Genomic DNA, 224,549 nt, shown 5'->3' with positions numbered 1-224,549 from the left:
CGCGGTGCCGGCCTCGGACTCCAACGTCGCCCGCGAGTATCCCCCTGAGTTGCTCGCCGCCCTCCGCCGGGCGGTGGACCGGGGCGCCAGGGTGCTCAGCGTCTGCTCGGGTGTCTTCGTGCTCGGCGCGGCCGGGCTGCTGGACGGGCGCCGGTGCGCCGTGCACTGGCGGCACGCGGACCTGCTGGCCCGCCGCTTCCCCCGCACCCGGGTCGAGCCGGACGTGCTGTACGTCGACGAGGACCCGGTGTTCACCTCGGCGGGCACCTCGGCCGGTATCGACGCCTGTCTGCACATCGTCCGCAAGGAGCAGGGCCCGGAGGTCGCCACGAAGATCGCCCGGCGGATGGTGGTGCCCCCGCACCGGGACGGCGGCCAGGCCCAGTACATCGAGCGCCCGCTGCCGGAGGGCCCCTGCGACACGGTCGGCGGGGTGCTGGCCTGGATGACGGAGCACCTCGACGAGGAGGTCACCGTCGAGCAGCTGGCCGCCCGCGCCCTGATGGCTCCGCGCACCTTCGCCCGCCGCTTCCAGCAGGAGACCGGCACCACGCCCTACCGCTGGATCCTGCGGCAACGGGTACTGCTGGCACAGGAGTTGCTGGAGGGGACGGACGAGACGATGGACGCCATCGCGGGCCGGACCGGTTTCGGGACGGCCGCCGCGCTGCGGCACCAGTTCGTGAAGTCGCTGGGCACCACGCCGAACGCCTACCGGCGCGCGTTCCGGGGCCCTGAGGCCGCCTGAGCGCGCGCCGGTATCAGGCGTGATCCACCGGTCGCCGGGTCACCAGGGCACGGGTGCGAGCAGCAGCCGGTGCGGGCGCAGGGTGATGCCCACCCGGGTGGTGTCGTTCGACCCGGCGACCTGTTCGAAGCGGTACTTGGCGCACAGCGCCGCCGTGATCAGGCTGAGCTGGGTCATGGAGAAGTGGTCGCTGGGGCACTTGCGGTTGCCGACGCTGAAGGGGCTCATGGCGTACTTGGGTACGTCCCCCGCCCGCTCCGGCAGCCAGCGGTCCGGGTCGAAGTCGAGGTGCCCGGGGTAGGAGTGCGGGTCGCGCTGGACGGCGTAGGGGCTGTAGACGATGTCGGCCCCGGCCGGAATGCGATAGCCACCCAGCTCGGTGTCGGCCTTGGCCCGCCGGGTCAATATCCATACGGCCGGCCGCAAACGCATCGCCTCGACGACGACATTGTTGGTGTGCGTGAGCCGGCGAACGTGCTCAAAACCAACCGGCTGACCGCCCGTCACGGATTCGACCTCGGTCCGAACCTTCGCGGCTTGTTCGGGGTGTTCGGCGAGGACCTGGAGCAGCCACATGATCGTGGAGGCGACTGTTTCGCTGCCGGGGGTGAGTATCGCGACCACCTGGTCGTGGATCTCCTGTTCCCCGATGGGGTCGCCATTCTCGTCCTTCGCCGCGAGCAATGCCGTCAGCAAATCGTCCGGCTTTTGACCAGATGCCCGGCGCTCGGCGACGATCTCGTCGACGAGGAGATGCAAATCGGCCAGCGCGCGGTTGAATTCACGGTTGGCCGGCAACGGCAGCTTGTACAGCGGGCCGAGTGGTACGACCATCCGCCGGTACATACCGCGGAAGACGCTCGCGAGGTCGACGCTGAGCCGCTCGGCGCGCTCGTCCATGTACTCGCCGCGCAGCAGGCAGCGGGCGGCGATGCGGACGGCGACCCGGAAGGACTCCGAGGTGCAGTCGACGGTGGCGCCGGGCTGCCAGCGTTCGGTCAGCGCGTGCGCCTCCTCCTCCATGACCGGCCCGTACGCGGGGATCGCGGAGAGGTTGAACGCGGGCTGGATGGTGCGGCGCTGGCGCCGGTGCCGGGGGCCGTTGGCGGTGGCGACGCCCTCCTTGCCGAGCAGTCCCTCCAGGGACTCCCACAGCGGGCCCGCGATGATGAAGTCGGGGTTCAGGGCGAGGGCGCCGGTGAGTTCCGGGGTGGTGACGGCGTAGACCTCCTTGGGGCCGAGCCTGAGGCGCACCATGTCGCCGTGGGCGCGCAGCCGGGTCATGAAGGCCAGCGGGTCGCGGGCCAGCCGCCAGCCGTGCCCGAGGACCGGCACACCGCCGCCGGCCAGGGGCGGTTCGCGCAGTTCACCGTGTGCGGAAGCCTCCGCGGTCGCGGGCTTCACGGACTCGACGGTCATTTCTCACCTGCCGCTTCGTTGTTGACGTACGGGGGCGTGGACCGGTCGTCCCAGCTGTCGACCATGTAACGGCCGGATTCGTGGTGGAACCAGTAGACGGAACTGAACCAGTTCCGCATGTTGCCGACGCAGGCCGTGACGGCGGCGCCGATTTCCTTTCCCTGCACGGTGCCGTCGTCGAGTTCCTCGGCGAACCGCAGTGCGGCCCGCTCGGCGACCAGGAATTCGCTTATGCATTCCTCGACGCGTCGCCTGACTTCCTCGACCGCCTGTTCCAGGCTCATTCCCTCATGGGTGACGAGACTGATTCCGAGGTTGTGCACCTCGTCGCCCGCTATTTCCTTGGGCAGCGAGCAGAGGTCGTTGTACCAGGCGGCGAATTCCTGGCTCAGCAGCGCCGGCCGACGGTACGCGGGGTTTTTCCGTACGGCGTCCGGGAGTTCGGTCCCGGCGCTCGGCTCCAGCAGGTCCGTCCATATCCAGTGGGCGAAGGTGAGGCGCCGCAGGGCCAGGTATTCCTCGACCTCGGGAACGTATCCCGAGGTGCGGTTGCGGTACTCGCGGTCGTAGGCCTCGATCACCTCGTGGAAGTGCCGGGCGAACCGCCGGTTCCAGGTCCCGGGCAGGAACGTGTACAACCGCGCGATGCTGTCGGCGAAACCGGCGACCAGGGTGTCCGGGTGGTGCAGATGGTGCAGGGGCGCGTCGAGGGCCGTGTGCAGCCGGAACCGCAACCGCCGCCAGTCGGCCGACCTGCCGTGCACGACGTCCCGGTCGTGCCGGTCGTCCCAGACGAAGAACCAGGCGCTGTAGTCGCATATCGCCTGGATGACCTCGTCGGACGCGCCCAGGTAGTACCCCGCCATGAGGTCGGTGTAGCAAAGACCATCGGCATATTCCCGCACCTTGTCCGCCGGCATCAGCCGCTTTTCCAGCAGCCAGAGGCGGGTCTTCTCCTGTAGCCGTGGCCAAAACGGATGCAGTTGCCGGGGAAACTCGGCCTCGATCACCGGGAGGGCGAGTTGTGGTGGAACCGCGACCGCCGTCGGCGTCGATGTGGTGCTGTGTGAGAAAGCATGCACGAACAAACCCCTCTCAGCCGAGCCAGGTGCGCACGCCCCTCCCGCTGTGCCGGGCGTGCGCCGTTGCGTATCCCCGCAGTTACTATTCAGCACCACAACTGACCGGTCTGGGAACGGATTTGCTTCACTCACTACCCCACAGTGCCGAGAATCTCCCCTTGTGTGACTGATTAAGGTTCGCTAGGGGTGCACAAAGGATCGAATGTACGACGCACGGACGAGCGAGCCTGACCGAACATGACGAACGCCTGGTCGGAGCAGGCCGACCAGGCGTCACAACTGTCCTTCCGCGTTCCCTGGGTCTCAGTCGTTGGCGACCACGGGGTAGCGGGGCTCGTTCTCGGCCATCTGCCGCAGCGCGTCCTTGCGCTCGCGCTTGGAGAGCCGGTCGATGTACAGGTAGCCGTACAGGTGGTCGGTCTCGTGCTGCAAACACCGAGCGAAGTAGCCGGTGCCGCGCACCTTGATCGGGTTGCCCTTCTCGTCCTGCCCGGTGACCTCGGCATAGTCGGGCCGGGCGAGCGGGGCGTAGGCGGTGGGCACCGACAGGCACCCCTCGTTGCTGTCATCCAGCCGCCGCTTGTCGGCGGGCAGGTCGACCAGCTTCGGGTTGCACACCACGCCGACGTGCCGGGCGCCCTCGTCGTCCTGGCAGTCGTAGACGAAGACCTTCAGGTCGACGCCGATCTGGTTGGCGGCGAGGCCGACGCCCTCGGCGGTCCGCTGGCTGGCGAACATGTCGGCGACGAGCTGGTCCAGCTCCGCCCCGAACTCGGTGACGTCCTTGCACTCCTTGTGCAGCACCGGGTTCCCGACCACGGTGATGGGCCGCGACGTCCCTCGCTCACGCCAGGCGTTCTCGCGCTCCTCGGTCCCCTCGGTGTCGACGACGAACCCCTCGTCATCCACGGGGAGCACGCCCGCGTGCTGCTGATCGGTGTCCTGCTGCGCCATGACCGACGTAAGCCTTCCTAGGTAAAACAGGGGTGATGTTGCTGATACAGGGTACGGGGAGCGCCCCGTCAGGGGCGCGGGGAACTGCGCGACCAGCCATCACCGGCCCGCAGCCGACGAGCGACGCTCAGCAGACCTCTTCCAGATCCCGCCAGTCCCGGGAATCAGGGCTGTCCGCAACCCACCCGTCCAGCAACCCCCGCACCAGCGAGGCCGGCGCAGCGATCCCGCACTCCCGCTCCGGCACCCACAGCTGGCCGTCGGTCCGGTGCCCCAGCGGCCCCGGATGCCCCGGCTCACTGTGGTCGTGGGGATCGAGATGCACCCCGTCACCCTCGTCCGACGGCATCCGTGACTCCGAGCACATCCGGCACAGCAGCCGCACCGAGGACGACCAGTCCTCCGCCGCGAACCCCGCGTCCCCCGCCAGCTGCTCCAGCGCGTCCCGGTCCGCCTCCGTCGCCGCCTCCAGCAGTACCACCCACGTCGGCACCGGTGACGGCGCCCACAGCTCGATCTCGTCGAAGACCGGGTACGCGTGCCCGGTCGCCGTGGTCCGCTCGCCGTGCGGCACCCCGTCGTGCAGGACGACCTCGCCCCAGCGCCGCCCGGACGAGGGAAGCGGGATGGACTGCACCTCGATACGGGCGGGGTCGAGGCGCCGCCCCCACACCACCTCGGCCTCCCCCTCCGGGGACAGCCGTACGGCGGCACTCCCCAGGTCCATGCCGTCCGGCTCGCCGGACGCGGTGGCGCCTCCCGGCACCCGCAGCCCGTACGCCTGCCAGGCTCGCCGCGCCAGCGGCCAGTCCTGCAGCGCGGTCGCCGCGATGCCCACGTTCCACCAGTCGGGCGCCCCGTTCTCCCGGTCGAGGAGGGCCACCGCACGCAGCCCGGCGGCCCGTGCCTGCTCCCAGTCGTGCCGGAACTTGTGCAGCAGGGCGAGGTTGAACCAGGACTCCGACAGCCAGGGCTCCAGGTCGGCGGCGCGCGTCAGCAGCTCGCCCGCGTCCTCGTACCGGCCGTCGCCGATCAGCGTGAACGCGCGGTCGGTGGCCTGCCGCCAGGAGGCGGAGGGCCGGTGCCGTCCCTTGCCGAAGATCCTCACGATTCCCGCCTGCCAGTTCCAGTTCCGCACAGTGGGCTGGCTTGTGCCCCCGGACATCACCCTCTCCTCGCATCCAACCACGTACGACGGGAGGGCCGCTCATTACCCATGGGTTACCCAGCCGCGCGCAAGGTCAGACAGTCTCTGGAGAGCACGCGGGCCAGGGACTCCACAACCTCCGGAGCGTAGTCCCCGGCGGTCGCCAGCCGTAACTCCTCCAGTGCCGTCAGCGGACCGCCGGGCCCGGAATCCCGGGCCTTCTCCTCGTACGCGTTGACGGCCCGCACGATCCGCGCGGCGACCGGCTGCTCCCGGTAGGGGTCGGCCTGCCGCTCCACGACCACCGCGACCGCCGCGGCCACCCCGGTCTGCCGTACGACGGCGCCGCCGAGCAGGGCTATCCGCCGCTGCTCCGCCGCCGGCAGCCCCGCGGTGGCCCCGGCGGGCACCGGGTCGACGAGGCTGAGCTGGCCGATGTCGTGCATGAGCGCCGCGTACTCCAGCACGGTGAGCTCCGCTGCGGACAGCCCCAGGTCCCGCCCGACGGCCTGGCTCAGCGTGGCGACCCGGCGGGCGTGCCCGGCCGGGGTGTACCCGGCTATCTCGGTGGCGCGGGCGAGGGAGGCGATGGTCTGCCGGTAGGTGACCCGGACGGCCGCGTACCGGCGCAGGGAGAGCTGGGTGAGGAGAAGGGGCAGGCAGAACACGGGCAGCGCCCACAGCCCGACGACGGCGACGGCCAGTGCCATCACGGCCCCGGTGGCGCAGACCGCGGACCCGATGCCGAGCAGCCCGCGCAGTTCGTCCCGCAGCAGCGGCCCGAACGGCCATCCCGTCCGCGCGTGGGCCTGCGCGGCGGCGAGCACCGCGTCGCACAGCGCGGTGAGCACCAGGAGCGCGACGAGCAGCAGGGCGTACGCCGGTCCGCCCGTGTGCTCCAACGCGCCCCTGCTGTAGAGGGGTTGGCAGCAGACGGCGGCGAAGCCGACGGTGAGGACGCGGCGGGTGAGGTGGTCGAGGGTGGGGCGCCGCCCGTCGGCTATGTGCGGGACGTTGCCGAGCAGCGAGGCCGCGCAGACGACGGTGACGACCTGGAAGGCCCCGTCGTGAGTGGCGGCCCCGGCGTCGGCGCCGAGCAGGGCGTAGGCGAGCCCGCCGGCGGCGCCGAGCGGGGCGGCCTCCCGTACCTCGGCGCCGGTCCAGCGGGCCCACTCCCCGATGCCGACGAGCACACCGAAGGCGAGGGCGATGCCGCGGTCGTCGAGGCCTTCCCAGAGGGTGCCGGTGAGACAGCCGAGGGCGAGGAGCAGGGCGGCGAGCCGGATGGACCCGAGCGCGGCGGGACGGCCGGAGCGAAGGGCCTCGGCCGGACCGGCGAGAGCGCCGCCACGGCCACTGGCGCCGCCCGCCGGTCCCGGGGCGAACGCCGGGGCGCCGGACGTCACGGGGCACCTCTCCCGGCGCCCGCACGGTCACCGTTCGGCGGACCGGAGAGGGCCGGGCCGGGCGGGTCCGCCGGGTCCGGTGCCTGTACGTCGGCGGTGACCGCCGGGTGCCAGCCGTGTCTGGCCAGCGCTCGCGCCAGGGCGTCGACGATCCCCGCGTCGAAGTGCCGTCCCGCGCACCGCCGTAGCTCCGCCACGGCGGCCGCCACCGGCCGGGCCCTGCTGTAGGAGCGCGTCGACGTCATCGCGTCGAAGGCGTCGGCGACGGCCACCACGCGCGCGGACTCCGGGATCTGGCCGCCCGCGAGTCCGTAGGGGTAGCCGCTGCCGTCGATGCGCTCGTGGTGGTGGAGGATCGCCGCGCGGGCCTCGCCGAGGAAGGAGATCCCGCGCACCATCTCGTGGCCGTACTCGGGGTGCAGTTCGATGATCCGCCGCTCCTCCGGGGTGAGCGGCCCGTTCTTGCGGAGCAGCCGGGTGGGGACGCCCAGCTTCCCGACGTCGTGGAGGATGCCGGCGAAGCGGAGCACCTCCACCCGGTCGTCGGCCATGCCCAGTTCGCGCGCGATCATCACGGAGGCCTGTCCGACCCGCTCGCTGTGCCCGCGGGTGTACCCGTCCTTGATGTCGACGGCCTGGACGAGCGCGCGGATGGTGGCCTGGTGGGCGGCGCGCTCCCGGTGGTACTGGGCGAACACCCACCAGGAGACGCACATCGGCAGCAGGACGAGCAGGGCCGCGACGGGGCCGTAGGGGCTGCGCCAGAGCACGGCCATCATCAGCCCGGCCAGCCCGTGCACCCCGACCGGGGCGAGGGAGCGGGAGAGCAGACCGCGCCAGGCCCGGCGGACCGGGACTCTCTCGGCGACCGCGAGGATCCCGCCGTCCAGCAGTGCGAGCACGGCGCAGAAGGCCAGTACGGCCGCGGCGCAGGGCAGCAGCGCGTACGGGAAGTCGCAGCCCACCACCGAGTCCCGGCCGCCCAGCGCCCAGTGCACGCGCCCCGCGCCCCACACGGCGAGCGCGAGCTCGGCGGCCCGCCAGGTCCGGCGCAGTGCCTGCGGCCGTTGCTCGGCACGGGAGAGCAGCGCACCGGGCAGTGGGACGAGCGCGGCGGCCGGCGGTGACAGGAGGAAGGCACCGGCGAGCAGGACCGGGTAGAAGGTGCCGCCGAGACGGCGCCGTACGACGTGCTCGCAGGCCGCATAGAGCGCGGCGAGGAGGGCGACCGCCCACCAGGGCGTACGCAGACCGGGCAGCGGCAGCAGACAGAGCAGGGCGGCGAGGGCGACGCAGGTCACGTACGCGCGCACCCGTACCGGGACCGCCTCCATCTCGCCCCTCCCCCGACCATGCCTGTCCAGGCTCCGGAGCCTAGGGCGGGAGCCGGCGGGTCCGGGGGCTTATGACCGGAGGATTAGCACGTTCGGGTGATGGGACACCGGGGCGGGAACCGCTCGGCGGTGCCGACCGGGCACCGCTGCCGCGGCCGGCGGCCGGTCAGCTCTCCGGCGTGGCCGGTGCGGGCTCGGCGGTCCGGGCGGCCGTCACGTCGTGTTCCGGGACGGCCTGACCCGAGCGGATCAGGTCCAGCCGCCCCAGCACCTTGGCCCGCAGGTCGATGGGCACGTCGTCATGCCCGCAGCACCGCTTGACCAGCTTCTTCACGGCCTCCTCCAGCCCGTACTTCTCCAGGCAGGGGGAGCACTCGTCGAAGTGCTGCTTGAACTTGACGCGATCGACGTCCGGCATCTCACTGTCGAGGAACTCGTAGAGATGGTCGAGTACCTCACTGCAGTCCGTCTCGTGCGGCTCTCCGCAGCTCATGAGCCCGAGCCTTTCGCTTCGTCCGACTCTCCGGCACCGGCCGGGACGAGCCCGCGCTCACGCGCGTAGTCCTCCAGCATGCCGCGCAGTTGGCGGCGGCCCCGGTGCAGCCGGGACATCACCGTACCGATGGGTGTCCCCATGATGTCCGCGATCTCCTTGTAGGCAAAGCCCTCTACGTCGGCGAGGTAGACGGCGATGCGGAATTCCTCGGGGATCGCCTGCAGCGCTTCCTTCACGTCCGAGTCCGGCAGGTGGTCGAGCGCCTGCGACTCGGCGGAGCGCAGACCCGTCGACATGTGCGACTCGGCACGGGCGAGCTGCCAGTCCTCGATCTCCTCGGCCGCGGAGCGCTGGGGCTCGCGCTGCTTCTTGCGGTACGAGTTGATGAAGGTGTTGGTGAGAATGCGGTACAGCCAGGCCTTGAGGTTGGTGCCCTCACGGAACTGGTGGAAGGACGCGTACGCCTTGGCGTAGGTCTCCTGCACCAGGTCCTCGGCGTCGGCCGGGTTGCGCGTCATGCGCAGCGCCGCCGAGTACATCTGGTCGAGGAATTCGAGCGCGTCCCGCTCGAAGCGCGCGGTGCGCTCCGACGTCGACTCCGCGCTGACGCCCTGGCCCTCGGGCAGCTCCGCCTGGCCGTTGTCGGTCCCTGCGTCGGTACCGGTGACCGGACCCACCTCCTCAAGATCCCGGGCAGGACCGAAGCCGATCCCACTCGTCTCGGAGGATAGAACACGACCCGTGCCTGCCGCCGCTCGAATAGGAGCGGTCTTGGCCGCGTGCAGCACCGTCCAGTCCAGGTCAGCGCTGCTGCTACGGCTCGGGCAGATGGTCGAACCCATGCGGCGGACTTCCTCTCGTTCGGCGTCGGCACTGGTGTCCCAGCACTTCTGCCCGCCTCAACAGTGGTCCGCCGCGCAACATTCCCGGGTGTCACCCGAGGGACGCGGTCCATGCGACGACCGCGTCCGTGATGATGGTCACTGCCTGTTCCGGCCTCATCTCCGCCTTTTTGGGCACCGCGAAACCGTGATCCCCGTACGGCACCTCGACGAGTTCGTACGCCCCCGCCGGGAACTCGGCCGGCTTCCCGAACGGATCGTTCCCGCCCTGCACGACGAGCGTCGGCACCCCGGCCCCGAGCAGCTCCCCGGCCCGCGACTTCTCCGGCCTGCCCGGCGGGTGCAGCGGAAAGCTCAGGGCGAGGACGCCGACCGCCCCCAGCTCGGTCGCCGTGCGGCAGGCGACCCGGGCCCCGGCGCTGCGGCCGCCGGACACCACCGGCAGCCCCGGCGCGGCGAGCGCGGGCCACACCCCGCACCAGCCGACGTCGAGCGTCTTCGGCGCGGGCGCGAGCTTCCTCCCGGCGACCCGCCAGGGCTGCTCGACGAGCGCGACGGTCACGCCGTGCTCCGGCAGGACCGCTGCGATCCCCTGGAGATCCCGCGCCTCGATGCCGCCGCCCGCCCCGTGGCTGACGGCGAGCACCAGCCACGCCTTCTCCGCCTCGTGCCAGGTGATGCGGGCGTCCCCCGCCTCCGTACCGACGATCTTCGCTGTGGTCACGTGAGAAGGCTAGAAGAGCGTGCCCTCCTCGGGCCCCTCCAGCTCCTTCAGCAGCTCCGGGCTGTTGTTGCGGACGTTGCTGACCGCCGTGGAGACCGGGTAGGCCCGCATCAGGCCCTCCGGCGGCGGGGCGAGCAGCGACCGCAGGTCCTCGACGTCCGTGCGGGCCGGGTCGAGCCAGGCGTCCCAGCGGTCCGGAGTCAGCATCAGCGGCATCCGGGGGTGGATGTCGTGCAGCGACCGCGGCCCCTCGGCGGGCGCCACGGCCAGCGGCGAGGTCTCCGCCTCCGTGGTGATCACCGAGCACGTCACCCACCAGGCCAGCGGGTGCTCGTCGGGCAGCGTCCGGTCCCGCCAGAACTCGTACAGCCCGGCCATCGCGAACACCGAGCCGTCGGCGGGGAGCACGAAGTACGGCTGCTTGCGCGGCCGCTTCTTCTTCCCCTCGACCTCCAGGTCCCGCTCCTGTGGGGCGGTGACCCACTCGTAGTAGCCGTCGGCGGGCAGGATGCAGCGGCGGGTGGCGAAGGCGCGGCGGTACGACGGCTTCTCGTGCACGGTCTCCGCGCGCGCGTTGATCATCCGGGCACCGCCCTCGGGCGTCTTGGCCCAGGACGGCACGAGCCCCCACTTCAGCTTGCGCAGCTGGCGAACCGGACGGGAGTCGTCGGCGTCTTTCACCGGACGGTCGAGGACGGCGTAGACCTCCTTGGTCGGAGCCACGTTGTAGTCGGGCTCCAGGGTCTCCTCGGGCTCCCACTTCTCCACTTCAAAGATTCCTGCGAGATCCTCGGGCCCACGACTGGATGCATACCGTCCGCACATACGTGCAACACTGCCAGGCCCGCCCGTCGCCCGACCACCACCCCCCAAAGACGGCGCTACGCGCCGACACCTTTCGGACTGACCAGAGGGAGTAATCACCGCACCATGGAGAGCACCGCCGCCCTCGCGCTGCCCGACCTCTGGGACCGGCTGACGGGTACCCAGTCCGATCCCGACCTGTGGGTGGTGCTCGCGACCCTGGCCGCCGCGGTCGCGGTGGTCGTCCCGCACAACCTGTGGCGAATATCCCGCAACGCCATCACGATCGCCCACGAGGGCGGCCACGGCCTGACCGCCCTGCTCACGGGCCGCCAGCTCACCGGCATCCGGCTGCACTCCGACACCAGCGGCCTCACGCTCAGCCGGGGCAAGCCGCACGGCATCGGCATGATCCTCACGGCCGCGGCCGGCTACACCGCTCCCCCGCTGCTCGGCCTCGGCGGCGCGGCCCTGCTCGGCGCCGGCCGCATCACCCTGCTGCTCTGGCTCGCCACGGCCCTGCTGATCGTGATGCTGGTGATGATCCGCAACGCGTACGGCGTCCTGACGGTCTTCCTCACGGGCGGCACCTTCCTGCTGGTGTCCTGGCTGGCCGGACCGCAGGTGCAGGCGGCGTTCGCGTACGCCGTGGTGTGGTTCCTGCTGCTGGGCGGAGTCCGCCCGGCCTTCGAACTCCAGGCGAAGCGCTCCCGCGGCGGCGCGGGCGACTCGGACGCGGACCAGCTGTCGAGACTGACCCATCTCCCGGCGGGCGTATGGCTGTTCCTCTTCCACACGGTGTCCCTGTGCTCGCTGATCGGCGGGGGGCGCTGGCTGCTCGGCATGTGATGCCCGCCCCGAAGGGGCAGCATCACAGGGGCGCGGGGAACTGCGCGACCAGCCCCCACGGCGCCCCGCCCCGACCACCGGCCCTCCCGAAGCGGCGCCGCACCCGACCACCGGCCTCCCCGCGGAGCGGCGCCGCACCCGACCACCGGCCTCCCCGCGGAGCGGCGCCGCACCCGACCACCGGCCTCCCCGCGGAGCGGCGCCGGCCGCCCACCAGCTCACACCGCCCCCTGCCACTAAAGTGACCCCATGGCCGCAAACCCCACCGCACCAACCGCCCTCTGGCCCGCCCCCACCGCGCGCGGAGCCGTCGACGCCACGGTTCACGTGCCGGGGTCCAAGTCGGTCACCAACCGCGCCCTCGTCCTCGCCGCCCTCGCCTCCGAACCCGGCTGGCTGCGCCGCCCCCTCCGCTCCCGCGACACCCTGCTGATGGCCGGCGCCCTGCGCGCGATGGGCGTCGGCATCGACGAGGGCGTCGGCCCCGACGGCTCCGGCGAGGCCTGGCGGGTGCTCCCCGCGGGCCTGCGCGGCCCCGCCACCGTCGACGTCGGCAACGCCGGCACGGTGATGCGCTTCCTACCCCCCGTCGCCACCCTCGCCGCAGGCGGCATCCGTTTCGACGGCGACCCCCGTTCGTACGAGCGCCCGCTGCACGGCGTGATCGACGCCCTGCGCGTCCTCGGCGCCCGGATCGACGACGACGGCCGCGGCGCGCTCCCCCTCACCGTCCACGGCAGCGGCGCCCTGGACGGCGGCACGGTCTCCATCGACGCCTCGTCCTCCTCCCAGTTCGTGTCGGCCCTCCTGCTCTCCGGCCCGCGCTTCAACCAGGGCGTGGAGGTCCGCCACACCGGCCGGAGCCTCCCCTCCCTCCCGCACATCCGGATGACCGTCGACATGCTGCGCGCGGTCGGCGCCCAGGTGGACACCCCCGAGTCGGGCGGCGAGCCGAACGTCTGGCGGGTCACGCCCGGCGCCCTGCTGGGCCGTGACCTGACCGTCGAGCCGGACCTGTCGAACGCCCAGCCCTTCCTCGCCGCGGCCCTGGTGACGGGCGGCCGGGTCGTGATCCCGGACTGGCCGTCCCGGACCACCCAGCCGGGCGACCGGCTGCGCGAGATCTTCACCGAGATGGGCGGTTCCTGCGAACTGACCGAGTACGGCCTGGAGTTCACCGGCTCGGGCCGGATCCACGGCATCGACGTCGACCTGGGCGACGTCGGCGAGCTGACCCCCGGCATCGCGGCGGTCGCCGCCCTCGCGGACACCCCCTCCACCCTGCGCGGCGTCGCCCATCTGCGGCTGCACGAGACGGACCGGCTGGCCGCGCTGACCAAGGAGATCAACGAGCTCGGCGGCGACGTCACCGAGACCGCCGACGGCCTGCGCATCCGCCCGCGCCCGCTGCACGGCGGCGTCTTCCACACGTACGACGACCACCGCATGGCGACGGCCGGTGCGATCATCGGCCTGACTGTGGCCGACGTACAGATCGAGAACGTGGCGACGACGGCGAAGACCCTGCCGGACTTCCCCGACCTGTGGACCGGGATGCTCGGGAGCGACGGGGCGTAGGGGCGTACGACATGCGCCGCTACGGCAAGCACACCGACGAGGACGACATCCGCGCCCGCCCCAACCGCAAGGGCAACCGGCCGCGGACCAACATCCGCCCCAAGCACGAGGACGCGGCCGAGGGGATGGTCCTCACCGTCGACCGGGGGCGGCTGACCTGCCTGGTCGGGGACCGGACGATCCTCGCGATGAAGGCCCGTGAGCTGGGCCGCAAGGCCGCGGTGGTCGGCGACCGGGTGGCCCTGGTCGGCGACCTGTCCGGCAAGAAGGACACCCTCGCCCGGATCGTGCGCATCGAGGAACGCTCGTCCGTGCTGCGCCGCACCGCCGACGACGACGACCCGTTCGAGCGCGTGGTCGTCGCCAACGCCGACCAGCTGGCGATCGTCACCGCCCTGGCCGACCCCGAGCCCCGCCCGCGCCTGATCGACCGCTGCCTGGTGGCGGCCTACGACGGCGGTCTCACCCCCCTGCTGGTCATGACCAAGTCGGACCTGGCCCCGCCGGACAAGCTCCTGGAGCTGTACGGCGACCTGGAGATCCCCTACGTGGTCACGAGCCGCGAGGAGCTGGCGGAGGGGGAGGCCGCCCGCCGGGTCCGGGACCATCTCGACGGCAAGATCACGGCGTTCGTCGGCCACTCGGGCGTCGGCAAGACCACGCTGGTGAACGCGCTGGTCCCGGAGGACCGCCGCCGTACGACCGGTCACGTCAACGCGGTGACCGGCCGCGGCCGCCACACCACCACGTCGGCCCTGGCCCTCCCGCTCTCCGACGACGGGGGCTGGGTCGTCGACACCCCGGGCGTCCGCTCCTTCGGCCTGGCCCACATCGACCCGTCCCGCGTGATCCACGCCTTCCCGGACCTGGAGCCCGGGACCGTGAACTGCCCGCGCGCGTGCAGCCACGACGAGCCGGACTGCGCGCTGGACGAGTGGGTCGCGGAAGGCCACGCGGACCCGGCCCGCCTGTACTCGCTGCGGCGGCTGCTGGCGACCCGGGACCGCAAGGAAGGCGACTGACCACCGGGGTGTTTGTCATGACCGGAGTTCGGTAAGTGCATAATCGCACCGAGCTGGACATACGGGAGGACAGCACATGGCGTGGCTGCTGGTGATCGTGGCCGGGATCCTGGAGACCGGCTTCGCCGTGTGCCTCAAGCTCTCCCACGGCTTCACCCGACTATGGCCGACGATAGCCTTCGCCTCCTTCGCCCTGGGCAGCTTCGGCCTGCTGACCCTGTCCCTGAAGAAGCTGGACGTCGGCCCGGCCTACGCGGTCTGGACCGGCATCGGCGCGGCGGGCACCGCCATCTACGGCATGGTCTTCCTCGGCGACCTCGTCTCCACCCTGAAGATCATCTCCATCAGCCTGGTGATCGCGGGAGTAATCGGCCTCCAGCTCTCCGGCTCCGCCCACTGAAGCGCCCCGTCAGGGGCGCGGGACCGCATCCGACAAGCGACTTCACAGCCCACAGCACGACAGCCCACCCAAGGGGCGCCGGGAACTGCGCGACCAGCCCCACCCAGCCGCGGATCCCGACGACCCGCACTTCACAGCCCACAGCACAACAGCCCGCCCAAGGGGCGCGGGGAACTGCGCGACCAGCCCCCTCCCATCCGCGGATCCCGACGACCCGCACCACCCCTTGTCTCTTTCACACCGGCTGTCGGTGCAGCGCCCCGCGCACCAGCTCCGCCACCCCGCCCTCCCCTGGTGGCGCCGCGACACACGACAACGCCAGCCGCACCACCAGCTCGCACGACCGGGCCAGCTCGCCGTTCCCCTGCCCGGCCCCCGCCCCCGCCAGCACCGTCACCGCCCGGTCCCGCACGATCTGCACGAAGTCCCCGGGAGAGGGCAACGGCCCGTCCGCCCGCCGCTGCGCCGGCACCGCCGACGACGACGGCACCGCGGTCAGCGTCGGCGACGGCAACCGCTCGCTCCAGCACCCCGTGAGCATCGCCCGTACCAGCACGTTCTCCCGAGCCGCCACCGCCATCCACTCGGCCGTCGCCGTCAGGCGTTCCCGCGCCTCGGCGTGGCTCCCCAACGCCCGTTCCACACCGGCGAGATACCCGTCGGCCTCCCTGCGCACCAGCGCCCGCGCCAGGCCTTCCTTGCTGCCGAACTCGTTGTACAGCGTCTGCCGGGACACCCCGGCCGCCGCCGCCACGTCGACCATCCGCACGGCAGCCCACGGCCGGCGCGCGAGCGCGGCGTACGCGGCGTCCAGAAGGGATTCCCGGGCTGCAGGCATCATCGCCTCCCTGGGGCGAGCGACTCTGCGCCCAGATTTGACGCGCACGAATCGACTGTCAAGGGTTCGCGACGGCACCGGGGGGCGCCCTTCGGCCAACACGCGCGGGCGCGCCGCAGGCGTGCCGGAGGCCAACGCAGGTCACCACCCGATCACTTGCCCGCATCACCGGACCTCCCCTGGTAGCCCCGCGCCCATCCCGGCAGATACCGTTCGTCACATGCCGGACTACCTCGATGACCTGCGCCTCGCCCACGTGCTCGCGGACGCGGCCGACGCCGTGACCATGGACCGCTTCAAGGCGCTCGACCTCAAGGTCGAGACCAAGCCGGACATGACCCCGGTGAGCGAGGCGGACAAGGCCGCCGAGGAACTGATCCGCGGCCAGTTGCAGCGCGCCCGGCCGCGGGACGCGATCCTCGGCGAGGAGTACGGCATCGAGGGCACCGGCCCGCGCCGCTGGGTGGTCGACCCGATCGACGGCACGAAGAACTACGTTCGCGGCGTCCCGGTCTGGGCGACCCTGATCTCCCTGACGGAGGCGGGCGAGGGCGGCTACCAGCCGGTCGTCGGCCTGGTCTCCGCCCCCGCGCTCGGCCGCCGCTGGTGGGCCGCGAAGGGCCACGGCGCCTTCACCGGCCGCAGCCTGTCCTCGGCGACCCGCCTGCGCGTCTCCCGAGTCTCCAAGCTGACCGACGCCTCCTTCGCGTACTCCTCGCTCGGCGGCTGGGAGGAGCGCGGGCAGCTGAACGGCTTCCTGGACCTCACCCGCGAGGTGTGGCGCACGCGCGCGTACGGCGACTTCTGGCCGTACATGATGGTGGCCGAGGGGTCCGTGGACATCTGCGCCGAGCCGGAGCTGTCCCTGTGGGACATGGCCGCCAACGCGATCGTCGTGACGGAGGCCGGGGGCACCTTCACCGGCCTCGACGGCCGGCCGGGCCCGCACAGCGGCAACGCGGCCGCGTCCAACGGCCTGCTCCACGACGAGCTGCTGTCGTACCTCACCCAGCGTTACTGAAACGGTCTTGTGAGGCACAACGGGCCCAATCCGGCTCACTGCCACCATCACATATGAGCGCGTGCGCCCTCAATTGGCTGCACGCACCCCCTTGTTGACCCGTGCTTTACCTGCCACCCTGAGAGAACCCTCACTTGTGCATTTGTGAATCGCTGAACTATCCCGGCGATTTCCCTAGGAGGTGGCACCTTTCATGCTCGTCCGTGACGCCATGAGCACCGTGGTTCTCACCGTCGGCCCCGCCCACACCCTCCGCCAGGCAGCCGCCCTGATGTCCGCGCGCCGCGTGGGCGCGGCGATCGTCCACGACCCGGACGCAGGCGGTATCGGGATCATCACCGAACGCGACGTCCTCAACTCCGTGGGCCTCGGCCAGAACCCCGACACCGAGCCCATCCACGCCCACACCACCAACGACGTCGTGTTCGCCACCCCGACCTGGACGCTGGAGGAGGCGGCCCGGGCGATGGCCCACGGCGGCTTCCGCCATCTGATCGTCCTGGACGGCGGCGAACCGGCCGGCATCGTCTCGGTCCGCGACATCATCCGCTGCTGGGCTCCGGCCCGGGAGCCCGTCTCCGCATGATCGAGGCGGCGCCTCACGGGCACCGCCCGCACAGGTGCCGCCCCGAACCGCAACCATCCGTTCAGGCGCGAAGGGGGCGCAGGGCCTGCACCGCGGCTTCCAGTCGCTTGCCGAAGTCCTCGTCGGCCCGGCGGAAGTTGCCGATGGCGCGCTCGGCGATGTCGTCGCGCGACACCTTGGCGATGAAGCCGGCCAGGTTCTCGACCAGCCGCTCCTGCTCGTCCGCGGACATCAGGCGGTAGAGGTTGCCGGACTGCACGAAGTCGTCGTCCTCGGCGTGCACGGGGGCGGGGTGGTTGCCGGTGCCGCCCGCGAAGCCGTCGTACGCCTGCCACAGCGGGCGGTCCGTCTGCGCCGGTCCGCCGAAGCTGTTCGGCTCGTAGTTCCTGGCGCCGCCGTGCCGGCCGTCGTACAGGGAGCCGTCGCGGGAGTAGGTGCGCGCCTCGGCGGCGTGCGGGCGGTTGACCGGCAGGTGGTCGGCGTTGGTGCCGACGCGGTAGCGGTGCGCGTCGCCGTAGGCGAAGAGGCGGCCCTGGAGCATCTTGTCGGGGGACGGGCCGATGCCGGGCACGAAGTGCGCCGGGGAGAAGATCGACTGCTCGACCTCGGCGAAGACGTTCTGCGGGTTGCGGTTCAGCTCCAGCCGGCCGATCTCGATCGGCGGGTAGTCCGCGTGCGGCCACACCTTGGTGAGGTCGAACGGGTTGAACCGGTAGGTCGCCGCGTCCGCCGCCGGCATGATCTGCACCTGCACGGTCCAGGTCGGGAACTCCCCGCGCTCGATCGCCTCACGCAGGTCGCGCTGGTGCGAGTCCGGGTCCGCGCCGGCGAGCAGGTTCGCCTCCGCCTGCGTGAGGTTCCTGATCCCCTGGTCGGTCTTGAAGTGGTACTTGACCCAGAAGACCTCGCCGGCCGCGTTGTTCCACTGGTAGGTGTGCGAGCCGTAGCCGTTCATGTGGCGGTACGACGCCGGGATGCCGCGGTCGCCGAAGAGCCAGGTCACCTGGTGCGTGGACTCGGGGCTGAGCCCCCAGAAGTCCCAGACGTTGTCCGCCTCCTGGCTGCCCGTGTAGGGGTCGCGCTTCTGGGTGTGGATGAAGTCGGGGAACTTGATGGCGTCCTTGATGAAGAACACCGGGGTGTTGTTGCCGACGAGGTCGTAGTTGCCCTCCTCGGTGTAGAACTTCAGCGCCCAGCCGCGCGGGTCGCGCACCGCGTCGGCGGACCCGAGATTGCCGGCCACGGTCGAGAAGCGCAGGAAGGTCTCGGTCTCCTTGCCGACCTCGGAGAGGAAGGCGGCGCGCGTGTACGGCGTGACGTCCGCGGTCACCGTGAAGGTGCCGTAGGCGCCGGCACCGCGCGCGTGCACCACCCGCTCCGGGATGCGCTCGCGGTTGAAGTGGGCGAGCTTCTCCAGCAGGAGCTGGTCCTGGACCAGGACCGGGCCACCGACGCCCGCGGTCTCGCTGTTCTGGTTGTCCGCCACCGGCGCCCCGGCCTCCGTGGTCAGCTGCCCCTGCGGCACACCCGCGTCCCGTCCTGCGCCCTGCGTCTCCTGTGCCATTTCGCACCATTCCTGTCACTTTGGCGATCCCGAACTCGATCCTACATTGGACTTAGTCCAAGTCAAGCAAGGTTCCAAAGTCACACCTGTTCGGAAAAAGGAGGCCCTGCTGTTAGGCTGAATGCCATGAGTGACCTTCTGGAACGGCTGCGTGGACGCGGATGGCGGATGACCGCGCAGCGACGCGTCGTGGCCGAGGTACTCGACGGCGAGCACGTCCATCTGACGGCCGACGAGGTCCACGCCAGGGCCGTGGTCAAGCTCCCCGAGATCTCCCGGGCGACCGTCTACAACACGCTGGGTGAGCTGGTCTCGCTCGGCGAGGTCGTCGAGGTGTCGACGGACAAGCGCGCCAAGCGGTACGACCCGAACGCGCACCGGCCGCACCACCACCTGGTCTGCGCCCGCTGCGGTTCGATCCGTGACGTCCACCCGACCGGCAACCCGATGGCCGACCTCCCCGCCTCGGAGCGGTTCGGCTTCACGGTCTCCGACGTCGAGGTGACGTACCGCGGCCTGTGCCCGGACTGCGCGGCGGCCGTCTGACGAACGAGCGTTCCCGAAGGCCCCGGCGCTCATGACGAGCGCCGGGGCCTTCGTCATGCTCGGACGCACTCGGGCTCGGGCTCACCCGGGCGGAAACACCGAGGGCCGGAATCCGTTTCCGGATTCCGGCCCTCGGCCTTCAGTAGCGGGGACAGGATTTGAACCTGCGACCTCTGGGTTATGAGCCCAGCGAGCTACCGAGCTGCTCCACCCCGCGTCGATGAACTGAACACTACGTGAGGGGAGCGGACAGAAGCAAATCAATACCGGTGACCCCACCTGACCTGCGGGAACACCGGCCTACGCCGACAGCTCCTCCCGCAGGGCGTCCCGGAGCCGCCCCGCCCGCTCGGTCACCTCGGCCGGCCCCAGCGCCACCGCCCGGTCGGCCCACTGCTGCCCGACCGCGAGCTCGCCACGACGCGCGTAGACCAGGGCGAGCCGCAACGCCGCCCGCCCGTGCCCCGCGTCGGCGGCCCGCTCCCACCACACGGCCGCCTCCGGCTCGCTGCCCTCCCTGGCCAGCAGCAGCCCGAGGTTGAACGCGCCGTTGCGCGACCCGGCCTCGGCCGCCGTCCGGTACCAGCGCGCCGCCTCCACCACGTCACCGCGCGCGGCGGCCAGCATCCCGACCCGCACCTGGGCCCGCCGGTGCCCCTGCGTGGCGGCCCGCTCGTACCACTCCTCGCACTCGGTCTTCACGTTCAGGGACGACTCGCCGAGCTCGTGCTCGGACACCGGCGGCCGGCGTGCGTCGAGGACGGCGGCGAGCCGGTAGGCGGCCTCGGCGCTGCCGCCGCCCGCCGCGCACCGCAGATGGCGCTCGGCGGCCGCCTCGTCGCCCTCACGGAGCCGGGCGATGCCGACCTGGAGGGCGGCCTCCGTGTGGCCGGCGGCTGCCGCCCGCTCGTAGCAGTGCAGCGCGACCCGGTCCTCGCCGCGCCCGGCGTAGAGGATCCCGAGGTTGAACGCGGCGTCCACGCTCCCCGCCTCCGCGGCCTTGGAGAACCACGGCTCGGCGCCGCTCGTGTCGCCGACCTGGAGCAGCAGGACGGCGAGCGCGTTCGCGGCCTCGCGGTGCCCGGCGTACGCGGCCCGCCGGTACCACTGCTCGGCCTGCGCGGTCCGCCCCTGCTCGGCGCAGAGCAGCGCGAGGTTGTACGCCCCGTTGTCGTCGCCGGCGTCCATCGCCGCCCGGTACCAGCGCTCGGCGGTCTGCGTCTCGCCGCGCTCGGCGTGCAGCGCACCGAGCGCGTTCGCCGCGTTGCCGTCGCCGTCCTGGGCGGCCCGCAGCCACCACACGGCGGCGCTCTCGACGTCCCCGGCGTCGCGCAGCAGGAAGCCGAGCGCGCAGGCGGCCCGGGCCTCGCCGTCCTTGGCGGAGGTCAGGTACCAGCGCCCGGCCTCCTTGAGCTCGCCGCGCTTCTCCAGGATCGCGCCGAGGTGCAGCGCGGCCCGCCGGTGGCCGCGGGCGGCGGCCTGCCGGTACCACTGCTCGGCCTCGGCGGCCTCCGTGTCCGCCGCAGCGGCCTCGGCGCCGGCACCGTCGTCCGTCCCGGTTCCGTCCTCGCGTGCGGCCGCCCTGCGGTCGAGCGCGCGCGCCAGCCGGTAGGCCGCCTCCCGGTGCCCCCGCTCGGCGGCGGCCCGCATCCACTGTCCGGCGTCCGCGTCCCCCCGGTGCTCCAGCAGGTCGGCCAGCGCGTAGGCGCCGAGCGCGTGGCCCTGTTCGGCGGACTGGCGCAGCCAGTACTCGGCAGCGGGTTCGTCGCCGCGTTCGCGGTGGTGGCGGCCCAGCGCGTGGGCGGCGGCCGCGGATCCGGCGACGGCGGCGATCCGCCACCAGCCGGCCGCCTCCTCGGGGTAGCCGCGCTGGTGCAGCAGGACTCCGAGGTTGTTGGCGGCGGCCCGGTCGCCGGCGGCGGTGGCCGCGCGCAGCTGCGGCTCGGCTCCGTCGAGGTCGCCGCGGCGCAGCAGCATGGCGCCGAGCACACTCATCGACTCGACGTCACCGGCCTCGGCCTGGATCCGGTGACGTGCCTCCTCAGCGGCCTCGGCGGCCTCGTCGCGGGTCGGCTCCTCGCCCGAAGGCTGCACAAATCGCCCTGTCTCGAACAGAGTTGCCTTGTCCCCCATAACGTCCATCGTCGCACCACCTGCAACCTGGGTACACCACGTATACCGCAGACCGTGAGGTCACTTCAGCGTTTTGTCGACATGCCCACAGAACGACAAGTCAAACACATCTCCCTCAACTCCCCCCAGCGGCGCGGCGACCCGGTCCACCGGTACATGCGTTCGCCGCCCGTCCGGACACCGGGTGCCGCCCGGCCGGACACCGCGGGCGGTTCGGCGGCCCGCCCACGCGCACGCGCGAAGGCCCGGATCCCAAGAGGATCCGGGCCTTCGACTTCAGTAGCGGGGACAGGATTTGAACCTGCGACCTCTGGGTTATGAGCCCAGCGAGCTACCGAGCTGCTCCACCCCGCGCCGTTGTGTAGAAACCGTATCACGGCGCGGGCCGGGCTTGATCACCAGCTCTCGACCACCGGCTCTTGGTCAGAGCTCCTGGTCATCCGCGGGGGATCATCCGCTCGGGCTGGAACTCCCGCTGGGACTCGGACTGCTGCCGGCGCTCGGACTCGCCGTCGCGCCCGGACTCGTCGCGCCCGGACTCGGGCTGCTGCTCGCCGTCGTGCCACCGCCACTGGTCTTGTCGGCCTTGGACTGCGCCTCCTCGGCCCGCGCGAGCGCGTCCCGCAGTTCGTCCTGCGCCTTGCCGTACGCCGTCCAGTCGCCCTTCTTCAGGGCTTCCTGTCCGGCCGCGAAGGCCTTCTGGGCGTCGTCCAGCGCCGCTTGGACGGTGGGGTTGCCGGACGACGTCGGCGGCGAGGTCGTCCCGGTGTCCGAGGAGCCCGTATCGGAACCGTTGGTGCCGAAGACCTTGTCGAGCGCCTCGCCGAGGGTGTTCTCGAAGACGGTCTTGCCCTCGTAGGTGACCAACACCTTGCGCAGCAGTGGGTACTTGACCCCCGCACCGCGGACGTAGACCGGCTCCGCGTACAGCAGGCCCCCGTCCAGTGGCACGGTCAGCAGATTGCCGTACTCGACCTCCGAGTCGCCGCCCTTGAGGAGTTTGATGGCGGCCGCGATCTCCTGTTCGGAGTTGAACTTGCTCTGGACCTGTTTGGGCCCGTCGACGGTCGTACTGGTCGGCAGTTTCAGGATTCTGATCTTGCCGTAGTCCTTCGAACCGGCCTCGGAGTCGACCGACATGAACGCGCTGAGGTTGTCCCGCCCGTTGGGCGTGAACGTCGTCGACAGCGAGAACGTCTGCGCACTCTGGTCCGGCATCTTCATGCTCAGGTAGTACGGCGGCACCGCGTCGCCTGACTTGTTGGTCGGGTCGTCGGGCACCTGCCACACCTCGCTGCCGGTCAGGAACGTCTGGGCGTCCGTCACGTGGTAGCGGGTGAGCAGTTCGCGCTGCACCTTGAACAGGTCCTGCGGGTACCGGAGATGGTCCATCAGGTCCTGCGAGATGGCGCTCTTGGGCTGCACCGTGCCCGGGAAGGCCTTCATCCAGGTCTTCAGCACCGGGTCCTCGGTGTCCCACTGGTAGAGCTTGACCTCGCCGGTGTACGCGTCGACGGTCGCCTTCACCGAGTTGCGGATGTAGTTGACCTGGTTCTGCTGCGCCACCACCGCGCGCGAGTTGTTCGTCGCGGTCAGCGAGTCGGCGGTGGTGTCGCCGAGGGTCGTACGGGAGGCGTATGGATAGCCGTTCGACGTGGTGTAGGCGTCGACGATCCACTGGATACGGCCGTCCACGACCGCCGGGTACGCGTCGCCGTCGATGGTCAGCCAGGGGGCGACCGCCTCGACGCGCTCCTTGGGCGTGCGGTTGTAGAGGATCCGCGAGCCCTTGCCGATCGCGCCCGAGTAAAGGATCTGCGGCTCGTTGAACGCCACCGCGTACGCGGCGCGGTTGATCGGGCTGGAGAGGCTGACCCCGCTCTTGCCCGCGTAGCTGGTGAGCTTCTCACCGTTGTCGTCGGAGTAGTCGATCTCCTTCTGGGGACCGCCGACGATCGAGTACGTGTTGGTCTTCTCGCCGTAGTAGACGCGCTGCTGGTACGTGCCCAGGTCGCCCGTGGACGGCAGGTCGGACTCGGTGAAGACGGGCTGGCCCTGGTCGTCGGCCTCGGTGCCCTTGGCGGCGACCACGCCGTAGCCGTGGGTGTAGCGGAAGTGGTCGTTGATCCAGTTGTTCTTCGGGATGCCGGCGAGGTTCAGCTCGCGCAGGCCGATGACGGTGTCCTGGACCTTGCCGTCCTTGGTGTAGCGATCCACGTCCAGATTGGTCGGGAACGCGTAGTAGTTCCGCATCTGCTGCAACTGCTGGAACGTGGGCGACACGATGTTCGGGTCCATGATCCGGATGCTCGCCGTGGCGTCGACGTCGCCCCGGAGCTTGGTCTTGTCCGTGGTCGTGCTCGTGCCCTTGTACTCGGTGACCTGGGTGTCGTCGATGCCGTAGGCCTCGCGGGTCGCCTTGAGGTTCTTCTGGACGTACGGGGCTTCCTTGGCCTGCTCGTTGGGCTGGACCTGGAACTTCTGGACGATCGCCGGGTAGAGGCCGCCGATGAGGATCGCCGAGAGAACCATCAGGCCGAAGCCGATGACGGGCAGCTGCCAGGTGCGCCGCCACAGGGTGGCGAAGAACAGCAGCGCGCAGATGACGGCGATGCAGAACAGGATCGTCTTGGCCGGCAGATAGGCGTTCGCGTCGACGTACCTCAGGCCCGTCCAGTTGCCGGTGGCCTTGAAGTCGCTGGACTTCACCGCCAGTCCGTAGCGGTCGAGCCAGTAGGCGACCGCCTTCAGGGCGACGAAGAAGCCGAGCAGCACGGAGAGGTGGCCGGTCGCGGCACCCGTGGCGCGCGCGCCGGGGCTGGTGACGCGCAGCCCGCCGTACAGGTAGTGGGTGAGCGCGGCGGCGATCAGGGAGAGGATCGCGGTGGCGAAGCCGAATCCCAGCAGGAAGCGGTACCAGGGCAGCTCGAAGGCGTAGAAGGAGACGTCGAGGTGGAACTGCGGGTCCTTCTGGTGGAAGGGCACGCCGTTGACCCACATCAGCCAGGTACGCCACTGGCCGGCCGCGGAAGCACCGGCGATCAGCCCGACGAGCGCGGTGACCGCGAGCAGCAGCCACTTCTTGTACGGCGCGATGCCCATCCGGTAGCGGTCGAGGCTCTGCTGCTCCATGGACATGGCGCTCAGCGGGGGCCGCAGCCGGTGCGCCAGCCAGACGTTGAAGCCCACCGCGGCCGCCATCAGCAGACCGAAGACGGCGAACAGCCCGATCTTGGTCCACAGGGTGGTGGTGAACACCGAGGAGTAGTGCACCGACCGGTACCAGAGCCAGTCCGTCCAGAAGCCCGCGAACATGGTGAACGCCATGCCGAGCGCGGCAAGGACGCCCAGTGTCAGGAGCAGGGTCCGCACCCGCCGGGACGGACGTCCGGTCGCTCTGATCCGTGGCCCCGTCGGGCCTCCGCCGCGGTCCGGCATCTGGAAAGCCAAGGTGCGCACCTCGAAGTTCGCTGTTTGATCCGCTGTTGATCCGCTGTTGTTGCGTCAGGCCCGCTTGTTCGCGGGCCGGACGTGTCCCCCCGTGATCGCGGGGCCACACCTATGCAACTTACTCACCGCTTACTCGGTTCCCGATTCCGGCCATGAACGAGGCAGGATTGTGACCATGTCCAACACTCCCATGGCAGCGAACCCGCTCACCCGGGCCGTTCTAGAGATCGACGAGTACGCCTCCGGCCTCGGCTGGGACCAGCCCGCTCGTCTCTTCGCCCTCGTCGACACCGCGCGGCTGCGCACCCAGGAACCGGCCCTCGCCGCCCAGCTCGGTCTGGAGGACGAGTCCGCGACCACCGGTCTCACCCCGATCGAGCAGGAGGAAGTGCCGACGGACAAGGCGCTGGACGAGTTCCTCGGCACCATCGCCTGGCCGGACGCGGTGGTCGGGTGCGCGCTCACGGTGGAGCGGCTGATGCTGCCGCCGTCCGCCGAGTCCCAGGTCCCCGAGGGGCTGAGCGAGGCGAAGCTGGCCAAGTGGGTGGCGGGACACCCCGAGCGCCAGGAGGTCCGGATGACGGTCGCGGTGCTGCGCGACGGCGGCCGCGACTCTGCGGTACGGCTGCGCGAGAAGGACTCGCCGACGGAGGTGCTCACCGGTCCCGACCTGGTGCCGGGTCTGGCGGACGCGCTGAAGGCGACCTTCGAGGACTGAGCCCGCCACCGGACGGCAGCCGGGGGCGCCCCTCGTCAGGAAGGGCGCCCCCGGCTGCGTGTACGCGGCTGCCCGTACGGCTGTGGTACGCCTGCTCAGCCCTTGGCGGTGCACTTCGGCAGGGCGCCGGTGTCCCCGCTGCGGATGTCCTTGAGGGCGCCGAGGGCGTCGCCGATGGTCTTCACCTTGACGAGGGTGAGCCCGCTCGGGGTGCCCTTGGCGGCCTCGGCGCAGTTGTCGGCCGGGGTCAGGAAGTACTGGGCGCCCTTGCTGCGCGCGCCGATGGTCTTCATCGAGATGCCGCCGATCGGGCCGACCGTGCCGTCGTCGTCGATCGTGCCGGTGCCGGCGACGAACTTCCCGCCGGTGAGGCTGCCCGGGGTGAGCTTGTCGTAGATCCCGAGCGAGAACATCAGCCCCGCGCTCGGTCCGCCGACATCGGCGAGCTTGATGTCGATGGAGAACGGGAACGTGTGATCGGTCCCGGCGGAGATCCCCACGATGGCGCGCTTCGCCCCGCTGTCGTCGGAGGTGGTCGTGGTGACCGTGACATTCTCGGTCTTCGTGGCCGTCTTGTTCGCCTTCTCGGCGGCGGCCTGCTCCTTGGCAGGCACGACGGTGAAGACCACGTCCTGGCCGGGCTTGTGCTTGGTCACCAGCGTGGCGACGTCGGTCGGCTGCTTGACCACCGTGCCGTCGACGGCCTTGATCACGTCGCCGGCGTGCAGCCTGCCCTCGGCGGGCGAGTCCTTGAGGACCGTGGAGACGATCACCCAGGACCTCACCGGGACGCCCAGCTCCTTCAGCGCGGCGACCTTGGCGCTCTCCTGGGACTGGCTGAACTCCTCGGCGTTCTCCTGCGTGGACTGCTGCTCCGTCTTGCCGTCCGGGTAGAGCGTGTCGTGCGGCACGACCTTGTTGTCGTGCGAGAGCCACCCGTAGACGGCCTCGACGAGGTTCATCTTGTAGTCGGCGCTGGTGACCCGCACCGTGGTCATGTTCAGGTGCCCGGAGGTCGCGTAGGTCTTGTGGCCGGAGATCTGCAGCACCGGCTCGCCGTCGTGGTCCCCGAGCGTGTTCACGGTCGGGCCGGGAGACATCTCCGAGTACGGCACGTTGATGAGCACTCCGGCGCACAGGAGCGCGATCAGCATCAGGGTGGAGGCGAGCATCGTCGCGGTGCGGCGTGGCATGCCAAGACAGTACGGGACGGGTCTGTCAGCGCACCGTCAGGGCCACCCGTCGCATGCGCCCCGGCCGCCCTCAGCTGCCGGAGCGGGACTTCTCCATGGCCTCCCGGAAGCGTGCGTACCCGTCGAGTTCCGGCCCGTCGCTGCGCACCCTCCTGGTCCGGTTGGCCCAGCTGCCCCACACACCGGCACCAACCGCCGCCACCAGCGGAATCAGCAACCAGACGAGCGCCGCCATGCCGACCTCCCAACCCCATGAGCGTCTGCGACTGACTGATCAGCAGATTAGTCACCAGCACTGACAACGCTCACGCGAGGGGTACGGTTACGCAAGCGGAGGCCCGGCCGAGGCCCTTCAGCAGGCCCCCACCCACTCCTCCGTCCCATCCGAGAACTTCTGGTGCTTCCAGATGGGCACCTCGTGCTTGAGGTCGTCGATCAGCTTTCGACAAGCTTCGAAGGCGTCCCCCCGATGCGGGCACGACACACCGACGACCACGGCGAGATCACCCACCCGCAGGTCCCCCACCCGATGCACGGCGGCCAGCGCCCGCACCGGGTACTCGGCGACGACCTTCTCGGCGATCCGCCGCATCTCGTCCTCGGCACTGGGGTGACACGAATACCCGAGCGCGTCCACGTCGGCGCCCCCGTCATGGTTCCGCACCGTCCCCACGAACAGCGCGATCCCACCGGCCGCGTCGTCCCCCACGGCCGCGAAGACCTCGTCCACGGAGAGCGCACTCTCCCGGATCCCGATCAGCTTCACGGGATCCGCAGCGCCCCGCTCCCCAGGATGATCACTCACAGCAGCCATACCCCCATCGTGCCGCACTCCCCCGACCACGCGGAATACGACCAACACCAGTCACACGCGCGCACGGGTTCGGAGACTCCTACAGCGACGGTTCCCACTCTCCAGCCCACCCGCCGTCCGAGGACGACGACCGACCCGCGCCCCCCAGCCCGTCGGGCGTCTGCGGACGACGACCGACCCGCGCCCCCACCCCCCAGCCCGTCGGGCGTCTGCGGACGACGGCCGGCCGGCACCACGTCACAGCCCGTCCGGCGTTTGAGGACGAGGCCGCAGGCCGATGCGGGGGTCCGGGGGCGGCAGCCCCCGAAACGGGCGGTCGCAGGGGGCCCACCCCCTGGAAGGACGGGACGGGTAGGGGCGGCGGGGGCGAGAAAACCACGCCCCCGTCAGATCCGCCGCCGAGCCTTCCGCGCCCGCCGCACCACAGCCGCCGCCCCCAGCAACGCCACCGTCGCTCCCGCCGCCCCCGCCGCCGTCGCGTCCTTGCGCCCCAGCCGCCGCCCCACCACCGTGTGCCGCCCGGCCACCTCCTCGAGCAACTCGGCCAGCACCTCCTCGTTCGTCCACCCCGGCCGCCACCCGGCGTCGTGCAGCCGGCTCCCGCTCACCACCCACGGATACATCGTGTACGCGAGGTCCCCGGCCGGCGACGGCGTCAGACCGATCCGGTGCAGCCGGGCCGCCGCCCCCAGCGCCACCGCCGACGGCAGTTCCATCCGCCGGGTCCCGCTGAGCTCCTCGACCTCCTCCTGCTCCAGCCACCCGTCGCACCCCACCGCGAGCTCCCCGTCGACCTTCTCCAGGACCGCGTACTCCAGCGCGCTGCACAGGTCCTCGACATGGCAGAACTGCCAGGCGGGCCGCGACCCGGCGACGACGAGCAGCCGGGGCGACTCGAAATACCGGGTCAGAGCGGTGTCGGTGCCCCCGACCAGCACCGCGGGGCGCACGACGGTGACATTGAGCCCCGGATGCGCGCGGGGCGCCCGGCGCGCGAGCCGCTCGATCTCCAGGAGGTCGCCGACCCCGGTGGCCTCGGCGGTGGCGCGCAACTCCGCGTCCTCCGACAGCGGCAGCTCGTTGTCCGGCAGCGCGCCGTACACCATCGCGGAGGTGCACAGCACCACGCGGTGCACCCCGGCCGCGGCCGCCGCGGTCAGCACGGTCTGCGTCCCGCGCACGTTGTAGGCCGTACGAGCCGCCGGGTCGGTCTCCAGGTCCAGGTCGAGCGCGAGGTGCACCACCACGTCGGCCCCGCGCAGCTTGTCCGCGATGGCCGGATCCCGTACGTCGAGGATGTGCCACTGGGCGGCCGCGCACTCCCCGCGCCGCTCGTCGATGGCGATGACCTGCCTGACCTCCTCGGACGCGGCCAGCCGCTCGGTGAGCAGCGCGCCGACCCCGGTCGCGGCGCCGGTGACGGCGACGACGGGCCCGCGCACGGCGGGAGGGGTTGAGTGGTTTCGCGCTGCGCGAACCTGCGGATCTGGGGAACTCACCGGGCGTCTCCAGCGGTTGTCTTCAGTACGAGCGTGAGTGACGCGTACGTACCAGGTGGCATCCATCCTGCCGCAGGCCGACTGTCGGCGAAGCACCGAGGCCCGATCGGGTCGGGGTGTCTACGCTGGGTGGTGTTGTCGGGCAGCCGCGCCGCCGGAGAGAACCGGTGGCCTTACCAGCCGAGGATTCCCGTGAGTGACACCCCATTCGGTTTCGGCCTTCCGCCGGAGGAGCCGGAAGACGGCGACGAGGGCAAGAAGAAGGACCAGCAGAGCGGTGGTGGGCAGGGACCGGCCAACCCGTTCGGCTTCGGCACCCCCGGAGCCGGCGGCTTCGGCGGTCCCGGCGCCGACAATCCGTTCGCTGCCATGTTCGGTTCGCTGAACCCCACCGACCTGGGCGCGGCCTTCCAGCAGCTGGGCCAGATGCTCTCGTACGAGGGCGGCCCGGTGAACTGGGACATGGCCAAGCAGATCGCCCGCCAGACGGTCTCCCAGGGCACCTCGGACGGCGTAAAGGACGCCAGCGTGGGTTCCGCCGAGCGCACCGCGGTCCAGGAGGCCGTCCGGCTCGCCGACCTGTGGCTGGACGACGCGACGTCGCTGCCGTCGGGTTCCGGTTCGGCCGTGGCGTGGTCGCGCGCGGAGTGGGTCGAGGCGACGCTGCCCGCCTGGCAGGAGCTGGTCGACCCGGTCGCCGAGCGGGTCGGCGCCGCGATGGGCGACGTCCTGCCGGAGGAGATGCAGGCCATGGCCGGCCCGCTGATCGGGATGATGCGCTCGATGGGCGGCGCCATGTTCGGCACCCAGATCGGGCAGGCGGTGGGCGTGCTCGCGGGCGAGGTCGTCGGTTCGACCGACATCGGGCTGCCGCTGACCCCGGCCGGCAAGGCCGCGCTGCTCCCGGTGAACATCGAGGCGTTCGGCAAGGACCTCGGCGTGCCCAAGGAGGAGGTGCGGCTGTACCTCGCGCTGCGTGAGGCGGCCCACCAGCGCCTGTTCGCGCACGTGCCGTGGCTGCGCTCGCACCTGTTCGGCGCGGTCGACGGGTACGCCCGCGGCATCAAGGTCGACACCGCCAAGCTGGAGGACGTGGTCGGGCAGTTCGACCCGCAGAACCCCGAGCAGCTGCAGGACGCGCTCCAGCAGGGCATGTTCCAGCCGGAGGACACCCCCGAGCAGAAGGCCGCCCTGGCCCGTCTGGAGACGGCTCTGGCGCTCGTCGAGGGCTGGGTCGACGCGGTGGTCCACGCGGCCGCGAAGCCGCGTCTGTCGTCCGCCGACGCGATGCGCGAGACCCTGCGCCGCCGCCGGGCCACGGGCGGCCCCGCGGAGCAGACCTTCGCCACCCTGATCGGCCTGGAGCTGCGCCCGCGCCGGCTGCGCGACGCCTCCCGCCTGTGGGCCTCGCTCACCGACGCGCGCGGTGTCGACGGCCGGGACGCCCTGTGGGCGCACCCGGACATGCTGCCGACGGCGTCCGACCTGGACGACCCGGACGGCTTCGTGCACCGCGAGCAGCTGGACTTCTCCGAGCTGGACAAGATGCTCGGCGAGGCCGCGCAGAAGCCCGACCTGCGCAAGAAGGACGCCCAGGACGAGGGCGAGCAGGACAGGGGCGAGCAGGACAAGGGCGACGACACCGAGTGAGCCTTTACGACGACGCGGTCCTCGTCCTCAAGGGGTACGAGGACCAGGACGAGCTGCGCCAGACCTACCTCGACCACCTCGCGGCACACCCGGACGGCATGTGGAAGGCCTGTCATGCCGGTCATGCCACGGCGAGCGCGCTGGTCGTCGACCCCGAGGACGGGCGGGTGCTGCTGACCCTGCACAGGAAGCTGCGGATGTGGCTGCAGATGGGCGGCCACTGCGAGCCGGGCGACGCCACGCTGGCGGCCGCGGCGCTGCGGGAGGCGACCGAGGAGTCCGGCATTCCCGGCCTGACGCTGCTGCCGGGCGGCCCGGTGCGCCTGAACCGGCACTCGATCCCGGCGCCGTGCCACTGGCACTTCGACGTCCAGTACGCGGCCCTCGCCCCGCGGGGCGTAGCCCACGCGATCAGCGACGAGTCCCTCGACCTGCGCTGGTTCGCCTACGACGAGGTGCCGGAGGTCGCCGACGACTCGGTCGTACAGCTACTGGAAGGCACTCGCGCGCGGCTCTGACCTGGGGCTTCGGGAGCTGTCGGCGCATGTCGGCGCATGGGTGAGGGGCGCCCGCCGCTGCGGGCGCCCCTCACCCATGGGCTCTCAGCTCCAGACGTTGCCCTGGTTCGCCCCGCGCGCTCCCTGCTGGCCCATACCGAACTGGGCGGCGATGCCCTGGCCGATCTGGGCGTGCTGCGGCGGCAGCAGTTCACTCGGCTGGACCAACGCGAAGCCACTTCCCATGAAGCTCAGCTCCCAGCCCTCCCCGGTGCTGCCACGGCGCCGCCACACGCCCGAGGAATGCGTCTGCGCCTGCATCTGGACGCGCAGCCCGGTGGACCAGGCGACGATCGCGTCGGCGTCGCAGTTCACGTACTTGTCGGGCGTGACCTGCATCAGCAGCGGCGCGCCCGAGGTCATCAGGGCGACCTGGCCGCGTCCGGTGATGTTGAGCTGGTACTTCCCGGATCCGGAGATCCCGTAGAGGCTGTCGACGGCGACGACCTCGTAGTGCAGCGAGGAGTCCATGGCGAGGACGTAGCCGCTGTCCACGGTCAGGCCGTCCTGCTCGACGTCCAGGACGTGGATGTGCTGGGCGAGGTTGGCGAAGTAGACCGTGCCCTGCCCGTGGCAGCGCATCAGGTCCAGGCCCTCGCCGGTGTACGCACGCGCGCGTGCCTGGCCGTGACCCTGGTACTCGGCGTCGAACTCGACGAGCCCCTGGTAGGCGACCATGGTGCCCTTGCGGGCGAGGACGTCGTCGTGGCCCTCCAGGACGACCCGCAGCATCTGCTTGTTCTGCAGGCTGTAGCGGTCCCGGACCTGGGAGTCGTTGAAGGCGAAAAGCGGGCTCTGCATGATTTCCTGACTCCCCCTCAGCCCCGGAACCGGAGGCGGTCGGTGCTGTCCTCGCTGGGCTGGACGACGACGATGCCCTGCCCGGAGAAGGCCATCTGGAAGGCCTCACCACTGCCCCGGCCGATCAGCGACTGCGCCTTGAAGCTGCGCTTGCCCTTCACCTTGAGGTTCGGGGACCAGGCGACCAGCGCGTCCGGGTCGACGTACGTCTCGTCCTCACCGCCGCCGCAGTCGACGACGATCGGCTTGCCCCGGGAGGTCAGCGCGACCCAGCCCTGCCCGGAGATCCTGGTGTTCCACAGGCCCTGGCCGGCGAACTTCGCCAGGCCCTTGACCCGCTCCACGCCCCACGTCAGATGGGCGTCGAAGGCGAGCAGGTTGGTGGCGTTGACGGAGATGCCGTCGCCGTTGAGGTTGATGACGACGACGTTCGCCCCGTAGTCGGCGAGGTAGAGCAGGCCGTCGCCGGAGCACTTCATCAGGGGCGCGCCTTCTCCGGTCATCCAGTCCCGGGCGATCTGGCGGACGGCCGGCGGGTTGGGCTCGTACTGGACGAAGCCCTCGTAGGCGACCATCGAGCCCACGCGCGCGAGGAGGTCGTTCCCGGTCTGCATGGCGACCTTCAGCATGTGGTCGCCGTGGTTCTCCATGCGGGCGGTGACGGGTGCGGGGGCGTAGCCCGCGAGCGGCTGGTTCATGACGGGCTCCCTCAGACCTCGTACGGCTGGACGACGATGAAGTTGCCGGGCGCACCCCGGAACTGCAGGTTGACGCTCTCGCCGGTGTCGCCCGGGTAGGCGTTGCGGCGCATCCGCACCTGGCTGGAGACGATCACCTGGGAGGCCGCCGACCAGGCGACCACGGCGTTGCAGTCGGCGAACGTCGTCGGCGTCACGGGCAGCACGACGGGCGTGCCGTGCGTCTTGACGACGATGGTGCCGGTGCCCTGGAACTGCATCGTGAACAGCGCGCCGCCGGGGATGCCGTGCCCCTCGATCCGGCGGACCTCGTACTGGAGGCTCTCGTCGAAGGCGAGGACGCTCTCGGCGGAGACGCAGATCGCGTCGCCCTGGAGCTCGACGGGGTGCAGGTGGGCGGAGTTCTCGGCGAGGAAGACCTGACCGTGGCCGGTGCAGCGCATCAGCTGCATCTCCTGGCCGGTGGCGTTGCCCACGATCCGGCCGGCGAACCCGGCGCCCTTGTAGCTGAAGTCGACCTTGCCCTGGTAGAGCACCATGCTGCCCTGCCGGGCCAGCACCGGCTGCCCGCCCATCCCGAGGTCGACGCGGACGAGCTTGCTGTTCTGCAGGGTCCAGCGCTGCCCGGTGGGCGTCTCCTTGAACTTCTGGAGCGCGGCACCTACACCGGCACCGCCCTGGGGAGCGCCCTGCGGGACCGCGTAGCTCTGCTGCCCGGGGACCTGCCCGAACGGCGGCTGCTGCCCGTAGCCCGGAGGCGGGGTCGGGGCCTGGGGCGGCTGCGGGTATCCGGGCGGCGGGCCCGGGGTCTGCGGGGGCGCCGGGGGCTGGCCGTAACCGGGCGGGGCGGGCGGCTGACCGTAGGGCGCGGGCGCCGGGGACGGGGGCGGCACCATGCCGGGCGCCTGCGGGGTCAACGGCGCGATGACGGTGGGCGCATGGTGCACATTCGAAGCCGGCGCCGGACCGGGCGCAGGCGGCGGGGTGAAGCCCTGGGGGGCGGGTGCGGGCGGCGGGGTCGGCGTGGGAGCCGGCGCGGGCGCGGACGGAACGCCGAACGCGGGCGGCGCGAAGCCGGGCGCGGCCCCGGTCTGCGGCTGTTGCGGTTCCGGCGCGGCGGGCGCCTCCTCCTCCAGCACCTCGCCGCCGAAGTTCTTCAGCAGCGCCTCCAGACCGCCGTCGAAGCCCTGGCCGACGGCGGCGAAGCGCCACACGTCCTTCAGGTAGAAGTCGCCGAGCATCACGGCGCGCTCGGTGGAGAACTCCGAGCCGTTGAAGGAGTACCGGGCCACCTCCTCGCCGCCCGCGACGATCCGGATGTATCCGGGCGCGACCTGCGACATCTGCCCGGCGCCGTCGATGGTCGCCGTGAACGCCAGCTTCTGGATCTGCGGCGGGATCCGGTCCAGCGTGACCCGGAAGGACTCCGTGTCGCCCGCCTGCGTACCCAGCAGCTGGATGGACTCCTCGGGCGACTTCGGCTGGTTGAAGAAGACGAAGTAGCGGTCGTCCGACAGTCGTTCGTCGGCGTCGAGGCCGAAGCAGCTGATGTCGAAGGTCAGCCCGGGACCGGAGATCTGCACACCTACGTACAGATCGGTACCGGCCGTGAGGTCACTGATCCTGGCCTTGTGGCCGCGTTGGAATTCCCTGGCCATGCGTTACGACCGTCCCCCATCCCGAATGTGAGTGCGTCGCGCCAGGCTAACGGCTAACTCGGACATCGGATGAAGTCGGTACAGACCCGGTACACAACCGCGCTCAACGGCCCCTGAGGGAGCGTTCCCGGGGTGTGTCACTCATCGCGCGCGCCGGGCACGTGGGGCAGCCGGCCCGCCGCGACCACCCCTTCGAGGTAGCCGCGGGCGCGCTCGGTCCGCGGATACGCCTCCAGCAGCCGCCAGAACCGGGGCCCGTGCCCCGGTACCAGCAGATGCGCCAGTTCATGACAGAGGACGTAGTCGACGACGTACTCGGGCATGCCCTGGAGCCGGTGCGAGAGCCGGATGCTGCCCTCGGCGGGGGTGCACGAGCCCCAGCGGGTGTTCTGGTTGGTGACCCACCGCACGGAGGCGGGGCGGGCCCGGCCGCCGAAGTACTGGGCCGACAGCCAGTCGGCGCGCTCGGCCAGTTCGGCGTCGCCCAGCACTCGCTTGCTCTCCTGGGCGGCGAGTTTGTTGAGCATGACGGTCACCCAGCGTTTCTCCTCCGCCTCGGACATCCGGGCGGGGATCAGCACGACGGTGCGATCGCCCTCGCGGTACGCGGAAACGGTCCGGCGGCGCCGGGCACTCCTGCGAACCTCGATCGCGCTCGCCCCCAAGCCGCTGGGCGGCTGGCTCGTCGTGCTGCGCTGTGGTTTTCCGGCGCGATGCAGTGGGTCGGCGGGCACGCCCCGACGTTACCCGCTGCACACGGGGGAAGTCCCGGGTCCGGAACGGTTCGGTGCCGATCCCCCACCATGCGTCTGATTTGTACGACGAATACCCACCGCCTGTGGACAACTTTCGGCGCCCGCCCGGCGTCCCGGGCATGCTGGCACTCGTCGGCGGAGCAGGACCGGCTCCACCGGCGCACGGGGACGTTCTGTGACCTTTCGACGGCTACGGGGGCCTGACATGCATCCGTTGGTGAAGCCCGCGCTGCGGCGCGGCTGGCGCGACCTCAACACCGTGCAGTTCGGGATGACTCCCGCGCACGCGATGACCCTGGGGCCGATGGACACCGCGACCGGAAGCTTCCTCGACCTGCTCGACGGCGCCCGTGGACTTGGGCTGCTACGGGAGGAGGGACGGCGCATGGACCTGCCGGACGGCCATGTCGACGCGCTGGTGGAACGCCTGTCCCGGGCCGGGCTCGTCGACGACGCACAGGGCGGCGGGCCCGCGGCGCAGGCGTTGCGGGGGAAGCAGGAGGCGCTGGAGCGGCTGCGCCCCGATCTCGCCTCGCTCTCCCTGATCACTCCGGAGCCGGGCGGCGCGATCGACCGGCTGGCGGCCCGCCGGGCACTGCGGGTGCAGGTGCAGGGCGCCGGCCGGGTCGGTGTCACGCTGGCCGCGCTGCTCTCGGGCGCGGGCGTCGGCGAGGTCGACGTACGGGACGTGGGCCGGGTCCAGCCGTGGGACGTGGCGCCGGGCGGGCTGCCGGCGGAGGCGATCGGCGAGCGCCGTACCGAGGCCGCGGGCAGAGTCGTCCGCCGGGCGGCCCCGGACCGCCCGCCCCGCCGCCCGGACCCGGCCGCGGCGGAGCCCGGCCTGGCACTGGTGATCATCGCCCCGCGCGACGACGTCCTGGTGCACGCCCCGGACGCGCGCGCCGCCGAGCCGCTCATGGCCGCGGGAACCCCGCACCTCTACACGGGTGTCGTGGAGGGCACCGGCGTGGTCGGCCCCCTCGTCCTGCCCGGTGGGACGGGCTGCGCCCGCTGTCTGCACGAGCACCGCACGGACCGGGACCCGGCCTGGCCGCGCCTGGTCGCCCAGTGGCGGTCCGGGCAGGCCCGCCGGGTGGGCGCCTGCGATCAGACGCTGGCGGGGGCCGTGGCGGGGCTGGCCGCCGCGCACGCCCTGGCCTTCCTCGACGGCGAGTCGCCGGCCACCGAGGGGGCACGCTGGGAGGCGTCCGTACCGGTTCTGCACTGGCACGCGCGACCGGTCTGGCCGCATCCCGCATGCCCGTGCGGAGCTGCGGAGAAAGCAAAGGGGGAACACTCCTCAACCAACGGGGATCCACACGCGACAATGGTGGGGCAACGGCCGTCGGCAGAGCGACGAGAGCACGCGGACGCGGAGCGGCCGACTGGGACTTGGAGGGCGCATGTCTGATCTTCCCCGGAAGGCGGTCACCCGGACCGCCAAGCTCGCCGCGCTCCCGCTCGGCTTCGCAGGCCGGGCGACCTGGGGTCTGGGCAAGCGCATCGTGGGCGAGTCCGCGGAGATCGTCGGCCGGGAGCTCCAGCAGCGCACGGCGGAGCAGCTGTTCAAGGTCCTGGGCGAGTTGAAGGGAGGGGCGATGAAGTTCGGGCAGGCGCTGTCCGTCTTCGAGTCGGCCCTCCCGGAGGAGGTCGCCGGTCCCTACCGGGCAGCCCTCACCAAACTCCAGGACGCCGCCCCGCCGATGCCGACCCGCACCGTGCACGCGGTGCTCACCGAGCGCCTCGGGGAGGACTGGCGGGAGCTGTTCCTCGAGTTCGAGGACAAGCCTTCGGCGGCGGCCTCGATCGGGCAGGTGCACCGGGCCGTGTGGCGGGACGGCCGGGTGGTGGCGGTCAAGGTGCAGTACCCGGGTGCCGGCGAGGCCCTCCTCTCCGACCTGGGACAACTGAGCCGCTTCGCTCGCCTGTTGGGTCCGCTGATCCCGGGCATGGACATCAAGCCGCTGATCGCGGAGCTGCGTGACCGGGTCTCCGAGGAACTGGACTACTCGCTGGAAGCGAGGGCCCAGGCGGCGCACGCGGAGGAGTTCGCGGGCGACCCCGACGTGGTGGTGCCGGGAGTGGTGCACCAGTGTGACCAGGTGCTGGTCACGGAGTGGATCGACGGAATACCGCTCTCCGAGATCATCTCGGAGGGTACCCAGGAGCAGCGCGACCGGGCGGGTCAGCTCCTCGCCCGCTTCCTGTTCTCGGGCCCGGCACGCACCGGCCTGCTGCACGCCGACCCGCACCCCGGCAATTTCCGCCTGCTGCCCGGTGGGCCGGAGGACGAGGAGGAGTGGCGGCTCGGCGTACTGGACTTCGGCACCGTCGACCGGCTCTCCGGCGGACTGCCCAGCCCGATCGGCGACTCGCTGCGGATGACGCTGGACGGCGACGCCGAGGCGGTCTACGAGCTGCTGTGCGCGGAAGGGTTCGTCAAGGAGTCCATAGAGCTGGACCCCGACGCCGTCCTGGACTACCTGCTGCCGATCATCGAACCGGCCCAGGTCGACGAGTTCACCTTCACCCGCAACTGGATGCGCAGCCAGGCGGCCCGCATCGCCGACCCCCGCAACCCCGCCCATCAGCTGGGCAAGCAGCTCAACCTGCCGCCGGCCTACCTCCTGATACACCGGGTGACCCTGAGCACCATCGGCGTGCTGTGCCAGCTGGGCGCGACGGTGCGGCTGCGGGAGGAACTGGAGTCCTGGCTGCCCGGGTTCGTGGCCGAGGAGTTCGAAGAACTCGAAGAACTCGATGAGCGCGAAGAACGCGAGGAGCTCGGCGAGGTCGGCGGGGTCACAGAGGTCGTAGCGGGCGGGGAAGCCGGCGAAGCGGCGGAGGCCGGGGCGGCCGTGGAGGCGCAGTAGGGGGCGGTGTTCACCACCAGGACGAGTCGAGCCGGCCCTCGATCGCCCGGAGGTTGTCCCTGGAGCAGGCCTCGCAGAAGAACTGGCGGACGCCGTTCTCCACGGAGCAGGTCCAGGTGACGGGCGGGGGGCCGTCGGCCGGGGTGCCGCAGCGGGCGCACACGAGCGGGTGGGGCTCCGTGGCGGAGCCGCCGTGATCACTGCCTCCGGGAAGACTCGTCACCCGGTGACGATAACTCCGCCGCGGGTGGATCAGCGGGCACAACGCACCGCGGGGGCCGGTCCGTTCGGCCGGACCGGCCCCCGCGGGGAGCTTTCGCCTCCCGGGATCGGGAGGCCACCGCTTCAGGTGTACTGGGTTACTGCATCACGGCCATGGCGAGCGCACGGCGGGCGCGCATCGAGGCGCGCTCGGCCCGGCGCTGCATCCGGCGAGCGGTCGCCAGGCGCACGGCCCGGCGTTCCCGCTCGGCCTCGTGCAGTCGCTCGTGCATATGCGCACGAGCCAGGGCTTCTGGGATGAGTTGCATCTCTCGGGTCCTGTTCTGACGCGAGCCGGTGTCGGTACCGGCGGTGGTGAAGTCTGGGATCGCGGAGCCTGCGGGCTCGCTGGTGGACGGCTTCATCGGGGCCTGCTTCTTGGGATCGTGCGTGAGGGGGCGGTCGATCGTTCCGTGGATGTTCATGCCGTGACCGGGTTCTTGCGCGGGCGGCCACGCGGCCGCTTCCGGGCGACGACGACGCCCTGGACGAACAGCTCGCCACCCCAGACGCCCCAGGGCTCACGCCGCTCCTTGGCCCCCGCGAGGCAGGCCTCGATCAGCGGGCAGGTGCGGCAGAGGGACTTGGCGTACTCGACGTCCGCCGGCGACTCGGCGAAGAAGACCTCCGGGTCGTAGGAGCGGCAGGGGACGGGTACGCCGAGGTTCTCGATGGCGTCGTCGAGCGCGGTGAGCGCGGTGAGCGGGATCAAGGTGGAGTCCTCCGTGAGGCCGGGCGGGGGGATCGTTTCGGAAGGCGGTACGGACGGGGCGTGCGCTTCGAGTTGCACGGGTGTTCTTCCTCGTCTGGTCGTTCCGGTCGGGTTGGACCGGTTGGCGGCTGGTACCGGGTTCTGCTCTTGTCCCGAGGCCCCTTCGCTCCGCTCTCCCCGTTCGGGGAAAACAGAAGGGCCGCGGATCCCGGATGGGGTTCCGCGGCCCTGAAGGCGCCGGCCTGATCGATCAGGCTGGATCACTCCAGGGTTCTGGCCCACGGAAGGCCCACATCAGGTGGTGCTGCGTCGTCTGCTTCCGGCTTCCGGCACCGGCTGCCGTAAAGGCATAGGCCTGCGCCTGTGCCGCTACTGCTTCCAGTGCCTTCGTCGGTCGCTCATTGCGCTCACGGACGGGAAGACCCGCGAGAGAAACGGAGGACGCCGGACGCACGGCAGGAATGCCGGACACACCGGTGCCCAGGTTGGAGACGCCGAGCATGCACACGGAGACGGCCGAGAGATCGGTCATTTTGGCCGCGCTGATGTTGGTCTCGATGCTGATCACTGGACTCGCCTCCTCTCGGCGTCTAGGGGACCGGTGTTGAGCCGATCCGCTCGGATATGCAAGTACAACACGGAACAGGGCCTTCGAGAAGGCCGCCGCTTCCGTGCCTAGAACCTATGGGGATTGCCGGGGCATGCGCAAACTATTTTTTCGACGAGTTCGCATCAGTCCCCCGCTTCTTCTCCCCCGGGCTCCCGGCCTGCGCAGATGGCCAGGACATCGGCCCCGTAACGGTTGAGTTTGCGCATGCCGACACCGGGGATGCGGGCCAGCTCGCGGTCGTCGTCCGGAGCACTCTCGGCGATGGCCATCAGCGTCCTGTCGGTGAAGACGCAGAAGGCGGGCTGGCCGCTGAGCCGGGCCTGGTCGGCACGCCATTCGCGCAGCCGCTCGTAGAGGCCCTCGTCCATGTCGGACGGGCAGCCGTCGCAGCGCATCAGCTTCATCTCGCCGGCGTCGGTCAGCGTGCGTCCGCAGACCCGGCAGCGGGCGGGGCTGCGCTGGGTGCGCCGGGGCGCGGCCGCGGGGCCGCCGGTGAAGCCCCGTTCGACGCCTCCGCCGCCCGCACCGCCACCGCGGCCGACGGTGCCGGTGGAGCCGGGGCGCAGCCCGTCCAGGAAGTGGCTGGGCCTGCGGCCGGGTCTGCCGCCGGGGGTGCGGGAGAGCGACCAGGAGACGTGCAGCCGTTCCCTGGCGCGGGTAACGCCGACGTAGAGGAGTCGGCGTTCCTCCTCGATCTGTTCGTCGGTCTTCGCGTAGGTGATCGGCATCATGCCCTCGGCGACACCCACCAGGAAGACCACGTCCCACTCCAGGCCCTTCGCCGAGTGCAGGGAGGCGAGGGTGACGCCCTGGACGGTCGGGGCGTGCTGGGCGTTCGCCCGCTCGTCGAGTTCGGCGACGAAGTCGGCGAGGGTGGCTGCCGGCCGGGCGGCGGCGACGTCGTGGGCGAGGTTGACCAGAGCCGCCAGCGACTCCCAGCGCTCCCGGACCGCGCCGGAGCCGGCCGGGGGCTCGGTGGTCCAGCCTTCTCCGGAGAGGACGGCGCGCACCTGGGAGGGCAGGTCAACGGTGTCGTCCAGCAGCGCGTCGTTGCCGCCGAAGCGGGCCGCGGCGCGCAGGGCCACGCCCGCCTTGCGCACCTCGGGCCGGTCGAAGAACCGCTCGGCGCCGCGCAGCTGGTAGGGCACCCCCGCGTCGGCGAGGGCCTGCTCGTAGGTCTCGGACTGGGAGTTGGTCCGGAAGAGGATGGCGATCTCCGCGGCCGGGACCCCGGCGTCGAAGAGTTCCCGGATGCGGCGGGCGGCGCCCTCGGCCTCGGCGGGCTCGTCGGTGTACTCGGTGTAGACGGGCTCGGGTCCGGCGGGTCGCTGGGAGATCAGCTCCAGGCGGTGGTCGGCGGCCCGGCCGCGGGCCTGGGCCAGCAGGCCGTTGGCCAGGTGGACGACCTGGGGTGTGGAGCGGTAGTCGCGGACCAGCTTGACCACGGTGGCCCCGGGGTGGCGGGTGCGGAAGTCGAGCAGGTGGTCCGGGGTTGCTCCCGTGAACGAGTAGATGGTCTGGCTGGCGTCGCCCACGACGCACAGGCTGTCGCGGTCGCCGAGCCACAGTTCCAGCAGCCGCTGCTGGAGCGGGCTGACGTCCTGGTACTCGTCGACGACGAAGTGCTGGTACTGGGCGCGTACCTGGTCGGCGATGTCGTGCCGGTCCTGCAGGATGCCGACGGTCAGCAGCAGGACGTCCTCGAAGTCGATGACCGTGCGGTCCCGCTTGAGGTCCTCGTAGACCGAGTAGATCTGGGCGATCTCGGCGGGGTCGCGGGGAGCCTCCCGACCGGTCTTCACAGCCGCAAGGGGGTAGTCGGCGGGGACGGTCTGGGTGACCTTGGACCACTCGATCTCGGCGGTGACGTCCCGCAGCTCGCCCCGGTCGAGGCGGATACGGCAGGCTGCGGCAGCGTCGGCGACGAGCTGGATCTTGCGGTCGACGAGCCGGGGCAGGGAGCCACCGATCGCTTTCGGCCAGAAGAACTGGAGCTGGCGCAGCGCGGCCGAGTGGAAGGTACGGGCCTGCACCCCCTGGGCACCGAGCTGGCGCAGCCGGCCGCGCATCTCCCCGGCGGCGCGGTTGGTGAAGGTGACGGCGAGCACGCTGGACGGCTGGAGGATGCCGGCCCGCACCCCGTAAGCGATCCGATGGGTGATCGCCCGGGTCTTGCCGGTACCGGCCCCGGCCAGCACGCACACCGGGCCGTGCAGGGCGGTCGCCACCGCGCGCTGCTCGGGGTCGAGCCCTTCGAGCACCGCGTCGGCAGAGTCCGGTACCGGCGGGAAGAGGGAGGAGTGCGTTGCTGCTGTCACATGGCCATGCTGCCAGGTCGCCGGAGACGGCTGTGCCGGTTGTCCACAGGCAACCCCACGCGGTCGTACTAATGCGGCAGGCGTCACCCTCGGCCCGTGCCGCGGGAACGCCCAAGGCTCGTGCTGCGGGAATGGCGGACAGGCCGCGTACGTTCCTCTCGTGGACGACCTTCCCCGACCTGCCGAAGGAGTGCGAGCGAGATGCAGGGCACTGTGACGATGTACAGCACCACGTGGTGCGGCTACTGCCGCCGGCTGAAGAGCCAGCTGGACCGCGAGGGCATCGCGTACACCGAGATCAACATCGAGCAGGACCCGGAGTCGGCCGCGTTCGTCGAGAAGGCGAATGGCGGAAACCAGACTGTCCCCACGGTGCTCTTCGCCGACGGCTCGACGCTGACGAACCCGTCGCTGGCCCAGGTGAAGCAGAAGGTCGGCGCGTAGGTTTCCCAGCGCATGGCGGTCCCTGGCTCACGCCAGGGGCCGCCTTCGCATGTTCAGGCCGGTTTGTCCCACACCAGCGTGTAGCGCCACAGCAGGCGGCGCCGGTACCGGCGGCCGGGGAGCCGGTGCGCGGTGGACTGCCGGACCTCTCCCCAGTGCATGGGGGAATCCTCGACGGGCATCCCCTCCGGGGCCCGCTTGCCGCCCCGCAGACGCGCATTCCACCGGCTCACGGGGACTCCGCAGCCGCTGATCACCCAGTCCAGAGGGGTGTGGTTGTACGCCATGCCGACGATGACCAGCCGGCCGCCTGGCGCGAGCAGCCCCACCAGCCGGTCGATCGCGTCGTCGAAGGGGGCGTGGTGGATGACGGCGACCGCGCTGACGAAGTCGTAGCCCTCCTCGTCGAGGGCGGCCCCGTCGAGGTAGTCGCCCTCGACGAAGGTGACGTTCCCGGCGTCCCGCTTCTGCGCCAGCCGGATCATCTCCGCCGACCGGTCCACGCCGGTCACCGACTCCGCCCTGGTCGCGAGTTTGGCGGCGAGCAGGCCGTCGCCGCAGCCGACGTCCAGGGCGGCGCGGCAGCCGTCCGGGACCGCGTCCAGGACCACGGGGTGGTAGTGGACGTTGTGGTTCCAGTACTCCTCCGCGGTCATGACGGCCGTCTCAGACGAAGCTCCTCGTCGGCAGCGGCTTGCCGTACCACATCTCGATCAGGCGGGCCGCGATGGAGATGCCGTACGGCGGCAGGACGTCGCCGGAGTCGAAGGCCGCGCGCAGTTCGTCGCGGGAGAACCAGCGGGCCTCGTGGATCTCGTCGCCGTCGACGTTGATGTCGGTCGAGGTCGCGCGGGCCATGAAGCCGAGCATCAGGCTGGAGGGGAACGGCCAGGGCTGGCTCGCGACGTACTCGACGGGGCCGACGGTGATGCCGGCCTCCTCGAAGACCTCGCGGCGGACCGCCTGCTCGATGGACTCGCCGGGCTCCACGAAGCCGGCGAGCGTGGAGAAGCGGCCCTCGGGCCAGTGGACCTGGCGGCCGAGCAGGATGCGGTCGTCCTCGTCGGTGACGGCCATGATCACGGCGGGGTCGGTGCGCGGGTAGTGCTCGGCGCCGCAGGCGGGGCAGCGGCGGATGTGGCCGGCGGCCGCGATGACCGTGCGCTCGCCGCAACGGGAGCAGAAGCGGTGGGTGCGCTGCCAGTTCTCCAGGCCGACCGCGTGCACCATCAGGCCGGTGTCCCGGGGGGACAGCAGCAGTCCGGCCTCGCGCAGGCCGGCCGGGCGTGCGGACTGGTCGATGCGGCCGGGCAGGGCGTCCTTCTGGAGGGCGAAGTAGCTGACGCCGTCCTCGTCGGTGCCCAGGAAGTAGCGGTGCGCCTCGGTGAGGGGGGCCTCGAAGGAGGGCGTCATGACGAGTTCGGTGCGGCCCTCGGGCGTCTCGTCGATGAGGACCTGGCCGCCGGAGACCACGAAACAGCGGGTGTCGGGGTGGCTCCACGCAGCGGCGAGCCAGGCTTCGTCGAGCCGGTGGTGGGCGGCGCGGTCGATGCCGCTCGGGGCGGTGAGCGAGATGGGTCGGTCGGCGGTGTGGTCGGTCCAGGTGGTCACGGGTGCTTCCAACTCCCCCAGTGCAACGGATGTTTCAGCGGGCGGTTCAGCGGGACGAAGGGCGGGAGGAGAACGGGTGGGGCGGGGGCGGGGCCGGTGGGGCGGCCCTTCCAGTGTGCCCCGCCCGTGGTGCCGCTCCGGACGGCGTGAAGGGCTCAGGGGACATCGCGCCAGTTCTCGGCGAGGTCGCCCCACAGGTAGGCGCTGGTCTCGACGCCCTTGAGGAGGAGGTCCAGCTCGACCTTCTCGTTCGGGGCGTGCCAGCCGTCGGAGGGGACGGAGATGCCCAGGAAGAGGACGGGTGCGCCGAGGACGTCCTGGAGGTCGGCGGCGGGTCCCGAGCCACCCGATCGGGTGAACCGGATCGGTTGCTCGAAGGCCCGGCCCATGGCGCGGGCGAGCGACTGGAGGCCGGGGTGGTCGAGCGGGGTGAGGCACGGGCGCGTGGCCGGCAGGAAGGTGATCTCGGCGCGGATCCCGGCGGGGATCCGCTCGGTGGCCCAGGCTCGGACGATCTTCTCGATGTACTCGGGTTCCTGCCCGGCGACCAGCCGGAACGACAGCTTCAGCAGGGCCGAGGACGGGATGATCGTCTTGCTGCCGGGACCCTGGTAGCCGCCGCCGATGCCGTTGACCTCGGCGGTGGGGCGGGCCCAGACCCGCTCCAGGGTGGTGTGCCCGGCCTCGCCCTCGGTGGCGTACGAATGCGCTTCGCGCAGCCAGCTCTCCTCGTCGAACGGCAGCTCGGCCCAGAGTTGCCGCTCGCGGTCGCTGAGCTCGACGATGCCGTCGTAGAAGCCGGGGATCGCCACGCGCGCGTGCTCGTCGTGCAGGGCGGCGACCAGGCGGGCCGCGACGGTGGCGGGGTTGGGGACGGCACCGCCGAAGGCGCCGGAGTGGATGTCCTGGTCGGGGCCGTGCAGGACGATCTGGCACTCGGCGAGCCCGCGCATGCCCGTGCACACGGTGGGGGTGTCCTCGGACCACATGCCGGTGTCGGAGACGATCACGGCGTCGGCGGCGAGCCGCCCGGCGTGCTGCTCGACGAGCGCCCGGAAGTGCGGCGAGCCCGACTCCTCCTCGCCCTCGACCAGCAGCTTGAGGTTGACGGCGGGTGCGGTGCGGCCGGTGGCGGCGAGGTGGGCGCGGACGCCGAGTGTGTGGAAGAACACCTGGCCCTTGTCGTCGGCCGCCCCGCGCGCGTACAGCCGGCCGTCCCGGACGACGGGTTCGAAGGGGTCGCTGTCCCAGCCGTCCTCACGGGCGGCGGGCTGGACGTCGTGATGGCCGTAGACCAGGACCGTGGGCGCGTCCGGGTCACCCGCGGGCCACTCGGCGAAGACGGCCGGGGCGCCCGGTGTCTCCCAGACCTCGGCGGTCGGGAAGCCGGTCTCGGTCAGTCTGGCGGCGAGCCAGTCGGCGCTGCGGCGTACATCGGGGGCGTGGTCGGGCCGGGCCGACACGGAGGGGATGCGCAGCCATTCGGCGAGGTCGGCGAGGAAGGCGGCGCGGTGCTGCTCGATGTACGTACGGACAGCGCTGTCCGGGGTCTGGCTCATGGTCACGAGCCTATCGGCCCGGACCGACATCCTCGGCGGGCGGTTCGTCACACTCGGCTTGTGCGACAGCTCGCCCGGCCGCTTCTCCGGCAACTTGTCCGACGATCAGTCTTTCCAGGGCGGCCCGGTCCGGCAGGCCGTCCGGTCGTTCGACCTCGCCGGTGCGCACGTGCACGAACGCGGCCGTGACCGACTCGGGTGGCACGCCCTGCTGCTCGGCCCAGCCGATCCGGTAGATCGCCAGCTGGAGCGGGTCGGCGGGGCGGACACGGCTGGTCTTCCAGTCGACGATCTCGTACGTCGTCCGGTACGTCGCCCCGTCGCCGTGGTCCGTCCGGTAGACGGCGTCGATACGTCCCCGGACGACCCGGCCGGCGAGGGCGAGCTGGAAGGGGGCCTCGACGCGGTACGGCGTGCGGTGCGCGTACTCGGTGCGTTCGAAGGCCTCCTTGAGGGCTTCGAGGTCGCGTTCGTCGGCGATCTCGGCGTCGCTGCCGGGCAGCTCGTCGGGCTCCAGCATGGGCAGCGTGAGCTCCTCGAAGCGTGCCTCGACCCAGGCGTGGAACCGGGTGCCCCGGCGTGCGGCCGGCTGCGGGGGGCGTGGCATGGGGCGCGCGAGTTCCTGTGCGAGCCCGTCCGGGTCCTCGGCCAGCCGCATCAGCTGGGTCGCGGAGAGCGTGGCGGGGAGGGGGACGTCGGTGACGGTCCGGCGGGCGCGCAGCAGCTCTCCGGTGAGCGCGTCGAGGTCGCGGTCCCAGGAGGCGACGGTGCGGGCCTCCTCGGGGGTGAGGAGGGAATCTTCGGGGGTGGGGAGGATGCGCTCGGGTTCCCGTTCCCGGGCACTGTCGTGCTCCGGCGTGCGTGGGGGCGTGCGCCCGGCGGGCCCGGCCGCGCGCGTGGCCTGGTGCGGGACCACGGGGCGGTCGGTGCTCCAGGAGTCCCAGTCGGCGGAGTCCGGGGCCGGGAGGTCGTCCTCGTAGGGGTCCGGTTCCTCGTCCTCGGGCGGCGGGGGCCAGTCCGGGTCCTCGGCGGCGGGAGCGTCGTGGCCGGCGGGAGCGCCTGCGCCGGTTCCGGCCGTGAGGGCCTCCAGGTGGGCGAGGACGGTCTCGGCGGCCGCGCGGCGGCGGGCCAGGGCGGCCGTGTCCAGCGGCAGCGGCCAGACCTGGTCGGCGCCCGCCGTGTGCAGGGCCGGGTTCTCCTCGTCCTCCTCCGGTTCGTCGGCCCAGGCCTCGATCTCGCCGTGCCCGGCGGCGCAGTGGTCGTACAGGGCCCGGAGGAAGTCGGAGGGGCCGCGGGGTTTCTTCTGGCTGGGGCCCCACCAGTGGCCGGAGCCGAGGAGCAGGGAGCGGGGGCGGGTGAAGGTGACGTAGCCGAGGCGGAGTTCCTCGGTGTGCTGGTGGTCCTTCATGGCCTCGTGGAAGGCCTTCATGCCCCGCGAGTCCCAGGCCTCGACGTCGGGCAGGGTGGCGCTGTCGCCGCGCAGGGCGTGCGGGAGCACCTTGGCCTGCGCGGTCCACTTCTCGCGGCCCTGGCTGCTCGGGAAGGTGCCCTTGACCAGTCCGGGGACGGCGACGACGTCCCATTCCAGGCCCTTGGACTTGTGCGCGGTGAGCACCTTGACGGTGTTCTCGCCGCCGGGGAGGGCGTTGTCGAGGCCCTTCTCGTACTGGGCGGCGGTGCGCAGGAAGCCGAGGAAGGCGAGCAAGGTCGCCTCCTGGTCGCCGGCCGCGAAGGAGGCGGCGACGTCGAGGAAGTTGGAGAGCGTCTCGCGGCGGCGGGCGGCCAGCGCGTGCGGGGACGCGGAGAGCTCCACCTCCAGGCCGGTGACGGCGAGGACGCGGTGCAGGACGTCCATCAGCGGGTCGGACAGGGAGCGGCGCAGCTCGCGCAGTTCGGTGGCGAGGCGGGCGAAGCGCACGCGCGCGTCCGGTGAGAACGGCAGCCCGTCGTCCCCCTGGCCGGGCCGGTCGCCGTCGAACGGCAGCTCCAGGAACGTGTCCAGGGCGTCCGCGAGGGATATCACCTCGGCCGGGTCGACCCCCTCGACGGCCTCGGCGAGCCTGCGGTCCGGGTCGTCGGCGTCGCCCACGCGCGCGTGGGACACCAGCAGCCGGGCGCGGCGGCCGAGGAGGGCGAGGTCGCGGGGGCCGATGCGCCAGCGCGGGCCGGTCAGCAGCCGGACCAAGGAGGCGTTGGCGCCGGGGTCCTGGAGCACCTCGCAGACGGCGACCAGGTCGGCGACCTCGGGCAGGTGCAGGAGCCCGGAGAGGCCGACGACCTCGACGGGGACGTCGCGGGCGACGAGGGCGCCCTGGATCTCCGCGAAGTCCGTCGCCGTACGGCACAGGACCGCGATCTCGCCGGGTGCCGTGCCGGTGCGGACGAGGTGGGCCACCGAGTCGGCGATCCAGTCCATCTCCTCGGCGTGGGTGCGCAGCAGTGCACAGCGGACCCTGCCGTCCCGCTCGGCACCCGGGGCGGGGCGCAGCGCCTGCACGCCCGCGTGCAGGGCGCGCAGCGGCTCGGCGAGGCCGTTGGCGAGGTCGAGGAGGCGGCCGCCGCTGCGGCGGTTCTCGCTGAGCGCCTGGCGGGTGGCGGGGCGGCCGTCGGCGTGCGCGAAGTGCTCGGGGAAGTCGTCCAGGTTGGCGACGGAGGCGCCGCGCCAGCCGTAGATGGCCTGGCAGGGATCGCCGACCGCGGTCACGGGGTGGCCGGTGCCGGCGCCGAACAGGCCCGCCAGGAGCACGCGTTGGGCGACCGAGGTGTCCTGGTACTCGTCGAGGAGCACGACCCGGAACTCGTCGCGCAGCAGCCTGCCCACCTCGGCGACGCCGGCCAGCGCCGCGGACAGCGCGATCTGGTCGCCGAAGTCGAGCAGGTCCCGCTCCCGCTTGGCGGCCCGGTAGCGGACGACAAGTTCGGCCAGTTCGCGGCGTGCGGCTGCCGCCTCGGGGACCTTGCGCAGGTCGGCGTTGCCGAGCTTCACGCCGGCCAGGGTGTTCAGCAGACCGGCGTCCCAGGCCCGCAGATCCTCGGGGCGTACCAGGTGTTCGGCGAGCTCGGAGTCGAGGGTGAGCAGGTCGCTGACCAGGTCGGCGAAGGAGCGGGTGAGGGCCGGGTAGGGGCCGGGGGCCTCGCGCAGCACGCGCGCGGCGAGCTGGTAGCGGGTGGCGTCGGCGAGCAGCCGGGAGGTCGGCTCCAGGCCGATGCGCAGACCGTGGTCGGTCAGCAGCCGGCCCGCGAAGGCGTGGTACGTGGAGATGACGGGCTCGCCGGGCGGGTTGTCCGGGTCGATGACGTCGGGGTCGGTGACGCCGGCCCTGACGAGCGCCTTGCGGACGCGTTCGGCGAGCTCACCGGCCGCCTTGTTGGTGAAGGTCAGGCCGAGGACCTGCTCCGGGGCCACCTGCCCGGTGCCGACCAGCCAGACCACGCGGGCCGCCATCACCGTCGTCTTGCCCGACCCGGCCCCGGCCACGATCACCTGAGGGGCGGGCGGCGCGGTGATGCAGGCCGTCTGCTCCGGGGTGAACGGGATGCCGAGGAGCTCCTTGAGCTGCTCGGGGTCGGTGATACGGGCGGGCATGAGGACAGAGGCTAGCGGCGGGGACTGACAATCGATAAAACAGCGCACTCGACGGCACAGCGCTCACTCCACGGGCACGGCGCTCACTCCACGACGCAGCGCACTCCGCAGCACGGCGCTCACTCCACGACGCAGCGCACTCCGCAGCACGGCGCTCACTCCACGACGCAGCGCACTCCGCGGCACGCCGCTCACTCCACCACGTGCCGCCCCTCCGGCCGCGCGCTGCACGAGGCGCGGAAGGCGCAGTGGGTGCAGTGCTGGCCGGTGGTCGGGGCGAACCGTTCGTCGAGGACCTTGCCGGCGGCGGAGGCCAGCAGCTCGCCGACCCACTCCCCCTCCAGCGGCTCCTGTGCCTGCACCTTGGGCAGGGTCTCGCCGCCGTCGCGCTGGGCGGCGCCCTGCCTGAGGTGGACCAGTTCGGCACCGCCCGGCTCGGGCCGTACCCCGTCGAAGGCCTCGTCGACGGCGCCCTCGCGGACCGCCAGCTGGTAGACGGCGAGCTGCGGGTGCCGGGCCACCTCGGCCGCGCTGGGCGCCTGTTTGCCGGTCTTGAAGTCGACGACGTACGCGCGTCCCTCGCCGTCCGCCTCCACCCGGTCCATCTGGCCGCGGATGCGCACCTCGTAGTCGCCCGCTTCGAGGGTGACGTCGAAGTCCTGCTCGCTGGCGACCGGGGTGCGTGCGGTGCGGTCCAGGACGTGCCACTTCAGGAAGCGTTCGAGCGCCACGCGCGCGTTGTCCTTCTCCTGCGCCGACTTCCAGGGCGCGTCGAAGGCGAGCGCGTTCCACACCGAGTCCAGTCGCTCCATGAGGACGGCGAGGTCGGCGGGGGTGCGTCCGGAGGCGACCTCGTCGGCGAGGACGTGCACCACGTTCCCGAAGCCCTGCGCGGTGGTGGCGGGCGCGTCGGCCTTCACCTCGCGGCCCAGGAACCACTGCAGGCTGCAGGTGTTGGCGAGCTGGTCGAGGGCGCTGCCGGAGAGCACCACGGGCTGGTCGCGGTCGCGCAGCGGCACCTTGCTCTCGGTCGGCTCGAACATGCCCCACCAGCGGTAGGGGTGGGCGGACGGCACCAAGGGGCGGCCGTCCTCGTCGGCGAGCGCTGCCAGCCGGGCCAGGCGGCGGGCGGCGGCCTCCCGCAGGACGTCGGACACGCGCGGATCGACGGTGGTCGCGCGCAACTCGGCGACCAGGGCGGCCACCGCGAGCGGGCGGCGGGGGCGTCCGGTGACGTCCTGGGGTTCGACGCCCAGTTCGGTGAGGAACCGGGAGGGCTGGTCGCCGTCGTCCGCGGGGGCCTTCACGGCGGTGACGACGAGGCGTTCACACGCGCGCGTGGCGGCGACGTAGAACAGGCGGCGCTCCTCGGCGAGCAGCGCGCCCGGGGTGAGTGGTTCGGCGAGCCCGTCGCGGCCGATGCGGTCCGCCTCCAGGAGTGAGCCGCGGCGGCGCAGGTCGGGCCAGAGTCCCTCCTGGACGCCGGCCACCACGACCAGGCGCCACTCCAGGCCCTTGGCGCGGTGCGCGGTCATCAGGCGTACGGCGTCGGGGCGTACCGCGCGGCCGGCGAGAGTGTCGGCGGCGATGTCCTCGGCCTCGATCTCCGCGAGGAAGTTCAGCGCGCCGCGGCCGCCGCTGCGCTCCTCCGCGCGGGCGGCCGTGGCGAACAGGGCGCACACGGCGTCCAGGTCACGGTCGGCGTTGCGGCCGGCCGCGCCGCCGCGCCGGGCGGAGCGCTCCAGCCGGGAGGGCCACGGCGTGCCGTTCCACAGCACCCACAGCGCTTCCTCGGCCGTACCTCCGCCCGCAAGGCGTTCCCGGGCCTTGCCGAGCAGCGCGCCGAGGCGCTGCGCCCCGCGGGCGTACCCGGGGTCGTGCACGGCGAGCCGCTCGGGCTCGGCGAGCGCCCGCGCGAGCAGTTGGTCCGAGGGGGGAGGGAAGGCGTTGCCTGCGGCGCGCTCCTCGTCGCGCAGGGCTCGGCCGAGGCGCCGCAGGTCGGCCGCGTCCATGCCGGCGAGGGGGGAGGTGAGCAGGGTGAGCGCGGTCCCGGTGTCGAGCCGGAAGCCGCCCTCCTCCGCATCGGGCGCCGCTTCGGCCTCAGCCACCGCCCGCAGTGCCGTCAGCAGGGGCGCCACCGCTGGTTCGTGGCGCAGCGGTACGTCGTCGCCGTCGATGTCCAGGGGGACGCCGGCCGCGGTGAGGGCGCGGCGGACCGTGGGGATGGTGTGGGCCCCGGCGCGCACCAGGACGGCCATGTCGCTCCAGCGGACGCCGTCCTCCAGGTGCGCGCGGCGCAGGATGTCGGCGATGTTGTCCAGCTCGGTGCCGGACGTCGGGTACGTGTAGACCTCGACGCGGCCGCCGTCCCGTGCGGCGGTCAGCTCGCGGTGCGCGCGCACCTTGTCGGCGGGCAGCCGGGTCAGCGGCATCCGCTGGGTCAGCAGCCGGGTCGCGGCCAGCAGGCCGGCCCCGGACCGGCGGGACGTGCGCAGCACCTGCACCGGGGCGGGACGGCCGTCCATGCGCCCGAAGGCGGACGGGAAGTCCAGGATGCCGTTCACGTCGGCGCCGCGGAACGTGTAGATCGACTGGTCCGGGTCGCCGAACGCGACCAGGGTGCGGCCGCCGCCGGCCAGGGCGTGCAGCAGGCGTACCTGGGCCGGATCGGTGTCCTGGTACTCGTCGACGTACACGGCGTCGTAGCGGCCCGCGAGGTCCAGGGCGACCTCGGGGCGGTGGGCGAGCAGCACCGCGCGGTGGACGAGTTCGGCGTAGTCGAGGACGCCCTGGAGGTCGAGGACGTCGAGGTACTCGGCGAGGAAGGCGGCCGCGGCCCGCCAGTCGGGGCGGCCGATGCGCCGGGCGAAGGCGTCCAGGGCGGCCGGGTCCAGGCCCAGCTCGCGGCTGCGGGCGAGGACCGCGCGGACCTCGTCGGCGAAGCCCCGGGTGGTGAGGCAGGCGCGCAGTTCGTCGGGCCAGCGCACGTGGTCGAGCCCGAGCCGCTCCAGGTCGGGCTGGCCGGCCAGCAGCTCGCGGACGGCGACGTCCTGCTCGGGGCCGGACAGCAGCCGCAGCGGTTCGGCGAACAGACCGCTGTCCTGGTGGGCGCGGACCAGGGCGTAGCAGTACGAGTGGAAGGTGGTCGCCCGGGGCGCGCGGGCCGCGCCCACCCGCAGGGCCATGCGGTCGCGCAGCTCGACGGCGGCCTTCCGGCTGAAGGTCAGCACCAGGATCCGCTCGGGATCCGCGCCCCGGGCGATCCGGGCGGCCACGGACTCCACCAGGGTGGTGGTCTTGCCGGTGCCGGGACCCGCGAGGACGAGCAGCGGGCCGGACGCGTGGTCAACCACGGCGCGCTGCGCGGCGTCCAGACGAGGGGGATCCACGTCGGCCGGCGGGGTACGGACCAGTCGGTAAGCGCCACGGTTCCCCTGCCGCACCTGGAGGTGCGGCAGGTGCCTGGTGGAGGAAGAGGAGCTCACGTGGTTCGCCGGTCCTGGTGGGTGTGCTGGTCGGTGCGCGGTCGCGCGGGCGCGGAGGTGGCCGCGGGGTGAGCGGGACACGCGCAGCCGACGCTACGCCGACGAACCGGACGGAAGCAGCGCTTCCGCTTCTTCCCGTCAGCCTCCGCAGCCACTCGCGGCTCGCGCGCCGCACATCTCACGAACGTACGTCATGCCACGGACGTCCCCGGTGTCCCTCGTACGGGCCACAGACTCCCGCCGAGGGCCTTCGATGGCGGAAGCTGTCAGGTGTGAGCCCCCGCGTCCGCGCCGCCGTCCCACCGCGCCCGCTTCATGTCGAGCCGCGGCAGATGACCCTCCGCGGCCCTGTTCGCCTCCTTCAGTGGGGTCCCCTCGGCACGGTAGTGGTCCAGCGCGCCCAGCTCGTGGCCCGGGAGCAGGACCCCGTCGGCGCGCACCACCCGCCACCAGGGGACGGCACCACCGTAGAGGGACATCACCCGCCCGACCTGGCGCGGCCCTCCCTCCTCCAGCCACTCCGCGACGTCGCCGTACGTCATCACGCGCCCGGGCGGGATCCGCTCGGCGACCTCCAGGACCCGCTCGGCGTACTCGGGCAGCTCGTCCGCGTACCCCTCTCGGGTGTCCTCGGGAAGGCTCTGCTCGCTCATTCGCCCCATCCTGCCGCACCCCACCGACAACCGGCCCGGTCCGCGGCGGGCCGCCGCCTCGCCCTCTCGCGGCGCTTGGGGCAGACTGTGCGCCCCCGCATCTGCACCCTGATGCCCCCCGGTGTCGGTGGAGCATGCCACCATCGTGCGGGCGGTGACTGGTGATACGAGATCAAGAAGAGACGACCGAGCAGCAGGGCGTGCACCCCGAGGGCGGGGCGGGCACCTCTGACGCCGGCGCACGCCCGGACGCGCCCGGCTCCGACACCGCGCACCCGGACACCGCGCGGCCGGACGCCGTGGACCCCGACGCCGCAGCAACGGAGGCCGAGGCGGAACACGGGTGCGACGAGGCGCACGCCGACGAGGTGGAGGGCGACGAACCGCTGCTCCCCGCGCGCGTGCACCGCCCCTCCGACCTCATGCGGCTCCTGGTCGGCGTGCTGGCCGTCGCCGTCCTGCTCGGCATCGCCGCGTTCGCGCACGGCACCACCTCCGGGCTCGAACAGGACATCAACAAGGGCACCGGGCAGGCCCCCGACCTGCTGATCAGGTTCGCGGGGCTGGCTTCCAGCATCGCGATCCTGCTGGTGCCGGTCGCGTTCGCGATCGAGCGGCTGATCAAGCGGGACGGGCTGCGCATCGCCGACGGTGTGCTCGCCGCCGTCCTCGCGCACGGTGTGACCCTCGCCACCGACCTGTGGGTAGCGCGGGCCGCCCCGGGCTCGATCCAGGAGGCGCTCACCCAGCCCTCCCCCGGCGACATCCACGCCCTCACCGACCCGGTGCACGGCTACCTCGCGCCCGTCATCGCCTACATGACGGCCGTCGGCATGTCCCGGCGCCCGAGATGGCGCTCGGTGCTGTGGATCGTGCTGCTCCTCGACGCGTTCTCCATGCTCGTCACCGGCTACACGACACCGTTCTCGATCATCCTCACGGTGCTGATCGGCTGGACCGTCGCCTACGGCACGCTGTACGCGGTCGGCTCGCCCAACGTCCGCCCCACCGGCCGGACCCTGCTGGCGGGCCTCAGGCACGTCGGCTTCCACCCGGTCGGCGCGGCCCGCGAGGAGGCCCTGGACTCCGAGAACGGCGACCGGGGCCGGCGCTACTTCGTCACCCTGGAGGACGGCCCGCCGCTGGACGTCACGGTCGTCGACCGGGAACAGCAGGCCCAGGGCTTCTTCTACCGCGCGTGGCGCAACCTGACGCTGCGCGGCTTCGCCACCCGTTCCAGCCTGCAGTCCCTGCGCCAGGCCCTGGAGCAGGAGGCCCTGCTGGCATACGCGGCGATCGCGGCCGGCGCGAACGCGCCCAAGCTGATCGCCACCTCCGAGCTGGGCCCCGACGCCGTGATGCTCGTCTACGAGCACACCGGCGGCCGCACCCTCGACTCGCTGGCCGACGAGGAGATCACCGACGAACTGCTGCGCCACACCTGGCACCAGGTACAGGCGTTGCAGTCGCGCCGGATCGCGCACCGCAGGCTCGCGGGCGACGCCATCCTGGTGGATCGTTCCGGCACCGTGATCCTCACCGACCTGCGCGGCGGCGAGATCGCGGCCGGTGAACTGCTGCTGCGCATGGACGTCGCCCAGCTGGTCACCACGCTCGGGCTCAGGGTGGGTGCCGAGCGCGCGGTGGCCTCGGCGGTCGGCGTGCTCGGCCCCGACGCCGTCGCCGACTGCCTGCCGATGCTCCAGCCGATCGCGCTCACGCGCTCCACGCGCGCGACGCTGCGCAGACTGGCCAGGGAGCGCGCCCAGCGCGAGCGGGACGCGGTCCTGGAGGCGTCCAGGCAGGCCAAGCAGGCCCGCGCCGAGGAGGCCGGGACGCCCGACAAGAAGACGGTGCGCGCGGAGCAGCGGGCCGAGAAGCGGGCGCTGGACGACGCGCTGGAAGAGGCCCGCGAGGAGGATCTGCTCACCCAGATCCGGCACCAGGTGCTGAAGATCAGGCCGCAGGCGCCCGTGGAGCCGGCCCGTCTGGAGCGGGTGCGGCCGCGCACGCTGATCAGCGTCATCGCCGGCGCGATCGGCGGGTACTACCTGCTGACCCAGCTCACCCACATCGAGTTCGGCCCCCTGGTCGCGAACGCCCAGTGGGGCTGGGTGATCGCCGCGGTGCTGTTCTCTGCGATCAGCTACGTCGCCGCCGCGATGTCGCTGCTCGGCTTCGTGCCGGAGCGGGTGCCGTTCGTGCGGACCGTGGCGGCACAGCTCGCCGGGTCGTTCGTGAAGATCGTCGCGCCGGCCGCGGTCGGCGGTGTCGCCCTCAACACGCGCTTCCTGCAGCGTGCGGGCGTGCGCCCCGGGCTCGCGGTCGCGAGCGTGGGCGCCTCGCAGCTGTTCTCGCTCGGCTGCCACATCCTGATGCTGCTGTCCTTCGGCTATCTGACCGGCACCGAGAAGACCCCTTCGCTGTCCCCGTCCCGCACGGTCATCGCGGGCCTGCTGACCGTCGCGGTGCTGGTCCTCGTGGTGACGTCGGTGCCGTTCCTGCGGAAGTTCGTCAGCACGCGCGTGCGGTCGCTCTTCGCGGGTGTCGTGCCGCGCATGCTGGACGTGCTCCAGCGCCCGCAGAAGCTCGTCACCGGCATCGGCGGCATGCTGCTGCTGACCGCCTGCTTCGTGATGTGCCTGGACGCCTCCATCCGCGCGTTCGGCGACGCGTCGACCTCCCTGAGCATCGCCAGCGTCGCGGTGGTCTTCCTCGCCGGCAACGCGCTCGGCTCCGCGGCGCCGACCCCGGGCGGTGTCGGCGCGGTCGAGGCGACCCTGACCGTCGGCCTGATCGCCGTCGGCCTGCCCAAGGAGGTCGCCGCGCCCGCCGTCCTGCTGTACCGGCTGCTGACCCTGTGGCTGCCGGTCCTGCCGGGCTGGCTGGCCTTCAACCACCTCTCCCGCAAGGGCGCGCTCTAGGGTCGTACCCGGGACCCGCGACGGCGCGCTCCAGGGTCGTACCCCGGGCCCGCGACGGCGCCCTCCAGGGTCGTACCCCGGATCCCGCAAGGGCGCGCTCCAGGGGCCGTACCCCGGACGGCTCGTGCCCCGCGCGCGTGGCCGTGCGCGACCTCAGGATGGGAGCATGCCGAACCCCTTCCGGATCCGTGTCGCCGCCCTGACCGCCGCCCTGGTGCTGGCCTCCTCACTGGCCGGGTGCGGCGACGGTTCCAAGGACGGGGATCTGGCGGCGCAGAAACTGGACTGGAAGAGCTGCCCGGCGCCCGACGAGGCCGAGGGCGGCGGCGAGGCGCCGTCACCGCTGCCCAGCGGCGGCACCTGGGAGTGCGCCACCATGAAGGCGCCCCTGGACTGGTCGAAACCGAAGGGCGCCACCATCGGCCTCGCCCTGATCCGGGCCAGGGCCAGCGGCGACGCGAGCAAGCGGATCGGCTCCCTGATCTTCAACTTCGGCGGGCCCGGCGGCAGCGGCGTCACCACGCTCCCCGCGTTCGGCACGGACTACGCCGTCCTGCGCACCCGCTACGACCTCGTCAGCTTCGACCCGCGCGGGGTGGGCCGCAGCGACCCCGTCGAGTGCGAGAACGACGCCCAGCTCGACAACTACTTCCAGCAGGACGCGACACCTGACACCAGCGCCGAGCGCACCCAGCTGATCGAGCGCACCAAGCAGTTCAACGCCGCCTGCGAGAAGAACTCCAAGGCGATCCTGCCGCATGTCCGCACCACCGACGCGGCCCGCGACATGGACCTGATGCGCCAGGTCCTCGGCGACACGAAGATGCACTACTTCGGCATCTCCTACGGCACCGAACTCGGCGGCGTCTACGCTCACCTGTTCCCGAAGAACGTGGGCCGGGCCGTCTTCGACGGCGTCGTCGACCCCACCCAGGACCCGGAGCAGAGCTCGCTCGGGCAGGCGAAGGGCTTCCAGCTCGCCCTCGACAACTTCGCCGAGGACTGCACCTCGAAGACGACGGAGTGCCCGATCGGCGACACCCCGCAGGACGTGAAGGACCGCGTCGCCACGCTCCTCGCGGACCTCGACAAGAAGCCGATCCCGGGCATCCTGCCCCGCCTGCTCACCCAGTCCGCCGCCACCAACGGCATCGCACAGTCCCTGTACTCCAAGGACTTCTGGGAGTACCTCACCGAGGGGCTCGAAGAGGCGTACGACGGCGACGGGAAGATCCTGATGCTGCTGTCCGACGCGATGAACGGCCGCAGCGAGAACGGCGAGTACAGCAACATCACGGCGGCGAACATCGCCATCAACTGCGCCGACGAGAAGCCCCGGTACACCGCCGACTACGTCCAGCAGAAACTGCCCGAGTTCCGCGCCGCCTCCCCGCTGTTCGGCGACTACCTCGCCTGGGGCATGGTCAGCTGCACGAACTGGGCGGTGCCGGGGGCCGCCGACCACCCCGACGTCAGCGCGCCCGGGTCGGCGCCGATCCTGGTCGTGGGCAACACGGGGGATCCGGCGACGCCGTACGAGGGCGCGAAGAAGATGGTGGACGCGCTCGGCAAGGGCGTCGGGGTCGAGCTGACGTACAAGGGGCAGGGGCACGGGGCGTACGACAGCAAGGACAAGTGTGTGCAGGGTGCCGTGAACGGCTATTTGCTGGAGGGGACGGTGCCGAAGGCGGGAACGGTCTGTACGTAGCATAACCGCAGGTCAGGCGGTTATCCACAGGCGTCAACGGCCTTCGGCTGCTGCGCCTACCATGGCCTGACCGCTCTCCTGCACGAACCTGCGGAGAGCCTGTGTGGGGGGTGTGCGCGCATGTTGCGATATGTACGGTGGGCGGCCGCTGTTGCCGCGGGGCTGCTCGTGGCCGGGTGCAGCGGTGGGTCGTCAGGTGGGGGCGAGGACGAGGGGAAGGCCTCGTCCGGGCAGCCGTCGGCCGCCACGGCCACCGCGACGGGCTCGACGGCCCTGCCCGCTTCCCTCAGCTCCCAGAAGCTCGACTGGGCCCGCTGCAAGGGCACTTCGGACTCCGCCGCGCCCGGGGACGCCTGGCGGTGTGCGACGCTCAAGGTGCCCTTGGACTGGGCGAAGCCGGACGGGGAGACGATAGGGCTGGCGCTGATCCGGGAGCAGGCGAGCGGGGGTTCGGGGAAGCGGATCGGCTCGCTGCTGTTCAACTTCGGCGGCCCGGGCGGCTCCGGCGTCGCCACGATGCCGTATTTCGCCGGCACCGTCTCCGCGCTGCGCGAGCGGTACGACCTGGTGAGCTGGGACCCGCGCGGGGTGGGGGCCAGCGAGGGGATCCGCTGCCGCAGCGACAAGGACATCCAGCGCGCCGAGTCGATCGACGCCACCCCGGACACCCCGGCGGAGCAGACCGCGTACTTCCAGGACGCCGCGGACTTCGGCAAGGGCTGCGAGAAGGCAGCCGGCAAGCTCATCGCGCATGTCTCGACGACCGACACGGCCCGCGACATGGACCTGATGCGCCAGGTCCTCGGCGACGCGAAGATGCACTACTTCGGCATCTCCTACGGCACCGAACTGGGCGGTGTGTACGCGCACTTGTTCCCGAAGAAGGTGGGACGGCTGATCCTGGACGCGGTGGTGGACCCGACGGCCGACTCGGTCGGCCAGGAGAAGAACCAGGCCGCCGGCTTCCAGCGGGCCCTGGACGACTACCTCAAGTCCACCGGGCAGGACCCGGAACAGGGCTCCCGGAAGATCGCCGGTCTGCTGAAGCGGCTGGACACCACGCCGCTGCCCACTGCCTCCGGGCGGAAGCTGACCCAGAGCCTCGCGGTCACCGGCATCGTGCTGCCGCTGTACAGCAAGGACAGCTGGCCGACGCTGACCAGCGCGCTCAGGGCGGCCGAGGAGGGCGACGGCTCGGAACTGCTGTCGCTCGCGGACCAGTACAACGAGCGTGACTCCTCGGGGCACTACGGCACGACCACGCACTCCCAGCGGGTCATATCGTGCCTGGACGACAAGGAACGGCCGACGCTCGCCGAGACGAAGCAGCGGCTGGCGGAGTTCGAGAAGGTCTCGCCCGTCTTCGGGGACTTCCTGGGCTGGGACTCGGCCGGCTGGTGCCACGACTGGCCGGTGGCCGGGCAGTGGGACACACCGGAGGTGAGCGCACCGGGCGCGGCACCGATCCTGCTGGTCGGCAACACCGGCGACCCGGCCACCCCCTACGAGGGCGCCCGGAGGATGGCCGACGAGCTGGGCAAGGGAGTCGGGGTCGAGCTGACCTGGAAGGGCGAGGGCCACGGGGCCTACGGCAGCGGCAGCGACTGCGTGGACTCGACGGTGAACGCCTACCTGGTCGACGGCACGGTCCCGAAGGACGGCACGGTCTGCTCATGACGAGGGCGGGGGTTTCGGGCACCTGCGGTGTCCGAAACCCCCGCCCTCCGGGAAGCCTGTGCTCAGTAGACCGGCTTCGACGGCTCGATCTGGTTGACCCAGCCGATCACGCCGCCGCCGACGTGGACGGCGTCCGCGAAGCCCGCGGACTTCAGGACGGCGAGGACCTCCGCACTGCGGACACCCGTCTTGCAGTGCAGGACGATCTTCTTGTCCTGGGGCAGGCCCTCCAGGGCGGTGCCGAGGAGGAACTCGTTCTTCGGGATCAGCTTGGCGCCCGGGATGGAGACGATCTCGTACTCGTTCGGCTCGCGGACGTCGATGATCTCGATGTTCTCGCCGTCGTCGATCCACTCCTTGAGCTGCTTGGGAGTGATCGTCGAGCCGGCGGCCGCCTGCTGGGCCTCCTCGGAGACGACGCCGCAGAAGGCCTCGTAGTCGATGAGCTCGGTGACGGTGGGGTTCTCGCCGCAGACCGCGCAGTTCGGGTCCTTGCGGACCTTGACCTGGCGGTACTGCATCTCCAGGGCGTCGTAGATCATCAGGCGGCCGACCAGGGGCTCACCGGTGCCGGTGAGGACCTTGATGGCCTCGGTGACCTGGATGGAGCCGATGGACGCGCACAGCACGCCCAGGACGCCGCCCTCGGCGCAGGAGGGGACCATGCCCGGCGGCGGGGGCTCCGGGTAGAGGCAGCGGTAGCAGGGGCCGTACTCGGACCAGAACACCGAGGCCTGGCCGTCGAAGCGGTAGATGGAGCCCCACACGTACGGCTTGTTCAGCAGCACGCAGGCGTCGTTCACCAGGTAGCGGGTGGCGAAGTTGTCGGTGCCGTCGACGATCAGGTCGTACTGGCTGAAGATGTCCATCACGTTCTCGGCCTCGAGCCGCTCTTCGTGAAGGATCACGTCCACGTACGGGTTGATGCCCTTGACCGTGTCCCGGGCGGACTCGGCCTTGGAGCGGCCGATGTCGGCCTGGCTGTGGATGATCTGGCGCTGCAGGTTCGACTCGTCGACCTCGTCGAACTCCACGATGCCCAGGGTGCCGACGCCTGCGGCGGCCAGGTACATCAGCGCCGGCGAGCCCAGGCCGCCGGCGCCCACACAGAGCACCTTGGCGTTCTTCAGCCGCTTCTGCCCGTCCATCCCGACGTCGGGGATGATCAGGTGGCGGGAGTACCTGCGGACCTCGTCTACGGTGAGCTCAGATGCTGGCTCGACCAGGGGTGGCAGCGACACGGGGACTCCGTTGATCGGTCGATCACTACGTTTGTTCTCCCTGTAACACTGCCACGGGCTTCTTCATTCCGAGACACCTGTTCCGATCCGCGAGACGAATTCGTCCCAGTAACCGGGCACGGCCTCCCAGGGATCCGCCCGGCCCCAGCGATCGGTCCGGTCGGTGAAGTAGATCGTGGCGGCTCCTTGCCAACGGGCGATGCGCAACGCCTCGTCGAGGTGGCCCAGGGGCACGCCGTGCACGAAGTGGCAGAAGCGGTCGGGCGGATAGTCGGCGGTCCACTCGGCAACCTGGGACCAGCGGTAGTCGCTCCAGGGCCCGGCGAAGGTCACCAGCTGGTCGGCGTTCTCGGCATACCCCGGGTGGGGGTGGGTGCCGTGCCCGAGGACTATGTGAGGGCCGTCACCCACCGCGCGGAGCGCCGCGACCGTGCGGCGGGTCTCGGGGAGCGCGGAGCGCTCGGTGGGGCAGCGGTCGAGCAGGAAGCCGTCGACGCGGTACCAGTCGTGGAAGTGGCGGGCGTCGGTGAGCAGGTCGCCGTGCGGGCGGGCGCCGTAGGCGGTGTCCAGGTGGCCGAGGACGCGGACGCCGGCGTTGCGGAGCCGGCCGGCCGCCTCCAGGCAGTGCGGGTCGGGCAGGCTGCCTGGGCCGTTCGCCACGTCGAGGACGACCCAGTGCAGGGGCGTGCCCGGGCGGGTGAGTTCGGCCCACTGGGCGGGGGCGAGGAGGGGGTGGGCGTAGCCGGGTACGCCCACGGCGGTGCGGACGCCGGTGGTCGCGGCGCCCGCCCTGGTGCTGCTCAGATGCGGCACGCCGCCTCCATCCAGATGTCCGCGAGGGACTCCTCGAGGTTGATGCGGGGGCGCCAGCCGAGCCGGTCGCGGGCGCAGCGCACGTCGGCCTGCTGCCAGCTGCCGCAGCCGTCCGGGTACGGGTACGCGACCGGGCCCGTGTGCTCGCCGTCCATCCGGGGGTGGCCGATGGCGCCGCGCAATGGTCCTGGCGGGCCGTCCAGTTCGTGCAGGGCGCCGCCGTATCCGGCGACCCGGGCGAGGACGGCGGCGGCGTCGCGGAGCCGGACGGCGCGGCCGGAGCCGATGTTGATGACGCCCTGGGCGGCGGAGAGCGAGGCGGCGTGGACCGCGCGGGCGACGTCGCGCACGTCGACGAAGTCGCGCTGGGCGCCGAGGCCGCCGAGTTTGAGCTCGCCGTCCCCGGACTGCATGGCACGGCGCATCGCCTCGGCCAGGCGGCCGAGCGGCGAGCCGGCCGGGGTGCCGGGACCGGCGGGTGAGAAGACGCGCAGGACGACGGCGTCGAGGCCGGAGCCGAGGACGAGTTCGGTGGCGGCGAGCTTGCTGACGCCGTACGGGCCGCCGGGGCGGGGCACGGCGTCCTCGGCGGTGGAGGAGCCGGGCTGGCTCGGGCCGTACTCGGAGCTGCAGCCGACCTGCACCAGGCGGGCGCCGCAGCCGCTGCGGCGCAGGGCCTCGCAGACGGTGGCGACGGCGACGGTGTTGTGCCGGGTGAGGTCCCGGGCGCCCCCGCGGGTGGCACCGGCGCAGTTCACGATGACGCCCGGGTGGACGGCGTCGAGGAAGCGGGTGAGCGCGCCGGGGCTGCCGGTGGCGAGGTCGAAGCGGACGTCGGCGTCGTCACCGCGGCCGAGCGCGGTGAGCTGGACGGCCGGGTCGGCGAGCAGCCGGTCGGCGACGAAGCGGCCGAGGTATCCGTTGGCTCCGATCAGCAGAACCCTCATCGCGCGACTCCCGGGGTGTGCGCTCCGGCGACTCCGGTGGTTCCGGCGCTTCCGGACGCTCCGGGTCCGGGTCGGGAGGTGGTCATCTGGTGGTCTCCTTCAAGAGGTGGTGCGGTTGCCTGCGGCGGGATGCCGGGCACCGGCCGCCGGGACGGCCCGGCGAGGCGTGCGAGGTGATCGGCGGCTCTGCTCACTCCGGGTCTCCCGTCGGCGCGTGGGCCGAGGCCCGGGTCAGGGTGCCGGTCGCCCGGCACAGCAGCGCGAGGGCGGCGGCGCCGCAGGCGAGGGCCGGGACGCCGCCCGCGCCCCAGGCGCCGACCAGGTGGTCGACGGGGACGGCCAGGAAGGCGCAGCCGGGCAGCCGGCCGGCCAGGACGAGGGCCACGGCCGCCGCTTCGGTGGCGGCCGCGGCGGCGAGGGCGGGCCCCTGCGGGACGTGGTGGACGGCGAGGAGGCGGGCGAGCAGGAGGAGGGCGCCGAGGGCGAGGGCCGCCGGGTAGCCTGCGGGTTCGCCGAGGGCGGCGGCGCACAGGGCGAGCAGGGCCGTGAGGGCGCCGAGGAAGAGGGCGAACGTGCCGAGCAGCAGCGGCTGTACGGCCCCGGTGAACTCCTCCAGGCCCCGGCTGGCCGCGAGTCTGCGCCGGGCGCCCGCCGTGAGGAGGTGGGCGCTCCAGGCAGCCGGTGCGCAGGCCAGGGTGAGGGCGAGGACGGGAGCCGTGGTCACCGGCCAGGGGCCGTCGGCCGTGCCGGTCGGGAGGCCGTCGGGGCCGCCGTCCACGACGGCCCGCAGCAGGCCGTCGCCGAGCAGGGCGTAGGCGAGGAGCCAGCAGGTCCATGCACGGGTGCCGGTGGTGGTGCGCCAGGCGGGGGTCCGGGCCGGTGCGGCCAGGGGGCCGCGGCGCAGGACCGGACGTACGGCCAGGGCGACGGCGAGCACCCCGACGGCTGCCGCGAGGAGGCGGGGGCGGCCCTCGGTGAGCCGCACGGCGGTCACGGCCGCCGCGCAGACGGCGCCCGGGAGGAGGGTGAGCAGCGCCCGGTCGGCGCGCACGCGGGGCGCGGGCGCCGGTCCGGGGTACGGGCGCGGGTTCTCGTCGCGGGGCACGCGCGCGTAGAGCTCCTCCGCGAGGGAGAAGACGTCACGGTGCCGGAAGCGGGCGGCGGTGCGGTCGGTGACGCCGTGCGCCTCGAGGCCGGCCGCGATCTCCAGTGGGTCCACGGCCCGCTCGCAGAGGGCGCGGTGCCGGTGCATCAGCGCCTTCACCGGGTCGGCGGCGCCTCGGCGGGGTGTGGTTCTGCGGCTGCCGACGGGGTCCTGCGCGGCAGCCGGGCCGCCCGGGCGGATCCTGCCGGTCGCCGGTGCCGGGCTCGCGGAGAGAGCGTGTCCCGGGCCGGCCTCCTCGGCTCCCGGGAGCCACCCTTGCGACCGCGCGTCCCAGGCGTCGGCCGCGCCGGGCCGTCCGGGCCGGTCCACCTCTCCCGGGCCGCCGTTGACCGTGCCGCCCTCGGCGCCGTTCACAGCGCCCCCTCGGTGGCCGTGAGCGGGGTGGCTCGTACCGAGGCGGGCCGCAGGACGGCGCCCGGGGCCCGGCCCGGTACGGCGGGTTGGGCGACGCGCGCCGTGGGGCCGGTCCAGCGGCCCGGTACGCGGGCCTCGGCCGGAAAGCCGAACGGCAGGGGCTCGCCGGACCGGTCGAGAACGACCCGGCGTACCGGGCAGTGCGAGACGATCTCCAGGTAAATGCTGTGAAATGCCGCGATATTCTGCTCGACGGTGAACAGTTCGAGCGCCCGGGCGCGTGCGGCGGCTCCGAGGCGCGCGCGGCGCTCGGGGTCGCGGAGCAGCGTCACGCACGCCTCCGCGAGCGCCCGCGGATTGCGCGGGGGCACGACGAGCCCGGTGCCGCCGATGGCCTCCACCACGGCGCCGACGTCCGTGGAGACGGTCGCCCGGCCGCAGAACATCGCCTCGACGAGTCCCGCCGGGAACCCCTCGACGACGCTGGACAGGACGACGATCTCGCCGGACGCGTAGGCGTCGGCGAGGGTCGGTGCCTCGGGTCCGCCTATCTCGTCGAAGGAGACCGGGTTGTCGCCGACGGCGTGCACGCCGTCGGCCTCGTCGGGGAAGAGTTGTGCGGCGAGCGCCCTGCAGTGCCCCAGGTAGGCCTCGCCCTCCGGCCCCGCCGGGGCGCCGACGACCCGCAGCCGCGCCTTGGGCTCCTCCTTGCGGACCTCGGCGAAGGCATGCAGCAGCGACACCAGGTCCTTGGCCGGCTCGATCCGGCCGACCCACACGAGCGTGTCCGGTTCCGCGCGGTCCGGGGACTCTCCCACCTCGGTGAAGCGGGCGGCCTCCATGCCGGGATGCACGGTGCGGATGCGGGCACGGTCGGCGCCGCAGCGCTCCTGCCAGCGGCGGGTGTGCGCGTTGCCCGGCGTGATGATCGCGGCGCGGCGGTAGACCTCGGCGGCGAGCCGCCCGTGGAAGGCGGCGAGCAGCGCGCGTACGGCGGGGGTCGCCGTGTCGGGGCCGGTGGCGAGGTAGTGCGAGCGCAGCTGCACGCCGTACTCGGTGACCAGCAGTGGCACACCGGAGAAGTGCTGGGCGAGCAGGCCGGCCAGGGCGGCCGGGCCGCCGGCAGTGGCGTGACAGAGGTCGGCCGCGCCGAGGCCGTCGTCGCCGTACCAGTCCAGGGAGAGGGGGCGCAGGGCGCGTTCGAGGTGGGCGGCGACGGCGAGCAGATCGGGTACGCGGGCCTCGCGCGCCGTTCCGAGGGCGCCGGGTGCGCGACAGGCGCGCTCCAGAGTGCGCAGGGCGGTGTCGGAGCGGAGTGCGGCGGCCAGGCCGCCCTCGTCGCGGGCGAGTTCGGCGAGTCCGTGGAGCGCGCTGCCGAAACGGTCCGCCAGAGAACCGGGCACGGCGCCGGAGCCGCCCGCCTCGCCCGGCCCGTTCGAGCCGGCCGCGCCGTCAGGGCCGGCCGCGCCGTCAGAGACGACCGTGCCGTGCGGACCGTCGGCAGCCGGGCCGGCGCACAGCACCCCCACGAACTCGGCGTAGCTCTCGGCGAAGCGCCGGCGCGCGCGCCGTCCGTACGTGACTCCGTCCTCGTCGGCGGTCCACAGCGGAGCCGTCCGGACCCGGCTGACGTGCGGCGGCAGCGGGAGCCAGCCCTCGTCCTCCTGGCGCCGGGTGCGGCTGAGCGCGTAGAGGTCGAACTCGTGCTGCCCGAGCCCGCGCACGAGCCGGTCGCACCAGAGTCTGGCGTCACCGCTCACATACGGATAACCACCCTCCGTAAGCAGTCCGATGCGCACGTGTGCACCCCCGATCGATCTCCCGTATGGGGAGCCACCGTGGCTCGGTGGCTCGCAGCGGGACGAAGGTATGCGGACAAGACGGTGGCGCGACGGACGGTTGTCCATCGCGCCACCAAAAGGGGTGAACGGTCGTAACTTTCCCGTGCGGGCCGCGTTCTGTCGCGCTAGGCGACCATGTGACGGCGGAACGTCACGCCGACGCCAGTTCCCGGCGCGCCGCCCGCCGCCGGGCCGCGGCCTCGGGGTCGAGGGCGGGCACGGCGGCCAGCAACTGCCGGGTGTACGGGTCCCGGGGGTTGTCGTAGACCTCGTCTGCCGGGCCGGTCTCGACGATCCGGCCGCGCCGCATGACCGCGACCCGGTCACTGACCTGGCGCACGACGGCGAGGTCGTGGGCGACGAAGACGAGCGCGAGCCCGAGTTCGCGCTGGAGCTCGCCGAGCAGGGCGACGACCTGGGCCTGGGTGGTGACGTCCAGCGCGGAGACCGGCTCGTCGCAGACGATGACCCGCGGGTCGGCCGCGAGCGCCCGCGCGATGCCTACGCGCTGGCGCTGGCCGCCGCTGAACTCGTGCGGGTAGCGCTGGTAGTGCGCCGCTTCGAGTCCCACGCGCTCCAGCAGTTCGATCACGCGCCCCCGGATGCGCCCCTCGTCGCGTTCGCCCCGCGCCCGCAGCGGGTCGGCGATCGACTCGCCGACGCTGCGCCGCGGGTTGAGGGAGGACACCGGGTCCTGGAACACCATCTGGACGGCCGGGTCCACGCCCACGCGCGCGTGGCCGTCGTGCCGGACCTCCCCCGCCGTCGGCTCGAGCAGCCCGACCAGCATCCGGCCGAGGGTGGTCTTGCCGCTGCCGCTCTCGCCCACGACTCCGAGGGTCTCGCCCCGGTGCACGGTCAGCGACACGTCGTCCACGGCCGTGAACGCCCGCTTGCCGCGCCCGAACTCGCGGCGCAGGCCGGTCGCCTCCAGGACGACCTCCTCGGACGCCCGGGAGGGCGCCCGCACCGCGTCCACGCGCGGGACGGCGGAGAGCAGTTCCCGGGTGTACGGCTCGGCGGGCGCGCCGAGCACGGTGGCGACCGGCCCCTGCTCGACCACGCGCCCGTGCCGCATGACGAGCACCCGGTCGACGCTCTCCGCGGCCACGCCCACGTCGTGGGTGACCAGCAGCAGGCCCATGCCGGTCTCCTCGCGCAGGGTGTGCAGCAGGTCGAGGATCTGGGCCTGGACGGTCACGTCGAGGGCGGTGGTGGGCTCGTCCGCGATGAGCAGCTCGGGCTCGCAGGCGAGCGCCATGGCGATCAGCGCGCGCTGCCGCATGCCGCCGCTGAACTCGTGCGGGCGGGACCGGGACCGGCGCCGGGCGTCCGGGATGCCGACCCGGTCGAGCACCTCCACGGCACGCGCGCGTGCGGTCCGTCGTGACGCGCGTGTGTGCACGCGGTACACCTCGGCGATCTGGTCGCCGATCGCGTAGTACGGGTCGAGGGACGAGAGCGGGTCCTGGAAGACCATCGCCGCCTTCGCGCCGCGCAGCCTGCGCAGTTCGCCGTCGGAGGCGGCCTGTACGTCGGTGCCGGCGACCTCGATCGAGCCGCCGAGCCGCGCTCCCGTGCCGTGGTGCAGACCCAGCAGGGCGGCGGCGACCGTGGACTTGCCGGACCCTGATTCGCCGACCAGGGCGAGGGCGGCGCCGCCCTCCAGGGTGAACGACAGCCCGTCCACGGCCCGCAGGTCGCCGAAGTCGACGGTCAGATCGGTGACTTGGACGAGACTCACGTCAGTACCACCCGTCGGTCGGCCACCGCGTACAGCACGTCCGCGACGGCGTTGGCGAGCACCACGAAGAAGCCGACGACGAGGACCATGCCGACGACGACGGGCAGGTCGACCACGCTGACGGCGTGCACGAGTTCCTGGCCGAGGCCGGGCAGGCCGAACAGCGTCTCCGTGAGCACGGCTCCGCCGACGGCCGAGCCGAAGTTGTTGGCGTTGAGCGCGATGACCGGCGCGAGCGCCCCGCGCAGGGCGTGCCGGCCGACGATCGACCGCTCCCCGACGCCGTACGCGCGGAAGGTGCGGATGTGGTCCTCGGCCAGGGTCTCCAGCATCGAGGCCCGGGTCATCCGGGCGAACGACGCGGATTCGATGAGGGCGAGGGAGAACCAGGGCAGCAGCAGGTTCCACGCCCACTGCTCGGGGTCGTCGGTGAACTTCACGTACTGCGGGAAGGGCAGCAGTTGCAGTTCGCCGCAGACGACGATCATCAGGACCAGGCCGATGACGAAGACCGGCGTGGCCCAGCCGGCCAGCGTGAGACCGGTCAGCACCCGCTCGGTGAGCCGGCCGCGCCGCCAGACGGAGAGCACTCCCGTGCCGACGCCCAGGACCAGCCACAGCACCATCGCGCCGAGCACCAGCGAGAGGCTGACCGGGAGCCTGGTCAGGATGATGCTCAGGACCTGCTGGTCGGTCTGGTACGACAGGCCGAGGCAGGGTGCGGAGCAGTGCTCCACGGAGGTGCCGGTGGAGTAGTCCTGGCCGACGACCAGGCCCTCCAGGAAGTGCCAGTAGCGCACGTAGAGCGGGTCGTCGAGGTGCAGTTGCTGGGCGACCTGGTGCACCTGCTCCGGGGAGCAGCGCGGGCCGCAGGTGATCTGGGCGACGTTGCCGGGGGTGACGTAGAAGACGACGTAGACGATCACGGAGATGGCGAGCAGGGTCGCCACGGTGCCGATGGTGCGGCGCAGCAGGAAGCCGCCGAAGCCGTTCACGCGGATTCCTCCTTCGCCGTCGTCTTCGCCGTCGCCCCCGCCGTCGTCTTCGCCGCCGTCAGGGCCGCGCGCCTGCGGCCGGTGCCGACGCCGAGCCGGGAGGCGGCGCGCGGGTCCAGGGCGGTGCGGACGCCGTCGCCGAGGACGGTCAGCGCGAGGACGGTCACGAACAGCGCGCCGGCCGGCAGGAGCAGGTACTGCGGGGCCGCCTGGTACCAGACGTCGGCCGCGGTGAGCATCTGGCCCCAGGAGGGGGTCGGCGGCTTCACCCCGACGCCGAGGAAGGACAGGGCCGCCTCGGTGCTGATGTTGACCGGGATGAGGATCGAGGCGTACGTGATGACCGGTGCGGCCAGCCCGGGCAGCAGTTCGCGGCGGGCGATGCGCCAGGCACCCCAGCCGCTGAGCCGCGCCGCGGCGACGTAGTCGAGCCCCTTCAGGGTGAGTGTCTGGGCGCGCACGATCTTCGCCATGCTGCCCCAGGCGATGAGCCCGATGACGAGGGTGACCAGGACGGGCCGGGGGAAGCTCTGCGGCACGATCGCGAGCAGTGCCAGCGACATGATCATCAGGGGCAGTGCGACGATGATGTCGGTGATCCGGCTCAACACTTGATCAATCCATCCACCGCCGAGCGCGGCCGCCACGCCGACGAGCAGCCCGAGGAGGACCTGGATCACGGTCGCCGCGAACGCGACGCCCAGGGACACCCGCGCCCCGTACACCAGCCGTGCGAACAGGTCCCGTCCGGTCTGCGGCTCGACGCCCAGCCAGTGGTCGGCGGAGACGCCGCCGAGGGAGCCGACCGGCACGCCGCCGCGCGCGGAGTCGATGAGGGCGGGGTGGTAGGTGAACGGGTCCTGGCCCTCCAGCGCGGTGAGCAGCGGCGCGGCGAGCGCGACCAGGACGAGCAGCGCGACGACGCCCGCCGCGACCGTGGCGGCCCGCTGCGTGCGCAGCCGCCGCCAGAACTGACGAGCCCCCGAAGCCCCCGAGGCGGACGCCTCGGGGGCCTGGGTGGCGACAAGAGCCTCGCTCACGGTGCTACTTCACCGCGACCTGGGAGATGTCCAGGACACCGGTCCAGTCGCTGATCACGACGTTCTTGATGTCCTTGCCGACCAGCCGCTTGTAGACCGGGTGGAACAGCGGCACGGTCAGCGCCTGCGCGCCGATCTTCTTGTCCAGTGCACCCCACCGCTTGGCGGCCGCGTCAAGATCGGTCAACTTGTTGATCGCGTCAATCTCGGCGTTGACCGAAGCATCGTTGAGCTGGGAGGCGTTGAAGTTCGCGCCGTCCTTGACGATCTGCCGGCCGTCGAAGATCGGGGCGAGGAAGGGACCGCCGGAGGGCCAGTCGGCACCCCACGCGGCGAGGAAGAAACCGGGCTCGGTCTTCACGCTGTGGACCGTGTCGGAGTAGTTGTTGTCCTCCAGGCCCTGCAGCTTGACCGTGATGCCTGCCTTCTTGAGGGCGTCCTGGATCGCGGTCGCGATCTCGGGGCTCGTCTTGAAGTTGTCGGCGTTGTCGTGGGTCAGCGTGACGGTGAGCCCGTTCGGGTAACCGGCCTCCTTCAGCAGCTCCTTGGCCTTGGCCGCGTTGCCGGTGGCGCCCGCCGGGAAGAGGTCGTACGGCGTGTAGCCGAAGGACTTCTGGTCAGGCAGGAAGGTGGTCGCGGACTCGGCGAGGGCGCTGCCGCCCGCCGCGTTGATCACGGACGACCGGTCGACGGCGTACGAGATGGCCTGCCGCACCTTGGGGTTGTCGAACGGCTTGACCTTCGGGTTGAACGCTATGTAGTTCGTGTAGCCGAAGTGGCCGGTGCCGACGCGCGCGGCGAGTTCCTTGTCACCGGTGACCTTGGCGAGTTCGGCCGGACCGAGGTTGGTGTCCGTCGTCACGGCGGCCGCGTCCGCCCCCTGGGACGCCGACAGCCGCTGGTTGATCACGGACGAGTCGAGCCCGGACTGCACGTCGATCTTGTCGGGGTACGCCTTGCGCTGGTCGTCGACGGACGCGGACCAGTACGTGTTGCGCTCCAGGACCAGGTGCTCGCCGTCGTTCTCGTTCTTGACGACCTTGTACGGGCCGGACGAGACGGGGTGCTCCTCGTACTTGGTGCCGGTGTCCTTGGCCTTCGGGACGGGCGTGAACTGCGTCTGCGTGGCCAGGAAAGGGAACTCGCCCTCGGGCTTGTTCAGGTGGAAGACGATCGTGCGGTCGTCCGGCGTCTCGATCGCCGAGAGCCCCTTCTTGTCCTTGTACGGCCCCTGGTAGTCGGCGGCACCGACCAGCCAGTCCCGCAGGTAGGGCGCACCACCGGAGAGTTCGGGGGCGAAGGAGCGCTCGATGCCGTACTTGATGTCGGCGGACGTGATCGGGGTGCCGTCCTCGTACTTGAGGCCCGCCTTCAGGGTGTACGTCCACACGGTCGCGTTCTTGCTGGGGCGCCCGGTGTCGGTGGCCAGGTCGGGGACGACCTTGGTGCCGGCGGCGCCGTTCGCGCGGTTGCGGGTGGTGAGCGTACGGAAGACCAGGGAGGGCACGTTGCCGCCGCCGGAGGTGTACAGGCGGGCCGGGTCGAAGTCCGTCTGCGGGTCGGAGTTCAGGACGGTGAGCGTGCCGCCCTTGTGCGGCGCGGAGTCGCCACTGGAGCCGTTGGCATCGTTGTCCTTCGGCCCGCAGGCGGCGGCGCCCGCTGCCACGACAAGGGCAAGCGAAACGTACGCCGCACGGGCGCTGGTCACGGACGGGTGACGCATCGGAATGACGACCTCTCGGAAGGCGAGTCTCGATGGGCGAGACAGATTGACGAGGAGTGAGACGAAAGTGAACAGACGTCTGCCCGGCGTCAGGTCGTCGAAAGAGCCGTGCCCCAGGTCACGGCAGCAGGGAAAAATCGCGACGCGAACGCCTGAAGGCGGGCGTCAGCGACAGTGGATGTCGGCCACGCACAGCGCGGTCACGCCGATGAGCGCCAGCTCGATGGCGGCGCGCGCGGAGGCGTGAAGGGTCGACATGCCCAGAAATATGTACGAACTTTCTGCGCATGTCAATGTGATGTATGAGCCACCCGTCAACTCTTGGGATATGGCCAGGGGTTGGGCAGACAGTGGATTCCGTCGTGGTCGAGGAACTTGGTCTGCTGCTGCATGACCGGCGCGAGCTCGCCGTCCTTGTCGCAGGTCACATGGCCGTAGCCGAGCCGGTGGCCGACCTCGTGGTTGATCAGCATCTGCCGGTAGGCGTGGATCTTGTCACCGTACGTCTTGCTGCCCTGGGCCCATCTGTATGCGTTGATCATGACGCGTTCGGTGGACGCCGAGTCGCAGGACACGTTGTCCTCGGTCGTGTCGAGACCGGACTTGGCGCACCACTTGGCGGTGGTGCCGGGGCTGGCGAGCGTGATCACGAAGTCGGGCTTGCCGGTGGACACGCGCGCGAAGGTGCGGGCGCCGTCGTGGGCCCAGCTGCGCCCGTCGTTGAGCGTCTTCTGCACGGCCTCGGCGAACAGCCTCCCGTCCAGGCCCAGCCCCTGCTCCACGTCGACGCGGTAGGTGTACTTCCGCCCCGTGCCCGGCGCCTCCGCGCTCCCGGGCACGGCGCTGAACTTCCCGGACCCGGTCAGCTTGGCGCTGAGCGGGTACTTCTCGCCCATCGCCTGCTCGTACGACAGCGTCAGCACGCCCGGCGAGGCGGAGGCCGAGGCGGACGGCACCGTACGGCCGTCCCCGCGCGAGGCGGCGCCGTCGGTGGCCCGCGAACCGTCCGCGGCCGACTGCGAGCGCGCGGCGTCGCCGTCGCGGCCGCCGATCACCTGCCCGGCGACGATCACCGCGAGCACGGTGGTGACGGCGGCGGCCGCGACGCCCGCGAAGGCCCGGCCCTTGCCGCTCCTGGGCTGCGCGGGCTCACCGGCGGGCGGCGCGTCGTCGGCGTCGCCCGCACCGCCGTCGACGCCGGACGGGAGCGGGGAGATGTGGGTACCGGAGCCGGGCGGATACGTTTCGGCGCGCTGGGCGCCGATGCCGGGGCGGCGCGCGAAGACGTCGACGTCCTCCTCGAAGGCGTCGACGTAGTCCTGCCGCGGACCGCCGGGCCCGCCCTGCCGCTGCCGCGGTATCGACACACCGGTCGCCCCGAGGGCGGCGACGGCGGGCCCGGAAGCGGTACCGGCGGGCCCGGAGGGAGCACCGCCGGGCCCGGAGGACACACCGGCCGCGCCGCCCAACCGGCCCCAGCCACCGCCCGCTTCACGCTGCTGCGGGTGGCCGCCACGCACTCGCGGGACACCCTGGACCGGAGTCCCGTCGGGGAGGCGCGGGACACCGTGCGCCGGAGTCCCCTCGGAGAAGCGCGGGACACCGTGCGCCGGAGTCCCCTCGGAGAAGCGCGGGACACCGTGCGCCGGAGTCCCCTCGGCAGAGCCGGGCACGCGACCGGCCGGACGCGGCACCGCGGGTCCCGCCGGGCCGCGCTCGGCGTCCGCCGGGCCCTGCTTCCGGGCCGCGCGCGTGCCTTCTATGTCCGCCGTGTCGTCCTTGGATGCCGACCCGCGGCGGCTGTGACGTCCCACTCGCCCCTCAGCCCCCCGCGCCCGGCGCGACCGGACCGCCGCCGACGGTCCCGGAAGCCGGTCCGCCGGCCAGCCTGTCGGCGGAGGCGAGGAGTTCACGGAACGCCCTGGCCACCGCACCCGGGTACTCCATCATCGCCACGTGCCCGGCATCCGGCATGGACAGCAGCCGGGAGTGGCGGAAGCTGCGGGCGGCCTTCCGGGCCATGCGGTAGCCGACGAGCTGGTCGCGGCCGCCGTAGATCAGGAGGGTCGGGGCGAGCACGCGCTCGGCCTGGCGCCAGAGCCCGTGCTGGCCGCCCAGCGTGTACGCGTTGACGATCCCGCGCGCGGACCGCCCCATCGCGTCCCAGAAGTACGGCAGCCGCAGCCGCCGTTCCAGCTCCTCCACCGCGTGCTCGAACGCCTCGGGCGTCACCCGGCTGGGGTCGCCGTAGCAGAGGGCCAGCACGCCCCGTACCCGCTGTTCGGCGGTCCACCTGCCGGTCGTGCGGGTGAGGAGCCCCGCGACGCCCGGGAGGCCGAGGATCACCGTCGGTACGGCGGTGCGCTGCACGCGCAGCTCGGGCAGGGCCGGCGAGACGAGCGTGAGGGTGCGGACGAGGTCCGGGCGGACGGCGGCGACGCGGGTGGCGACGGCGCCGCCCAGTGAGTTGCCGAAGAGGTGGACCGGACCGCGGCCGGCCGCGTCGAGATAGCGGATGACCGCGCGCGCGTGCCCGGTGACCGAGTAGTCGCCGTCGTCCGGCGGCGGCGAGTCGCCGAAGCCCGGCAGGTCGACCGCCTCGCCGTCCACGACGTCTTCGAGCTGCTCCATCAGCTGGGACCAGTTCTGCGAGGAGCCGCCGAGCCCGTGGATGTAGAGCGCGGGCGGCAGACCCTCGCGCGCGGGCGGCCGCGAGCGGACCGAGAGGGTGACGCCGGGCAGTCCCACCGACCGCAGCCGCTCGCCCGCCGCGACTCTGACTGCCGCCGCCTCGGGGAGCACGCTGGTGGGCGGCACGGAGGGCAGCTCGGTCGAAGACATGGGCCAATGTTACGAGACGATCACACCGTGATTGGTGTGTTCGCCGTCACAGAACCGCCCCGCCGAGCCGCCCACGGGCCACATACAACCCGTGTACGACCCGTGTACGGCCCGGGGTGAGTGGCAAGGCCGCGACGCGGAGCGAACGGCCCTGGATGGCATAGCGTCCGCATCCGCTGTCTCCTACGCTCGTAACCAGGGCACCCGTTTGTGGACCCCTGCTGCAGCCAGGGAACTTCGAAGGAAGGGAGCCCCCACCATGGCCCATGACCCCACCGACCCCGAGGTACTCGACGATCTGGAGGCGGATGAGGCCCCGGAGATCGATGTCGAGGCCCCCGAGGGCGACACGGCCGAGCAGCACACGGACGTGACGCCGTCCCAGGACGACCCGCTCACCGGTGTCGACCCGGACCGTGCGAACGAGGCCGATCTCATCGAGCAGGCACGGGTGGTCTCGCTCGACGAGGACGACTACCGCTGAGCTCGGGCCGGTCTCCGGCGGACCCGCCTGGCCCGTCCGCATGTCCCGGGATGTCCCGGTGCGGCTTTCACCGTCGTCCGGTACGTGAAATTCTGCGCTCGCACCGCGCACAGCAGGGTTACCGAAAAGTACGATGGCCGCGCGGAGCGATCCGCATGTGGACGACTCATGTGGACGACTTTGGGAGGCGGCGTGACAGCCATCGAGCAGACAGAGGCAGCACGCCCGCGGGGCACGCGCCTGCCGCGCCGTGCCCGACGGAACCAGTTGCTGGGCGCCGCCCAGGAGGTGTTCGTCGCGCAGGGGTACCACGCGGCCGCGATGGACGACATCGCCGAACGCGCCGGCGTCAGCAAGCCGGTGCTCTACCAGCACTTCCCGGGCAAGCTCGACCTCTACCTGGCCCTGCTGGACCAGCACTGCGAGGCCTTGATCCAGGCGGTGCGCGGCGCGCTCGCGTCGACGACCGACAACAAGCAGCGGGTCCGGGCGACCATGGACGCCTATTTCGCGTACGTCGAGGACGACGGCGGGGCCTTCCGCCTGGTCTTCGAGTCCGACCTGACGAACGAGCCGGCGGTGCGCGAGCGCGTCGACAAGGTCACCAACGAGTGCGCCGAGGCGATCTGCGAGGTCATCGCGGAGGACACCGGTCTGCCGCGTGCCGAGTCGATGCTGCTGGCGTCCGGCCTCGGCGGTCTCGCCCAGGTGGTGGCCCGTTCCTGGCTGCACAGCGACCGTTCGGTCCCGCGCGACCAGGCGGTCCAGCTGCTGACCTCGCTGGCCTGGCGGGGCATCGCGGGATTCCCGCTGCACGGCATCGACGCGCACCACTGACACCGCCACTGGCACGCCACTGACTCGCCGCCGACGGCACCGCCGGAGGGAATTCCCGTTCGGTGTTCGCTCCTGGCGTGCACGTGCGCAGCGTGTACGTCCCCTCACCGGGCTAATGTGTGCTGCGTACGGCGCGGAAGGTCGCGCACTTCACTGACCGTCGGAGGGACATAGCCGTGGAGGTCAAGATCGGCGTGCAGCACGCGCCCCGCGAGATCGTTCTGGAGAGCGGTCTGAACGCCGAGGAGGTCGAGCGCATCGTCGCCGACGCGCTGGCCGGCAAGTCACAGGTGCTGTCCCTGGAGGACGAGCGCGGCCGCAAGGTCCTGGTTCCGACGGACCGCCTGGCGTACATCGAGCTCGGCGAGCCGACGGTGCGCAAGGTCGGCTTCAGCGCGGTCTGACCACAGCAGCACGGAGGGGCCGGGTGGACGTGTGTCCGCCCGGCCCCTCCGTCGTGTTCGCCTTCCACATGTGGCGCACAAGTCGCCCACAGAGGAGGATTGCATTCCGCAGGTCACGGGTATGACGGGCTACGACCGTGAAGCACCGGCCGGCCGTGGGAGGGACCCCTCGTGATGCTCCTGGAAGTCCTTGGATCCGCACTGCTCGGCCTGGCCCTGTCGTGGGCCGCGACCAGTCGCCTGTCCCACCGGCTCCCGGCCCGTCCCCTGGTGTTCTCCACCGGCGTCGCGGGAGCCCTCTTCGGCGACTTCGTCACGCACAGCGCGCTCGGCCCCGGCACGGTCCTGGTCACGCTTCTGGGCGCGGCGATCGTCTCGGCGGCGTCCCTGTCGCTGCTGCTCCGTCCGGCGGGCCGCCACCTGCGCCGACGATCGATCCCGGCGTAGCGCCCCGAGGGGCCGCGGGGGAACTGCGCGGCCGGTCACAACCACAACCACACCCGCGGCCGCGCGACTCCGCGCAACACCTCCCCCAGGGCGTTACGCCGCCAGCCCCAGCGCAGCCATCCGCTTCGTGTGCGCCTCGGTGATCCGCGAGAACATCCGCCCCACCTCGGCGAGGTCGAATCCGTCGGCCACTCCTCCGACCAGCATGGTCGACAGCGCGTCCCGGTCGGCGACCACCCGCTGGGACTGCGACAGCGCCTCGCCCATCAACCGCCGTGCCCACAGGGCCAGTCGGCCCCCCACGCGCGGGTCGGCGTCGATCGCCGCGCGCACCCTCTCCACCGCGAACCCGGCGTGCCCGGTGTCGTCGAGGACGGCCAGCACCAGTTCGCGGGTGTCCGAGTCGAGGCGGGCCGCGACCTCCCGGTAGAAGTCACTGGCGATCGAGTCGCCGACGTACGCCTTGACCAGGCCCTCCAGCCAGTCGGACGGCGCCGTCTGCCGGTGGAAGCCGTCGAGGGCCGCGACGAACGGCTCCATCGCCTGCGTGGCATCCTCGCCGATCTCCGTCAGCCGGTTGCGCAACCGCTCGAAGTGGTGGAACTCGGCCGACGCCATCTTCGCCAGCTCGGCCTTGTCCACCAGCGAGGGTGCCAGCTTGGCGTCCTCCGCGAGCCGCTCGAACGCCGCGAGCTCGCCGTACGCGAGGGCACCGAGCAGGTCCACGACCGCGGCACGATAGTGCGGGTCGGCGGCCGCCTGCGCCCAGTCCTGGGCGGCGACACCGGTCGGTTCGGCGGAGGCGGTCTCAGGCTTGTCAGAGCTCGTCATGAAGCGCACAATAGCCCGCCCGCGGCTCCCGGGAAGCCCTGGGGAAGCTCCGGTCCGGCCCCGGAGAGTCTCCGGGGTACCCGGAGAAGTCCGGGAGAAGCCCCTGGTCAACCACTGTGACTACCACGACGTGACCAAATCGGCCATCACATGTGCACGATTCCGGGGTATGGTGGTAATGCGCCTGCTGGTACGCCGTCGATTCTGGCCGTACCTCGACAGGCCGCACGTATGAGGATGCCCGGTCGGTGGCCCGATCGGCTCCGACCCGACAGCCCTCCCGGCTCGTACGGCACTGTGCGTACGACGACCGGAGGGACACACCCTCAGCGGTACGAGCGCTAGAGCGTCGGTAGAGGTCCCGTGCACTACGGCGTGCCCCACGGCCCGCCCGTAAGGCAGCCGACGTCCCCGGCACGGTCCGTCAAAGACCCCCGCGCTCGCCTCGCGCCGCGACACACAGAAGAGGCAGCACCCTGACTACGACGTTTCGTGAACTCGGAATCCTTCCCGAGACCGCCGAGGCCCTGGAAGCCGTCGGCATCATCAACCCCTTCCCCATCCAGGAGATGACACTCCCGGTCGCCCTGTCCGGCACCGACGTCATCGGCCAGGCCAAGACCGGCACCGGCAAGACCCTCGGTTTCGGCCTCCCGCTCCTTGAGCGCGTCACCGTTCCCGCCGACGTGGAGGCCGGCCGCGCCGCCCCCGAGGCCCTCACCAACGCGCCGCAGGCGCTCGTCGTCGTCCCCACGCGCGAGCTCTGCACCCAGGTCACCAACGACCTCCTGACGGCCGGCAAGGTCCGCAACGTACGCGTTCTCGCCATCTACGGCGGCCGTGCCTACGAGCCGCAGGTCGAGGCGCTGAAGAAGGGCGTCGACGTGGTCGTCGGCACCCCGGGCCGGCTCCTGGACCTCGCGGGCCAGAAGAAGCTCGACCTCAAGCACATCAAGTCGCTCGTCCTCGACGAGGCCGACGAGATGCTCGACCTGGGCTTCCTTCCGGACGTCGAGAAGATCATCGACATGCTTCCGGCGAAGCGCCAGACCATGCTGTTCTCGGCGACCATGCCGGGCGCGGTCATCGGCCTCGCGCGCCGGTACATGAGCCAGCCCACCCACATCCGCGCCACCGCGCCGGACGACGAGGGCGCGACCGTCGCGAACATCGCGCAGTTCGTCTACCGCGCGCACTCCATGGACAAGCCGGAGATGATCGCGCGCATACTGCAGGCCGACGGCCGCGGGCTCGCGATGATCTTCTGCCGCACCAAGCGCACCGCCGCCGACATCGCCGAGCAGCTGCAGCGCCGCGGCTTCGCCTCCGGGGCCGTCCACGGCGACCTCGGCCAGGGCGCCCGCGAGCAGGCGCTGCGCGCGTTCCGCAACGGCAAGGTGGACGTCCTGGTCTGCACCGACGTCGCCGCGCGCGGCATCGACGTCGAGGGCGTCACGCACGTCATCAACTACCAGTCCCCCGAGGACGAGAAGACGTACCTGCACCGGGTCGGCCGCACCGGCCGCGCGGGCGCGTCGGGTACGGCGATCACCTTCGTCGACTGGGACGACATCCCGCGCTGGCAGCTCATCAACAAGGCGCTGGACCTGAAGTTCCCCGACCCGGTGGAGACGTACTCCACCTCGCCGCACTTCTTCGAGGACCTGAAGATCCCCGCGGGCACCAAGGGTGTCCTGCCGCGCTCGGAGCGCACCCGCGCCGGGCTCGACGCGGAGGAGCTGGAGGACCTGGGCGAGACCGGCGGCCGCGGTGGCCGCGGTCGCGGTGGCCGGGGCGGCCGGGGCGAGGCGCGCGTCGAGGCCCGCACCGAGGAGCGCGAGCGCCCGTCCCGCAGCCCGCGCCGCCGCCGTCGCACGCGCGGCGGTTCGGCCCTCGACCAGGCGTCCGGTACGACGTCCGCGGCGCCGGCCGCCGAGGCCGCGTCGCCCGCCTCCGCCGGCGAGGCCCTCGCCGCGTCGGAGCCGGCGGCCGCGCGGACCCCGCGCCGCCGTCGCCGTACCCGCAACGGGGCGCCGCAGGAACCGGTGGCGGCCGCCGCCCCGGTGTCCGTGACGCCGGAGGCCGTCGCCGAGACGGTCGAGACGGCCGGGTCCGTCGTGGAGCCGGCCGCGGCGGAGAAGCCGCGCCGCCGTCGCACCCGCAGGTCCGCGGAGGCCCCGCCGGTGGCCGAGGCGCCGACGCCGGTGGTGACCGAGGCGCCGGTGGCCGAAGAGGCACCGGCTGCCCCCGCGCGCCGTCGCACCCGCAAGACGGCCGAGCCTCCCGAGGCAGCCGTCGCGGCGGTCGTCGAGGCGGTCGAGGCCGCGGCGGAGCCGAAGCCGCGCCGCACGCGGAAGACCGCGGCCGCCGCCCCGGCGGCCGCCGAGGCCGCGGTGGACACCGCCGAGGCTGTCGAGGCCAAGCCGCGCCGCCGTGTCCGCAAGGCCGCCGAGCCCGTGGTGGAGGTCGCGCAGGCTCCGGCGGAAGCCGTCGAAGCCCCGGTGGCCCCGGCCCGCCGCCGCACCCGCAAGGCCGCCGAGCCGGTGGCGGCCGCGCCGCAGCCGGCGAGCGCCGAGGCGGAGGCCGAGGCCGCGCCCAAGCCGCGCCGGACGCGGAAGGCGGCCGAGGCTGCCGTGGACACCGCCGAAGCCGCCGAGGCCAAGCCGCGCCGCACCCGCAAGACGGCGGCAGCCGCCCCGGAGGCCGCCGAGGAGGCGGAGGCGGCGCCCAGGCCGCGCCGCACCCGCAAGACGGCCGAGGCCGCCGAAACCGCGGTGGACACCGCCGAGGGCGCGGAAGCCAAGCCCCGTCGCACCCGCAAGGCGACGGCGACCGCCGCCGAGACCGAGACGGCCGAGGCGGTCGCCGAGGTCAAGCCCCGCCGGACCCGCAAGACGGCGGCCGCCGCCCCGGACACCGTCGAGGCGGAGGCGGCGCCCAGGCCGCGCCGCACCCGCAAGACGGCCGAGGCCGCCGAAACCGCGGTGGACACCGCCGAAGCCGCCGAGGCCAAGCCGCGCCGCACCCGCAAGACGGCAGCCGCCGCCTCCGCGGAGATCCCGGCGCAGGCCACCGAGGAGCCGGAGGCGAAGCCGAGGCGACGCACCACCCGCAAGGCGGCCGAGTCCGCCGGGACCGCCGGATCCGTCGAGGCGGCCGACGCGGAGGCCAAGCCGAAGGCCCGCCGGACCCGGAAGACGGCCGCCGCGGCCCCGGAGGCCTGAGCACACGCCTGACGACGGCCCGGACCACCCCGTGTGGTCCGGGCCGTCGGCGTCTGTGCAGCACCCGGCGGTGCCCGGTGCCGGTACCGGGGTTCACCCACCGGCCCCCGGTCGGTCACCCCGCTCCGGATACCCTCTCCCCCATGAGCAGGCCTCGTACCTTCGTCCCGCCCGCCGATGCCCGTGCCTATGCGCTCGCCACCGAGCGGGGTGAGTTCGCCGTCGTCGACGCGCCCGTGGCCGCCGGGGTCGAGCCCAGGGGGGTCGCGCTGCTGCTGCCCGGGTTCACCGGGAGCAAGGAGGACTTCAACCGGCTGCACGAGGCGCTGGGCCGGCGCGGGTACCGGACGGTCGCCGTGGACGGGCGCGGGCAGTTCGAGTCGGACGGCCCCGCGCACGACGAATCGGCGTACGCCCAGGAGGAGCTGGCGCGGGACGTGCTCGCGCAGGCGGCGGCGGTCGGCGCGGGCCGCCCGGTGCATCTGCTGGGGCACTCCCTGGGCGGCCAGATCGCCCGCGCTGCCGTGCTCCTCGACCGCACGCCGTTCCGCTCGCTGACCCTGATGGCCTCGGGCCCGGCGCAGATCTCCTCCTCCCAGCAGCAGCGCGTGAAGCTGCTGCGGGACGCACTCGCCGTGATGTCGATGGCCGAGGTGTGGGAGGCCATGCAGGCCCTGGAGGCACCGGAGGAGCTGGAGGAACCGGACGGGCCGGAGGAGGGCCTGGAGGACGGCGAGGATCTGCGGCGCCGCTGGCTGGGCAACAAGCCGGCCCAACTCCTCGCCACCGGGCGCCAGTTGTGTACGGAGCCGGACCGCGTCGCGGAACTGGCCGCCCTGCCGCTGCCTTTCCATGTCCTGTCGGGCGCGCGGGACGACACCTGGCCGGTACCGCTGCTGGACGACATGGCACTGCGGCTGCGGGCGCGCCGTACGGTGATCGCGGGGGCTGAGCACTCGCCCAACACCGAGCGCCCCGCCGCCACCGCCGAGGCGCTCGCGGACTTCTGGGACGGAACCGGCCCCGCGGACCGGGAGCAGGGCTGACGCTGCGAACAAGTACCGCGGCCGGTACGGCGGCTAGTACTGCGTCTGGAGGTGATCCCAGAAGCCGTCCCGCAGGGCGCGGCGCAGGTCGGCCTGGCCGCGCAGGGAGTACTGGAGCATTCCCTCGGCCTCGACGAGGAGGTCCTGGTCGACGGGGCCCGGCAGGTAGGGGTGGCCGGGCAGCAGTTCGACGAGCGCCTCGCGGCCGCGCGAGGAGAGCCACTTCGCCGCGATCTGCGCGCCGACGAAACGGACGTCCTCGCGGGTGGGTCTGGTGGCGCCGGCCTCGTAGGCGGCGGTGCGTCGGGAGACGTACGGCTTGAAGAACTCGAGGTCGAGGGTGCGCTGGCTGTCGACCTCCCAGAGCAGCGGCTCGGCCTGGTTGCGGCCCTCGGGGGCCTCGATGCCCCACAGGTGGACCCGGGCGCCGTAGCCCTGGGCGGCCTCGACCGCCGAGACCAGGTCCTCGTCGCCGCCGAGCAGGGCCGCGTCGCTGATGGCGCGGTGCCGGGCCAGTGACTCCAGGTCCGTGCGGATCAGGGAGTCGACGCCCTTCTGCTGGTTGTTGGCGTTGAGGTTGCCGAGGCGGACCTTGACGTCGGGGAGTTCGGCGATGGCCTGCTGCTCGGCGGTGTGGATGCGGCGGCGGGCGCCGTCGTACCAGTAGACGCGCAACAGCCGGCTGTCGGCGAAGATCTGGCGCGCCTTGTCGATGAGCGCCTCGATCAGCCCTTCGGCGTCGAGGTCGAAGGCGCGGCGGTCCTCCGTCCCGGCGACGAGCCGGCCCGTGGCCGCGTAGAGGTAGCCCGCGTCCACGAAGATGGCGTGCGTCGAGGGCGTCTTGGCCACTTCGGCGAGCATGCGGGTGAGCAGCTCGTTCGTGCGGTCGATACGAGCCCGGAGGGCGTCGAGGTCGTCGTTCATCACCTCCATTGTCCCGGCGGTCACGCTGCGAACACAACCGGTCCCGGTCAGTCTCGTGGACACTCTTACCGGTCGGTAATTAGACGTTCGAAAAATTTCTTTAGCGTAGGGAATGTTTGTAACACGCAAGCCGTTGACTGCTACGGAACAGGACGACGAAGGGAGAGGCCATGCGCTTCGAAATCATGCGACTCGACGAGGTCGACGGCACCACCGTGGACAGCACTGTCGTGGACGCCGCCTCCGTCAGCAGGATCGTTCAGCAGGCCGCCGCCGTGGGGCAGCGCCTGTGGATCCGACCGGCCGAGACCCAGGCTTCGTAACAAGCTCTTGTAACAGCACGACGCGACAACGACAGAAGACGACAGCAGCCACACCGACGACGCGCGGAGCACCGCACAGTCTTCAGAGCCCCCGCACGGCACCCAGGCCGTGCGGGGGCTCTGCGTTCAGCGGTCTCCCGCGTGGCGTGCTACGCGCCCTTGATCACCTGGGTGACGCCGTTGATGATCTGCTGCACGGCGATCGCGGAGAGCATCATGCCCGCGAGCCGCGTCACCAGGACCACACCGCCGTCCTTGATGACCCGGATGATCAGCAGCGAGTAGCGCATCACCAGCCAGAGCACGACGTGGATCGCGAGGATCGCGCACCATACGGACACCTGCGTGGCCACGTTGCCGGCCTTCTGCACGGCGAGGATGACCGAGACGATCGCACCGGGACCGGCCAGCAGCGGCATGCCCAGGGGCACCAGCGCCACGTTGACGTCCTTGGTCTGCTTCGGCTCGTCGTTCTTGCCGGTGAGCAGGTCCAGGGCGATGAGCAGGAGCAGCAGCCCGCCCGCGATCATCAGCGCGGGCACGGAGACGTGCAGGTAGTCCAGGATCTGGTGCCCCAGCAGCCCGAAGACCGTGATCACACCGCCCGCCACGCACACGGCCTGGAAGGCCATCCGCTTCTGCACCTTGCCGGGCCGGCCGGCGGTGAGGGCGAGGAAGATCGGGGTGATCCCCGGGGGATCCATGATGACGAAGAGGGTCAGGAAGAGGGAACCGAAGACGGCGAGATCGAACATGGCTGTGCTACAGGCCTTGCGGGAGTGAGGGACTCGGACGTGCGGTGGCGGGCTTCAGGCTCCGCCGGTCCCCGGCACCGGGAACGCGCCCGTGGCCCGGCGGGTGATCTCGCCGTACACCTCGGGGTCGGTGGTGTACTCGCCCAGCGTCACCGTCTTGCGGCTGCCGTGGTAGTCGGACGAGCCCGTCGCCAGCAGCCCCAGCTCGCCGGCGAGCCCGCGCAGCCGGGCACGGGTGTCCTCGTCGTGGTCCATGTGGTCGACCTCGATGCCGTCGAGACCGGCCGCTGCCATTTCGGCGATCGCCGACTCGGGGACCGTGCGGCCGCGCTTCGCGGCGGCGGGGTGCGCGAACACGCAGACGCCGCCGGCGCCCTTGACCAGCCGGATCGCCTCGAAGGGGTCGGTCTCGTGCTTCTCCACGAAGGCCCGGCCGCCGTCGGCCAGCCACTCCTCGGTGAAGGCGTCGCTCACGGTCGGTACGACACCGAGTTCGACGAGCGCGGAGGCGACGTGCGGCCGCCCGACCGAACCGTCCCCGGCGATCCGCCGCACCTGCTCCCAGGTGACCGGCACGCCCAGCGCGTTCAGCTTGGCGACCATGCCCCGGGCGCGCGGCACCCGGTCGTCCCGGACCAGCTCGCGCTCGGCGAGCAGCGCGGGCTCCTCGGGGTCGAAGAGGTAGGCCAGCAGGTGCATGGAGACGCCGTCGAGGCGGCAGGACAGCTCGGCCCCGGTGACCAGCGTGAGCCCCGCGGGCAGCGCGGCGACGGCCTCGGCGTACCCGCGGGTGGTGTCGTGGTCGGTCAGCGCGACGACGTCGAGACCGGCAGCGGCGGCGTTGCGCACCAGCTCCGCCGGGGTGTCCGTGCCGTCGGACGCGGTGGAGTGGCAGTGCAGATCGATGCGCACGACGCAGACTCCAGCGGGACGGGACGGGACGGAAGGAACGCGTCAAGGATAACGGCCGCCGGAGGGTGCCCCTGTCACACCCGAAAGCCAGGAGCGCCCCATACAGCCGACGCGCCCCGAAGGTCCGCTGGGGGTACCCCGGGCCGAAGGCTGGGGGAAGGAACTGCGCGACAAGCCACGACGGCGCCGCAGCCGCCCACGTACGGCCACCCCCTAGGGCTCCAGCAGCCGCGGCGACAACGCCCCGCACGGCACCAGGTCCACCTCGGCCCCCGCGTCCCGCAGATCGGTCAGTACCAGCTCGTCGTACATCAGCAGACCCGTCTGCTCGGGCCACACCACGGCCCACAGCCACAGCCCGCGCGCCTCGCCCGCGAAGACGGCCCGGTCGTCCGGCGCGCCCGAGACGTGCCACAGCGGCGTCGGCCGGCCCGCCGCCAGCACCTTCGCCTGGGGCGGCTTCTCCACGTCCATCGAAGGCCCGGGGTCCGGTCCGTCGATCCCCGCGTACCGCGCCCCGAGGCCGACTCCCAGCTCCTCGGCGACCAGGATCATCTCCCCTATGCCGCCGAGCGGCGCGGGTCCGGAGCAGGCGACGGCGGTCGCGCGGCCCCCGCTGCGGTCGTCACCGGCACACGCCACACCCGTGAACAGCCAGCCGACCGGCAGCGGCCAGGGCATCCACACCGGAACCTGGGTGCGGTGCACCACCACACCGAGGGCCTCGACGCTGGGCGGGATCACGGGCTGTACCGGATGCACGGTCCCGTGGACATCGCACTGCCAGGTGTCGGCGAAGAGTCCGGGAGCCCTGACCCGGCCACCACACTTCGGGCAACTGGGTTCGCCCCTCATAGAGCCCCACGGTCCTACCCAGGACCCCCCACGTCAAGGACGATCACCCGTCCAGCGCACGCGGCCGCGTGGACGGACGGCTCCCTTTCTGCGGCAGGCCGCCGGTGACGGGCGTCACGCGCTTTGCCAACTGGCCGACGGCGAATGCCCCTTGGTGAGCTTGCTCACCCCGCGTCAGTCCAGCGGGACGGATTTCCGGTGCGGGTCCCGGAGGTCGGCCCCGTTCGCGAGCCAGCGCTCCTGCAGGGCGCCGGCGCCGTGCACGCGCTTCCAGGCGGCCTCGTTCGGCGTCATCGGCAGCAGCGGCAGGAACCGTACGGGGTCGAGGGGCTCGTCCAGCTCCAGATCCTCGACGAGACCGCCCGGCTCGCCGACCAGGACGGAGGTGAAGGGCGCCCCCGGCCACAGCGGGTCGCCGACGTCCAGCGACGCGCCCGGAGTCACGACGAGGCCCTCCACCTGCGGGGACGCGGCGAGCACGGCGAGCGCGCGGAGCACCTTGTCGGTCTCGGCGAGCCCGGCGCGGACCGACAGGATCAGCTCGGCGCGCGGTCCCCTGACGGGGTCCGCGACCATCGCGGTGGGGTCGGTCATCGGGTGCACGGACATCCCGAGCGTGGCGTAGCGGACGACGTTCTCGCCCTGCAGGTCCTCGTGGAAGCGGAGCACCTCGATGCGGTCCGTACCGAGGAAGGTGACCGCCGCGCGCGCGTCCGGTTCGCCCAGTGCGGTGGTCAACCGGGCCTCGACCAGAGGAAGAACTTCAGCCATGTCGCGAGCATAGAACTCGTCAGCACCGGGCAAAGCGGCGCCTTGACACTGAGGGCTGCTGCTACTCTGACCGCGGTGGTTCGGGGCAGCACGCAGCGCGTCGCGGTCAGACCCCGACACCGTCAGGACTCCCTTACGAGGGACCGGCTGGAGGAGGTGGGGCTGTCATGGATCGAAGTCACCCGTGCAGTACCACTCGCTCTTCCTGCCTCTGAATCTCTTTCTCTGGCTGGCTGCCGCCTTTTCGTGCGCGTTGTCGTTCGGAAGAGCACTTCGTTTCGCTTGCCTGATCCCTTTGGCCGGTCCGTTCCGGATCTGTCTGGATCCGTTCGTCTGATCTGAATCAGTAGCGAAGTCGCCACCGCAACGGTGCGGTGCTCCCCGCTTTGTGGACGTGCCAAACATCCGAAGCCAGGACGTCCCCATTCCGGGTAGTTCCACCCGTTCCTCGGCGGTCTTCCGCTGCCTGTCGCGAAGGAGCCTGCCCATGTCGATGATCCGCGACCTCCGAGCCGTGGTCCGACCTTCCCGCCCCTCGCTGCGCAAGAGCGTGCGGCCGGACAACGGCGCGTACGACACCACCCGCGACCCCGGTACGCCCTCGGCCGTCGTCGACTGCGCCGTCTACCGCGACGGCGCCCGCGTGGAGACCGGCAAGCCGCTGACACCGCACGAGGCGATGCGGCTGGTGCGCCGCGACGGCGGGTTCGTCTGGATCGGCCTGCACGAGCCGACCGAGGCCGAATTCGCCGGTATCGCGAGCGAGTTCGGGCTCCACCCGCTGGCCGTGGAGGACGCCGTCCAGGCCCACCAGCGCCCGAAGCTGGAGCGGTACGACGACTCCCTCTTCACCGTCTTCAAGACCATCCACTACGTCGAGCACGACCAGCTCACCGCCAACAGCGAGGTCGTGGAGACCGGCGAGGTCATGTGCTTCACCGGCCGGGACTTCTTCATCACCGTCCGGCACGGCGGGCAGGGCTCGCTGCGGGCGCTGCGGCACCGGCTCCAGGACGACCCCGAGCTGCTCGTCAAGGGCCCGTCGGCCGTGCTGCACGCCATCGCCGACCACGTCGTGGACGGTTACGTCGCGGTCGCCGACGCGGTGCAGGACGACATCGACGAGGTGGAGACGGAGGTCTTCACGCCGGGCCGCAGGGGCGGCGTCTCCCGCGGTGTCGACTCGGCGCGGATCTACCAACTCAAGCGCGAGGTACTGGAGTTCAAGCGCGCCGTCTCGCCCCTGCTGCGCCCCATGCAGCTGCTGAGCGAGCGGCCGATGCGGCTCGTCGACCCCGACATCCAGAAGTACTTCCGGGACGTCGCCGACCACCTCGCCCGCGTCCAGGAGCAGGTCGTCGGCTTCGACGAGCTCCTCAACTCGATCCTCCAGGCCAACCTCGCGCAGGCGTCCGTCGCGCAGAACGAGGACATGCGCAAGATCACGTCCTGGGCCGCGATCATCGCCGTACCGACGATGGTGTGCGGTGTGTACGGCATGAACTTCAAGCACATGCCCGAGCTGCACTGGCGCTACGGCTACCCGGTGATCATGGCCATCACCGGGGTGATCTGTCTCGGCATCCACCGCACGCTGAAGCGCAACGGCTGGCTCTAGGCTGGTCGCCATGACAAGCGAGCTGCTCGACCAGGCCCTCGTCGAGGAGGCCACGAAGAAGTCCGGCCTCGTCTGGGTGCGGGGCGCCGGGGCGGCGCCGCCACGTGCGGTGTGGCACGCGTGGGCCGACGGCGGCATGTGCCTGGTCGGCGACGGCGCCGAGCAGCCGCTGGGCGGGCTGGCCGACGGAGGGCCGGCGGAGGTGACCGTCCGCAGCAAGGACAAGGGCGGCCGCCTGGTCATCTGGACGGCGACGGTCGCGGAGCTGCCCGCCGGCACCCCCGAGTGGGACGCGGCGGTGGCGGAACTGAAGGGCAAACGCCTCAACGCCCCCGACGGCGAGGCGATGACCGAGCGCTGGGCGAGGGAGTGCAGGGTGCTGCGCCTGACCCCGACGGGGACGACCTCTCCCCTGCCGGCGGAGAACCTGGCCGCGCCCCCGATCCCGTCCCCGGCAACGACCCGGCAGCCGGTCCCGGCCGGCCTGCCCCGGCTGCTGTCGAGACGCCGCAAGTCCAAGTAGCCGAAGCCCAGGCCGAGTTCGGCACCGCCGGACAGCTCCGTCGCGGCGATCCGTCGCGGCGGATCACCGTCGCGGCAGGACGGAGGCCGGGCTCATGGCTCCCTACGACGCCGGCAGCTGCTTCCCGTAGTCGACCGTCTCACCCTTCTCCGGTTCGACCACGCTGAAGTCCTTACCCCAGTCGGAGAAGGTGAGGGTGCCGGCGCCGCCGCCGCGCTCCAGGCGCAGGGGGTACGGCTTGCCCTCGAGGGAGACGTCGAGGCTGCCGCCGGAGCCGCCGTCGCCGGTGATGCGGATCGTGGGGGTACCCGACTGTTCGTGATGACCGGCCGTCGCGAGCGAACCGTGCAGGGTCAGCAGGCCCGAAAGGAGGACGTCCTTGTCCGTGAAGCCGCTGAACTTCTTGTACGCGGGATCCGTCCGCGGCACCTTGACGTACTTGCCGTCGAGCTTGCTCGCCGCGGTCGTGTCGCTGCCGTCGGCGTGGTTCCAGAACCCCGAGTCGGCCTGCAGATACAGCGTGTCGCCCACCCGGAGGAGCTGGAACGTCGAGCCCTTCGAGGTGACCGACCCGGTCCCGCCCTCCTCGTTCAGGCGCATGTCCAGCTCGTACGTGCGCCCGCTCGTGACCACCGTCCCCGCCATCCGCACCGTCGCCACCGACGCGGCCGCCGCCCGCGTCTTCGACTGGATGACGTCCGGCGCCAGCTTGCCCACCCCGTTCGTGCCGGCGTCCGGATCCCCGCCGCATCCGGTGAGGACGGCCAGTGCGCACACTGCGGTGACCAGTGCGGCGTGGCGGGTACGGCCCGGAGCGATGACGGTCACAGGCAGGGCCACCTTTCTGAGGGGTCCGGCAGGGCGTACCGCAGCGTACCGGTGCCCCACCCGCCCGGCGGAGCCGGTCCGTCCGGACCGCCCACCAGGGCGTATCCGATCGGTACGGGCTAGCCTGAAGCCCACCGAGCGGGCAGAAGGGACCGAAAACCACGCAAGCAGTACTCCGGTAGGTAAAGGAAGCAACCCCATGGCAGCCGGCGCTCCCCGCATCTTCGTCTCGCACCTCGCCGGTGTCCCCGCCTTCGATCCCACCGGCGACCAGGTGGGCCGCGTCCGGGACCTCGTCGTCATGCTGCGCGTCGGCCGCCGCCCGCCCCGGCTGCTCGGCCTGGTCGTCGAACTGTCCACCCGGCGCCGCGTCTTCCTGCCCATGACCCGGGTGACCGGCGTCGAGTCCGGCCAGGTCATCACCACCGGCGTGGTCAACGTCCGCCGTTTCGAGCAGCGCCCCACCGAACGCCTCGTCTTCGGCGAGCTCCTCGACCGCCGCGTCCAGCTGGTCGAGACCGGCGAGGAGGTCACGGTCCTCGACCTGGCCGTACAGCAGCTGCCGGCCCGCCGGGACTGGGAGATCGACCGGGTCTTCGTCCGCAAGGGGAAGAAGGGCGCCTTCCGGCGGGCCAGAGGAGAGACGCTCACCGTCGAGTGGTCACAGGTCACCGGTTTCTCCCTGGAGGAGCACGGCCAGGGCGCCGAGAGCCTGCTCGCCACCTTCGAGCAGCTGCGCCCCGCCGACCTCGCCAACGTGCTGCACCACCTCTCCGCCAAGCGCCGCGCCGAGGTGGCCGCGGCCCTCGACGACGACCGTCTGGCCGACGTCCTCGAGGAGCTCCCCGAGGACGACCAGATCGAGATCCTCGGCAAGCTGAAGGAGGAGCGGGCCGCGGACATCCTGGAGGCCATGGACCCGGACGACGCGGCCGACCTGCTCGCCGAACTCCCGGAACCGGACAAGGAACGGCTGCTGAGCCTGATGGAACCGGCCGACGCGGCCGAGATGCGGCGCCTGATGTCGTACGAGGAGCACACGGCGGGCGGTCTGATGACCACCGAGCCGATCGTCCTGCGGCCCGACGCGACCGTGGCCGACGCCCTCGCTCGGGTCCGCAACCCCGACCTCTCCCCGGCCCTGGCCGCTCAGGTCTACGTCTGCCGGCCGCCCGACGAGACCCCGACCGGCAAGTACCTGGGCACCGTGCACTTCCAGCGGCTGCTGCGCGATCCCCCGTACACCCTGGTCAGTTCGCTGGTCTCCGACGACGACCTGCAGCCCCTGGACCCCGACGCCACGCTCCCGGTCATCGCCGGGTTCTTCGCCACGTACGACATGGTCGCGGCGCCGGTGGTGGACGAGGCGGGGTCGCTGCTCGGCGCGGTGACCGTGGACGACGTCCTCGACCACATGCTGCCGGAGGACTGGCGGGAGACCGAGTTCCACCTGGACGAGGGGGACCCGAAGGAGAAGGAGCAGACGGCGGGGAAGGGGGCGGGGATCCATGGCGCCTGAGCGCGAGAGCAGCCGTGAGCGGACGCCGTCCGGCGCCACCGCGGCCGGCCGGTCGCGCGGCCACCGCCTGGACCAGCCGCGCGCGCCGCGGCGCAGGCTGCTGCCGGAGTGGGACCCGGAGGCCTTCGGGCGGCTCTCCGAGCGCATCGCCCGCTTCCTGGGCACCGGGCGGTTCATCGTCTGGATGACGTTCGTGATCATCCTCTGGGTGCTGTGGAACGTCTCGGCACCCGGCAAGCTCCGGTTCGACCAGTACCCGTTCATCTTCCTGACCCTGGCCCTGTCCCTGCAGGCCTCCTACGCGGCCCCGCTGATCCTGCTCGCGCAGAACAGGCAGGACGACCGCGACCGGGTCAACCTCGAACAGGACCGCAAGCAGAACGAGCGGTCCATCGCCGACACCGAGTACCTCACCCGGGAGATCGCCGCCCTGCGCATGGGCCTGGGCGAGGTGGCGACCCGGGACTGGATCCGCTCCGAGCTCCAGGACCTGCTGAAGGACATGGACGAACGGCGGGACGGGCATCACGAACATGCCGTATTCCCGGCAGAACGGTCGGCCAGGCGTGACGTAGACGACCGCTGAGGGGCGTTATAGGGGCCATGCGCCGCGCCGTACCATCGGGGGTATGGCTAGCGAAGACGCGGTGCGCGAGGCACTGGCGACGGTGAACGACCCCGAGATCAACCGACCCATCACCGAACTGGGGATGGTCAAATCGGTGGCCATCGGGGAGGACGGCGCGGTCGCGGTCACCGTGTACCTGACCGTCTCCGGCTGCCCCATGCGGGACACCATCACCCAGCGCGTCACCGAGGCGGTCTCCCGCGTCGAGGGCGTCACCCGCGTCGACGTCACCCTGGACGTGATGAGCGACGAGCAGCGCAAGGAGTTGGCCTCCGCCCTGCGCGGCGGCCAGGCGGAGCGCGAGGTCCCCTTCGCCAAGCCCGGCAGCCTCACCCGCGTCTACGCGGTCGCCTCCGGCAAGGGCGGCGTCGGCAAGTCGTCGGTCACGGTCAACCTGGCCGCCGCGATGGCCGCCGACGGCCTCAAGGTGGGCGTGGTCGACGCGGACATCTACGGCCACTCCGTGCCGCGCATGCTCGGCGCGGACGGCCGCCCGACCCAGGTCGAGAACATGATCATGCCGCCGTCGGCCAACGGGGTGAAGGTCATCTCGATCGGCATGTTCACCCCGGGCAACGCCCCGGTCGTCTGGCGCGGCCCGATGCTGCACCGCGCCCTGCAGCAGTTCCTCGCGGACGTCTACTGGGGCGACCTGGACGTCCTCCTCCTCGACCTCCCGCCCGGCACCGGCGACATCGCCATCTCGGTCGCCCAGCTGGTCCCGAACGCCGAGATCCTGGTCGTGACGACGCCTCAGCAGGCCGCCGCGGAGGTCGCGGAGCGGGCGGGCTCCATCGCGGTCCAGACCCACCAGAAGATCGTCGGCGTCGTCGAGAACATGTCCGGCCTGCCCTGCCCGCACTGCGGCGAGATGGTCGACGTGTTCGGCACGGGCGGCGGGCAGACCGTCGCGGACGGCCTGACCCGTACGACGGGTGCGACGGTCCCCGTCCTCGGCTCCATCCCCATCGACGTCCGCCTCCGGGAAGGCGGCGACGAGGGCAAGCCGGTCGTCCTGACCGACCCGGACTCGCCGGCCGGCGCGGCCCTCCGCGGCATCGCCGGCAAGCTCGGAGGCAGGCAGCGCGGCCTCTCGGGCATGTCCCTGGGCATCACGCCGCGCAACAAGTTCTGAGGGGTACCGGGCAGCGCCCCGTCAGGGGCGCTGGGGGTGCCCCCGGCCGAAGGCTGGGGGAGGAACTGCGCGACCAGCCACCACGCACCCGCAGTCGCACACGCACCGCACCCCCCTACGGCGAAGGGGCGCCAAAGCCCACCGGCGCCCCTTTTCTCATGCGTACGCGGCTTTTCTCATGCGTACGCGGCAACGTCCTTGATCACCGCGAACCCCAGCCCATAGGCCGACATCCCCCGCCCGTACGCCCCGAGGTGCACGCCCTCCTCCGTGGACCCGGCGAGCACCCATCCGAACTCCGACTCCCGGTAGTGGAACGGCGTCGCCACCCCGTCCACCGGCAGCGACAGCGTCGACCACTCCGGCCCGGTCAGCTCGTCCGCCAGCTCCCACGCCGTCTCGGTCTGCTGCTCCAGCCAGTCGTCCCGCAGGCTGTGGTCCATCTGCCCCGGCCAGGTGAAGGACAGCAGCCCGACCCCGGCCAGCCACGCGGCGGACGACACCGACGTGGCCTCCAGCAACCCCGTTCCGTCGGCGCTGCGCCGGGACGGACTCGCCGCGACGGTCACGACGACCGCGAACTTCTCCCGCGGCTCGCCGACGGACGCGGCGAGGTGCTCGTTGCGCACCGAGGGCTCGTCGCCGTGCCCGATCGACCCGTGCTCCACCGCACCGTCGGCCGCCGTACCCACCTGCATCAGCCAGCGCGGCCCCGTGAACGCCTCGTCGAGGCCGTACCAGGGGAAGGGCGCCTCCAGGTAGCCGTCGACCGTGCGGCGGGCGGAGGGGGCCTGCTGTGCGCCCTCCGCGACCGGCGCCTGTCCGTCCACCCGACTTGTCGTCTCCATCTGCCCGGACGCCTCCTAGCTCTCGTCGGTCCGGGGCGGCCCGCCCCCCTTCGGGCGCACTCGTCCGGTCCGCACAACAACTCGGCAGCATATCGACACCGCCGGGACCAGCCGCGAAACCGCCCGGTGCGTGGGTCGCGCGGGCGGCTGGTTCGGCCCGTAAGAGACGTATGAGCGGCGCACACGCGGTATGAAACGCGTCACGTGCGCCGCTCATGCGCGGGTCGGTGTTCGGGACTCAGGTGGCGTCCGCGTCGTAGGGCGGGCGGTCGTCCGTGCCCGGGTCCTCGGGCTTCTTGGTCATGTCGAGCCGGCCGCTCCCCGACCCACCGCTCCCGGCGGACGACGTCGAGGAGTCGGTGTCGCGGCTGTGCACCGCGTCCGTGACCTCGGCCATCTCCTTCTTCAGGTCGAAGCCGTTGCGGATCTCCTTCAGCCCCAGCTCGTCGCTGTCCAGGTGCTTGCGGATGAAGGTCTTGGGGTTGAGGTCCTCGAGCTCGAAGTCCTTGAACTCCGGGCCGAGTTCCTGCCGGATGTCTTCCTTGGCGCTCTCCGAGAACTCCCGGATCTTGCGGATGGTCCGCATGACGTCCTGGATGACCTTCGGGAGCTTGTCCGGACCGAAGACGAGCACGGCGAGCACAATGATCGTCACCAGCTCGAGTGGTCCTATGTCATTGAACACCTGAAGCTCCTTGCGATGTCCTCGGTCTCGGCCCTCCGGTCGCTGTTGCGGCTGTTCCGTGGTCCGGGCCGGGTCCACGGTACCCGGCGGACCTGTCCGACCGGTACTGCCCGAGGTGTCCGACTGCGTGTGTACGACCGGTTTTCCGGGTTGTTTGCCTAGTCGCGACACGCGTGGGGCCCCGCCTGAGACGTTTCTGTCAGTTCCTGTCCGAGGAGCCGGGGCGGTCACGGCGGCCGTCGAGCGGCAGCGGGGTGAGGTCCTGCACGCCCTGCACCTGGACGACGGCGAGGTCGTAGCCGGTGTCCCGGCCGACGACGGTCGCCCGGGCGGTGGCTCCGCTGCCGAACGTCACGGTGATCCGGCCGCCCGCCGCGGCCGCGGGGGCGACGACGTGGTTGTTGGTGAGGATGTGGCCGCGGGTGTCGAGGACGAAGCCGGTGCCGGTGACCTGCTCGCCGGCGCCCGTGCCCGTGCCCGTGACGTGCAGGATGACGACGCTGGGCAGCGCCCGCGCGGCGATCCCGGTGGCGTTGCCCGGCGACCGTCCGGGCGGCGGCGGGCCGGGCTGGGGCGGACCTGGCCGGGACGGATCCGGCTGGAACGGATCCGGCTGGGACAGGCGTACGGCCTCCAGGCCGCCGGTGCGCTCCAGGCTGCTGCCGATCAGCCCGCCGGCCGCCGCGGAGAGCACGGAGAGCAGCAGTGCCCCCACGGCGAACGTCCGCCGGCTCCGTGACCGCCGCCGTGCCGTCGGTATCCCGTCGTCCATGTTCTCCTCGCGGGCTCGCGGAAGCTCGGCTCCGTGTCCGCGGCGGCGCCGCGGGCATGGCCGGGTCACAGGATTCAACCAGGTTCGCGAGTGACCGCGCGGGGCCGTTCAGCAGATGGGCGACGGCCGGTCAGCGGACCGCGCGGGAGGAGCGGGACGGGGACGGCGAGGGTGCCGAGGTGGTGTCGGGGACGGGTGCGGCGAGCAGGCTGGTGCCGGTCGCCCCGGGAACGGCGGTCCACGAGGTGAGGGAGAACGGCGGGTTGGTGCTCAGCGGTCGTATCAGCGGGGAGACCGCGGCCGCGCCGGCCATCACCGGTGCGGTCAGTTCCCGCAGCTTCTGCTGCGCGGCGGCCGGGGAGGGCACTCCGGGCAGCAGCGGCGCGGACACCGAGGTGGGGACGGCGGCGGTGGGACCGAGCAGGGTGCCGGACGACAGCAGCGGGGTGAGCAGGCGGCGGCGCGAGTCGGCGGCCCCGGTCGTGCCCGACCCGGCCGTGCCGGCCGGGGCGACGCTGCCGCCGCCGGTGCCGCTGCGGGCGTCGGCGGCCGGGGTGCCGGGAAGGCCCGCGGTGACGCCGCCGAGGGCGACGGCGGCGAGGGAGACCGCGCCGGCGGCGACGAACGCGAACCGCATGCCGCGCGAGGCGGAGCGGTCGCCGTCCGGGCGGCCGACGGGGTGGATGCGGAAGCCTCGGCCGGCGGCCGCGGCCGGGTCGTGCGGGCGGGCCGGGACGTAGCCGAACTCGAAGCGGTCGTCCCGGCTCAGGCCGAAGACCCCGCCGTCGGATCCGCGTCCCGAGGTGTCTGCCCCGCCGAACGGCGAACCGCCGCCGTCGGGGTCGCCGCCCGCGGGCAGCCCCTGGAGGCGGGCGAGGAAGCTCTCGGAGGGCGGAGGCGGGGCGGCCGCCGCGAAGACGTTCTTCAGGGCGCGCTGGGCGTCCGCCTCGGCCTTGCACCGGGCGCAGGTCGCCAGGTGGGCCAGGACGCGCTCACGCGTCTCGTGACCGAGCTCTCCGTCCACCAGGGCGGAGAGTCGGTCTCCCAGATGCTGCTCGGCGAGCTGCCGCTCGGCCGGTTTCGGTCGTGATCCACTCACGCGGTCGCGCCCCCTCCTCCCAGTGCGGGAACACGGGGCACGAAGGAGCGGCGCTCGGCCCTGCGGGCCTCCGGGGAGCGGTGCGCGAGAGCCTTGCGCAGCTGGGAGCGGCCGCGGTGGATACGGGAGCGGACCGTGCCGAGCTTGACGCCGAGGGTCGCGGCGATCTCCTCGTACGACAGGCCCTCGATGTCGCAGAGCACGACGGCGGCGCGGAACTCGGGCGCGAGGGTGTCCAGGGCCTGCTGGACGTCGGCGTCGAAGTGCGCGTCGTTGAAGGCCTGCGAGGGGGTGGGCTCGCGGCTGGGCAGGCGCTCGGCCGCGTCCTCGCCGAGGGCGTCGAAGCGGATGCGCTGCTTGCGGCGGACCATGTCGAGGAACAGGTTGGTGGTGATGCGGTGCAGCCAGCCCTCGAAGGTGCCCGGGGAGTAGGTGGACAGGGAGCGGAAGACGCGGACGAAGACCTCCTGCGTGAGGTCCTCGGCGTCGTGCTGGTTACCGGTCAGGCGGTAGGCCAGGCGGTAGACGCGGCCGCTGTGCGTGCTGACGATCTCCTCCCACGTGGGCGGAGTCCATGCCTGCCCGTCCGCGTCGGTGGAGAAGGTCGCGGTCCGGTCCTCGCCCGTGGCGAGCGCGGCGGCGTGGCTGGGGTCAGCAGCGGTGTCGTTCACGGATTTCGGCCTGCCTGCCGATCCGAGAAAGCGCCGCAGCACTCCTCCCCGATCCCCAGGCGCAGCCGCACCTCCCCTGTCGGCTCTGGTGGTGTCCAGTGGAGCCCCTACCATAGCCACCTCGCCCGTTAGCACCGGATAAGCGGTTTTACAAGAATTTGATCTGTGCTGGTACGGCTCGTCCGGCCACGACAGCGGGTGGTCCGCCGCCGTCTCGTCATCGTGATCCATTCGTGTCCCCCCGCCTTCTCTTCCACCTCTCTAAACGCCCGGTCCCATCTGCGGGTTCCCGACGCCAACGGATACAGTCACGCCCAGGCAACCACGGGGACAGGAGAGGGTCATTACCGGCAACCGGCAGACGAGCTGGGCGTTCGCCGACGCCTTTGTCGCCGAGGACGAAGCGCTGCGGTGGGCCCGTGACCGGGCCCGCGAGGCAGGGCTGCGCTCGGTGTCGCCCGGCACGGGCGCCGCGCTGCGCATGCTCGCCGCCTCCGTGGACGCCAAGGCGGTCGCCGAGATCGGTACGGGGTGCGGGGTCTCCGGGATGTACCTGCTGCACGGCATGCGTCCGGACGGCGTGCTGACCACCGTGGATCCCGAGCCGGAGCACCAGCAGTTCGCCCGGCAGGCCTTCCGCGCCTGCGGTTTCGCCAGCAACCGGGCCCGCTTCATCCCCGGCCGGGCTCTCGACGTGCTGCCCCGTCTCGCGGACGCCGGCTACGACCTCGTCTTCTGCGACGGGGACCGCCAGGAGTACTCCGACTATCTCGCTGAATCGTTGCGCCTGCTGCGTCCGGGCGGCCTGGTGGTCTTCGAGGGCGTCTTCGCCAACGGCCGCACCGTCGACTCCGGGCCGCAGCCGACCGAGGTGCTGCGGCTGCGCGAGCTGCTGCGCACGGTCCGGGAGAGCCCGGAGCTGGTGCCGTCGCTGCTGCCGGTGGGCGACGGGCTGCTGTGCGCGGTCAAGCGGTAGGCCTCGCGGACCGGGAGCGGGTCCGGGTCGACGCGGGGGGTCCGCATGAACGGCGACGCCCCGGCACCGCTTAGGATGCCGGGGCGGCCGAAAGGGTATGGTCGCTGACGCCTCAGACGACGACGTTCTTGAGGGCGTCGGCAAGCGCCGCGGCCTCGTCAGGGGTCAGCTCGACGACGAGCCGACCGCCGCCTTCGAGCGGAACGCGCATGACGATGCCCCGCCCCTCCTTGGTCACCTCGAGCGGGCCATCACCCGTCCGCGGCTTCATGGCCGCCATGCTGGTTCCCCTTCCTGAAAACAGCTCATCGTCTGCCGACGGCCCCCGAGGGCACGCGCGGTCTCTGGCGGGACACGCGACTCCGGCATCGAACACATTGCTTCCAAGCCATTATCCCGCATCTCAGGACCCGATGACCAACATCAGTCGGCATCGCTTGGGCAACGCGCGCGAGCAAAACCACTCAATTCGGCGATGTGACTGCGATACTTCGCCGCCTCGTGTCCTTACGCCGACCGAGTCGGCTCCGGAATTCTTTGACGCAGGTCACACGCCCGCTTCGGTCCCCCGGCAATGATCTCCGCCATGCTGTCCTTCGGACACGGACGTACTGAGCGGTACGTCAGCCGCGGCGACGCGGACGAACGATGACCGGCGAACGATGACCGACGAAGACGACGGACGAAGACGACGGAGGGGACGCACCATGACCGACACCGTGCTCTACGAGGTGGGCGACGGGCTCGCGACGATCACGCTGAACCGCCCCGAGGCGATGAACGCGCTGAACATCGCGACGAAGGTGGCCCTTCGGGAGGCCGCGCAGGAGGCGGCGGCCGACACGGCTGTCCGGGCGATCCTGCTGACCGCCGCCGGTGACCGGGCGTTCTGCGTGGGCCAGGACCTCAAGGAGCACATCACGCTGCTCGCCTCCGACCGGGAGACCGGGGCGGGGCAGACGATGACGACGGTACGCGAGCACTACAACCCGATCGTGCGGGCGCTGGTGTCGGCGCCGAAGCCGGTCGTCGCCGCCGTGAACGGGGTGGCCGCCGGCGCCGGTTTCGGGTTCGCCCTCGCGGCGGACTACCGGGTGGTCGCCGACACGGCCGCTTTCAACACGTCGTTCGCGGGGGTGGCGCTGACCGCGGACTCCGGCGTCTCGTGGACGCTGCCGCGGGTCGTGGGACCGGGCCGCGCCGCCGACCTGCTGCTCTTTCCCCGGAGCATCAGTGCGCAGGACGCGTACGAGCTGGGCATCGCGAACAAGGTGGTGCCCTCGGCCGAGCTGCGCGCGGAGGCCGAGAAGGTGGCCCGGAAGCTGGCCGAAGGGCCGACTGTGGCGTACGCGGCGCTGAAGGAGGCCGTCGCCTACGGGCTCACGCACTCCCTCGACGAGACGCTGGACAAGGAGGACGAGCTGCAGGCTCGGGCCGGGGCCTCCGAGGATCACGGGATCGCCGTGCAGGCGTTCGTGAACAAGGAGAAGCCGAAGTACCTGGGGCGGTGACGGTCGTGGGGAACTGCGGCTGAGTGGGGGCCGGGCGCGCGGTTCCCCGCGCCCCTTACGGGGCGCGGTCCCCTACGGGGTTCTCCGGGCCACGCAGGTTTCGAGGTGGTCGTCGACCAGACCGCACGCCTGCATCAGGGCGTACGCCGTCGTCGGGCCGATGAAGCGCAGGCCGCGTTTCTTCAGGGCCTTGGAGAGGGCCGTCGACTCGGGGGTCACCGCCTGTACGTCGGCGATGGTCTTCGGTGCGGGACAGGCGCCCGGCTCCGGAGCGTGCGACCAGATCAGGGCGTCCAGCTCGCCGGGCACCCACTCGGCGAGGATCTTCGCGTTGGCCATCGTCGCGTCGATCTTCGATCTGTTGCGGATGATGCCGGGGTCGGCCAGCAGACGGTCGCGGTCCTCGTCGGTGAACGCGGCAACCTTCTCGATGCGGAAGTCGGCGAAGGCGGCCCGGAAGCCGGGGCGGCGGCGCAGGATCGTGATCCAGGAGAGGCCGGACTGGAAGGCCTCCAGGCTGAGGCGTTCGTAGAGGGCGTCGTCACCGTGGACCGGGCGGCCCCACTCGTCGTCGTGGTACGACACGTAGTCCGCGGTGGACAGCGCCCAGGGGCAGCGCAGCCTGCCGTCCGGCCCGGGCACCGCAGCGCCCTCGATCATGTCGGTCGTCTCGCTCATGGCCGGTCCTCCGGCTCGGGCTTGTCCAGCGACGTGTGCGGGCCGTGCGAGGTGTGCGGGCCGCGCGGCCCGGCCTGGGCACCGGCCAGCGCGGACTCCAGGTCGGCGATCCGTGCGTCGCGCTCCGCGAGCTCGGCGCCGAGGCGGCTGAGCGCGTCGTCGACGTCCGCCATGCGGTAGCCGCGCGGGACGAGCGGGAAGCGGATGCTCTCGACGTCCGCGCGGTTCACCGGGCGGTCCGGGGGCAGCGGGTCCGCCAACCGCTCGGGCGCCACCTCGGGCAGCGGTCCGCTCTCGCCACCGCTCACCACGGAGAGGGTGACCGCAGCGACCACGACCGCGAGCGCGACGACGAGGAACAGGAACATAACCATCGCGGTGGGCCCCCAGGCTCGGTGAAGCTCGGTGCAGCAGCACTCGTGGTGCTCAGTGTGCTCAGCGTGCTCGGTGTCGAATGTGTCTGTGTCCGATCGTGCCATGCGAGTCTGACAGTTAGGGTCGCAGGCGGTCGCACCGAGGGAATTACTACGGGAGGTCACAGGCGATGCTCAGGCTGGGCAGGCGGGAATTCGGGCCGAACGAACCGGTGATCATGGCCATCGTGAACCGGACGCCGGATTCCTTCTACGACCAGGGGGCGACCTTCCGTGACGAGCCGGCCCTCGCGCGCGTGGAGCAGGCGGTGGCCGAGGGGGCCGCGATCGTCGACGTCGGCGGGGTGAAGGCCGGGCCGGGCGAGGAGGTCGGCGCCGAGGAGGAGGCGCGCCGCGTCGTCGGGTTCGTCGCGGAGGTGCGCAGCCGTTTCCCGGACGTCGTGATCAGCGTGGACACCTGGCGGGCGTCGGTCGCGGAGGCCGCCTGCGAGGCCGGGGCGGATCTGCTGAACGACGCGTGGGGCGGGGTCGACCCGCGTCTGGCGGAGGTCGCGGCGCGGTACCGGGTGGGGCTGGTGTGCACGCATGCGGGCGGGGCGGAGCCGCGGACGCGGCCGCACCGGGTGACGTACGACGACGTCGTCGCCGACATCCTGCGGGTGACCCTGGGGCTGGCCGAGCGGGCCGTCGCGCTGGGGGTGCCGCGGGAGTCGGTGCTGATCGATCCCGGGCACGACTTCGGCAAGAACACCCGGCACAGCCTGGAGGCGACGCGGCGGCTGGGCGAGCTGGTGGAGACGGGGTGGCCGGTGCTGGTCTCCCTGTCCAACAAGGACTTCGTGGGCGAGACCCTGGACCGGCCGCTGAAGGGGCGGCTGATCGGGACGCTGGCGACGACGGCGGTGTCGGCGTGGCTGGGGGCGCAGGTGTACCGGGTGCACGAGGTGGCCGAGACGCGCCAGGTGCTGGACATGGTCGCGTCGATCGCCGGCCACCGCCCTCCGACGGTGGCCCGGCGGGGGCTGGCGTAGTCCGCCGTCCGCGCGCCGAGACCTGGGGGCTCCGCCCCCAGACCCCCGTTTCCCCCGCCCACCCACCACCCGACTCGGTCGGCCGGGAAGTGCACGAACCGACTCGGTGGGCCGGGAAGTGCACGCACCGGCTTGGCGGGCCGAAAACTGCACGCACCGACTCGGTTGACCACGAAGTACACGAACCGACTCGGTGAGTCGGCGGCGTGACGAGAGTCTCGGGCCCCGGCTTCTCAGCAGAGCGAGTCGTGTGGGTGGGTGGGCAGAGGTCGGTTCTAGCGGCCCGCTTCCTTCGATACCAGGGCCACCGCCTCCGCCACGTCGTCCGTGACGTGGAAGAGCAGCAGGTCCTTCTCGCTCGCCTTGCCCTGGGCGATCAGGGTGTTCGTGAGCCAGTCGACCAGGCCGCCCCAGTACGCGCTGCCGAACAGCACGATCGGGAAGCGGGTGACCTTCTGGGTCTGGACGAGGGTGAGGGCCTCGAAGAGCTCGTCGAGGGTGCCGAGGCCTCCCGGGAGGACGACGAAGCCCTGTGCGTACTTCACGAACATCATCTTCCGCACGAAGAAGTAGCGGAAGTTGAGGCCGATGTCGACGTACGGGTTGAGGCCCTGCTCGAAGGGGAGCTCGATGCCGAGGCCGACCGAGACGCCCCCCGCTTCGAGGGCACCCTTGTTCGCCGCCTCCATGGCACCGGGCCCGCCGCCGGTGATCACCGCCCAGCCCGCCTCGACCAGGCCGCGGCCCAGCTTCACGCCCGCGTCGTACTCCGCCGAGTCGACCGGGGTCCGCGCCGAGCCGAACACGCTGATCGCGGGCGGCAGTTCGGCGAGCGTGCCGAAGCCCTCGATGAACTCCGACTGGATGCGCAGCACCCGCCAGGGGTCCGTGTGGACCCAGTCGGAGGGGCCGCCCGCGTCCAGCAGCCGCTGGTCCGTCGTGCTCGCGGTCACCTGACCGCGCCGTCGGAGGACCGGTCCCAGGCGCTGCTCGTCCGGCGGCACCTTCTTCCCCTCGGGATTCCCGGTAGGCATGTGCGCGCTCCCTCCGCTTGCAGGTGTATCCGCCCCAGCGTAGATCCGAGCGGGTTACAGGCGCGGGACGTCGGCATGTCGGGCGCCCAGCGCCGTCGTGTGCTCAGCTGGTCAGCCAGGTGCGCAGACGCTCCTCGCCCGCCAGGATCTTGGCGGTTTCCACCCTTTCGTCCCGCTTGTGAGCCAAGTGCGGATTGCCGGGTCCGTAGTTGACCGCGGGGACGCCGAGGGACGAGAAGCGGGAGACGTCGGTCCAGCCGTACTTGGGCATCGGCGTACCGCCGACCGCCTCGATGAAGGCGGCCGCGGCCGGGTGGGAGAGGCCGGGCAGCGCGCCGGGGCTGTGGTCGTCGACCACGAACTCATCGACCCCGCAGCCGGCGAAGACCTCACGCACGTGGGCGATGGCCTCGGCCTCGGAACGGTCCGGGGCGTACCGGAAGTTCACGGTGACCACGCACGCGTCGGGGATGACGTTGCCCGCCACCCCGCCCGAGATGCCGACCGCGTTGAGGCCCTCGCGGTACTCCAGGCCGTCGATGACCGGGTACCGAGGCTCGTAGGCGGCCAGGCGGGCCAGGATCGGGGCGGCCGCGTGGATCGCGTTGGAACCCATCCAGGAGCGCGCCGAGTGGGCCCGCTCGCCCGAGGTCTTCAGCAGGACGCGCAGGGTGCCCTGGCAGCCGCCCTCGACCTCGCCGTCCGAGGGCTCGAGCAGCACCGCGAAGTCGCCGGCCAGCCACTCGGGGTGGGCCTCGGCGACGTGCTTGAGCCCGTTGAGGTCGGCGGCGACCTCCTCGTTGTCGTAGAAGACGAAGGTCAGGTCGCGGTTGGGGGCCGGGACGGTGGCCGCGATGCGCAGCTGGACCGCGACGCCCGACTTCATGTCGCAGGTGCCGCAGCCCCACAGCACGCCGTCCGCGTCGAGCCGGGAGGGCACGTTCTCCGCGATCGGGACGGTGTCGATGTGGCCGGCCAGGATCACGCGTTCGGAGCGGCCGAGGCTCGTCCGGGCGATCACGTTGTTGCCGTACCGGTCGACCGTCAGGTGCGGCAGGGCACGCAGCGCGCTCTCGATCGCGTCCGCGAGCGGCTTCTCGGTGCCGCTCTCGGAGGGGAGGTCGACGAGCTGCGCGGTGAGCGCGGCGGCGTCCAGCGTGAGGTCAAGCGAGGTGTCGGCCATGGCCCCGACCCTAGCGCGCGCGATCCCGCGGGCGGGTTCACAGGCTTGCGGACCCGGGGGTGAGCGGCTCGTACTCTCCAGTATGTTGTACGCGTGCCAGAGCCGTCCCCCATCCGTCCCAAGCGTCGCGGCCGTGTCCTGCGTTTCGTGTCGGGCCTGCTCATCCTGTGCGCCGTCGGCGCCTATCTGGTCGTCCAGTACGTCACCGGCGGCGGTGGCGCCGAGGGCTGCAAGGTCGTCTCGGGCCGAAGCGACGACCAGTCGTACCAGTTCACGCCCGAGCAGGCGGTGAACGCGGCGACGATCGCCGCCGTCGGCACCGGCCGCGGCATGCCCGAGCGGGCCGTGGCCATCGCCCTGGCGACCGCGATCCAGGAGTCGGGGCTGCTCAACATCGAGCACGGCGACCGGGATTCGCTGGGCCTGTTCCAGCAGCGGCCCTCGCAGGGCTGGGGCACCCAGAAGCAGATCCTGGACCCGGCGTACGCGGCGGGCATGTTCTACGCCCACCTGGCCAAGGTGCGCGACTACGAGACCCTGCCGCTGACGGTGGCCGCGCAGCGCGTGCAGCGCAGCGGCTACCCGGAGGCGTACGCGAAGCACGAGACCGACGCCACACTGCTCGCCGCGGCCCTGACCGGGCAGTCCGCCGCCACCCTGACGTGCGACGGGCGCCCGGCGGCCACCAGCGCGGCGACGGCGGCCGCGACGGCGACGGCGACGGGTCCGGACGCGGTGCGGACCGCGCTCGTGCGGGACTTCGGACGGGACGCGGTCGAAGAGGCCGGCGCCGAGGTGAGCGAGTCGGCCACGCCGACCCCCACTCCGACCGTGACCGCCACGGCGCACGGGCGGACCGTGACCGTGCCGGTGCCGGAGGGCACGAAGACCGACAAGTCGGGGCGCACCGAGAGCGAGCGGGGCTGGCAGCTGGCGCACTGGGCGGTGGCCAACTCGTCGGCGCTGCACATCGAGCGGGTGTCGTACGCGGGCCGGGAGTGGACCGCCGGGAGCACGGACAGCCGATGGCAGCCGGTGTCCGGTTCGCAGAGCACGGGCGGTGCGGAGAAGTCCGCGGGCTCGGTGCGGATCGTGACCGGGCAGTAGTTCGGGGGGTCCCTCCGGCGGGTCAGCCGGGACACGCCGTACGCGTGGTGTGCTCACGTTTTCGCACGGTCACTCGCGCATGCGTCAAACCCCCTGGGAGCGTTGGGCCGGAAGGATTCTGCGGGGGCAGCGGCAGTGTGTCGTTTGCCCGTTTTTCCCCACACCCGATAATGCGATGCGTTATCAACTCTTTACCTTGGGCATCCGCAACCTTCGCGGGCTTCGAGCGGTAGTCACGGCGATCACGTTCCCTCCCGTCGAATGGAGCATCATGTCCCTGCCTCTGACCCGCCGGATCGCCCGTGCCGCGCTGCTGGTCGCAGCGGGAGCGGCTGCCGGGGTCGGTGCGGCCGGCTCCGCCGGCGCGGCCCCGAGTCTGCCGGCCGGCGCCCCGAACCTCGGCGGTCTGACCGCCCTGGACGGGGCGAGCGTCGGCAACACCGCCGACGCGGCGGCGCAGACCGTCACCGGGACCGTCGGCCGTACCGGTGGCGCGGCGATCGAGTCGGCGGTGCCCGCCGCCGGCCAGACCGGCGGCAAGGCCGTCAAGAAGGCGGCGCCGGTGGTGCAGCACACCGCGGGCGACGCGGCAGGCTCCGCCGGGGGGCTGCTGGGTGAGGCGGCGTCCACCGCGACCAAGGGTGGGCTGCCGACGGGTGGGCTGCCGGTGAAGGGGCTGCCGCTCGGGTAAGTGGGCCTACCGCTTGCCGGAAAGGGGTCCGGGGTTTCCCCGGGCCCCTTTCCGTTGTGTGTCGGCTGCCGGTCGGTGGGGGTCGTTCGCGCAGTTCCCCGCGCCCCTTAAGGGGCGCTACGGCTCGGGCACGTTCGAAGGGGTTTCGCGCAGTTCCTGCGCTCCTAACGGGGCGCCAGCCGCTCCACGGCCGCTCGCACGCGCTCGTCCGTCGCCGTCAGGGCCACCCTTACGAACTTCTCGCCGGCCTCGCCGTAGAAGTCGCCCGGTGCCACCAGGATGCCGCGCTCGGCCAGGTGGGCCACCGTCTGCCAGCAGGACTCGTCGCGTGTCGCCCACAGGTAGAGGCTGGCCTCGCTGTGTTCGATGCGGAAGCCGTGCGCCAGGAGGGCCTCGCGCAGGGCCGTGCGGCGGGACGCGTAGCGCTCGCGCTGTTCCTGGACGTGGGTGTCGTCGGAGAGGGCCGCGACGACCGCCGCCTGCGTCGGGGCCGAGGTCATCATGCCGCCGTGCTTGCGGATCTCCAGGAGGGGCGCGAGGACCGCCGGGTCGCCGGCCAGGAAGGCCGCGCGGTAGCCGGCGAGGTTGGAGCGCTTGGAGAGGGAGTGGACGGCCACGATGCCGTCGTAGGAGCCGCCGTTGACGTCGGGGTGCAGGACCGAGACCGGGTCGGCCTCCCAGCCCAGTTCGAGGTAGCACTCGTCGGAGAAGAGCAGGATCCCGTGGGTGCGGGCCCAGGCGACGATCTCCGTCAGTTCCTGCTGCGACAGGACCTTGCCCGTCGGGTTGGACGGGGAGTTCAGCCAGAGGAGCTTCAGGTTCGCCGGGTCGAGGTCGCGCGGGTCGTCGTAGACCTCGTACTCGGCGCGGGCGAGGCGGGCGCCGACCTCGTAGGTCGGGTACGCGAGGCGCGGGTAGGCCACCCGGTCGCCGGGACCGAGGCCCAGCTGGGTGGGGAGCCAGGCGACGAGTTCCTTGGAGCCGACGATCGGGAGGACGTGGCGGTGGGTGACGTCCCGGGCGCCGAGGCGGCGGGTGACCCAGCCCGTGATCGCGTCGCGCAGCGCCGGGGTGCCCCAGACCGTGGGGTAGCCGGGCGAGTCGGCCGCGTCGATCAGGGCCTTCTGGATCAGGTCCGGGACCGGGTCCACCGGGGTGCCGACCGACAGGTCGACGATGCCGTCCGGGTGCGCCGCTGCCGTGTTCTTGTACGGTTCCAGCTTGTCCCAGGGAAAGGTGGGCAGACGGTCGGAGACTGCGGACACGGTTACTTGCTCACTTTCTTCGGTACGACCGGTACGGCAAACGCCTCGGCCCCGTACGGCGCCGATCGGACGTGATCAGGCCGTACGGGACCGAGGCGGCACGGTGTTGCGGCGGGCCGCCGGTGCGGACTACTCGGCCTGCGGGGGCAGCGCGGCGATGAACGGGTGATCGCGCTCGATCAGGCCCAGCTTGCTGGCGCCGCCCGGGGAGCCGAGGTCGTCGAAGAACTCGACGTTGGCCTTGTAGTAGTCCTTCCACTCCTCCGGGGTGTCGTCCTCGTAGAAGATCGCCTCGACCGGGCAGACCGGCTCACAGGCTCCGCAGTCGACGCATTCGTCCGGATGGATGTACAAGGACCGCTGGCCCTCGTAGATGCAGTCGACCGGGCACTCCTCGATGCACGCCTTGTCCTTCACGTCGACACAAGGCTGCGCGATGACGTAGGTCACGCTGTCGTTCCTCCTCGATTGGGCGCTGGCGGGCCTCCGTAGGCTCCGCCGCCTGGCGCGCGGGAGCGCGGCGTCGTCGATGCCCGCCCCTAGTATCTCCGTTCCTGGGCTTGATCCGAACAGGAGGGGTGAACTGACCAGTGGAAATCTCTGCCGCAGGACGCTTCGAGGTCCGTATCACCGCTGCTGACGTGGGTAAACGGGTGTCGGTGCGCCGTTTGGCCGGAAATGGTGTCGCCGGGGAGAAGTTCACCGACACGGTGGGTGTTCTCACATCATGGGACGACGACGGCATGCTGACGATCACACGGCGGGACGGGGAAACCGTCCGGATACCGGAGTCCGCGCTGGTGGCGGGGAAGGTGGTGCCGGCCGCTCCGGCGCGCCGCCGCGGGCCCGCCGCCTCGTACGGGGAGCTCGCGCGTGTCGCCTCGCGCGGGTGGCGGCCGGTGGAGAGCGAGCGGCTCGGCGAGTGGGAGCTGCGGGCCGCCGCGGGATTCACCCGGCGGGCGAACAGCGTGCTGCCGCTCGGTGATCCCGGGCTGCCGCTGGACGCGGCGCTGGCGGCCGTACGGCGGTGGTACGGGGAACGGGGGCTGCCCGCGTACGTGCAGACCGCGACCGGCGCCGAGGGCACCCAGGAGCTGCTCTGCGCGGAGCTGGAGCGGCGTGGGTGGCTGCGCGAGGTGAGCGCCGAGCTGTGGACCGGGGGGCTGGCTCCGGTGGCGGACCGGGCGGAGGGGGCCGGGGTGCTGCTCTCCCGGGCGGCCGGTGAGGACTGGCTGGCGCGGTACCAGCGCAAGGGTGTGAGCGAGGTTGCGCTGAAGGTGCTGGGGGGCGGGGCGTCGGTGTGGTTCGCGACCGTGCCGGGGGCCGGGGGAGGCGCGCCCGCGGCGATCGGGCGGCTGGTGGTGGACGGCCGGTGGGCCGGGTTCGCCGCCGTCGAGGTGGATCCGGGGCTGCGGCGGCGCGGACTGGCCACCGAGGTCATGGCGGCGCTGGCCCGCCGGGCGCTGGCGGAGGGCGCGTCGGCGGCCTGGCTGCAGGTGGAGACGGACAACGAGGGGGCGCGGGCGCTGTACGGGCGGCTGGGCTTCACGGCGCACCACGCGTACCACCACTACCGGGCGCCGGAGGCGGACGGCTCCTGAATCCGGGAGGCGAGTGGTACCGATCATTCCGAAGGGGCACGAAACAGCTATGGCTTCCGGTCAGCCACACCCACGTCCGCCGTCGCCGGAGCGGGCCGCCGAGGTACGGCGGCGGTTCGCCGAGGAGGCGCGGTCCGAGCGGCCCGATCTGGCGGCGCTGTGCCTGCTGGCGGGCGCGGCGGCCGACGGTTCGCTGGACGAGGACGGGATCGACGCGGCGCAGATGGAACTGGACCGGCTGGCCGGGCAGCTGCCGTACCGGCCGGGCGGGCCGCACGCGTGGGCCACGGCGGCGCACCGGGTCCTAGGCGAACGGTTCGGTTTCCGGGGCACCGCCGCGGACTACCAGCGGCTGGAGTCCTCGCTGCTGCACGAGGTGCTGCGGCGTCGGCGCGGGCTGCCGATCCTGCTGTCCGTGGTGTGGCTGGAGGTCACGCGGCGGGCCGGGGCACCGGTGTACGGGGTCGCGCTGCCGGGGCACTTCGTGGTCGGGTTCGGGGCGGCCGACGAGCAGGTGCTGGCCGATCCGTTCGACGGGGGGCGGGTGCTGACCGGGTCGGACGCGGAACTGCTGGTGGTGGGGGCGGCGGGGGTGCCGCTGGAGCCGGCGATGCTGGAGCCGGCCGATCCCCTGGACGTCGTACGGCGGATCCTGAACAACGTACGGGCGTGGGCGGCGGCCCGCCCGGAGCGGTCGGACGTGGGCCTGTGGGCGGTCGATCTGTCCCTGCAGCTGCCGTCGCATCCGGCGCGACTGCGGTACGAGCGGGCGCGGTTGCTGGTGGAACGGGGCGAGTTCACGGACGGCGCCGAGGAGTTGGAGAAGTACGCGGGGCTGATCGACGTGGTCGACGAGGGGGCGGCGGAGAAGGTCCGGGGGGAGGCACGGGCAGCGCGGGCCCGGCTCAACTGAGGCGGTTTACGGGTCCATTGGCCGTAGTGGCTTCGGTGCACGGGCGGCTGCGGCCGTGTGGGGGCTGGTCGCGCAGTTCCCCGCGCCCCTAGGTGGGATGCACCGCCGGCACCGATGCGGCACCGTCCCCTTGTCCTCCCCACCTGAGATTCGCCGCGAGCCAGCGCCTACGGCCAGGCTCCTACAGCCAGCCCTTCTCCCGCGCGATCCGGACCGCTTCCGCCCTGTTCCGTACCGCCAGTTTCTGGATCGCCGTCGAGAGGTAGTTGCGCACCGTCCCCTGGGAGAGGTGCAGCGTCGCGGCGAGTTCCGCGTTGGTGGAGCCGTCGGCGGCGGCGCGGAGGACCTCGCGCTCGCGGTCGGTCAGGGGGTTGGCGCCCTCGGCGAGGGCCGCTGCCGCCAGGGTGGGGTCGATGACGCGTTCGCCGGCGAGGACCTTGCGGACGGCCTCGGCGAGCTGGGCGGCGGGGGCGTCCTTGACGAGGAACGCGTCGGCGCCCGCCTCCATGGCGCTGCGGAGGTAGCCGGGGCGGCCGAAGGTGGTGAGGACGACCAGTTTCACCGCCGGCAGCGCCTTGTTGAGCTGGGCCGCCGCCTCGATGCCCGTACAGCCCGGCATCTCGATGTCGAGCAGGGCGACGTCGATGTCGTGCTGCCGGGCCGTGGGCAGCACCTCGTCGCCGCGGGCGACCTGGGCCACGACCTCGATGTCGTCCTCCAGGCCCAGCAGGGCGGCCAGCGCCTCGCGGACCATCGACTGGTCCTCGGCGAGGAGGACCTTGATCGTGCTGCTCATGCCCCGGATCCTACGGCCATGCCGGAGCCCAGCGGGACCCGGGCGACCAGCCGGAACCCGCGCTTGAGGCGGCCTGCCTCCAGGGTGCCGCCCGCCTTCTCCAGGCGCTCGGTGAGCCCGGTGAGCCCGTTGCCCGGGCCCTTGCCCGAACCGCCCGAACCGTTGTCCTCGACGGCGAGTTCGAGGACCGGGCCGTCCAGGGTCTGGCGGCGCAGCAGCTCCACCGTGCAGGCGCTCGCACCGCTGTGCCGTACGACGTTGGTGATGGCCTCCCGCAGCGCCCACGCGAGGGCCGCCTCGCCCTCGTCGGGCACGCCGGCCAGGTCGGGGTCGGCCGGGATCTCGGCGGTGACGGCGGCGGCGGTCAGGGCGACCTGGGCGCCCGCCAGTTCCGCGGCGAGCCGGGGCCGCCGGTAGCCGGTGACCGCCTCGCGGACGTCCACCAGGGCCTGGCGGCTGACCTGTTCGATGTCGGAGACCTGCTGGGCCGCCTTGTCGGGGTGGTCGGGGAGCATCCGGCCGGCCAGCTCGCTCTTCAGGGTGATCAGGGAGAGGGAGTGGCCCAGCAGGTCGTGGAGGTCGCGGGCGAGGCGCAACCGCTCCTCGTTGGCGGCCAGTTGAGCGACGGTGGCGCGGGCCTTGCGCAACTCGATGGTGGTGGCGACCAGTTGCCGGACGCCGGTCATGGAAAAGCCGACCAGCAGCACCACCAGGAACAGGCCCCACGCCTCGTCCATGTCGTGGACGTACCAGCCCGCCAGCACCATGGCGGCGGTGGTCAGCGGGATCGTCCAGTAGGCGATCCGCAGCGGGAAGGTCACTCCGCACATCACGGAGACGTACACGAACAGGCCGAACCAGGAGCCGCCGAGGCTGAAGGCCAGGGTGACCGCGAGCGCCCCCTCCACGACGATCGCGGCGGTGACGATCCAGCCGCGGAAGGGCCGGCCCATGGAGCGGAAGACGATGGCCAGGTAGATCCCGACGAAGGCCGTCAGGCCCGCCCAGCCGGCCGCCGTGACCGCGGTGGTGTGGTGGCCGGAGGCCAGGTCCTGTGCCGGGGAGGCCAGGAAGACCAGGTAGGGCAGGACCCACACCAGCTTGCGCATCGCCTCGCTCCGGGTGCGCGGCGGCTGGCCGATCCGCACCAGCCGGTCCGCCCGGGCCTCGTCCTCGGACCGCAGGTCTTCCGTCATCGCGCTCACGCCTTCAGCGTGTCCTTCCGGTACAGCCAGGCCGCGCCGCCGACGAAGAGGGCGAAGAAGACGACGAGGATGGCGATGTCCTGGGCGTGCGGGGCCTGGCTCTGCTCGATGGCCCGTCCCAGTGCAGCGTACGCGTGCGTGGGCAGCCACTTCGCGATGTCCTGGAGCCAGGTCGGGAAGGAGGAGGACGGCCACCACAGGCCGCCGAGGATCGACAGGCCGAAGTAGGTGATCATCGTGATCGGGCGGACCGCGTCACCGCTCGCGAGATACCCGATGGCGACGCCGAGCGCGGCGAAGACCAGGCTGCCGGCCCAGATCGCGCCGGTGAGCGCGAACCACTGCCAGGCGTCGAGGCGTACGTGCTTCACCGAGGCGGCGACCAGGAAGACGACCACGATGGACGGCAGGCTCACCACGGCCGCGCTGGCGGTCTTGGCGAGGACGTAGCCGCGGCCGGGCAGCGTGGTCAGCCGCAGCTGCCGCACCCAGCCGCTTTCGCGCTCCTTGGCGATGCGCTCGCTGTTGCCCATCAGGACGGCGGTCAGGGCGCCGAAGGAGGCCATGGAGACCATGACGTAGGCGGCGACGGACAGGCCGGAGTTGTCGACGGTGTCGCCAGTACCCCCCTGGCTCGCGACCAGCAGGAAGATGATCGAGGGGTAGATCACGGAGAAGAACAGGAACTTGCGGTTGCGCAGGGCGCGGGCGAGTTCCAGCTTGATCAGGGCGTTCACGACTGCGTGGCCTCCTTGGCCTCTTCGGCCTCCGTGATGGCGACGAAGGCCTGCTCCAGGCCGAGCCCGGCGACTTCGAGGTTGCGGGGGTAGACGCCGAGGCCGTACAGGGCGTGGACGGTGGCGTCGGCGTCGGACGACTGCATGCGGACCGTCTGGCCGCTCACGTCGACGGCGGTGAGGAAGGGCAGCGCCCGCAGCGGGGCCTCGTCGATCTCGCCCTCCAGGTCGAAGGAGATCCGCCGGGCGCCCGCCTTCGCCTTGATCTCGGCGGCTGTGCCGTCGGCCAGCAGCCGTCCCCGGTGCAGCACCAGCACCCGGTCGGCGATGGCGTCGGCCTCTTCGAGGTAGTGGGTGGCGAACAGCACGGTACGGCCCTGGTCGGCCTGTTCGCGCATGGTGGCCCAGAACGCCTGGCGGGCGGAGACGTCCATGCCGGTGGTCGGCTCGTCCAGGACGATCAGGTCGCTGTCGCCGGCGGTCGCCAGGGCGAAGCGGACGCGCTGGGACTGACCGCCGGAGAGTTTGTTGACCTTGCGGTCGGCGATCTGCGAGATGCCCGCACGGGCGAGGACGTCGGTGACCTTGTAGGGCTTGGGGTGCAGCTGGCAGGCGAGCCTGACGAGTTCGGCGACCGTCACCTCGTCCATCAGGCCGCCGCTCTGCAGCATCGCGCCCACGCGCCCGGCGACGATGGCCTCCCGGGGGCTCAGGCCGAAGACGCTGACCTTGCCGGCGTCGGCCTGCTTGAGGCCGAGCAGCAGGTCGAGCGTGGTGGACTTGCCCGCGCCGTTCGGCCCGAGCAGGGCCACGGTCTCCCCCGGGTGCAGCCGCAACGAGAGCCCGTCGACGGCCCGCACGTTCCCGTAGGTCTTGCTCACTTGGTCGAACCCGACCACCACCGGGGTCCCGGTGGTGGTCGTCGCCGCTGTCGTTGTCATGCCTCCATGCTGGCGGCGAGCCGGTGACCGGGGGCAGTGCCGGGTGTCCGGAGAGCCGCATGACAGATGTCATGGGCAGGGCGTGACAGGACGAGAGGGGGCGCCCGGTGAGTACCGGGCGCCCCCTCTCGTCGTTGTTCGACTAGCTCGGGTTCGTCTGGATGACGCCCACCCGGTTCGTCTTGCTCAGCAGGGCCTGGCGCAGGGCGACGTATACGTCCTGCGGGGTGACGGCCGTCTTCTCACCGGTGGCACGGGTGATCTTGACGCCGTCGAAGGCATTGCCGTAGAGGTTCTTGAGGGCGTTCAGATCGGGGCTGTCCACGAGCTTGCCCTCGACCGCCTTGACCCGGAGGAACTTCCACAGGGAGTTCTGCGGGCTCATCGGCACGGATACACCGCTTTGCGTCTTGACGGTGACCAGCCCCGACATGGCCGGCTCCGCGAACGCCTTCATCTCGCGGTCGACCTCGGCGTTGGTGACCGTCGGCTGCTGCGTGGTCGTCTGTACGGTCACCGCGGAGGTGGTGCCGGTCTCGACCATCTGCTCGTACGCCTGCTCGACCGCCTTCGTGGAGGCGGCCGCGTCGATGCCCTTGCCCGCCTTGCCGTAGACCGCGACGGCCTTGCCGGAGGTGAACTTGATCGTGCCCTCGGTGACCGAGCCGGAGCTGCCGCCGAGGTCCTTGAGGGCGGCCTGGAGCTTCTCCTCGTCGACCGGCATGACGGGGTCGACGACCCGCTTCTGGCCGAACAGCGAGCCGATCACGGAGACCGGGTTGTAGTCGCTCTTGGCGGCCGCCTCGACGGTGTTCTGGATGTCGAACTGGAGGCCCGCCTGGTCCGGCGGGAGCGAGACGGTCTTGCCGTCGACGGACAGCTTCAGCGGCTGGTTCACCCGCTTGCCGAACACGTCGTCGAGCTTCTTGACGGCGTCGTCGCGGGTGCCGCCGCCGATGTCGACGCCGAGCACGGTGGTGCCCTTGGGCACGTCGGAGTGGTTCATGAGCAACCCGGCGCCGTAGAGGCCCACGCCGGCCACCACCACGACACCACCGAGCAGCGGCAGCTTGCCGCGCTTCTTCTTGGCCTTCGCCTTGCCCTTGCTCTTCGCCTCGGCCGGGGGCGGCGAGACCGGCTCGGGCAGCTTCGGGGGCGTGTGCGGCAGCGGCCCCGTGCCGGGGGCGCCCGGCGCGAAGGGGGAGTCGGCGCCCGGCGGCACGACCGGGATGCCGCTGGTGACGGTGTGTCCGGAGACGTTGCCCGCCGGGGTGCCGTAGCCGGGCGTGCCCGGTTCGGGGGCGGGCTTCTGCGGGGTGAGGATCGCGGTGTCGTCGCTCAGACCACCGCCGGGGACGGCGAGTCCGGGACCGGCGGGGGCGGTGCGCGCGCCGGGCCGGGCCTGGGCGCTGCGGGCGCGCGGCCCGCCGGGGCCCGCGGGACCGCTGCCGGGGCCCGCGGGGCCGCTCGGGCCGCCGAAGGGTTCGCCGCCGTTGACCGGCGGGACGAACGGGCCGTCGCCGGTGACCGGGCCGCCGGTGGGGCCCGCCGGGCCCTGCGGGCCGCCGAGACCGCCGGGACCGCCCGGCCCGCTGAAGCCGCTGGGGCCACCGGGACCGGCCGGGCCGCCGCCGGGCACGCCGGGGCCGCCCTGGGTGCCGTTCTGGCCGCCGTTGTCGGAGAAGTACGGCAGGTCGTCGCGGCGGGCGTCACCGCCCGGCGCGCCGCCCCGGGAGCCGCCGAGCGGGCCCGCGGCGAGTGCCTCGGTCACGTCGAAGGAGCCGGTGCCGCCGCCGTGGCCGGGGGCCACCGGGCCGCCGGTCGCGCCCGCGGGCAGCCCCGCGCCGTTGGTCCCGCCGGGCCGGGACGCGCCCGGCACGCTCATGGAGCCGACGACACCGCCGGGGCGGCCGCCGTTCGCGGCGCCGGAGCGGGGGGCGCCGCCCTCGTTCGGACGCGCCGCACCCGGAGCGTTCGGCGAGGCGGCGGGGGAACCGCCGGGTGCACCCGCCCCGTTGGTGGCGCCGGCGCGCTGTCCGCCCTTGGCGGGGCCGGACTTGCGTGGCGCAAACCAGTCGGTGGTGGGCGCGGGCGCCGGTTCGGCGGCGGGCGGCTCGGCGTTGCCGGTGGGTGTGGCGGCACCCGCCGGGCGCGCGTGCGTGCCCGTCTCCTCGCCCGTGCCGCTCGGGCCGCCCGCGACGGCCGTGCCGCCCTCGACGTCCGCGACAGGGGTACGGACGACCACGGGCGGAATCGGCCGGGAACCGGGAATGTTGATCCGGATCCGGGTCGTCAGCGTGGTCTCGGTCTTGCGCTCCTCCGGCCGCGCGGCCGAACGGGCCGCGTCCGTACCGTCGTCGGAAGCCATGGGGGTCCCGTACGGCGGCGTGCCCGAGGGGTATGCGGATCCACCGCGCCCGTCGGGCCCGGAGGACGGAGTGTCAGTTTCACGACTCAAGGCAGGTTCTCCCGGTTGGCTCCACCGCCCGTGACGACCTCGCTGGGACGGCTCGGCGGCGCGCACCACCATACTGGCCACTTCTGACGCTTATCCCATGACCGCTGGGGAAACCCACACCGGACTCGCACGGGCGCCCCACGGCGAAGTGGTACGTCACTTGCCAAGTCGGGCGCCGCCCGCTCCGGGTTGCCGCCCCAAACCCATTGTGGCGCAGATCACAGCCAGCGCCATGCCGCCGAGCAGGAAGAGGTACGAGCCGCCTCCCGCGCCGAACAGGAAGTCCCCCTCCGGCCTGCTGGCGGTGAGGAAGATGACGGCGACGACCCAGCCGAACGCGGGTGCGACGGCTCCGGATCGGCTCGCCAGGGCCCGGGCCCCGCCGAGGAAGAGTCCCGCGGCGCCGGCCAGGGCCAGCAGCAGCCCGCCCGGGAACCAGCCGGCCTGGACGAGGGTGCCCGCGGCGCCGACCACGGCCCCGAGCACGACCAGCCCGACGAGGGCCGCGACCCGTCCGGCCGAGGGCGCCCGCAGGGGTTGCGCCAGCATCGAACCGCGTCCGTCGGAACTCATGACGCCTCCCCGAGGCCGGCGAAGAGATCGGTCTCGCGCGCCGCGCCCGGCTCCCCGCCCACCAACTCGTAGAACTCCGTGGTGAACAAGGGCTGGGCCAGCTCGTTGGAGAGCGCGAAGTAGCGGGCGCCGTGCGGTGCCACCTCGATCTGGGTGGCGTGGGCGGCCATCGCGGCGGCCTTGGCGTCGGCGTACGCGGTGCCGTCGATCTCGGTGGTGACCCGGCGGTCGTCGACCACGCCCGGTACGTCGTCGACGGCGGCCGACTTGGCGAAGGGCAGCCCCGGCAGGTCGCCCTGGAGCCTGGCGAACGCGGCGTCGGCGACCGTGCGCGGGACGCGGTTCCAGTAGACCTTGGGGATGCGGTGGCCGGCCTCGGCGGCCAGCGCGACGGCTCTCATGGCGACGCGATGGGCCTGGATGTGGTCCGGGTGGCCGTACCCGCCGTTGTCGTCGTAGGTGACGAGGACCTGGGGGCGGGTCTCCAGGACGATCTCGGCCAGGTGTCCGGCGGCCTCGTCGACGTCGGCCTGCCAGAAGCAGCCGGGCACGTCGTTGTCGGGCACGCCCATCATTCCGGAGTCGCGGTAGCGGCCGGGTCCGCCGAGCAGCCGGACGTCGGTCACGCCGACCTCGCGCATGGCCGCGGTCAGCTCGCCGAGCCGGTACTCGCCCAGCGCGGGGCCGGTGAGATGCCGCAGCCCGGGCGGGATGACCTCGCCGCCCTCGCCCAGGGTGCAGGTGACCAGCGTCACATGGGCGCCCTGGGCCGCGTAGCGGGCCATGGTGGCGCCGTTGTTGATCGACTCGTCGTCCGGATGCGCGTGCACGAGCAACAGACGCCGGGTGGGCAGTTCCGTCATGTGCCCACCCTACGAAACGGCACCGACAGTGCCGCGCAGCCCGGGTCGACCGGTGCGAAAAGTGACCGGGGTCAGAACTTGATGCTGCCGATCATGCTGGCGACGTTCGTCGTCAGATCGCTGATCGTCGGTGCGACGGTCGAGGAGGCGAGATAGAAACCGAGCAGCATGCACACCACGGCATGACCGCCCTTCAGACCCGACTTCTTGATCAACAAGAAGACGATGATCGCCAGCAGCACCACCGCCGAAATCGAGAGTGCCACGGCGGCTCACCTCCAAAGATCCCAGGGATGCGGGGGGTTCGGACTATGGGGGTTGTAGATCACGTTGTGGATCGGTACAGCAATTCCATGCGCACGCCAGCAGGTTCATACCCACTCAGCGGTAGTGATCATAACTATGCGTGCTCGCGCATCGCTCGGCGCACGGCCGCACAAGGGGGCGCATGGCCAATATGGTCGGGGGATGACGACCGAGGCTGTCTCATTCCCCCGCCGGCACGCCCGCACCCAGCGTTTCACGCTCGGCGCGCCGCGCGCGTTCACCGTGGCCCCCGACGGCTCCCGCGTGGCGTTTCTGCGCTCCGGCTCCGGCACCGACCGCGCCAACTCCCTCTGGATCCTTGACGTACCGAGTGGCGAGGAGCGCCTCGCGGCGGACCCGCGCACCCTGCTCGGCGGTGCCGAGGAGCACCTCTCGCCGCAGGAGCGGGCCCGTCGCGAACGCAGCCGGGAGGGCGGTGCCGGCATCGTCGGCTACGCCACCGACGCGGCCCTGGAGTTGGCGTCTTTCGCCTTGTCAGGACGGCTTTTCACGGCCGAGCTCAGGGCCGGTACGGCACGCGAACTCGCGGTCCCGGGGCCGGTGATCGACCCGCGCCCGTCCCCCGACGGCCGTCATGTCGCCTACGTCGCGGCGGGCGCCCTGCGCGTCGTCGGCGCCGAGGGAGAGGGCGACCGGGCGCTCGCCGAGCCGGAGTCGCAACAGGTCACCTACGGATTGGCCGAGTTCATCGCGGCCGAGGAGATGGGGCGTGCGCGCGGCTTCTGGTGGTCGCCGCGGTCCGACCGGCTGCTCGTGGCGCGCGTGGACGACACGCCGGTGCAGCGGTGGTGGATCGCAGACCCCGCCCACCCGGCGCGTGAGCCACATCATGTCGCCTATCCGGCGGCGGGCACCGAGAACGCCGACGTACGCCTGTTCGTCCACGGCCTCGACGGGGCGCGCACGGAGATCTCCTGGGACCGGGCGCGCTATCCGTACGTGGCGCATGTGCACTGGTCAGAGGCGGGTGCCCCACTGCTGCTCGTACAGGCGCGCGACCAGCGCAGCCAGCTGTTCCTGGCCGTGGAACCGGAGTCGGGGGCGACCCGGATGGTGCACGCCGACGAAGATCCAACATGGCTTGAACTGTTCGCCGGTACGCCCTGCTGGAGCCCCTCCGGACAGCTGGTCCGGATCGCCGACGAGGGTGGCGCCCGAGTGCTCGCGGTGGGTGAACGCCCGCTCACGGGGCCCCAGTTGCACATCCGTGCGGTTCTCGACGTGACCGCCGACGACGTGCTGGTCTCCGCGTCCGCCGGCGAGGAGGCCGAGTCCCCCGAGATCGGCGAGGTACACGTCTACCGGGTGAACGAGCTCGGCGTGGAGCGCGTGTCGCAGGAACCCGGCGTGCACACGGCCGTCCGCGCCGGGGGCGTGACCGTACTGGTCTCCGCCACCTTGGACACCCCGGGCGCCCGCGTCCAGGTGCTGCGTGACGGAAAACACCTGGCGACTGTCACGTCATACGCCGAAGACCCTGGTTTGTCCCCGCGCGTAACGCTCACCGAGGGGGGCGCACGCCGAATTCCGTGCGCCGTGCTTATGCCACGGGACTACCACGGGGACACTCCCCTTCCGGTTCTCCTGGACCCGTACGGGGGCCCGCACGGCCAGCGGGTGGTCGCCGCGCACAACGCCCACCTGACCTCCCAGTGGTTCGCCGACCAGGGCTTCGCGGTGGTCGTCGCCGACGGCCGCGGCACCCCGGGCCGCTCCCCCGCCTGGGAGAAGTCCATCAAGGACGACGTCGCGGCGACCGTCCTGCAGGACCAGGTCGACGCACTCCAGGCGCTCGCCGCCGACTTCCCCCTCGACCTGACCAGGGTGGCGATCCGCGGCTGGTCCTTCGGCGGCTACCTCGCCGCCCTCGCGGCCCTGCGCCGCCCGGACGTCTTCCACGCCGCGGTGGTCGGCGCCCCGGTGACCGACCTGCGCCTGTACGACACCCACTACCAGGAGCGCTACCTCGGCCACCCCGGCGAACAGCCGGAGGTCTACCGCCGCAACTCGGTGATCGACGACACCGGCCTGGTCGACGCCGCCGAACCGCACCGCCCGATGATGATCATCCACGGCCTGGCCGACGACAACGTGGTCGTGGCCCACTCCCTGCGCCTGTCCAGCGCCCTGCTGTCCGCGGGCCGCCCGCACGAGGTCCTGCCCCTGTCGGGCGTGACCCACATGACCCCGCAGGAACAGGTGGCGGAGAACCTGCTGCTGCTCCAGCTGGACTTCCTCCGGCGCGCACTCGGACTGGGCTGAGCAGCAGCACTCCACAGAGCACCGCAACCAATAATCGAGGAACCCCGACGAAGCACCTGCCAGGTCCGCGAGAGCGGCGCCGGTTCAGGCGCAAAAAGGGGCAACGGGCCGGAGCGACATGGCGCGCTCCGGCCCGTTTACGGCACCCGCACGGCCGTACGCTGAAAAGAGTGCCGCGTCCGTATATCGAGACCGGGTCGGCGAAGTTGCTTGCGTGTTAACGCGATTGATGCACATACGCCCCGTTACGCACCCGGGTTTCCAAGATCGTCCGGCGGCACGACCTGCTTCTCCTCCGCGAAGTGGCAGGCGGAGTCATGGGCCGCCGGCCCCGCCGCGAGCCGGAAGGCGGCGGGCACCGCGAGCAACGGCACCTCCACCGCGCACCGCTCCGCGGCCTTCCAGCACCTCGTGCGGAACCGGCATCCCGACGGGATGTTCGTCGGCGACGGCACGTCCCCGCTCAGAATGATCCGCTCCCGGTGCTCCCGCGCCTCCGGGTCCGGCACCGGCACCGCCGAGAGCAGGGCCTGGGTGTAGGGGTGGGTCGGGTGGTCGTAGATCTCCTCGTCCTTGCCGATCTCCACGATCCGCCCGAGGTACATGACCCCGACCCGGTCCGAGATGTGCCGCACGATCGACAGGTCGTGGGCGATGAAGACGTACGACAGGTCGAAGTCGTTCTGGAGCCGGTCCAGCAGGTTGATCACCTGGGCCTGCACGGAGACGTCGAGCGCGGACACCGGTTCGTCGGCGACGATCACCTCGGGGCGCAGCGCGAGCCCGCGCGCGATGCCGATGCGCTGCCGCTGGCCGCCGGAGAACTGGTGCGGATAGCGGTTGATGTACTCGGGGTTGAGCCCCACGACGTCCAGCAGTTCCTGGACCCGTGTGCGCCGGTCGCCCTTGGGGGCCGCCTCCGGGTGGATCTCGTACGGCTCCCCGATGATGTCGCCGACGGTCATCCTGGGGTTGAGGGAGGTGTACGGGTCCTGGAAGACCATCTGGATGTTGCGGCGGACGGCCTTCAGTGCCCGTCCGCTCAACCTGGTGATGTCGTCGCCCTTGTACTTGATCAACCCCGCCGTCGGCCGCTCAAGGTTGACGAGCATCTTGGCGACCGTCGACTTGCCGCAGCCGGACTCACCGACGATGCCGAGCGTCTCTCCTTTGTTGAGTACGAAGTCGACGCCGTCAACGGCCTTGACGGCACCGATCTGTTTCTTGATCAAGATGCCCTGGGTCAAGGGGTAGTGCTTGACCAGTCCACTCACTTCCAGGATCGGCTCAACCGCCCGCTCAACCATTGAGGCACTCCCTCCAGAAGTGACAGGCGCTGCCCCGGTGTTGATCCACCTGGTACAGCGGCGGCTCGTCGGTGCGGCACACGTCCTGGGCCATCGGGCAGCGCGGGTTGAAGGCGCACCCCGGAGGGATGTCCATCAGGTTGGGCGGCAGGCCCTTGATGGCGTAGAGCTCCTGGCCCTTCTGGTCGAGGCGCGGGACGGAGTCGAGCAGTCCGCGCGTGTAGGGGTGGGCCGGTGCCTTGTAGATGTCGTGCACGGGCGCCGACTCGACGATCCGCCCCGCGTACATCACGGCGATCCGGTCCGCGACGTCGGCGACCACGCCCAGGTCGTGCGTGATCAGGATCAGCCCCATCCGGTACTCGCGCTGCAACTCCGCGAGCAGGTCCATGACCTGGGCCTGGACGGTCACGTCGAGGGCCGTGGTCGGTTCGTCGGCGATGATGAGCGCCGGCTCCAGGGCCAGCGCCATGGCGATCATGATGCGCTGGCGCATGCCACCGGAGAACTGGTGCGGATAGTCCCGCACCCGCTGGGCGGCGGCCGGGATCCGCACCCGGTCCATCAGCTCGACGGCCCTGGCCCGCGCGTCCTTCCGGGACATCCCCCGGTGCACGACGAACATCTCGCCGAGCTGGTCGCCGACGCTCAGCACCGGGTTGAGCGCCGACAGCGCGTCCTGGAAGATCATCGCCATCTCGGCGCCCCGGACCTTCCGCCTCTCCTCTTCCTTCAGCCTCAGCAGGTCGCGGCCCCGGAAGAGGATCTCGCCGCCGCCGATCCGCCCGGGCGGCACGTCCAGGATCCCCATCACGGCCTGGGCGGTCACCGACTTCCCGGACCCGGACTCGCCCAGCACGGCCAGCGTCTCCCCCTCGTCGACGGCGTACGAGACGCCGTTGACCGCCTTCGCGACCCCGTCCCGAGTCCGGAACTCCACGTGCAGGTCACGCACTTCGAGCAGCACGGCGACGCTCACCTCAGCTTCGGGTCGAGGGCGTCGCGCACCGCGTCGCCGAGCATGATGAAGGCCAGGACGGTGAGGGCGAGGGCCCCGGAGGGCCACAGCAGCGCGTGCGGGGCGTTGCGGATGTAGGGCGAGGCGGCGGAGATGTCGATGCCCCAGGAGACGCTGGGCGGTTTCAGCCCGACGCCGAGGTAGGACAGGGTCGCCTCCAGGGCGATGTAGGTGCCGAGCGCGATGGTCGCGACGACGATCACGGGGGCCACCGCGTTGGGTGCGATGTGCCGCAGCATGATGCGGGAGTTGGAGGCGCCGAGGGCGCGGGCGGCCTGGACGTAGTCGTTCTGTTTGACGGTGATCACCGAGCCGCGGGCGATCCGGGAGATCTGCGGCCAGCCGAGCAGCACCATGAACCCGATCACCGGCCAGACCGTGTTGCTCGTCACCACGGAGAGGAGGACGAGACCGCCGAGGACGACCGGGATCGCGAAGAAGACGTCGGTGATCCGGGACAGCACCGAGTCCCAGACGCCGCCGAAGAACCCGGCGAGCCCGCCGAGCACCGACCCGAACAGCGCGACCCCGAGCGTGGCGCAGACGCCCACCGTGACGGACGTGCGGGCGCCGTACACGGTCCGCGTGTAGACGTTGCAGCCCTGCCCGTCGTAGCCGAAGGGGGCGCCCGGCCGGGAGCCCTCCTGGGCCAGGGCGAGGTCGCACTTGAGGGGGGAGCCGGAGGCGATCAGGGACGGCCACAGGGAGATGACGACGAGGAAGAGGATGACGAGGGCGGAGACGATGAAGACCGGGTTGCGCCGCAGGTCCCGCCACGCGTCGGACCACAGGGAGCGGGGCTTGGCGGCCGGGCCGGTGCCGAGCGGGCCGCCCGGTGTCCGCTCCAGCGTCTGCGCCTCGCTCGTCGCGAGGTCCATCGCCCCGCCCATGCCCGTCCCGGCGATGGCCCGGTCCTGCTCGAACGGCTGCTCAGGCATAGCGGATCCTCGGGTCGAGCACGGCGTAGAGCAGGTCCACCAGGAGGTTCGCCACCAGGAACACCAGGACCAGCACGGTCACGAACCCGACCACCGTCTGGGTGTTCTGCCGCAGGATGCCCTGGTAGAGCTGGTAGCCGACGCCGTGGATGTTGAAGATCCGCTCGGTGACGATCGCGCCGCCCATCAGCGCGCCGATGTCGGTGCCGATGAAGGTGACGACGGGGATGAGCGAGTTGCGCAACAGGTGCCTGGTGACGACCCGGCGGCGGGGCAGCCCTTTGGCGACGGCCGTACGGACGTAATCGCTCCGCTTGTTCTCGGCGATCGAGGTGCGGGTCAGCCGGGTGACATAGGCGAGCGACACGGAGGCGAGCACCAGCCCCGGCACGATCAGCTCGCCGAAGGCGGCATCCGGGGAGACGGAGGGTTTGATCCAGCCCCACTCCACGCCCAGCAGCAGCTGGAGCAGCAGACCGGTGACGAAGGTCGGTACGGAGATGACGACCAGGGTGGCCAGCAGCACTCCGGTGTCGACGGGGCGCCCGCGCCGCAGTCCGGTGACCACGCCCAGCGTGATGCCGATGACGATCTCGAGGACGATGGCCACGATCGTCAGCCGGATGGTGACGGGGAACGCGGTGGACATCAGCTCGGTGACCGGCTGCCCGTTGAACGCCGTACCGAAGTCGCCGGTGAAGACGTTCCCCATGTAGGTGAGGTATTGCTGCCACACCGGCTTGTCGAGTCCGAACTCCTTCTTCAGCTGGGCGGCGGTCGCCGGGTCGCAGGCCCGCTCGCCGCACAGCCCGGCGATCGGGTCACCCATGACGTTGACCATGAGGAAGATCAGCAGCGTGGCCCCGACGAACACCGGGATCATCTGGAGCAGCCGCCGGACGACGTAGCGTCCCATGCCGGTTCAGCTGACCTTGATCTCGTTGTAGACGGGGACGCTGAACGGGTTGAGGGCCACATTCGACAGCCGCTCGGAGTAGCCGGCGCTGCCGTTCTGGTACCAGAGCGGAATGGCGGCCATGTTGTCGCGGACGACACCTTCTGCCTGCTGGAAGGTGGACACGGCCTTGGCGGTGTCGGTCTGGGCGTTCGCCTGGTCGACGAGCTTGTCGAAGTCCTTGTTGGACCACTTGCCGTCGTTGGAGGAGGCGTTGGTGTAGTAGAGCGGCTGGAGGAAGTTCTGGATGAGCGGGTAGTCCATCTGCCAGCCCGCGCGGAACGGCCCGGTCATCTTGTGCTGGCCGATCTGGTTCCGGAAGTCGGCGAACGTGCCGATCGGATTGCCGACGCACGCCTTGTCGTTGCCCAGTGCGTTGTTGATGGAGTTGCACACGGCGTCCACCCACATCCTGTGCGAGCCGGTGTCGGCGTTGTACGTGATCTTGAGCTGGCCGCCGGGCAGTCCCCCGCCCTCCTGGATGAGCTTCTTGGCCTGGGCCGGGTCGTAGTCGCAGGCGCTCCCGCACAGCCCTTCCTTGAAGCCGCCGGCCGCGCCGAGCACGGGCGAGGTCCAGTCGGTGGCCGGGGTGCGGGTGTTCTGGAAGATGGTGTCGGTGATCTGCTTCCGGTTGATGGCCATGGAGATGCCGGTGCGGACCTTCTCCGCTCCGCTCTTGCTCCAGGCGCTGTCGTAGTAGGGGAAGGCGAGCGTCTGGATGATGCCGGCCGGAGTGTTGATGTAGCGGTCGCCGAGATCGTTCTTGACGTTCTTCAGCTGCGACGCGGGAACGTCGTCGACGAGGTCCAGGTTGCCGGCGATGAGGTCGGTGTAGGCGGTGTCGCTGTCCGTGTAGACCTTGAGGGTCACTCCGCCGTTCTGCGCCTTGTCGGCGCCGGGATAGCCGTCCCACTTCTTCAGGGACATCTGCGAGCCCTTGGTGTAGGACTCGATGCGGTACGGCCCGTCGCCGACCGGTTGGGCCAGCCAGCCGGCGTGGTCGGTGAAGAAGGTCTGCGGCAGCGGGGCGAAGGCCGCGTAGCCGAGGGTGTCGGGGAAGCTGGAGAACTTCTGGTTGAGCGCGACGGTGAAGGTCCTGTCGTCGACGACCTTCAGTCCGGAGAGCGTGTCGGCGCTCTGTGAGCCGCCGGCCGGGTGGACCTTGTCGTAGCCCTGGATGTAGCCGAAGAAGTAGGCGTTCTTCTGGTTGTTCTTGAGGCTCGCTCCGTAGTTCCAGGCGTCGACGAACGACTTGGCGGTCACCTTCTCGCCGTTGCTGAAGGTCCAGCCGTCCTTGAGCGTGATCGTGTAGTTCTGCGAGTCGCTCGTGTCGATCTTCTGGGCCAGCATGTCCGTCGCCTTGCCGGTCTTCGGGTCGTACTTCTTCAGGCCCCGGAAGATCATGTCCAGGACCTTGCCGCCCTGGACCTCGTTGGTGTTGGACGGCTCCAGGGGGTTCTGCGGGTCGCCCCAGGAGGAGCTGAGCACGCCGCTCTCGCCTCCGCCGCCCCCGCTGCCGCCGCCGCCCCCGCAGGCCGTGGCGGCGAGCGCCACCACGACCGCGCAGGCCGCCCCTCGGGCGTGCGTGGCTCCGCGCATGGAGTGCCTCCTCAGGATTGCCGATCCTTCAACGCACAATATCGGGCGATATGGAGCAAGGCGCACATTTGGTACATCCATTTGCAGCACATCCCGTGCGGGAGCGGCGCCGTCGGCTTCAGTGCTCCACCAGCCCCTCTTCACCGGTCTGGACCAATATCGGTCGGATCGAACATCGACTCGTCTTTTCCGCAGGCCACGCCCGCTCCACGCGCCGTTGACGCACCTAGAGCGCCGCTGATAGACACACTCATCGCCCAACTGGCGTCACCAGGCGAGAACACGGCCCTGAAGTCCGAAACCCTGTGCGAGTGATGACGCGAGGTCACGATTCATGAGCCCACAAGCCAGGTACAGTGCAAGGCGTTCGCACCCGAGAAGATCCCGCCCCCGTGTGCCCCGGCTCGTGGCTGCCGCCGGCGCCGTCGCCCTGACCTTGTCGGCGGGCCTCGCGACCCCGCTCAACCCGGCGCCGCAACAGGCGCAAGCCGCTCAGGACGGCAAGGTGCTCACCGTCGCGGTCGCCCAGAGCGTCGACTCGCTGAGCCCTTTCCTGGCGGTGCGTCTGGTCAGCACCAGCATCCTGCGGCTGACGTACGAGTACCTCACCGACTACGACCCCGGTGACGCGCACCCGGTCCCGGGCCTCGCCACCAACTGGAAGCCGTCCGCCGACAAACTCACCTGGACCTATACGATCCGGTCGGACGCCACGTGGTCGGACGGGCAGAAGGTGACGGCCGAGGACGCGGCGTGGACCTTCAACAAGCTGATGACGGACGAGGCGGCCGCCACCGCGAACGGCAGCTTCGTCGCCAACTTCCGCGAGGTGACGGCCCCGAGCGCCACCCGGCTGGTCATCCGGCTGAAGAAGCCGCAGGCGACGATGACCGCCCTGGACGTGCCGATCGTGCCCGAGCACATTTGGAAGGACGTCACGGACTTCTCGAAGTTCAACAACGACAGGACCTTCCCCGTCGTCGGCGACGGGCCGTTCGTCCTCGCCGACTTCAAGGCGGACAGCTATGTGCGGCTGAAGGCCAACAAGAGTTTCTGGCGCGGGGCGCCGAAGTTCGACGAGCTGGTCTTCAAGTACTACAAGGACCAGGACGCCGCCGTGGCCGCCCTGCGCAAGGGCGAGGTCTCCTTCGTCGCGGGCCAGCCGGCCCTGACACCGGCTCAGGCGGCCTCCCTCGAGGATCAGAAGAACATCCACGTCAACGACGGCCCTGGCCGCCGCTTCTACGCCCTTGCCACCAACCCGGGCGCCCGGGCGAGGAACGGGCGGAAGTTCGGCGACGGCGACCCGTCCCTGCTCGACGAGCGGGTGCGGCGCGCGCTGTTCATGGCGGTCGACCGGAAGACCCTCATCGACAAGGTCTTCCAGGGCCAGGCGGTCGAGGGCCAGGGCTACATCCCGCCACGCTTCTCGACGTTCTTCTGGAAACCGTCCGCGAGCCAGGAGCTCACCTACGACCCCGTCGAGGCAGGACGGCTACTCGACCAGGCCGGCTACCGGAAGAACGGCGACGGCAAGCGGGTCGGCAAGGACGGCAAGCCGCTGAACTACCGAGTCCTGTGCCACGCCACCGACCCGAACGACAAGGCCGTGGGCCAGTACCTCAAGGAGTGGTGGGGCAAGCTCGGCATCGGCATGACGCTTGACTGCCTGGACAACGTCACCGACCCCTGGCTCGCCGGCAAGTACGACCTCGCCTTCGACGGCTGGTCGGTCAACCCCGACCCGGACTTCGTCCTCTCCATCCACACCTGCGCGGCCCTGCCCGCCACCCCGAAGGACACCGGCGCGACCGACAACTTCATCTGCGACAAGACGTACGACGAGCTGTACGCCAAGCAGCTCGCCGAGTACGACTCGGCCAAACGGGCGACTCTCGTCAAGCAGATGGAGTCACGGCTGTACGACCTGGGGTACATGAACGTCATGGCGTACCCGAACGCCGTCGAGGCATACCGTACCGACCAGATCAAGTCGATCGAGACAATGCCTCGGGCCGCCGGCAACATCTACGGCCAGGACGGCTACTGGAGTTGGTGGTCTGCGGTCCCGGCCGACGCGGGCGCCTCCTCGGGGGGCTCCTCGACCGGGGTGGTCGTCGGTGCAGTCGCGGGAGTCGTGGTCCTCGCCGGGGCCGCGGTCTTCGTCGCCATGCGCCGCCGCGCCACCGCCGACGACCGCGAGTAGGGGTTCATGGTCTCCGACGCCGTATCCGCACAGGCCGCCAAGGCGAGACGGCCCGGCCACGACGCAGCCTACCCGCGGTACGTGGCCGGGAAGCTGGGCGGTGCCCTGGTCTCGCTGCTGGCAGTCCTCGTCACCGGGTTCTTCCTGTTCCGGATGATCCCAGGCGACCCGGTCAAGACCATGACGGGCGGCCGCCCGATCTCGGCCGCACAACTTGCCGAATACCGGAAGGAGTTCGGGCTCGACCTACCGCTGTGGGAGCAGTTCACCGACTACTGCGGCAAGGCGCTCACCGGTGACCTCGGCACGTCGTACCAGTTCCGCACGCCGGTCATCGACAAGATCACTGAGGCACTGCCGAACACCCTGCTGCTGACTGGCACCGCTTTCGTGCTCTACACCGCGCTCGGCATGTTCCTCGGCACCCGCTCGGCCTGGCGCCACGGCCGGCTCGGCGACCGGCTGAATACCGGTCTGGCGCTGACCCTGTACTCCGTCCCGTCATTCTGGCTCGGTCTGCTGCTCGTCATCGTCTTCGGTGTGGGCCTCGGCCCGGTCCCGGGGCTGTTCCCGACCGGCGGCATGGAGTCGGGCGGCAAGGAAGGCTTCTCATACGTCATCGACGTCGCCCATCACCTCGTGCTCCCCGTGCTCACGCTGGTCGCAGTGGAGTACGGCCAGACACTGCTGGTCACCCGCTCGGCACTGCTGGACGAGATGGGCAGCGACTATCTGACGACGGCCCGCGCCAAGGGCCTCCGGGACGACCTGGTACGCCGCCGGCACGCCGTGCCCAACGCGCTGCTGCCCACGGTCACCCTCGTCTTCGTCAACCTCGGCCGGACCGTCGCGGGCGTCATCCTGGTCGAGACGGTCTTCTCCTGGCCGGGCCTCGGCGGGCTCTTCTACCAGGCCCTGAGCGTTCCCGACCTGCCCCTCGTACAGGGACTGTTCCTCTTCTTCGCCTCGGCGGTGATCGTCATGAACACCCTGGCCGACCTGCTCTATCCGCTGCTGGACCCCCGGGTGGGCCGATGACCGCCCACACCGCCCCCAGCCCGCGCGCGCTGGCCCGGCAACGCCGTCGCCGCTCCGTCCTTCGGTTCTGGCAGCGCTACCGCACCCATCGCGCCGGGCTGGTCGGGCTGACCGCGCTCGCGCTGTTCGCCCTGGTGGCGCTCACCGCACCGCTGACCGTCGGCTCCGGGGTGACCGGCGTGACCGACGCCCCTGGCAGTCCGCTGGCGGCGCCGAGCGGTGATTTCCCGCTGGGCACCGACCGGTTCGGGCGCGATCTGCTGGGCCTGGTGGTGTGGGGCTCACGCGTCTCGCTGCTCGTAGGGCTGCTCGCGGCCGCGCTGTCGGTGGCGATCGGCGCGGTGGTGGGCATCACCGCCGGGCACTTCAAGGGCGGGTATGCGACTGTACTGATGCGGATCACGGACTGGTTCCTGGTCATGCCCACGCTGGTGCTGGCCATTGCGCTGGCCACCGTGATGTCCCGCTCCCTGGGCACGGTGATCCTCGCCATCGGCGTCACCTCCTGGCCGACCACGGCGCGGTTGGTGCGCGCCCAGACGCTGGCGGTGGAGTCACGGCCGTACATCGAGCGGGCCAAGGCGCTCGGCGGCGGGCACTGGCACGTCATGACCCGGCATGTGCTGCCCAATGTGATGCCGTTGGTCCTCACACAGACCACCCTGATGATCTCCTCCTCGGTGCTGGCCGAGGCGACGCTGGCCTTTCTCGGGCTCGGCGATCCGACGGTGATCTCGTGGGGCGGTCTGCTCCAGGACGCGCGCGAGGCGGGGGCGGTCAGTGCCGGGGACTGGTGGTACCTGGTACCGCCGGGCATCGCGATCGCCCTGGTGGCACTGGCGTTCACGCTCTGCGGGCGAGCCGTCGAGTCCGTGCTCAATCCCAGGCTGGGGGTGAACCGTTGACGCTGCTGGAGGTGCGGGGTCTGACCGTGACGTACCCGGGTGGGATCGGGGCGGTACGCGGTGTGAATCTGTCTCTGGATACCGGCCGCAAGCTCGGCATCGCGGGCGAGTCCGGCTGCGGCAAGTCGACCCTGGCGCTCTCCCTGTTGCGGCTGCTGCCGGCCGGCACCCGGGTCGGCGGGGAGATCCTGCTCGACGGGGAGGACGTGCTCACCATGCGGTGGGGGCAGGTGCGCGCGGTGCGCTGGGCAGGCGCCTCGATCGTATTCCAGGGCGCCATGCACTCCCTCAACCCGGTGCAGCGCGTCGGTGACCAGATCGCCGAGCCGGTCCTGCTGCACGGCCGGGCGACCGCGGCGACCGCGAAGAAGCGCACCGGCGAGCTTCTGGAACAGGTGGGGCTGCCGGCCGCGCGGGCACGGGCGTATCCGCACGAGCTGTCCGGCGGACAGCGCCAGCGCGTCATGATCGCCATGGCGCTGGCCTGCGACCCTCGGCTCGTCATCGCCGACGAGCCGACCACCGCCCTGGACGTGATGATCCAGGCGCAGATCCTCCGTCTGATCGAACAACTTGTCGGCGAGCAGGGGCTGGCACTGATCATGATCAGTCACGATCTCGCGGTCCTCGCCGACACCTGCGACCGGCTCGCGGTGATGTACGCAGGGCGGGTGGTGGAGGAGGGGGCCGCCCGGGAGGTCTACGAGGACGCTCGGCACCCGTACGCGAAAGCACTGTCCGCGGCGTTCCCGCGCATCGGCGACCCGGCCTCGCGGTTCGCCCCGAGCGGCCTGGCCGGCGACCCGCCGGATCCGGCCGCGCTACCGGCCGGCTGTGCCTTCCATCCGCGCTGTCCGGCCGCCCTGGACGAGTGCGCGGTCGAGGACCAGCGTTTGCGCGCGGCGGGACCGGGGCGGCAGGCGGCCTGCGTACACGTCGAAGCTGCGGTACCGCCACCTGCCGGTCCGGCGCGGGACGTGAGGAGCACGACATGACGACGACCGGGACTCCGTTGCTCAGGGCCCAGGGTCTGCACGTGACCTTCCCCGGCCTGCACGGCGCGCCCGTGGCCCGTGCCGTGGACGGTGTCGATCTCGACATCCGCACCGGAGAAATCGTGGCGCTGGTCGGCGAGTCGGGCTGCGGGAAGACAACGCTGGCCCGCTCACTACTCGGTCTGGTCACACCTAGCGCGGGCCGGATCTCCTTCGCGGGCAAGCCGTTGGAGTACTCCTCACGGGCGCTGAAGGCGTATCGCGGGCGCGTCCAGTTGGTACTGCAGGACCCCACGGGCTCGCTGAATCCGCGGCACACCGTCTACGACGCGGTGGCCGAGGGGCTGCGGATCCACGGCGGTGCCCGGGACGAACGGGCGGCGGTCGCCGCTGCGCTCACGCATGCGGGGCTGCGGCCGGCGGAGCGGTTTTTCCTGCGCTATCCGTACGAGCTGTCCGGGGGCCAGCGGCAACGAGTTGTCATCGCGGGCGCGTTGGTCCTGGAGCCCGAACTCATCGTCGCCGACGAACCGGTGGCTTCCCTCGACGCCTCCGTGCGCGGCGAAATCCTCGGACTGCTGCTGCGCCTGCGCGCCGAACTGGGCCTGTCCGCCCTGGTGGTCACGCACGATCTGGGCCTGGCGTGGAACATCGCCGACAGGGTCGCGGTGATGTACCTGGGCCGGATCGTGGAGACTGGCGACGTCGAACAGGTCCTGACGGCCCCTCGGCACCCGTACACCCAGGCGCTGCTGTCGGTGCTGCCCGAGGCACCGGGCGAGCCCGTGGTGCTGACCGGCGAACCCCCCGACCCCTCCCGCATCCCCGTCGGCTGCCGCTTCCACGCCCGCTGCCAGGTGCTGGCGAGCGGCGAGGCGGAGCGGGCCGGCGTGGCGGACAAGTGCCGCGCCCACGACCTGGAGGTACTGGACGGAGGCGCAGGCCAGCAGGTGGCCTGTCACTGGGACCGCGCCCGCATCACGGCGTGAGCCGGACTTCCGGCACTTCGGAGGCCACCGGTGCGGCCTCCTGGAAACGCCGGTTCCCGGCGCCCTGTCGGGAGTGCCGGGAACCGTTGTCCTGCGGTGAAGTCTCACGCCGCGTGGACGATGTCCTTCTCCTCGGCGAAGTGGCAGGCCGACTCGTGGGCCGCGGGGGTGTCCGTGCCCTTGAACCGCTCCGGGATCGCAAGCAGCGGCACCTCCTGGGCGCACCTGTCCTCGGCCTTCCAGCAGCGGGTACGGAACCGGCAGCCGGACGGCGGGTTGGCCGGGGAGGGTACATCGCCGGTCAGGATGATCCGCTCGCGCCGCTCGCGGTCCTGTGGGTCGGGCACCGGCACCGCCGACAGCAGCGCCTGGGTGTAGGGGTGCGTCGGGTGCTCATAGATCTGCTCGTCGGTGCCGATCTCGGCGATCTTGCCGAGGTACATTACCCCGACCCGGTCCGAGATGTGCCGCACGATCGACAGGTCGTGGGCGATGAAGATGTAGGAGAGGTTGAACTCGTCCTGCAGACCCTCCATCAGGTTGATGACCTGGGCCTGGACGGAGACGTCCAGGGCAGAGACCGGCTCGTCGCAGATGATGACCTCTGGGTTGAGCGCCAGGCCGCGCGCGATGCCGATGCGCTGCCGCTGGCCGCCGGAGAACTGGTGCGGGTACCGGTTGATGTACTCGGGGTTGAGCCCCACGACGTCCAGCAACTCCTTGACCCGCTTGCGCCGGTCGCCCTTAGGAGCCACCTCGGGGTGGATGTCGAAGGGCTCGCCGATGATGTCGCCGACCGTCATCCGGGGGTTGAGCGAGGTGTACGGGTCCTGGAAGATCATCTGGATGTTCCGGCGGACGGCCTTGAGCGCCTTCCCGGAGAGCCGGGTGATGTCCTGGCCCTTGTAGAAGATCTCGCCGGCCGTGGCCTTTTCCAAGTTCATCAGGAGCTTGGCGACGGTCGACTTGCCGCAGCCGGACTCGCCCACGACGCCCAGGGTCTCGCCCTGGTACAGGTCGAAGGAGACGCCGTCGACGGCCTTCACCGCGCCGATCTGCCGCTTGAAGACGATGCCCTGCGTCAGCGGGAAGTGCTTGACGAGGTTGCGCACCTGCAGGATGGGCTCACCCCGGTCCACCGGCTTCTCGAGGACGGCGACCGCCTCTGCCTCGGTGTGCACGTCCGCGACCTCCACGTCGGAGACGTTCGGCGTCGCGTCCGCCGGCCCGTCGGTCTTGGTCGGCTCAGCCATGGATCGTCTCCTTCCAGAAGTGGCACGCGCTGGCGCGGCCCGGCAGTTCCGTGCCGTCGGGCTCGGTCACCGGGACCAGCAGCGGACGGTCGGTGCGGCAGATGTCCTGCGCCTTCTCGCAGCGCGGGTTGAAGGCACAACCGCTGGGCACCTTCAGCAGGTTGGGCGGCAAGCCCTTGATCGCGTACAGATCCTGGCCCTTCTGGTCCAGGCGCGGGATCGAGTCGAGCAGGCCGCGGGTGTACGGGTGCGCGGGCCGCTTGTACAGCTCGTGCACCGGCGCGGTCTCCACGATCCGGCCCGCGTACATCACGGCGATCTTGTCGGCCACGTCCGCCACGACACCGAGGTCGTGGGTGATGAGGATCAGGCCCATCTGGTACTCGCGCTGCAGCTCCGCGAGCAGGTCCATCACCTGGGCCTGGACAGTCACGTCGAGCGCGGTGGTCGGCTCGTCGGCGATGATCAGGTCCGGTTCCAGGGCGAGCGCCATCGCGATCATGATGCGCTGGCGCATACCGCCGGAGAACTGGTGCGGGTAGTCGTTCACCCGGGCCGCGGCGGCCGGGATCTTCACCCGGTCCATCAGCTCGATCGCCTTGGCCTTGGCGTCCTTCTTGGACATGCCCTGGTGGACGCGGAACATCTCGCCGAGCTGGTAGCCCACGGAGAGCACCGGGTTCAGCGAGGAGAGGGCGTCCTGGAAGATCATCGCGATCCGGGCACCGCGCAGCTTGCGCCGCGCCTCGTCGGACATGGTGAGCATGTCCTGGCCGTAGAAGCGGATCTCGCCCTTGGGAATGCGGGCGGGCGGCATGTCGAGAATGCCCATGATCGCCTGCGCGGTCACGGACTTGCCGGAGCCGGATTCGCCGAGCACGGCGAGGGTCTCTCCGGAGTTCACGGAGTAGTTCACGCCATTGACGGCGCGGACGACTCCCTCGCGGGTCTGGAACTCGACGTGCAGGTCGCGCACTTCGAGCAGCGGACCGCTCCGTTCGGGGTCACCGGGACGCGGTGCCTGGACGGCGTCCGTCGGGTCGATGATGGTCACGTACGCCTCCCTCAGCGCATCTTGGGGTCGAAGGCGTCGCGGACCACGTCGCCGAGCACGATGAAGGCCAGCACGGTGATGCTCAGCGCACCTGCCGGGAACAGCAGCGCGTGCGGGCTGGTCAGGAACCGGTCCTGGGCGTCGCTGATCATGACGCCCCAGGAGATGTTCGGGTACTGGATGCCGATGCCCAGGTAGGACAGGGCGGCCTCGGCGGCGATGTAGACGCCCAGGTTCATGGTGGTGATGACGATGACGGGGGCGAGCGTGTTCGGCAGGATGTGCCGGAAGGCGATCCGTCCCGAGTCCGCGCCCAGCGCCCGGGCGGCCATCACATAGTCGTTGTACTTATTGCCGATGACCTCGCCGCGCATGATCCGGAAGACCTGCGGCCAGCCGAGGATCGCCATGATGAACGACACCGACCACACGTCGCCGCCGCCCCAGATCGACATGATCAGCAGACCGCCGACGATGAGCGGCAGGGCGGAGAACACCTCGGTGATCCGGGACAGCAGCGCGTCGACCCAGCCACCGATCAGACCGGACAGCATGCCCAGCAGACCGCCGATCAGCGTGGTGACCAAGGTCGTGACCACACCGACGACGATCGAGTTGCGGGTGCCGTACACGGTACGGGTGTAGATGTCGCAGCCCTGGACGTCGTAGCCGAAGAGGTGCCCGGAGGACGGTCCGTTCATGGAGTTCTGCAGCTGGCAGAAGCCGTCCGAGAACGGGGAACGGCCCGTGAACAGGCTGGGTGCGATCGCCAGGGCGAGCAGGCACACGATGATGAAGGCCGTCACCAGGAACATGGGCCGCTTGCGCAGGTCCGCCCAGCCGTCCTTGAGCAGGCTCGCCTGCCGGGCCGCGGCCTTCTCCTCGGCCTCGATCTCCTTGGCGATGGCGGCCTCGTCGGTGGTGGGCCTCTCTATCGTCTTCTCACTCATAGCGAATCCTCGGGTCGAGCACGGCGTACAGCAGGTCTACGAGGAGGTTGGCGACCAGGTAGATCAGGACGAGCAGGGTCACCAGACCGACCACGACCGGCCGTTCCCGCAGATACACGGACTGGGCCAGCTGACCGCCGATACCGGGCAGGTTGAACACGCGCTCGGTGATGATGGCACCGCCCATGAGGGCGCCCAGGTCGAAGCCGAGGAAGGTGACCACCGGGATCAGGGAGTTCCGCAGCGAGTGCACGCCGATGACCCGCCACCGCGGCAGGCCCTTGGCCACCGCGGTACGGACGTAGTCCGCGCGGTTGGACTCGGTCATGCTGGTGCGCACCAGGCGGGCGATGTAGGCCATGGAGGTCGAGGCGAGCACGATGGCCGGGAGGATGTAGCTCTGCGGCCAGCCCTTCTCGATGCCGGCGACGGGTGTGGCCTTGAGGTTCACACCGAACTCCAGCTGGAGCACGCTGCCGAGCACGAAGACGGGGATCGAGATCAGGACGAGCGTCGAGATCAGCACGACGTTGTCGATGAACTTGCCCCGCTTCAGGGCGGAGAAGATGCCCGCCAGGATGCCGATGACGGCCTCGATGGCGAACGCCGTCAGACCCAGCTTCAGGGTGACGGGGAACCGCTGGGAGACGATGTCCGAGATGGCACGTCCGTTGTACGTCTCACCGAGGTCACCGGTGAACACGCCGCTGATGTAGTGCCAGTACTGCTGGTAGAGCGGCTCGTTGAGGTGGTAGTGCGCGCGAAGGATCGCCGCGATGTTGGGGTCGGCGCGCTTGTCGCCGGCCAGTGCCTGGATCGGGTCGCCGGGCAGAGCGAAGACCAGGCAGAAGATGATGAACGTGACGCCTATCACCACAGGGATCACCTGCAGGAGGCGGCGCACGACGTATCGGCCCATGGGTACTCCAGAGGGGGGTGCTCGACCCGACCGCGACCGGAGGGGATCGGCACGGTCGGACGGGAGACGGCAGCAGGAGTGAGCAGGGGAAGGTCGTTCCTCCCCCTGCTCACCCCGTACCGCTCTGTGTCAGAACTGTTCAGAACCCGGTCAGTTGAGCTTGACCGTGTCCCACAGGATCTGGTGACCGGCGATCTTCATCGACTTGATCTTGTCGCTGAAGCCGGTGTTCAGGGTGTAGAAGTACACCGGGATGTACGGCAGGTCCTTGAGGAGGACGTCGTCGGCCTGCTGGTACTTCTTCACGGCCTCTTCGTGCGTCGGGGCCTGGTCACCCTGGACGAGGAGCTTCTCGAAGTTCTCGTTGACGTAGCCGGAGTAGTTCGAGCCGTTGGCGATGGCGTCCTTGGAGAAGACCGGACGGAGGTAGTCCTCCATGTCCGGGTAGTCCATGCTCCAGGCCATCCGGAACGAGCCCTGGTACTTCTTGGCGTCCAGGTCGTTGAGGATCGTCTGGAACTGCTCGAACGGCTTGGCCGTCACCTTGACGCCGAGGGCCTGCTGGATCTGGTTCGCGACGGCCTCGACCCACTCCTTGTGGCCGCCGTCCGCGTTGTAGCCGATCTCCAGCGTGTTGCCCGGCAGGCCGCCGCTCTGCTTGTAGAGCTCCTTGGCCTTGGTCGGGTTGTAGGTGCACGCCTCGCCGCAGGCGCCCTTGCGGTAGCCGTCGATGATCGGGCTGATGTAGTCGTCCGCGGGCGTACGGGAACCGAGGAAGACCTTGTCCGCGATCGTCTTGCGGTCGATCGACATGGAGATGGCCTTGCGGAGGTCCGCGTTCTGGAAGGCCTTGTTGTACTTGATCGGGAAACCGATGTAACCGACGGCCGAGTCGGGCTCGTCGATGTAACGGCCCGCGAGGTCCTTGTGGTACGTCGGGAGGCCCGAGGTGGGGATCGTCAGCAGCGTGTCGAGGTTGCCCGCGACGACGTCCTTGTAGGCGGTGTCCAGGTCCGAGTAGATCTTGAAGTTGACGCCCTTGACCTCGATCTTCGAGGCGTCCGGGTACTTGGCGTACTTCGTGACGTCGATCTCTTCGTTGTGCTTGAACTTGCCCTTCATCTCGAAGGGGCCGTTGCCGATCGGGGCCTCGCCGAAGCCCTTGGGGTCCTTGAAGAACGCCTTGGGCAGCGGGACGAACGCGGTGAAGGACAGCTGCGACGGGAACGCCGAGAACGGACCGCTCAGCGTGACCTGGAGGGTGCTGTCGTCGACGACCTTCAGACCGGACAGCTTGTCGGTCTTGGGCTTCTTGCCCTCGCCGGGGTTCAGGTCGCCGTAGCCCTGGATGTGGCTGAACAGCGGGTTGGTCTGCTGGGCGTTGGTCTGGTTGGCGCCGTAGTTCCACGCGTCGGCGAAGGACTGGGCGGTGACCTTCTCGCCGTTGTGGAACGTGTAGCCCGACTTCAGCTTGATCGTCCAGACCTTGTTGTCCTTGGACTCGATCGACTCCGCCATGGCGTTGACGACCTTGTTGTCGGCGTCAAGCTTGGTCAGACCCGTGAAGAGGGCGTTGATGACCTGGCCGCCCTCGGTCTCGTACGTGTTGGTGGGAACCAGGCTGTTCTGCGGTTCGCCGATCTCCACCGACACGACGCCATTGCCCTTGCCCTTGCCCGAGGTGTCGTCGCTACCCCCGCCACCACAGGCCGTCGCACCCAGCGCCACAACGGCGGCTATCGCAACCCATTTGGCGCTCTTGGCACCACGCATGGGGCTCCTCCTCATGAGTCCATTGATTCACCGCAGAGGGAAGCACACGACACTTCGCCGTCACCGGCGCCTGAAACCGTGAGGTGTACTTCCCGTGCCCGCAGGTCAGCGCCACCCAGCGCATGACCCGTACATCCGGGCTCTACGCGCCTAACTATCTGCCATACGCCATGACCGAACCACACTCATAAGGTCTCGGTTCGATCACACATCGCGCGAACATCTTCCAAAATCCGGACAAAGGGTTAGCAGAAAGATCCCTGCGAAACGGACTTGTTACACACCTATCGGGCTTGCATGTCCGTATACCGAACGCGTGTCGGATGAAAATCCAGTTGCGGAAACCCGGCAAGTGCGCACGAGGAGAGACGGGACGCACACTGCCAGCAGCGTAGTGCCGTACGGGCCGTCTTTACGGCTTCGCGGCGAGAAGTAGGGTTTTCCCTACTCCCGCCCCCTGCGACACCTGGCGGCGTGTTTCCCGACACACGTCCTAGCGGGCGAGGAACGGGTTGAGCGCCGCAGCGAGCGCGCTGGGCGCGTCCATGGCGACGAGGTGGGCTGCGGTCGCGAACTCGACGAAGGTGGCGTCCGGGATCTCCGCGGCATACCGGCGGGCGATGTCCTGGAAGTCGGCGACGTCGAGTTTACCGACACCCACCAGGGTGGGGACGGAGACAGCGGCAAGGTCGCCGGCCTCAGGACCCTGGGAGTATTGACCCACAATGGCCTGGTTCGACAGAGATCTCCTCAATGGACCGCGGAGCCGCTCGGCCAGCCCTTCGGCCACGTCGCCCCAGCCGCGAACCGGCCCGCGCAGCCACATGTCCAGGTTGATACGTACGGCGTCGTCCAGGTCACCCGCCTCCAGGGCCGCGGTCTCGGCCTCGTCGTAAGCGATCATGTCCGCGGACCACTGGTATCGCGGCCAGGGCGCGGAGAACATCGCGAGGGAGTGCACCCGGTCCGGGTGCGTGAGCGCGAAGTCCAAGGCCACCCGCCCACCCCAGGAGGCGCCCACCAGCCGGACCCGTTCGTGGCCGAGATGGTCCAGAAGGCCGCGGAGGTCGTCGGTCTCACGGAAGGCTCCGGTCGGGAGCGCGGACTCGCCGAAGCCGCGCAGGTCGTACCGGATCACGGTGTGCCGTTCGGCGAGAGCCGGCACGACCGCGTCCCACATGCGGTGGTCGGCGACGCCGGCGTGCACGAGCACGACGGGCGAACCGTCGCCGGCGATGTCGTAGGAAAGGTGTCCGAGGTCATCATTGAGCTTGAGCATGCAGGGATGGTCACAGAACGATCGCGCCCGGCCAACCGAGTTACCCGTGCTGTCACCCCCAATGCCCGTGAAGTTGAGAGGAGTTCATGAAGAGGGCCGTTCCCGACCGCCCGTTCAAGATCATGTGACACACTGCCGCGGTGGTCGATCATTCGTACGCGGATCTCTCACTCGCCGCGCTCTACGACAGCCTCAATCCCTGGGGGCCGGGTGACGACTTCTACCTGGACCTGGTGATGTCCGCCGGATCCGTGCTCGATGTCGGCTGCGGTACGGGACAGTTGCTGCGGCGGGCCCGCAGGGACGGCCACGGCGGGCGGCTCATGGGGCTCGATCCGGCCGCGGCGATGCTGGTGCAGGCCAGGCAGGGCGACCCCAATGTCGAGTGGGTGCTCGGCGATCTGCGCAGCCGCCTCTGGCACGGCCACGACTTCGACCTCGTCCTGATGACCGGTCACGTCTTCCAAGTTCTGCTCGGGGACGAGGAGTTGCGCAGAGCGCTGACCGCCGTACGCGGCGCTCTCTCCGCCACCGGCCGGTTCGTGTTCGAGACCCGGAACCCGACCGCCCGGGCCTGGGAGAACTGGACCCCCGACCGGATGCGCGAGGTGCCCGGCGCCGACGGCTCGGCCGTACGCGTCCGGTACGAGCTGCTCGGTCCTCCCGTCGGCGACCGCATCACCTTCACGGAGACTTTCGAAGGCCCCTCCTGGGACCGCCCCCGGGTCAGCAGGGCGACTCTGCGCTTCCTCGGGCCCGAACGCCTCGCCGACTTCCTCACCGAGGCCGGTCTCACCGTCGCCGAGCAGTACGGCGACTGGACCCGAGGGCCGGTCACCCCCGGCAGCCCCGAGATCATCACGGTCGCACGACCTGCCTGATCCTTCCCTTCCCGCAGGTTGCCGAAAGCCCGGGCACCCCATCATGGGGGCACCCGGGCTCCGATCTCCGGCGATCAGGCGCGATCAGCCGTGCTTGGCGCGGCTGGCGGCGCGCGCACGCTCGCGGGCGTCCAGGTTCACCTTGCGGATGCGAACGGCCTCCGGGGTCACCTCGACGCACTCGTCGTCACGGCAGAACTCCAGCGACTGCTCCAGCGACAGCTTGCGCGGCGGCACGATCGCCTCGAACGAGTCGGCCGACGAAGACCGCATGTTGGTGAGCTTCTTCTCCTTGGTGATGTTGACGTCCATGTCGTCGGAGCGGGAGTTCTCACCGACGATCATGCCCTCGTACACCTCGGTGCCGGGGTCCGTGAACAGCACGCCGCGCTCCTGGAGGTTCGTCATCGCGAAGGCGGTGACGGCTCCGGCGCGGTCGGCGACCAGCGAGCCGTTGTTACGGGTCTGCAGGGTGCCGAACCAGGGCTCGAAGCCCTCGTGGATCGAGTGACCGATGCCGGTACCACGGGTCTGGGTCAGGAACTCGGTCCGGAAGCCGATCAGACCGCGCGACGGCACCACGAACTCCATGCGGACCCAGCCGGACCCGTGGTTCGACATGTTGTCCATACGGCCCTTGCGGACGCCCATGAGCTGGGTGACCGCGCCCATGTGCTCCTCGGGCACGTCGATCGTCATGCGCTCGACGGGCTCGTACGTCTTGCCGTCGACGTCCTTGGTGACCACCTGAGGCTTGCCGATGGTCAGCTCGAAGCCCTCGCGGCGCATCTGCTCGACCAGGATGGCCAGCGCCAGCTCACCGCGGCCCTGCACCTCCCAGGCGTCGGGGCGCTCGGTGTCCAGGACCCGGAGGCTGACGTTACCGATCAGTTCGCGGTCGAGGCGGTCCTTGACCTGGCGGGCGGTGACCTTGCGGTCCTTGACGGCCGCCTTGTTGTCGGCGCCCTTGCCGGTGCCGCCACGGCCGACCAGCGGCGAGGTGTTGGTGCCGATGGTCATGGAGATCGCGGGCTCGTCCACCGTGATCAGCGGCAGCGGGATCGGGTTCTCGGTGTCGGCGAGGGTCTCACCGATCATGATGTCCGGGATACCGGCGACGGCACAGATGTCACCGGGACCGGCCTTCTCCGCGGGCTTGCGGGTCAGCGCCTCGGTCATCAGCAGCTCGGTGATGCGCACGTTGGACATCGTGCCGTCGCGCTTGATCCACGTGACGGTCTGGCCCTTGCGCAGCTCGCCCTGCTCGACGCGGAGCAGCGCGATACGGCCGAGGAAGTTGTCGGCGTCCAGGTTGGTGACGTGCGCCTGGAGCGGGGCCTCCTCGTCGTAGGTCGGGGCCGGGATGTGCTCCAGGATCGTGGAGAAGAACGGCTCCAGGCTGGTGGAGTCGGCCGGGACCGTGCCGTTCTCCGGCTTGGTCAGCGAGGCGATGCCGTCGCGGCCGCAGGCGTAGACGATCGGGAACTCGATCTGCTCCTCGTCCGCGTCCAGGTCGAGGAAGAGGTCGTACGTCTCGTTGACGACCTCGTCGATGCGGGAGTCCGGGCGGTCCGTCTTGTTGATGCACAGGATGACGGGCAGGCGCTGCTGGAGCGCCTTGCGCAGCACGAACCGGGTCTGCGGCAGCGGGCCCTCGGAGGCGTCGACGAGGAGCACCACACCGTCGACCATCGACAGACCGCGCTCGACCTCGCCGCCGAAGTCGGCGTGGCCGGGGGTGTCGATGATGTTGATGGTGATCGGTTCCCCGCCGTCCTTGGGGTGGTACTTCACCGCCGTGTTCTTGGCGAGGATCGTGATGCCCTTCTCACGCTCCAGGTCGTTCGAGTCCATCATGCGGTCGTCGACGCCTTCGAGCTGGTGCGCGGCGAACGCGCCGGCCTGCTTCAGCATGCCGTCGACGATGGTCGTCTTGCCGTGGTCGACGTGGGCGACGATGGCGACGTTGCGGATGTCGTGGCGCGTGGCCATAGTGCGGCGTACTCCCGGGGTGTTGAGAAGGCCCTCTGCGTACGTCCGTGTGACGCGGGCCTGCCGGGCTGAACACGCCACGGCCTCACCCCATGGTACGTGCACTCTCCAGCGGAGGCTCGCCGGGCCGACCCAAGGGGCGCGGGGAACTGCGCGACCAGCCCCCACGACCCGCACCCGACGACCGGCCGAACCGCCCTACCCCTTGCTCGGGCTCGGCGACACCTTCGCCCCCTTCTTCAGGAACCCCATGTCCTGGTACACCGGTGTCTGGAAGCCGAAGGCACCCACGTTCACCAGGTCCTTCCGGGCGCCCACGAGCTGCGGCCGCTGGTACAGCGGCAGCGACCCGGCCGACGCCCAGATCCTGGAGTCGGCCTTGCGCAGCAGCCCGTCCGCCTCGTCCTCGTCCAGCGTGCCCAGCGCCTGGTCGAAGAGCTGGTCCACCTGGTCGGTGCCGACCCGCGTGTAGTTCTGCTCGACGTTCAGGGAGCCGTCGGCCGCCACCACCGGCTTCGCGTAGATCGGCCGCGCGTCCGTCGCCGGGAACGCGGAGGACGGCCACGAGTACAGGGCGAGGTCGTACTGCCCGGCCGCGACGTGGTCCTTGAAGTAGCTGTCGTCGGAGACCTTGTGGATCTCGGTCGCGATGCCCACCCGGTCCAGCATCTGCGAGATCTGGCCGGCGACCGCCTGGAGGGTCTCCGAGCCCGGCCCCGAGGGCAGCACGAACCGCAGCGAGAGCGCCTTCCCGTCCTTGGCCAGCGGCCCGGCCGGCGCCCCCGCCCCCCTGGGTGCCGCCGTGCCCTTCGGCGCGTACGCACCGGGCGCCCCGTGGGCGTGGTCCTTCTGGTGGTCGCGGGTGTCCCTGTCGTCCGTGCCCTTGTCGTCCGGGCCCTTGTCGTCCTCGCCGACGATGTACTGCCCGTCGTGCCCGCCGTCCGACTCGTCGCCCTGCTCGCTGTCGTCCTTCTTCTTGTCGGCCTTCTCCCCGTCCTCGGCGCCGGCCGCCTTGCCGCCGGCCTTGACCGGGCCGCCGGCCACCCAGCCCGCGTCGGCGAGCAGGGCCTGCGCCTCGTGGGTGTCGAGGCCGCCGATCGCCCCGCTGCCGTCCGTGTAGGCGGCCTGCCCGGACAGGGCGACGTGGCTGCCGACCGGCACCGCGGGAAGCCCCAGCGGAGTGAGGACCAGCCTGGCGAGCGCCTGGCGGTCCAGGGCGCGGGCGACGGCCCGGCGCACCCGCTCGTCGGCGAGCGGGCCCTCGGAGCCGTTGAGGGCGAGCTGGGTGTAGGCGGGCTCCAGCGACTTGCGGACGCCGAAGTCGCGCAGCTCGTGCTGCTGCTCCAGCCACTTCGCGATGCTCCTGCGGAGCTTCTTCGGCCCCTTCGGCAGCTTCTCCTCGTCCATGCCGAGGGTCAGCGCCCAGGACCGCAGCTTCTTGGCCGAGGTCTTCCCGGCGCCCTGCAACGGCAGGCCGGTGCCCTTCTCGCGGCCGGCGACGGTGATCCGGTCGGCGTCGGCGACGTCGATGTCGGCGACGTCCACAGTGCCGTCGGCGAGCGCGGTGGCCCGCTTGGCCCGGTCCACCGCGTGCAGGTCGATCTCGTCGAGCTTGGCCGGGCGGCCCCACCAGCGCGGGTTGCGGGTGAGGACCACGTCCTTCTTGGCGGTGTCGACCTTGTCGACCCGGAAGGGGCCCGCGGTGACGGTGAGCTTGCGGCGGGCGCCGTCGTTGAAGGCGTCCGGGGTGCCCATGACGTCCTTCGGGTACAGCGGCGAGAACAGCGACTTCCAGTCGGCGTACGGCCGGTCGAAGGTGACCCGGACCTCCAGGTCGTTGGCTCCGCGCTCGATCTGGGCGATGCGGTCGTAGCCGGCGTTGCGGGCGGTCCAGTAGGCGGAGTCCTTGCCGGACAGGGCACGCCACTGGGCGGCGAAGTCGGCGGCGCCGATCTCCCGGCCGTCGCTCCAGACGGCCTGCTGGTTGAGCTTGTACAGGACGACCTGGCGGGGCTCGGTCTCGATGACCTTCGCGGACTCCAGGTAGTCGGGGTTGCGGACCGGCTTCCCGGTGGCGTCGATGGTGAACATCGACGGCAGGACGGCCTGGGCGACCCGGGTGGTGCCCGCGTCGGCGTCGGCCTGGAAGGTGTTGAGGGTCTCCGGTACGGCGTCCACGGCCATCTTCAGGGTGCCGCCCTCGGCGACCGCGTCCCGGGCGACCGGCACGATGTCCTGCCCGGCGAGCGGCTTGCTGGCCTCGTCGTCGGAGCCGCAGCCGGCGAGGAGGGGGACGGCGAGGGCGCCGGCGGCGAGGAAGGCGAGGCTTCGCTGGTAGCGCCGCGCTGTGCCGCCGTGGTGTGGCTGCGGGTCCGTGGGGGCTGGTCGCGCAGTTCCCCGCGCCCCTGACGGGGCGCTACGGCTGACGCCCTGGTGAGACATCTCTGCTTACCTCCGGGAGGCCCCTTGGGTGCGGTCTGTTCACATTTGGGGGTATTTTGGAGTTGATCACATGTACGTCAGAAGTACGGACCCCACTGAAATGGACGAGGTCCGTCGGCCGGGGACGACACGGCGGCCGGGGCTGCCAAAGGCCACCCGTGCGGCGCAATGCCGTGCTCTTTCCCGGCGCACACAGAGCGCGTGCGGGCGTGCGACGGAGGCGCGCAATCCGCCAATCGCTGCACATGGCTTCACATCGGCAGGTGTGACGCGCAACACTCGCAGGCGCATGAACGTTGCCGCCTTGGACACCGAAGTCCGCGGAAGTGAGGTCACGTCATGTCCGTGCACGACGACCTGACGTCAGTCCAGCGTTGCCTAGAAGACCTGAACCGGTCCGTCGGCCGCCTGGAGCAGCAGCTCGGGAGCGGCGGCCTGGAGATGCGCCGCGTCCGATCCGACGCCGATCACCTGCGCGAGAGCGTGGCACTGCTGCGGGAGGCGGCCAAGACCGGCTCCCCGGGCAAACGCCCCGAGCTCGTGACCATCTCCGACGACCCGTACGACATCAACCTGTGGACGGACACGGACGACGAGGGTCTCGGCGCCCGCGACCGGCACGCCCCCTAGGAGTGCCCGCCCGCAGGCCCCGACCCCCGAACCGACCGGAGTCATCCCCTTGGCCACTGGTACGGAACCACATCCGAACAGCGGCGGCGTACGCACCGGTACGCGCGCCGCGATCTCCGCCCCGCACCTGCGGACCGACCGCTGGTGGCTGGCGCCCGCCGTCACCGCGGCCGGTCTGTTCGCGTTCGTCGTCTACTCGACGTGGCGGGCCTTCTCGAACGCGCACTACTACTCGGCGCCGTACGTCTCGCCGTTCTACTCGCCCTGTCTGGCCGAGAACTGCAAGACCATGCCGTCCGGCCCGAACGCCGACGTCTTCGGCAGCTGGTGGGCGATCTCCCCGGCGATCATCATCCTGATCTTCCCGCTGGGGTTCCGCCTGACCTGCTACTACTACCGCAAGGCGTACTACCGCAGCTTCTGGGCGTCCCCGCCCGCCTGCGCGGTGGCCGAGCCGCACGCGAAGTACACCGGTGAGACCCGCTTCCCGCTGATCCTGCAGAACGTCCACCGGTACTTCTTCTACTTCGCCCTGCTGGTCGCCTGCGTGCTGACCTACGACACGGTGCTCTCCTTCCGGGACACCCACGAACGCTGGGGCCACATGGGCCTCGGCACCCTCGTCTTCGTGGTCAACATCGTGCTGATCTGGGCGTACACGCTGTCCTGCCACTCCTGCCGGCACATCGTCGGCGGCAAGCTCAAGCACTTCTCCAAACACCCCGTGCGCTACAAGGCATGGCAGTTCGTGGGCCGGCTCAACGCCCGGCACATGCTGCTCGCCTGGGCGTCGTTGGTGAGCGTGGCGCTCGCCGACTTCTACGTCTACCTGCTCGCGTCCGGTGTCTTCGACGATCCGCGACTCTTTTAGGGACAGGGGCTTGTGATGTCAGCGGTGGAGCGGCAGCAGTGGGACGTCGTGGTCGTCGGCGCCGGCGGGGCAGGCCTCCGCGCCGCGATCGAGGCGCGCGAGCGGGGCGCCCGTACGGCGGTGATCTGCAAGTCTCTGTTCGGCAAGGCGCACACGGTGATGGCCGAGGGCGGCATCGCGGCGGCCATGGCCAACGTCAACGAGCACGACAACTGGCAGGTGCACTTCCGCGACACCCTGCGCGGCGGCAAGTTCCTCAACCAGTGGCGGATGGCCGAACTGCACGCCAAGGAGGCCCCGGACCGGGTCTGGGAGCTGGAGACCTGGGGTGCCCTCTTCGACCGCACGAAGGACGGGAAGATCTCCCAGCGCAACTTCGGCGGCCACGAGTACCCGCGCCTCGCGCACGTCGGCGACCGCACGGGGCTCGAACTGATCCGGACCCTGCAGCAGAAGATCGTCTCGCTCCAGCAGGAGGACCACAAGGAGACCGGCGACTACGAGTCCCGGCTCAAGGTCTTCCAGGAGTGCACGGTCACCCGGATCCTCAAGGACGGTAGCCGGGTGTCGGGGGTCTTCGCGTACGAGCGGGAGACCGGGCGTTTCTTCGTCCTCGAAGCGCCCTCCGTCGTCGTCGCGACCGGGGGCATCGGCAAGTCCTTCAAAGTGACGTCGAACTCGTGGGAGTACACGGGCGACGGGCACGCGCTCGCCCTGCTGGCCGGGGCGCCGCTGCTCAACATGGAGTTCGTGCAGTTCCACCCGACCGGCATGGTCTGGCCGCCGTCGGTGAAGGGGATCCTGGTCACCGAGTCGGTGCGCGGCGACGGCGGGGTGCTGCGCAACTCCGAGGGCAAGCGGTTCATGTTCGACTACATCCCGGACGTCTTCAAGGAGAAGTACGCCGAGTCGGAGGAAGAGGGCGACCGGTGGTACGAGGACCCGGACAACAATCGGCGTCCTCCCGAGCTGCTCCCCCGCGACGAGGTCGCCCGTGCCATCAACTCCGAGGTGAAGGCGGGCCGCGGCTCCCCGCACGGCGGGGTCTTCCTGGACGTGTCGACGCGGATGCCGGCCGAGGTGATCCGGCGCCGGCTGCCGTCCATGTACCACCAGTTCAAGGAGCTGGCGGACGTCGACATCACCGCGGAGGCGATGGAGGTCGGGCCGACCTGCCACTACGTGATGGGCGGGGTCGCGGTGGACTCCGACACCGCCGCCGCCCGCGGCGTACCGGGGCTGTTCGCGGCCGGTGAGGTGGCCGGCGGCATGCACGGCTCCAACCGGCTCGGCGGCAACTCGCTCTCCGACCTGCTGGTCTTCGGGCGCCGGGCGGGCTGGCACGCGGCCGATTACGCGGCGGACCTGGACGAGCGGCCGGCGGTGGACGACGCGCAGATCGACGCGGCGGCGGCCGAGGCGCTGCGGCCCTTCTCCGCCGAGGGCCAGGAACCGGACTCCGGCCCGCCGGAGAACCCGTACACCCTCCACCAGGCGCTCCAGCAGTCGATGAACGACCTGGTCGGCATCATCCGCCGGGAGGGCGAGATGGAGCAGGCCCTGGAGAAGCTCGCCGAGCTGCGGGTGCGGGCGCGCCGGGCCGGAGTGGAGGGGCACCGGCAGTTCAACCCCGGCTGGCACCTCGCCCTGGACCTCAGGAACATGCTGCTGGTCAGCGAGTGCGTGGCCCGGGCGGCCCTTGAGCGCACCGAGTCGCGCGGCGGCCACACCCGTGAGGACCATCCGGTCATGGACCGCCGCTGGCGCCCCGTCAACCTGCTCTGCCGGCTGGCCGACCCCACCGGCTCACTGGCCGCCACCGACCCGGAGCGCGGCCAGATCGACCTCACCCGCGAGACCACCGACCCCATCCGAGCCGACCTGCTCGCCCTCTTCGAGAAGGAGGAGCTGGTCAAGTACCTCGCCGAAGAGGAGCTGTACGAATGAGCGGCTACACGGCCCACTTCCGGGTGTGGCGGGGCGACGTCGAGGGCGGCGGCCTGGAGGACTTCAAGGTCGAGGTGAACGACGGTGAGGTGGTCCTCGACATCATCCACCGCATCCAGGCCACCCAGGCCGCCGACCTGGCCGTCCGCTGGAACTGCAAGGCGGGCAAGTGCGGTTCGTGCTCGGCGGAGATCAACGGCCGCCCGCGCCTGATGTGCATGACCCGGATGTCCGTCTTCGAGCAGGACGAGACCATCACGGTCACCCCGCTGCGGGCCTTCCCGGTGATCCGCGACCTGGTCACGGACGTCGGCTTCAACTACCAGAAGGCCAGGGAGGTCCCGTCCTTCGTGCCGCCCGCGGGGGTCGGCCCCGGCGAGTACCGCATGTACCAGGAGGACGTGGACCGCTCGCAGGAGTTCCGCAAGTGCATCGAGTGCTTCCTGTGCCAGGACACCTGCCACGTCGTGCGCGACCACGAGGAGAACAAGACGGCCTTCGCCGGCCCGCGTTTCCTCATGCGCGTCGCCGAACTGGACATGCACCCGCTGGACGCTGCGGAGGCCTCCGGCCTGGACCGCAAGCGCACGGCCCAGGACGAACACGGCCTCGGTTACTGCAACATCACCAAGTGCTGCACGGAGGTCTGCCCGGAGGGCATCCACATCACCGACAACGCCCTGATCCCCCTGAAGGAGCGGGCGGTCGACCGCAAGTACGACCCCCTCGTCTGGCTCGGATCGAAGATCAGGAGGCGCCCCGCAGGAGGCTGAGCACCTGCCGCAGGTTGGACTCGGCGATGTCCCGCATCGGTTCGCGCTCCGGGAAGTCGCCGTCCAGCAGCCGGAGCGGGCCGGCGACCAGGTTGAGGTGCATCGCGAGCCGGTACAGCGCCATGCGGTCCTCGTCGAGGTCGGCGGTGCGCAGCACGTCGTAGGCGGGCCCGAAGCGGTGCTGGAGGAAGGCGTGCTCCCATTCGGCGTCGAAGTACATCAGGCCTTCGACGTCGATGAGCGCGGGATCTCCGTCCTCGGTCACCAGGACGTGGTCGGGGCCGAGTTCACCGTGCACGAGGGAGGCGTGGTCGCGCGGTTCGACCGCGTCGTAGAGCTCGTGCACCCGCTCGGTCAGCGCCTGCCGCGCCTCGCGCACCCGGGGATCCCGCTCGGCCACCTCCGCGATGTCGCGCATCGCGCGGTCCGCGACGACCTGTTCGCAGGAGCTGCCGAGCGGCTTCCCGCCCTCCTCCACCAGGGCGGCCTTCCCGTACCCGGCGGCGACGTGCGCGCGGAGCACGCCGAGCGTCCCCGCCAGCCGGGACAGCGGCACCCGTGCGGCGCCCGGGTCGCTGCGCAGCAGCACCTCCAGGCTGCCGCCGCGGACGTCCTCGACGACCGCGGCGAAGGCGGTCAGGTGCGCTGCGTCCTCGTCGGCGAACAGCAGGCGCGGGGTACGCACGCCGAGTTCGGTCAGCAGGTCGTGGGCGGACAGGAAGAGCCCGAGGCCGGAGGCGTGCGCGAAGGGGTCGCGGATGTCGGCGTCGGCGGGCCCCCAGTAGTCCTCCTCCGGGGACCAGACGTACGCGATCGCGCTCCGGCCGTTGTCGAGGGCGAGCCGGTAGACGCCTTTCTTGCTCCCTCCGCGCAGCCGGGTGACGGCCGCGGGGGCACGGCCGAGGGCCTCGCGGGACAGCGACGCGAGGTCGTCACGGGTGAGGTGGGCACGAGCGGTTGTCATGACGTACGAACCCAGTCCTTCCGGTAAGAGGTCCAGTCATCCTCGGTGGCGGCGAAGTCGACGTACAGGGCGACGCCGAAGGTAGCGCGATCCGGGTCCGTCCGTGACAGTCCCAGCCGAACCCCGCGCACGGCGGCCGGCACGGTCTCCGCGTGCGCCCAGTGCCCGAACCGGTTCTCGTGGTAGAAGGGCAGCCCCATGAGCAGATCGGTGTCCGCCGGTGTGACCTCCAGCGCGAGGCTGGTCTGCTGCGCGACGTACCCGCCGTACAGGCTCTGCAGCGGCTGCATGGTGTCGTACGACATGACCGCGATCTGGTCCACGCGACGGGCGACCTGTCCGAAATATTCCTGCGACCACCATTTCGGATGACCGGTGACGGTACCCCAGAAGGAGTGAAACGCCGGCAGCGGATCGATCTGGTGTGCGGCGACGGAGAGCAGTGGGGTGGCGGGGCGCAGGGCGTCGAGGAGGGCGAGGTAGTTCCGGTCGCCGGAGTGCAGGGGCTCCAGGTCGAAGTGGACCCCGTCGAACCCGGCACGGACGACCTGCCGGGCTGACTTGACCACAGCGTCCCGCGTCGCCTTCTTCTCCAGGTGCATGGCGTCCGGCTTCTCGGGCGCGAGCTCGTCGCCGAGCCAGGCCTGCACCCGTACGCCGGGGAGTTTTCGATGCACGGCCGTTATCAGCCAGCGGGCCTTGGGACAGGCCGATGTGGGCAGCGTGCCGTTGTGTTCCAGCGGTCCGGCATGGACGTAGAGGTCGCGAATGCCGGTGCCCGCGAGCCGGGCGGCGAGTGCGGTGACGTCGGCGTCGGTCCTACGGCCGTCGACCCACGCGTGACCGAGCCAGAGGGCGTCCCGGTTCCGGCTGTACGTACCGGCCTTCGGGTCGCCGGCGTAGTTGATGCGGAGGGCGGTCTCGGCGATGAGGAGGGGGAGCAGCAGGAGGGCGAGGACGCGCAGCGTCCATCTGACGGCTTTCGCTTTCCCGCCCGCCCGACCCGGGCGGCTCTCGTCTTTTTCGGGTGCGGGTGGACCTTGGGGGGGTTCGGAAGCGCCGGCGGCTGCGGGCGAGACGGGCGGGGGGTTCGGGTCGTCGGCGACTGCGGGTGGTGGCGGGGCGTCGGTGGGGGCGGGTGGAGTCGGCGGGAGGGGTGGTGCGTCGGCGACCGGGGGCGGTGCCTGGGCCGGGTCCGGGCCGTCGGTGGACGGTGGGGAAAGCCGAGCGGGTTCCGGTTCGTCGGCAGGTGTGGGTGGTCGTGTCGCGGAGGTCGGGGCTGTGGCGGGAGTCGGGTCGTTCTCCTGGTTCGGGCTCCGTTCCATGTTCTGTCCGCCTTTTCTCGTCGTCCCCCGGCTGTCTCCGCCCCGGTCGCGGAGGGGACTGGCTGCCCATACCCTCCGAAATGTGACGTCATCCTTGATCCGGGGTCGGCCGAGGCATGCCACGGGGCACATAGCCGTGCGGGTGGGGCATGCGGTGCTGGGCGGGGTGGCCGGGGTGGTCTGGCTGGTGTTGCCGGTGATGACGAGCGTCACTCAAGATCCGGTTCCCGTGGCGGGCGGCGTGACGGCTTCCGCGGCCCAGGCGGCGGACGGGGCGTCGGCGACCGATTACGTCCTGCCGCTCGTCGTCGTGGCGGCGGCCGGCGCGCTGGGCGGCTACGGCTACGTACGACGGATACGGCGGGCCCGCTCGCGCACCACACCGGGGGTCCTCTCCCCGGCCCCGCCGATGCAGGCGCCCGCCGATGCCGAGCGGCAGGCCCGGGCCGCCCTGGTCCTCGCCGACGACTGCGTCCGCACCAGCCGCGAGGCCCTCGGGTACGTCGAAGGGGCCGCGTCCGCGGCGCGCGCCCTGCGGGTGGCCGAGACCGAGTTGTCGGCCGCGTTCGCGATATGGCGGCGGTACGAGGAGGGGGTGCCGGGGGACGACGCCGGGCGGCGCCAGGCACTGGTGGGCGTGGTCGGGCGGTGCGCGGAGGCGGGGCGGCAACTGGACGCGGAGGCGCCGGGGTTCGACGCCGAGTGGGACGCGGGGGACGCGCTGGCCGTGGCCGAGAGGCGGTTCCGGCAGCTGGCGGGACGGACCGGCGGGGTGGCGGCGGCGCTGGCCGGGGCGGGCGAGCGGTACGGCGCGGCCGCGGTCGCCTCCGTCGTCGGTCACGTCGAACAGGCCAAGGACCGGCTGGTGTTCGCGACCTCGCGGCTCAACCAGGCCCGCCAGGCCGCCGATTCGGGCGACGGTGACGGGTTCAGGCGGGATGTGCGGGCCGCCGAGGGGGCCGTGGCGCAGGCCGGGCTGCTGCTGGGCGGGGTGGAGCGGCTGGCGGAGGAGCTGCGGACGGCGGCGGGGCTGGTGCCGGCCGCCCTCACGGGTGCCGAGGCCGAGCTGGCGGCGCTGCGGGGGACGGCGTCGCCGCCGCGGCTGGCCCACGCGGACGCCGTGCTGGCCGGTGTGCGGGGCGAGGTGACCGGCGGGTCCTACGACACGGTGGACGCCCTGCGCCGGGTCGTGCGGGCGGTGGAGGGGACGGGGGGCGGGCGGGCCGGGGTGATCGCGGCGGGGGCGGAGCTGGTGGCGCGCAGTGCGCTGGGGGCGGCGGACGACTTCGTGGGGACGCACCGGGCGGCGGTGGGGGCGGAGGCGCGGACACTGCTGGCCGCGGCGGGGCGGGCCGCGCCCGCGGACGCCGACAGGCTCGCCCGGAAGGCGCGGGAGCTGGCGGAGCGGGATGTGCGGGCGCACGGGAACCCGTTCGCCGGGGAGGCCGCGCACGGGAGTGGGGTGGCCGGTGTGGTGCTCGGGGGTGTGCTGCTGGGTGAGGAGGCGGACGGGGGGCCGGTGGTGGCGTTCGGGGGGCCGGAGAGCAGGGGGCGGTTGGGGTAGCGCGTCAGGGGGTGCGGCGGATCGTCGCCGGGCGGCTGCGGGTGCGTGGGGGCCTGTCGCGCAGTTCCCCGCGCCCCTTTGGGGCGCGTGGTTGCGGACGCCGGCTGTAGCGCCCCGCAAGGGGCGCGGGGAACTGCGCGACCAGCCCCCACCGCGCCGCACCGAACGACCGGCCCGAACCACCCCTTCTCAGAACAGGCTGAGCAAAGCCTCCGCAGGGTCGGTCAGGCCCGTCTCGCCGTCCGGGAGCGGGAGTTCGAACCACACCGTCTTCCCGCGCGGCGTCCGGCGCGAGCCCCACGCCGCGCTGAGCAGGCCGACCAGTTGCAGTCCACGCCCGCCCTCGTCGGTGTCCCGGGCGCGGCGGCGCCTCGGCTGGACCAGGCCGGAGTCCCAGACCTCGCAGACCAGGGTCCGGTCGAGGAGGAGGCGGAGCCTTATCTCGCCCTCGCCGTACCGCAGCGCGTTGGTGACGAGTTCGCTGACCAGGAGTTCCGTGGTGTCGACCAGCGGCTCCAGGTCCCAGGCGAGGAGCTGGCCGCGCGCGTACTCGCGGGCGCGGCCCACGCTGCGGGGCTCGCGCGGGAGTGTCCAGTCGCCGACGGAGTCGGCCGGCAGTCCCTGTACACGTGCCATCAGCAACGCGATGTCGTCCTCGCCGTGATGCGTGTCGAGGGTGCTGAGGACGTGGTCGCAGACGTCCTCCAGGGGCTGGGCGGGGTCCGTGAGGGCCCCTACGAACGCCTGGAGGCCCTCGTCGAGGGGGTGGTCGCGGGACTCGACCAGGCCGTCGGTGTAGAGCGCCAGCAGCGCACCCTCGGGGAGTTCGACCTCGACCTCCTCGAAGGGCTCGCCGCCGACACCGAGCGGCATGCCGGGCGGCACGTCGAGCATCAGGGCGGCCTCGCCCGGTTCCACCAGGACGGGCGGCAGGTGGCCGGCGTTGGCGAACGTACAGCGCCTGGTGACGGAGTCGTAGACGGCGTACACACACGTGGCGAGGTAGACCTCGGAGAGGTCGGCGTCGCGGGGCTGGCGGGCCGTGCGGGTGGCCTGCTGGACCCCGCCGGGGGTGCCGAGGCCGCGGGCGATCTCGTCCAGCGCCGAGAGGACCTCGGCCGGTTCGAGGTCGAGCAGGGCCAGCGTACGGACCGCGGTGCGGAGTTCACCCATCGCGACCGCCGCGCGTAGACCCCGGCCCATCACGTCCCCCACCACCAGCGCCGTGCGGTGGCCGGGGAGCTCTATGACGTCGAACCAGTCGCCGCCGACCTCGGTGGCCGCGTTGCCGGGGAGGTAACGGCAGGCGATGTCCAGGCCCGAGGCCTCGGGGTCGCCGGGCGGGAGCAGGGACCGTTGCAGTATCAGCGCGCGTTCGTGCTCGCGCCGGTAGAGGCGGGCGTTGTCGATGCAGACGGCGGCGCGGGCGGCCAGCTCCACGGCGAGTTCCCGGTCGCGGTCGCCGAACGGCTCGCTGCCCTTGGTGCGGGCGAACTGGGCGAGGCCGACGACCGTGTCGTGGGCGACCATGGGCACGGCCAGCGTGGACTGGACGAGACCGCCCTCCGCCGCCGGCACGTGCTGCGGGCGGGCCGTGCGCAGGGCGTCCGCGCACGGGGAGTTGAAGGGGTAGTGGTGCACCGCGCCGACGGCGACCGGGACGCCGTCGCCCACGAAGGGCGCGTCGGAGACCGCGCTGGCGAAGGCGACCCGGCGCAGTTCGGCGCTGCCGTCGGCGAGTCCGGGCGGGGTCTCGTCGCCGGCCAGCAGGCCCTGGTAGAGGTCGACGGTTGCGAGGTCGCAGAAGCCGGGCACCACCACGTCGAGGAGTTCGCGGGCGGTGGTCTCCAGGTCCAGCGAGTTGCCGATGCGGGCGCCGGCCTCGTTGAGGAGGGCGAGGTTGCGGCGGGCCGCGGCGGCCTCGCGGGCGGCGGCGCGGCGGGCGGTGATGTCGAGGCCGAGCCAGGCGATGCCGATGGGGCGGCCGGTGCCGCTGTGCACCCGGTAGAGGTTGATGGACCAGTGCCGGCGCTCCTCGGAGCCCGGGACGAAGCCCGTGACGTGCATGTCGGTGATGGAGTTGCCGGTCTCCAGGACCCGGCGCAGGGTGGCCGCGACCCGCTCGGCCTCGGAGCGCGGGAGGTAGTCGTGGACGCCCTTGCCGCGGTGGTCCTCGGGGGTGCCGCCGAAGATGGAGGAGAACCGCACGTTGGCGCGGCGGATCCTGAGGTCGGTGTCGATCAGCAGGAAGCCGAACGGAGATTGACCGAATATCGACTGCGAGGCCGCCAGGTCGGTCTCGATGCTGCGCAGGGTGCGGACGTCGACGACGATGCACACGGCCGCGTTCTCGCCCTCGGCGGTGCGGGTGGGCATGACGTAGACCTCGGCGATGCCCTCCTCGCCGCGCCCGCCGTCCGCCTTGTCGGGCATCCGGAACGGGACGACGCCGGTCCACTCCCGGCCGTCCAGGATCTCGGCCATCTTCCGCTGGCCACGCTCGCGCAGGTCCGGGTCGACGAACGCCTCTATGGGGTCCATGCCGACGGCGCGGTCGGCCGGGATGCCGAAGAGCTGCTCGGCGCGCAGGCTCCACTGGTCGACCAGGCCGCCGGCGCCGATGGAGAACGAGGCGACCTTGATGTAGTCGTAGATCGAGCCGGGCGGGCTGCTCTGCCACACGGCGTCGCCGGGGGCCGCGGCTGTCTCCGCGGTCCCCGCCCTCGCGCCGTCCGACGGGTCCTCGGACTCCGTGGCCTTAGCTGGTATCTCGCTCACGCGAACCGTCCCCTCCAGCTCACCGCGTCCGGCACCGGTCACCGGGTGCGGCTGCCCGCAGTATCCAGCACTACGGTGCCGCCTGACACGGTGTTCACGATCACAGCACGGTCCAGACGATTTCCGGACCGGACCGTGACAACACTTCCAGTCTTCTAACCAGGGAACACGCCGTCGAATCACGTACTCCGGCACACGTTGATCGGCCACTCCCGCGGGTGGACGCGGTAGCACTGCGTGTACACCCCGTTCACCCCGTTCACCCTGGTACGGCCAGCTCGAACCAGACCGTCTTTCCGTTGTCCCCCGGACGGGTACCCCAGCTGCGCGAGGAACCCGCGACCAGCTGGAGTCCGCGGCCGCTCTCGTCGTCGGGGCCCGCGGCGCGCTCGCGCGGCGGGTCCGGGAGCGGGTCGGAGACCTCGACGCGCAGGGTGTCGCCGAGCTCCGGGGGGCGGACGAGGCGGACGCCGATGGGGCCGGTGGCGTGCCGCAGCGAGTTGGTGACCAGCTCGCTGACCAGCAGGGCGGCGAGATCGGCGACGCCGTCCAGGCCCCAGCCGCGCAGTCTGTCCCCGACCGCGGTCCGGGCGGTGCGCACGGCGCCCGGTTCCGCGGGAAAGGTCCACTCGACGGTGTCACCTTCGGTGTCGATCACACCGATCACTTCCCAGTCGCTTCCCCGGCTGCGAGCCCGGCACTGTCCGCTTTCGTGGGGTTAATGGGCACATACCCGGTTACCTGGGGGCAGTACCGCAGGAGAGGGCGCACTGTGGTGCGAAGGGCGAAGGGGGGTGTGCGCCTACGAGCTCGGGGAGCGCGGGTGCCGGGCGGGTGCGACGCCGCGGGGGCTGGTCGCGCAGTTCCTCCCCCAGCCTTCGGCCGGGGGTACCCGCAGCGCCCCTATGCGTCGGGGCTGCGCCCCGGGCTCAAGACGGCGGCGACCTCACGCACCGCCGGCACGTCCTGGTCCAGCCAGTTGACGTCCCAGATCTCGGCCGGGGTGAGCCAGCGCAGCTCGTCGTGGTCCTGGAGGGGCCCGGGTTGCGGGGAACCGGGGTGGAGGCGGGCGGTCCACACCTGGAGGACGTACGGGGCGCGCAGTGGCCACTCCCCCGGCACCCGCGTCAGCGCCTCCGCCTCGACGCCCAACTCCTCGTGCAGCTCGCGGACGAGCGCGTGTTCGGGGGTCTCATCGGGCTCGACCTTGCCGCCGGGCAGCTCCCAGCGGCCGGCCAGCTCGGGGGGCGCGCTGCGGCGGGCCGCGAGGAGGCGGCCGGTGTCGAGCAGGGCGGCTCCGACCACCACGATCCGTTCGCTCATGGGCCGGAGCCTACGGGAGCGTCAGTTCCGGGTGGCCGCGTCCCCGTTGCTGTGGCCGATGCGCTCGACCCAGTAGAGCTGCTTGTGCCCGCGGTCGTCGAGACTGTCGGCGATCTTCTGCGCCTCGGCCCGGGTCGCGTACCGGCCGACGCGGTAGCGATTGCCGTTGTCGTCCTGCCGTATGACGAGCCAGGGGAGAGAGACCGTGCCTTCCGTCATCGCGCCCCTCCGCATCTCCCGGCTCCCGTCCATCCCCGCCCCACTAAGGAAACCGCACTCCGCATATGCCCGAGCGTACGCCTAACCTTTACGCAGCGAATACGCCTTTTCACAAAGAGGTACGCAACCAGCCAGAACGGTGGGGGCGCACGACAACGAATGCGCCGTTCGCGCGCCCCGCACTTCGGGTCGCAGGCACGCCAGGACAGCCGGGCCACCTGGGAGAACGGCCGGATTCCGGCGCCCGGCACCGGTGGGGACCTGGATCGTGAAGACGTCAACCCTCCCGAGGGTGTGCGCTACTTCACGGAGAGGTGGTACGCCCGCTACCGCACCGGCAGGTGGTAGGAGGCCCGGTAGCGGTCGGCGGGGATGACGACGTCCGCGGTCTCCACCGGGCGGCCGGAGGCGTAGTACGTCCGCTGGATCACCAGGACGACATGGCCGGGGACCCCGCCCAGGGTGAGCAGTTCCTCGGCGAGGCCGGGGCGGGCACCGACCTCCTCGGTGACGTTGTCCACGACGACGTCGATCGCGCGCATCCGCTCGACCACGCCCATCCCGCCGAGCGGGCCCTCCTCGGGCAGCATCACCGGGGTGCGGCCGGTGACGGCGAGGGGCTCCCAGGAGGTGGAGAGCATCATCGGCTCGCCCGCGTCCCGGAACAGGTAGCGGGTGCGCATCACGCGGTCGCCGACGTGGATGCCGAGCCGGTCGGCGATCGCGGCGCCCGCCCCGGTCTGCTCGCTGCTGGACTCCCAGGTGCCGCGCGCCGCCGCGTCGGACTGCTCCTGCCGGAACGGGGTGGCGCCGCCGGCCGGGCGGTACCCGGAACGGGCCACCCGCCGGGGCACGGGCCGCTCGCGCACATAGGTCCCGGAGCCGGACCGGCCCTCGACCAGCCCCTCGGCCATCAGCACCTTGCGGGCCTCCAGGGCGACCGTGTCCGAGACGCCGTACTCCTCGCGGATGCGGGCCTGCGAGGGCAGCCGGGTGTGGGGCGGCAGCGAACCGTCGACGATCTTCTTGCGGAGATCACCCGCGACACGCAGATACGCCGGCTGCTCACCGAAAGTCACTGGCCGCTCCCATCAGGTTGTACAGACAGCAACAGCGTGGCAACCGTGGGTTGAGCCGTGCAAGCAAAGGCCAGAGAATCACTCGATGTGATGACATGTGGCCCGGGGATGCTTTGCGCAGGCACTTCCTCCCCGTTATAGCCGCGATCACACCTCCACGCCGGAGCCACTTCCTCCGCTGCCGGCACCGCCGCCTCCGTCGTCGTAGGAAGGCGGGGTCGTGGCGAGGCCCAGAGCCTTGCGGGCGGTGACGGTCCGCTTCGGGTCGAGGAGCGCCGAACCCTTGTCGTAGTGGCTGTAGTAGGTGTCCGCGTCCGTGGCCTTCGCGGCCTTCGCCCACTCCGCCTTCGCCCTGTCGAGGTCCGCGACCAGGTCGTCCACCGGCTTCTTCGCGTCCGGGTCCCAGCCGTGCGCGCGCAGCATCGCGGTCTGCCTGGAGAGGGCCGTGGTGACCTGCTGGGCCCACTGCCGGTAGCCCGGCAGGTCGTCCTCGACGTACTCGGCCTCGGGGGCGCCGGCGAGGGCGGTGTTCAGGACGTGCGCGGCGTCGAGGTAGGCGACCTGGTCGGCGTCGAGCATGCTCTCGTCGTTGCGCAGCGAGCCGGACAGGGTGCGGCCCTCGGTGGTGTTGCCGAAGACGCAGGCGACCTCCCGGTCGCCGTACTCCCAGCTGTCCGCGCTGGGCGTGAAGTAGTACACGTCGACGTCGCCGGGGACCGCCCAGCCGTCCATCGCGTAGCCGTCCTCCATGGCGTAGCAGCGCCGGTCGGCGGAGTCGCCGACGCTCTCGTCGCCCGGATAGTCCGAACCCTTGAGCTCGTAGGTGGCGAAGACCTCGCCGTCGTGCGCCTTCTCGCAGTCCACCACGGTGACGTCGGAGACCAGGTCGCCGGTGAGCGTGCCGTCGGGGGTGTCGAAGCAGTCGCCGGTGGACAGCGAGACGCTGGAACTGTCGTTCGCGCCCTCCTTGACGCCCTGCCAGAACTCCGCCGCCCCGCCGGTGGACAGCGCCACCACCCACAGGGCCAGGCCGAGCACGGAGAACACCGACCCGACGACCGCCATCGCCCTGCCCCGCTCCCCCCGCTTGCGGATCTGCCCCAGCCCGGCCAGCCCCAGCACCAGCCCCGCCCCCGGCAGACAGCACAGCACCCCGAGCACGAGGGAGGCGATGGCGAGCCCGTTGACGGGCGGCTGCGGGGCGTACGGGCCGTACCCCTGCCCCCACTGCTGGTACGGCCCCGGGTACGGCGACTGCCGCCCGTACGGCGCCTGCGGGTACTGCGGGTACTGCGGCAGGCCCGACTGGGGCGGTGGGTAGGGCCCTTGTGGCTGGTGGGGGCCGGGGGGCGGAGGTATGGACACCGGTACCGTGCTCCTGAGGGGGCGTCGGGCCGCGCGGAAACGGACGGCTGAACTGACGTACGACTGCGCGCATCGTAAGCGCGCCGTGAACGGGGGCGGAATGAGGGTGGGGACGGCGGCCGCGCCGGGCTTCCCGGCGGACGACCGCCCCCTCGGCTTCCCCGCCCCGCACCGGCACTCCCGGCTCGTCCTCGCGGCGGGCTGGGTCACGGATCCCCTGCCCTTCCCCGAGTACCCCTGGGAGGACGACGAATGAACGAGACCGTCGGCGCCGTCAACGCGCTCACCGCACGCTGGGCGCGGCAGACCAGACAGGGCACGGTCTTCTCGGCCGCCGGTGTCTGGCCGCTGCTGGCCTTCCTCGCCGACGGGGCGGCCGGCCCGGCGCGGGACGAACTGACCCGGGCCGTGGGCAGGCAAGCCGATCAGGCCGCCGCCGGTGCGCGGGAGTTACTCGCGTGGCTGGACTCGGTGCCGGGGGTCGGGGCGGCGCTCGGGCTGTGGACCGACCGGGCGCTGGAGCTGCGCGAGCCCTGGGCGGCGGGGCTGCCCGCGGACGCGCACGGGGTGCTCGGCGCCGATCCCGCGGTCTCCCGGGAGGCGCTGGACGCATGGGCGGCGAAGCGCACCGAGGGGCTGGTGGAGCGGCTGCCGGTGCGGCTCTCCGAGGGCGCCCGGATGGTGCTGGCGACCGCGCTGGCGCTGCGCACGGACTGGCAGCACCCGTTCCGGGAGACGGTGCTGCGGCCCGGCTCCGGGCCGTGGCAGGGGCTGGACCTGGCCGGTCTGCACCGCAGCAGTGTCCGGCCCGACCGGATCGCGGTGACCGCCGGTCCGGACGGCCACGTCACCACGCTGAAGGTCCTCGGCGACAACGGTCTCGACGTGCACCTCCTGCTGGGCGCGGAGGGGATGGCGCCGGGGCAGGTGCTGCACACGGGCATCGGCGTCCTGGAGCGGGCCCTGCCGGTGACGACAGGCGGACAGCTCCCCTACGGGCCCGCGGGGCCGGGGGTGGTCGTGGAGCGGCAGCCGTCCCTCGCCCCGGACCCGATCCGGCTCGACGTGACCACCCCGGGCTTCACGGTCCGCGCCGACCACGATCTGCTCCAGCTGCACGGGCTGTTCGGTCTCTCCACGGCCGCCGACGCCCGCGAGGGGCACTTCCCCGGGATCAGTGCCGCGCCGCTGGCCATCGGGGCGGCCGGGCAGTCCGCGGTCGCCGAGTTCGGGCCGCTGGGCTTCCGGGCCGCCGCGGTCACCGCCGTGGTGGCGGCGCCGGGCGGGGGCCCGCCGCAGTACCGGTACGAGTCGACGGTGGTCCGGGTCACCGTGGACCGCCCGTTCGGCTTCCTCGCCGTGCACCGGGAGAGCCGGCTGGTGCTGGCGGCGGGGTGGGTGACGGAGCCGACGGAGGCCGGCTAGCCGGGGGGCCGGGATGCGCCGTCGTCCGGCTGCGGGCGCGTGGGGGCTGGTCGCGCAGTTCCCCGCGCCCCTAAAAGCAGGGGGCTGCACGAGCGCCCCTTCAGGGGCGCGGGGAACTGCGCGACCAGCCACGACGGCGCCGCAGCCGACCGACGGCACATCCAGCGGAGATCCGGCCGCCAGGCCCGGAGGCGCCGCAGCACCTCCAGGCCCTCCAGGTCGGTCCGGTCGCGGCTCAGGCACCAGCCGTGAAGCGGAGCCGGATCGTGCGGGCCTCGGGGCGCAGGGCGAACTCCGGCCACACGTCCGGACCGCAGGCGCGGGAGCCGAGGCCGTGCTGGGCCGCGTCGATGATGAGGTGGCTGGTGACGGACTCCGGGAGTTCGAAGGGGTGGGCGGCCCGGTCGAGCTGTTGCGGGGTGTGGCGGGCGAGGGTGAAGCCGGGGCGCCGCCCGCGGTTGTCGGGGAGGGCGTCGAGGTGGAGGACCTCGGTGTCGCCGCTGGTCAGCGTGAGCCGGCGCAGCCGGGAGCGGTGGCCGGTCTCCTGGGGGCGCGCGTAGTCCACCGAGAGGTCCCGGATGGTGGCCGAGAACCGGCCGGTGCGCGCCGCGTGGAGGCTGTCGGGGTAGGACTCCAGCGGGCCGAGGCCGAACCACTCGGCGCCGTCCACGGGGGCGGTGCCGTCGGGCAGTTCGAAGCGGATCCCGATCCGCGGCCACACCGTCGCCCAGCCGCGCGAGGGCTCGATGTCGACGCGCAGTTCCAGTTCGCCGTCCTCGACCGACCAGACCGACTCGACCGTCACCGAGAGCGCGGAGTCCGCGGCGGAGACCCGGTCGACGGTGCGCAGGGCGTCCGCGGCGTGCTCCACGCCGATCCGGCGGGTGATCAGGCGGTCGAGGCCGTCCCGGCGCCACAGTTCGGCGCTGGAGACCCCCTCGGCGCTGGCGTCGCTGCCCTCCAGCCGGTCGGCGGTGCCCTCGTCGTTGTCGGTCGGGGCGCGGAACAGTTCCAGCCGCGGTCCGGTGACGGGGCGTCCGGCGAGCCGGGTGAGGGAGCCGTCGGTGAACTCGGCGATGCCGAGGCTGCGCGTGCCCTCGCCGGGACGCCAGCCGGTGCGGGGCCGGACCGCGGGCACCGGCCGCCGTACCGAGAGGTCCAGCTGGGCGGTGGCGACCTCGTGCCCGGCCGGGGCCCAGGCGGTGTCCGCCGCCAGCACCGCCTCGACCGTCAGCCAGGTCTCGGCGTCCGCGGCCACCGCCAGCGCGGGCAGCGGCACCCGTCCCGACTCGCCCGCCGCGAGCAGCGGGGTGTCCAGCTCCCCCGCCTCGACGGGGATGCCGTCGAACTCGACGCGCCAGCGGAACCGCAGGTCGGAGGTGTCGGCCGAGTGCCGCAGGTTGGTGATGTCGAGCTTGTCGCCGTCGAAGGCGAACCGGATCGGCTGGACGACCGCCTTGAACTCGTGGAGGCCGGGCGTCGGCACGTCGTCGCTGAGCACCATCCCGTCCATCACGAAGTTGCCGTCGTGCACGACCTCCCCGAAGTCGCCGCCGTAGGCGTAGTACGGCCTCCCGTCGGGGGCGGTGGCCAGGATGCCGTGGTCGCGCCACTCCCAGACGAAGCCGCCGTGCAGCCGCGGGTGGCGGTGGACCAGTTCCTCGTACTGGTCGAGGGCGCCCGGCCCGTTGCCCATCGCGTGGGCGTACTCGCAGAGCAGGAACGGCCTGGTGCGCTGCCGGGCGCCCTGGGCGGGGGTGCAGCCAAGGAGCGGGGCGGTGGAGCCGTCGGTGCCGATCTGCTCGGTCTCCGGCACGGTCGCGTACATCCGGGAGTAGACGTCGGTGTACTCCCCGGTGTAGTCGCCCTCGTAGTGGACGGGGCGCTCGGGGTCGCGGGCGTGCACCCAGGCGGCCATGGCGGCGAGGTTGGCTCCGGTGCCGGCCTCGTTGCCGAGCGACCACATGACGACGCCGGGGTGGTTCTTGTCCCGTTCGACGGTGCGCTCGATGCGGTCCAGGCAGGCCGCGCGCCAGGCCGGGTCGTCGGTCGGGTTGCCCGTCCAGCCGACCTTCTCGAAGCCGTGGGTCTCCAGGTCGCACTCGAGGACGACCCAGAAGCCGAGTTCGTCGGCGAGGTCGAGCAGCCGGGGGTGCGGCGGGTAGTGGCTGGTGCGGATGGCGTTCACGTTGAACCGCTTCATCCGGGCCAGGTCGGCGCGGGCGTGCGCCTCGTCGAAGACGCGGCCGCGCGCGGGGTGGGCCTCGTGCCGGTTCATGCCGTGGAAGACGACCTTGCGGCCGTTGACCAGGAACTGGTCGCCGCGGATCTCGACCGTGCGGAAACCGGCCCGCAGCGCGATGCTCTCGGCGGCCGAGGACACGGTCACGTCGTACAGCCGGGGCACCTCGGCCGACCAGGGCGCCACCTCCGGGACGTCGACGGGCGCCACGTCGGCCGCCGTCTCCCAGACCCGCTCCACGCCCAGTTCGGGGATGCGCAGGGTGACCGGGAAGGCGGCCGGGCCGGCGGTGACCTCCGCCTCGACGCGGCCGCGTCCGTTGTCGTACCCGGTGCGCAGCCAGACGTCCTCGATGCCGCCGGCCGGGCGGGCGAGCAGGGTGACGTCCCGGAAGATGCCCGGCAGCCACCACTGGTCCTGGTCCTCCAGGTAACTGGCGGCCGACCACTGGTGGACGCGGACGGCGACGACGTTGTCGCCGGGGCGCACCACGGAGGTCACGTCGAACTCGTGGGCCAGCCGGCTGCCGCTCGCGCTGCCGATCTCGACGCCGTTGACCCACACCTTGAACAGCGACTCCACGCCGTCGAACCGGAGCAGGACGCGCTCGGCGTCCGGCCAGCCGGCGGGGAGGTCGAAGTGGCGGCGGTAGTCGCCGGTGGGGTTCTCGTCCGGGACGTGCGGAGGGTCGATCGGGAACGGGAACTGGATGTTCGTGTACGCCGGCCGGCCGTGGGCGCCGTCGCCCTCCAGCACCCAGTGCGCGGGCACCGGGATGCTGTCCCAGCCCCGGTCGTCGAAGTCCTCGGCGGTGAACTCCGCGGCCACGGCCGCCGTGGCCGACAGCCGGAAGCGCCAGGAGCCGTTCAGCGAGAGGGCGGGGGCGTCGGAGTGCAGCCAGGAACGGGCCGGGCGCAGGGCGCCGTGCCAGGGGGCGGGGTCCGATACGTACGCGGTGAGCTCGGAGGACAAGACGCACAACTTTCTTGAGACGGGGGGAGCGACAGCGCCCCGTAAGGGGCGCGGCGCTGTGTCAATATGCGGCTCCGCCGCGTGGGCGCGACCAGCCACGACGGCGCCGCAGACGGCAGACCGCACATCGCGGCCCCGGCAGCGAAGCGCTCAGCGGAGGACGACCGTGCGGATCTCCCACGGGCCGAGGACGAGTTCGAGCCCGTCCCGGACCGGTTCGGCCCCGATCGTCCGGCCGAGCAGGTCGACCGTGGCCGCCTCGGTGAAAGTGCCGGTCACACGCACGCTCGTCGCGGTGTCCCGCATCGCCACCAGCCGGACCTCGGTGCCGGGCCCGTGCTCGGCGTCGGTGATCCGGCGGATGCCGGACACGTGCACGTCCCGGCCGTCGACGTGCAGGCCGGCCGCGTCCGGGGGCAGCGGGGCGCCGCCGGGCGCGGTGCCGCGGGTGACGAGCGCGTCGTTGCGGAACTCCTCGGCGAGGGCGACCGCGCCGGCGCCCTGCCAGCCGGACGCCGAGGGCAGCACGGCGAACCGGTTCTCGACGCGCATGCCCAGGTCCTGGGCGCCGGGTGCCGGGATCTCGCTCGCCGCGGGTTCGTCGCGCAGGGGGTGGATGTTGACGCTGATGGAGCCGACGGCGCGCAGCAGGGTGACGGCGAGCGCGGAGCCGTCGTCGACGAGTTCGTACTCGGCGGAGTGGTCGAGCAGGACGGTGGCCGGGCCCGCCGCCACGAAGGTGCTCGCGGGGAAGGTCGGCAGCGGGTACTCGCCCCAGCCGCCCTCGGCGGTCAGGCCGCGCTCGGTGACCGCGAACTGCCCGGCCGACGCGGACGTGGTGACGGGCAGCGGCAGCGGGACGTGCAGGCGCAGCCGGTGGTCGGCGGACCGGTTCAGGAACGACGTGGAGAGCCGGACGAACGGCTCGCCCGCGCGGACCTCCACCAGCATGTCCACGGGGGTCGGGACGGTACGCCCGCTGCGCCGGTCCCGGTCGCCGTCGGCGAGCGCCTCCGGCCACTCGTAGACGCGGGTGACGCGCAGCCGGGCCCGCAGCGGGCCGGTTTCGAGGAGTTCGACCGCGACCCGGGCCGGCTCGCAGACGAGTACGTCGTGGGCGGGCGGGGCGTAGTTGTAGCTGTCCCCGCGGTCGCCGCCGTCCACCAGGCGGCCGACGCCCGACAGGACGGTGCCGTCGGCGCCGGTCACCTCCAGGGTGCCGTCGGCGGCGACGGCCACCTCGACCAGGCCGTTGGAGAGGCTGTCCGCCGTCCCCGTCGCGCCCTGCGGCGCTGGGGCTGCGGGCAGGTCGCCGGTGCCGACCCGGAAGGCGGCCAGTCCGGCGGCGGGGACGGGGACGGCCACCAGCGCGGTGGCCCGGGCCTGGGCCAGGGTCCGCACCCGCCACTCCCCCGGGTGCGCGGCGGCCGCGGCGGCGACCTCGCCGCGCAGGGTCATCAGGTCGAAGGAGCCTTCCGGGACCTCGGCGAGGTGGAAGACCAGGGAGTTCGGGGTGAGTTCGTAACCGTTGATCAGCAGCCCGAACAGCTCGCGGCGGTGGATGCGGCGCAGCACGCGTTCCAGCTGGGAGGCGTCGAGCCGCTCGTCGCTGAGCACGGTCGGGGCCTGGGAGACCGGCTGTACGGGGTGCGCCGCGCCGTCGGCGGTGGTCGCGACCAGCGTGCCGCCCTCCGGGGCGGCCACCACGTCGACCTCGACCAGTGCGGTACGGGGCGCCGGCAGCGGGTTGGCCACCAGATAGGCGTCGCCGGCCACCCCGGCGGCGGGCCCGGCGAGGGCCGCGTCCCGGACGGCGCGGGCGGCCTGCGCGGCCTCGGCGAGGCGGGCGGCGACCTGGTCGCAGGTCTCGTCGGTGCCGGAGCCGACCACCGAGTCGTGCGCGGTGGACTCGATGATCTTGTGCCAGGCGAGGGCGAGGAAGTTGCCGTCGTCGCGGCCGGACCACAGGGCGTTCATCCGCTCGGCGTGGTCGACGGTCCGCTCGGCGGCGGCCATCCGCTGCTTGAGCCCGAGCCGCACGGAGAGCACACCGGGGAGGATGTTGCCCCGCACGTGGCTGCGCAGCTCACCGGTGACGACGGCCGTGACGTCGTCCCGTACGTGCCCCCGGACGTACTCGTCGAGGGTGGCGACGGTGATCGGCCGCTCCTCGTCGGAGGCCTTGCGCAGCCAGTCCGCGAGCCGCGGGTCGGGCGCGTTGTGGTCGGTGCCGGACATGGCGAGCACCGGGTCGCCGCCCCACCGATGCGCGGTCATCCCGGCGTACTCGGCCAGCGCGCTCCTGATCCGGTCCGGCACCAGCAGGACGTCGAGGCCGTTGTCGTACCCGTCGAAGAGGAACTCGGTGCGGACCTCGGAGCCGTCGGGGGCGCGCCAGCGGAAGGCGTGTCCGTCGACCGTGCCGGGCACCCCGCGCCACAGCGCCGCGTGCTCGATGCCGGCCCGGGCCAGGATCTGCGGCATCTGCGCGACGTGGCCGAACATGTCCGGGAGGTAGCCGATCGGCATGGCCCCGCCGAGCCGTTCGGCGGCCGCCCACCCCATCTGCAGGTTGCGGACGATGGTCTCGCCGGAGCAGAGGAACTCGTCGAGGAGGATCAGCCACGGCCCGACGGCCAGCCGGCCCTCGCGGACCAGGGCGGCGACCCGGTCGCGGTTCTCGGGCCGCATCTCCAGGTAGTCCTCGACGGCGGCCATCTGCCCGTCGACGGTGAACCGGAAGTCCGGGTCCGCCTCGGCCGTCGCCAGCACGGTGTCGAGGGCGGTGACGAGGCGGTGCCGGAACACCTGGAACGGCTCGTACCACTCCCGGTCCCAGTGGAAGTGGGGCACGAAGACAGCCGGGTTGGGCATGGTGGAGAACACCTTCTGTGCGTGGGGCTGTGCGTGGGGGGTCACTTGAGGGAGCCGGCGGCGAGTCCGGTGCGCCAGAACCGCTGGAGGAGGATGAACACGACGATCACCGGCAGGATCGACACCAGCGATCCGGTGATGATCGACTCCTGGAGCAGCGGGGAGCGGGCGGTCTGGCCGTTCCACTCGTACAGGCCGAGCGTGATCGGGAAGAGCGACTCCTTCTGCAGCATGACCATCGGCAGGAAGAAGTTGTTCCAGATGGCCACGAACTGGAACAGGAAGATGGTCACCAGGGCCGGTGTCATCAGCCGGAAGCCCACCGAGAAGAAGATCCGGAACTCGCCGGCGCCGTCCAGCCGCGCCGACTCGATCAGCTCCTGCGGCACGGAGGCGTTGGCGAAGATCCGCGCGAGGTAGACGCCGAACGGGCTGACGATGCTGGGCAGGAACACCGCGAGGTAGGTGTTGACGAGCCCGGTCGCCGAGAACAGCAGGAACAGCGGCAGGGCGAGCGCGGTGGTGGGCACCAGGACGCCGCCGAGGATGACGGAGAACAGGAACTCCCGGCCGCGGAACCGGAACTTGGCGAGGGCGTAGCCGCACAGCGCCGAGATCAAGGTGCCCACGGCCGCGCCCAGCACCGCGTAGAGGACGGTGTTGAGGGCCCAGCGGCCGAAGATGCCGTCGCTGCGGGTGAACAGGGTGTGCAGGTTGTCGAACAGGTTGAAGTGCGAGAACGCCAGGCCGTTGGTGGCGGCGAGGTCGCCCTGCGGCTTGGTCGCGGCGACGACCAGGAAGTACACCGGCAGCAGGAAGTAGACGGCCAGGAGCAGCATCAGCCCCATGGCGGCCGTTCGGCTGACCCGGCTCTCGCGGTTGACGGTCGGTGTGCTCACAGTCCGGCCTTCTTCGAGGTCAGTCGCATGAACCCGAAGCTCAAGACGAAGGTGATGACGGCGATGACCACCGAGATGGCCGCGGCCTGCTGGTAGTTGTTCCCGGAGGCCACCGTGTACGCGAGCATGTTCGGCGTGAACGTGCTGGAGATGTTCGAGGAGATCTGCCGCAGCACGGCCGGCTCGGCGTACAGCTGGAGCGTGCCGATGATCGAGAAGACGGTGGTCAGCACGATCGACGGCGCGATGATCGGCACCTTGACCCGCCAGGCGATCGTCCAGTTGGTGGCGCCGTCGAGCTTGGCGGCCTCGTAGAGCTCCTGCGGGATCGACTGCAGCGCCGAGAACATGATCAGCATGTTGTAGCCGGTCCACAGCCAGGTGGAGACGTTCGCCGCCGACCAGAGCACGGCGCCGGGGCCGAGGAAGTCGGGGTGCAGCCCGATGCCGTTCAGCAGGTCGACGACCGGGCTGAGCTGGGGCGAGTAGAGGTACGACCACATGATCGCGGCGATCACGCCGGGTACCGCGTACGGCATGAACGCGACGATGCGGAAGAACCCCTTGGCCCGCAGCAGGGGCGTGTCGAGGAGCAGCGCGATGATCAGGGCCACGAAGAGCATGACCGGCACCTGCACGATGCCGAACAGCCCGATGCGGCCGATGCTGGACCAGAACTCGTGGTTCTGGAGCACCTGCCCGTACTGCTCGAAGCCGCCGAACGTCGTGTACGACGTGCCGTACTGGCCGCCGGAGCGGCGCACGACGCGGAAGCTCTGCCAGAGGGCGTAGCCGACCGGCACCAGGTAGAACAGCAGGAAGGGCAGGAAGAACGGGGTCACGAAGGCGGCGACGGTGGCTGCCCTGGGGCCGCCGCCGTTCGGGCGACGGCGGCCCCGGGGCGTGGTTCGCACGCCGGCCGAGCGGGTTGCGAGGTCGGTCATACCGCGGTCACTTGCCCGCCGTCGCCGGGATCGCCTGGTCCTTCATCGACTTCAGCGCGGCGGCCTGGGCGGTCGCCAGCGCGTCGTCGAGGGTGCCGCTGCCGGCCGCGGCCTTGGCCATCGCGTCCTGCAGGGCCAGGTTCACGGTCTTCTGCGTGGGGCCCCAGGCGAAGCTGGTGTCGATCTTCTTGGAGGCGTCGGCGAAGACGTCGAAGATCTTCTCGTTGCCGTAGTACGGCACGCCCTGCTTCAGCGCGGGCAGGTCCAGCCCCGCGGTGGCCGCCGGGTAGAGCCCGCCGAGCTTGTTCTCCAGCGCCAGGGCGTCCGGGTCGGTGTTCAGCCAGGTGTTGAACTCGACCGACTCGTAGAGGTGCTTGCTGCCCTTCATGAACGCGACGGTCGAACCGCCCCAGTCGCCGGAGGAGCCGCTCGCACCCCACGTCGGCATCGGGACGATCGACCACTTCCCGGACTGCTTGGGCAGGTTGTCGCGGAACATGCTGTAGCCCCAGGCGGCGCCGACGTAGGTGGCGAGCTGGTCCTTCTGGTACGCCGCGTACATCTGGGTGGAGCCATGGGCGAGGTCGGTGCGCACGACCTTCTCGGAGATCAGCTTCTGCCAGTAGTCGGCGACCTGCTTGCTCTGCGCAGAGTCGACGCTGACCTGCCACTTGTCGCCGGAGTAGCCGTACATCTTGGCGTCGTTCTGCCACAGGAGCCCGTTGAACCACTCGGCGTTGTTCGGGTCGAAGAACGTCATGTCGAGGCTCGGGTCCGCCTTGTGCAGCTTCTCGGCGGCCGTCGCGTACTCGTCCCAGGTCGTGGGGATGGCAACGTTGTACTTCTTGAAGAGATCGCTGCGGACGTACAGCGCCATCGGGCCGGTGTCCTGCGGGATCGCGAACACGCCGGTGTCGCCGAAGCTGGTCTGCGACCAGGTCCACGGCACGAACTTCGACTTGGCCGCGGTGGCCGCCTTGCAGGCGGAGGCGTCCACGAAGGCGCTCTGGGTGCGCAGGTTGGGCAGTTCGTCGTAGCCGACCTGGGCGAGGTCCGGGGCCTTGTTCGCCTTGAGGGCGTTGCCGAGGGTGCCGTACTGGTCGTTGGAGATGTTCTTCATCTCGACCTGGACGTTCGGGTGCTGCTTGTTCCACAGGTCGACGACCTTGTCCATGCCCGGAACGGTGTTCCAGTACTGGAGGGTCACCTTGCCCTTCGCGGGCTCGCAGGACGCGGCGGACGCCTTGTCCGACGAGCCGGACGAGGAACACCCGGCGAGTACGACGATGCCTGCGGTCGCGGCTGCTGCGGCGAGGCGGGTGCGCGTGGCTGTGCTTCTCATATCTTCCGTTCCAGAGAACGCCTGGTTACGGGCCCAGGCGGGTCGACGTTGACACCTGGAGGCGGATGCCTTCTGGTTGGAATCAGGTTCCGTGAGCGGTAACGTGAGCGCTCACGGGAGCGGTAACGGGAAGTGATTGGGAGTGTGGGCTTCCGAACGCCAGAGTGTCAAGGTTTCGACGCACCGGGGCATACTCGGTGTCCCTGCGACGCTGGCGCGTCGGCAATTACGCGGAGGTGAGTGATGGCGTCGTCGGGGACCGGACCCCGCAGGGTCACGATCGACGATGTGGCCGAGGCCGCGGGCGTTTCCCGGCAGACCGTGTCACGGGCGCTCAACGACAAGGGCGAGATCGGCGCCTCCACCAAGCAGCGCGTGCTCGACACCGCCCTGGCGCTCGGCTACCGGCCGAGCCGGTTCGCCCGGGGGCTCGTACGGCAGGACACCATAAGTGTCGGCCTCGTGATCCCCGACCTGCTCAACCCGTTCTTCACCGAGGTCGCCGCGGCCGCGCTGGAGGCGGCCCGGGACCGCGGCTGGCACGTCGTCGTGTACGACACCGGCGACCGGACCGAGGAGGAGCGGGGCACGCTGGAGGTGATCGCCTCCCAGGTCGACGCCGTCGTGGGCTATCTCAGCCTGCCCGAGGACGAGATCGACAGGCTGACCCTGGGCCTCCCCGTCGTGCTCATCGACCGCGAGCACCGCACCCAGCGGTTCAGCTCGATCCGGATCGACGGCGAGAGCGGCGTGCACGCGGCGATCAGGCACCTGACCGCGGCGGGACACCGGCACATCGGCATGCTCGACCACGCCGAACGGTCCGAACCGAGCATCCGGCACCGGTGGTTCGACACCGCGATGTCCGCGTGCGGGCTGGACTCGACCGCCGTGGCCCGTGCCGACCAGAGCGTCGAGGGCGGGCAGGACGCGCTCCAGGAGCTCCTCGCCGGGCACCCGGACCTGACGGCCGTGTTCACCTTCAACGACATCATCGCCATAGGAGCGCTGCGCGCCGCACGCCGGCTCGGCCGGCAGATCCCCCGGGACCTCGCCGTGATCGGCTTCGACGGTCTGCAGCTGGGCACGCTCGTCGACCCCCCGCTGACCACGGTGGCCCTGGACACCCGCCGCCTCGGCGCCCTCACCGTCGAACAGGCGGCCCGGCTGCTGACCGGCAGCGACCCACTGCCCGCCGACCAGCTGAAGGTGGGGGCGGAGCTGCGGGTGCGGGAGTCGGGGTAGCGGGAGGGGGCCGGGGTGGCGGCCGAAGGCCCGGGGGGGGCGGCCGAAGGCCCGGGTGGCGGCGGAAGGCCCGGGGGCGGCCGGGGGCCCGGGGGCCTCATTTCTGCCGTGCGCGTCGGGCGCTTGGTGTCGTGGGCGTCGGGCGCTTGGTGTCGTGGGCGTCGGCCGGCTTCTGCCCTCAGCTGGTCCGGGACCGGTCGGCCCGGCGCGAGCGGCGGTTGCGCCAAAAGGTGACCGCCCACAGCACGTTGATGCCGCCGAGGGTGACGAGCACCGCCGCGGAGTCGGCGTTGGCCGCGAGGCCGTGGTCCGGGCCCAGCCCGCGGGCCGCACGGACCAGCAGGGTCACGTCGGCGGGCAGGGTCACGGCCGCCATGAAGGCCAGGCAGGCCACCGTCCCGGCCACGAGGACGACGCTGTAGAGGCGGACGGCCCGGCGCTCGTGCGGGGGCAGCCGAACGCTCGGGTCACCGGCAGCGCCGCCGCCCGGCCCTCGTCGCGTCCGCCGGAACACGTACCGGGCGTAGGCCAGACCGTCGCCGTACAGATCCCGGCAGCCCGTGAGGTCCTGGAGGACGAAGTACAGGTCGGTGCGGGTGAACACCATGAACTGGAAGGGCAGCGGCAGCAGCGCCAGCAGCAGGACCGCGGCCAGCAGCCGGTGGGCCGTCGTCGTGGTGTCCGTGCGGGCCAGGACCAGGAGCACGGCCGACGCGACGGACAGGTTGAGGGCGATGCCGGACAGGTAGGCCGTCAGCCGGTGCCGGCGGGGCGCCAGCTCGATGCCGCTGATGTCGGTCTGCATGACCAGGAACTGGAGCCGGGTGCCCAGCCGTATCCTTCCCGGCACACCCGCTGCGCGGGCGGTGACCAGGTGCGCCAGCTCGTGGGCCAGCACCAGCGTCCAGCCCGCGGCCGCACCGGTGAGCAGGACCAGGCTGCCGTGCCGGCTCCACAGCAGGTCGCGGTAGCCGGGGAGCAGGTCGGGGCGGCGGGTCAGGACGACGCCGGCCGCCAGCAGCAGTACTCCGACGAGGACGGGCAGCGCCGGGTGCAGGGCGTACCGGACGTGGTGGGGACGCAGCCACCGCAGGGACGCCGGCGGCGGATCGGTGTCCGGGACCGGGCGGTCCCCGATCCGCGCCACGAACCCCAGGGCCGCCAGGTCCCTGACGAAGTCCGGGATGTCGAGTTCCTCACCGGTCTCGGCTCGCAGGATCTCCGCGGTGCGGGACACGCTCAGCCCCTCGCCCAGGAGTGCCACCGCGCGTGCGCCGACCGCCGGCAGGGCGACGAAGGTCCGGGTGGCCATGCGGCCGACGATCCACTCGTCCCGGTCCTGCCGCAGCCCCAGGTCGTGCAGCAGGACACGGGCCGACGGCTCGATCGGCAGCGGGTCCCGCGCCGCGGTGTCCGTCACGGGAGGTCCCCGGCCGCCTCGGTTTCCCCGGGTTTCCGTGCTTCGCCTGCGGCCCCGGTCGTCCCACAGGCGGGGCAGTCGGGGCGGCGCTCCGAGCGTTGCATGACCGGATCGCCGGGCATCATGAGGTTGAGGCCGGACCGGTAACCGGGTTCGATCGGCGGGATCCCGCACAGCAGCATGAGCGCGGCATGGGCCAGCAGGCTGCCGGACAGGCCCGCGGTCACCGCGTTGACCGGGTTCCACGGCATGCGGGGCGACGCGGCCTCCTCGTCCTGGCCGGGCGCCAGCCGCAGATCGCGCCGCTCGATCTCGGCGCTGCGCAGGCACTCCCAGCACGCGCCCCGGCCGGGCGTGAAGACCCCGACGCTCACCAGCGGGCCGCGGTAACCGGCTTCCGCCCACGACGTGCCGGTGGCCAGGCAGACCTGGTTGGCCCATCTGCGGATCACCGCGGGCCGGTCGGCGGCCAGGAGGAGCACGTCGTACCCCGAGCCGCCGGTCGAGCCGCCGTCCGAGGCGCCGTCCGAGCCGCTGGCCGAGCCGCCTGCCCTGCCGCCTGCCGACCCGTCGGCCGAGTCGTCGGCCGAGTCGCCCACGGCACCGGCCAGCAGGTCTTCGAGGTCCGCCGGGCCGCGTACCTCGCGGCGCTCGCCGGTGACCGTCGTGTCCGAGTTCAGGGCGCGCAGAGCCGTCAGGGCCGCGTCGATCTTGGGCGTACCGAGGTCGCGCTCGCGGAAGAGGGTCTGCCGGTTGAGGTTGGACAGTTCGACGACGTCCGGTTCCACGCAGTGCAGCCGCCCCACCCCGGAGGCCACCAGGTCCCGTGCGGCGGCTCCGCCGGTGCCGCCGACGCCGACCAGCAGCACCCTGGCCCGGCGCAGCCGGAGCTGCGGCTCCCAGGCGCTCTCCCTGGGCCGCAGGTCCATCCAGCGCAGCAGGGCCATGCCCCTGCCGTAGCGTTCGCGTTCCCGCGCGGACAGCTCGGCGGGCGGTTCGGCGCCGGCGTCCTCCACGTAGCCGGCCATGGCCAGGTCCGTCATCGCCTGGACGACGTCCGGTTCCGGCAGCCGCAGTTCCGGGTGGCGGCGGGAGACCTCGGCGGCGATGTCCGCGGTGTCCCGGGTCCCGTCCATGGCCTCGACCAGCGTCCACACCCAGCCGTCGGGATCGAGGACCTCGGCGCCGATGCCGTGCACGACGCTCCCGATCCGGACATGGCCGTCGACGGTCCGGTAGGCCCGGTGTTCCGGCTTGATCCGCGGCCGCCGCATGGTGCGCACCGTCATCTTCGCGCCAATCTCGTCAGTCTCAACTACCCATACAAAACCGGACGTTGACAAGAGTTGTCGGACGAGCCAACTCTGACAAGAGCACCTCGACCACGGCAGACCACAGCCGGTGACAGGAGGACACACGGTATGGCCAACAAGATCGAGATAAGGCCGCTCGACAAGAAGGAGACCACCGGCGACAGCGGTGGCAACGGCGGCTCGTGATCAGACGCGGATGATGGACCGGTACCTCACGGTCGCGGAAGTCACCGACTCGGCGCGGCGGCTGGTGTCCCGGTATCCGGGAGCCGTGCGGCTGCGCCGGATCGGGACGTCCCGCGCGGGCCGCCCGATCGAGATGCTGTCCGTGGGGCACGGGCCGCGTCACGTCCTGGTGGTCGCCCGGCCGCACCCCGACGAGCCGGTCGGCGGTACGACCGCACTCGCCCTGGCGGAGCGGGTGGCACGCGGCGACCACCGGTCCCCGGCGACCGACCAAGCCGTAGTCACCTGGAACATCGTCCTGTGCCTCGACCCGGACGGCGCCGCGCTGAGCCATGGGCTCGAGGAGGCCACGGCGGGGCCCGCCCCCTCCGTGTACGACTACTACCGCACCGCCTACCGCCCGGTCGGCGCGGAGCAGCCGGAGTGGGCACCGATCGAGTCGCGGCAACTCCCGGAGAGCCAGGCGCTGTTCGATGTGATCGACGAACTCCGGCCGTTCCTCCAGTGCTCCCTGCACGGCGTCGAGGCGGGCGGCAGCTGGGTCCAGCTCACCCAGGCCCTCCCGGGACTCGCCGCCCCCTTCCGGACCTCCGCCGCGGAGCTCGGCATCCCGGTCCAGCGCGGCACGTTCGACGCCCTGTACTGGGAGAACCCCGGCCCCGGGGTCTACGTCCTGCCGCCGCCTGAGAGCACGGCCCGCCTGGCGGCCGGGTCCGAGAACATCGGCCTGTCCACCTGGTGCGCCCCGCAGCGGTACGGCGGCGTCACCGCGATCGTCGAGGTGCCCATGTGGGCGAGCGACCTGGCCGCCGACCCGTCCCCGCATCCGGAGGCCGCCGCCGCGCTGCGCGACCTGGCCGGCCTGGTACGGCACGGCGGCCGCCAGGTGACCGGCGTCCTCGACAAGGCCCGCGCCTTCCTGCCGCCTCCCGGGGTCAGCCCGCCGCGCCGCGTCCTGGAGTGGATGGCCGACGGCCTCTACGACCTGGTCGCCGACTCCTGGGAACCCCTCGCCCGCCAGGCCGCCGACGATCCGCGGCGGGTGACGACGGCCCAGATCTGTGCCCTTGACGTCGTGGCCCGGCGCCAGCCGCTCCGCGCCGCGGGCCTCCTGCTACGACTGCTGAGGGCGGCGGACCACCCCGCCGCCCCGGAACTGCACCGCGACCTGGACGACCTCTTCACCACCTGGTGCACGGACTTCGAGAAGTCCCTGCGACTACGCCGGACACCCGTCCACCACCAGGTCGCACTCCAGACCCGGACGACCCTGACAGCCGCCGCAACCGCACTGGCGACGGGGCCTGTCACGCGAACGTAGCACTGGAATTGATCAACGATGAGCGAGCCGGCCAACGGGTTCCCGGACCGGGTCGTCCAGCAACTGTTGGCCGCCCCGACCGCACAACGGCCTGACCTGCTTTCTCGCAGGTCAGGCCGCTTGTCCACGTTCGATCAGACGTTGAAGCGGAACTCCACCACGTCCCCGTCCTGCATCACGTAGTCCTTGCCCTCCATGCGGGCCTTGCCCTTGGCGCGGGCCTCGGCCACCGAGCCGGTTTCGACGAGGTCGGTGAAGGAGATGACCTCGGCCTTGATGAAGCCCTTCTGGAAGTCGGTGTGGATCACGCCGGCCGCCTCGGGGGCCGTGGCGCCCTTCTTGATGGTCCAGGCGCGTGATTCCTTGGGGCCGGCCGTCAGGTAGGTCTGCAGGCCGAGGGTGTCGAAGCCGACGCGGGCGAGCGTGGCGAGGCCGGGCTCCTCGGCGCCCACCGACTCCAGGAGCTCCAGGGCGTCCTCCTCGTCGAGTTCGGCGAGGTCCTGCTCCAGCTTGGCGTTGAGGAAGATCGCCTCGGCGGGGGCGACCAGGGCGCGCTGCTCGGTCTTGAAGTCCTCGTCGAGCAGTTCGTCCTCGTCGACGTTGAAGACGTAGAGGAACGGCTTGGTGGTGAGGAGGTGCAGGTCGTGGAGGAGCTCGTTGCGCTCGGTGCCCTGGACGATGCCGTGGGCGAAGAGTGTGTCGCCCTTCTCCAGGATCTCCTTGGCCTCCTCGACCGCCTTGACCTTGGGGGCCACGTCCTTCTTGATGCGCGACTCCTTCTGGAGCCGCGGCAGGACCTTCTCGATGGTCTGGAGGTCGGCGAGGATCAGCTCGGTGTTGATCGTCTCGATGTCGTCCTTCGGCGAGACCTTGCCGTCGACGTGCACGACGTTCTCGTCCTTGAAGGCCCGGATGACCTGGCAGATCGCGTCGGACTCACGGATGTTCGCGAGGAACTTGTTGCCCAGGCCCTCGCCCTCGGAGGCGCCGCGCACGATGCCCGCGATGTCGACGAAGTCGACCGTGGCCGGAAGGATGCGCTCCGACTTGAAGATCGACGCCAGCTTGGCCAGACGGGCGTCGGGGACGCCGACGACACCCACGTTGGGCTCGATCGTGGCGAACGGGTAGTTGGCCGCGAGCACGTCGTTCTTGGTCAGGGCGTTGAACAGGGTCGACTTGCCGACATTCGGCAGGCCGACGATTCCGATCGTGAGCGACACGTTGCGACTTCCCGTAGTGAGTGGGTGAGTGAGCCGGGGGGGCTGCCAGTGCCGGCGGGCCGGCCGATCCACCAGTTTACGGGGTTCGGGGCACCCTGCCGGCGGCCGCGTCGAACACCTGGCCAAGGGCCGCTCTTCGGCTTGGTTTCGGCGTGTCTGGGCTGCGACTGGGCACATAAACAGACCTAGGTTGGTCCGGTGGAGCATCACAGGACCCGACCCCGACAGCCCGGACCGCGTCGAGGCGGCCCCCGTCCGCCGCTGCCTCCGCAGGCGAGACCGCGGCCGGGGACTGCAGGGCGCCGGCCCGCTCCGGGGAGGTCGCGTCCGGCACCGGTGTCGCAGCCCGCGCGGCTGCCGAACCCACGGCTCACCGGGCTCGGCTGCGGCCTCTTCTGCATGGCCGCGATGCTCTCGCTCGGCTTCCTGGACGACCTGCTTTTCGGGGCGTCCCTGACCGTGTACGGCGTGCTGTCCCTGCCGGTGTCCGCGCTGACCGCGCTGTGGGTGCGCGGGGGCGACCTGCTGACCGCTCCCGTCGTCATCCCGATCGCCTTCGCCGTCGGCCTGACGGCCGTCGCCGACGACGGCGGCGGGGGTTTCCTGGGCACGGTGATGGGCCTCGTGACGGCCCTGTCCACGCAGGCCGGCTGGCTCTACGGCGGGACGCTGATCGCCGGGGTGATCGTCGTCGTCCGCCGGATCCGGGTGATCCGGACGGCCCGGACGGTCCGGCGCCGCCGGACCTGACCCCGGCTGGCGGGCCGGGCCGGGGTCACGGGGGTGCCGGCTACTTGGCGTGGTGCGCCGCGCGCATCGCCGCGCCCACGATCCCGGCGTTGTTCTGCAGCTGGGCCGGGACGATCTCGGCCTTGATGCCCTCGATGTACGGCAGGAACTTGTCGGCCTTGCGGCTCACCCCACCGCCGATGATGAACAGGCTCGGGGTGAAGAGCATCTCGACGTGCGCCAGGTACTTGTTGACCCGGCGCGCCCAGTGCTCCCAGCTCAGGTCCTCGTCCTCCTTGACCTTGCTGGAGGCCTTCTTCTCGGCGTCGTGGCCGCCCAGCTCCAGGTGGCCGAGCTCGGTGTTGGGGACCAGCTCGCCGTCGACGAACAGGGCGCTGCCGATGCCGGTACCGAAGGTGAGCAGGAGGACGACTCCCCTGCGGCCCCGGCCGGCGCCGAACTCGATCTCGGCCACGCCCGCCGCGTCCGCGTCGTTGACCACGGTCACCGGGAGACCGCCGAGCCGCTCGCTGAACAGCGTGCGCGCGTCGGTGTCGATCCAGCTCTTGTCGACGTTCGCCGCCGTACGGATGTGGGTGCCGTCGGTGATCACGCCTGGGAAGGTGAGCCCGACCGGGCCGCTCCACCCGAAGTGGTCGACGACCTGTTTGACCCCGTCGGCGACGCTGTCCGGCGTCGCCGGGTGCGGGGTGAGCACCTTGCACCGCTCCTGGGCCAGGTCGCCCTTGTCCAGGTCCACGGGAGCGCCCTTGATCCCGGAACCACCGATGTCCACGCCGAAGATCTGCATGGCTCCACGTTACGTCGTACGACTGACAGTCACGACGTCGGACGGCCCCGCGGTCACACAGTCGTACGGACGATGGTCACGCGCCGGCGCCGGTGCCGCCGCGCTCGGAGACCAGGGTGGCCGCCTCTTCGCGCAGGTCACGGCGGAGTTCCTTGGGGAGCGAGAAGGTGATGGACTCCTCGGCCGCCTTGACGATCTCGACGTCGCCGTAGCCGCGCTCGGCGAGCCACTCCAGGACCTGCTCGACCAGCACCTCGGGTACGGAGGCACCGGAGGTGACGCCGACGGTCGTCACACCGTCCAGCCAGGCCTCGTCGATCTCGTCGGCGAAGTCGACGAGGTAGGCCGCGCGGGAGCCGGCCAGCTTGGCGACCTCGACCAGCCGCTTGGAGTTGGAGGAGTTGCGGGAGCCGACCACGATGACCAGTTCGGCCTCGGCGCCCATCTGCTTCACGGCGAGCTGACGGTTCTGCGTGGCGTAGCAGATGTCGTCGCTGGGCGGCGAGATGAGCTGCGGGAACTTCTCCTTGAGGGCGTCGACGGTCTCCATCGTCTCGTCGACGGAGAGGGTGGTCTGGGAGAGCCAGACGACCTTGGACTCGTCGCGGACCTCGACCTTGGCGACGTCCGCCGGGCCGTCGACCAGCTGGATGTGGTCGGGGGCCTCGCCGGAGGTGCCGATGACCTCCTCGTGGCCCTCGTGGCCGATCAGGAGGATGTCGTAGTCCTCGTTGGCGAAACGGACGGCTTCCTTGTGGACCTTGGTGACGAGCGGGCAGGTCGCGTCGATGGTGGCGAGGCGGCCGCGCTCGGCCTCCTCGTGGACGACGGGGGCGACGCCGTGCGCGGAGAACATCACGATGTTCCCCGGCGGGACCTCCTCGGTCCGCTCGACGAAGATCGCGCCCTTCTTCTCCAGGGTCTGCACGACGTACTTGTTGTGGACGATCTCGTGCCGGACATAGATCGGGGCCCCGTACTGCTCCAGGGCCTTCTCGACGGCGATCACGGCGCGGTCCACACCCGCGCAGTAGCCACGGGGGGCGGCGAGCAGGACACGGCGGCCAGGCGAAGCAGTCATGGCACCCATCGTAAGGCCGCGTTCGGGGGGTCGAAGATCGCCTCCGGGTGACGATCCCGGGGAGACTGGCGGAAGACACGGAAGACATGGAAGACGCGGGGGTGCGCGGGCAGGTCGGGGGGCGGGGCCCGGGTGCGCTGGGGGCGGGGCTGGTGGTGCTGGTCATGCAGCGCGGCCGGCCCCCCGCGCGGCCTGAACGGCCTCGTCCGCGGACTCCGGACGGGCTGGAGGGCGCTGTCGGTGCGCGCCGTTACGCTCGGCGCATGGCTTTGAACACGTCCGCTGAAGCTCCCGTGCCCGTCGGCGAGATCTCCCGGCTCATCGGGGGGTGGATCGACCGGCTCGGGGCCGTCTGGGTCGAGGGGCAGATCACGCAGCTGTCGCGGCGGCCGGGGGCCGGGGTCGTGTTCCTGACGTTGCGGGATCCGTCGTACGACATCTCGATCGGCGTGACCTGCTTCCGGCAGGTCTTCGACGCCGTGGCCGACGTGGTCGGCGAGGGGGCCCGGGTCGTCGTGCACGCGAAACCCGAGTGGTACGCGCCGCGTGGGCAGCTGTCCCTGCGGGCCGCCGAGATACGGCCGGTCGGGGTCGGGGAGCTGCTGGCGCGGCTGGAGATGCTCAAGAAGGCGCTGGCCGCCGAGGGGCTGTTCGCCGCCGGACGGAAGAAGCCGTTGCCGTTTCTGCCGCAGCTGATCGGGCTGGTGTGCGGGCGGGCGTCGGCCGCCGAGCGGGACGTGCTGGAGAACGCTCGGCACCGGTGGCCCGCGGTGCGGTTCGAGGTGCGGAACGTGCCGGTGCAGGGCGTGCACGCCGTCCCGCAGGTCGTGCAGGCCGTGAAGGAGCTGGACGCGATCGAGGAGGTGGATGTGATCATCGTCGCGCGCGGGGGCGGCAGCGTGGAGGATCTGCTGCCCTTCTCCGACGAGCAGCTGGTGCGGGCGGTCGCGGAGTGCCGTACGCCGGTCGTCTCCGCCATCGGGCACGAGCCCGACAACCCGTTGCTCGACTACGTCGCGGACCTGCGTGCCTCCACCCCGACCGACGCCGCGAAGAAGGTCGTCCCGGACGTGGGGGAAGAGGCGGAGCGGGTGCGGATGCTGCGGGACCGGGGGCGGCGGTGTGTCGACGCGCTGGTAGGGCGGGAGGAGCGGGGACTGGCCAACGCGCTCGCGCGGCCGGCCATGGAGGACCCGCACCGGATGGTCGACGAGCGGGCCGATCACGTCGCCTCGCTGGTGGACCGTTCGCGGCGCACCCTCGGGCATCTGCTCGACCGCGCCGACTCCGAGCTGACGCACACGCACGCGCGCGTGGTGGCCCTCTCCCCGGCCGCCACGCTGAAGCGCGGTTACGCCGTGCTGCAGAAGGGCGACGGCCACGTGGTGCGCGACGGCGCGGAGGTCGAACCGGGCGAGGCGCTGCGGGCGCGGGTCGCCGAGGGTGAGTTCACGGTGCGGGTGGACGGCTAGTCCATGCCGTACGGGCGGATGAGAGAGGTGTGTGCATGAGCGGCAGGGCCGAGGAGACGCTCTCCTACGAGCAGGCGCGGGACGAGCTGATCGAGACCGTGCGGCGGCTGGAGGCCGGCGGGACGAGCCTTGAGGAGTCGCTGGCGCTCTGGGAGCGGGGCGAGGAGCTGGCCAAGGTGTGCCGGCGGTGGCTGGAGGGGGCGCGGGCCCGGCTGGACGCGGCCCTGGCCGAGGAGGAGGACGAGGGGGGCGAGGCCGGGGAGGAAGGCTGAGCGGGGTGCTCGCGGGGCTCTTGGCGTGGTGTCGACGTGAACCCGTGTGAGGCGGATCACCGAGCGAGGTCCCGCCTTTGTTGAACCTTGAACCTTCCTCGCGTAAGGTCGTGCCGTCAGCCTATCCGGACCGCGGTCCGGATTTGAACGTGATGCGACCCCCCAGGAAGTTAAATCATGTCACTCGTTCTCGACCCCGCCGCTCAGGACCTGCTGTTCCGCGAGGCCCGCACCGCCAACACCTTCACCGACGAGCCGGTGACCGACGAGCAGGTGCAGGCGATCTACGACCTGGTCAAGTACGGCCCGACCTCCATGAACCAGTCGCCGCTGCGCGTGGTCCTGGTCCGCTCCCCCGAGGCCCGCGAGCGCCTCGTGCAGCACATGGCCGAGGGCAACCAGAAGAAGACCGCCACCGCCCCGCTGGTCGCGATCCTCGCCGCGGACAACGAGTTCCACGAGGAGCTCCCGGAGCTCTTCCCGCACTTCCCGCAGGCCAAGGACGCCGTCTTCGGCGACCGCGCCGTGCGCGAGGGCAGCGCCGCCCTGAACGCCGCCCTCCAGGCCGCCTACTTCATCATCGGCGTCCGCGCCGCCGGTCTCGCCGCCGGCCCGATGACCGGCGTCGACTTCGCGGGCATCCAGAAGGAGTTCCTGGACGACGACCACACCCCGTTCGTGGTCGTCAACATCGGCAAGCCGGGCCCGGACGCCTGGTTCCCGCGCTCCCCGCGCCTGGCCTACGACGACGTCGTCACGACCGTCTGAGCCCGCCGAAAAAAATGCTGAGAGGCCCCCGGCAACGGCGCCGGGGGCCTCTCGCGTTCACGCCGTGACGCCCGCGTCAGGACAACTTCAGGGCCGCGGCCATCTTCGTCAGCTCGGTGAAGGAGGCGGTGCCGGCCACGACCGTGGTGGAGCCGGTGGTGCCGTCCAGCACCAGCGCGTCGTAGCGGCCGCCGGTGTAGTGCGTCCAGGTGCGGTCGCCGATCTTCTCGGTCGTCTTCGTGGCCGACGCGCCCTGGCTGGCGTCGTCGATGAAGTCCGCGCGCTTCTGAGTCGACTGCTCGATCTGGACGTACTGACCGTCGGGGGTCTGGTAGCCGAGATGCCAGCGGTCCCCGGCCTCACCCTGGAAGCGGACCGAGGTGGCCTTCCAGGTGCTGGGCAGGCCCTGGGGCGCGGCCACCGGATAGCTCGCCGCGCGCCGTGCCGTCAGCAGCTCGACCCGGTAGTCGACCCGCTGGATGTCGGGAGCGTGATCGTCGTGCGGGACGAGCAGGTAGATGAAGCCCGCCGCGAGGCCGATCAGGGCCAGGGAGAGAATCATGTCCCGGACCGTCTTCTGCTTGCCGTTCGTGCCTGCCACGTCCCCTATCGTCGCAGGTGCCCGCTGCGCTCATCCGTGGGGTCCCCTGCTCATTTTGTCAGCCTGGCGATAGAGTCGACGGGAAACCCTCATCCGGCCGTCGTCGTATCAGAAAGGTGCGCTCCGATGACCGAGAATCATCATCACCTGCCGTCCGAACTCGATGTTCCCTCCGAGGCCCCCGACCGCAACCTCGCCCTGGAGCTGGTCCGGGTGACCGAGGCCGCCGCGATGGCCGCGGGACGCTGGGTCGGCCGCGGCGACAAGAACGGCGCCGACGGCGCCGCGGTGCGCGCGATGCGGACCCTCGTCTCCACCGTGTCGATGAACGGCGTGGTCGTCATCGGCGAGGGCGAGAAGGACGAGGCCCCGATGCTCTTCAACGGAGAGCGCATCGGCGACGGCACCGGACCCGAGGTCGACATCGCCGTCGACCCGATCGACGGGACGACGCTGACCGCCAAGGGCATGCCCAACGCGATCGCCGTGCTGGCCGCGGCCGAGCGTGGGGCCATGTTCGACCCGTCCGCCGTCTTCTACATGGACAAACTGGTCACGGGCCCGGAGGCGGCGGACTTCGTCGACATCGACGCGCCCGTCTCCGTCAACATCCGGCGGGTCGCCAAGGCGAAGCGGGCCACGCCGGAGGACGTGACCGTCGTCATCCTCGACCGGCCGCGGCACGAAGGGATCATCAAGGAGATCCGGGAGGCCGGCGCGCGCATCAAGCTGATCTCCGACGGTGACGTCGCCGGGTCGATCTACGCGCTGCGCGAGGGCACGGGCGTCGATATGCTGCTCGGGATCGGCGGCACGCCCGAGGGCATCATCTCGGCGTGCGCCGTGAAGTGCCTCGGCGGGACCATCCAGGGCAAGCTGTGGCCCAAGGACGACGAGGAGCGCCAGCGGGCGATCGACGCCGGGCACGACCTGGACCGGGTGCTGACCACCGAGGACCTGGTGACCGGCGAGAACGTCTTCTTCGTCGCGACGGGCATCACCGACGGCGAACTGCTGCGGGGCGTTCGGTACCGGTCGGAGACCGCACTGACCGAGTCCATCGTGATGCGGTCGAAGTCGGGGACGGTGCGGCGGATCGACTCCGAGCACAGGCTGCGCAAGCTGCGGGCCTACAGCACGGTGGATTTCGACAGGCCGAAGTAACGCCGGCGACGAGGGGGCTGCCGACCGCGTGTGGCTGCGGGTGCGCCGTGGCTGGTCGCGCAGTTCCCGCGCGCCTTCGGGGCGCGCTTCCCCTCAGGCCGATCAGAAAGGCGCCCTCGGTGCGGAGAGGGCGCCTTTTCGTCAGCCTGCCTGTGCTATGCGGTTCGCCGCTGCCGCTCGCGCCGCCTTCTTCAGTTCCATCTCGCGGCGCCTGCGGCGGGCCAGGACCACGCGGCGCTCCGCCGCGGTGAGGCCGCCCCAGACGCCGTAGGGCTCGGGCTGGAGCAGCGCGTGTTCGCGGCACTCGACCATCACAGGGCAGCGGGCACAGACCCGCTTGGCCGCCTCCTCGCGGGACAGCCGGGCGGCGGTGGGTTCCTTGGAGGGTGCGAAGAACAGGCCGGCCTCGTCGCGCCGGCACACCGCCTCGGTGTGCCAGGGTGCGTCTTGGTCCCTGTCCCGCACTGGCACCCGCTGGGCCGGAACGGCAGCTACCTGCAGGGACGAATGCGGCGGTTGCAGCACGGGTCTACTCCTGACGACGGCTTCGCGAGCGAGAGACGATGCAGCAAGGCCTACCCGCTGTGCGCGGGCCTATGCACAGCGTTCTCAACAGCCGTAGCCCGTAGGCTCGTTCACGACCCCTGGGGCCGCTGGGCAAGGAGTGATTCGCGACCGTCAACGGTCCAGGTGTTTGCGCAACTTCCGGTCGACCTTGTCCTGAACCCGGTCCAGGATGTCCGCGATGACCTTTCCGCGCTTCGGCCGCGCCTCCACGTTGCCGAGGACGGCCCAGCCGTCGACGTAGACGACCGGCGCGTCGGAGTCGACCGAATCCAGCGTGTCCGCCTCGAAGTTGCCGAGCACGCCGCCCCCGGTGCCGCGCAGCGACACGTTCTCAGGAACACGGATCTGGACGTCACCGAAGACCGAGATCGCCTTGATGACGACCTGCTGGTACTCGAAGATCGCCTCGGTGAGGTCCAGCTCGATGGAGCCGAAGACCGCGTAGGCGTGCAGCCGGCGGCCGGCCCGCCAGCGGCCGCGGCGACGGGCGCTGCTGAAGACGGCGACCACGTTGCTGTCCGCCTCGACGGGGATCGCGCCGGGCGTCGGCCGCGGCGGCACCGGCGTGTAGGCCGGGGCGGCCGGGCGGGCGTGGGCCGCGGGCAGGTCCCGTATGAAGACCTCCAGCTCGCCCACCGTCTTGGCGCTCAGCACCCCCTCCACGCGCTCGGCGTGCTCGTCGGCGGTCAGGCGCCCCTCGGCGAGGGCCTCCCGCAGGATGTCGGCGATACGGTCGCGGTCCGCGTCGGAGGCGCGCAGCTCGGCCACCGGCGCCCCGGCCCGCTCCTGAGGAGTCTGCTTCTGAAGGTCCACGGCAGCAGCGTACCGAAACGCGATAGATCGCGACTACCCCTCGCCGCGACCTGTGGAAAACCCGTCCCCTCCGCGAACTGAGCCTTACCTCACAGGTTCCGTGTCAGCGGCAGGTTCTACGCTGGACAGCGCCCGCCAGCGTCGGCGGGCGGCCGTCCGTCAGAGTGAGGAATGGGCTGAGATGCCTGAGTTCGCGTATACCGATCTGCTCCCCCAGGGCGAGGACACCACCCCGTACCGGCTGGTGACCTCGGAGGATGTGTCCACCGTCGAGGGACCGGACGGGCGGACGTTCCTCAAGGTGGAGCCGGAGGCGCTGCGCAAGCTCGCCGAGGAGGCGATCCACGACATCCAGCACTACCTGCGCCCGGCCCACCTCGCCCAGCTCCGCCGGATCGTCGACGACCCGGAGGCGTCGGGCAACGACAAGTTCGTCGCGCTCGACCTGCTGAAGAACGCCAACATCGCGGCGGCCGGCGTGCTGCCCATGTGCCAGGACACCGGCACGGCGATCGTCATGGGCAAACGCGGGCAGAACGTGCTGACCGAGGGCGGCGACGAGGCGGCGCTGAGCCGCGGCATCTACGACGCGTACCTGAACCTCAACCTGCGCTACTCGCAGATGGCTCCCCTCACCATGTGGGAGGAGAAGAACACGGGGTCGAACCTGCCGGCCCAGATCGAGCTGTACGCCACCGACGGCGGCGCCTACAAGTTCCTCTTCATGGCGAAGGGCGGCGGCTCGGCCAACAAGTCGTTCCTCTACCAGGAGACGAAGGCCGTCCTCAACGAGGCCTCCATGATGAAGTTCCTGGAGGAGAAGATCCGTTCGCTCGGCACGGCCGCCTGCCCGCCGTACCACCTGGCGATCGTGGTGGGCGGTACGAGCGCCGAGTACGCGCTGAAGACCGCCAAGTACGCCTCCGCGCACTACCTGGACGAGATCCCCGCCGAGGGCTCGGAGCTCGGGCACGGCTTCCGGGACAAGGACCTGGAGCAGAAGGTCTTCGAGCTGACCCAGAAGATCGGGATCGGCGCGCAGTTCGGCGGCAAGTACTTCTGCCACGACGTGCGGGTGGTCCGGCTTCCTCGGCACGGCGCGTCCTGCCCGGTCGCCATCGCGGTCTCCTGCTCCGCCGACCGGCAGGCGGTCGCGAAGATCACCGCCGAGGGCGTGTTCCTGGAGCAGCTGGAGACGGACCCGGCGCGGTTCCTGCCGGAGACGACGGACGAGCACCTCGACGAGTCCTCGGACGTGGTGCGGATCGACCTCAACCAGCCGATGGACACGATCCTCGCCGAGCTGACCAAGTACCCGGTCAAGACGCGGCTCTCGCTCACCGGGCCGCTGGTCGTGGCGCGGGACATCGCGCACGCCAAGATCAAGGAGCGGCTCGACGCGGGTGAGGAGATGCCGCAGTACCTGAAGGACCACCCGGTGTACTACGCGGGGCCCGCGAAGACGCCCGAGGGGTACGCCTCCGGGTCCTTCGGGCCCACGACGGCCGGGCGCATGGACTCCTATGTCGAGCAGTTCCAGGCCGCCGGGGGCTCCAAGGTGATGCTCGCGAAGGGGAATCGCAGCAAGCAGGTCACCGACGCGTGCGAGGCGCACGGCGGGTTCTATCTCGGCTCCATCGGGGGGCCGGCCGCGCGGCTCGCGCAGGACTGCATCAAGAAGGTCGAGGTCGTCGAGTACGAGGAACTCGGCATGGAGGCGGTCTGGAAGATCGAGGTCGAGGACTTCCCGGCGTTCGTCGTCGTGGACGACAAGGGCAACGACTTCTTCCAGGACCCCGCCCCGGCTCCGACGTTCACCACGATCCCGGTGCGGGGGCCCGGGCTGGCGTAGTGCGTCCGGGGCGGCGGGGGGGGGAGGATGTCGCCCCCGCCGCCCCTACCCGTCCCGTCCTTCCAGGGGGTGGGCCCCCTTCGACCGCCCGTTTCGGGGGCTGCCGCCCCCGGACCCCCGCTTCGGCCTCCGGCCTCGTCCTCAAACGCCGGACGGGCTGGACAGTGGGGGCGCGGGCCCGTCGTCGTCCTCAGACGGCGGACGGGCTGGAGGATGGGGCGCGGGTCGGTCTCGTCCTCAAACGCCGGACGGGCCGGATGGTGAGGTGCGGACCGGCCTCGTGCTCAGACGCCGGACGGGGCGGATGGTGAGGTGCGGACCGGTCTCGTGCTCAAACGCCGGACGGGCCGGATGGTGAGGTGCGGGCCGGTCTCGTCCTCAAACGCCGGACGGGCTGATGAACAAGCGCCGTCAGTCGGGGATGCAGCCGAACCAGTTCACCGTGTCGCGGTCCTTGGTGTAGCCCATGCACCGGACGGTTTCGTCGTGGAGTTTCTCGGTGTGGTCGACCGGGCCGTTCGCGTAGTCCGTCGTGTGGTGGGGCTGCGCCAGGTTGTCGATGGCGACGCGGTACCAGGGACGTTTGCTGGACGGCAGGGTGCAGCCGTGGCTCGTCATGTTGCGGCTGGGATCGCCGCTCCAGACCGGGCGTTCGGCGCGGTCGCAGTGGGCCCGGTGGGCTCCGCCTTCGGCGGCGGCGGTGCCGGCACCCGCGCCCAGCAGGGTCGCCGTGCCTATGGACACCGCCGCCAGGGCGCCGAGCAGACCCTTTGGAGTGAAGTTCATGAGTGGCCCTCCTGGTAGCCGTGGTGACGGCAGGGAATCGCCTTGCCGCCTTGGGGCGATCGTCACACTTGTCCGGGATGCCCCGCCCGGCGAGCGGAGGGGCAGTCCCCCGTCCCGGTGACGTCCGTGGTGCCAATGCAGCAGGCGCCCGGAACAACCGCCGCCCCCCGATCGCTGACAAGGGCATGAGCGACTACCGCATCGAACACGACTCCATGGGCGAGGTCCGGGTCCCCGCGCACGCCAAGTGGCGGGCCCAGACGCAACGGGCCGTCGAGAACTTCCCCGTCTCCGGGCAGCGGATCGAGCGCGCGCACATCGAGGCGCTGGCCCGCGTCAAGGGCGCGGCGGCCAAGGTGAACGCCGAGCTGGGGGTGGTCGACAAGGACGTCGCGCAAGCGATCCAGGAGGCGGCCGAGGAGGTCGCGGAGGGGAAGTGGGACGAGCACTTCCCCGTGGACGTGTTCCAGACCGGGTCCGGCACCTCGTCGAACATGAACACCAACGAGGTCCTCGCGACGCTGGCGACCGAGCGGCTGGGACGGGACGTCCATCCGAACGACCACGTGAACGCCTCGCAGTCCTCCAACGACGTGTTCCCGTCGTCCATCCACATCGCCGCCACCGCCGCCGTCACCCGTGACCTGATTCCGGCCCTGGAGCACCTCGCCGACTCGCTCACCAGGAAGTCCGAGGAGTTCGCCGACGTGGTGAAGTCGGGGCGGACCCATCTGATGGACGCGACGCCGGTCACGCTGGGGCAGGAGTTCGGCGGGTACGCGGCGCAGGTGCGGTACGGCGTCGAGCGGCTGCGGGCCTCGCTGCCCCGGCTGGCCGAACTGCCGCTCGGCGGGACGGCGGTGGGCACCGGGATCAACACCCCGCCGGGGTTCTCCGCCGCGGTGATCGAGGAGGTCGCGCGGGTCACCGGGCTGCCGTTCACGGAGGCCCGCAACCACTTCGAGGCGCAGGGTGCCCGGGACGGGATCGTGGAGACCAGCGGGCAGCTGCGGACCGTCGCGGTCGGGCTGACGAAGATCGCCAACGACCTGCGGTGGATGTCCTCGGGGCCGCGGACCGGGCTCGCCGAGATCTCGCTGCCCGACCTGCAGCCGGGGTCCTCGATCATGCCGGGGAAGGTCAACCCGGTCATCCCCGAGGCCGTGCTGATGGTGGCCGCGCAGGTCGTCGGGAACGACCAGACCATCGCCGTGGCCGGCGCGGCCGGGAACTTCGAGCTCAACGTCATGCTGCCGGTCATCGGGAAGAACGTGCTGGAGTCCGTCCGGCTGCTCGCCAACGTCTCGCGGCTGCTGGCCGACCGGACCGTGGACGGGATCACGGCGCACCGGGAGCGGGCCCGGGAGTACGCCGAGTCGTCGCCGTCCGTGGTCACGCCGCTCAACAGGTACATCGGGTACGAGGAAGCCGCCAAGGTGGCCAAGAAGGCGCTCGCGGAACGTAAGACGATCCGCCAGGTGGTCATCGAGAGCGGGTACGTCGAGCGGGGCGACCTGACCGTCGGGCAGCTGGACGAGGCGCTGGATGTCCTGCGGATGACACGGCCGTAACCACGTGCGAACGTTTCGCGCCGCCCGGCCAGAACCGTGACGTCCACCGCAGCGTCGTATGCCTACGGCACCTAATATCTGTGCATGGCAGACGGTGGAGCGGTGAGACGCGTGATGCGCGGGGAAACGGGCGGTGCGACCGGCGACGGGACCGGTTTCTGGACCCCTGGGAGCCAGATCCTGTGGCGGTACCGGGAGAACGCCGGGCACGCCTTCCACATCGCGCGCCCCGTCACCGTCGTCCGCGACGACGAGGAACTGCTCGCTGTCTGGCTGGCCCCCGGCACCGAGTGCGTCAGGCCCGTGCTCGCCGACGGCTCGTCGGTCGGTGAGGAACCGCTGGAGTCCCGCTACACCAAACCCCGGTCCGTCACGCACGGCCACTGGCGCGGCACCGGCGTGCTGAAGCTGGCCCGGCCCGGTCAGCCCTGGTCGGTGTGGCTGTTCTGGGAGCCGGGCTGGCAGTTCAAGAACTGGTACGTCAACCTGGAGCAGCCACTGGCCCGCTGGGACGGCGGAGTGGACTCGGAGGACCACTTTCTGGACATCTCCGTGCACCCGGACCGCAGTTGGCGATGGCTCGACGAGGACGAGTTCGCGCAGGCCCAGCGGGACGGGCTGATGGCCGCGGAGACGGCCGCGGCGGTGCGGGCGGCGGGCCTGGCCGCGGTGGCCGCCGTCGAGGCCTGGGAGGCGCCCTTCTCGGCCGGCTGGCAGCACTGGCGCCCGGATCCGTCCTGGGCGGTACCGTCACTGCCGAAGGACTGGGACCGTACGCCCGCGCACGTGTCCTCATGAGACCCTTGATGCGCCCCCGGTCCACAACCGTAGGATCGTCCTCCGCAAGGAAGCGTGAGCACAACTCCCGGATCATGCGCCGGGCTTGACCGAACGTCACCGAGGGGCGGCAGGACGTGAGCGAGGGGTACGAGGGCAACACCGGCGAGCGGCGCGCGGGCCGCAGATCGTTCGCCGGTGGCACAGGAACAGCCTCCAGCCACGCCGAAATTCCGTTCCTGGGACACGTAATCCGGGTATCGGCACTTCGGCGGGACCACCTGCGCGCCCGGCGCGCAGCCCCGGACGGACGGATTCGACACGCGTGACGGAGCACCCCACCTCCTACGAGCGCCCACAGCCGGGCGCCGACCCCGCGGAGGCCCGCGGGGCGCTCCTGCATACCCCGCAGCCGCAGTTGCAGGGACAACCCCAGCCCTGTCCGCGCGGCGGCACCGCCTTACCGGCACAGGCCCGCGCGGGCGAGACGCCTTCCGGCCCCGGTACCAGCACGTCCGAGGAGCACTCCGTCAACGGCCCCGAGCACGCCCAGCCCACCAGCGCTGAGCCCGATCCGCACCGGCCGCGCCCCGTCCCCGAGGGCATCCCGCCGCAGCCCGGCGCCGAGCCGGAGCGGGTGGCGAGCGCGCAGGAGCGGCGTACCGGACGCGGGCTGCCGCCGGGCCGGCCGATGCCGATGCGGCGGGACGGCGACCGGCTGCGTTTCGTGGGCGCCGCGACCCGGCGGATCGCCCGGGGCATCGACCTGGACGAGATCGTGATGGGGCTGTGCCGGGCGACCGTGCCGACCTTCTCGGACGCGATCCTGGTCTATCTGCGCGACCCGCTGCCGGTCGGCGACGAGCGGCCCGTGGGCCCGGTGGTGCTGCGGCTGCGCCGCACCGACCGGATCCCGGAGGAGCGGGACGGCGAGGGATTCCCGCCCCTGCCGGTCCCGGACCCGGACCCGGCCGACATCGGCCTGGCCGTGCTCACCGCGGAGCTGTGCGAGGTACGGCCGGGCGGTGCGCTGAACGAGGTGCTGCGCGGCGTGCGGCCGGTCTTCGCCGACGCCCCCGCCGCCCGCGCGGCCCTCCCCGAACTCCTCGGCGAGGGCAACGAATCGCTCGTCCCCGGTGCCCAGCACGCGATCCTCGCCCCGCTGCGCGGCCGGCGCCGGGTGATCGGCGCGGCCCTGTTCCTGCGTCGCCCGGAGCGGCTCGCGTTCGAGGCCGACGACCTGCTGGTCGCGGCCCAGCTGGCCACGCACAGCGCGCTCGGCATCGACAAGGCGGTGCTGTACGGCCGGGAGGCGTACATCGCCGACGAGTTGCAGCGGACCATGCTGCCGGAGAACCTGCCGAGCGCGACGGGCGTGCGGCTGGCGTCCCGCTACCTGCCGGCCGCCGAGACGGCCAGGGTGGGCGGCGACTGGTACGACGCGATCCCGCTGCCCGGGAGCCGGGTGGCGCTGGTCGTCGGTGACGTCATGGGCCACTCGATGACGTCGGCGGCCATCATGGGCCAGCTGCGGACGACCGCGCAGACGCTGGCGGGCCTCGATCTGCCGCCGCAGGAGGTCCTGCACCACCTGGACGAGCAGGCTCAGCGGCTCGGCAGTGACCGGATGGCGACCTGCCTGTACGCCGTCTACGACCCGGTGTCGCACCGCATCACCATCGCCAACGCCGGCCATCCACCGCCGGTGCTGCTGCACCTGGGTGGCCACGCCGAGGTGCTGCGGGTGCCGGCCGGGGCGCCGATCGGCGTCGGCGGGGTCGACTTCGAGGCGGTGGAGCTGGACGCGCCGGCCGGGGCGACGCTGCTGCTGTACACCGACGGTCTTGTGGAGTCCCGGCTGCGGGACGTGTGGACCGGCATAGAGCAGCTGCGCGAGAAGCTCGCCGCGACCGCGCAGCTGACGGGGCCGGACCATCCGCCGCCGCTCGAAGCACTGTGCGACGAGGTGCTCGACATGCTCGGGCCGGGTGACCGGGACGACGACATCGCGCTGCTCGCGGCCCGGTTCGACGGGATCGCGCCGAGCGACGTGGCGTACTGGTTCCTGGAGCCGGAGGACGCGGCGCCGGGACGGGCCCGGCGGCTGGCGCGCAGGGCCCTGGCCCGCTGGGGACTTGAGGAGCTCACCGACTCCGTCGAGCTGCTGGTCAGCGAGGTCGTGACGAACGCGGTGCGGTACGCGTCGCGGCCGGTGACGTTGCGGTTGCTGCGGACCGATGTGCTGCGCTGCGAGGTCGGGGACGACGTGCCCCAACTGCCGCGGCTGCGGCAGGCCCGCGCGACGGACGAGGGCGGCCGGGGTCTGTACCTGGTGAACCGGCTGGCACGGCGGTGGGGGGCGACGCGGCTCAGTACCGGCAAGGTGGTGTGGTTCGAGCTGAACAGGTAGCGCCGTGGGGCGTGCCTGAGGTCGTCGGGGAGCTGCGGGCCGGTGGGGGCTGGTCGCGCAGTTCCCCGCGCCCCTAAAGGGGCGTCAGCCGTAGCGCCCCTTCAGGGGCGCTGGGGGTACCCCCGGCCGGAGGCTGGGGGAGGAACTGCGCGCGCAACCACGACGCTGCCGCACCCGGCGAAGCACCGGATGCGGCAGCGGCTCCGCTACTGACCGTCGGCCGGATCCAGCGGATTGTCCGTGATGCCGCCCGTCGGGGTCTGCGACGGGGTCGACGGGGCACTGGTCGTCGGATCCGGGGACTTCGTCGGGGTCTGGGACGGTGTCTGCGACGGCGTCTGCGACGGGGTCGCGGACTTCGTCGGGGTCTGGGACGGGGTCTGCGAGGGCGTCTGCGACGGGGTCTCGCTGAAGCTCGGCGTGTCCGTCGGCTGGACGGCCGCGCCCAGCTCGGTGCTCAGGTCGAACTTCGCCTTCTTCGTGACGCCGAAGGTGTACGTCGCCCAGATCTGCGCCGGGTAACCGCCACCGTTGATGCGGCCGGTGCCGGGGATCAGGCCCGTGGCGCCGGTGAGGGGGACCTGGTTGTGGGTCTTGGCGTCCTCGCCGAACAGTCCGACCGAGGTCACCAGGTCGGGCGTGTAACCGGTGAACCAGGCCGACTTGTTGCTGTCGGACGTACCCGTCTTGCCGGCCACCTGCTGCCCCTTGCGCAGCGGGTTCTGGGCCACCGACGCCTTGGCCGTGCCGTCGTCGACCACGCCGGTCAGCACCGACGTCACCTGGTCGGCCGCCTCGGCGCTGATCACCTGGTCGCCGATCGGGTCCGGCAGGTCGACCTTGCGGCCGGTCTTCTCCGCCGACGCGAGGATGGTCGGGGTGACCTTCTGGCCGTGGTTGTCGAGGGTGGCGTACACCGAGGCCATCTCCAGCGGGCTCGCGCCCATGCTGCCCAGGGTCATCGCGGGCACCGCCTGGAGGTTCTGGGTGTCCAGGCCGAGGTCGTCGGCGGTCTTCAGCACGTTCTTCATGCCGACGTCCACGCCCATCTGCGCGAACACCGAGTTGACGGACTTGTTCATCGCCGTCTGCACGGTGATGTTGCCGTAGTTCGCGTCGTCCTCGTTCGGCGGGGCGAAGGCGATGTCGCTGCCCTTGACCGGGCGGCCGCTGGTGCCGTCGTAGATCGTGTCGGCGTTGATGTCCTTGCCGTTCTGCGTCTTGGCGTTCTGGTCGAGCGCGGCGGCGAGGATGATCGGCTTGAAGGTGGACGCCGGCTGGTAGTCGGCGCGGGTGGCGTTGTTCGTGTAGTGCTTGTAGTAGTCGACGCCGCCGTACAGGGCGAGGATCTTGCCGGTCTTGGGGTCGACGGAGACGGCACCGGCCTGGACGTTGTTGTCGACCTTGCGCTTCTTGCCGTCGAGCTTGCTGGTGAGCTGGCTCTTGACGGCCGCCTCCAGCTTGGCCTGCTTCTTCGGGTCGATGTTCAGGGTGATCGTCCAGCCCTGGTCGACGACCTGGGCCTCGGCCTGGGACCGGGTGATGTTCTGCGACTTCATCAGCTGGTTCTCGAGCTGGGTGTTGGCCAGGTCGACCAGGTAGCCCTTCTGGCCCTCAAGACCGGACGCGGGCTTCGGGTCCTTGGGGATCGGGAACTTCATGGCGTCGCGCTCGGACTTGTCCAGCCACTTCTGGCCGACCATGTTGTCCAGGACGTAGTTCCAGCGGGCCTGCACCAGTTTCTTGCCGACGGGACCGGCCACCGCCCAGTCGTACTGGCTGGGCGCCTGCAGCAGCGCGGCCAGGTAGGCGCCCTGCTCGACCGTGAGCTTGTCGGCGTCGACGCGGTAGTAGGCCTGGGCGGCGGCCTGGATGCCGTAGGCGCCGCGGCCGTAGTAGCTGGTGTTGATGTAGCCCGCGAGGATCTCGTCCTTGGTCTTCTCGCGGTCCACCTTCAGCGAGATGACCAGTTCCTTCAGCTTGCGGGTGACGGTCTGGTCCTGGTCCAGGTAGTAGTTCTTGACGTACTGCTGGGTGATCGTCGACCCGCCCTGGGTGCCGCGGCCCCGCGCGGTGTTGTAGAGGCCGCGGGCCATGCCCCTGAGGTCGATGCCGTTGTCCGTGTAGAAGGTCTTGTTTTCCGCGGCGACGAAGGTGTGCTGGACGGCCTTCGGGACCTTGGAGAGGTCGACGATCTCGCGGTTGACGGTGCCCTTGCGGGCCAGGACCGAACCGTCGCTGTACTTGTAGACGTTGCTCTGCGTCTGCGCGAGCGCGTTGCCCTCGGGGACGCTCACCATCATGTAGAGCGCGATGAAGGAGCCGATGCCCAGCAGACAGACGGTGAAGAACGCGCCGAGCATCTTCTTCCAGGTGAACAGCCTGCGTATGCGGCCCTTGGCGGGCTTGCCCGGCGCACCGGGCTTGCCGGGCGGCTTCTTGCCGGCGGCCCGGCGGCGCTCCGCGCGGGTGGCGCCCTCGGCGGCCTCGGCGGCCGGCGACTCGACCGCCGTCGTGGTCCGGCCCTCCGCCTGCGCCGGCGTGGCGGGCGCGGCCTGCTGGGACGTGCGGTTCCGGGGCGCGGCGCGGCGGCCGCCACGCTGTCGCGCTCTTCTCTCGTCCGCTCGTCCCATGAGTCCGTCTGCTCCGCTTCGTCTCGGCTGTCACACGTGTGTACGGGTGTCACACAAGTACGTGGCTCAGGTCAGTCCAGAAAGCTAACACCGCTCTCTATGACAAAGGCCGCACGATCTGTCCTTTTTCGGACGTGACAATCAGCACCCTCACCCAACGGAACCGACGAGCGGAGGGGGCGGAGGGTTGCCCGGAGCTGTCGAGCGATACCACTTCGATAGCACGAGCGGCCGGGATCGCACGGCCGGAGGGGCCTCGTCCGGCCGTGCACCGCGTGGCGACTCAGCCGGCCAGTGCCGCCTTGAACCCCTGCCGCCAGGACGGATACCGCGGTTCCCAGCCCAGTTCCCGCTTGGCCTTGGCGTTGGAGAAGCCGCGGCCCTGGGTCATGACGACGACCGCCTGCTCGCCGGCCAGGAGACGGGCCAGCCAGACCGGTACCCGCAGCGGCCGCTTCGCCCCGGCGCACTCGGCCAGGTACGGCAGCCACTCGGCGGCCGGCGCCGGCTCGTCGTCGACGATGTTGAACACGCCCCGCGCCTTCTGCTCCACCGCGAGGACGGTCGCGCTCGCGGCGTCGTCGAGGTGGATCCAGCTGCTGTAGCCGGTGGCACGGCCGACCAGGGGGTACTGGCGTTTGCGGACCAGCTCGACCTGGTCGTCGATGGCGCCGGGGCCGTAGAAGGCGCCGTAGCGCAGGGCCGCGCCGCCGGCCGCCAGGACCGCGTCCTCCAGGTGGCGCAGCGCGAGCATCCCCCCGTGCGCGGCGGTGCCCGGCAGCAGGTCCAGCGGGTCCTCCTCCGTCTTCACCCAGCCGCCCTCGCGGATGCCGTTCCAGCTCGCGTGGCTCTGCGCGACGACGTGCCGCACGCCGGCCGCCTCGGCGGCGGCCAGCAGGTGGTCCGTGCCCTCGGTGCGCAGCCGGTTGGTGAGGGCGAACCAGCGGTCGGGATGCTTGATGTCCGGCTTGCCGGCGTGCGCCGTGGAGATCGCGGTGAGCTGATGGACGACGACGTCCGGACGGGCCGCGGCCACCGCCGCGCCGACCGACGCCGCGTCCAGGCCGTCCATCACGACCCCCTGCGCGCCCAGTTCCGCCAGGAGCCCGAGCCTGGCCGCGCCGGTCGTGGTGGCCGTCACCTGATGCCCACGCGCCACCAGCTGCGGCACCAGCCGCCGCCCCAGCACCCCACTGCCCCCTGCCACGAACACCCTCACAGCCATCACCTTCCTGATCCGACCCGATGCGACCTGATCCGACGCGACGCGGGAGACCCGCTGCCGGACCGGAGACGAGACGGGCCCCGCCGGTGTGACACCGCGCTGTCGCAGAACCGTGACATTCGGCCCTCACCTGCGGCTCCGTACAGCGGGCCATGATCTGCACACGGCGCGTATACACGCGGCGTATACACCGTGTGTAGAGTCCTTCCCATGTCCATCGGTCACACCCTCCTGGGGCTCCTGGAGTCCGGCCCGCGCCACGGTTACGACCTGAAGCGGGCCTTCGACGAGAAGTTCGGTCACGACCGGCCGCTCCACTACGGCCAGGTCTATTCGACGATGTCCCGGCTGCTGAAGAACGGCCTCGTGGAAGTCGACGGCATCGAGGCCGGCGGCGGACCCGAGCGCAAGCGGTACGCCATCACCGACGCCGGGGTCACCGACGTCGAGCAGTGGCTGGCGACCCCCGAGAAGCCGGCGGAGTACCTCCAGTCGACCCTGTACACCAAGGTCGTGCTCGCGCTGCTGACGCACCGCAACGCCGGCGACATCCTCGACAGCCAGCGTTCCGAGCACCTGCGCAGCATGCGCATCCTCACCGACCGCAAGCGCCACGGCGACCTCGCGGACCAGCTCGTCTGCGACCACGCCCTGTTCCACCTGGAGGCCGACCTGCGCTGGCTGGAACTGACCGCGGCCCGGCTCGACAAGCTCCGTGCGGAGGTGACCAGGTGAACGCCCCCGCCGGTTCGCTGCTCACGGCCGAGAACCTCCGCAAGGCGTACGGCCCGACCGTCGCCCTCGACGGGGCCGAGTTCTCCATACACCCGGGCGAGGTCGTCGCCGTGATGGGGCCGTCCGGCTCCGGCAAGTCGACGCTGCTGCACTGCCTCGCCGGGATCGTGCCGCCCGACTCCGGGTCGATCATGTACGCCGGCCGCGAGATGGCCACCATGAACGACACCGAGCGCAGCGCGCTGCGGCGCAGCGAGTTCGGGTTCGTCTTCCAGTTCGGCCAGCTGGTGCCCGAGCTGACCTGCGTGGAGAACGTCGCGCTGCCGCTGCGGCTGAACGGCACCTCCCGCAAGGAGGCCCAGCGGACCGCGCTGGGCTGGATGGAGAAGCTGGAGGTCGACGACCTCGCGAAGAAGCGTCCGGGCGAGGTCTCCGGCGGTCAGGGGCAGCGCGTCGCGGTGGCCCGCTCGCTGGTGACCGGGCCGCGGGTGCTGTTCGCCGACGAGCCGACCGGCGCGCTCGACTCGCTCAACGGCGAGCGGGTGATGGAGCTGCTGACGGACGCCGCGCGCTCCACCAACGCGGCCGTCGTCCTGGTCACGCACGAGGCGCGGGTGGCCGCCTACTCCGACCGCGAGATCGTCGTACGGGACGGGAAGTCCCGGGACATGGAGCGGGCGGTATGAATGTCCGGCAGTGGTCCAGGGATCTGGCCATGGGGGTCCGGTTCGCCTTCGGAGGCGGCCGCGAGGGCTGGTTCCGGGCCGCGATGACGGCCGTGGGCGTGGGCCTGGGGGTGGCGCTGCTGCTGCTCACCACGGCCGTCCCGAGCGCGCTGGCCGTGCGCCACCAGCGCGATGTGGCGCGGGCGGACTACACGTACGTCTTCGGCCACTCCCTGAAGCGCGGCGAGAAGACGTTCGTCATCGCGGACATCGACACCCCCTACCGAGGCGCCGACATCCGCGGCCGGCTGATCCAGCGCGAGGGCGCGAAGGCGCCGGTGCCGCCCGGGCTGACCGAGTACCCGGCGGCCGGCGAGATGGCCGTGTCGCCCGCGCTGAAGCGGCTGCTGGACTCCCCCGACGGCGCGCTGCTGCGGGCCCGGCTGCCGTACCGGGTCACCGCCACCATCGCGGAGAGCGGGCTGACCGGCTCCCAGGAGCTCGCCTACTACGCGGGCTCCGCCGACCTCGCCGCGCACATCCACCCGCCGGACGTGGCCCGGATCGACCACTTCGGCAGCCCCCGGTCCCCGGACGCGGAGTCCGACCCGGTCCTCACCCTGCTCGTGCTCGTGGTGTTCACGGTGCTGCTGATGCCGGTCGCCGTGTTCGTCGCGGCCGCCGTCCGCTTCGGCGGCGAGCGCCGCGACCGGCGGCTGGCCGCGCTGCGACTGGTCGGCTCCGACGGCCGGATGGTACGGCGGATCGCGGCCGGCGAGGCGATGGCCGGCGCGCTGCTCGGACTCGTCATCGGCGCCGGCTTCTTCCTGCTCGGCCGTCAGCTCGCGGGCAGCATCGAGGTGTTCGGCATCAGCGTGTTCCCGAGCTATCTCAACCCCTCCCCCGCGCTGGCCCTGCTGGTGGCGGTGGCCGTCCCGGCGGCGGCCGTGCTGGTGACCCTGTTCGCGCTGCGCGGGGTGGTCATCGAGCCGCTCGGCGTGGTGCGCACGGCCAAGCCCGCCCGCCGCCGGCTGTGGTGGCGGCTGCTGCTCCCGGTGGCCGGCCTGGCGGCGCTCTACCCGATGATCGGGCAGGGCCGCGGCGACGGCGACTTCAACCAGTACCTGGTGACCGGCGGCGTCCTGCTCCTCCTGGTCGGCATCACGGCGCTGCTGCCGTGGGTCGTGGAGACGGTCGTCGGCCGGCTCGGCCGGGGCGCGGTGGCCTGGCAACTGGCCGTCCGGCGGCTGCAGCTGAGCAGCGGCACGGCGGCCCGCATGGTCAACGGCATCGCGGTGGCGGTGGCCGGTGCGATCGCGCTCCAGATGGTCTTCGCCGGTGTCGAGGCGGACTACACCAAGACGACCACCAACGACCTCAACCGCGCGCAGATGTCGGTCCAGGTACCGTCCGGCGTCTCGGTGCCCGACGTGGCCCGGGCCATGACCGCCACCCAGGGCGTGCGGAAGGTGGTCGCGATCGCCGACGGCCAGGTCGGCGACCTGAAGAAGGACCCGGCGCAGACCGCCCAGGTGAGCGTGGGCAGTTGCGCCTCGCTGCGGGAGGTCGCGGCCCTGCCGTCCTGTCACGACGGCGACGTCTTCGTGGTGAAGGGGTCCGACAGCGACTCCGAAACGGCGAAGCTGCTGGCGGCCGGCGAGAAGCACGGCCGGACGCTCTACCTCGACCCCGCCTACAGCGGTGACGACGACGGCCCCGCGAGCCGCTGGACGGTGCCGGCCGAGCTGAAGCAGGCGCAGACCCGCGAGGACCCCACCGGCTACGAGCGCGGCGGCTTCCTGCTCACCCCGGGTGCGCTGCCGCACGGCGCCAGCACCGCGGTGCAGGGCGTGGTCTACCTGTCCGTCGACCCGGCGGTGCCCGACGCCAACGAGCACGTGATCAACACGGCGGTCGGGATCGACCCGCTGATGCACGCGGAGGCGCTCACCCGGTTCGAGCGGAACAACCAGTTCGAGTCCATCCGCACCGGGCTGTTCGTCGGCGCGGCCGCCGTCCTGGCACTGATCGGCGCGAGCCTGCTGGTCGGCCAGGTGGAGCAGCTGCGCGAGCGCAAGAAGCTGCTGTCGGCCCTGGTCGCCTTCGGCACCCGGCGCCGCACCCTGAGCCTGTCGGTGCTGTGGCAGACGGCGATCCCGGTCGGGCTCGGCCTGCTGCTGGCCGGCGTGGTGGGGCTGACGCTCGGCTCGGCGCTGCTGAAGATGGTCGGCTCCACGGTGCGCGTGGACTGGCCGGGCGTGCTGGCGATGACCGGTTTCGGCGCGGCGGTCGTCCTGGCGGTGACCCTGCTCAGCATGCCGCCGCTGCTGCGGCTGATGCGCCCGGACGGCCTGCGCACCGAGTAGCCGCCGTCAGGAATCGGCGCCGAGGACCCGGACGGGCAGCGGCCGCAGCGCCTCGCGCAACGCGGCCGCCAGCTCCCGGTGCTCGGCGCCGCGCGCTGCCCCGGCGCGTGCCGCGAGGGCGACCCGGCGGCTCGGCGCGGGCTCCGCGAAGGAGCCGGTGCGGAGCTGGTCGCTGCGGCTGGTCTCGACCCTGACGGCGGTGTGCGGCAGCAGGGTGCAGCCGAGTCCGCCGGCGACCAGTTGGACGAGGGTGGCGAGCCCGGCGGCCGTGGTGGTCACCGCGACGTCCTCGCGGCCCGCCTCCCGGCAGATGTCCAGGGCCTGGTCGCGCAGGCAGTGCCCCTCGTCCAGGAGCAGCAGGTTCAGCTCCTTGAGCGCCTCGCGGGCGATGCCGGTGCGGCCGCCGAGCGGATGCCCGAGGGGCGTGACGAGCACGAAGTCCTCGTCGAACAGCGGGAGTTCGACGACCCCGGGGATGCCCAGGGGGACCGCGAGCAGCAGCAGGTCGAGCCGGCCGGCGGCGAGCCCGTCCAGGAGGCTGGCGGTCTGCTCCTCGTGGACCTGGAGGTCGAGGTCCGGATAGCGCTCGTGGACCAGTGCGAGGACGGTCGGCAGCAGGTACGGCGCGACGGTGGGGATCACCCCGAGCCGCAGCGCGCCGGTGAACGGCGCCCGCACCGCCTCCGCCTCCGCCAGCAGCGCCTGCACGCCGTCCAGCACCTCCCTCGCCCGTACGGCGAGCCGTGCGCCGGCCGGCGACAGCAGCACCTTGCGGGTGGTCCGTTCGAGCAGCGTGACGCCGAGCGTCTCCTCGAGGGCCGCGACGGCTCCCGAGAGCGCGGGCTGGCTCATGCCTATCGCGGCCGCCGCGTCCCGGAAGTGCAGGTGCTCGGCGACGGCGGCGAAGGCGCGCAGCTGCGCGAGACTGGGCTGCCGCCGCCTGCCGCCGGCACCGGCCCCGCCCCCGGTACCGCTCCCCAGGGAATTACCCACAGCCACTGATAGCCACCTCCGATCAACCCGACCGAGTGTAGCTATTTCAGGAATCAATGCACCTTGTGCCACGATCGGCGGCGTCCAACCCATCGGAGCCGACCCCGCGATCCGGGGTGGCTCCGCGCTGCAAGGAGAGCGTGTGCTCACTGTCGGTGACAAGTTCCCCGAGTTCGAACTGACCGCCTGCGTCTCGCTGGAGAAGGGGAAGGAGTTCGAGACGATCACCCACAAGACCTACCAGGGTTGGAAGGTGGTCTTCGCGTGGCCCAAGGACTTCACCTTCGTGTGCCCCACCGAGATCGCCGCGTTCGGCAAGCTGAACGAGGAGTTCGCCGACCGCGACGCGCAGATCCTCGGCTTCTCCGGTGACTCCGAGTTCGTCCACCACGCCTGGCGCAAGGACCACGACGACCTGCGCGAGCTGCCGTTCCCGATGATGGCCGACTCGAAGCACGAGCTGATGCGCGACCTCGGCATCGAGGGCGAGGACGGCTTCGCCAAGCGCGCGGTGTTCATCGTCGACCAGAACGACGAGATCCAGTTCTCCATGGTGACCGCGGGCTCGGTGGGCCGTAACCCCAAGGAGGTCCTGCGGGTCCTCGACGCGCTCCAGACCGACGAGCTCTGCCCGTGCAACTGGAGCAAGGGCGAGGACACCCTCGACCCGGTCGCGCTCCTCGCGGGTGAGTGACCCCGTGTCCCTCGACAACCTCAAGTCCCGTGTCCCGGACTACGCCAAGGACCTGAAGCTCAACCTGGGTTCGGTGATCGGCAACTCGGAGCTGCCGGCCCAGCAGCTGTGGGGCACGGTCCTGGCGACCGCCATCGCCGCCCGCTCCCCGATCGTGCTGCGCGAGCTGGCGCCGGAGGCGAGGGCGAACCTCACGCCCGAGGCGTACACGGCGGCCAAGGCCGCGGCCGCGGTGATGGCGATGAACAACGTCTTCTACCGCACCCGCCACCTGCTCTCCGACCACGAGTACGGCACCCTGCGCGCGGGGCTGCGGATGAACGTCATCGGCAACCCCGGCGTCGACAAGGTGGACTTCGAGCTGTGGTCGTTCGCGGTGTCCGCGGTCAACGGCTGCGGGATGTGCCTGGACTCCCACGAGCAGGTGCTGCGCAAGGCCGGGGTCGGCCGTGAGGTGATCCAGGAGGCGTTCAAGATCGCTTCGGTGGTCCAGGCGGTCGGCTCCGCCCTGGAAGCCGAGGCCGTGCTGGCCGAGTTCGAGTAGGCGACGTCGCCCTGTGGACCCCGCTCACCTCTTGTGGGCGGGGTCCTCCGCATCCCTGGGGGCTGCGCCCCCGGACCCCCCTTCGGCCTGAACGGCCTCGTCCTCAAGCGCCGGACGGGCTGATGTGTGGCTGGTCGCCATCGTCGGGTGCCGGACGGGCTGGATTGTGTGGCCCATGGCTGTCGTCGGGCACCGGACGAGCTGGATCGTGTGGCTGATCGCCGTCGTCGAGGACCGGACGGGCCGGATCATGTGGCCGGTCGGCATCGCCGGGCTCGGTGGCCTCGTAGCGTTCGTGCGAGTAGTGGTGCAGATAGCTGACCACCGTGTTCGTCACCGCCACCAGCGGTACCGCCACGACCGCGCCGCCGATGCCCGCCACCATGCCGCCCGCCGCGACCGTGAGGACCACCGCGAGGGGGTGGACCCGGACCGCGCGGCCGAGGATGAACGGCTGCAGGATGTGGCCCTCGATCTGCTGGACCGCGAGGACGACGGCCAGGGTCATGACCGCGGTGAAGACGCCCTGGGTGACCAGCGCCACGATCACCGCCAGGGCGCCGGAGGCGACGGCGCCGACGAGCGGGATGAACGAGAACAGGAAGATGAAGACGGCCAGCGGCACGGCCATCGGGACGTCCAGGAAGTAGATGCCGATGCCGATGAAGATGGCGTCGATGAGGGCGACCAGGACCGTGCCCCGGACGTAGGCCGTGAGTGTGCGCCAGGCCCGCGGACCGGCGCCGGCCACCCCCTCGCGGGCGGCGGACGGCACGAGCTTCAGGAACCACTGCCAGATGCGCGCGCCGTCGTACAGCAGGAAGAGCGTGGAGAAGAAGACCAGCAGGATGCCGGTCAGGGCCTCCACGATCACCTGGACGCCCTCCAGACCGAACGAGGTGATCTGGTCGGTGTTGGCGCCGATCGCCTCGCGGAGGTTCTTGGCGATCTGGTTGATCTGTTTGTCGGTGACGTGGAAGGGACTCTTCAGCAGCCAGTTGCGCAGGTCGTCGATGCCGTTCTGGACCTGGCTGGAGAGCGTGTCGACGTTCTCCATGACCTGCCAGGTCACGAACCAGCCCATCAGGCCGATCACCACGAAGCCGGAGATGGCGGTGAGCGCGGTGGCCGGGCCGCGGGGCATGCCGTAGCGGCACAGCCGGGCCACCGTCGGCTGGAGCAGCGCGGTGATCAGCAGCGCGATGACGAAGGCGAACACGACGAGTTGGACGGCGCTGATGACGCGCATCAGGATCCAGACCGTGCCGGCCAGCACCAGCAGCCGCCAGCCGGCCTCGGCGGCGACCCGGACGCCCCACGGGATGGCCGTCACCGGGTCGGGACGCGGCACCGGCTTCCGGACGGGCGCGGGGGCCGGCGGGTCCGGGGCGGGTGCGGGTGCCGGCACGGACACGGCCGGAGCGGGCGGCTCCGGCTCGGCGTGCTCCCGCTCCACCTCTGCCCGGCGCTCGTCCAACCGCTCGCCCATCTCGGTCAGTCCGGCACCGATACGGCCGAGCCACTCAGGCACGCGCGACATGATCCGCCCTTTCCCCACCACTCCCCCCTGGAGTCGTCCGCAACGACCGTACAGGGCAACAGCCCCTCCCCCTAGGACGGGGAGGGGCTGTGGAAGGTTGAGAGAGGCCGGTGCCTCTAATACCAGTGGTTCGCCTGCCAGAACGACCAAGCCTGGCAAGGGCTGCCGTACCGGGAGTTCATGTAGTTGAGGCCCCACTTGATCTGCGTGGCCGGGTTGGTCTGCCAGTCGGCGCCCGCGGAGGACATCTTGGAGCCGGGCAGGGCCTGGAAGAGACCGTAGGCGCCGGAGGAGGCGTTGACCGCCTGGTAGTTCCAGCTGGACTCGTGGTCCACGATGTTGCTGAAGCACTGGTACTGGCCGCCGGCCACCATCTGCTGCGCCATCGCCTGGATCTGCGCCACGGTGTACGAGCTCTGGACCGGGAAGCTGGACGAGGAGCGGCTGGCCGTCTGCTTCGCCTCGGCGCGGGCCTTGGCCTCCTTGGCCGCCTTCTCCGCTTCGGCCTTCTTGGCCTCGGCGGTCTTGGCCGCGGCCACCCGGGCGGCCTGCTCGGCGTCCTTCTTGGCGGACGCGTCCGCCTGGATCGCCACGGCGTCGGCCTGCTGCGTCAGGGACGCGGTCTGGACCTGGGCCTGCTGACCCGCGGGCAGGTCGGCGAGGAGCGTGGTGTCGGCTGCCGTAGCCTCGGCGTCGTTGTTGGGCTGGGCAACGCTGCCCGAGGCAACACCCACGACGCTTCCGACGGCGGTGACCGCGGTGGCGGAGGCCACTGCGAATCCCCGGACCGAGATCCGGCTCACACGGTTTCCTTCCAGCATCGCCCGCTTCGGTGACCCTGGCGGACGCAATCGTGCCCCTGGCACAGGTCTCCTCACTACTGGGTCACGGGAGACGCGGGCCCGGCGGGCAGCTCCGGAAGGGAGCGCCGCGTGGTGCTCGGGCGGCATACGACGTCGCTATGGAATTAGCAGTGGTGCTTCTGTTGTTCCGTACCGCTGGGGGTACAGGTGTGTCGTATGCGGGGCCTGACAGGAATGAGACTCTGCCGTAACCCGACGCCGGGTGGCAATTCCGAGTTGCGTGTGAAAGCTCACATCCGGTTTCTCCCAGGGGATTTCAGGAAACCCCCACGCACGAAGACGCCGCCCGGCTAGGCTCGGGGCCTTTGCCGGACGGCGCCAACGGGTGGGTCGTCAGCCCAAGTTGGACACAGGGATCAGATGGTTCAGATGTGCCCGTCCTCCAGCATTTCGGTCACAAGGGCGGCGATCTGGGACCTCTCGGACCGGGTGAGGGTGACATGCGCGAACAGCGGATGCCCCTTCAGCTTCTCCACCACGGCGACCACACCGTCGTAACGGCCGACCCGCAGATTGTCCCTTTGCGCCACATCGTGGGTCAGAACGACCCGCGAATTCGCGCCGATCCGGGACAGAACGGTCAGCAGGACGTTCCGTTCCAGAGACTGGGCCTCGTCCACGATCACGAACGCGTCGTGCAGGGAGCGGCCGCGGATGTGGGTGAGCGGCAGCACCTCCAGCATCCCGCGGGCGGTGACCTCCTCGATGACCTCGCGGCTGGTGACCGCGGAGAGGGTGTCGAAGACCGCCTGCGCCCAGGGGCTCATCTTCTCCGCCTCGGAGCCCGGCAGATAGCCCAGCTCCTGTCCGCCGACCGCGTACAGCGGGCGGAAGACCATCACCTTCTGGTGCTGACGGCGCTCCAGGACCGCCTCCAGGCCCGCGCACAGCGCCAGCGCGCTCTTGCCGGTGCCGGCCCGGCCGCCCATCGACACGATCCCGACGTCCGGGTCGAGCAGCAGGTCCAGCGCGATGCGCTGCTCGGCGCTGCGGCCCTTGATGCCGAACGCCTCGCGGTCGCCGCGCACCAGGCGGATGTTGCCCTCCGCGGTCACCCGGCCGAGCGCCTTGCCGCGCTCCGACTGGATGGTCAGGCCGGTGTGCACGGGGAGGTCGGAGGCCTCCGGGACGTACACGTGCCCTTCCTCGAAGAGGATGTCCACCTGCTCGCCGGGCAGGGTCAGTTCGGACATTCCGGTCCAGCCGGAGGAGTCCGTGATGGCGAGTTCGGCGCGGTACTCCTCGGCGAGGAGTCCGACCGACGACGCCTTGATCCTGAGCGGCAGGTCCTTCGAGACGACGGTGACGTCGTACCCCTCGGCCTGCAGGTTGCGGGCCACCGCGAGGATGCGGGAGTCGTTGTCCCCCAGGCGGTAGCCGCTCGGCAGCACGCTGGGGTCCGAGTGGTTGAGCTCGACACGGATGGTGCCGCCGAGGTCCCCGATCGGGATGGGGGCATCGAGGCGGCCGTGCCGGACCCGGTAGTCGTCGAGCAGGCGCAGCGCCTGCCGGGCGAAGTAACCGAGTTCGGGATGGTGCCGCTTGGCCTCCAGTTCCGTGACCACGACGATCGGGAGCACTACCTCGTGCTCCTCGAAGCGGGTCATGGCGTTCGGGTCGGCCAGCAGGACGCTGGTGTCGAGAACATAGGTGCGCCGGTCGGACTTGCGGCGCGCTGTGCTGGTCACCACGGAAGGACGTACCCCCTCGGATGAGGTCGGGGAGCGACGAGAGCGAGCTGGACCGGTTGACGGCCACCCTGCACGGGCCGAAAACCGGCCCCCCGCTGCTTCTTCCGTGCCGTGACCGCACGGTCGGGCTGGTGCAAAGGGCCTCCCGGGTGGACGGCCCCGAGCCGCCCACTGAGATCCGATGCCCGGGGTTCGGGCGTCGACCTGTCTGGCTTATGCCCTCGAACATGCGCCGCCATGCCACGGTCCGCAACGACGCGCAGGTGAACTCCGTGTTACTCGCGCCCCAATATGGGTGATTTACGCCTCATGGGTGACGTGCGGTCATCCACCGTGACGACGTGGTCATGCAGCGTGGCGCAGATGCCCGGGGGCCCTATGCCGTTTTGACGTCCGCCGTCAGGGTGACGTCACCCGCCGTAGCGGCGGTGCCGGGCCGCGTAGTCACGCATGGCACGCAGGAAGTCGACCTTGCGGAACGCGGGCCAGAAGACCTCGCAGAAGTAGTACTCGGAGTGGGCGGTCTGCCAGAGCATGAATCCGGACAGCCGCTGCTCGCCGCTGGTGCGGATCACCAGGTCCGGGTCGGGCTGGGCGCCGGTGTAGAGGTGACGGCCGATCATCTCGACGTCGACGGAGTCGGCGAGGTCCTCCATCGCGACGCCCTTGTCGTGGGCGTCCAGGATCATCGAGCGGACGGCGTCGGCGATCTCCTGGCGGCCGCCGTAGCCGATGGCGACGTTCACCAGTATTCCGTCGACGTGCGCGGTGGCCTCCTCGGCCTCCTTCAGCGCGCTCTGCATCGGGGCGGGCAGCAGGTCGGGCGTGCCGACGTGGTGGACGCGCCAGCGCCCGTCGGCGGCGAGGGTGCGGACGACGTCCTCGATGATGCCGAGAAGCGGGACCAGTTCCTCCTTGGCGCGGTCGAAGTTGTCGGTCGACAGCAGCCACAGGGTGACGACCTCGACCTCTGTCTCGGAGCACCAGCCGAGGAACTCCTCGATCTTCTCCGCGCCGGCACGGTGACCGTGCACCGTGCTGGATCCCGCGGCCTTCGCCCAGCGCCGGTTGCCGTCCATGATGACGCCGATGTGCTTGGGCACCTGAGCGTGGTCCAGGTGACCTTCCACCCGGCGCGCGTAGAGCCTGACGAGCAGGCCGCGCAGCTTGTCGCGCAGGTTCACGTGAAGTCCGCCCCTCGTGATTCGGATGCGGGGGGTCCGCCCGCCGAAGCCTACCCCGCGGGGAGTTGGGGGAGGCGCGGCAGGGAAGTCGCCCCGTGGGGGTGGGGGTTCCGGTCGCGCGCGGCCGCGGTCCGGTCGTGGCTGGTCGCGCAGTTCCCCCGGCCCCTTCGGGGCGCGGCCCCGAGGCCCCCTGAGAAGCGGGTGAAAAAAACGGGCCGGTCCGTGGGGGGGAGACGGACCGGCCCGAGGGGGGGCTTCCACCATAACCCTTCGTAAGTGATGCTGCGTGCATCAGCGCGCATCAACTACTCTCCGGAGTCGTCCGGCGACGCCCCGGTGGGCCTGAAACGCTGGATTCGAGAGTCCCGCATGGCCGATTCGCAGCGGAATCCCAGGAAAAAGTAGCCACTTACGGGGAGATCAAGAGGGTTTGAGCCGTCTTATGGACACCTCGGCGAGTTGTTCGCCCATCCCCCCGACGGGCTACCCCGGGTGCGAACAGGGGCTTGACGGGAACGACTGGGGCGTCGCGGCACCGCGCAGCCCCCTCCACTGCGCGGTACCGCCCGCGCAGCTTTGCTCACGCGAATTGCCTTGGTCTGAACTTACGTGAGCCGATCGGGTGATACGAAACGAAAAAGGTAACGATGTGAGAACGCTGTGAAAATGAGAGGTGAACAGAAAGGCTCATCCTTCACCTATGCGTAGATCTGTGACACGGGGCACCACTTGACCACATCAGTGATCGACGTCCCGTAATGCCCCGCCTTGATCGTTTCGCCCTCCGTCCGTCCCAGGCGGGTGTCCCGAACCCTGGACGGCTGTTCTTGGCCATTCTTCGCCGCCTGGCATTCCAAGGCCGGTGGATCACGCCTGAAACGCCGGTCTGCGGACGTCGAAGAGGTGCCGGGAGCTGTGCGCGACGAAGGGTCCTTCCGTCTCGATCCGGCGGTGCAGGGCGCGTAGTTGGGGCTCGTGCGCCTCGACCGTGAAGCCCGGGACCATCCACACGACCTTCCGCAGGAAGTGCACGACGGCCGCGATGTCGTGGAACTCCACCCGCAGCCGCTCCGCCCGCAGACCGACCACCTCCAGCCCGGCCGCCTCCGCCGCGGCGCGCTCGGTGTCGGGGCGGCGGCCGCCGCGCACGGCCTCCGGCTGCGGGCCGAGGAAGAACTCGACGAGCTCGAAGACGCTGGCCGGCCCGACGTGCTGCGCGAAGTACGTGCCGCCCGGGCGCAGCACCCGCGCGATCTCGGCCCAGTCGGCCCGCACCGGATGCCTGCTGAGCACCAGGTCGAAGGTCCCGTCGGCGAACGGCAGCGGGGCGTCCTCGGGCGAGGCCACGACCACCACCCCGCGGGCGCCCAGCAGTGCGCTCGCCTCGGGGACGTTCGGCGGCCAGCCCTCGGTGGCGGCGAGCAGCCCGGGCCGGTGGGGGGCGGCCGTACCGAGGGCGAAGTCGAACACCTCGCCGCCGCCGGTCTGGATGTCGAGCGCCGCCGTGGCGCGGGCCAGCCGCCCGCCGGCCGAACGGGCGTACCCCCAGGACGGCCGCGCCTCGGTTGCCCGCCCCTCGAACCAGGAGAAGTCCCACCCCTCGGTCGGCACGGCGGCGCCCTCCGCGACGAGGTCCTCGAAGGTGCGGTGCGTCCGCTGCTCTGCCATGCCCGCAGCATCGCAGCGGACTGTCGGTCCCCGCTGCTAATTTCACCGGGCATGACGACCGACGACACGTACACAGCCGGTGAGAAGGAAACCCTGCACACGAGCCTGGACCGGCACCGGGACGCCGTCCTGTGGAAACTGCAGGGCCTGGACGACGAACAGCTGCGGCGCCCGATGACGCCGTCGGGCACGAACCTGCTGGGGCTGGTGAAGCACCTGGCGTCGGTGGAGTACGGCTGGTTCGTCGCGTCCTTCGGCGCCGAGGTCGAGCCGCTGTGGTTCGACCCCTACACGGACGACGACCTGTCCGTCGGCCCCGGTGAGACCACCCAGCAGATCATCGACTTCTACGGCCGCGCCCGCGCCGCGTCCGACGCCGTGATCACCGGACGCCCGCTGGACGCGCCGGGCCGCCCGGACTGGCGGGACCACGAGGTCTCGCTCCGCTGGGTCCTTGTCCACATGATCGAGGAGACGGCGCGGCACGCCGGGCACATGGACATCGTGCGGGAGCTGATCGACGGGGCGACAGGGGACCATCCGCGTACCTGAGCCACAGGCAGCTCGCCGCGGGGGCGGTCAGGGAGCCCCCGCGGCAGGGTCGCGCAGGACCAGCAGCACGAATCCCTCATCCACGGCGTGCTCCGCCCCCTCGTACGGCACGAAGCCGCTCTTCTCCAGGAGCCGTACGGAGGCCCGGTTCCCGGCGAACGGGTCGGCGAACAGCGGGCGTACCGTCTCCTCCCGGAGGAAGAGGGCGAGGGCGCGGCTGCCGATGCCTCTCCCCCAGTAGGCACGCTCGAGCCAGTACCCGGTGAACCGGCGCTCGCCCTCCCACCAGGCGACGATGTTCCCCACGACCGCCCCGTCCGCGACGACGGTCCGCACCCGGCCGCTCGGATTCCCGAGCACCCGCTCTCTCCAGTGCCTCAGGAAGGCCTCCCGCGGCCGGGGCGTGAACCTCGACCGCCGGGCGGCCTCCGGGTCGTGCTCGTACGCGAGGAACAGTTCGAGGTCGTCGTCCTGCACGGGCCGCAGCCGAACGTCGTTGGTCGTCATAGCGGCGAGAGTGGCACCCGCCACTGACACCGCCGGCCGGCCTGCTCCGGGGGACCGCTACGGCACCAGCGGCCGGACCTCCTCCGCGGTGAACCGTACGAAGCCCTCGGGGTCGGGTTCGTCCGCCGTCGGCTGGAGGACCACGGTGTCGGCGCCGGCCTCCGCGAGCCGCCGCACGGCCTTGGCGACGGCGCCCGCGTCGCCGGCGACACCGAGGCCGGGGACGGACTCCAGCCCGTCCGCGACGAGTTCGGCACGGAGCCGGGCGGGGGCGTCCGGCCCGGTGGCGGTCAGCAGGTACGCCACAACCCTGTGCGGCTCGTCCGCCCCGCGCCCCGCGGCCAGCCGCCCCTCCTCGATGAGCCGCACGGCCCGGCGCACCCCGTCGGGAGATGTGGCGGAGGTGAGCACGGTCCCGTCGGCGGCGGCACCGGACAGCCGGAGGGTACGGGGACCCTCGGCGCCGGCGAGGACCTCGACGGGGCCGGCGGGCGGCCAGTCGAGCGCGACGTCGTCGAGCCGCACGTACCGCCCGCCCACCGTGACCCGCTCCCCGCGCAGCAGCGCGCGCAGGGCGTCGAGATGCTCGCGCAGCAGGGTCAGCGGGGAGTCCGCGCGGGCGCCGACCTGGCCCATCCAGTCCTGCACGCCGTGGCCGACGCCGACGATCGCGCGCCCCGGGAACATCCGGTGCAGCGCGGCGACCTCCATCGCGGTGACGGCGACGTTCCGCAACGGCACCGGCAACAGCCCGACCCCGACCCGCACCCGCTCCGACCACGCGAGCGCGGCCCCGGCCGCGGAGATCCCACCCTCCCGGAAGCAGTCCTCCCACAACCACAACTCCTCGAGCCCCACCCCCTCAGCCACACGAACCACGTCCCGCAACCGCTCGGGGGGAAGCTGGGGGCGGAAGACTGCGCCGAGTGATGTCATGGGGGAGGTATTACCCGGGGGTGGAGCCGCGGCAACTCCCTCAGTCACCGGATCGTTCACCCGGTCACCGAGTCCGCGTCCGCGTCCGGCAGCCGTACTCCGGCACGGCGGGCGCGTGCGAGGGCGGCCGGACCTGCACCCTGGGGGTCGGCCACCCCTCGCTTGTTCATCGGGCGCTGCTGGACCACGTGGAAGCGACGGGGACCGGGGGCCGCGATGACGGCGGCGAAGCGGGGGTCTCCGGCGAACCACACCTCCCTGATCTGCTGGGCCTTCGCTGTGGCGTAGCCACGTCCCAGGCGCCGTCTCCACCACATGGACCGAATGTGCACCTTCAAGATCATCGGCAGCTTCTCGTCCTGGCGCTCCGGGTTGGGGAAGCTGAGCCAGACGTCCCCAGCGGTGGCTCCTACGATCTTTCCGATCCCGTTTTCCGGCTCCTCGAACACCTGCCAGGGGTAGGCGCGCAGCAGCCGCCGCGTGTGGAAAGCCCAGGAGATGTAGGACGGCTGGAGAAGCGTCCGATAGAACGAGTAGAGCAGAGGAACGAAAAAGAACCACAACGTCCAGGTCATCGACATGGTGACGTACCAGGCCAGCGCCCCCAGCCACGTGGCGGGCCACAGGAGCTGGCCCGAGAACGCACAGGTGACCAGTTTTGCCCAGGCCCGGCGGGTCGCCGGATCGTCCCAGGCCACGGAGTGATGCACAGGGGGCATGTCAGTCCTTGTCGGCTGCATCGTCGGACACTTCCGGAAGCGGGTCTTCGAAGCTGACCGTGACGGCGATGCCCCTGAGCAGATCGCGGTAGTGCTGGGCGTGGTCGACCGCCGTTGTGGCCAGTGAGAGGATCGCGATGCGTCGGCCGTCGAGACCCGGTACGTATGCCGTGACCTGGAGCAGCCCGCCCGGAGCGCCGAGTCCCAGTTCGGGCGGCTCCTTCAGACGTGTCTGGACGAGCGAGGCGGGACCGCACGGCAGGTCCAGCATTTCGATGTGCTCGGCACCCTCCGCACCGACGGCCGCCCGGCCCGCGAGGACACTGCGCGGAGCCCAGCCGGTGTCCCGCCCGGCAAGCGTGAAGAGAGAAAGCAACGGTCCGCCGTCTCCCTCGTCGTCCACGTGAAGACCGAGGCAACAGTGCACCGCACCAGCTTCCAGGAGCAGTTGGGCCAGTCGGAGCACCGGACCGAGGCCGACCAGCGGACCGTCCGTCTGTGCCGCACCACGCGCCGCCGCCAACTCATGGAGCGGAAGCGGTACGAAGCCCGGGGGCAGCGCGAACCAGACATCGGCGTCCTTGCTTCGGGCCGAGTCGTCGATCGTGTAGGCGGCACCGCTCATGACGCTTCTCCCGCACCACGGAGCAGGAAGTGGAGCGCACCCACTGTCGCCGGAACATCGACGGCCAGAGTTCTCGGTCCGTCGAGAAGGTTGCTGACTGTCTTGGCCGTGCCGTTGTCCAGGGCACCGGCAAGGCTGCTCGCTACGCCGTACACGGCCGTGCCGGCCCCCAGGATGGTCGCCGGACCGTCGACTTTTTCGACGATCGGTGCCAGCCGTCCGCCGAGCACGCGGGGATGCGAGAGCAGGCTGACCGCTCCCTCGGCCGCCGCGGCCTCCGTCCGAATCGAGACACCCACTGTCCTGATCGAGGTCCCCGCCCTGACTCCGACCTTGGCGATCTTCTGCCCGAGGGTCAACACGCCTTCGGCCTCACCGACCTGTCCTGCTGTGGCGGCAAGCAGTTCGGGGGCCTTCATGGCTCCCTTGGCCACCGCCCCCAACCCCGGCAGCATCCCCAGGAAATCCCCCGCGACGCCCAGTAGGTTTCCCCAGAAGTCGATGTCCAGCTCGCCCTTGGTGAAGCCGTCCTGCAGTGATGACAGGACTTCGGGGTCGCTGACGCGCAGGCCGAAGGCCGCTCCGCTGAGCAGGCCCGCGGCCAGGAACAGCATCCAGGGGGCGACGGCCGTGAGGCCCAGCAGCGCGATCACGCCCAGCACGGCGGCGCACGCGCTGAGGATGTCGGGGAGGTTGTCGCCCAGCCAGTCGGTGAACTCGTCCCACGCGCCGGGCTCGTGCGGCGCCAGCCTGTGCGTGGCGTCGCCGATGTGCCGGGCCCGCCTGCGCGCGGTCTCCTCGTGCTCGCCGGCGAGAGCCCGGGCACGCTTCAGCACGTCGTCCAGGTCTCCCTGTGCCGTGTGCAGGGCCCCGTGGCCCCGGGCCCGCTGCAAGGCCTCGCGGGCCTCCTTGGCCTCGCCGTCGAGCTTCCTCGCGCGCCGCTGGAACTCCTCCAGCTCCGCGCCCCAGAGATCGAGTTGCCTGGCCGCCCTGTCGACGGAGTGGGCGCCGTTCCTGAGGTTGAGCGGCAGTGGGCCGCCTTCCAGTTGCGCACGGAAGGCGACAGCCGCGTCCCCCTCCCAGTAGCTGCCGTTCATCAGTTTCGTGACCTTGGCGTGCGCCTTCTCCATCTCCCTGGCGCAGTCGGACAGCCTGCGGTGGATGTCCCGCACCAGTTCGGGGCGACCGGGCGCCGGGTCGAAGCCGAGATGGGGGTAGGGGCCCGCGACCGTCATGTGCCCCCGCCCCTGTTCCGCGCCTTCTCCAGCGCCTTCTCCAGGGCGACGTCCACCTCGTGGAAGTCATCCTTCGCCTTCTTCGTGATGTCCGTGAGGTCCCCGATCTGCTCGGCGATCTCCTTCGCCCCGTAGCGCCACTCCTCCTGGAAGCGGTCACAGGCCTTGTCCAGGCCGTCCGTACCGAGGCCGCCGGCACCCGGTCCGCGCAACGCCTTCTGCAGGGCGGCGAACGACTCCTGCGCCCTCTTCAGGTCCTTGAAGAACCTGTCCAGCTCGGTGCCGTCGATCTTCAGCCGGTCAGCCATGTGCGTTCCTCTTGCCGGGCAGGGGATTCACCGGGGGACTCCAGGTTCCAGGCGGGGGCCAGTGGTCTCTTGTCCCGCTCAACGATCTCCGCGTGTTCGGGTGACACGTATTCACGCTTCGGACAGGACCTGCCGCCCGCGTTGTGGATACCGTCGGTGCGGACACCTGCGGGGGAGCCAAGAAAGGGGTGGGGTGTGGGGCGCTGGCGAGACGGCCGGGGAACTTTGCTCGTGCACGGGGACGGGGGCCGGGTGGCCGCCGTTCCGCTGGAGATCGCCACGTCGTATCGCGCCCGCACCAAGGGGCTGTTGGGGCGCGATGGCCTGGACGGCGCGATCCTGCTGTCCCCCGCCAACGGGATCCATACGTTCCGGATGCGCATGGCGATCGACGTCGCCTACCTGGACCGCCGGCTGAACGTCATCGCCGTGCGGACGATGCCGCCGGGGCGCCTCGGCCGGCCTCGCCTCCGCTCCCGGCATGTGCTGGAGGCGGAAGCGGGGGCCATGGCCGGATGGGGAGTGAGGGCGGGCGCGCGGGTGACGGTCGAGGTGGAGTAGGGCTGGCGGCCCGCGCTCCAGGAACTGTCACCACGACCTCAGTCCTCCGTCAGCGGTTCAGGTCCATGACCCCGACTCCGAGGCCCCTGTAGGCCTCTGACGCGACCGTCGCCACCAGCGCCCCGTCGGGGAGCATAGGGTTCGGCCGCGCGACACGTACGGCAGCCGCGACGCCGAAGCCGACGTCGACTCGGCACAACTCGGCAACGGTCGCGCTGTCGCAAAGTCGTCGTCGACGAATCGGAGGACGTCCGAAGGATTCCGACGTGAGCGACGATCCCCGCGCGTTCCGGCTCGGCCTCCAGGAGACACAGAACCGGCACCCACAGGCGCACGTCGTCACTGGCCGCCGCCGCGTGGATGAGTCCTGAGACCTGCTTGTTGCCGCCCACTGCCGGCAGCGTGGCACTGTCGAGGACGTAGTGCTCGGCGACGTTCAACGGGGTGACTCCGCCTCCGCCAGTGCGGCCCGGTGCGCAGCGGTGGCCTCCCGCATCTTGCGCCGCGTTTCCGCGGACTCCTCGTCGGTCACATAGTGCCCGAACCGCTCGGCGAGGAGGGCGCAAGTACGCTCGGCCCGTTCCTGGATCTGCTCGGGGGTCGGAGTCTGAGTCGCTATCTCCTGCATGAGCGCACGAGGACTGGTCCCGCGCGTCTCCGCCACGGCGGCGAGTTGGTCACGGACTTCGGCGGGCACACGGATCACGACGTCGGACATAGCGGAACGTATACGTCACGTACACGTCTGATGAGGCTGGCGGCGCTCAGCTCTCGATCCGCGGGAACGTGACCTCCACCCGGCGGTTCTTCTTGCGCCCCTCCTCCGTCGAGTTGTCGGCGATCGGGTACTGCTCGCCGTAGCCGCGGACGTCGAAGGTGATGTTCGGGTCGTTCAGGTCCTGGTCCAGGACGCCCTGTACGGCGTTGGCGCGCTGGCGGGAGAGGACGTCTCCGTGGGCCGAGGTGCCCAGGTTGTCGGTGAAGCCGAAGACGCGGACCTGGGTCGGGTTCTGCTTCCTGATCTCGTCCGCGATCGCCCCGATCCGTGCCTTCGCCGCCTCGCTCAGCTTCGCGCTGTCCTTGCTGAACAGCACCTCGGCCTGCAGGGCGAACGTCACGTCCGCGTTGGTGTCCTCCCGCCGTTCGTCACCGCTCTGGTCCTCCACGACCGACTTGATGTCCAGGACCTTGGGCGCGGCGAGGGTGGCGCCCTCGGGGAGCTTCAGGTCGGGATCGGTCGGGTCGATCTTCACGGGGGCGGAGGCGGAGGGTTCCGTGCCCGGCGGAACGCTCGGGTCGCCGCCGTCGGCACGGGCGGTCGTCGCGCCGCAGAGATTCGTGGCGAGCAGGAGCGCCGCGGCGCCCAGCGTCAGGGGAAGGCGTGGAGTGGTCACTTCGGCCTCACCCGGAGATCTTGATGGTGCCGCTGGAGAAGGTGGGGAGTTGGAGGGTGACCTCGGTGGTGTCGGCCGGTGGGGCGGGGAACTGCATGAAGACGGGGATGGTCTGGCCGGCGTCGATCGAGGACAGATCGGTCGTGGTGAGCGGGCGGCCGTCAGTGTCCCGAAGCACGTAGTACCGCTTCTTTCCCTTGGAGTCCACGAGGGTGGCGCCACCGAACGACGTACCGTGCTGGACGATCTCCGTTTCGTCACCCCGTAGGGCCACGGGGACCACGACCGACTGGGATCCGTCGTTCTTCAGGTTCGCGTTGACGGTGAGGAATCCGCCTGAGTCCCGGACGGCGGAGGTCACTTGGAGGATCAGGCCGGAAGGGCCGTTGAGTTCGGCGAGGGGCGCAGCGGACTGTCCCTCCTGCGCACTCGGCTGAGACCCGCCGCTCGGGGAGGCCGATGCCGACGCGCCCGGCTTCTTGCCGCCGTCGTCACCACCACCGCCGCCGCATCCGGCCGCGCCGAGAGCCAGACCAGCTGTGATGGCCAGTGCGACCATCCGCCTGCGAGCCTTCGCAGTGAACCGAATGCCCATCACTCCGCTTCCTTCTTCACTCGTCGATTCGCTTGTCAGTCGGCCAGATGGACATCGAAGAGGTCCTCGGGTTTCGGGAGATCGGCGAGATCGCCGAGGTTCAGCTCCCAGTTCCGATCCCTGCAGGTGAGTTCGGGGAGGGCACTGCCACCACCGGTGAGCGTGAATGTGCAGAGCGGCTCTATCACGGCTGTGGCGTGAGCCGTCGACTTCATGTTCTCGGTGCCTGGAACGACGGTGTCGCCCACGGTCTTGTTCGTCTCGGCGTCGACCTTGTAACTCAGCGGCGGTTCGGCCGCGCACTGAGCCGTAGCGTCGTTCTGTGCCGCCAGTTGGTCGGCACGCCAGCAGGAGTCCGCGACGTCCACCTTGCCGTCGAAGATGTCCTGCCACTTGGTCGGGTCGCGTACGTCCTGCACCCACTGGCCCGCAAGCTCGTCACGCGTGTTCAGGGCCGCAGCGAGGGCCGCAGCGTCGGCAGCCGTCTGGGCACCGTTCCGGTTCACCGCGGCCTGGCCGACCGCGAGGTACGCGAGCGCGAGAAAGAGCAGGCCTCCCACTACCGTGATGTAGATGGGGAAGGCCTGCCCTGAATCGCCGTAACGGCGAACACGCATCACACGATTTTGTCGATCTGCGCCAGGATCTTCTCCAGAATGTGGCTGCCGATGCTGGTACCGGTAACCGCCAGCACGATCGCCACCACCACCGCGATGATCCCCAGGTACTCGACCGCGGTCTGGCCCCGGTCGTCGGCACGGCGCTGCATTGCGACAAGCATCCGCAGCATCAGGTTGCTCATGGTGCTCCCCTCCGGGTTCGGTTCCGATCCTGGCAGCGTAGGGCGGAACATACCCGGTGGCGGAGGGTCCGGGGGCCCAAATCCGGACCCAGTTCACCCGGTTCATCTCAGGCCACCCCCAGCCACTTGGCCGTCGCCTGGGCGCGGGTGGTGGTGTGGAGTTTGGCGAAGATGCGGTTGATGTGGTTCTTGACCGTCTTCTCGCTGATGAAGCAGACGGCGGCGATCTGCTGGTTGTTCATGCCGGACGCGATGAGGTCCATGATCTCCGCCTCCCTGCTGCTCAGTTGAAACCGGGACTGGGATGACTGTCCCACGGATGGTTGCAATTGCGAAAGGTGGTGGGTAGTAAATTCCTTACGGGGAGCGCGTAGTTCCGGTTTAGTGTGTGCAGTTGCGTTCCCTCTGACATGCGCCAGCAATGCGTTCGTCGCCGTCGGTGTGAAGTGCGGCCGGCCCCGGCCCACGCCCCGTACCGCCTCGGTCAGCTGCTGTGTCGTGAACTCGCCGTGGACCAGGTAGCCCCCGGCGCCGAGCCGGACCGCCTCCTGCACGAGGGCCGTCTCGTCGCTGTACGTCAGCATCATGACCGGGGCGACGCGGACCAGGTGGGGCAGGGCCGCGATGCCGTCCACGCCGGGCATGCGGACGTCCAGGAGGATGACGTCGGGGCGGTGGCGCAGGGCCGCCTCGTGGGCCGCACGGCCGTCCTCGGCCTCCGCCACCACCGTGAGGTCCTCCGCCGCGGAGAGGACGGCGGTCAGGCCCGCGCGGATCACCGGGTTGTCGTCGGCCACCAGGACGCGCAGTGGCCTTGTCGCGTCGGTCATGGCAGTGGCACCTCCACTCGGACCTCCGTGCCCTCGCCGGTGGTCAGCTGGATGCGGGCGCCCACCGCCGCCGCTCGTTCCGTCATGCCGAGCAGGCCGAAGTGGCCGGTGCGGCGCAGGTCTTCGAGGGACGTGTCCGCGGGCAGGCCCCGGCCGTCGTCGTGGATCGTCACCACCAGGTGGGTGGGGGTGGTGGCGGCCCGTACGTCGACTCTCGTCGCGTGTGCGTGACGGTGCGCGTTCTCCAGGGCTTCCGCCGCGATGCCCAGCAGCTGGCGGGCGGTGGGGGGCGGGAGCGGGACCGGGGCGGCGGGGCCGTCGTACCGGGCGGGCAGGGCCGTGCGCGCGGTGAAGCCGGTGGTCAGTGACTCCAGTTGGGACAGTACGTCGGCCTCCGGGCCGCCGCGCAGGTCCGTCAGGAGTGCGCGGGACTCCGCCGCCGCCCGGCGGGCCGCCCTGGCCAGCAGGTCCGCCTGCTGGCTGATCAGGGCCGGGTCCAGGCGGTCCGGGGAGACGGCCGCCGACGCCGCGAGGCCGTCGGCGACCAGCGCCACGCCGTACAGCGTCTTGGTCACCGAGTCGTGCATCTCACGGGCCAGCCGGGCGCGTTCCGCGCTCGCCGCCTCGGTCGCGGCCAGGCGGGCCCGGGTCTCGGTCAGGGCCTCGGTGGCGGCGCCGAAGCGGAGCATCAGGTTGCGCAGGGTCGAACCCATCGCGCCGGTGATGACACAGAGGCCGGGGAGGAGGAGGGACTCGGCCGGTGCGGAGTGGTGCCGCAGTGCTTCCTGGGCCACCAGAAGGATCAGCGACTGGAGGGAGGCGAAGACCGCCGCTCCGCGCCAGCTGTAGAGGAGGCCGGCGAGGAGGGGGGTGCAGACGCTGACGTACGCGAGGGTGGTGTCGGGTCCCGCCGAGATCAGGAGGAGGGAGCCGAAGAGGGTGTCGGCGGCCAGGAGGGTGGGGTGGCGCAGGAGGAGGGGGCCGAAGCGCTGCCAGTCCCGGAAGAGGACGTAGGAGACCATGAACGTGACGACCACGGCCGAGCCGACCAGGCGGGCGCCCAGGCCGGGGCTGGCGTTGAGGAGGGCGGCCGGGGTCGCCACGGCGATCATCGCCAGGCGGAGGCCGAAGACCTGCCGGCACAGCGCCTGGAGGGCACGGACCTCGACCTTCGCGCCGTCCACGCCGACAAGGACGGTCGCACCGTCCACGCCGGCAACGACGGTCGCGTCGCCCACCTCGGCCGCGCCGCCCCCTTCGGTCGCGTCGCCCACTTCGGCCACGCCGCCCACCTCGGTCGCGTCGCCCACGTCGGTCGCGCCGTTCACGTCGGTCGCGCCGCCCACTTCGGCCACGCCGTCCGCTCGGGTCGCGGTCTTCTCCTCGTCCTCGCTGGTCGCCACGGTCGTCACCTCCGCCTGCTCCCCCCTACTTACCCGTGACCGACCCGAAGTCGACCCCGGAGCCGAGCAGCAGGCCCGCGGCCAGCAGCAGCATCGTCGCCGGGACCATGAACGTGGTGATCATGAGGGTGGCCCTCGGTACCGCGCGGGCCGCCTTGCGGCGGGCGTTCTGGGCGTCGGTGCGGCGCATGTCCTTGGCCAGCGCGACCAGGGTGTCGACGATCGGCGCGCCCAGTTCCTCGCCCTGCTGGAGTGCCGTCACGAACATCGCCACCTGTTCGGAGTCGTTGCGTCGGCGGAGTTCCGCGAAGGCCTGGCGGCGGCTCATGCCGAGGTCCATCTGGCGGAGGGTGATGCGCAGTTCGTCGGCCCACGGGCCCTCGTAGTGCGTGGCCACCCGGTCCAGGGCCTGCCGGAAGCCGAGGCCGGCGCCGACCACCACGGCGAGGACGTCGAGGAAGTCCGGGAGGGTGCGTTCGATGACGTCCTTGCGCAGGCGGATGGCCGACCAGATGCCGACCTCCGTCCAGAACGCGCCGAAGAGGAGGAGCAGGACGGCCACGAGCCACTGGCCGCGGAGGAGGAAGACCAGGAAGCCGGTGCCGCCGAGGGCGCCGTAGACGGCGCGGCGGGCCGCGTAGCGGTCGATCGTGAGGCCGCCGGGGTTGCCGGCCAGGTCGATCCTGCGGCGGTACTTGGCCACCTGGCGCGGGCCCATCAGGCGCAGCACGGCGGGTGCGTACCGCATGCCCATGCGGTCGATGAGGGAGTTGGCGGCGCCGGTGCGGGTGGCGCCCACCTCCAGGGCGATCGCCAGGTCGGAGGGGAGCTTGGCGTCCGCGCGGTACATGCGGACGCCCGCGAAGACGCCGTAGACGGCGAGGGCCATGAGGAGGGCCAGGAGGAGTGCCATGTGACATACCACCTCTACCTATACGTCGAGTGCCTAGACGTCGATGCGGCTCAGGCGGCGGATGAGGACGAACCCGATGACGTACAGCCCGAAGGCGATGACCACGGCCGCCTGGCCGAGGCCGGTGCCCGTCATGCGGGCCAGGGTGCCGTCCTTGACCCCGTTCATGAGGAACAGGGCGCCGACGCCGAGGACCGGGACGGCGTACGACGTCATCGTGACCTGGGAGAGCTGGGTGCGGATCTCGCGGCGGGTCTCCTTGCGCTCCTCCAGGGTCTCGGTGAGGTTGCGCAGGGCGGAGACGACCTGGCCGCCGGCCCGGTTGGAGAGGACCAGCGTGGTGACGAGGACGACCAGTTCGCGGGAGGGGAGCCGGTCGGCCAGCTCGCCGAGCGCGTCGTCCATGGAGTGGCCGATCGCCAGCTGGTCGGCGACCTTGCCGAGTTCCTCGCCGGCCGGGGCCTCCAGCTCCTCCGCGGCCATGCCGATCGCGGTGCGCAGGGCGAGGCCGGCGTGGGTGGCGTTGGCCAGGATGCGGGCCAGTTCGGGGAGTTGGGCGATGAACCGCTCGATGCGTTTCTGCCGTTGCCAGTTGAGGAACTGGACGGCGGCGAAGACGCCGAGCAGGCCGGCGATCGGGCCGAAGAAGGGGGCGAGGGCGGCCTGGCCGATGAGCCAGAGGGCCGCGACGGCGGCGAGCATGTAGACGAAGAACTCGCCGGGCGTCACGTCCAGGCCCGTCGCCGCCAGCCGGAGTTCCAGGCGGCGGCCGACCGACGTGCCGCGCAGGCGGCGGTCCAGGTTGCGGAACCGGCGCCGGCGGCCGGTGAGCGGGGCCTGGCCGGTGTAGGAGAGACGGTCCACCAGGGCGGCGCGCTGGGCCCGGCCGGAGGCGTAGGTGTGCAGGCCCACCACGGCCAGCAGGCCGGCCAGCAGGGTGATGCCGGTGGTGAGGGTGACGAGGTCGTGGAGGGACATGGGCCGCCTACCGGGCTTCTCGGGTGGTGAGCTGGTCGAGGTGCTGGGCCACGCCGAAGGCCTGCGGGATGGGCTGGCTCGCCATGTAGAGGCGGTCGGCGGTGCGGCGCGGGAGCGGGAAGTACTGGAAGGTGCCGAAGACCCGCCCGTCGTGGGTCATGGGCTGGGCGTCGAAGCGGGCCACGGTCGCCAGCCGGTACGGCTCGCTGCCGTGGCTGTCGAGCATCGCGATCTCGGTGATCCGGCGGGCGCCGTCGGCGAACCGGGTCAGCTGCACGATGACCTCGACGGCGCTGTTGATCTGGTCGTGCAGGGCGACGAAGGGGACCTCGACGTCCGACATGGAGGACAGTGTCTGCAGCCGGGTGAGGGCGTCCTCGGCGCTGTTGGCGTGGACGGTGGCGAGCGAGCCGTCGTGGCCGGTGGACATGGCCTGGAGCATGTCCAGGGCCTCGCCGCCGCGGACCTCGCCGACCACGATCCGGTCGGGGCGCATCCGCAGGGAGTTGCGGACCAGGTCGCGGATGGTGACCTGGCCCTTGCCCTCGACGTTCGCCGGGCGGGACTCCAGGCGGACCACGTGGGTCTGCTGGAGCTGGAGTTCGGCGGAGTCCTCGATGGTGATGATGCGTTCGTGGGCCGGGATCAGGCCGGACAGGGCGTTGAGGAGGGTGGTCTTCCCGGTGCCGGTGGCGCCGGAGACGATGATGTTGAACTTCGCCTGCACCAGGCCCGCCAGCAGGAACACCATGTGCTCGTCGAGCGAGCCGAAGCCGATCAGCTCCTGGAGGGTGTAGGAGCGCGGGAAGCGGCGGATGGTGAGGGTGGGGCCGGTCAGGGAGAGCGGCGGGATGATGACGTTGACGCGTTCGCCGGAGGGGAGGCGGGCGTCGACCATCGGGTTCGACTCGTCGACGCGGCGGTTGACGGTGGAGACGATGCGTTCGATGGTCTGCATCAGCTGGTCCGCCGAGACGAAGCGGAGGGGCAGCTGTTCGACGCGGCCGCCGCGCTCGACGAAGATCGCGTCCGGGCCGTTCACCATGATCTCCGTGATCGAGGCGTCTTCGAGGAGCGGTTCCAGGATGCCGAGGCCGAGGGCCTCGTCGACGACGCGGCGGATCAGCTGGGAGCGTTCGACGGTCGACAGGACCGGGCCCTCGCGGCTGATGATGTGGCCGAGGACGCGTTCGAGCCGGGCCCGGCGCTCGGCGGCGGCCAGCGCGCTCATCTCCGCGAGGTCGATCTCCTCAAGGAGCTTGGCCCGGTAGGAGGAGACCAGGTGGCCGTCCTCGCCCCGGCTGCCGTGCTCCTCGGGGGAGTTGATACGTGCCCGCAGGCTCATGGTGGTCCGTACTCCTCGTTCAGTGGTCGACGGGCATCGTGGCGGACTTGGTGGCGTTGCCGAGGTCCCAGACGATCCTGGGGATGTGGACCGTGGCGGTGACGGTGACCGAGTCGCCGCCGCCGGAGGTCGCGCAGCTCACGTCGATCCCGCTGCTGACCGCGGACGAGCAGGCGGCGCCGGCGTCCTGCCGCAGCGAGGCGGCGCGTGCCCCCGCCCGCGCCGCCGTACCGGCCTGCTCGGCGGCGTAGGCGACGGCGCCGAGCTGGATGCCGGCCAGGCCGACGATCAGGAGGATCGGGAGGAAGCCGAGGTACTCGATGGCGACCTGGCCGCGGTCGCGGGAGCGCAGGCGGGGGAGCCGGGGGTGACGGGGGTGCATGTCAGTTCTTCACCTCCTCGACCGTGCCGGCGTGGCCGTGCACGGTGACGGGGAAGTCGATGGAGCCGGGGAAGAGGACCGGGACGCGCAGGGAGACGTCCGCGGTCACCGTGCCGGTGCCGCCGCAGCGGTCCACCGTGGCGCCGTCCCGCCAGGCGCCGGAGAGGTCCTCCAGCGCGGCGCGCTCGCAGACGCCGAAGCGTTCCCCGCGGGGGACGGCGGTGCCCGCCCGTACGCCCTCGTCGGCGGCGTTGCCCGCGAGGGTGAAGGCGTAGCCGACGAGGACGGCCTGCCACATGAGCACCAGGGTGAGGATGATGACCGGGGTCATGCCGAGGAGTTCGATGGAGACCTGTCCGCGGTCGCGGAGGAGGGGGGCGCCGGGTCGTCGGTCGGGTGCGGCCCGGTGGGGGTTGCTCGCACCGGCACGCGACCTAAGACCTTTCGCCCCCGAACCCGACCGACCGCGTCTCACGGCAGCTCCTTCCGCCGCCGGAACCCCACCGCCGCCCGCTCCCCGCCCCGTGCCCGTGTCCCGGACCGGCGCGGCGGCGGTGCCCCCTCCCCCGTCCGCACCAGGCCCAGCTCCCCGGCCAGCCCCCACAGCGCCTGCTTCACCGTGCTCCGTGAGTCCAGCTCGTGCATCCGGCCCGCGTCCACCGCGCCCTGAAGCTCCTTGAAATTGGCGGGAATCGGTGTCCCCGCCATGGCCGTCCCGGTGATGCGGCCGATCAGCGCCGGCTGGATCTCCGTACCGCGCGTGTACCGGTTGACGACCACGGTCGTCTCCTCGGCCTTGCGGATCTGCAGCCGGTCCCACATCCGTACCGTCCGCTTCGCCGCCCGGACGGCGACCACGTCCGGTGTGGTGACGAGGAGGGCCAGGTCGGCGGACTCCACGGCCGCCGCGCCCGCCCCGCCGAGCTGGGCGCCGCAGTCGACGACCACCACCTCGTAGCGGGAGCGCAGGGCGCTGAGGATCTGGCGGGCGGATCGGTCGGTGACCTCCTCGCCGCGTTCGCCCTCGGCGGGCGCGAGGAGCAGGGCGAGCCCCGAGTCGTGGCGGAAGACGGCCTCGGCCATGACCCGCGGGGAGATGTCGCCCACCGCGGCGAGGTCGGCGACCGAGCGGCGGAACTGGACGTCCAGGTAGGAGGCGACGTCCCCGGTCTGCAGGTCGAGGTCGACGAGGGCGGTGGAGTGCCCCGAGGCCTGCGCGGCGAGGGCGATCTGGACCGCGACGAGGGTGGCGCCGGTGCCGCCCTTCGCGCCGCTGACGGTGACGACGGTGCCGCCGACGCCGGCGAAGACGTCGGCGCCGTGGCCGAGATGGCGTCGTACCCCCGTGGACCACTGGGCGACGGCCTGGACGCGCCCGGCCAGTTCCTCGTAGCTCAGCGGGAGGCCGACCAGGCCGCGGGCGCCGGAGTCCATGGCGGCGGCGAACAGGCCGGGGCTGGTGTCGGTGGTGACCAGGACGACGCCCACGGCGGGGAAGCGCAGGGCGACCTCGCGGATCAGTTCCAACGCCGGGACGGGGCCGATGCGTTCGTGGACGACGACGACCTCGGGGAGTTCGTCGACGGACTCGGCGGCGGACCGGGCGAGGGTGTCGACGAGCTGGGTGGAGTCGACGACGGGGGGCAGCGGTTCGGTGTCCGGGAGCTGGCTGAGCAGGGAGACCAGGGAGCGGACGGCGTCCGCGTCACCGACGGCGGGGAGGATCCTGATGGGCATGGAGGGCGCCTCTCACTTGTCCGTCGCGAGTTCGTAGGTGCGGTCCTTGTCCGGCACGGTGGTCGTCGTACCGGGCGCGACCAGGGCGAGCCGGACCCGCTGGGCGAAGGACTCCGCGTAGGTGAGGCGCTGGGCGTCGAGCGTGGACAGCGCGAAGGTGATGGGGACGGCGTCGCTGGGCTGCTGGTTCCTGTTGTCCGGGTCCACGTAGCTGAGCTGGGCGCCGACGTCCAGGACCCGGGCGTTGGTCACGATGATCTTCGACTGGTCCGGGGCGCTCTGCTGCTTGCCCTCGAAGGTGGCGTAGACGTTGACCCGCGAGCCCGGGGTGATCTTGCCGGCCACCCCGGTGGCCGCGTCGATCATGATGGCGACCTCCTGCTCGCCCGGCTTCAGCTCGGGCTGGTCGACGATCATGTCGGTCTGGAGCAGCGAGCCC

Annotated in this window: 203 protein-coding genes and 2 tRNA genes (2 of these 205 only partly in view); 68 read left to right on the top strand and 137 right to left on the bottom strand. The window is 71.5% G+C overall.

What is annotated here, in order from left to right; genetic code table 11:
• A protein-coding gene (locus ACFY0K_RS19045; protein ID WP_390640804.1) for a helix-turn-helix domain-containing protein crosses the window boundary here: on the top strand, positions 1-748 show its 3' portion. 218 nt of this gene lie to the left of the window's left edge; 748 of the gene's 966 nt are visible here — the last part of the coding sequence; its start codon lies beyond the left edge, outside the window; the stop codon is at positions 746-748.
• A 39-nt stretch (positions 749-787) separates the two neighbouring features.
• On the opposite strand, the gene ACFY0K_RS19040 is transcribed toward ACFY0K_RS19045, so the two are convergent.
• The 10 genes from ACFY0K_RS19040 to ACFY0K_RS18995 all read right to left on the bottom strand — a co-directional run bounded on the left by ACFY0K_RS19040 (position 788) and on the right by ACFY0K_RS18995 (position 10,977).
• Positions 788-2,167 carry a cytochrome P450 gene (locus ACFY0K_RS19040; RefSeq protein WP_390640803.1) on the bottom strand — a complete coding sequence of 460 codons (1,380 nt, stop codon included), beginning with the start codon at positions 2,165-2,167 and terminating at the stop codon, positions 788-790.
• Positions 2,164-3,249, bottom strand: a complete 1,086-nt coding sequence (gene cyc1, locus ACFY0K_RS19035; RefSeq protein WP_390640802.1) for an epi-isozizaene synthase — start codon at positions 3,247-3,249, stop codon at positions 2,164-2,166. The genes ACFY0K_RS19040 and cyc1 overlap by 4 nt, the downstream gene beginning before the upstream one ends.
• 303 nt (positions 3,250-3,552) lie before the next feature.
• A complete protein-coding gene (gene def, locus ACFY0K_RS19030; RefSeq protein ID WP_093499178.1) occupies positions 3,553-4,203 on the bottom strand; it encodes a peptide deformylase in 651 nt (216 codons plus the stop codon).
• A gap of 127 nt (positions 4,204-4,330) precedes the next feature.
• Entirely contained in the window at positions 4,331-5,311 is a 981-nt protein-coding gene (locus tag ACFY0K_RS19025; protein ID WP_382719692.1) for a tetratricopeptide repeat protein, read from the bottom strand.
• A gap of 113 nt (positions 5,312-5,424) precedes the next feature.
• Positions 5,425-6,636 (bottom strand): HD-GYP domain-containing protein, encoded by a 1,212-nt coding sequence (locus tag ACFY0K_RS19020; protein WP_390640968.1) that lies wholly within the window; start codon positions 6,634-6,636, stop codon positions 5,425-5,427.
• A gap of 116 nt (positions 6,637-6,752) precedes the next feature.
• Positions 6,753-8,090: an HD-GYP domain-containing protein gene (locus ACFY0K_RS19015; protein ID WP_390640801.1), complete on the bottom strand. Its 1,338-nt coding sequence runs from the start codon at positions 8,088-8,090 to the stop codon at positions 6,753-6,755.
• Between the two features lie 166 nt (positions 8,091-8,256).
• Positions 8,257-8,583, bottom strand: coding sequence for a mycothiol system anti-sigma-R factor (rsrA, locus tag ACFY0K_RS19010; RefSeq protein WP_390640800.1), 327 nt, complete (start codon positions 8,581-8,583; stop codon positions 8,257-8,259).
• Positions 8,580-9,263 carry an RNA polymerase sigma factor SigR gene (gene sigR / locus ACFY0K_RS19005; protein WP_351957911.1) on the bottom strand — a complete coding sequence of 228 codons (684 nt, stop codon included), beginning with the start codon at positions 9,261-9,263 and terminating at the stop codon, positions 8,580-8,582. Before sigR ends, rsrA begins: the two co-directional genes overlap by 4 nt.
• Positions 9,264-9,519: 256 nt before the next feature.
• A complete protein-coding gene (locus tag ACFY0K_RS19000; protein ID WP_390640799.1) occupies positions 9,520-10,152 on the bottom strand; it encodes an alpha/beta family hydrolase in 633 nt (210 codons plus the stop codon).
• 9 nt (positions 10,153-10,161) lie between these two features.
• Positions 10,162-10,977 carry an SOS response-associated peptidase gene (locus tag ACFY0K_RS18995; protein ID WP_390640798.1) on the bottom strand — a complete coding sequence of 272 codons (816 nt, stop codon included), beginning with the start codon at positions 10,975-10,977 and terminating at the stop codon, positions 10,162-10,164.
• 105 nt (positions 10,978-11,082) lie between these two features.
• Between ACFY0K_RS18995 and ACFY0K_RS18990 the strand changes: the two genes are divergently transcribed.
• The 4 genes from ACFY0K_RS18990 to ACFY0K_RS18975 all read left to right on the top strand — a co-directional run bounded on the left by ACFY0K_RS18990 (position 11,083) and on the right by ACFY0K_RS18975 (position 14,805).
• Complete coding sequence (locus ACFY0K_RS18990; RefSeq protein ID WP_351957913.1) at positions 11,083-11,805, top strand: M50 family metallopeptidase; 723 nt, start codon at positions 11,083-11,085, stop codon at positions 11,803-11,805.
• 249 nt (positions 11,806-12,054) lie between these two features.
• Complete coding sequence (aroA, locus tag ACFY0K_RS18985; protein ID WP_390640797.1) at positions 12,055-13,383, top strand: 3-phosphoshikimate 1-carboxyvinyltransferase; 1,329 nt, start codon at positions 12,055-12,057, stop codon at positions 13,381-13,383.
• 11 nt (positions 13,384-13,394) lie between these two features.
• Complete coding sequence (gene rsgA, locus ACFY0K_RS18980; RefSeq protein ID WP_390640796.1) at positions 13,395-14,405, top strand: ribosome small subunit-dependent GTPase A; 1,011 nt, start codon at positions 13,395-13,397, stop codon at positions 14,403-14,405.
• 76 nt (positions 14,406-14,481) lie between these two features.
• Positions 14,482-14,805: a multidrug efflux SMR transporter gene (locus ACFY0K_RS18975; protein ID WP_093499187.1), complete on the top strand. Its 324-nt coding sequence runs from the start codon at positions 14,482-14,484 to the stop codon at positions 14,803-14,805.
• Between the two features lie 235 nt (positions 14,806-15,040).
• Here the strand turns inward: ACFY0K_RS18975 and ACFY0K_RS18970 are convergent, their stop codons facing one another.
• On the bottom strand, positions 15,041-15,646 hold the full coding sequence (locus tag ACFY0K_RS18970) for a TetR/AcrR family transcriptional regulator (protein WP_390640795.1): 606 nt from the start codon (positions 15,644-15,646) through the stop codon (positions 15,041-15,043).
• A 217-nt stretch (positions 15,647-15,863) separates the two neighbouring features.
• On the opposite strand from ACFY0K_RS18970, the gene hisN reads away from it, so the two are divergent.
• Both hisN and ACFY0K_RS18960 read left to right on the top strand, forming a co-directional pair.
• Complete coding sequence (hisN, locus tag ACFY0K_RS18965) at positions 15,864-16,664, top strand: histidinol-phosphatase (protein ID WP_390640794.1); 801 nt, start codon at positions 15,864-15,866, stop codon at positions 16,662-16,664.
• Positions 16,665-16,857: 193 nt separating this feature from the next.
• Complete coding sequence (locus ACFY0K_RS18960; protein ID WP_390640793.1) at positions 16,858-17,250, top strand: cyclic nucleotide-binding/CBS domain-containing protein; 393 nt, start codon at positions 16,858-16,860, stop codon at positions 17,248-17,250.
• Positions 17,251-17,311: 61 nt separating this feature from the next.
• Here the strand turns inward: ACFY0K_RS18960 and ACFY0K_RS18955 are convergent, their stop codons facing one another.
• Complete coding sequence (locus tag ACFY0K_RS18955; RefSeq protein WP_390640792.1) at positions 17,312-18,814, bottom strand: catalase; 1,503 nt, start codon at positions 18,812-18,814, stop codon at positions 17,312-17,314.
• 126 nt (positions 18,815-18,940) lie between these two features.
• Here ACFY0K_RS18955 and ACFY0K_RS18950 point away from each other — a divergent pair, with 126 nt between their 5' ends.
• Positions 18,941-19,360: a Fur family transcriptional regulator gene (locus ACFY0K_RS18950; RefSeq protein WP_351957920.1), complete on the top strand. Its 420-nt coding sequence runs from the start codon at positions 18,941-18,943 to the stop codon at positions 19,358-19,360.
• Positions 19,361-19,503: 143 nt separating this feature from the next.
• On the opposite strand, the gene ACFY0K_RS18945 is transcribed toward ACFY0K_RS18950, so the two are convergent.
• The 4 genes from ACFY0K_RS18945 to ACFY0K_RS18930 all read right to left on the bottom strand — a co-directional run bounded on the left by ACFY0K_RS18945 (position 19,504) and on the right by ACFY0K_RS18930 (position 24,931).
• Positions 19,504-19,577 (bottom strand) — tRNA-Met (locus ACFY0K_RS18945).
• 83 nt (positions 19,578-19,660) lie between these two features.
• Positions 19,661-21,502 (bottom strand): sel1 repeat family protein, encoded by a 1,842-nt coding sequence (locus ACFY0K_RS18940; protein ID WP_390640791.1) that lies wholly within the window; start codon positions 21,500-21,502, stop codon positions 19,661-19,663.
• Positions 21,503-21,773: 271 nt separating this feature from the next.
• Positions 21,774-21,847 (bottom strand) — tRNA-Met (locus ACFY0K_RS18935).
• A 96-nt stretch (positions 21,848-21,943) separates the two neighbouring features.
• Positions 21,944-24,931 (bottom strand): UPF0182 family protein, encoded by a 2,988-nt coding sequence (locus ACFY0K_RS18930; protein WP_390640967.1) that lies wholly within the window; start codon positions 24,929-24,931, stop codon positions 21,944-21,946.
• A gap of 187 nt (positions 24,932-25,118) precedes the next feature.
• On the opposite strand from ACFY0K_RS18930, the gene ACFY0K_RS18925 reads away from it, so the two are divergent.
• On the top strand, positions 25,119-25,661 hold the full coding sequence (locus ACFY0K_RS18925; RefSeq protein ID WP_390640790.1) for a PPA1309 family protein: 543 nt from the start codon (positions 25,119-25,121) through the stop codon (positions 25,659-25,661).
• Positions 25,662-25,756: 95 nt separating this feature from the next.
• On the opposite strand, the gene ACFY0K_RS18920 is transcribed toward ACFY0K_RS18925, so the two are convergent.
• From ACFY0K_RS18920 to ACFY0K_RS18905, 4 genes are all read right to left on the bottom strand, one after another.
• Entirely contained in the window at positions 25,757-26,854 is a 1,098-nt protein-coding gene (locus tag ACFY0K_RS18920; protein WP_390640789.1) for a PDZ domain-containing protein, read from the bottom strand.
• A gap of 70 nt (positions 26,855-26,924) precedes the next feature.
• Positions 26,925-27,089, bottom strand: coding sequence for a hypothetical protein (locus ACFY0K_RS18915; protein ID WP_390640788.1), 165 nt, complete (start codon positions 27,087-27,089; stop codon positions 26,925-26,927).
• A gap of 117 nt (positions 27,090-27,206) precedes the next feature.
• Positions 27,207-27,668 (bottom strand): molybdenum cofactor biosynthesis protein MoaE, encoded by a 462-nt coding sequence (locus ACFY0K_RS18910; RefSeq protein WP_093508048.1) that lies wholly within the window; start codon positions 27,666-27,668, stop codon positions 27,207-27,209.
• A 386-nt stretch (positions 27,669-28,054) separates the two neighbouring features.
• Complete coding sequence (locus ACFY0K_RS18905; protein ID WP_351957926.1) at positions 28,055-29,167, bottom strand: SDR family oxidoreductase; 1,113 nt, start codon at positions 29,165-29,167, stop codon at positions 28,055-28,057.
• A gap of 192 nt (positions 29,168-29,359) precedes the next feature.
• On the opposite strand from ACFY0K_RS18905, the gene ACFY0K_RS18900 reads away from it, so the two are divergent.
• Both ACFY0K_RS18900 and ACFY0K_RS18895 read left to right on the top strand, forming a co-directional pair.
• On the top strand, positions 29,360-30,817 hold the full coding sequence (locus ACFY0K_RS18900) for a zinc-dependent metalloprotease (protein WP_390640787.1): 1,458 nt from the start codon (positions 29,360-29,362) through the stop codon (positions 30,815-30,817).
• Positions 30,814-31,335, top strand: a complete 522-nt coding sequence (locus tag ACFY0K_RS18895; protein ID WP_390640786.1) for an NUDIX hydrolase — start codon at positions 30,814-30,816, stop codon at positions 31,333-31,335. Before ACFY0K_RS18900 ends, ACFY0K_RS18895 begins: the two co-directional genes overlap by 4 nt.
• 84 nt (positions 31,336-31,419) lie before the next feature.
• Here the strand turns inward: ACFY0K_RS18895 and ACFY0K_RS18890 are convergent, their stop codons facing one another.
• The 4 genes from ACFY0K_RS18890 to ACFY0K_RS18875 all read right to left on the bottom strand — a co-directional run bounded on the left by ACFY0K_RS18890 (position 31,420) and on the right by ACFY0K_RS18875 (position 35,265).
• A complete protein-coding gene (locus tag ACFY0K_RS18890; protein WP_093499197.1) occupies positions 31,420-32,175 on the bottom strand; it encodes an AIM24 family protein in 756 nt (251 codons plus the stop codon).
• A gap of 17 nt (positions 32,176-32,192) precedes the next feature.
• A complete protein-coding gene (locus ACFY0K_RS18885; protein WP_390640785.1) occupies positions 32,193-32,873 on the bottom strand; it encodes an AIM24 family protein in 681 nt (226 codons plus the stop codon).
• A gap of 11 nt (positions 32,874-32,884) precedes the next feature.
• Positions 32,885-34,531, bottom strand: a complete 1,647-nt coding sequence (locus tag ACFY0K_RS18880; RefSeq protein ID WP_390640784.1) for a TerD family protein — start codon at positions 34,529-34,531, stop codon at positions 32,885-32,887.
• Between the two features lie 137 nt (positions 34,532-34,668).
• Positions 34,669-35,265, bottom strand: coding sequence for a M48 family metallopeptidase (locus tag ACFY0K_RS18875; RefSeq protein ID WP_351957932.1), 597 nt, complete (start codon positions 35,263-35,265; stop codon positions 34,669-34,671).
• Between the two features lie 226 nt (positions 35,266-35,491).
• Between ACFY0K_RS18875 and ACFY0K_RS18870 the strand changes: the two genes are divergently transcribed.
• Entirely contained in the window at positions 35,492-36,697 is a 1,206-nt protein-coding gene (locus ACFY0K_RS18870; RefSeq protein ID WP_390640783.1) for a TOMM precursor leader peptide-binding protein, read from the top strand.
• The gene (locus tag ACFY0K_RS18865) at positions 36,690-38,159 is read left to right on the top strand and encodes an ABC1 kinase family protein (RefSeq protein WP_390640782.1); all 1,470 of its coding nucleotides are present in this window, start codon (positions 36,690-36,692) and stop codon (positions 38,157-38,159) included. Before ACFY0K_RS18870 ends, ACFY0K_RS18865 begins: the two co-directional genes overlap by 8 nt.
• A 10-nt stretch (positions 38,160-38,169) precedes the next feature.
• Here the strand turns inward: ACFY0K_RS18865 and ACFY0K_RS18860 are convergent, their stop codons facing one another.
• The 5 genes from ACFY0K_RS18860 to ACFY0K_RS18840 all read right to left on the bottom strand — a co-directional run bounded on the left by ACFY0K_RS18860 (position 38,170) and on the right by ACFY0K_RS18840 (position 42,060).
• The gene (locus ACFY0K_RS18860; RefSeq protein WP_143063667.1) at positions 38,170-38,382 is read right to left on the bottom strand and encodes a hypothetical protein; all 213 of its coding nucleotides are present in this window, start codon (positions 38,380-38,382) and stop codon (positions 38,170-38,172) included.
• Positions 38,383-38,518: 136 nt separating this feature from the next.
• On the bottom strand, positions 38,519-38,845 hold the full coding sequence (locus ACFY0K_RS18855) for a hypothetical protein (RefSeq protein ID WP_390640781.1): 327 nt from the start codon (positions 38,843-38,845) through the stop codon (positions 38,519-38,521).
• Positions 38,842-39,210, bottom strand: coding sequence for a WhiB family transcriptional regulator (locus tag ACFY0K_RS18850; protein WP_010984500.1), 369 nt, complete (start codon positions 39,208-39,210; stop codon positions 38,842-38,844). Before ACFY0K_RS18850 ends, ACFY0K_RS18855 begins: the two co-directional genes overlap by 4 nt.
• Positions 39,211-39,382: 172 nt before the next feature.
• Positions 39,383-39,700: a hypothetical protein gene (locus ACFY0K_RS18845; protein ID WP_390640780.1), complete on the bottom strand. Its 318-nt coding sequence runs from the start codon at positions 39,698-39,700 to the stop codon at positions 39,383-39,385.
• Positions 39,701-39,864: 164 nt separating this feature from the next.
• Positions 39,865-42,060, bottom strand: a complete 2,196-nt coding sequence (locus ACFY0K_RS18840; protein ID WP_390640779.1) for an ATP-dependent DNA helicase UvrD2 — start codon at positions 42,058-42,060, stop codon at positions 39,865-39,867.
• A gap of 201 nt (positions 42,061-42,261) precedes the next feature.
• Between ACFY0K_RS18840 and ACFY0K_RS18835 the strand changes: the two genes are divergently transcribed.
• The gene (locus tag ACFY0K_RS18835; protein WP_089098894.1) at positions 42,262-42,504 is read left to right on the top strand and encodes a mycoredoxin; all 243 of its coding nucleotides are present in this window, start codon (positions 42,262-42,264) and stop codon (positions 42,502-42,504) included.
• A 53-nt stretch (positions 42,505-42,557) separates the two neighbouring features.
• Here the strand turns inward: ACFY0K_RS18835 and ACFY0K_RS18830 are convergent, their stop codons facing one another.
• From ACFY0K_RS18830 to ACFY0K_RS18805, 6 genes are all read right to left on the bottom strand, one after another.
• Complete coding sequence (locus ACFY0K_RS18830; protein ID WP_390640778.1) at positions 42,558-43,160, bottom strand: class I SAM-dependent methyltransferase; 603 nt, start codon at positions 43,158-43,160, stop codon at positions 42,558-42,560.
• 10 nt (positions 43,161-43,170) lie between these two features.
• On the bottom strand, positions 43,171-44,115 hold the full coding sequence (gene nudC, locus ACFY0K_RS18825) for an NAD(+) diphosphatase (RefSeq protein WP_390640777.1): 945 nt from the start codon (positions 44,113-44,115) through the stop codon (positions 43,171-43,173).
• 155 nt (positions 44,116-44,270) lie between these two features.
• On the bottom strand, positions 44,271-45,674 hold the full coding sequence (locus ACFY0K_RS18820; protein WP_390640776.1) for a dipeptidase: 1,404 nt from the start codon (positions 45,672-45,674) through the stop codon (positions 44,271-44,273).
• Positions 45,675-45,684: 10 nt separating this feature from the next.
• Positions 45,685-49,260 (bottom strand): UvrD-helicase domain-containing protein, encoded by a 3,576-nt coding sequence (locus ACFY0K_RS18815; RefSeq protein WP_390640775.1) that lies wholly within the window; start codon positions 49,258-49,260, stop codon positions 45,685-45,687.
• A 191-nt stretch (positions 49,261-49,451) separates the two neighbouring features.
• Complete coding sequence (locus ACFY0K_RS18810; protein WP_390640774.1) at positions 49,452-52,745, bottom strand: ATP-dependent helicase; 3,294 nt, start codon at positions 52,743-52,745, stop codon at positions 49,452-49,454.
• Positions 52,746-53,011: 266 nt separating this feature from the next.
• Complete coding sequence (locus tag ACFY0K_RS18805; RefSeq protein ID WP_388602396.1) at positions 53,012-53,398, bottom strand: MGMT family protein; 387 nt, start codon at positions 53,396-53,398, stop codon at positions 53,012-53,014.
• A 161-nt stretch (positions 53,399-53,559) separates the two neighbouring features.
• Between ACFY0K_RS18805 and ACFY0K_RS18800 the strand changes: the two genes are divergently transcribed.
• From ACFY0K_RS18800 to ACFY0K_RS18790, 3 genes are all read left to right on the top strand, one after another.
• Positions 53,560-56,322 carry a lysylphosphatidylglycerol synthase domain-containing protein gene (locus tag ACFY0K_RS18800; protein WP_390640773.1) on the top strand — a complete coding sequence of 921 codons (2,763 nt, stop codon included), beginning with the start codon at positions 53,560-53,562 and terminating at the stop codon, positions 56,320-56,322.
• A 166-nt stretch (positions 56,323-56,488) separates the two neighbouring features.
• On the top strand, positions 56,489-58,030 hold the full coding sequence (locus tag ACFY0K_RS18795) for an alpha/beta hydrolase (RefSeq protein ID WP_390640772.1): 1,542 nt from the start codon (positions 56,489-56,491) through the stop codon (positions 58,028-58,030).
• A 120-nt stretch (positions 58,031-58,150) separates the two neighbouring features.
• Positions 58,151-59,707, top strand: a complete 1,557-nt coding sequence (locus ACFY0K_RS18790; RefSeq protein WP_390640771.1) for an alpha/beta hydrolase — start codon at positions 58,151-58,153, stop codon at positions 59,705-59,707.
• A 62-nt stretch (positions 59,708-59,769) separates the two neighbouring features.
• On the opposite strand, the gene moeZ is transcribed toward ACFY0K_RS18790, so the two are convergent.
• From moeZ to ACFY0K_RS18730, 12 genes are all read right to left on the bottom strand, one after another.
• A complete protein-coding gene (gene moeZ / locus ACFY0K_RS18785) occupies positions 59,770-60,948 on the bottom strand; it encodes an adenylyltransferase/sulfurtransferase MoeZ (protein WP_351489685.1) in 1,179 nt (392 codons plus the stop codon).
• Positions 60,949-61,011: 63 nt separating this feature from the next.
• The gene (locus ACFY0K_RS18780; RefSeq protein ID WP_351957948.1) at positions 61,012-61,761 is read right to left on the bottom strand and encodes a spherulation-specific family 4 protein; all 750 of its coding nucleotides are present in this window, start codon (positions 61,759-61,761) and stop codon (positions 61,012-61,014) included.
• Positions 61,749-62,708 carry an NAD-dependent epimerase/dehydratase family protein gene (locus ACFY0K_RS18775; RefSeq protein ID WP_390640770.1) on the bottom strand — a complete coding sequence of 320 codons (960 nt, stop codon included), beginning with the start codon at positions 62,706-62,708 and terminating at the stop codon, positions 61,749-61,751. The genes ACFY0K_RS18780 and ACFY0K_RS18775 overlap by 13 nt, the downstream gene beginning before the upstream one ends.
• Positions 62,709-62,898: 190 nt before the next feature.
• On the bottom strand, positions 62,899-64,227 hold the full coding sequence (locus ACFY0K_RS18770) for a hypothetical protein (RefSeq protein WP_390640769.1): 1,329 nt from the start codon (positions 64,225-64,227) through the stop codon (positions 62,899-62,901).
• Positions 64,224-65,987, bottom strand: coding sequence for a glycosyltransferase (locus tag ACFY0K_RS18765; RefSeq protein WP_390640768.1), 1,764 nt, complete (start codon positions 65,985-65,987; stop codon positions 64,224-64,226). Before ACFY0K_RS18765 ends, ACFY0K_RS18770 begins: the two co-directional genes overlap by 4 nt.
• A 232-nt stretch (positions 65,988-66,219) precedes the next feature.
• Positions 66,220-67,812 carry a dipeptide ABC transporter ATP-binding protein gene (locus ACFY0K_RS18760; RefSeq protein ID WP_390640767.1) on the bottom strand — a complete coding sequence of 531 codons (1,593 nt, stop codon included), beginning with the start codon at positions 67,810-67,812 and terminating at the stop codon, positions 66,220-66,222.
• Complete coding sequence (locus ACFY0K_RS18755) at positions 67,809-68,807, bottom strand: ABC transporter permease (protein WP_390640766.1); 999 nt, start codon at positions 68,805-68,807, stop codon at positions 67,809-67,811. The genes ACFY0K_RS18760 and ACFY0K_RS18755 overlap by 4 nt, the downstream gene beginning before the upstream one ends.
• Positions 68,804-69,847: an ABC transporter permease gene (locus ACFY0K_RS18750; protein WP_390640765.1), complete on the bottom strand. Its 1,044-nt coding sequence runs from the start codon at positions 69,845-69,847 to the stop codon at positions 68,804-68,806. The genes ACFY0K_RS18755 and ACFY0K_RS18750 overlap by 4 nt, the downstream gene beginning before the upstream one ends.
• 4 nt (positions 69,848-69,851) lie before the next feature.
• Positions 69,852-71,570, bottom strand: a complete 1,719-nt coding sequence (locus tag ACFY0K_RS18745) for an ABC transporter substrate-binding protein (RefSeq protein WP_390640764.1) — start codon at positions 71,568-71,570, stop codon at positions 69,852-69,854.
• A 165-nt stretch (positions 71,571-71,735) separates the two neighbouring features.
• Positions 71,736-71,828 carry an Ms4533A family Cys-rich leader peptide gene (locus tag ACFY0K_RS18740; RefSeq protein ID WP_324604415.1) on the bottom strand — a complete coding sequence of 31 codons (93 nt, stop codon included), beginning with the start codon at positions 71,826-71,828 and terminating at the stop codon, positions 71,736-71,738.
• A gap of 56 nt (positions 71,829-71,884) precedes the next feature.
• A complete protein-coding gene (locus ACFY0K_RS18735) occupies positions 71,885-73,384 on the bottom strand; it encodes a DUF3152 domain-containing protein (protein WP_390640763.1) in 1,500 nt (499 codons plus the stop codon).
• Positions 73,385-73,391: 7 nt separating this feature from the next.
• The gene (locus tag ACFY0K_RS18730; RefSeq protein WP_390640762.1) at positions 73,392-74,411 is read right to left on the bottom strand and encodes an alpha/beta fold hydrolase; all 1,020 of its coding nucleotides are present in this window, start codon (positions 74,409-74,411) and stop codon (positions 73,392-73,394) included.
• 259 nt (positions 74,412-74,670) lie between these two features.
• Between ACFY0K_RS18730 and ACFY0K_RS18725 the strand changes: the two genes are divergently transcribed.
• From ACFY0K_RS18725 to ACFY0K_RS18710, 4 genes are all read left to right on the top strand, one after another.
• Positions 74,671-74,895: a hypothetical protein gene (locus tag ACFY0K_RS18725; RefSeq protein ID WP_390640761.1), complete on the top strand. Its 225-nt coding sequence runs from the start codon at positions 74,671-74,673 to the stop codon at positions 74,893-74,895.
• 192 nt (positions 74,896-75,087) lie between these two features.
• Positions 75,088-75,732 carry a TetR/AcrR family transcriptional regulator gene (locus ACFY0K_RS18720; RefSeq protein ID WP_390640760.1) on the top strand — a complete coding sequence of 215 codons (645 nt, stop codon included), beginning with the start codon at positions 75,088-75,090 and terminating at the stop codon, positions 75,730-75,732.
• A gap of 176 nt (positions 75,733-75,908) precedes the next feature.
• A complete protein-coding gene (locus tag ACFY0K_RS18715) occupies positions 75,909-76,136 on the top strand; it encodes a DUF3107 domain-containing protein (protein WP_352367019.1) in 228 nt (75 codons plus the stop codon).
• 174 nt (positions 76,137-76,310) lie between these two features.
• Positions 76,311-76,583 (top strand): hypothetical protein, encoded by a 273-nt coding sequence (locus ACFY0K_RS18710; protein ID WP_352367018.1) that lies wholly within the window; start codon positions 76,311-76,313, stop codon positions 76,581-76,583.
• 93 nt (positions 76,584-76,676) lie between these two features.
• On the opposite strand, the gene ACFY0K_RS18705 is transcribed toward ACFY0K_RS18710, so the two are convergent.
• Complete coding sequence (locus ACFY0K_RS18705; RefSeq protein ID WP_390640759.1) at positions 76,677-77,423, bottom strand: ferritin-like fold-containing protein; 747 nt, start codon at positions 77,421-77,423, stop codon at positions 76,677-76,679.
• Between the two features lie 560 nt (positions 77,424-77,983).
• Between ACFY0K_RS18705 and ACFY0K_RS18700 the strand changes: the two genes are divergently transcribed.
• Entirely contained in the window at positions 77,984-80,638 is a 2,655-nt protein-coding gene (locus tag ACFY0K_RS18700) for a DEAD/DEAH box helicase (protein ID WP_390640758.1), read from the top strand.
• A gap of 143 nt (positions 80,639-80,781) precedes the next feature.
• Positions 80,782-81,684, top strand: coding sequence for an alpha/beta fold hydrolase (locus ACFY0K_RS18695; RefSeq protein WP_390640757.1), 903 nt, complete (start codon positions 80,782-80,784; stop codon positions 81,682-81,684).
• A gap of 33 nt (positions 81,685-81,717) precedes the next feature.
• Here the strand turns inward: ACFY0K_RS18695 and ACFY0K_RS18690 are convergent, their stop codons facing one another.
• Complete coding sequence (locus tag ACFY0K_RS18690; RefSeq protein ID WP_351958048.1) at positions 81,718-82,617, bottom strand: NYN domain-containing protein; 900 nt, start codon at positions 82,615-82,617, stop codon at positions 81,718-81,720.
• A gap of 161 nt (positions 82,618-82,778) precedes the next feature.
• On the opposite strand from ACFY0K_RS18690, the gene ACFY0K_RS18685 reads away from it, so the two are divergent.
• Positions 82,779-82,931 carry a hypothetical protein gene (locus ACFY0K_RS18685; protein WP_089098921.1) on the top strand — a complete coding sequence of 51 codons (153 nt, stop codon included), beginning with the start codon at positions 82,779-82,781 and terminating at the stop codon, positions 82,929-82,931.
• Between the two features lie 149 nt (positions 82,932-83,080).
• Here ACFY0K_RS18685 and ACFY0K_RS18680 read toward each other — a convergent pair whose 3' ends face one another.
• From ACFY0K_RS18680 to ACFY0K_RS18665, 4 genes are all read right to left on the bottom strand, one after another.
• Positions 83,081-83,686 (bottom strand): MarC family protein, encoded by a 606-nt coding sequence (locus tag ACFY0K_RS18680; protein ID WP_390640756.1) that lies wholly within the window; start codon positions 83,684-83,686, stop codon positions 83,081-83,083.
• Positions 83,687-83,740: 54 nt separating this feature from the next.
• The gene (locus tag ACFY0K_RS18675) at positions 83,741-84,598 is read right to left on the bottom strand and encodes a PHP domain-containing protein (RefSeq protein ID WP_390640755.1); all 858 of its coding nucleotides are present in this window, start codon (positions 84,596-84,598) and stop codon (positions 83,741-83,743) included.
• Positions 84,599-84,811: 213 nt separating this feature from the next.
• Positions 84,812-85,453 (bottom strand): DUF6758 family protein, encoded by a 642-nt coding sequence (locus tag ACFY0K_RS18670; RefSeq protein WP_093499236.1) that lies wholly within the window; start codon positions 85,451-85,453, stop codon positions 84,812-84,814.
• Between the two features lie 174 nt (positions 85,454-85,627).
• Positions 85,628-86,224, bottom strand: coding sequence for a suppressor of fused domain protein (locus ACFY0K_RS18665; RefSeq protein ID WP_390640754.1), 597 nt, complete (start codon positions 86,222-86,224; stop codon positions 85,628-85,630).
• 487 nt (positions 86,225-86,711) lie between these two features.
• Between ACFY0K_RS18665 and ACFY0K_RS18660 the strand changes: the two genes are divergently transcribed.
• On the top strand, positions 86,712-87,842 hold the full coding sequence (locus ACFY0K_RS18660; protein WP_390640753.1) for a magnesium and cobalt transport protein CorA: 1,131 nt from the start codon (positions 86,712-86,714) through the stop codon (positions 87,840-87,842).
• 10 nt (positions 87,843-87,852) lie between these two features.
• A complete protein-coding gene (locus tag ACFY0K_RS18655; RefSeq protein WP_390640752.1) occupies positions 87,853-88,365 on the top strand; it encodes a hypothetical protein in 513 nt (170 codons plus the stop codon).
• Between the two features lie 102 nt (positions 88,366-88,467).
• Here ACFY0K_RS18655 and ACFY0K_RS18650 read toward each other — a convergent pair whose 3' ends face one another.
• Positions 88,468-89,193: a hypothetical protein gene (locus ACFY0K_RS18650; RefSeq protein WP_390640751.1), complete on the bottom strand. Its 726-nt coding sequence runs from the start codon at positions 89,191-89,193 to the stop codon at positions 88,468-88,470.
• Positions 89,194-89,392: 199 nt separating this feature from the next.
• Between ACFY0K_RS18650 and ACFY0K_RS18645 the strand changes: the two genes are divergently transcribed.
• Genes ACFY0K_RS18645 through ACFY0K_RS18635 form a run of 3 tightly spaced genes read left to right on the top strand, consistent with a single transcriptional unit; the run spans position 89,393 to position 92,475 of the window.
• A complete protein-coding gene (locus ACFY0K_RS18645) occupies positions 89,393-90,712 on the top strand; it encodes a magnesium transporter MgtE N-terminal domain-containing protein (RefSeq protein ID WP_390640750.1) in 1,320 nt (439 codons plus the stop codon).
• On the top strand, positions 90,702-91,298 hold the full coding sequence (locus tag ACFY0K_RS18640; RefSeq protein ID WP_382719478.1) for a DUF1003 domain-containing protein: 597 nt from the start codon (positions 90,702-90,704) through the stop codon (positions 91,296-91,298). The genes ACFY0K_RS18645 and ACFY0K_RS18640 overlap by 11 nt, the downstream gene beginning before the upstream one ends.
• Before the next feature lie 43 nt (positions 91,299-91,341).
• Positions 91,342-92,475, top strand: a complete 1,134-nt coding sequence (locus ACFY0K_RS18635; RefSeq protein ID WP_093499242.1) for an Mrp/NBP35 family ATP-binding protein — start codon at positions 91,342-91,344, stop codon at positions 92,473-92,475.
• A gap of 176 nt (positions 92,476-92,651) precedes the next feature.
• On the opposite strand, the gene ACFY0K_RS18630 is transcribed toward ACFY0K_RS18635, so the two are convergent.
• The 5 genes from ACFY0K_RS18630 to sigE all read right to left on the bottom strand — a co-directional run bounded on the left by ACFY0K_RS18630 (position 92,652) and on the right by sigE (position 96,592).
• Positions 92,652-93,323, bottom strand: a complete 672-nt coding sequence (locus ACFY0K_RS18630; RefSeq protein ID WP_351957971.1) for a hypothetical protein — start codon at positions 93,321-93,323, stop codon at positions 92,652-92,654.
• 238 nt (positions 93,324-93,561) lie between these two features.
• Entirely contained in the window at positions 93,562-94,008 is a 447-nt protein-coding gene (locus ACFY0K_RS18625) for a sec-independent translocase (protein WP_390640749.1), read from the bottom strand.
• A 199-nt stretch (positions 94,009-94,207) separates the two neighbouring features.
• Positions 94,208-94,780 (bottom strand): trypsin-like peptidase domain-containing protein, encoded by a 573-nt coding sequence (locus ACFY0K_RS18620; protein WP_390640748.1) that lies wholly within the window; start codon positions 94,778-94,780, stop codon positions 94,208-94,210.
• Between the two features lie 130 nt (positions 94,781-94,910).
• Positions 94,911-95,879: a zf-HC2 domain-containing protein gene (locus tag ACFY0K_RS18615; protein WP_390640747.1), complete on the bottom strand. Its 969-nt coding sequence runs from the start codon at positions 95,877-95,879 to the stop codon at positions 94,911-94,913.
• The gene (gene sigE / locus ACFY0K_RS18610; protein WP_390640746.1) at positions 95,876-96,592 is read right to left on the bottom strand and encodes an RNA polymerase sigma factor SigE; all 717 of its coding nucleotides are present in this window, start codon (positions 96,590-96,592) and stop codon (positions 95,876-95,878) included. Before sigE ends, ACFY0K_RS18615 begins: the two co-directional genes overlap by 4 nt.
• A gap of 235 nt (positions 96,593-96,827) precedes the next feature.
• Here sigE and ACFY0K_RS18605 point away from each other — a divergent pair, with 235 nt between their 5' ends.
• Complete coding sequence (locus ACFY0K_RS18605) at positions 96,828-97,526, top strand: O-methyltransferase (protein ID WP_093499247.1); 699 nt, start codon at positions 96,828-96,830, stop codon at positions 97,524-97,526.
• Positions 97,527-97,638: 112 nt separating this feature from the next.
• On the opposite strand, the gene ACFY0K_RS18600 is transcribed toward ACFY0K_RS18605, so the two are convergent.
• A complete protein-coding gene (locus ACFY0K_RS18600; RefSeq protein WP_004950282.1) occupies positions 97,639-97,806 on the bottom strand; it encodes a DUF3117 domain-containing protein in 168 nt (55 codons plus the stop codon).
• A 427-nt stretch (positions 97,807-98,233) separates the two neighbouring features.
• Between ACFY0K_RS18600 and ACFY0K_RS18595 the strand changes: the two genes are divergently transcribed.
• Positions 98,234-99,037, top strand: a complete 804-nt coding sequence (locus ACFY0K_RS18595; protein WP_351502802.1) for an enoyl-CoA hydratase-related protein — start codon at positions 98,234-98,236, stop codon at positions 99,035-99,037.
• Between the two features lie 72 nt (positions 99,038-99,109).
• Here ACFY0K_RS18595 and ACFY0K_RS18590 read toward each other — a convergent pair whose 3' ends face one another.
• Together ACFY0K_RS18590 and ACFY0K_RS18585 are read right to left on the bottom strand one after the other, a co-directional pair.
• A complete protein-coding gene (locus ACFY0K_RS18590; protein ID WP_390640966.1) occupies positions 99,110-99,697 on the bottom strand; it encodes a DNA-3-methyladenine glycosylase I in 588 nt (195 codons plus the stop codon).
• Positions 99,698-99,711: 14 nt separating this feature from the next.
• On the bottom strand, positions 99,712-100,089 hold the full coding sequence (locus ACFY0K_RS18585) for a DivIVA domain-containing protein (RefSeq protein WP_351957976.1): 378 nt from the start codon (positions 100,087-100,089) through the stop codon (positions 99,712-99,714).
• 170 nt (positions 100,090-100,259) lie between these two features.
• Here ACFY0K_RS18585 and folP point away from each other — a divergent pair, with 170 nt between their 5' ends.
• Entirely contained in the window at positions 100,260-101,120 is an 861-nt protein-coding gene (gene folP, locus ACFY0K_RS18580) for a dihydropteroate synthase (protein ID WP_390640745.1), read from the top strand.
• 275 nt (positions 101,121-101,395) lie between these two features.
• Here the strand turns inward: folP and ACFY0K_RS18575 are convergent, their stop codons facing one another.
• Together ACFY0K_RS18575 and dapE are read right to left on the bottom strand one after the other, a co-directional pair.
• Positions 101,396-102,154, bottom strand: coding sequence for a TIGR00730 family Rossman fold protein (locus ACFY0K_RS18575; RefSeq protein WP_351957978.1), 759 nt, complete (start codon positions 102,152-102,154; stop codon positions 101,396-101,398).
• Positions 102,155-102,257: 103 nt separating this feature from the next.
• Positions 102,258-103,337: a succinyl-diaminopimelate desuccinylase gene (gene dapE / locus ACFY0K_RS18570; RefSeq protein ID WP_390640744.1), complete on the bottom strand. Its 1,080-nt coding sequence runs from the start codon at positions 103,335-103,337 to the stop codon at positions 102,258-102,260.
• Positions 103,338-103,430: 93 nt separating this feature from the next.
• Between dapE and ACFY0K_RS18565 the strand changes: the two genes are divergently transcribed.
• Together ACFY0K_RS18565 and ACFY0K_RS18560 are read left to right on the top strand one after the other, a co-directional pair.
• Entirely contained in the window at positions 103,431-104,444 is a 1,014-nt protein-coding gene (locus ACFY0K_RS18565) for a heavy metal transporter (protein WP_390640742.1), read from the top strand.
• A 271-nt stretch (positions 104,445-104,715) separates the two neighbouring features.
• On the top strand, positions 104,716-105,135 hold the full coding sequence (locus ACFY0K_RS18560) for an ATP-binding protein (RefSeq protein ID WP_390640741.1): 420 nt from the start codon (positions 104,716-104,718) through the stop codon (positions 105,133-105,135).
• Between the two features lie 164 nt (positions 105,136-105,299).
• Here the strand turns inward: ACFY0K_RS18560 and ACFY0K_RS18555 are convergent, their stop codons facing one another.
• Together ACFY0K_RS18555 and fdxA are read right to left on the bottom strand one after the other, a co-directional pair.
• Positions 105,300-106,400 carry a bifunctional succinyldiaminopimelate transaminase/glutamate-prephenate aminotransferase gene (locus ACFY0K_RS18555; protein WP_390640740.1) on the bottom strand — a complete coding sequence of 367 codons (1,101 nt, stop codon included), beginning with the start codon at positions 106,398-106,400 and terminating at the stop codon, positions 105,300-105,302.
• A gap of 129 nt (positions 106,401-106,529) precedes the next feature.
• Complete coding sequence (gene fdxA, locus ACFY0K_RS18550) at positions 106,530-106,850, bottom strand: ferredoxin (protein WP_089098949.1); 321 nt, start codon at positions 106,848-106,850, stop codon at positions 106,530-106,532.
• Between the two features lie 140 nt (positions 106,851-106,990).
• Here fdxA and ACFY0K_RS18545 point away from each other — a divergent pair, with 140 nt between their 5' ends.
• Positions 106,991-108,001, top strand: coding sequence for a GNAT family N-acetyltransferase (locus ACFY0K_RS18545; protein ID WP_390640739.1), 1,011 nt, complete (start codon positions 106,991-106,993; stop codon positions 107,999-108,001).
• Between the two features lie 49 nt (positions 108,002-108,050).
• The gene (locus ACFY0K_RS18540; protein WP_390640738.1) at positions 108,051-108,914 is read left to right on the top strand and encodes a transglutaminase-like domain-containing protein; all 864 of its coding nucleotides are present in this window, start codon (positions 108,051-108,053) and stop codon (positions 108,912-108,914) included.
• Positions 108,915-109,095: 181 nt separating this feature from the next.
• Here the strand turns inward: ACFY0K_RS18540 and ACFY0K_RS18535 are convergent, their stop codons facing one another.
• The 8 genes from ACFY0K_RS18535 to ACFY0K_RS18500 form a co-directional block, all read right to left on the bottom strand.
• Positions 109,096-109,710 (bottom strand): response regulator transcription factor, encoded by a 615-nt coding sequence (locus tag ACFY0K_RS18535; RefSeq protein WP_352366738.1) that lies wholly within the window; start codon positions 109,708-109,710, stop codon positions 109,096-109,098.
• Positions 109,707-110,906 (bottom strand): sensor histidine kinase, encoded by a 1,200-nt coding sequence (locus ACFY0K_RS18530; RefSeq protein WP_390640964.1) that lies wholly within the window; start codon positions 110,904-110,906, stop codon positions 109,707-109,709. The genes ACFY0K_RS18535 and ACFY0K_RS18530 overlap by 4 nt, the downstream gene beginning before the upstream one ends.
• A gap of 5 nt (positions 110,907-110,911) precedes the next feature.
• On the bottom strand, positions 110,912-111,652 hold the full coding sequence (locus ACFY0K_RS18525; RefSeq protein ID WP_351957986.1) for an ABC transporter permease: 741 nt from the start codon (positions 111,650-111,652) through the stop codon (positions 110,912-110,914).
• Positions 111,649-112,593, bottom strand: a complete 945-nt coding sequence (locus tag ACFY0K_RS18520; protein WP_390640737.1) for an ABC transporter ATP-binding protein — start codon at positions 112,591-112,593, stop codon at positions 111,649-111,651. The genes ACFY0K_RS18525 and ACFY0K_RS18520 overlap by 4 nt, the downstream gene beginning before the upstream one ends.
• Before the next feature lie 142 nt (positions 112,594-112,735).
• Positions 112,736-115,051 carry a hypothetical protein gene (locus ACFY0K_RS18515; protein WP_390640736.1) on the bottom strand — a complete coding sequence of 772 codons (2,316 nt, stop codon included), beginning with the start codon at positions 115,049-115,051 and terminating at the stop codon, positions 112,736-112,738.
• Positions 115,052-115,207: 156 nt separating this feature from the next.
• Positions 115,208-115,624, bottom strand: a complete 417-nt coding sequence (locus ACFY0K_RS18510; RefSeq protein WP_390640735.1) for a DUF6113 family protein — start codon at positions 115,622-115,624, stop codon at positions 115,208-115,210.
• Positions 115,621-116,487 (bottom strand): N-acetyl-1-D-myo-inositol-2-amino-2-deoxy-alpha-D-glucopyranoside deacetylase, encoded by an 867-nt coding sequence (gene mshB, locus ACFY0K_RS18505; RefSeq protein WP_390640734.1) that lies wholly within the window; start codon positions 116,485-116,487, stop codon positions 115,621-115,623. Before mshB ends, ACFY0K_RS18510 begins: the two co-directional genes overlap by 4 nt.
• 71 nt (positions 116,488-116,558) lie before the next feature.
• Positions 116,559-116,753 (bottom strand): hypothetical protein, encoded by a 195-nt coding sequence (locus tag ACFY0K_RS18500; RefSeq protein WP_046733847.1) that lies wholly within the window; start codon positions 116,751-116,753, stop codon positions 116,559-116,561.
• Positions 116,754-116,955: 202 nt separating this feature from the next.
• Between ACFY0K_RS18500 and ACFY0K_RS18495 the strand changes: the two genes are divergently transcribed.
• Positions 116,956-119,076 (top strand): prolyl oligopeptidase family serine peptidase, encoded by a 2,121-nt coding sequence (locus tag ACFY0K_RS18495; protein ID WP_390640733.1) that lies wholly within the window; start codon positions 116,956-116,958, stop codon positions 119,074-119,076.
• A 245-nt stretch (positions 119,077-119,321) separates the two neighbouring features.
• On the opposite strand, the gene ACFY0K_RS18490 is transcribed toward ACFY0K_RS18495, so the two are convergent.
• From ACFY0K_RS18490 to ACFY0K_RS18470, 5 genes are read right to left on the bottom strand one after another with little or no spacing between them, the layout of a single operon-like run.
• Positions 119,322-120,383 carry an ABC transporter ATP-binding protein gene (locus ACFY0K_RS18490; RefSeq protein ID WP_390640732.1) on the bottom strand — a complete coding sequence of 354 codons (1,062 nt, stop codon included), beginning with the start codon at positions 120,381-120,383 and terminating at the stop codon, positions 119,322-119,324.
• Entirely contained in the window at positions 120,376-121,350 is a 975-nt protein-coding gene (locus ACFY0K_RS18485; protein WP_390640731.1) for an ABC transporter ATP-binding protein, read from the bottom strand. Before ACFY0K_RS18485 ends, ACFY0K_RS18490 begins: the two co-directional genes overlap by 8 nt.
• An 8-nt stretch (positions 121,351-121,358) precedes the next feature.
• Positions 121,359-122,339, bottom strand: coding sequence for an ABC transporter permease (locus tag ACFY0K_RS18480; RefSeq protein ID WP_352365254.1), 981 nt, complete (start codon positions 122,337-122,339; stop codon positions 121,359-121,361).
• A complete protein-coding gene (locus ACFY0K_RS18475) occupies positions 122,332-123,255 on the bottom strand; it encodes an ABC transporter permease (protein ID WP_390640730.1) in 924 nt (307 codons plus the stop codon). Before ACFY0K_RS18475 ends, ACFY0K_RS18480 begins: the two co-directional genes overlap by 8 nt.
• A gap of 6 nt (positions 123,256-123,261) precedes the next feature.
• Positions 123,262-124,893, bottom strand: coding sequence for an ABC transporter substrate-binding protein (locus tag ACFY0K_RS18470; protein ID WP_390640729.1), 1,632 nt, complete (start codon positions 124,891-124,893; stop codon positions 123,262-123,264).
• A gap of 334 nt (positions 124,894-125,227) precedes the next feature.
• Between ACFY0K_RS18470 and ACFY0K_RS18465 the strand changes: the two genes are divergently transcribed.
• The 5 genes from ACFY0K_RS18465 to ACFY0K_RS18445 are packed head-to-tail and all read left to right on the top strand — an operon-like array spanning position 125,228 to position 131,026.
• The gene (locus ACFY0K_RS18465; protein WP_390640728.1) at positions 125,228-127,099 is read left to right on the top strand and encodes an ABC transporter substrate-binding protein; all 1,872 of its coding nucleotides are present in this window, start codon (positions 125,228-125,230) and stop codon (positions 127,097-127,099) included.
• A 6-nt stretch (positions 127,100-127,105) separates the two neighbouring features.
• Entirely contained in the window at positions 127,106-128,137 is a 1,032-nt protein-coding gene (locus ACFY0K_RS18460; protein WP_390640727.1) for an ABC transporter permease, read from the top strand.
• On the top strand, positions 128,134-129,042 hold the full coding sequence (locus tag ACFY0K_RS18455) for an ABC transporter permease (RefSeq protein ID WP_390640726.1): 909 nt from the start codon (positions 128,134-128,136) through the stop codon (positions 129,040-129,042). Before ACFY0K_RS18460 ends, ACFY0K_RS18455 begins: the two co-directional genes overlap by 4 nt.
• Complete coding sequence (locus tag ACFY0K_RS18450) at positions 129,039-130,037, top strand: ABC transporter ATP-binding protein (RefSeq protein WP_390640725.1); 999 nt, start codon at positions 129,039-129,041, stop codon at positions 130,035-130,037. The genes ACFY0K_RS18455 and ACFY0K_RS18450 overlap by 4 nt, the downstream gene beginning before the upstream one ends.
• Positions 130,034-131,026: an ABC transporter ATP-binding protein gene (locus tag ACFY0K_RS18445; RefSeq protein ID WP_390640724.1), complete on the top strand. Its 993-nt coding sequence runs from the start codon at positions 130,034-130,036 to the stop codon at positions 131,024-131,026. The genes ACFY0K_RS18450 and ACFY0K_RS18445 overlap by 4 nt, the downstream gene beginning before the upstream one ends.
• Before the next feature lie 104 nt (positions 131,027-131,130).
• On the opposite strand, the gene ACFY0K_RS18440 is transcribed toward ACFY0K_RS18445, so the two are convergent.
• The 6 genes from ACFY0K_RS18440 to ACFY0K_RS18415 all read right to left on the bottom strand — a co-directional run bounded on the left by ACFY0K_RS18440 (position 131,131) and on the right by ACFY0K_RS18415 (position 138,254).
• Positions 131,131-132,279, bottom strand: coding sequence for an ABC transporter ATP-binding protein (locus ACFY0K_RS18440; protein ID WP_390640723.1), 1,149 nt, complete (start codon positions 132,277-132,279; stop codon positions 131,131-131,133).
• The gene (locus ACFY0K_RS18435) at positions 132,272-133,333 is read right to left on the bottom strand and encodes an ABC transporter ATP-binding protein (RefSeq protein WP_390640722.1); all 1,062 of its coding nucleotides are present in this window, start codon (positions 133,331-133,333) and stop codon (positions 132,272-132,274) included. The genes ACFY0K_RS18440 and ACFY0K_RS18435 overlap by 8 nt, the downstream gene beginning before the upstream one ends.
• Positions 133,334-133,344: 11 nt before the next feature.
• Positions 133,345-134,283 (bottom strand): ABC transporter permease, encoded by a 939-nt coding sequence (locus tag ACFY0K_RS18430; RefSeq protein ID WP_390640721.1) that lies wholly within the window; start codon positions 134,281-134,283, stop codon positions 133,345-133,347.
• Positions 134,276-135,202 carry an ABC transporter permease gene (locus ACFY0K_RS18425; protein WP_360530442.1) on the bottom strand — a complete coding sequence of 309 codons (927 nt, stop codon included), beginning with the start codon at positions 135,200-135,202 and terminating at the stop codon, positions 134,276-134,278. Before ACFY0K_RS18425 ends, ACFY0K_RS18430 begins: the two co-directional genes overlap by 8 nt.
• A gap of 150 nt (positions 135,203-135,352) precedes the next feature.
• Complete coding sequence (locus tag ACFY0K_RS18420; RefSeq protein WP_390640720.1) at positions 135,353-136,975, bottom strand: ABC transporter substrate-binding protein; 1,623 nt, start codon at positions 136,973-136,975, stop codon at positions 135,353-135,355.
• 493 nt (positions 136,976-137,468) lie between these two features.
• The gene (locus ACFY0K_RS18415) at positions 137,469-138,254 is read right to left on the bottom strand and encodes an alpha/beta fold hydrolase (RefSeq protein WP_390640719.1); all 786 of its coding nucleotides are present in this window, start codon (positions 138,252-138,254) and stop codon (positions 137,469-137,471) included.
• A 140-nt stretch (positions 138,255-138,394) separates the two neighbouring features.
• On the opposite strand from ACFY0K_RS18415, the gene ACFY0K_RS18410 reads away from it, so the two are divergent.
• Complete coding sequence (locus tag ACFY0K_RS18410; protein WP_390640718.1) at positions 138,395-139,135, top strand: class I SAM-dependent methyltransferase; 741 nt, start codon at positions 138,395-138,397, stop codon at positions 139,133-139,135.
• Between the two features lie 84 nt (positions 139,136-139,219).
• Here the strand turns inward: ACFY0K_RS18410 and typA are convergent, their stop codons facing one another.
• Together typA and ACFY0K_RS18400 are read right to left on the bottom strand one after the other, a co-directional pair.
• The gene (gene typA, locus ACFY0K_RS18405; protein WP_351958013.1) at positions 139,220-141,127 is read right to left on the bottom strand and encodes a translational GTPase TypA; all 1,908 of its coding nucleotides are present in this window, start codon (positions 141,125-141,127) and stop codon (positions 139,220-139,222) included.
• 198 nt (positions 141,128-141,325) lie between these two features.
• Positions 141,326-143,569 carry an ABC transporter family substrate-binding protein gene (locus ACFY0K_RS18400; protein WP_390640717.1) on the bottom strand — a complete coding sequence of 748 codons (2,244 nt, stop codon included), beginning with the start codon at positions 143,567-143,569 and terminating at the stop codon, positions 141,326-141,328.
• Positions 143,570-143,908: 339 nt separating this feature from the next.
• Between ACFY0K_RS18400 and ACFY0K_RS18395 the strand changes: the two genes are divergently transcribed.
• The 4 genes from ACFY0K_RS18395 to ACFY0K_RS18380 are packed head-to-tail and all read left to right on the top strand — an operon-like array spanning position 143,909 to position 147,790.
• Positions 143,909-144,199, top strand: coding sequence for a hypothetical protein (locus tag ACFY0K_RS18395; RefSeq protein ID WP_351958015.1), 291 nt, complete (start codon positions 143,909-143,911; stop codon positions 144,197-144,199).
• A 49-nt stretch (positions 144,200-144,248) separates the two neighbouring features.
• Positions 144,249-145,070 carry a hypothetical protein gene (locus ACFY0K_RS18390; RefSeq protein ID WP_390640716.1) on the top strand — a complete coding sequence of 274 codons (822 nt, stop codon included), beginning with the start codon at positions 144,249-144,251 and terminating at the stop codon, positions 145,068-145,070.
• A gap of 15 nt (positions 145,071-145,085) precedes the next feature.
• Positions 145,086-147,017: a fumarate reductase/succinate dehydrogenase flavoprotein subunit gene (locus tag ACFY0K_RS18385; RefSeq protein ID WP_390640715.1), complete on the top strand. Its 1,932-nt coding sequence runs from the start codon at positions 145,086-145,088 to the stop codon at positions 147,015-147,017.
• A complete protein-coding gene (locus ACFY0K_RS18380) occupies positions 147,014-147,790 on the top strand; it encodes a succinate dehydrogenase/fumarate reductase iron-sulfur subunit (protein WP_351958018.1) in 777 nt (258 codons plus the stop codon). Before ACFY0K_RS18385 ends, ACFY0K_RS18380 begins: the two co-directional genes overlap by 4 nt.
• On the opposite strand, the gene ACFY0K_RS18375 is transcribed toward ACFY0K_RS18380, so the two are convergent.
• The gene (locus ACFY0K_RS18375) at positions 147,765-148,754 is read right to left on the bottom strand and encodes a phosphotransferase family protein (protein ID WP_390640714.1); all 990 of its coding nucleotides are present in this window, start codon (positions 148,752-148,754) and stop codon (positions 147,765-147,767) included. The genes ACFY0K_RS18380 and ACFY0K_RS18375 overlap by 26 nt on opposite strands.
• A complete protein-coding gene (locus ACFY0K_RS18370) occupies positions 148,751-150,079 on the bottom strand; it encodes a hypothetical protein (RefSeq protein WP_390640713.1) in 1,329 nt (442 codons plus the stop codon). The genes ACFY0K_RS18375 and ACFY0K_RS18370 overlap by 4 nt, the downstream gene beginning before the upstream one ends.
• Before the next feature lie 82 nt (positions 150,080-150,161).
• On the opposite strand from ACFY0K_RS18370, the gene ACFY0K_RS18365 reads away from it, so the two are divergent.
• Positions 150,162-151,643, top strand: coding sequence for a hypothetical protein (locus ACFY0K_RS18365; protein ID WP_390640712.1), 1,482 nt, complete (start codon positions 150,162-150,164; stop codon positions 151,641-151,643).
• A 189-nt stretch (positions 151,644-151,832) separates the two neighbouring features.
• On the opposite strand, the gene ACFY0K_RS18360 is transcribed toward ACFY0K_RS18365, so the two are convergent.
• The 6 genes from ACFY0K_RS18360 to ACFY0K_RS18335 form a co-directional block, all read right to left on the bottom strand.
• Complete coding sequence (locus tag ACFY0K_RS18360; RefSeq protein ID WP_390640711.1) at positions 151,833-154,421, bottom strand: SpoIIE family protein phosphatase; 2,589 nt, start codon at positions 154,419-154,421, stop codon at positions 151,833-151,835.
• 259 nt (positions 154,422-154,680) lie between these two features.
• Positions 154,681-155,088 carry an ATP-binding protein gene (locus tag ACFY0K_RS18355; protein ID WP_390640710.1) on the bottom strand — a complete coding sequence of 136 codons (408 nt, stop codon included), beginning with the start codon at positions 155,086-155,088 and terminating at the stop codon, positions 154,681-154,683.
• Between the two features lie 236 nt (positions 155,089-155,324).
• Positions 155,325-155,744: a (deoxy)nucleoside triphosphate pyrophosphohydrolase gene (locus ACFY0K_RS18350; RefSeq protein WP_390640709.1), complete on the bottom strand. Its 420-nt coding sequence runs from the start codon at positions 155,742-155,744 to the stop codon at positions 155,325-155,327.
• 21 nt (positions 155,745-155,765) lie between these two features.
• Entirely contained in the window at positions 155,766-155,963 is a 198-nt protein-coding gene (locus tag ACFY0K_RS18345) for an SPOR domain-containing protein (protein ID WP_351958025.1), read from the bottom strand.
• Between the two features lie 326 nt (positions 155,964-156,289).
• Entirely contained in the window at positions 156,290-157,042 is a 753-nt protein-coding gene (locus ACFY0K_RS18340) for a GntR family transcriptional regulator (protein ID WP_351958026.1), read from the bottom strand.
• A gap of 147 nt (positions 157,043-157,189) precedes the next feature.
• Positions 157,190-158,407, bottom strand: a complete 1,218-nt coding sequence (locus tag ACFY0K_RS18335; protein WP_390640708.1) for a septum formation family protein — start codon at positions 158,405-158,407, stop codon at positions 157,190-157,192.
• A gap of 100 nt (positions 158,408-158,507) precedes the next feature.
• Here ACFY0K_RS18335 and ACFY0K_RS18330 point away from each other — a divergent pair, with 100 nt between their 5' ends.
• Both ACFY0K_RS18330 and ACFY0K_RS18325 read left to right on the top strand, forming a co-directional pair.
• Entirely contained in the window at positions 158,508-158,663 is a 156-nt protein-coding gene (locus ACFY0K_RS18330) for a hypothetical protein (RefSeq protein WP_390640707.1), read from the top strand.
• Positions 158,660-159,832 carry a serpin family protein gene (locus ACFY0K_RS18325; RefSeq protein WP_390640706.1) on the top strand — a complete coding sequence of 391 codons (1,173 nt, stop codon included), beginning with the start codon at positions 158,660-158,662 and terminating at the stop codon, positions 159,830-159,832. Before ACFY0K_RS18330 ends, ACFY0K_RS18325 begins: the two co-directional genes overlap by 4 nt.
• A 235-nt stretch (positions 159,833-160,067) precedes the next feature.
• Here ACFY0K_RS18325 and ACFY0K_RS18320 read toward each other — a convergent pair whose 3' ends face one another.
• The 5 genes from ACFY0K_RS18320 to ACFY0K_RS18300 form a co-directional block, all read right to left on the bottom strand.
• Complete coding sequence (locus ACFY0K_RS18320; RefSeq protein ID WP_390640705.1) at positions 160,068-163,046, bottom strand: glycoside hydrolase family 2 TIM barrel-domain containing protein; 2,979 nt, start codon at positions 163,044-163,046, stop codon at positions 160,068-160,070.
• Between the two features lie 150 nt (positions 163,047-163,196).
• Positions 163,197-165,920: an alpha-mannosidase gene (locus tag ACFY0K_RS18315; RefSeq protein WP_390640704.1), complete on the bottom strand. Its 2,724-nt coding sequence runs from the start codon at positions 165,918-165,920 to the stop codon at positions 163,197-163,199.
• Between the two features lie 41 nt (positions 165,921-165,961).
• Positions 165,962-166,819: a carbohydrate ABC transporter permease gene (locus ACFY0K_RS18310; protein ID WP_390640703.1), complete on the bottom strand. Its 858-nt coding sequence runs from the start codon at positions 166,817-166,819 to the stop codon at positions 165,962-165,964.
• Positions 166,816-167,763 (bottom strand): carbohydrate ABC transporter permease, encoded by a 948-nt coding sequence (locus ACFY0K_RS18305; protein WP_390640702.1) that lies wholly within the window; start codon positions 167,761-167,763, stop codon positions 166,816-166,818. Before ACFY0K_RS18305 ends, ACFY0K_RS18310 begins: the two co-directional genes overlap by 4 nt.
• A gap of 7 nt (positions 167,764-167,770) precedes the next feature.
• On the bottom strand, positions 167,771-169,105 hold the full coding sequence (locus ACFY0K_RS18300) for an ABC transporter substrate-binding protein (RefSeq protein ID WP_390640701.1): 1,335 nt from the start codon (positions 169,103-169,105) through the stop codon (positions 167,771-167,773).
• Positions 169,106-169,348: 243 nt separating this feature from the next.
• On the opposite strand from ACFY0K_RS18300, the gene ACFY0K_RS18295 reads away from it, so the two are divergent.
• Positions 169,349-170,350 carry a LacI family DNA-binding transcriptional regulator gene (locus ACFY0K_RS18295; protein ID WP_390640700.1) on the top strand — a complete coding sequence of 334 codons (1,002 nt, stop codon included), beginning with the start codon at positions 169,349-169,351 and terminating at the stop codon, positions 170,348-170,350.
• A 178-nt stretch (positions 170,351-170,528) separates the two neighbouring features.
• On the opposite strand, the gene ACFY0K_RS18290 is transcribed toward ACFY0K_RS18295, so the two are convergent.
• Both ACFY0K_RS18290 and ACFY0K_RS18285 read right to left on the bottom strand, forming a co-directional pair.
• Positions 170,529-171,770, bottom strand: a complete 1,242-nt coding sequence (locus ACFY0K_RS18290) for a hypothetical protein (protein WP_390640699.1) — start codon at positions 171,768-171,770, stop codon at positions 170,529-170,531.
• On the bottom strand, positions 171,767-173,059 hold the full coding sequence (locus tag ACFY0K_RS18285) for a HesA/MoeB/ThiF family protein (protein WP_390640698.1): 1,293 nt from the start codon (positions 173,057-173,059) through the stop codon (positions 171,767-171,769). Before ACFY0K_RS18285 ends, ACFY0K_RS18290 begins: the two co-directional genes overlap by 4 nt.
• A 223-nt stretch (positions 173,060-173,282) precedes the next feature.
• Here ACFY0K_RS18285 and ACFY0K_RS18280 point away from each other — a divergent pair, with 223 nt between their 5' ends.
• Positions 173,283-174,590, top strand: coding sequence for a M14 family zinc carboxypeptidase (locus tag ACFY0K_RS18280; protein WP_390640963.1), 1,308 nt, complete (start codon positions 173,283-173,285; stop codon positions 174,588-174,590).
• Positions 174,591-174,724: 134 nt separating this feature from the next.
• On the opposite strand, the gene ychF is transcribed toward ACFY0K_RS18280, so the two are convergent.
• Positions 174,725-175,813 carry a redox-regulated ATPase YchF gene (ychF, locus tag ACFY0K_RS18275; RefSeq protein ID WP_352366525.1) on the bottom strand — a complete coding sequence of 363 codons (1,089 nt, stop codon included), beginning with the start codon at positions 175,811-175,813 and terminating at the stop codon, positions 174,725-174,727.
• Positions 175,814-176,011: 198 nt separating this feature from the next.
• Here ychF and ACFY0K_RS18270 point away from each other — a divergent pair, with 198 nt between their 5' ends.
• Positions 176,012-176,563: a DUF6542 domain-containing protein gene (locus tag ACFY0K_RS18270; protein ID WP_390640697.1), complete on the top strand. Its 552-nt coding sequence runs from the start codon at positions 176,012-176,014 to the stop codon at positions 176,561-176,563.
• A gap of 40 nt (positions 176,564-176,603) precedes the next feature.
• Here the strand turns inward: ACFY0K_RS18270 and ppgK are convergent, their stop codons facing one another.
• Positions 176,604-177,353, bottom strand: a complete 750-nt coding sequence (gene ppgK / locus ACFY0K_RS18265) for a polyphosphate--glucose phosphotransferase (protein WP_390640696.1) — start codon at positions 177,351-177,353, stop codon at positions 176,604-176,606.
• Between the two features lie 76 nt (positions 177,354-177,429).
• Positions 177,430-178,443, bottom strand: a complete 1,014-nt coding sequence (locus ACFY0K_RS18260; protein WP_390640695.1) for a 4-hydroxy-3-methylbut-2-enyl diphosphate reductase — start codon at positions 178,441-178,443, stop codon at positions 177,430-177,432.
• A 254-nt stretch (positions 178,444-178,697) separates the two neighbouring features.
• On the opposite strand from ACFY0K_RS18260, the gene xseA reads away from it, so the two are divergent.
• The 3 genes from xseA to ACFY0K_RS18245 all read left to right on the top strand — a co-directional run bounded on the left by xseA (position 178,698) and on the right by ACFY0K_RS18245 (position 180,946).
• Complete coding sequence (xseA, locus tag ACFY0K_RS18255) at positions 178,698-179,906, top strand: exodeoxyribonuclease VII large subunit (RefSeq protein WP_390640694.1); 1,209 nt, start codon at positions 178,698-178,700, stop codon at positions 179,904-179,906.
• Positions 179,907-179,941: 35 nt separating this feature from the next.
• A complete protein-coding gene (locus ACFY0K_RS18250; RefSeq protein ID WP_390640693.1) occupies positions 179,942-180,178 on the top strand; it encodes an exodeoxyribonuclease VII small subunit in 237 nt (78 codons plus the stop codon).
• Between the two features lie 177 nt (positions 180,179-180,355).
• Positions 180,356-180,946: a malonic semialdehyde reductase gene (locus tag ACFY0K_RS18245; protein WP_351959531.1), complete on the top strand. Its 591-nt coding sequence runs from the start codon at positions 180,356-180,358 to the stop codon at positions 180,944-180,946.
• Between the two features lie 76 nt (positions 180,947-181,022).
• On the opposite strand, the gene ACFY0K_RS18240 is transcribed toward ACFY0K_RS18245, so the two are convergent.
• Positions 181,023-181,547: a DUF4245 domain-containing protein gene (locus ACFY0K_RS18240; RefSeq protein WP_351959530.1), complete on the bottom strand. Its 525-nt coding sequence runs from the start codon at positions 181,545-181,547 to the stop codon at positions 181,023-181,025.
• A gap of 126 nt (positions 181,548-181,673) precedes the next feature.
• Between ACFY0K_RS18240 and glpX the strand changes: the two genes are divergently transcribed.
• A complete protein-coding gene (gene glpX, locus ACFY0K_RS18235; protein WP_093499329.1) occupies positions 181,674-182,711 on the top strand; it encodes a class II fructose-bisphosphatase in 1,038 nt (345 codons plus the stop codon).
• 141 nt (positions 182,712-182,852) lie between these two features.
• Here glpX and ACFY0K_RS18230 read toward each other — a convergent pair whose 3' ends face one another.
• Together ACFY0K_RS18230 and ACFY0K_RS18225 are read right to left on the bottom strand one after the other, a co-directional pair.
• Positions 182,853-183,236 (bottom strand): WhiB family transcriptional regulator, encoded by a 384-nt coding sequence (locus ACFY0K_RS18230; protein WP_351959529.1) that lies wholly within the window; start codon positions 183,234-183,236, stop codon positions 182,853-182,855.
• A 153-nt stretch (positions 183,237-183,389) separates the two neighbouring features.
• Positions 183,390-184,091, bottom strand: a complete 702-nt coding sequence (locus ACFY0K_RS18225; protein ID WP_351959528.1) for a DUF1707 domain-containing protein — start codon at positions 184,089-184,091, stop codon at positions 183,390-183,392.
• Positions 184,092-184,272: 181 nt separating this feature from the next.
• Between ACFY0K_RS18225 and ACFY0K_RS18220 the strand changes: the two genes are divergently transcribed.
• Entirely contained in the window at positions 184,273-185,943 is a 1,671-nt protein-coding gene (locus tag ACFY0K_RS18220) for a fumarate hydratase (protein WP_390640692.1), read from the top strand.
• 411 nt (positions 185,944-186,354) lie between these two features.
• Here ACFY0K_RS18220 and ACFY0K_RS18215 read toward each other — a convergent pair whose 3' ends face one another.
• Complete coding sequence (locus ACFY0K_RS18215; RefSeq protein WP_390640691.1) at positions 186,355-186,729, bottom strand: hypothetical protein; 375 nt, start codon at positions 186,727-186,729, stop codon at positions 186,355-186,357.
• A gap of 185 nt (positions 186,730-186,914) precedes the next feature.
• Between ACFY0K_RS18215 and ACFY0K_RS18210 the strand changes: the two genes are divergently transcribed.
• The 3 genes from ACFY0K_RS18210 (at position 186,915) to ACFY0K_RS18200 (ending at position 191,487) form a co-directional block, all read left to right on the top strand.
• Positions 186,915-188,300 carry a class II fumarate hydratase gene (locus ACFY0K_RS18210; RefSeq protein WP_390640690.1) on the top strand — a complete coding sequence of 462 codons (1,386 nt, stop codon included), beginning with the start codon at positions 186,915-186,917 and terminating at the stop codon, positions 188,298-188,300.
• An 84-nt stretch (positions 188,301-188,384) separates the two neighbouring features.
• Positions 188,385-189,098: a DUF402 domain-containing protein gene (locus ACFY0K_RS18205; RefSeq protein ID WP_390640689.1), complete on the top strand. Its 714-nt coding sequence runs from the start codon at positions 188,385-188,387 to the stop codon at positions 189,096-189,098.
• 304 nt (positions 189,099-189,402) lie between these two features.
• Complete coding sequence (locus ACFY0K_RS18200; protein WP_390640688.1) at positions 189,403-191,487, top strand: SpoIIE family protein phosphatase; 2,085 nt, start codon at positions 189,403-189,405, stop codon at positions 191,485-191,487.
• Positions 191,488-191,693: 206 nt separating this feature from the next.
• Here the strand turns inward: ACFY0K_RS18200 and ACFY0K_RS18195 are convergent, their stop codons facing one another.
• Together ACFY0K_RS18195 and ACFY0K_RS18190 are read right to left on the bottom strand one after the other, a co-directional pair.
• A complete protein-coding gene (locus ACFY0K_RS18195) occupies positions 191,694-194,120 on the bottom strand; it encodes a transglycosylase domain-containing protein (RefSeq protein ID WP_390640687.1) in 2,427 nt (808 codons plus the stop codon).
• Positions 194,121-194,403: 283 nt separating this feature from the next.
• Positions 194,404-195,345 carry an NAD-dependent epimerase/dehydratase family protein gene (locus ACFY0K_RS18190; protein ID WP_390640686.1) on the bottom strand — a complete coding sequence of 314 codons (942 nt, stop codon included), beginning with the start codon at positions 195,343-195,345 and terminating at the stop codon, positions 194,404-194,406.
• A 210-nt stretch (positions 195,346-195,555) separates the two neighbouring features.
• On the opposite strand from ACFY0K_RS18190, the gene ACFY0K_RS18185 reads away from it, so the two are divergent.
• From ACFY0K_RS18185 to ACFY0K_RS18175, 3 genes are read left to right on the top strand one after another with little or no spacing between them, the layout of a single operon-like run.
• A complete protein-coding gene (locus ACFY0K_RS18185) occupies positions 195,556-196,080 on the top strand; it encodes a PadR family transcriptional regulator (protein WP_093499339.1) in 525 nt (174 codons plus the stop codon).
• A complete protein-coding gene (locus ACFY0K_RS18180; RefSeq protein WP_351959521.1) occupies positions 196,077-196,766 on the top strand; it encodes an ABC transporter ATP-binding protein in 690 nt (229 codons plus the stop codon). The genes ACFY0K_RS18185 and ACFY0K_RS18180 overlap by 4 nt, the downstream gene beginning before the upstream one ends.
• Entirely contained in the window at positions 196,763-199,111 is a 2,349-nt protein-coding gene (locus ACFY0K_RS18175; protein WP_390640685.1) for an ABC transporter permease, read from the top strand. Before ACFY0K_RS18180 ends, ACFY0K_RS18175 begins: the two co-directional genes overlap by 4 nt.
• A 6-nt stretch (positions 199,112-199,117) precedes the next feature.
• Here the strand turns inward: ACFY0K_RS18175 and ACFY0K_RS18170 are convergent, their stop codons facing one another.
• Positions 199,118-200,110, bottom strand: a complete 993-nt coding sequence (locus ACFY0K_RS18170) for a LysR substrate-binding domain-containing protein (RefSeq protein WP_390640684.1) — start codon at positions 200,108-200,110, stop codon at positions 199,118-199,120.
• Between the two features lie 136 nt (positions 200,111-200,246).
• On the opposite strand from ACFY0K_RS18170, the gene ACFY0K_RS18165 reads away from it, so the two are divergent.
• Together ACFY0K_RS18165 and ACFY0K_RS18160 are read left to right on the top strand one after the other, a co-directional pair.
• Positions 200,247-200,798, top strand: a complete 552-nt coding sequence (locus ACFY0K_RS18165) for a peroxiredoxin (protein WP_093499343.1) — start codon at positions 200,247-200,249, stop codon at positions 200,796-200,798.
• Between the two features lie 4 nt (positions 200,799-200,802).
• Positions 200,803-201,342: an alkyl hydroperoxide reductase gene (locus ACFY0K_RS18160; RefSeq protein ID WP_351959580.1), complete on the top strand. Its 540-nt coding sequence runs from the start codon at positions 200,803-200,805 to the stop codon at positions 201,340-201,342.
• Between the two features lie 103 nt (positions 201,343-201,445).
• Here the strand turns inward: ACFY0K_RS18160 and ACFY0K_RS18155 are convergent, their stop codons facing one another.
• The 5 genes from ACFY0K_RS18155 to ACFY0K_RS18135 all read right to left on the bottom strand — a co-directional run bounded on the left by ACFY0K_RS18155 (position 201,446) and on the right by ACFY0K_RS18135 (position 208,288).
• The gene (locus ACFY0K_RS18155; protein WP_390640683.1) at positions 201,446-202,882 is read right to left on the bottom strand and encodes an AI-2E family transporter; all 1,437 of its coding nucleotides are present in this window, start codon (positions 202,880-202,882) and stop codon (positions 201,446-201,448) included.
• 116 nt (positions 202,883-202,998) lie between these two features.
• Complete coding sequence (locus ACFY0K_RS18150; protein WP_390640682.1) at positions 202,999-203,685, bottom strand: transglycosylase SLT domain-containing protein; 687 nt, start codon at positions 203,683-203,685, stop codon at positions 202,999-203,001.
• A 425-nt stretch (positions 203,686-204,110) separates the two neighbouring features.
• A complete protein-coding gene (locus ACFY0K_RS18145; RefSeq protein WP_351959517.1) occupies positions 204,111-205,436 on the bottom strand; it encodes a PhoH family protein in 1,326 nt (441 codons plus the stop codon).
• A gap of 410 nt (positions 205,437-205,846) precedes the next feature.
• Positions 205,847-206,620, bottom strand: coding sequence for an isoprenyl transferase (locus ACFY0K_RS18140; RefSeq protein ID WP_390640681.1), 774 nt, complete (start codon positions 206,618-206,620; stop codon positions 205,847-205,849).
• A gap of 867 nt (positions 206,621-207,487) precedes the next feature.
• On the bottom strand, positions 207,488-208,288 hold the full coding sequence (locus ACFY0K_RS18135; RefSeq protein WP_390640680.1) for a class I SAM-dependent methyltransferase: 801 nt from the start codon (positions 208,286-208,288) through the stop codon (positions 207,488-207,490).
• A 51-nt stretch (positions 208,289-208,339) separates the two neighbouring features.
• On the opposite strand from ACFY0K_RS18135, the gene ACFY0K_RS18130 reads away from it, so the two are divergent.
• On the top strand, positions 208,340-208,840 hold the full coding sequence (locus ACFY0K_RS18130) for a DinB family protein (protein WP_390640679.1): 501 nt from the start codon (positions 208,340-208,342) through the stop codon (positions 208,838-208,840).
• Positions 208,841-208,867: 27 nt separating this feature from the next.
• On the opposite strand, the gene ACFY0K_RS18125 is transcribed toward ACFY0K_RS18130, so the two are convergent.
• Genes ACFY0K_RS18125 through ACFY0K_RS18100 form a run of 6 tightly spaced genes read right to left on the bottom strand, consistent with a single transcriptional unit; the run spans position 208,868 to position 213,170 of the window.
• Positions 208,868-209,347: a GNAT family N-acetyltransferase gene (locus tag ACFY0K_RS18125; protein WP_390640678.1), complete on the bottom strand. Its 480-nt coding sequence runs from the start codon at positions 209,345-209,347 to the stop codon at positions 208,868-208,870.
• 57 nt (positions 209,348-209,404) lie between these two features.
• Positions 209,405-210,283 carry an LLM class flavin-dependent oxidoreductase gene (locus tag ACFY0K_RS18120; RefSeq protein WP_390640677.1) on the bottom strand — a complete coding sequence of 293 codons (879 nt, stop codon included), beginning with the start codon at positions 210,281-210,283 and terminating at the stop codon, positions 209,405-209,407.
• 56 nt (positions 210,284-210,339) lie between these two features.
• Positions 210,340-211,002: a hypothetical protein gene (locus ACFY0K_RS18115; protein ID WP_390640676.1), complete on the bottom strand. Its 663-nt coding sequence runs from the start codon at positions 211,000-211,002 to the stop codon at positions 210,340-210,342.
• 1 nt (position 211,003) lies between these two features.
• Complete coding sequence (locus tag ACFY0K_RS18110; protein WP_390640675.1) at positions 211,004-211,627, bottom strand: hypothetical protein; 624 nt, start codon at positions 211,625-211,627, stop codon at positions 211,004-211,006.
• Positions 211,624-212,862, bottom strand: coding sequence for a hypothetical protein (locus ACFY0K_RS18105; RefSeq protein WP_390640674.1), 1,239 nt, complete (start codon positions 212,860-212,862; stop codon positions 211,624-211,626). Before ACFY0K_RS18105 ends, ACFY0K_RS18110 begins: the two co-directional genes overlap by 4 nt.
• Positions 212,859-213,170, bottom strand: a complete 312-nt coding sequence (locus tag ACFY0K_RS18100) for a hypothetical protein (RefSeq protein WP_390640673.1) — start codon at positions 213,168-213,170, stop codon at positions 212,859-212,861. The genes ACFY0K_RS18105 and ACFY0K_RS18100 overlap by 4 nt, the downstream gene beginning before the upstream one ends.
• Positions 213,171-213,365: 195 nt before the next feature.
• On the opposite strand from ACFY0K_RS18100, the gene ACFY0K_RS18095 reads away from it, so the two are divergent.
• Entirely contained in the window at positions 213,366-213,731 is a 366-nt protein-coding gene (locus ACFY0K_RS18095) for a DUF192 domain-containing protein (protein ID WP_390640672.1), read from the top strand.
• Positions 213,732-214,167: 436 nt separating this feature from the next.
• Here ACFY0K_RS18095 and ACFY0K_RS18090 read toward each other — a convergent pair whose 3' ends face one another.
• From ACFY0K_RS18090 to cpaB, 14 genes are all read right to left on the bottom strand, one after another.
• Positions 214,168-214,449, bottom strand: coding sequence for a hypothetical protein (locus ACFY0K_RS18090; protein WP_390640671.1), 282 nt, complete (start codon positions 214,447-214,449; stop codon positions 214,168-214,170).
• Between the two features lie 46 nt (positions 214,450-214,495).
• Positions 214,496-215,125 (bottom strand): OmpA family protein, encoded by a 630-nt coding sequence (locus tag ACFY0K_RS18085; RefSeq protein WP_390640670.1) that lies wholly within the window; start codon positions 215,123-215,125, stop codon positions 214,496-214,498.
• Between the two features lie 7 nt (positions 215,126-215,132).
• Positions 215,133-215,720 carry a hypothetical protein gene (locus ACFY0K_RS18080; protein WP_390640669.1) on the bottom strand — a complete coding sequence of 196 codons (588 nt, stop codon included), beginning with the start codon at positions 215,718-215,720 and terminating at the stop codon, positions 215,133-215,135.
• Positions 215,721-215,755: 35 nt separating this feature from the next.
• Positions 215,756-216,337 (bottom strand): pilus assembly protein TadG-related protein, encoded by a 582-nt coding sequence (locus ACFY0K_RS18075; RefSeq protein WP_390640668.1) that lies wholly within the window; start codon positions 216,335-216,337, stop codon positions 215,756-215,758.
• A complete protein-coding gene (locus tag ACFY0K_RS18070) occupies positions 216,337-216,522 on the bottom strand; it encodes a hypothetical protein (RefSeq protein WP_352354503.1) in 186 nt (61 codons plus the stop codon). Before ACFY0K_RS18070 ends, ACFY0K_RS18075 begins: the two co-directional genes overlap by 1 nt.
• A 107-nt stretch (positions 216,523-216,629) precedes the next feature.
• Positions 216,630-217,352 (bottom strand): response regulator, encoded by a 723-nt coding sequence (locus ACFY0K_RS18065; RefSeq protein WP_390640667.1) that lies wholly within the window; start codon positions 217,350-217,352, stop codon positions 216,630-216,632.
• Complete coding sequence (locus tag ACFY0K_RS18060; protein WP_390640962.1) at positions 217,349-218,707, bottom strand: sensor histidine kinase; 1,359 nt, start codon at positions 218,705-218,707, stop codon at positions 217,349-217,351. The genes ACFY0K_RS18065 and ACFY0K_RS18060 overlap by 4 nt, the downstream gene beginning before the upstream one ends.
• Positions 218,708-218,780: 73 nt before the next feature.
• Complete coding sequence (locus ACFY0K_RS18055; RefSeq protein WP_351711339.1) at positions 218,781-219,668, bottom strand: DUF5936 domain-containing protein; 888 nt, start codon at positions 219,666-219,668, stop codon at positions 218,781-218,783.
• 33 nt (positions 219,669-219,701) lie between these two features.
• Complete coding sequence (locus ACFY0K_RS18050; RefSeq protein WP_390640666.1) at positions 219,702-220,646, bottom strand: type II secretion system F family protein; 945 nt, start codon at positions 220,644-220,646, stop codon at positions 219,702-219,704.
• A gap of 7 nt (positions 220,647-220,653) precedes the next feature.
• Positions 220,654-221,991, bottom strand: coding sequence for a CpaF family protein (locus ACFY0K_RS18045; protein ID WP_390640665.1), 1,338 nt, complete (start codon positions 221,989-221,991; stop codon positions 220,654-220,656).
• Between the two features lie 19 nt (positions 221,992-222,010).
• Positions 222,011-222,373, bottom strand: coding sequence for a TadE/TadG family type IV pilus assembly protein (locus ACFY0K_RS18040; protein WP_390640664.1), 363 nt, complete (start codon positions 222,371-222,373; stop codon positions 222,011-222,013).
• Between the two features lies 1 nt (position 222,374).
• Positions 222,375-222,704, bottom strand: coding sequence for a pilus assembly protein (locus ACFY0K_RS18035; RefSeq protein WP_390640663.1), 330 nt, complete (start codon positions 222,702-222,704; stop codon positions 222,375-222,377).
• Positions 222,705-222,844: 140 nt separating this feature from the next.
• Entirely contained in the window at positions 222,845-224,110 is a 1,266-nt protein-coding gene (locus tag ACFY0K_RS18030; protein WP_390640662.1) for a CpaE family protein, read from the bottom strand.
• 12 nt (positions 224,111-224,122) lie between these two features.
• Positions 224,123-224,549, bottom strand: the 3' portion of a protein-coding gene (gene cpaB, locus ACFY0K_RS18025; RefSeq protein WP_390640661.1) for a Flp pilus assembly protein CpaB. 278 nt of this gene lie beyond the right edge of the window; the window shows 427 of its 705 coding nt (coding positions 279-705); its start codon lies off the right edge, out of view; its stop codon occupies positions 224,123-224,125.

It is taken from the genome of Streptomyces sp. NPDC001507 (genome assembly GCF_042894765.1).
GTDB lineage: Bacteria > Actinomycetota > Actinomycetes > Streptomycetales > Streptomycetaceae > Streptomyces.
The sequence above is the reverse complement of the archived record's forward strand: the minus strand, read 5'-3'. Positions and strand labels throughout refer to the sequence as shown.

What these genes read in the sequence shown, in the direction of transcription:
- ACFY0K_RS18930 (WP_390640967.1), bottom strand. Translation starts at nt 24,931, where the DNA reads ATGCCGGACCGCGGCGGAGGCCCGACGGGGCCACGGATCAGAGCGACC.
- ACFY0K_RS18530 (WP_390640964.1), bottom strand. Translation starts at nt 110,906, where the DNA reads ATGACGGAAGACCTGCGGTCCGAGGACGAGGCCCGGGCGGACCGGCTG.
- ACFY0K_RS18685 (WP_089098921.1), top strand. Translation starts at nt 82,779, where the DNA reads ATGCGCTTCGAAATCATGCGACTCGACGAGGTCGACGGCACCACCGTG.
- ACFY0K_RS18495 (WP_390640733.1), top strand. Translation starts at nt 116,956, where the DNA reads ATGACGACCGAGGCTGTCTCATTCCCCCGCCGGCACGCCCGCACCCAG.
- ACFY0K_RS18130 (WP_390640679.1), top strand. Translation starts at nt 208,340, where the DNA reads ATGACGACCGACGACACGTACACAGCCGGTGAGAAGGAAACCCTGCAC.
- ACFY0K_RS18190 (WP_390640686.1), bottom strand. Translation starts at nt 195,345, where the DNA reads ATGGCTGTGAGGGTGTTCGTGGCAGGGGGCAGTGGGGTGCTGGGGCGG.
- ACFY0K_RS18305 (WP_390640702.1), bottom strand. Translation starts at nt 167,763, where the DNA reads ATGACCGACCTCGCAACCCGCTCGGCCGGCGTGCGAACCACGCCCCGG.
- ACFY0K_RS18665 (WP_390640754.1), bottom strand. Translation starts at nt 86,224, where the DNA reads ATGGCTGAAGTTCTTCCTCTGGTCGAGGCCCGGTTGACCACCGCACTG.
- ACFY0K_RS18890 (WP_093499197.1), bottom strand. Translation starts at nt 32,175, where the DNA reads ATGCAGAGCCCGCTTTTCGCCTTCAACGACTCCCAGGTCCGGGACCGC.
- ACFY0K_RS18830 (WP_390640778.1), bottom strand. Translation starts at nt 43,160, where the DNA reads ATGACCGCGGAGGAGTACTGGAACCACAACGTCCACTACCACCCCGTG.
- mshB (WP_390640734.1), bottom strand. Translation starts at nt 116,487, where the DNA reads ATGACGGAACTGCCCACCCGGCGTCTGTTGCTCGTGCACGCGCATCCG.
- ACFY0K_RS18990 (WP_351957913.1), top strand. Translation starts at nt 11,083, where the DNA reads ATGGAGAGCACCGCCGCCCTCGCGCTGCCCGACCTCTGGGACCGGCTG.
- ACFY0K_RS18960 (WP_390640793.1), top strand. Translation starts at nt 16,858, where the DNA reads ATGCTCGTCCGTGACGCCATGAGCACCGTGGTTCTCACCGTCGGCCCC.
- ACFY0K_RS18600 (WP_004950282.1), bottom strand. Translation starts at nt 97,806, where the DNA reads ATGGCGGCCATGAAGCCGCGGACGGGTGATGGCCCGCTCGAGGTGACC.
- ACFY0K_RS18970 (WP_390640795.1), bottom strand. Translation starts at nt 15,646, where the DNA reads ATGATGCCTGCAGCCCGGGAATCCCTTCTGGACGCCGCGTACGCCGCG.
- ACFY0K_RS18635 (WP_093499242.1), top strand. Translation starts at nt 91,342, where the DNA reads ATGGCTAGCGAAGACGCGGTGCGCGAGGCACTGGCGACGGTGAACGAC.
- ACFY0K_RS18590 (WP_390640966.1), bottom strand. Translation starts at nt 99,697, where the DNA reads ATGATCGAGGGCGCTGCGGTGCCCGGGCCGGACGGCAGGCTGCGCTGC.
- ACFY0K_RS18100 (WP_390640673.1), bottom strand. Translation starts at nt 213,170, where the DNA reads ATGGCTGACCGGCTGAAGATCGACGGCACCGAGCTGGACAGGTTCTTC.
- ACFY0K_RS18220 (WP_390640692.1), top strand. Translation starts at nt 184,273, where the DNA reads ATGCCTGAGTTCGCGTATACCGATCTGCTCCCCCAGGGCGAGGACACC.
- ACFY0K_RS18115 (WP_390640676.1), bottom strand. Translation starts at nt 211,002, where the DNA reads ATGCCCCCTGTGCATCACTCCGTGGCCTGGGACGATCCGGCGACCCGC.
- ACFY0K_RS18475 (WP_390640730.1), bottom strand. Translation starts at nt 123,255, where the DNA reads ATGGGACGCTACGTCGTCCGGCGGCTGCTCCAGATGATCCCGGTGTTC.
- ACFY0K_RS18535 (WP_352366738.1), bottom strand. Translation starts at nt 109,710, where the DNA reads ATGAGCAGCACGATCAAGGTCCTCCTCGCCGAGGACCAGTCGATGGTC.
- ACFY0K_RS18595 (WP_351502802.1), top strand. Translation starts at nt 98,234, where the DNA reads ATGACCGACACCGTGCTCTACGAGGTGGGCGACGGGCTCGCGACGATC.
- ACFY0K_RS18460 (WP_390640727.1), top strand. Translation starts at nt 127,106, where the DNA reads ATGGTCTCCGACGCCGTATCCGCACAGGCCGCCAAGGCGAGACGGCCC.
- ACFY0K_RS18920 (WP_390640789.1), bottom strand. Translation starts at nt 26,854, where the DNA reads ATGCCACGCCGCACCGCGACGATGCTCGCCTCCACCCTGATGCTGATC.
- ACFY0K_RS18445 (WP_390640724.1), top strand. Translation starts at nt 130,034, where the DNA reads ATGACGACGACCGGGACTCCGTTGCTCAGGGCCCAGGGTCTGCACGTG.
- ACFY0K_RS18795 (WP_390640772.1), top strand. Translation starts at nt 56,489, where the DNA reads ATGCCGAACCCCTTCCGGATCCGTGTCGCCGCCCTGACCGCCGCCCTG.
- ACFY0K_RS19040 (WP_390640803.1), bottom strand. Translation starts at nt 2,167, where the DNA reads ATGACCGTCGAGTCCGTGAAGCCCGCGACCGCGGAGGCTTCCGCACAC.
- ACFY0K_RS18645 (WP_390640750.1), top strand. Translation starts at nt 89,393, where the DNA reads ATGGCAGCCGGCGCTCCCCGCATCTTCGTCTCGCACCTCGCCGGTGTC.
- ACFY0K_RS18910 (WP_093508048.1), bottom strand. Translation starts at nt 27,668, where the DNA reads ATGGCTGCTGTGAGTGATCATCCTGGGGAGCGGGGCGCTGCGGATCCC.
- ACFY0K_RS18865 (WP_390640782.1), top strand. Translation starts at nt 36,690, where the DNA reads ATGTCTGATCTTCCCCGGAAGGCGGTCACCCGGACCGCCAAGCTCGCC.
- ACFY0K_RS18695 (WP_390640757.1), top strand. Translation starts at nt 80,782, where the DNA reads ATGAGCAGGCCTCGTACCTTCGTCCCGCCCGCCGATGCCCGTGCCTAT.
- ACFY0K_RS18070 (WP_352354503.1), bottom strand. Translation starts at nt 216,522, where the DNA reads ATGAGCAACCTGATGCTGCGGATGCTTGTCGCAATGCAGCGCCGTGCC.
- ACFY0K_RS18955 (WP_390640792.1), bottom strand. Translation starts at nt 18,814, where the DNA reads ATGGCACAGGAGACGCAGGGCGCAGGACGGGACGCGGGTGTGCCGCAG.
- ACFY0K_RS18490 (WP_390640732.1), bottom strand. Translation starts at nt 120,383, where the DNA reads ATGGTTGAGCGGGCGGTTGAGCCGATCCTGGAAGTGAGTGGACTGGTC.
- hisN (WP_390640794.1), top strand. Translation starts at nt 15,864, where the DNA reads ATGCCGGACTACCTCGATGACCTGCGCCTCGCCCACGTGCTCGCGGAC.
- ACFY0K_RS18075 (WP_390640668.1), bottom strand. Translation starts at nt 216,337, where the DNA reads ATGCGTGTTCGCCGTTACGGCGATTCAGGGCAGGCCTTCCCCATCTAC.
- ACFY0K_RS18135 (WP_390640680.1), bottom strand. Translation starts at nt 208,288, where the DNA reads ATGGCAGAGCAGCGGACGCACCGCACCTTCGAGGACCTCGTCGCGGAG.
- ACFY0K_RS18035 (WP_390640663.1), bottom strand. Translation starts at nt 222,704, where the DNA reads ATGACCCCGGTCATCATCCTCACCCTGGTGCTCATGTGGCAGGCCGTC.
- ACFY0K_RS18370 (WP_390640713.1), bottom strand. Translation starts at nt 150,079, where the DNA reads ATGGAACGGAGCCCGAACCAGGAGAACGACCCGACTCCCGCCACAGCC.
- ACFY0K_RS18690 (WP_351958048.1), bottom strand. Translation starts at nt 82,617, where the DNA reads ATGGAGGTGATGAACGACGACCTCGACGCCCTCCGGGCTCGTATCGAC.
- ACFY0K_RS18110 (WP_390640675.1), bottom strand. Translation starts at nt 211,627, where the DNA reads ATGAGCGGTGCCGCCTACACGATCGACGACTCGGCCCGAAGCAAGGAC.
- ACFY0K_RS18790 (WP_390640771.1), top strand. Translation starts at nt 58,151, where the DNA reads ATGTTGCGATATGTACGGTGGGCGGCCGCTGTTGCCGCGGGGCTGCTC.
- ACFY0K_RS18655 (WP_390640752.1), top strand. Translation starts at nt 87,853, where the DNA reads ATGACAAGCGAGCTGCTCGACCAGGCCCTCGTCGAGGAGGCCACGAAG.
- ACFY0K_RS18700 (WP_390640758.1), top strand. Translation starts at nt 77,984, where the DNA reads ATGACACTCCCGGTCGCCCTGTCCGGCACCGACGTCATCGGCCAGGCC.
- ACFY0K_RS18315 (WP_390640704.1), bottom strand. Translation starts at nt 165,920, where the DNA reads ATGCCCAACCCGGCTGTCTTCGTGCCCCACTTCCACTGGGACCGGGAG.
- ACFY0K_RS18470 (WP_390640729.1), bottom strand. Translation starts at nt 124,893, where the DNA reads ATGCGCGGAGCCACGCACGCCCGAGGGGCGGCCTGCGCGGTCGTGGTG.
- ACFY0K_RS18430 (WP_390640721.1), bottom strand. Translation starts at nt 134,283, where the DNA reads ATGAGTGAGAAGACGATAGAGAGGCCCACCACCGACGAGGCCGCCATC.
- ACFY0K_RS19015 (WP_390640801.1), bottom strand. Translation starts at nt 8,090, where the DNA reads ATGGAGGCGGTCCCGGTACGGGTGCGCGCGTACGTGACCTGCGTCGCC.
- ACFY0K_RS18055 (WP_351711339.1), bottom strand. Translation starts at nt 219,668, where the DNA reads ATGGCACTCCTCCTGGCCCTCCTCATGGCCCTCGCCGTCTACGGCGTC.
- ACFY0K_RS18205 (WP_390640689.1), top strand. Translation starts at nt 188,385, where the DNA reads ATGGCAGACGGTGGAGCGGTGAGACGCGTGATGCGCGGGGAAACGGGC.
- ACFY0K_RS18350 (WP_390640709.1), bottom strand. Translation starts at nt 155,744, where the DNA reads ATGAGCGAACGGATCGTGGTGGTCGGAGCCGCCCTGCTCGACACCGGC.
- ACFY0K_RS18870 (WP_390640783.1), top strand. Translation starts at nt 35,492, where the DNA reads ATGCATCCGTTGGTGAAGCCCGCGCTGCGGCGCGGCTGGCGCGACCTC.
- ACFY0K_RS18210 (WP_390640690.1), top strand. Translation starts at nt 186,915, where the DNA reads ATGAGCGACTACCGCATCGAACACGACTCCATGGGCGAGGTCCGGGTC.
- ACFY0K_RS18285 (WP_390640698.1), bottom strand. Translation starts at nt 173,059, where the DNA reads ATGACGGTGCGCACCATGCGGCGGCCGCGGATCAAGCCGGAACACCGG.
- ACFY0K_RS18175 (WP_390640685.1), top strand. Translation starts at nt 196,763, where the DNA reads ATGAATGTCCGGCAGTGGTCCAGGGATCTGGCCATGGGGGTCCGGTTC.
- ACFY0K_RS18465 (WP_390640728.1), top strand. Translation starts at nt 125,228, where the DNA reads ATGAGCCCACAAGCCAGGTACAGTGCAAGGCGTTCGCACCCGAGAAGA.
- ACFY0K_RS18065 (WP_390640667.1), bottom strand. Translation starts at nt 217,352, where the DNA reads ATGACCGACGCGACAAGGCCACTGCGCGTCCTGGTGGCCGACGACAAC.
- ACFY0K_RS18245 (WP_351959531.1), top strand. Translation starts at nt 180,356, where the DNA reads ATGTCACTCGTTCTCGACCCCGCCGCTCAGGACCTGCTGTTCCGCGAG.
- ACFY0K_RS18155 (WP_390640683.1), bottom strand. Translation starts at nt 202,882, where the DNA reads ATGTCGCGCGTGCCTGAGTGGCTCGGCCGTATCGGTGCCGGACTGACC.
- ACFY0K_RS18775 (WP_390640770.1), bottom strand. Translation starts at nt 62,708, where the DNA reads ATGAGGGTTCTGCTGATCGGAGCCAACGGATACCTCGGCCGCTTCGTC.
- ACFY0K_RS18805 (WP_388602396.1), bottom strand. Translation starts at nt 53,398, where the DNA reads ATGAGCGAGCAGAGCCTTCCCGAGGACACCCGAGAGGGGTACGCGGAC.
- ACFY0K_RS18885 (WP_390640785.1), bottom strand. Translation starts at nt 32,873, where the DNA reads ATGAACCAGCCGCTCGCGGGCTACGCCCCCGCACCCGTCACCGCCCGC.
- ACFY0K_RS18995 (WP_390640798.1), bottom strand. Translation starts at nt 10,977, where the DNA reads ATGTGCGGACGGTATGCATCCAGTCGTGGGCCCGAGGATCTCGCAGGA.
- ACFY0K_RS18975 (WP_093499187.1), top strand. Translation starts at nt 14,482, where the DNA reads ATGGCGTGGCTGCTGGTGATCGTGGCCGGGATCCTGGAGACCGGCTTC.
- ACFY0K_RS18090 (WP_390640671.1), bottom strand. Translation starts at nt 214,449, where the DNA reads ATGTCCGACGTCGTGATCCGTGTGCCCGCCGAAGTCCGTGACCAACTC.
- ACFY0K_RS18480 (WP_352365254.1), bottom strand. Translation starts at nt 122,339, where the DNA reads ATGCCTGAGCAGCCGTTCGAGCAGGACCGGGCCATCGCCGGGACGGGC.
- ACFY0K_RS18080 (WP_390640669.1), bottom strand. Translation starts at nt 215,720, where the DNA reads ATGGGCATTCGGTTCACTGCGAAGGCTCGCAGGCGGATGGTCGCACTG.
- ACFY0K_RS18040 (WP_390640664.1), bottom strand. Translation starts at nt 222,373, where the DNA reads ATGCACCCCCGTCACCCCCGGCTCCCCCGCCTGCGCTCCCGCGACCGC.
- ACFY0K_RS18400 (WP_390640717.1), bottom strand. Translation starts at nt 143,569, where the DNA reads ATGTCTCACCAGGGCGTCAGCCGTAGCGCCCCGTCAGGGGCGCGGGGA.
- ACFY0K_RS18420 (WP_390640720.1), bottom strand. Translation starts at nt 136,975, where the DNA reads ATGCGTGGTGCCAAGAGCGCCAAATGGGTTGCGATAGCCGCCGTTGTG.
- rsrA (WP_390640800.1), bottom strand. Translation starts at nt 8,583, where the DNA reads ATGAGCTGCGGAGAGCCGCACGAGACGGACTGCAGTGAGGTACTCGAC.
- ACFY0K_RS18280 (WP_390640963.1), top strand. Translation starts at nt 173,283, where the DNA reads ATGGACCGGTACCTCACGGTCGCGGAAGTCACCGACTCGGCGCGGCGG.
- ACFY0K_RS18940 (WP_390640791.1), bottom strand. Translation starts at nt 21,502, where the DNA reads ATGGACGTTATGGGGGACAAGGCAACTCTGTTCGAGACAGGGCGATTT.
- ACFY0K_RS18950 (WP_351957920.1), top strand. Translation starts at nt 18,941, where the DNA reads ATGAGTGACCTTCTGGAACGGCTGCGTGGACGCGGATGGCGGATGACC.
- ACFY0K_RS18680 (WP_390640756.1), bottom strand. Translation starts at nt 83,686, where the DNA reads ATGTTCGATCTCGCCGTCTTCGGTTCCCTCTTCCTGACCCTCTTCGTC.
- ACFY0K_RS18730 (WP_390640762.1), bottom strand. Translation starts at nt 74,411, where the DNA reads ATGTCTTCGACCGAGCTGCCCTCCGTGCCGCCCACCAGCGTGCTCCCC.
- folP (WP_390640745.1), top strand. Translation starts at nt 100,260, where the DNA reads ATGCTCAGGCTGGGCAGGCGGGAATTCGGGCCGAACGAACCGGTGATC.
- ACFY0K_RS18185 (WP_093499339.1), top strand. Translation starts at nt 195,556, where the DNA reads ATGTCCATCGGTCACACCCTCCTGGGGCTCCTGGAGTCCGGCCCGCGC.
- ACFY0K_RS18585 (WP_351957976.1), bottom strand. Translation starts at nt 100,089, where the DNA reads ATGGTTATGTTCCTGTTCCTCGTCGTCGCGCTCGCGGTCGTGGTCGCT.
- glpX (WP_093499329.1), top strand. Translation starts at nt 181,674, where the DNA reads ATGACCGAGAATCATCATCACCTGCCGTCCGAACTCGATGTTCCCTCC.
- ACFY0K_RS18440 (WP_390640723.1), bottom strand. Translation starts at nt 132,279, where the DNA reads ATGGCTGAGCCGACCAAGACCGACGGGCCGGCGGACGCGACGCCGAAC.
- ACFY0K_RS18835 (WP_089098894.1), top strand. Translation starts at nt 42,262, where the DNA reads ATGCAGGGCACTGTGACGATGTACAGCACCACGTGGTGCGGCTACTGC.
- def (WP_093499178.1), bottom strand. Translation starts at nt 4,203, where the DNA reads ATGGCGCAGCAGGACACCGATCAGCAGCACGCGGGCGTGCTCCCCGTG.
- ACFY0K_RS18670 (WP_093499236.1), bottom strand. Translation starts at nt 85,453, where the DNA reads ATGAGGGGCGAACCCAGTTGCCCGAAGTGTGGTGGCCGGGTCAGGGCT.
- ACFY0K_RS18510 (WP_390640735.1), bottom strand. Translation starts at nt 115,624, where the DNA reads ATGAGTTCCGACGGACGCGGTTCGATGCTGGCGCAACCCCTGCGGGCG.
- ACFY0K_RS18560 (WP_390640741.1), top strand. Translation starts at nt 104,716, where the DNA reads ATGTCCCTGCCTCTGACCCGCCGGATCGCCCGTGCCGCGCTGCTGGTC.
- ACFY0K_RS18630 (WP_351957971.1), bottom strand. Translation starts at nt 93,323, where the DNA reads ATGGAGACGACAAGTCGGGTGGACGGACAGGCGCCGGTCGCGGAGGGC.
- dapE (WP_390640744.1), bottom strand. Translation starts at nt 103,337, where the DNA reads ATGGCCGACACCTCGCTTGACCTCACGCTGGACGCCGCCGCGCTCACC.
- ACFY0K_RS18740 (WP_324604415.1), bottom strand. Translation starts at nt 71,828, where the DNA reads ATGTCGACCCTTCACGCCTCCGCGCGCGCCGCCATCGAGCTGGCGCTC.
- ACFY0K_RS18815 (WP_390640775.1), bottom strand. Translation starts at nt 49,260, where the DNA reads ATGCCCGCCCGTATCACCGACCCCGAGCAGCTCAAGGAGCTCCTCGGC.
- ACFY0K_RS18300 (WP_390640701.1), bottom strand. Translation starts at nt 169,105, where the DNA reads ATGAGAAGCACAGCCACGCGCACCCGCCTCGCCGCAGCAGCCGCGACC.
- ACFY0K_RS18325 (WP_390640706.1), top strand. Translation starts at nt 158,660, where the DNA reads ATGAACGAGACCGTCGGCGCCGTCAACGCGCTCACCGCACGCTGGGCG.
- ACFY0K_RS18295 (WP_390640700.1), top strand. Translation starts at nt 169,349, where the DNA reads ATGGCGTCGTCGGGGACCGGACCCCGCAGGGTCACGATCGACGATGTG.
- ACFY0K_RS18660 (WP_390640753.1), top strand. Translation starts at nt 86,712, where the DNA reads ATGTCGATGATCCGCGACCTCCGAGCCGTGGTCCGACCTTCCCGCCCC.
- ACFY0K_RS18415 (WP_390640719.1), bottom strand. Translation starts at nt 138,254, where the DNA reads ATGCTCAAGCTCAATGATGACCTCGGACACCTTTCCTACGACATCGCC.
- ACFY0K_RS18575 (WP_351957978.1), bottom strand. Translation starts at nt 102,154, where the DNA reads ATGCCTACCGGGAATCCCGAGGGGAAGAAGGTGCCGCCGGACGAGCAG.
- ACFY0K_RS18915 (WP_390640788.1), bottom strand. Translation starts at nt 27,089, where the DNA reads ATGGCGGCGCTCGTCTGGTTGCTGATTCCGCTGGTGGCGGCGGTTGGT.
- ACFY0K_RS18045 (WP_390640665.1), bottom strand. Translation starts at nt 221,991, where the DNA reads ATGAGCCTGCGGGCACGTATCAACTCCCCCGAGGAGCACGGCAGCCGG.
- ACFY0K_RS18375 (WP_390640714.1), bottom strand. Translation starts at nt 148,754, where the DNA reads ATGACAACCGCTCGTGCCCACCTCACCCGTGACGACCTCGCGTCGCTG.
- rsgA (WP_390640796.1), top strand. Translation starts at nt 13,395, where the DNA reads ATGCGCCGCTACGGCAAGCACACCGACGAGGACGACATCCGCGCCCGC.
- ACFY0K_RS18745 (WP_390640764.1), bottom strand. Translation starts at nt 71,570, where the DNA reads ATGCGTCACCCGTCCGTGACCAGCGCCCGTGCGGCGTACGTTTCGCTT.
- ACFY0K_RS18030 (WP_390640662.1), bottom strand. Translation starts at nt 224,110, where the DNA reads ATGCCCATCAGGATCCTCCCCGCCGTCGGTGACGCGGACGCCGTCCGC.
- ACFY0K_RS18640 (WP_382719478.1), top strand. Translation starts at nt 90,702, where the DNA reads ATGGCGCCTGAGCGCGAGAGCAGCCGTGAGCGGACGCCGTCCGGCGCC.
- ACFY0K_RS18820 (WP_390640776.1), bottom strand. Translation starts at nt 45,674, where the DNA reads ATGAGCCAGACCCCGGACAGCGCTGTCCGTACGTACATCGAGCAGCAC.
- ACFY0K_RS18540 (WP_390640738.1), top strand. Translation starts at nt 108,051, where the DNA reads ATGGCTTCCGGTCAGCCACACCCACGTCCGCCGTCGCCGGAGCGGGCC.
- ACFY0K_RS18105 (WP_390640674.1), bottom strand. Translation starts at nt 212,862, where the DNA reads ATGACGGTCGCGGGCCCCTACCCCCATCTCGGCTTCGACCCGGCGCCC.
- ACFY0K_RS18710 (WP_352367018.1), top strand. Translation starts at nt 76,311, where the DNA reads ATGCTCCTGGAAGTCCTTGGATCCGCACTGCTCGGCCTGGCCCTGTCG.
- ACFY0K_RS18520 (WP_390640737.1), bottom strand. Translation starts at nt 112,593, where the DNA reads ATGACAACGACAGCGGCGACGACCACCACCGGGACCCCGGTGGTGGTC.
- ACFY0K_RS18345 (WP_351958025.1), bottom strand. Translation starts at nt 155,963, where the DNA reads ATGACGGAAGGCACGGTCTCTCTCCCCTGGCTCGTCATACGGCAGGAC.
- ACFY0K_RS18250 (WP_390640693.1), top strand. Translation starts at nt 179,942, where the DNA reads ATGAGCGGCAGGGCCGAGGAGACGCTCTCCTACGAGCAGGCGCGGGAC.
- typA (WP_351958013.1), bottom strand. Translation starts at nt 141,127, where the DNA reads ATGGCCACGCGCCACGACATCCGCAACGTCGCCATCGTCGCCCACGTC.
- ACFY0K_RS18120 (WP_390640677.1), bottom strand. Translation starts at nt 210,283, where the DNA reads ATGACATCACTCGGCGCAGTCTTCCGCCCCCAGCTTCCCCCCGAGCGG.
- ACFY0K_RS18620 (WP_390640748.1), bottom strand. Translation starts at nt 94,780, where the DNA reads ATGGACGACGGGATACCGACGGCACGGCGGCGGTCACGGAGCCGGCGG.
- ACFY0K_RS18425 (WP_360530442.1), bottom strand. Translation starts at nt 135,202, where the DNA reads ATGGGCCGATACGTCGTGCGCCGCCTCCTGCAGGTGATCCCTGTGGTG.
- ACFY0K_RS18925 (WP_390640790.1), top strand. Translation starts at nt 25,119, where the DNA reads ATGTCCAACACTCCCATGGCAGCGAACCCGCTCACCCGGGCCGTTCTA.
- ACFY0K_RS18215 (WP_390640691.1), bottom strand. Translation starts at nt 186,729, where the DNA reads ATGAACTTCACTCCAAAGGGTCTGCTCGGCGCCCTGGCGGCGGTGTCC.
- ACFY0K_RS18395 (WP_351958015.1), top strand. Translation starts at nt 143,909, where the DNA reads ATGTCCGTGCACGACGACCTGACGTCAGTCCAGCGTTGCCTAGAAGAC.
- ACFY0K_RS18725 (WP_390640761.1), top strand. Translation starts at nt 74,671, where the DNA reads ATGGCCCATGACCCCACCGACCCCGAGGTACTCGACGATCTGGAGGCG.
- ppgK (WP_390640696.1), bottom strand. Translation starts at nt 177,353, where the DNA reads ATGCAGATCTTCGGCGTGGACATCGGTGGTTCCGGGATCAAGGGCGCT.
- aroA (WP_390640797.1), top strand. Translation starts at nt 12,055, where the DNA reads ATGGCCGCAAACCCCACCGCACCAACCGCCCTCTGGCCCGCCCCCACC.
- ACFY0K_RS18880 (WP_390640784.1), bottom strand. Translation starts at nt 34,531, where the DNA reads ATGGCCAGGGAATTCCAACGCGGCCACAAGGCCAGGATCAGTGACCTC.
- ACFY0K_RS18330 (WP_390640707.1), top strand. Translation starts at nt 158,508, where the DNA reads ATGAGGGTGGGGACGGCGGCCGCGCCGGGCTTCCCGGCGGACGACCGC.
- ACFY0K_RS18050 (WP_390640666.1), bottom strand. Translation starts at nt 220,646, where the DNA reads ATGTCCCTCCACGACCTCGTCACCCTCACCACCGGCATCACCCTGCTG.
- ACFY0K_RS18260 (WP_390640695.1), bottom strand. Translation starts at nt 178,443, where the DNA reads ATGGGTGCCATGACTGCTTCGCCTGGCCGCCGTGTCCTGCTCGCCGCC.
- ACFY0K_RS18125 (WP_390640678.1), bottom strand. Translation starts at nt 209,347, where the DNA reads ATGACGACCAACGACGTTCGGCTGCGGCCCGTGCAGGACGACGACCTC.
- ACFY0K_RS18385 (WP_390640715.1), top strand. Translation starts at nt 145,086, where the DNA reads ATGTCAGCGGTGGAGCGGCAGCAGTGGGACGTCGTGGTCGTCGGCGCC.
- ACFY0K_RS18455 (WP_390640726.1), top strand. Translation starts at nt 128,134, where the DNA reads ATGACCGCCCACACCGCCCCCAGCCCGCGCGCGCTGGCCCGGCAACGC.
- ACFY0K_RS18195 (WP_390640687.1), bottom strand. Translation starts at nt 194,120, where the DNA reads ATGGGACGAGCGGACGAGAGAAGAGCGCGACAGCGTGGCGGCCGCCGC.
- ACFY0K_RS18380 (WP_351958018.1), top strand. Translation starts at nt 147,014, where the DNA reads ATGAGCGGCTACACGGCCCACTTCCGGGTGTGGCGGGGCGACGTCGAG.
- ACFY0K_RS18855 (WP_390640781.1), bottom strand. Translation starts at nt 38,845, where the DNA reads ATGAACATCCACGGAACGATCGACCGCCCCCTCACGCACGATCCCAAG.
- xseA (WP_390640694.1), top strand. Translation starts at nt 178,698, where the DNA reads ATGGCTTTGAACACGTCCGCTGAAGCTCCCGTGCCCGTCGGCGAGATC.